Origin of the sequence: Staphylococcus pragensis, assembly GCF_004785665.1 — a bacterium.
Lineage (GTDB): Bacteria > Bacillota > Bacilli > Staphylococcales > Staphylococcaceae > Staphylococcus > Staphylococcus pragensis.
In genome coordinates this window covers 173015-403700 of sequence record NZ_SRPJ01000001.1, presented here as the reverse complement: position 1 = coordinate 403700, position 230686 = coordinate 173015, and the positions used below count along the sequence as shown (strand labels likewise).

Below are 230686 nucleotides of genomic sequence, written 5' to 3'. Positions count from 1 at the left end.
AATAATGCATCATCTTTAGTCAATTTTTTAATTAATGCATTTACATAAGCCGCTTCATCTGTAGCTTGTTCGGCATGTTTAGTAATCATTGCGCGAGATTGTGTTTCAAGTGTTTGCCACATTTCTATCCAAGATTTACGATTAATTGTCGATTCTTCAACTAAATTTCTGAAAAAGTCATTCGCTGAAATCTCATATGAAATACTTGGTGGAGTTGGAAAAACATCAATTTTATCATTATTTTGTACAAGAATTTGAAAAGCATTCGTACGTTTCAACCACTGATTTAATTTTTTAGAAATAACAGGTTTACCGACACGGATAATAAAATCAACATCTAAATCTAATCCTGCACGATACAATAAATCATATGTTGTAATTACATTAGGGTGATTATATTTACGTAATTGACTCAACGGATCAGCCAATATTGGTAAATCATGTATAGTCGCATATGTGAGGATTTGATCTACCGCTTGATGTTGCATGTCTCCTACTATAATAAGACCCTTTGACTGTTTTAAAACGTCTCGAATATCTTGCACATTAATATTTTTTTGATAATGTGGCAATGTTTTATGATACGAAGTAAGCCACTCTACCTTTTCAAGGTCAGGCGTCAATGGCTCTCTAAACGGCAAGTTGAAATGAATAGGTCCACGATGAGGACCATATAAATATTGACTTGCGATTTGCATTTGATAATAAATGGCATCTAACATTTGCTCGCTACCATCTGCTACTGGCATATCAAATTGAAAATTTACATAGTTCTCAAACATATTCACTTGATTAATCGCTTGTGGTGCTCCTACACTTCTTAATTCATGTGGACGATCACTCGTTAATACAATTAATGGAATGCGACTAATTTGGCTTTCTGCAATAGCTGGTGTGTAATTAGCTGCTGCAGTACCTGAAGTACATAATATCGCTACCGGTCTTTCGCTTCCTTTTATTAAACCTAAAGCGAAAAAGGCAGCACTACGTTCATCAGGATGAATCCAAGTCTTAATGTTTGGATGTGCTTCAAAAGCAATCGCTAATGGCGTTGAGCGAGAGCCAGGACTAATCACTACTTCTCGCACGCCATAAGCATAGAGCTCTGAGGCAAATGTATATACTTGTTTCGTTAGTGCTTCATTATGATTCATTCTTATCCACTACTCCTAAAGCATTCATCATTGGTGAGAATTTAACCGCTGTTTCAGCTAATTCACTCTCAGGATCAGAATCCTTAACTATGCCACAACCGGCAAATAATGTCGTTTGTTTCTCTTTAATCAACATTGATCGTATAGCTACGATAAATTCACAATCATCATCCATATCAATAAAGCCTACCGGTGCACCATAAAGACCGCGCGTACCAAATTCATTCTCTTCAATAAATTTAACCGCTTCATCTTTCGGATAACCGCCTAAAGCAGGCGTTGGATGTAATTCGTCAATTAAACCAATATATGAATTACTTTTTAATTTACCTTTAATTTCAGTATATAGATGATACATATGATCATTTTTTAAGATATTTGGTGTTTGATTATACTCTACATCATCTACAAATGATTCAATATCATGTAAGATACTTCTTACTACAAATTGATGTTCACCTAAGTTCTTTTTATCTTCTAAGAAAGCTTTCACATTTTGTTGATCGACATTTTCATTGTGCGTGCGTTTAATTGTACCTGCAACGGCCTTCGTTGATAATACACCTTCGTCTACTTTTAATAATTGTTCAGGCGTTTGTGAAAAGAAGACCGATTGATTCGATTCTAAAATGAAAATGTAACTATTCTTCTCATTTTCAAGTGCGCGTTTTAAAACATAAGGAACACTGATAGTTTTATCAAATTTAATTAAACGACGACGTGCTAAGACAATCTTTTTATCTTCATCTAATTGAGCAATCGCATCGCTTACTAATTCTTTCCATTCATCTTTATAAATGTCTTCCATACGTGTGATATTGCCCATTGCGTCATTCACATCTGGTTCATGAATTTCAGCGTTCTCAAAGTAATCTATAATTTCTTTAAATTGATCTATATCAAAATTTTCTCTCTCAACGGTATAAGTTAATAGCGTTTGATTATCAACATTAGTAATAAGGACTTTTGGAACAACAAAATGATTAATACCAAATTCACGCCATTCATCATCAGATTTATGACTTGAGAATTGGAATCCTCCCACTACTTTTAAGTGGTGTTTAGAAGTTTCAAGATGTATCAGTTCCACATCTTTTTTAAATTTTTCCCATTCACGGAAAATAGATTGTTTATTTTCAAAGTTATTTTTAAACCTTTGAACTGCATGATAGCCGAAAAACGAAGACTGATTATCATTTAAACGTAGATAAAAGCGATCACCTGCTTGGTCTTCAGTTAATTGAAATAAAGCAGTTGGTGGTAAAGTTCTATTTAAAATTACTTCTACAGAAATCCAATTTTTATTGCTTTCGTATATTGATTCAATAATTTCGTCTTCTTTTAAATTCGCAGCCATTCATTTCACTTCTTTCATTTTTTCTATTTTTACTCATTATAATATTGTATCATTTTTCATTATTTATAGTGGCATAATTGCTTAATCGAATTGGGAAATATTTCACGTAGATTGACCTTTATAACCTATTCCTTTAAAATACATATGTTAAAACTTTATATAATAAGAGGTAGATTATATTATGGCAGATCAATATCAACAATATTCTACTGTTAGAAAATATTGGCAACTAATGCGACCTCATACATTAACCGCTGCGATTGTACCTGTATTAGTAGGTACAGCAACAGCTAAACTTTTTTTATTAGGTAGTCAAGACCATATTAAATTCAGCTTGTTTTTAGCTATGTTAATTGCATGTCTTCTTATCCAAGCTGCAACGAATATGTTTAATGAATACTATGACTTTAAAAAAGGTTTAGATGACCACACTTCTGTGGGCATAGGTGGCGCAATTGTAAGAAATGGTATGAGTCCTAAACTTGTCATGAATCTAGCAATTGCATTTTATATTATAGCCGCTTTACTTGGTATCTTCCTTGCTGTTAAAAGCTCATTTTGGATCATTCCAGTAGGTATCGTTTGTATGGCGATTGGTTATCTTTATACTGGAGGCCCATTCCCAATTTCATGGACACCATTTGGCGAATTGTTCTCTGGTTTATTTATGGGTATGATTATTATTTTACTTGCGTTTTTCATTCAAACAGGTAACATCAATGGATTTGTTGTATGGATTAGTATTCCAATTGTGATTACTATCGGTTTAATTAATATGGCAAACAATATCCGTGACCGCGTTAAAGATAAAGCAAGCGGACGTAAAACTTTACCAATTTTATTAGGTAAAAGCGCTTCAATTACATTTATGGCAGCAATGTATATTTTAGCTTATGCTGTTGTCGTATTTATTGCTTTCTTTAATAAAGGCGGTTCTCTATTTTACTTACTCGTATTACTTTCATTCCCAATGCCAGTTAAAGCGATTCGTCGCTTCAAAAAGAACGATACGCCTGCTAGCATGATGCCTGCAATGGCCGCAACAGGTAAAACGAATACTATCTTTGGTATTCTTTATGCCTTAGGAATTTATATTAGTGCATTACTAGGTGGCATTTAATAAATAATTACTTTCCAACATTGCTGTTTTTATAACAGTTAAATGTTGGATTTTTTTATGCTTGATGAATCATGTGCAAATAGTTATGACCATATAAATCAATATCCTCTACCCATTTAAATCCTAGACGTTCGTATAATTTGCGCGCTTTCGGATTATCGTAATCACAATTTAAACTCCACTTTCTATTAGGATAAGTATCAATTAAATGTTCAAACAGTTGCGTAGCAATCCTTTGCCCTCTATATTCTGGAAAAGTAGCTACCGTTTCAATGTACCATTCATCATCTTTCGCTTCTTTAATGGGTAAAGGGGTACCATACGCTTTCATATCTTCTTCAAGTGGTAAATCATTCCACGTAGCTTCTAACGCCATTTCTTGTGCCCCATCATAAGCAATAATACATCCTGCTACTTGATTATCTTTTTCGTATACCCATACATTGTCATAAAAAGCACGATAACGAATGTTAACAATACTCTCTTCTAATGCATTTAACACACGTTCTTTAGTTATCTCTTTAACCATTTCAAGTTCCATATCTTGCCAAATCATATAACACAATTCTGCAATTTGTTTATTATCACTCGGATGTGCTTTGCGTATCACTGCATACTCTCCTCCCTTATACTTTTATCTATCTATTATTATATAAAAGTTTCAAATTTTAATAAATTAATTGCAAAAAACTTGATGTTTGGTTCTGATTCTAATGGTAATCATATAAATAAATATATAATCATTATTTAAATAGTGTTGATGTGTCAAGTTATGGGAGGATTAAATTCAATGAAAGTAAACAAAACAATTTATGTATTATTAGCAATCTTTTTAGGTGGCGTCGGTTTGCACAAATTTTACGCTGATAAAGTATGGCAAGGTGTCTTTCACTTAGTATTCTTTTGGACATTTATTCCAACAATTATTTCTATTATTCACGGTATCATTGTTATATTCACAACAAAAGCTGATAGAAATGGATATATTACTTTATCTAAAAAGGATCTTACTATTTAAACATGTATTTAAAAACTTAGCTTTAAATCTAGATAGAACGGGTAAAAATAAAGATAAGATAATTAGAAAAAGGGGTTAGTAAATATGAATATCATTAAACGCGTATTTCGCATAATTATTACAGGATATTTAGTAAAGTGGATTCGTAATATGATTGAAGGTAATTCAAAAGGTAGAAAATAATAATATAAAAAAGGTCTATTTACTATTTTAAATCAAAGTAGAAATAGACCTTTTATAATGAGTGACAGGATCCTATTTTACTCATTGAAAACTGCCTCCAAAGTTTTATATTCGTTAGCGTAGTTCATAAAATCAGTTTCATTTTTATTAATTAATGCTTCATCAATTAATTTAACAAGTTGCTTTTTGCGCGCTTGTCGAAGGGCCTCATCAATTATAAGCTCAACTCCAAGATCATTAACTGTAGTTACAAAATCTTCTAGTGTCGTATGTTTGACGTTCGTGTTGTAATACATTACAATCACTGCCTTTCTTTTTTATTTAAGGATAGTATACAAGCTTTTATTTTTTAAATCAATCGAATATTCAGACATTTCTGTAAAAATAAGTGTAATATTATTTTAAAAGAAAATCTTGACAACTGATAAAATTTTTATATAATAATTTTATATTATTAATTGCGCCTTCATTGTAGCTTTTAATAGTAAATTTAATTGAAAAGGAGTTTTTCTATGAATAAGACTGAAGAACTCAACAATACTGTTTATGTAATCCGGAAAGGAGATATGGTAGTCAAACCCATTTTCAATGAATATGAACAACCTCAAGGCACTGAAATAATGAAGTTTGACACTACTAAAGAAATCAGCCCTTTCAAAACGCAAAAGATTATTGAACGCTCTTGTAAATTCTATGGTAACAATTATCTAAGTAAGAAAGCAGAAACGCAACGAATCGCAGGTATCACGAGCAAGCCCCCTATTTTATTAACCCCTTTATTTCCTACCTATTTTTTCCCAACACATTCAGATCGTTTAGAAGCAAATATATGGATTAATATGCATTACATCTCAGATATTAAACCTCTTAAAAATCGTCGTAGCAAAATCATCTTCGCTAATCAAGAAACCCTCACTTTAAATGTCTCTTTCCACAGTTTATGGCACCAATATACCAACGCAATTTTTTACTACTACATGGTTGATAAACATTCCCGTATGAAATCTAACAATCCAGAAATGCCAATTGACTACGAAAAAACTACTCTCAACATCTTTGAAGCCCTTTCCCATTATTCATTATTACAAGATAAATAGTTTTACGTTTAATATTAAATTATACGGAACGTTTATATTAATATAGTGTAAATGTTCCGTATATTTTTTTAAGATTATCCCTTGCATATTTTAAGTTTATTGATATAATGATATTTGTGCTCATTAGAGAGATGAGTTAAAAATTTCATTATTCCGCAGTAGCTCAGTGGTAGAGCTATCGGCTGTTAACCGATCGGTCGTAGGTTCGAATCCTACCTGCGGAGCCATATGGAAACGTACTCAAGTTGGCTGAAGAGGCGCCCCTGCTAAGGGTGTAGGTCGCGAGAGCGGCGCGAGGGTTCGAATCCCTCCGTTTCCGTTTGTTACCTTTAAATAGTATCAAATAGTCATTAAAAACCCCGTTATTACGGGGTTTTCTTTATATAGTTTAAAATAGTTTTAAATCTAAGCCGACAACGAAGTCGACAACTTACTGAATATTGCTCAATGTTGTCGGTTTTGTTGTCGGTTTGTCTCTTCAATCGCTTGTCGCTCTAAGGTTAGAGACATTTCGTTTTTTTTACTTTTTAGTATCTCTGAAGTAGATTGGAAATTATTGAACTTTTTTATTTCTTTTCTGGATATTATCTGTTATCGTTATATTTAGTTCATCGATAATACTATAGATGAAAATATACAACTCCTTTCTGCAACATTAATTTCCGGCGTTATCTGATCTCTCTAAAGTTTTCAGATAGCGCTATTTTTATAATCGATAAATACATTTGCACTGTCATAATTGAAAACCAACATAATTTGTTATATACTTCAGAATAAGGAGCTCCCCCCTAAGGCTCCGAAAAAATCATCCTTTGTTATTTGGTTTTCGATCTAGGTAACCGAGATGCCATTTCCTAAGTTGTTTTAACACTTCCGGAACTATCAGTACTGCCAATACTGGATGTTCTAGAAGTGTTTTTATTGAATTTCTGATTTTTTTCGATTCCCTTTATATAAATATTTTGATATACTCACTTTTGGAGTTCATCTTTATATTTATGTTGAACAAGAAAATCACCTTTTCTATAATTATTTAATTTTCTATGCGTTATCTGAATCCACACCTATGTTTTCAGATAACGCTTTTTTATTTAAATCAATATCTTCCGTGTTATTTTTAGGCATAAAAAAATAACCGCACCTATTAAGATACGGTTACTAAACGTCTAATAATACTAATCAGTATGATTACCGGAATTAATGTTATAAAAAACAAAAAAGAGTGCACACTACTATGTATTCGAGGACGGTTAAAACGCCTTTATGCTTCTAAAAGTTGAGCACGAAATACACAGGTTTACGTGTGCACTAGAAATTATTATAAGGATAATGATATTTACAGTCAAGTTTTGATTTAATTAAATTATAGCATAAATTATTATTATGTGTATAGTAATGATGCACACAACCAGCAATGAAATCAGCAGCCTGAATTAATCGAGAATTTTCACTATCTTCCATATACACCATTAATTCTACATCTGGTCTTTCTAAATCAAAATAAATTTTACCTTTTAGATAATCAACTAAACTATCTCGTCTTGTTATTTTGGTTGTTCTTTCGTCTAATAGTAAGGATAACTTTTGTAAACTAGGGTTCTGCATGATTACCCGCTTAACGATTCTAAACACCATATAATTATACAAAATATTTTCATCATCTAACATTTTCTGATCACAATTACGCTTATTTGAGACGCAATAATGAATTTTATCAGATTTCTCCACTATTTTGTTGATATAATGATGCTTCATTGCAGGATAGGAATTATTATGTTTAATCTCTTTTTCTGCAAAATCTCCCGGATACATTTTCTGAAACTTTAATTCTTGCTTCTTCATAAAATTTTGAATCGATTTCCCGTTAGATACTTGCAAACCTCCAACAACAATATAATCCCCGTCCTTGCCAAAGTTTCCAGATTCGTCTAATACAATTTTTATATCCATATAATTTTTCTCCAAATACGAATGAAATTTATAATATTATAACACAAAAAAACAGGGACAAGCACCGTTATGCTTATCCCTTTACGAACTAATAGTGAAATGTCGTCTGAATATAATATACTAACATGTATAAACTTTATCAAGGTTATTGCTTTCGATAAATTTAATTAATTGTTCCCCATAACTCACCAACACTTTGGTTAGGTGGTACTACGCCATTCCATTTTCTAATTGGTAAATAATAGCGTTGACCTTTCCAATCATAACCAACCCAAACGTGTTCGTCTTGCAACATTACTTCGTCATAATCACAATAGCCACCCGGTTGAAAATCATAAGCGTGTGGGCAACTTCTGAATGGTCCAACTGTTCTAACTGCAATAGGTTCGCTACCGTTTGTAAATCTTGCTTTTTCGCTCATGTACCATGTACCGTAGCTATTACGTTTCCACGCACCTGCAACAGTTGATACTGTATTGCTTGATGCTTTAGATCCTTTCATTAAAGTCGCAACAGGAATATCACCATTCATATACGCTCTAATCTGTTTAATAAAGTAATCTTTCAATTTAATTTGTTTATCTTTTGGTAATAACCCCTGCGTAACAGGGTTAAAGCCTGTATGCAATTCACTACTTCTATGTGGGCAACTTGTAGATGTAAATTCATTGTGCAGTCTAATAGTATTTCTATTAGCTTTTAAACCCCATTTTTTCAACAATCTAGCACATTCTTGGAACGTAGCTTGTTCATTTTGCAAGAATGTTTTATTATCTGCGCCAATTGATTGGCAAACTTCCACACCATAATAATTTTTATTACCGTATTGATTAGCTGTGTGCCAACCTACCTGACTTTCATCTAACGCCTGCCAAACTGTATTGCCACTAATATAACTGTGTGCGATACCTGCCTCTAATCTTGATAGTGGCGCATTCACTAAACCGTTTCTGTAAGCCTCTGCCGTAGCACCTTTACTACCCGCGTCATTATGGATAACAATACCTTTAGGTTTGTAACCACGTTTAGGTAAATTATATCCTTTCACATAATCTTTAATGTAGTTTAGTTTTTTTGCTTTACGTGTCGTTTTTTTAGTTTTTGTACTATTTTTTGTTACAGATTGCATTGAACGTGTTTGTCCCTCTTTTTTAAATTTAGGGCGTATAAACCACATAGGAAAGTCGTAATTATGCACAATTCTTTGCGCTACTTCTGTTTTATTTAAACCACCACCATACCAATTTTGATCAAGTGATAGAAATTGATTGTAATTACCGTCATAATTGCCGTTTAAAACAATAGCAACATGACCATAACCACCACCGTATTTTCTACTAAATACAACTACGTCACCTGGTTTGGCTTTAAATTCTGGTGTGTTTTGATATACGGTCGCCTCTCCAGTAAAGTCATTTGCACTTGGTATGTCTGCTGCACCTACACCTTTTAAACCATGTCCAAATAATTTACCCCAGTATACATTAGCTTCATCAAAGCATTGCCAGCCGTAGCTGAGGTCAAAGTCCCACCCTTTACCTTCTAACGTTAAGATAAAAGCTATCGCCTCTTTTTCAGTTAAATATGCAACCATTTATTTAACCTCCTCATGTTCTGCTACATCCCACATAACTTCATCTGTATCGTCGCTAAAAGGTTGGGAAGTATCATAAATTTCTGGTTCCTTTTCGTTTAATTCTGGCGTTAGTCCATTATTTTGTGCTTGCCACTCTACAAACTCATCAGGGTTTTTACTATCTCTAGGTTTACTATACGTTTGTGCAATGCCACTATCTTTGACACCTTTGCTGGTAGGGTCAACGATTACGCCTAAACCTGCTAATAATGTTAGAATTGCACCTACTAAGCCACTGATTTGTTCTAATTGAGCGGATAAATCTAAACCGAAAAGTTCAGTTACCTGTTTAATAAATAATAACACTGCACCTACTAAACCAGTTAATACTGCTTTATTTTTAAATCGCAATTTCCAATTCATATCTAAACCTCCAAATTAAAAAGCCGACACATAAGTGCCGACCTTCCTAATAACTATTTACATTTACCAAACCAAAAACATGGCCAGAAACTTGCGCCAAATACGAATTTGAACATGGTACTCACCTCCCTCAAATACCAAAGAACATGCGCAGAACAGCTACAACGAGTGATGTGCCTATCGCACCAATTAAACCAAGCACCCACATTTTTAATTCTTTAATATTTTTTTGATTTTCCTTTTTATTTTGTGTTTCAATTTCACGCTCACGATTGATAGCGTCAAGTGTAAAGTTCATTTTTTGATTAACTAAATCTTGATTATGTTGCCCATCTCTAATTTTTTCCAAAGACGCGAATATTTTTTCGTCATTATCCTCTAAGCGTTTAATTCTGCTTTCGTAGTCGTGTCTTTGGCTTTTATCTTCCATAGTGCCAGCTCCTTTTTCACATAAATTAAGCCATAACCTTCACTGGCTATGGCTGTTTACAACTATTTAATTTTTCTTGTAATTCTCTTAACTGATGTGTAAGTTCAATGTTCTTAGCTTCAAGTTCAATATTGCGAGCAATCTCATAATTCATTTTATTAAGTAATGCTTGTTCAGTGTAATTGATAAGCTATTCCTCCTCTTTAGGTGATAACGTATCATTAATCGTATTACCTTCTGCATCTACAATAAAAATACCTTCATCACCTTTAAACTGAATGCCTTTATTACCGTATAAGATAGTAGGAAAATTATTAATTGTTTTGAACTCTAATTGATTGATTTTCTCTACAGGTTGCGTATCGCTACCTATATTTTTAACTAAAAGCGATGTAAAAGGATTAGCTTCACGTCCTAGACTTGCCTCATTATTACCAAATAAGGTATTATCTTCAAATTGCCACATAGGTGTTTCTTCGGAATTACCAATACTTACATTATTGCTTATAAGTGATACTTCTTTTGTATCACTATTAACGCAAATTCCTGTAAAATCATTTAAGCGATCTACTTTGTTACCTGATGAAGTACCAAAATAAGCAAGCATTGTTTCAGCATTTTCTACTGCATCAATACTCAAACCACCTGAATAACTATTAAAGGTATTACTTCTCACAATTTGATTGTCTTTTGAGTTAAAACGAATTGAGGCATCGCCAAACAAGTTTTGTTGTGATGTATTTAAATCGAGTTGATACTCATTGTTATTAGATACTAGCTTTCCACCTTTTACTCTCCCTGCATCTAATTCGCCATGAGTGATTGCACTTGCATTAATACCATCACCAGTAATTGCTTGTATTTTACTTTTTCCGCCGTCAGATGATAGCATTACGCCTACACTACTCAATGTTACAATCTTTTTAGAATCAGACTTATTTATGGCGTGGATACCACTCTTATTAAGTGTTAATTCAGATGTCACACCCTGTATTCTTTTAGCCATTGCTTTACTGCTAGCACTCATAGCCGTATCAGGAAGTTGTTTTTTACCTTTAATAACATCATTGATTGTGGAAATTGCAGAGTTAAATGATGAACCGTAAATATCTGCCATGTTTTTATTTCCAAAAGTAATTTGAATGTCAGTTAATTGATAATTTTGATTATAATTTGTTTCAATTTTTATAACTCTTAGTTCAATATCTAAACCTATTCTTTCGTCTACTAAGAAAACACGATCACCTAATTTGGCATGTCTGTATTTATAACCTTGATAAGCTAAGTCGTTTAAATTAGCAGTAAATGAGATATTCAGACTGTTATCAATAACAGCTTTCATTTTCTTTAGTAATGTATCAGTTTTTTTAACCCTACCATCTCTTATAGCTGGCGCTGTTCTGCGATGACCTATGATTTTTTCAATAGGGTGTATATACGGATTGTTTTCCATTTTACCAGGTCTTAACTTAGCTGTTTTAGTGATGTCAACACTATCATCATCTGCTCCTTCTTCACCACTTTCATCTTCATAATCACCATAACCTTCGATATAGGTATACAATTCAGATGCATCTGTTTCAACACTGATTTCAGTAGCGTTAACTTTATGTTGGTATTGAAAGTTTGTATCTACACCGATTTGTTTTTGAAAGTACATAGTTTTGCCTTGAATAGATATCTCATATTCAAAACGTTCTATAAACTTTTTAAGCATTTCTAAACGTGTTTGCCCCTCGCCTAAACCTTCAAATTGTTCAGTACCAGGCACATCCATTACATAGAAAGAAAAAGGCGAGCCATCAAACACTAATTTTAAAGCTGAAGTTATATTATATCTTCCACCCAACTTTTCTTCTCTGCGGTTAGAATTTAACCAATCAAGCATATATAAAATAGCAGTAACATTAATGACGTATTTATCACCTTTACCACTCATAGTTGACGTAATAATTCTGTACTCTTTTTCTTCAAATATGAGCATCCACATCTTTAAATCATCATTCTTCTTCATAAAGTGGGCATTTACATCAGTGTATTCAAGTTCAACATCTATACGTTCATCACCATTGATTTCACGTTCGTGTTTGACATTACCCTCTACTAAATACTCATCACCTTTTAAATCTCTAATGAATAGCAAGCTTTCACCTCCAAAATAAAAAGGCTAGCCGAAGCTAACCTTCTGGATTAAATTCAGCCATAACATGTACAACTAAATCGTTTGCTCTTAATTTATCTTCTAATGTAATAATCATCAGGTCATAAGTTTCTCGATCTTTTTTTTCAATGTTTATTTCTTGAATACCATAATCACAGCTATTTAAGAAATATTTAAATTTAGTTATTTCTTCAGTTCTAATATTTTTCTAACATTAAAAGTTTTTTGTATCATGTTTGTTTCCTCCGTTTTAAAATAATCTTAACAATCTATCGTAAACTACGTTAGAGATAGCAAAACCACCATTTTCATTTGGATGTACACCATCTTTATACATTAAGCCATTCGATTTTGTTGTGTTAAAATCGCCTAAATTTCTATATAAACTCACGTGTGCTATGTTTAATTCTTTTGCCAGTTGTAATTGTGCATTACTATAATCTTCCATAGTGTGAAGTTTATTACCATCGTATTGGTTACCACTTGGCGCAACTAAAAAGATACTAGCTAAAGGCTTGGCAGTTTTAATACGCGAGATGATTTCTTTCAAATCTTTTTTGTAATCTTCAATAGGTACATTAGCTGACATATCATTTGTACCTAACAAAATACCAAATGTATTTGCACGACAACGTTTAATTTGCTTAATATAGTTATCTCTATCTGTCGCTGTCATGTGGCTACCTTTTAAACCACCATTACCAATTTTATGAATAACAATGCCTCTTTTACCTTTATATGCATATGATCCTATAAAAGTAACTTTACCATTTACAATCTCAATATTAATTGTATGTTTGCCTAAAGTCATATTGATTGGCGTAACTTCTTGTTTTGATGCGTCTACAGTTTTCCATTCGCCACCATCAATATTATAGCGCCATGTACCATTGTTTAATGTGTGTACTTCGTAGAAGTCTAATTCTTCATAAAATTGAACTTTAATACTATCGCCTGCAGTTGAACTTTCCACCATAGCCGTGTCTAAACCTTTTGCTTGTGGTCCAATATCCATATGCGCATCATATTCCGTCCAGTTACCGTTTAAAGTAACACTCAAAGGTCCATTACCTAAGTGATTATTCGCTAACCCTACAAAACCTATGCCACCATCTTCATAAGTTTTAGTTAATCTTTCTCTTAAAGGTAATGTTAATCGGTCACCCGCTTTAAACTCTCCGCCCTGTATCCAACTATCGCCTAAAAATGCGATTTCAGCTTTACCATTATAAGATGCATTTAATTGCTTACTTATATCTGATGTGTAAGTTTTCATGAATTGTTTACCGTAATTATCTACCACACTCTCATTGTCATTACCACCTAAAAATTTATTAGGTATAAAAGCTGCATATGGCACATAGCTGGAAGGAAGTTCTTCATCTAAAACAAGCATATCTTTATCTAAATCGGCTACTTTACCTGAAATCTTAATATAAACGGCATCTTTAGGAACACTCACAGTTTGGCTAGATTCAGCTTTATTTGAAATATAATTTTTATTTTTATCATAAAATGCATATAAGTTTTGATTATTGGTTTTACTGATTTTTGATGCACCTTTGATATTGATAAAATCACTTGCATAGTAGGTTACATTTGTAAACAATACACCTGTCGTAGGTTGAATGTAATAACCTTTTTGTGCAGTCGACTTATCGAATTTATTTGGAGAAGTATTGATAAAACTTAATTTATCTAAGGTAATTGAGCCTTCTTTTAACTGTTCTGAGTTAATAGACCCATTTTTTATATCTGTTTTTAAATAATCAATGTATCTGTAATAATCTTCATATGATGTAGATTGATTTCCAGGTTCAATTTGATATGTTTGGATAGATGTTGGTGTTGTTGCAGATGTACGTATATAAAACGCATTTTCAGGTGTTGTAAAGGTTCTAGGTGCTGAAGCACTATCCTTTTTTAATCCACTAATGAATTTTTTATTTATATCATAGAACGCAATAACTTCAGGTGCGCTCTGTGTATAAACTGTGTTAGGAAAAATCGGCTCAAATTGACTTGTAGCGAAAGATTGAGCGTCACTTACTTCACCTGTCGTATAACTGACAATTTTATTTTGAATTACTTCTTGTAATCTAAAAATATTTTTACCTGTTTTAATGAAAGCTGTTTTTTCAGTTGAAACAGCTTCACTATTTAACTTAGGTGTAGTGATTGAGTTATCTGCTACGACGGCATTAACTTTTGCATCACCTGACATAGCTTTAATAACTTCATCACTTAATTCGTTTAAACCTATTTTCCCTAAGTTATAGTTAATATCATTAACTGATAACTCACCTTTTTTTAACAATCCATTTAACGTAATTTGTAAATCTTTGAATTGTTCAGGTGATAGTTTATTATCTGCAGCAATCGTTGCAGATATTTTACTTACTTCTTTCATTTGAGAATATAATTCTTCAAAGTTATTATTTAAATCTAATAAATTATCTCTATTCCATAAAGGATTTATAACTTTTCTTCCCATTTTATCGTTCTCCTTTATTTGAAATGATATCTAAAATCAAAATCGATACTATCAAATGTTCCATTAATGATTTTGAAGTCATTTTTTGTGGGTCCTAGTCTAATAAATTGTCGATTAGTTTTTCTTAACATATTGTTATCACCTACATAAATTAAAGGACCATTTAACACTAAATCCTTACCATCTATTTTTTCGTTATAAATAAATGTATCTTGTGTAGTAAGGTTTTGAATTTGAAAATTACCGTTTGTCTTTAAATTTTTAACTGTGATTTTTAAATCCATATTCCTATAATCTATCCATACGTTGCCTCCATTCCATACTGAAAAAGAAGTGGTAGTAAAGGAATAATTTGGTAAATCCATATTAATCCTATCAGCTAAACCAAATTTATCTACTATTGCTGTATATCCGTATTGTTCAATTTCTTGTGTCGTGTAGGTACTCATAAAGAAAGGATGACCTGTAATTTCAGCTTTAACTTCTAAATTAGAAAAAGGACTTAGGTTTATACGATCTGGCATGAATGAATCATTAATTACTATTTTTAGCATACGAGTTGGTAATTTATCATCACTGACATAAAAGTAAGGATAACTATCTAGTAAACCATATAACTCACTTCTAAGTAGTTTCTCGTCATGATCTCCATATAAATGTTTTAAAAAGAAAGATAATGTTAACTCTCTATCTTTATAATCGAAGCCGTAGTCTATATTTCCAGGCTTGCCTTCTCTATTTGAAGAATATCTTTCTTTACCTATACTTGAATACAAAAAATCCAGTGGCACAACGCCAACTGGATAATAAATTTTATTCATATTTGGATTAAAAAGTGTAAATGGCAAAACTACCTACCTCCCATCAATTTAGTTTTCATATTCAATGCTTCTTGTTCATTATTACTTTTATTAAGTTCACGTGGATTTAAATATACATTTGTATCTTTTTGTTCTATTCCGCGATTGCTACGTGCTATCTCCATGAGCAAGTTAATCTGTTGTTGTTGTTGTTCAATCATTTGTAGTAATAATTCATCATTATTACTTGAATAAAGATTATTTGGTGATTTTAAGTTATTAGGTCGTTTATTTCCTCTAGTGCTACTTTTCTTATCTATATCTTGTGCTGCAAGTGCTAACATCTTCATAGCGTCACTACGTCTAGCAGGATCGGTAGGAATTACCCATTCCGGATATCCACCTTCTGCAATGTTGTACCAACCAGCTGATTTGATTAATCCACCTGTGGCGTAACCATGACCATGACCGATAACACTCAACATATTTTTACCGTATTTGTACTTAGCCCAATGGATACCAGCTAGTAAGTTATCTAACGGGTTAAATACATTACCATGTCCAGGGAACTTCATTGACTGGAATGTACGTTTTGCAACTTGTACTAAACCTTTGGCTTCGTTTCCTCCTGTGTTTGCATCTACATAGCCACCTTGTACTGCTCTAGGGTTACCAGAACTTTCACTGTCAATTTGTCTAGCCCATGCATTTACATATTCTGAAGTTGTAGGTAACCCATTCATTCGTAAGGCTTGTTTGATTTGTGGTGCCCATTTTCTTCCAGCTTTTGGAGAACCGCCTCCACCTTTTAATTTTTTAAGCCAATTCATTGGGTCAATAGCTGTATCATTACCAGGATGACTACCACGCATTAATTGGAAGTGCAAGTGCGCTCCACGAACAAAATTACCAGTAGCTCCGGATTTACCAATCAGTTGACCTGACCGTATTTTTTGACCCTGTTTAGCAATTTGTTTGGATAAATGCATGTACCAATTCCACTCGTTTGCACCAGTTTTAACTTGAACTGAATTACCACCACCAAAATCAGTCCAAACCCTATCAGCTACACCGCCTTTTACGGCATAGATAGGTGTACCGGTTGGCATACCAAAGTCAATACCATAGTGGTTACCACCATTGAATGATAGTCCGCCTGTATAGCGACCAAAACGTTGCCAAATAGGATAATCGAATAGGTAGCCACCGTCGCCACCACCCATTTCTTCAAGCCATCCTTTAACTAAATCTTTAACACCGTTTTTCAGTTTTTTAAACATGGCTTGCATAAGTTTGTATGGCAATTCCGCGCCTTTAAGAAAATCAAAATTGACACCGAATTTATCAATAACTTTATTGATTAATTCCATTGGATTATCAATATATTCAAATATATCTTTACCAAAAGCAATTGCATCACTAACGGCATCTTTTGCTACCTCTGCTACATCGCCAATTTTTTCTTTACCTACTTTTGCAGCACTATGAGCAGTGTTTTTCACACCTTGACCAAAGTTACCAGCAACATCTTTAACTGTATCTATTGCATTACTAAAGAAACCTTTTTTCTTAGTCCCTTTAGCAAATTTAGGTATTGTACCCATACTAAATTGTGGTCGTGTTAACATCGCATGCGTTTGAGCGCCATTATAAACTGTTGAACCTTTTGGTAAGAATGCCGTTGTATCTCTATTAGGTGTGATCGCCGTTTTACCATTAGGGTAGCGTATCATCTCATGGCGGAAACCACCTGGTCCATTACCTTTACCTTTATCGCCTACAGTAGCAAATGTGTCGCGGTTTAATTTACCGTTAGTCACATAGTTTTGAGTGTGTGTACTCTCTGTACCAGTGTGAAGTTTAATCTTTGGTATTTTATCCATACCGATTTTTCCAGCTACCCAGTTCACTCCACCTATTAGTTTATTCAAACCTTTTTTAACTGCTGTAACCATTCCAGTAATATGACCTTTGATTTTTCCAATAATGTTTTTAAGTCCACCATTCATATTATTGAATGTATTTCTGACACTATTCCATAAACCTTTAGCCATGTTAACTGTTGTATTCTTGATGCTACGCCAAGTATTGGACATGAAACTTTTCACTCGATTAAAAATGTTACGAGTGCCACGAGACAAACTATTCCAAGTACCTTTAACACCACTCCATAGAGATTTCGCTAATCTTACTGTAGTATTCTTGATGTTACGCCAAATATTACTCATAAAGTTTTTAAGTTTATTAAAAATTCTTCTAGTTCCGTTATATAAGCTATTGAATATATTTTTAACACCAGACCATAGCGCCTTAGCTAACCTTACTGTTGTGTTTTTAATATTACGCCAAACACTACTCATGAAGTTCTTGAGTTTATTGAATATACGGTGTGTAAATCGTGATAGAGCATTCCATACACCTTTAACTCCTGACCAAAGACCTTTAGCAAGTTTGACAGTAGTATTTTTTATGTTACGCCATACGTTAGACATGAAGTTTTTTAGCTTATTAAAGATACTACGTGTTACTTTAGACAAACTATTAAATACATTTTTAACGCCATTGCTTAAACCTTTAGCGAGTTTTACAGTTGTGTTTTTAATAGCAGTCCAAGTTCTTGTAATAAAGGCTTTCAAACCAGCTATTATTTTTCGAATACCGTTATACATACCTTTAATAATATTAATAACGCCATTTTTAATAGCATTCCATACTCTGATAGTTACAGTTTTTATTCCATTCCATAAAGAAGTGAAGAAAGCTTTTAAAACAGTAAATGATCTCTTAATTGTTGAAACAAAAATTCGTATAATTGCTATTACTGAATTTTTTATTACGTTCCAAACACGTATAGAAATTGCTTTTATCGCATTCCATAATGCAGAGAAAAATCCTTTTAAAAGCGAAAAATTATTTCGTGTTAAAGCAATCCAACCACGAACAATTGCAATCACAGCGTTTTTCATTCCGTTCCAAATAGCAACAGAGATAGCTTTAATACCATTAAAAATTCCAATAACTGCATTTTTCAATAAAGTAAATAAACTTTTGACTATTGTTACTAAAATTCGGACAATACCAACCACTACATTTTTAATAACTGTCCAAGTTATTTTGAAAGCATTAATCATCAGTTTGCCTAGTGTTTGAATAATTATAAGCATGTTGCCTAATGTTGCACGTAAGATACCTTTGATTGTTAAAAGTGCACCACTAAAAACTTGTTTAATTCCCTTCCACATTAAAGAAAAGTCGCCAGTAAATAAGCCTTTAAAAATATTGATTATTCCACGTATAGACAGTAAATTACCTTGGACTACTTGTCTAATGGCTGTGAAAATATTAATAACAATTTGTTTTATACCGCCAAATACTATTGAAAATGCAGTTTTAATACCTGACAAAATAGGTTTGATTATATTATTGAATAATGTGCTCAGTATTGTTCCTACTACTACTTTGACAGCTGTAAATGCTGCAATAATAGTATCGCCATTTTGTTTCCAAAAAGTTTTGAAGAAAGCACCAATTATCATTGAAGTGGTTTTTATAAAATTAATAAAATCATTATAAGCACCACGTATCATTAATAACGTAGACGTGAATTGCTTAGCCGCTTCATCAGGTAATATTTTTTTGAAGATGTTTAATCCTTTACCAGTATCATTACTAAATACAGCTTTAATACCAGCACCAAATTGTTTAATAACATTCCATAACCCTATAAAAGCGTTTTTTACAGGATTAATTACAGAATTAACAATATTTCTAAATGTTTCTGATTTTTTATATGCAACTACAAACGCTACACCTATTGCAGCAATAGCTGCAACTGCTATCCCTATTGGTCCTGTTAATGCAGTCATCAGTCCACCTATTAAAGGTATCTTAGTAATCAACCCACCTATTTTAGGTAGAATTCCTTTAATATTCGCACCGAATTTAGTAAAGAATGCTTGTCCACCTTCTGTAGCTGTTAATACTTTAACTGCTTCTGAGATACCAACAATACTGTGCGCTAGTATTCCGGTTAGTACCAGTAAAGGTCCTATTGCAGCACCTAAACCAACAAATATCGTAGTTAAAACAATCAATGGTGTTGGCATGTTGTTGAACTTCTCTACTAAGAAGGTTACTGCCTTAGCAAGCCCTCTTAGCATTGGTGCAAAAGCGGTTCCAATTGTAATACCTAGTGATTCAAAAGCACCACCTAATTGTTCAAGTGACCCTTTTAAATTATCTTTCATCTTATCTGCCGCTTCTTTTGATGCACCATTTGAGTTTTTCAATGAGTCACTATACTTTTTAAGTTTTGCAGGACCTGCATCAATTAAAGCTAAGAAACCACTTGCAGCTTCTGTACCAACAATTTGTGCTACATATGCAAGTTTTTGTTCTTTGGTCATGCCTTTTAAACCATTCTGGAACATTTCAATTAATTTAGGCATGCCAACAAATTTACCTTTTGAATCCGTCAAGGATAAACCTAACTCATCCATAGCTTTTTTAGATTTTTTAGTAGGACTTGCTAAACGAATAAATGATGCACGCAATGCTGTACCTGCTTGACTACCTTCAAGACCACTATTACTCATTACTTCTATAGCTGCAGATGTATCTTCTAACGTAACACCTAATGAATGTGCAGGTGTACCAGCATATTTTAATGCATCCCCCATGTATTGAACATCAGCTGCACTGTCATTTGCAGCAGTAGCTAACAAGTCGGCTACGTGACTTGAATCACTAGCTTTTAAATTAAATGAGTTTAAAGATGAAGCCATAATTGTTGCTGTTGTTGCTAAATCTGAACCACTTGCTTCAGCCGCACTAATAACACCAGGCATAGCTTTCATAATCTGGTTAGTATTCATACCCAACGCTGCTAATTCTTCCATGCCTTTCGCTACTTCCGAAGCTGATAGTGATGTTTTAGCACCTAATTCAACTGCTTGGTCACTCATTGCTTTTAAATCATTTTTAGATGATCCTGCAATAGCGCCAACTCTGGCCATTTGTTGTTCAAAGTCTGCTCCTGTTTTAACAGCTGCACCAAAACCAGCCACAACGGGCATAGTAAAGTATAACCCCATGTTAGAGCCAACATTGCGCATTGTCGAACCAACGTTATTAACAGAATCTTTATATTTATTTACTGCTTGAACACCTTTTCCAAAACCACTAGTACTTAGATATTGAGCTTGTTTTTGCTCTTGTGCTAATTTTTTGTAGCTTTGCGCTGTTTGATTCAGTTCTCCTTCAAGCTCATTTAACTTAATTTTTTGTTGAGTAATTGCATTAGATAATTCTCTTGCTTCCTGACTATTTTCACCTTGCGCATTAGCTACATGCTTGTATTGAGCGCTTAACTCACGTAAAACAGTTCTTTGTTTAGAAATGTTATTGCCTAACGTATCTAAATGCGCTTTATAAGCTTTAACACTCTCTCCAGCTCTTGCAAGATTGCTTCTAGACAATGCTAATGTGTCGTTGAATTGTGACATCTTAGCTCTAATTTGAGACATAGATGAAACACCTTGATTTTGTTCCATCTCTAAACGATTATGTGCTTGAGTTGTTTGATTAAGTTGAATGTTTAGATCTTTAAGTTTAATACGCTCTTCACTTAATTTTAGATTCAACTCTTGTGCTTCTTTACTTGTTGAACCATACTGTCTTTTTGCAAAATCGTACTGTCTAGATAGACTTTGAACGATGGATTGTTGTTGCTTCATGCTACTATTTAATTCTGAGATACGAGTTTTATAAGCATTAGCACTTTGGCCACTTAATCTAAAATTATTAGAGCTAAGTTTTAAAGAGTTTGAAACAGAAGTCATTTTCTCTTTGATTTGCGACATAGACATTGTTAATGTCTTTTGTTCCATTTCAAATCGTTTATATTCATGTGTTGTATTTTTGACTTGTGATTCGACTTCTTTTAACTTTTGTTTTTCTTGAAGTAACTCCGTTTGATGCTTTTGAGCTTCTGTACTTGTTGCGCCATATTGACGCTTAGCAAAGTCATATTGTCTAGATAAATTTTGAACAATGAGTTTCTGCTGTTTCATACTATTGTTAAGCTCTGAAATATGAGCTTTGTATGCTTCTGCAGTTTGGCCACTTAGTCGGAATTGCGTCATACTATTTTTTAGAGATTGCGCAACTTGAGTAATTTTTTGTCTTATCTCAGTCATTGATGATGTTAAAGTTTTTTGTTCCATCTCAAAGCGCTTAGCTTCAACTGTTGTCTGTTTATATTGGTTATCTAACGTTTTAAGTGAGTTTTTTTCTTGTAGAATTTTCTCTTTTAACTCAAGCGCTTCTTTACTCATAGCTCCTTGTTCACGAACTACTTTTTGATACCGACCTTCAAGCACTCTAATAGTGGTTTGATGCTTTTGTATAACACCATTTAATTGGTTAAGATAATTTTTATAAGAATTTGTTGATTTACCACTTTGTTGAAAAGCCATATTCGCTACATTTAGTTGACGTTTCATAGTTCCTAGAACGTTGTTAATTTTCTCGATTGAAAAGATAGCTTGCTTAGACGTAGAACCGAACTGTTTCATTTCTTGTTGTGTAGAATTCAACTGACGCTCATACATTTGCAATGCTCTATGTTGCTTACTGTATTCTTGTCGTAATTTCTCGGCTTCAACACTTGTTCGTTGTTCCTCTAAACTCATTTTTTTCAATTGATTTGAAATATCTTTCATAGAGTTTTCAGTTACATCAATAGCTTTAGTTAGCTCTTTAGTTCTTGTTTGAAAAGATTGCATACTTTTCTCAGAATGCTTGAAGTTATTAGTAGAACGACGCATTTCAGCATCTAAAGTTTTAAACTGACTACGCATTTGTTTCATTGTACGATCTACACCAATATCACGCATGTTCATTAGTATAGACATACCTTTAAATCTTGATTCAGCCACTCATTGCCCCTCCTTTCTGAATTTGAATATAAAAAATAAGCCTTAGCACACTGACTAAGGCTATAACGCTGCAAATAAAGCGTCTGCTCTTTCATCAGTCTCAACTGTATTAAGATGACGCTCATCTAATATTTGTAGGATATAATAGAACGGCATTTTTAGAACTTGGTCGGCAGGTGTACCATTTTCTATCATTTGCTTAACAACTTTATCCAAATTCTTTTGCATTCCGTTATACGTCATATCCTCTTCTTTGATTTGGTTTAACTGATGCTCTGAATAAACTTTTTTGTTTCTTCGTCTTGTTGGCCATTAGCAATAAATTCTACTTGTTTTCTTAAAGTATCGATTGCATCAGGTGCATGTAAACGTTCTTTTACGTCTTTAGCAGTAAATTGTTTACCATAAATTTTAACTACAACATCAATTAATTTATCAATTTGTTCTTTAAATGACATTTCAACTTCGCCTGTTTCTGCTTTTTCTAAATCAGCCATAATATCGACCGCTTCATATAAAACATCTAAAGGGATGAAGTGTGGCGTTAAATAAGTTTCTAATTTAATTTCTTCTGCATTCGGATTTTCTACTAATCGAATATAATTTCTTTTTAATTTGTTTGACATGTCTAAAAACTCCTTTTTATTTCGAAATAAAAGGACGGCTTTAAACCGTCCTAATGTTTTATTCTTCTTCCTCTAAACGTTCAAAGAAAGGTAACTCATATCCTTTTGCTTTTAATCGTTTTTCAAAGTCGTTGATTGTTTTAACTTTCTCTTCGATAATTTCATCTTGTCTATACTCTTTATCAGTTTTTAAATCAATTGCATCTTTTAAAACTTTGTATTGAGCCATGCGTTAACACTCCTTATGCAGAAGCTGTGTTAACTTCTGTTTTACTATCATAAGCACCATTTAATAGTTTTTCGAAGAATGAATCTTCTTTAGCTCCCTCACGAGCACTATCGAATAAAATCTTACGTTTACCGTCTGCGATACGGTGCATTGCAGTACCTTCTGATTCTTCAGATGAGAATTCCCAATCTTCTTCAGCAGTTTTACCTTCCAAGTTAGGATCTGAGAACATTACTTTTGTTAAACCTACATGTTGGTAAGTACCGTCTCGACGTTCACGTTTAAACCAAACTGCTACATAACGGTTTTGTTTACCTTTAACTTCTTCAAAAACGCCATTTTCATCATAAATTTCATTGAAAATTAACTCACGAATTTCTTGTGGAAATGCATGCATAGTCATTGAAATTTTACCTTCACCATCAGTGTTACCTGATTCGATAATACTACCATCTGCATAAGCATTTACGATTTCGCCACCAGTTTCAACTGAAATTTCTTGTAAACCACGTGTTTGGATTACGTTACTGTATTTAATTGTGCCATCCAATTCATCTGTATCTAATAAGGCAAAGCCTAAGTCTTTAATGTTAATAAATGATTTTGGTGTTTTAGCGTATTTTACCATTTAATTTTCCTCCTCATAAAAAATCGCCTCATATCGTCTAGTTGAGCGATACAAAGCGAACTGTTTATCATATTCATTGCCTAAGTTACTAACTTGACCTGCTTTAAGATTTTTCCAAAGCAAATCGCTAATTCTTTGTGATATTTCATTCCTTCTTAAACGAGCATTATAGTCATCACTAGCTTTAACAAAGACATCAATTTGTACGATATAGCTGTAAGCAGCACGTTCTCCGTCATAGTGTAATTCTGGGATAGGATCATCAAAATCATCTATAACAATATAAGGTTTGGTTATATCTTTGACATCTGGATAATCATTAAATTTAACATTATTGATATTTAATATCTTCATTAACTTTTCGTCTTGTTTAATGACGCTATATATCTCATTTAAAATATCAATCATAATAATTTCTCCATTTCTTCTTGCACTGTCTGATAAAATATTTTTTCAGCTGAACGGATTGCTTTATCTATCGCACCATAACCTTTAGGTTTAATAAATTTACCGTTTCTAGCATGAAAACCTTTTTCGTTTAGATGAACAACTGAATATCTATGATGAGGTCCCTCCCAATAAACACGGATAGAACGTATACCTTTATCCCAATATGGCTCCGAAAGTTTAGCCTCTGCATATTCAGCACCAGTATCTCTAAAGGTACGTATATTACCTTTGATTGCTTCAAGAATAATCTTCCCTGCTTTTATTAAGGCTTTATCTATAATCTCGTTTAATCGTTTGCGACTGAATCGGCGTTCAAGCTCTTTTTGTAGTTCTTTCAAACCATCTGCTCGAATACCTGTAAAATTTTTACTCGCCATTTGATACCACCCCTGCAGTTAGCATTAAAAATTGTTCGTTCTCTACATCAGGTTGTACCAATTTAATATTTAAATCTTGATGAACATAAGGTGATTCGATTTCTACATAATGTTTTTCATTAGGAATATATTGGCCATGTGTTTCTCGCATAAAAATTTTAACGTCATGCTCTGTACCATTGGAAATAGCTTGTTGAAGCTCTGTCATTTTCCATTGTGGGACGTATGCCCAACAACTATAGAGTTTATCTTTTCTTTTTATACCAGCTTCAGGACCAGTATTTTCTTGATAAGTGTAAAAATGAACACGTGTATTTAACTTTTTTGTAGTGATATATGGTTTTTTAAATTTACTCTTCATTTTCATCACGCTTTCTCAAATTATTAAAACCAAAATGCAATAAATCATCTTGGTAATTGTCGTTGAAAAACTCTAAAAGGTCTTCATAATCATAGCGAGCGCGTGCAAAAACTAAGTTTTTACCGTTTAAATTACTATTAATATCAAATACGCCAAAACGTGTTTCTAAGTTCTCGTAAGACATATTTAAAACACGTAATAAGTGTTCATCTTCCGTATTATGAGAAATCTTAGTGTATTCTTTAAATTCATCTAAAATTTCATCTGATATCTTAACGCTTGGCATTAGTATCAACTACTTTCTTAGGCTTGTGCTGCACCGTCTGTAGTACCACCTGCAGGAGTTGAAGTACGAACTGCAGTAGATAATTCTAAGTCATACACGCGTGATGCATTGTTATCAGCCGGTTGACCATAAGCAAATGTTTTAGCAGTGTATAAAATACAATCTTCTAAAGCTAAAGTCTGGTCGAATTTTTTAACTGTTAATCCGCCACCACGTACTGCATCATAGCGATCAGTTACAAAAGCAACTAATTTATTTGTTGGAACAAATTCAGATGATACGATTTGTATGTTATAAGGTAATACAGTTACAAAACCACCATTAGCAGTTAAGTAAGTATAACGCGCTTGTACATCCCATGAATCTTGTGGGTTAACTACTAATACAACTTTACCGTCAATGTTTACTTCTTTACCGTTTTCTTTAACAGATAAGCCTTTTAATAAGTCTTTTAATTCATTTACAGTTGTATCTGCATCTGCAAAAGTTAAAGTTCCAGATGTTGTTTTATCAACGACACCGCCATTTTCTTGGATATCTTTCATTAATCCAACTGGTTGGTCTTTAGATGCACCTTCACCTGTTAAGAATGCAGCTTCTAATGCTACTGAAATAGCTTCTTCGATTTGAGTACGAACAAAACGTTCTACCCAGTTAGGCCCGAACATTTTTAAGTCATCTGGAATAACTACGAAACAAGTTAATTTAGATTGTTTGAATTCTTCTTCATCAAATGCAGCATCTAATTGGCCTTTGATTTCACCAAAGATTTTACCCCAAACAGCTTGACCTGTTGGTTCTGCTTTAATGATACGTGTTACTAAACCTGCATTTTGAATGTTGATTTTTGAAAGTAATGGATGCTCTGATTGTAAATCATCAAACACACGTTCAATAACTGTTTCCGGTAATAATTTTTCTTCTTTATATCCTACTTCTGTATTGATTTCATTAAAGAATTTACGTTCTTCTGAAGTTAAAGGATCTTGTGAACGTTTAGCTAAAATACCGTTGTCTACTACACGATTATTCACTTCTGCTGAAATTTCTTCTTGTAAATCGTTTGATAATGCATCAAACATTTCTCCAAATGCTTTTGATTGTTCTTCATCACTTGCACCATTGCGAACTAACTCTGCAAAGTGTGCTTTATGATCTTGATAGTTTTTTAATTTCTCTCCTACTTTGATAGGCATTAATATTCCTCCTTAAATTTATGCATAAAAAATAGCCATTAACATCAATTGTTAATAGCTACTTAAAATGCAAATCTTGAAAATTTATTTTCTTTTGGTGGTGGATTAGTACCTCCGCCTTGGCCTTCGCCTTTACTACCTTCGTCATCGCCCTTTTCTAATTTATCTAGGCGTGACTTAATGTTTTTAACTTCATTTTCCAAATCTGCAATACGTTGTTCATTTGAATCATCACTTGAAGGTTCATCTGGTGTTCCTTCTTCTGCTTCATTAATCATTGCATTAAGAATGCTTCTTTGTTCTTTAAGTCTTGCTACATATTTAGAGTCTTTCAAGTTTTCTACACCTTCTTTCTGCTTCTCAACAGATTTACGAGATGATTTCTCATCTGCAAAACCTTTATTGATTGCTTCATCTGCAGTTAACCATGTTTCATTAGTGATTAGATTAACAATCTCATCACGATCTAAACCTGTTCTATCGTGATAAATGTCAACAATAGATGTATCAATTGCAATTAAAGCGTTCAATGTTTTCTGAATGTCTGATTTGTTACCAAAAGCCATTGTAGAAGCCTCATGTACCATCATATTTGCACCTGTTCGGATGATAATCTTATCTCCTGCCATTGCAACTAATGATGCAGCACTTGCAGCTAATGCAGTGACTTCAATCGTAATGTGATTTGATAAGGACTTTAAGTAATTATAAATTTCTATCCCTTCAAACACATCACCACCGCCAGAATTTAAGCGAATAACAATATCTTCTTTAACATTATCAAGCGAATCTTTCACAGCTTTAGCGCTGATAGTGTCGTCAAGAAAAGATAAGTTAGCAATAGTGCCTGACAACGTTAAGATGTGCTTGTTATTCTTAGTTTCGTTTCTAAAGACTGGCGTGACATTTCTCACAATTGGATTACTCATTATTAGTCTCACCTCCTCCAACTGGTGAAACTGATTCATAATTCTTAGTCAGTACATATTCATCTAAATGTTCATCATCTCCTGGCTCATCACCAAGCATGACGCGTATCTGATTACCAGTATATGTACCAGAAGAACGTAACTTATCAATAGCTTCTGCTAATTCAATTGGATTTTTCTTATCTATACCGACAATTTCAATACGTTTGTTTTCTCTTAGGTACTCATCTTTAAAGAATAGCTTAGAATTTAACTCACGCTCTAATTTCTTGGTTAATGGTTTAAAACAGAACTTATTAGTTGCTTCAATCGCTTTTTCTAAGTCTGCGTTTTCTCCTAATATAAGAGAAGGTGCTACACCTATAATACGCGCAATATAAATAAGAATATCTTCAATTGCTTGCCTTAATTCTTTGAAATCAGAACCGTTTGCACTAGAGTTGTTTGTTGAATGTTCTTCGTACTCTAAACCTTTAGTTAAAGGTACAACTGCAACTTGATTTTTCTCAAAAGTATTAAAAATCATATCAATATAGTCTTGAATACCTTTCGTACTTAATTGTGTTGAACCTATATTTAAAACGCCTCGTATTTGATTTTTCTTAAGTTGCATATTTAACATACGACCAAATACTTCACCGTAATCTTCAAATAGTCCTAATGAGAATTTGTCCAGTTTTTCATTGGCGTATTCTAAATAAATCACATCATCCATCGAAAAATAGCGATTATATTTATAATCATTCACCATAACCGAATTAAAACGATGTGGTAGTAGCCCTAATTCTGTTTCATGTTCAAAATCATCTGCTACATACAAATAATCATCATCTGATTTAATGATTAATGCTTCATTATCAACAAGAAGTTTATAAATGAACTTTTGCCAAAACTGTGTAGCATTTTGGTTAGGATTAGGCCGAACATTCAATAAATAATACATATCATCTTTAGTGACATGATTGTTTTCTTTTACTCTAAATTCGGATTGAGCGATTGTTCTTGCTACATACTCAACTACTACATTTAAAGCCATTCTTTTGATATAGGCTTTAGAACTCGTTTCTTGTAAAAGATCTAAGTCATACATCCACGAAATCTCATTGTTTTTTCTAAATACCTTATCGAATAGTCCCATAGCTTACTCCCTCCTTCCTTTAAAATCTCAAGCCTTTCAACAGATTGATTTCTTCTTCTAAATTAGAATCTTTTAAATCATCTGCTCTATACAATGCATGTATAAGTGCTTGGAAACCGTCAGTTTTACGTCTTATAGGCTCTTTCTTTTCATACTCTTTGTTGCCGTCTTTGCGTATCTTAACGGCAACGTTTTGCGTGTACCAACGCATTAAAGGATTATCACCAAAGATAAGATGATGTTGTGCAAACATATCTTCAACTCTTGGTGCAAGTAAGGACTGAATAGCGCGTGTATTTTTAATCACTTCATATTCGATACCTACATCTTCAAATAGAGGTCTAAGTAAGTCCATTCGGAAGTTATCAGCTACGACTTTTTGTAATCCATAATTCTTTTGTGCTTCAATGAACCAATCAATAATATGTTTAGGATTTATTGTTGGTTCATCTACAATAGTTAATAAACCTCTTTTCTCCCATTCGTGAATAGGTGGCTTTAATTTGTATTTATCAAGAAATTCTTTTCTAGCAAATGAATGAGTTTTCCAAATATAATCATCACCCGATCTAAACAGTAAACCGACTGCTGCAAAGTCTTTTAAACTTGCATAGTCAAGTCCACCAATACATTCATTATTTTCAAGTGGTGGAATAGGTCGATTAGTTGCCATAATGTCATCCCAAGGTGCTACAACACTTTGTGTATCTGTCTCAGGCATATTCATTCGCTTAGTCATAAATTCTGGTCGATTAGATGGATTAAATTGAAGTCCTAAATATTGTTGATGAACTTCTTTGAATAATTGAGCGCCATATTCACTTTTTGGATTTTCGAACATAGGATTTGCTTTCTCCCATAAATCTGGTTTATCTATTTCTTCTTTATCATCAATTTTACAGATAAAAGGGAATAATCTATCTTCAGGGTTTATGCCTTTTAATACGTTATCTGCTCTTTCTTTTAACCTATCTAAGAATCCTTCTCTTACATATCCGTCAGTACCGATATAAAAAGTACGTGGATGTGCAACTTTACCTAGTCCGCTTCGTTTGATGTTAATAATTGTATCTTTTTCATAAGCATGTACTTCATCAAAGAAAATACAACCTTCACGAGCGCCATCTTTTGTTTTTTCATTAGAAGTATCGAATAAGAATTGTGACTTGGTGCTTGTTCCTTCCACATACACTTTACTTAAATAAAAAGGGTTATTAGGTCGCTCGCCTGTAATATATAAATTGTTACTTTCTATCATTTCATAAATTTCTCTAAAGCTTACTAGCGCTTGTTTCTCACTATTAGCTACTACTGACATATTGTATTTAGGAATACCATGTAATGGTGTCATAAAGAACGCTGCTAAAGTACTAATATAGCCATTCTTACCTCCACCACGAGCCATAGATATAAAGAATTCCGAGAAATAAGGTGTTTTGGTATCTTTTTCATATAAGAATACAAAACATGAAATGAATTTTTGGAAGTCTTGTAGTTTAAAAAACCATTTCTCACTAAATTTGATATAATCTTCTATTTTTTGATCGTCAAAATAAAGGTCGTCACGTTGCAAGATATTATCTTCTAAAAAAGAAACAAGTCTAACGCGCTCTTTATTAAAGATAACGTTGCTTGATTTATATTTTTCTATATAGTCTGTAACATATTTAGGTATCTTCATGTTAAATCAGGTCCTTTCGCTTGTTCTTGCTTGCGTCTTTCTTCGGCTTTTCTTTCTAAGTGGAATGATTTTTCTAATGCAAGTAATGATCCATTTACTTTATTCTTTTCTGCGATAGCTGGATTAGGTTTAACATATTCTTGTGATGCATTTTTGACTACTGTTATAGGTCCAGATTGTTCAATATAAATGTCCAAAGCATAAAATAACTTTAATAAATTAATATACCGCTCTACTTTTTCTAATTCTATGTCATTATCCGCATCTATTTGCTGCAATAAGTAATCTTCAGAAGCATTGATTCGTTTAATTTGGTTAGAAGTTAATTTATCTTTAAGATATTTATCTTTTTTCAACCCCCTCCCCCCTTTACATATTTTTTATTTATTTATTTTTTAATTTGTCAAGCCCCCTTACGTATCTTTTTGAAAGATAAATCCACGGAGTTGACCCAAGCGCCGGTTTCCGCGATTCCTTTTGTGGCGCGGTTCTTGAAACCGGGGGGGTATTTGACACTTTTTACACTTTTAAATTTTGAATTATATTTATTTTTTATATAATTTCTATTCACCAGTTTTCATCATTAAATTTGTTTTTTCGATTGTTTGGATTATGTTCAAATCTGCCGTGTCTTTTATTATGATGATATTTACATAAGGTTCTTAAGTTATTTAAATCGTATGCAAGTTCTGGTTGCTTCTCTAACTCAATAATATGGTCGATTTCTAATGATTGTTTTTGATTAATTGTCAATCGACCTTCAGCGTTACACATCACACATTCATAATGATCACGTGCTAGCACCTTTAGTCTTGTTTTACGCCATCTAGCGTTTGAATAGAAACCTTTGTTCTTGGTTCGTTGTTCTATATAATCCGCATATGCTTTGCTCATCTCTGTTACTCCAAACAAAAAGACACAACACTAATGTGCTGTGCCTGTGTATTCATTATCGTATATCTATATTATAAAACTAATTGTATATTGATTGCACATATGGTTCGATGTGTTCGAATGGTTCGATGTGTTCGTTTAATCATAGTATCCTTGTTGCGCATCCATGTATACATTGACTATCTCATTGACACATCCATAAAACGTAGACTTACTCTTTATCTCCATAAGCTCCATGATAGTCTTGTGCTTGATACCTATCTTAATCAATTGTAGTATATGATAGTTCATTTCATCTGTTACATACTCTTCATACTTATCTATAAATTGTAGCTTATTAAGTAGTTTAACATTACGTCGATACTCTCTATTCCTATCCAATACTTTAACTAATACCTTATCACCTGTACCACCTTTGGCTTTAGGCATCACTGCTTCTATACCATACTGTGCTGTTGATGTACTGTCTGCATCATACACTTGCGCTTCTATAATATTATGCATCCACTTATAATTGTCTATCATGTTTCTCACTTCATCACGTGTGTACAAATGATTACCTCCATTATTTATTGTTGGTCGAAAGGTGTACGTTCTACTTTGATGATTTCTAATGCTTGTTCTTCTGTAAAACCTTGTTGTCTTAAACTTGTTAATCTCTCACGTTGATATTCAGATTTCAATCTGGCCACTTCAAGTATTAAAGGGAAAGTTGATTTCAATTCATATATTTGGTTCTGAATATTAATATCTTCTTTTTTACTGCCGTCCATATTAAATATATTATCCATTACATTACCTCCATTACTTAAACTGTTTCTTCGTTCTCTCAATCTCAAACTCCACATCTTCTATATCGCAATTTCTCACGTACTTAGTGAATAGGTACACATTCGTATATCTCTGTGCATCTAATTCATTACGCAAGATTGAATTACTACCTAATGTAATCAGTAATGCTATTGCGAGTATAATGGTTAGTGCTATCCACACTACTCACTCACCTCAGCATTCAAATGGATATGATCGTCTTCTGTAAAGTCTTGTGGCACTTCCACATCATCTTCACTCTGCAACTTAACAATAAGTTCGTTAGTTAGATATTTGCTTAGTTCATACATTCCGATGATGAACCATATTTTTAGTAGTCGTTTAATCATTTTTATCCTCCTCAATATCAATTAAATTAGTCGCCGTTCTAATCATAGTTCTTAATTCCTGTTCATTCATACTTGCCATCATAGGGCTATAAAATTTACTTTCCCTATCATTGACAGCTTTTATAAAGTCATCTTCAACTTCAACCTTTTCTTCTGGCGTGCTATTTTTAAGTCTTTTGATTGTCTCAGTGTATCTTTTTGGTAACTTCATTTTAGGAATATTAATCATTGTTCCCCTCCTCAAACATTTCTAGCGCCTCTTCCTTACTCTCTGCCTCCACAATAGAGAGAGTTTCATTTGTACGTGCTTTCTCAATGTCGGTGTGAATGTGACCTGTGCTATCTGTGAATTGGCGTATTAGGTATTGCATTATTTATTAAGCACTTCCTTTACACGTTCTAGAATGTCCTTATTTTTAACCGTATCGATTTCGACACGTTTGGAATTAGTACCCTGTACTTCCCCAGCCGTCTGTCCCTCTCTCTGACACATAACTAAACTCCTCTACTTCTTTTAACTCTGGTGTCCAAATAGGTACGATAACGAGTTGTGCGAGTTTGTCGCCTTTTTTTGATACCGTAAGAATTAGGTAATTGATACAAATCATCTGTCGCTTGTCCTTCGATATTTAAAACACCAAAACCTACCACTAACGATAGGATATTTAAACCAAATGTCGTCACCTTTATTTAATTCATGTAATTTCATTCCGCTACCCCCTCTGTACATTGCCGTATTGATCTGTTTTGACTTTAACCATAAGATTGTTTTGTACTAGATTTTTAAAATACCTAGTATTCACTCTGTGTTTAGCCACTTCACGCTCTGCGCGTTTAGCTTTAGCAATACGTTCTTCTCTGCGTTTACGTTTCAACGCTCTTTCATGTCTAAGTTCAGCTTGCTGTATCTCATACAACTGCTTAGCTGTTAATTCCTTTTCATTTCTTTCGTACGTCTGCACCATATTGATATACTCCCTTACCATGTATTAATTCTGGACCACGCAATCCTTCGTCATATCTCTTACGAACCGTACTATCTGATACATCAAAATATTTGTACACATCACACAATCTGTAACGTTTACCGTTTAAATTCACTTTTATCATGGTGTCACTTCCAATCTGCGTAACTGACACTAACGTCAGTAATGTTTTTGATATTATCGAGTAAATTGTAAGGGTCATTTTTATATCTATCAGAGTAATGTTCGATATAGTTTTCTCTATCTGCATGATTATTTATCCAAATAGGTTGTTCCACTTCCACAGTTAAATCGAATGTGAGTTTTAGTGTTTCTTCCTGCATTACACTTCCTCCACTTCTAAAATAATTTTCGGTTCCTCTGCATATTGCTTAAAACTGTGTATTTCAACGATTTGGTTATCGTCTTTCCATAGATGATCGTTCGCTGCATCTAGCACAGTTTTGATTAAGTTATCTATATCTGGTTTAGTACGTTTGTACTGACCTATCGCTATCAGTTTTTGATTTTTCGACCAACTCTTAGGTGGTTTAAAGTAAAAGTAAAGCGACACCTTAAGTTGTGTATTCAACATCTTTTTAGGTAACTGGCTCTGTATAAACTTCTTATGCGCTGTATAAGACGCTGGCATGTAAGTTTGAATAAAACTACCGCGTCTTGTGAAACGTGGACGAGGCGAGCCAATAGGTGCCTCATACGTTTCGTTAAAGTTAATTTCTATCTGCACGTTGTCACTCCTAGAACAAGAATTCATCTATTGTTGTCTGCTGTTGTAATTCTTCTTTTCTAAATAATTTATGCTTACGTTTCATCTTTGCTAACTCATCTTTAGTCACAAATTCTTTAAAATGCTTATCACTCATTCCACCTTTATTAGCAAGATAGAAACTACCGTCATCTCTAGGCAGAACCCTAAGCATTTCCCAACCGTCACTTTCATATAGGCTATATGCGTTAGGTTGATTTTCTCTAAGTCCCATATTCGACCACACCCTCCCTTACACGACGTTCTGCAAGTTTCTGGAAGTATATATCCTCCAACTTGTCTTGGTCGCCCTGTGCGTATTCTATGAGTTTCTGAGCATACACATCTGAACACTCAAGATTGAGTTTGATGTCGTCTATCGTCACCATGCGTCACGTCCTCTGAAATCATCTCCTAGCACTCGAACCGTTCTTGCATTTTGTTTCATACGTGAATTGATCCGTTGCCAGTTCATATTTTGATTTAATTCTTTGTCACTAAAGTTAGTAGTAAAGATATTATTCTTACCTACTCTGTTATCTACGATTGAAAATAGTTTGTTTAATGTGTGTTCAGTGTTTTCTACACCTACATCATCAAGTACAAGTAAATCTATGCTGCTTAATAGCTGTACGAGTTCATCTGTCGTTTCAGTAGCGTTGTTATTGTATGTTGCTTTAATGCGTTCCATTAGCATTGGAATGTGCATGAATGCTACCGAATACCCTTGTTTCTTAATTGCCTTTGCTATGGCATACGCTAGGTGGCTTTTTCCAGTACCATATGAGCCTTGTAGTATTAATGACTTAGGTTTATCCAACGAGAATGTTTTAACGTACTCAATAGCTGTATTCTTCGCTTGTATTTGATGTTCGTTTTGTGGTTGGTAACTTTTAACTGTTGCATCACGTAAAGACGCATTCACATTAGATTGGTTAAAGATACGATTGAGATACTTTTGCTTTCTCTGTTGTTCAGCTTCTTTACCAGCAGCAATCATTGAGCAATCACAACCATGTCTGAACTCTTTTCCGTTATTGAATTTGTAATAATCGTAGGTGTTGCCACATCTTTCACATTTAAGATTATGTTCTTCTTCTACAATATTTTGATTAGGCTTGATATTTCTTGCTAAACTTCCTAACGATTGCATTGCTTATCACTCCTAGTCCCAATAACTTTCGTCATACTTCATTCTGTTTAGTTGATCCATGCCACTAGGTTGTAGTTCTTGCTGGAAATCATTTAAATAACTTTCTTGTGATAGGAAGGTTTTAGGATACTTTTGATACTGTTTATCTGTAATTGTTTTTAGATATTCTCTAGTCCCATTCATAATGGTGTCGAATTCATGTTTTTTAAGTGCTGATTTGAATAAGCTGAACGCTTTCTTCTTATCTAGCTTTTTATCGTAAAGTTTCCACCATTCTTCAAAACGTTCACGCGTAACGTCAGTTGCGCTATTATTAATTGTCTTACTGTTACTTGTTATATTGTTATTTGTAATACTGTTATTTGTAGTGGGTTGACTGTCGACCGATTGAATTTCAACCGGTTGACTGTCGACCGGTCGGATATCAAGCTGTCGAGGATTATGAAATAATGTGTATAAATTACTTCCGTAGATATTTCCATTCTGTTTTCTATCAACCTGTAAATAACCTGCGTTTTCTAATTCGCGTCTAGCACGTTGATAACGTTGCTTTCCTATATTAAGTTCATGCTTGATTAACTCAACGCTAGGAAATGAGCTTTCATCTGCACCAGCATAAGCCGATAAGTAACTGTATAATGCTTTAGCTTCTATACTGATGTTTCTATCTTTCATTACTCGTTTGAATACAAGTCCGTAACCAGTAATGCTAGTTTTCACCTTGTCACTCATACTTCATCACTTCCGTACAATATCCACTCAGGTGTAGTGTTGAATTCTTCTGCCATTCTTCTAATTGTTTTCATTGGTGGTAACTGCGCTCTGTTTTCCCAACGACACACAGCTAATCGTCCTACACCTAAACGCTCACCAAATTCAGATTGGAGCATATTAGCATCTAATCTTATTTCATTTATGCGTTGAGCAATTTTCATTCTATTCTCTGGTCTAATCATTATTGATCGCATTTATTTTCTCTCCTTTCAGCATTCTGTTTAGTCTGTCATCTACTTTGATCCAGCTATCCTGTAAGATATATTTCTCATCAAAAGACTTAACGCCTACGTTGTGCTGTTCGGAATGATGTTCTCTGCATAAAGCTAATACTTCATAATCGTAATGCTGCATCTTCTTACGATTAGCACCACGACCTATTGCGTAATGATGTGCAAGGTCTGCTCCGCTTTTGCCACATAACACACAGTTACGATTGACTGTTGCCCAATAAAGTAACGACTTATCACCTTTTAATAAATCACTTGTTTTGTAAGCAAGTATTATTCCGTTAGCGAATACCCAATCGATTGTCACTTCGATAATCTGACTGGCTTGTGTACGTGTGCAGTTACTAAGTGAAATGCGTTCATCATATCCGTAATACGTTCTTACATATTCGATAAACATATGACGCATGTAATCCATCGGCATACCTGTATGGACTTCTATATCCTTGACAAGTGCGAATATCTTCTTACGTTGCTTGTTTGTAATTCTGAATGGATCAACTGGAATGACATCGACTTCTACATCAAACCCGTTATCGAGTAAGAGCGAAGTCTTGTTATCTAGTTCTACACCCTCAATGACAACGGTTGTTGTACCGTCATCTTGAGTAATGTAATTTTTGATTTTAGCCAATTAAATCAGTCCAATCAGAAAGGTAAATCATCTATATTGTCGTCAACATTGTTGTTAGCGAACGGGTTATTACCTGCTGGTGCTTGCCCTCGTTGTTGTTGAGATTGATTGTTTTGTTGATTGTTATTCTTTGGTTCTAAGAATTGAACGCTGTCAGCCACAACTTCTGTTACATATACACGTTGGCCATCTTTTTCATAGCTGCGTGTCTGAATACGACCGTCTACTCCGGCAAGTTGTCCTTTTGATAGATAATTATTTACGTTTTCTGCTTGTCGTCTGAAAGCTACTACATTTATAAAATCAGCCTCTTGTTCGCCATTTTTATTTTTAAACGGTCTATTTACTGCTAATGTAAATCTTGCATTCGCTACATTGCCTTCATTAAAGTTTGGATCTTTCGTTAATCTACCTACTAAAACTACTCTGTTTATCATTACTCAATCTCTCCTAACCATGTTTTTATAAGATTTCTTGTTTTATCAATTTGTTGTCTTTCTAATTCATTTACGTCCATATTTTTCAACTTGATAATTTCTTTTTTAAATTGTTCGGTTTTCCCTGCATTTTCGACTACTTCAATAAAGTTTTCTGCCTCTTTCTTAGTTAGTTCTTTTAGTTCATCACTCACGTCTGGTACTTCTTCACCTAAATATAAGTAGTTGCCCAGTCCAAACTTAGCTGCACATTTAACCATGCACCGCTTAGTTGCTTTGTTAATATCAAATATTGCAGTAGCACTACCAACCGTTACTGGTTTATTTCTGTAATCTAAAACTGGCAACCATTCACGTTTAGTTACACCGAACACTGTTAATTCGACGCATACCATGTAACCTTCGTTGGTTTTGAGATAGGGAACAAAAAAATTTTCATTTGAACAATCTGGATAAGGAAATTCAATTACTCTCTCTGTATAATTTGGATCTTCTTTAGTTAATTCTTGTTGTACATACGCCCACGATAAATAATTTAAGTTTTGTTTTTTTTCAACATGCGCACTTACATCTCTACTGTTTAATTCTCTAAACTTGTCTGAGAAGATAGGTTGTTCAGTCATTGTTTACCTCCTCCAAATCTTCAAAATTGTATACTTTTCGTGTTTCTTTCGTTTCAATTCTCGATACTTCAATCAAGTGTTTATCCCAATCTATATCGATTTCGTCTAAACCGTTGAATTTACGAGCATTACTTCTTAAAGCGTTGTAATTAGCATATTCTTGAGCAGTAGGTTTATTAGTAATCCAACGTCCAAAGTGATTATCTTTAATGCGATACTCTACTTCACAATTTGATATTGGCTCTTGCATTCACATACTCCTCCAATCGTTTACCTGCTCTGTCCGCTCTAGCATCTGCACTTTGATATAGGCTTATATATAAATTGATACTGTCGTTTAAATCTTTGATATGCTCGTTTGCAGTATCTAGTTGTCTTTTTAATTTCTTGTTTTCTAAACTAACTAGAACTAAATCTCTACTGTCTTTAAGTAGGTTGTTATGTTCTTTTAAAGATATAGTTACCTCTTGCATGATTAGTCCTCCTGTAATATGATTAAGTCGAAATTCATTTTATTAGTGCTTGACTGTTTGCTATTGGCGTAGCAATCAGTCTTTTTTTGTGTAGTAACAAGTGTCAAAAAACAAATAAGTTAGTGTAGATACTAACAACGCATATGCAGCTGCATTAGTGATGAATACATTTAAAGCAATTAACAATAGGAAAAACACTGCAATAAACATAAAGCCTGTTATTAAAAATAATTTGTCATCCTTTGTCATTTCTTCATCCCCTTATAAATCTCTTTCTTATAATCTTTTAAAAATTTCCACATTAATTCTGCGTCGAAGTAATGAGATGAACTTCCACCTTGACCTTCAAACCAAATGTCATTTTCTTTGAGGTATTTATTAAATCTAGGAACTTCTAATATTCTTTTTTCTATTTTGTACCTACTCAACTTCGACTCTTTGATTAGATCTTCCATAGTCCAAAACGCAGGTAATGAATTACTTACCAATTTTTCAAATTCAACTTTAGGTATAAGAACATGAGTGTCAGGTAATGTGAATGTTATAGTTTGTTCCATTTATTAACACTCCTTTCGTGTATAATTGATTTATCCCTTAATGAAGGGAGGTGTGAAATATGGACATCAAATTCTTGCAATCTTTAGATTTTTTAATTCAAAAAGCGAACAAAGAGCATGTAACAAAAAACTGGAATATTGTTTTTGAATTAAATAATGAATTACTTACTGCTAATTTCATCAAAGATACTGCAAACCAAAATGCTGTTTTCAGTAGTATCAAATCAGATGGCGATAATGAAAAAATACCTCTAATGTCTGAAAAGTTATATCGTAAATTACGTGCTGGTAACGACTTCGAAGGTTTTGAAACCCCTTTAAAGAAAATAATTCGTTATTTAGAAAGCGAAAATTCTTTCGACGTTTATAGACTTTTAAAGTTTTATATTGATCAATTCGAGGTCGACTCATCTCGGTTAGATAACTTCGCTTTTGACGTTAAAAATCTAAAAACCGGTGAATGTTTCTCATTTATAGAGATTGATAAATCTTCAGAATTACAATTTGTCACATTGGTTACTGATAAAGATTTACAAACTCTGACTCATGTTTCAAAGTAAGATGAACTAATTGAAGGACTGCGTATGCTTCTCTATACGTAAGTTCTTCTTTTTTCATTTCTTTTAAAACTTTGTCATGTACTTCAAATGTTCTATGAGTGTTCTCTTCCCCCGCTGCTCTCATTGCTTTCTCGTAATCAGATTTCATACCATAAAGTCTCCACTCTGCATCATTCATGTATTCTTGATTTTCTAGCATTTGAATTCCTCCTTTAAGTTGTTTGTTCGATTGTGAGAGGTGGTCAGACACCACCTCTTGTGGTATAATTAAATTGTTAATATTTACTCGTTGGCTGCTTATTTAGCAGTCTTTTTTTGCCCAGTCTTTTTTGGGGTTATCAATAATCAATTCACCGTTGTTTTTAACGTAGTATTCAATGAAAGAAGGACTATCTTGTGTTAATTTGTCATTATATTTATCAATAAACTCTTTCAATGCTTCAGAAAGGTTGTAACCTTTAACTCTTAAATCATCATCAAATTTCTTTTGTAACACTTTTCGTATTAATCTATCTCCATCAAAACCATCAATTCTAAATAACGAATACAATGCTAATGCCACTTTCGTTCTTTTAGGTGTATTAGTTTCATTTCTAAACTTTTCATAATACTTTAAGAAATTAAGTGTTTCTTCAAAATTAATAAATTCAAATTCTCCTGATTTTATAAGTTCAGTAACACCTGTGGCAGTAGTGTTGTTTCTTGCGACTGAAATAACTACTGTGGTACCCGCATACTTTTTATTAAGTAAATTCAAAAGTGACACATATTCCTCAGAACCTTGATTTGCATAACTCTCGATAAAGTTAAGTAAACTCCATGGTCTTTGAGTTGTATTCATACGCACAATATCGTGTTCAGTTAGTCCTGGTTTAACAATGTATTCAATTGGTACTCCAGCTTTTTTTGCATGCTCTAATCTATGTTGACCGTCAATAACAACCATGTATTCGTTCACAATTATCGGACTAATAAAGCCTTCTTTCGCTTGTTTCAGCATTTCATCTGTAAAAAGAATATTCCTGTTAAATTTAGTGAATTTGAACATATCTAAATCGTCCGTTTTATACACTTCGTTTACTGGTAAATTCATTGTGTTTTGTTCAAATGCTTCTCCGTTAATATCTACTCGTTTCATAATTTATTGCTCCTTTAACTTTTTAATAATTTCTTCTAATTTGTTTATTACTTCTTTTTCATTAATATGATTTTTATAATTTTGTATAAATAGTTCTGATGGTTCTAAGATTTTCAATAATATCGGCGTATAATCTTGGTTATCATTTTCTTTAGTGAAAGTTGCTGCATTACTAGGTTGATCCATCATATCTTTAACTTCATTTCTAAAGTCATCTGCCAGATTTTTATAGTATTCACGTTCACTTTCAAGATGTTCATTCATATTTTTTATACTTTGGTAATCTTCTGGCTCCATATACTTCTCAATCACTTCCGGCTCTCTACTCTCTGCGTCCTCTAGTTGTTTCTTAGCAATCTCTTCTGAGCGTTGTGCTTGTTCTACTTGAGATTGAAGTTGGGCGTTTTGTTCGTCACGTTGTTTGAGTTGTTTTTTTAACTCTCGTAATTCTCGAACTGTCATTTCATCTGGAGTTTTAACTTCCCCCGTTGATGTTGTGTGTTTTTTAGTGCGTTCTGGTTCGGGTAACGTAGCAATCATATCCAATGCATTTAATCCCAAATTCGTATACGTATACGAATTTAACTTTTCAGAAACTCTCATCATTTTGTTTGCGGTACTGTGATTAAAGTTCATATTTTCTAACCACTTACCAAACTCACCGTGTGCTAAGTCATTCTCTTTCACGTGTTTCAATCTTCGACCAATCTCGAAAATCGACTGACCAGCAATATTTTGGTAACTCTTGATTTCTGTTTCTATTGTGGTTAAGTCATTACTAAGTTGTAATTCGTTCAATTATTATCACCTCTATTATCACTTAAAGTGATATTTATATTAAATTTTTTTAGCCTTTATATAATCAACTTCAGTGTTGAATAATTTGGCTAAAGCATAAAGTTGTAACCCTTTTAATTCAGCATCATCTTTTTCCCATCTTATTACAGATTGCTTAGTGACACCTAATTTATCAGCTACATCTTGTTGTGTCATTTTTGAATTAGTACGCCACACTTTTACCGGAAACTCTTTAAAATCCTCTGGCATTTCGTATCACCTCCTGTTGACACTTACAACTATACTATCACTTAAAGTAATATGTCAACACTTAAAGTGATATTTTTTTAGAAATAGTGATAATAAGTGTTGTAAAGTAATATCACTTATGGTAAATTAGTATTACATTAAGTAATACTAAAGGAGAAAAAAACATGGAATATAAAAGCGCTAGAAAAATTTTATCGGAGAACTTAGAACAACTTATGAAAGAAAATAACATCACTCAAGTAGAATTATCTGAAGCAATCGGCGTAAGCCAGTCCACAATCTCTAACTGGCTAAAAGAAATTAAATATCCTAGAATTTCAAAAATACAAGAATTAGCCAATTACTTTAATGTACCTAAATCTAGAATCACAGAAGATAAAAGTTTACAACAAGATACAATGGCTGCTCATTTTGACAAAGACGGTTTAACTGAAGAGGAAATTGAAGAAGTAAATAAATTTATTCAATGGGTTAAGAACAGAGATAAATAAAAAAACAAGTCTACATAAGCAGACTTGGAAGGAGTAAAAACAGTGAGCAAATATAATAATGGTTCAACTAGATCATTAGGTAAGCCTAGTAAAACAAAAGGGACTAGAAAACCACCAGGAAACAAATAATTTACATCTCTATAAAATATATTTGGATTTTTTCGGTTATATTTATTAGAACTTTGGGTTCATTATCACATTGTTGTGACCATTTGACTATGTCTTCAAAAGTTTTAAGTATAGGCTCTTTGTCGAAGGGTTCAATAATCAATTCGTTAGGTTCATTATAGTTTGTGTTCAAATTTGTGATATATCCACAATTTATTAAATTTTTATCAAAATCGAAAATATACGCAACTGTATCATTGGGATTATTAAATACAATTTCTCTAACAGGTTCCGCATACTGATAAGCTAATCCGCTCCCATTTCTAGAATTATTTATAGATTTTCTAATCTTTTCTAAAATTGTTAGCGGAATTAAAAACGGATAAATTGTAGATGAAATTAAAGCTATTATAAGACTTAATAAAATTGAAATTTGAAGATTAAAGAAATTACTGAATATTAGTATTAAAGAAAACAGAATAATAAAATTTAAAATTGATAATAATACGTTATAAAATACTTTATCTTGATTGTCATATACTTTAATTTTTCCCATTTTATTAAGTAAAAGAAATGAAAGAAAACCAAGCCCTCCAGATGAAATAATTACACTTAAAATCGGCATGTCTAAAGTATTCAAAGATTCACCTACTTTTTTTATTTATTATATCACAATTGATACCAGGTACTAAAGAGAGGATGATTTTTTGGGGTTATTTGAAGAATTATGTATAAAAAACGACTGGATAGAAATCGAAGAAACTAATCGTTTACCTAAATTTCAACCCGGCTTTTATATAAACGGTAAAATTTATATCAATAACAACCTATCCGAAACACGCAAAGCCGAAGTGCTATACGAAGAACTAGCACACCACAAACTTACATATGGGAATATCTTAGATCAATCTAAAGACATAAATCGCAAATTTGAAAACTACGCTAGGCGTCACGGGTACGAAGCAGCACTTCCCCTACGCATTATTGTGGAGGCACATAACTATGGTGTAAGTAGCTTATACGAACTAGCGCAGTATGTTCAGTTAAGTGAAGGACACGTATTACAAATATTGGAACATTATAAAAATAAATTTGGTATTGGAACTCACTACGGTAATTACTCTATCATGTTTGATCCGTTGAGGGTGTATAAATTGCATAGAGTGGATTAGTGTTATGGTAATTGTTTAATTAAAATATTTAATCAGAAAGGATTTGATTCTATGTTTGAAAACATTCTTGCTTCTATTGGAATAAACTCTGTGAAGGTCGAAACTTTAGTAAAAAACAAAAGTATTCATAGTAATGATACTTTGGAAGGAATTGTAAGAATAGAGGGTGGTAGTTCTGTTCAAACTATTAACAAAATTTCATTAACTTTAGTAGAAAGATATGAAAATCCTGATAAAAATAGTCAATTTCCTGTTTTAGAAAATGAATTACAAACATTTACATTACACACAGATGTTGAATTAAAAGAACACCAAACAATAACAGAAGAATTCAAATTTAATATTTATGAATATGAATTTAAAAGCGAACCAAAACATTTAATATTAAAAACACATGCATATGTAGGTTATTCAGTTGATGCTTATGATGAAGATAAAATTGTTTTCAAATAAGAAATTAATGTTTTTATAAAATCTTATTATTAAAAACAAACCAAAGGGGATATATATTATGAAAAAATTCTTAGCATTAATTTTCGCAAGCACATTAATTTTAGGAGCATGTGGACAAGTTGGGGATAACTCGAATAAAGATAATAAGAAGTCGAACGCTTCGAAGAGAAATAAGGATTCAGAAAATCAATCTAGTAAAAAACAAAGTCGTACGTATACCGCTCAACAATATAACTCTTTAGTAGATGACTATAATACAATGATAAACAAACCAGAAAGTAAATCAAAAGTATCAAATAGTGTTTCTCAGTCCAAATATAACGCTTTACTTAAAGAATATAACGCACTTGTTGACGAAGCTGAAGATTAATATTCCAGGGTAGCAGGCTTACCCTTATTCATTATGGCAATCATGGTATTACATTGAAGTCGTTGGGAGTATTTAAATTGTATGAGGTGTATTGAATTTATCTATTTTAAGGAGACTAGAATTGATAATTTTAAACTGCAAAATAAAATCAAGTGAAATTGTTTACGAAGTGAAAACGATTAAAAATAATTACTTCACCTATTCTTTACCTAAAGATACCACATCTTATAAAGTAAGAAAAGTGCTTAAAATTATTGAAAGTAAAGTAGATGAAGACGAAGATTATTTAAACAAAGGAGGTTGAGGGATGGAGAATAATAATGAAAAAGTTTATAAATCCTTTTTAAATATCACAACAAAATTGATTGATATTTACAATGATGCAAATATAGAAAATAGGAAAATTAAGTATTTACCTGAGTGGTTAGATTTTTATACAACTCAATTACTAGAAGAAAACAAAAGCAACTATAAATTATATTCAACGTACAAAAGAGGCACTATCATTTATGTAAACTTAGGTAGCAATATTGGTAATGAATTTTCTGGCAATCATTTCTGTATCGTCATGGATAAAAAAGATAATCCCAAGAAAAGCACTCTCACAGTAGTACCTTTATCTTCAAAAAATTCAACTCATTATAAACAACTAACCTCTTCTATTTTTGACATTACTATAGATGAATTGAATAAGAAAGTTAAGGAATTAACTGATGAAGCTGATAAAATTGGTGATTTTGCTAATCTAATAATGGATAAACATGAATCTTATATAAAATCCAAAGCGGAGAGAAGCGCCTTACTATTTAAATATGGTTATTTAACGGAAGAACATATAGATAAGCAATATGAAGAAATTGAAAATTTGATAAAAGAAGAAGCTGATAATTTCAAAGAAAAAATATCTAAAATGAAAAAGAAAGCAGAAAATATTAAACTTGTGCGGAAAGTTTTCAATAGACATAAAAACAAACAATCTTTTGCAAATGTTTCTGCAATAACTACAATAAGTAAAAAAAGAATTCAAAAAATAAACAGTGAAGATCCTACAGGAAAAATCAGAATTAGCACTGATGATTTAAAGAAAATTGAGAAACAAATAATAATCAGATTCATAAAAAGTTGAAATTAAGGGTAACATCTGGTACATTTATATTAACAATTCGCGGTGAAATCCCGCTTTCTACTTTAATAAGTAGCTCATTCCCGGTGAAATTCCGGTGACCAGATGTTAATTCATCTGGTCTTTTTTTTATGCAATATTACAGGTAGCCCGCCTACCCTTATTATTTTTTTAACCATTCAGTCGAACATACGTTCTTTAAAGGAGGTGAAAACCATAACCAAAACGGAAATATTTTAGAAAGGATGGATTTTATGTCTGTTAAAAAGATTAAAGGCACTTGGACTTACGATTTCCAATATGAAGGAAAACGATACAGAAAAAGAGGGTTTAGAACTAAAAAAGACGCTATACAAGCTGAAAGAGAGTTATACATTGATCTAAGTAAAGGTGGTCAATTAGCAAACGATATAACCTTTATAGAATACTTTGAAAGATGGATTAAAGTAAATAAAGTAGATAGAGTATCTCAATCCACACTAAACAGATATTATAGTGCTTTAAATGTGTTTGAGGAAAAGTTTGGTTCTATTCTCATTAAAGATGTCAGTCAATTAGGTTACAGAGAAATGCTTAAAGAATATGCTGAAGGTCAATTTATTGGTGGTAGAAAAGAAGGTAGAACAAAAGAAAGCGTAAAAAAATTAAACAATTGTTTCTCTCAAGCTTTTAAAGACGCATTAAATGAACGTCTAATTTATAAAGACCCTACGTGGAATGCGCCAATCTATGAGAAAAAAGCAGCAATGAGTGAAAAGCAAAAGTATTTATCTTTAAAAGACTACCAATTATTAAAACAAACCTCATCTACTAAATCACATTTATCGTATCTAGCAATTTATATATTGATAGCAACGGGTGCTAGATTTAGTGAAGTTCAGAAACTCAAAAGAGTGGATATCAATAAAAGCCAAAACACTATCCACTTGAGAGGAACTAAGACTAAATCAGCCGACCGTCATGTAGCGATTACTTCTAAAGATATGAAACATATCATAGATGTGATAAATTCTAAGCCACTTCATAAAGACGGTTATATATTTAATACTGGTATTTCACTCATTACTAACAAAGCAGTAACAACTGCAATGAGGAACATATTGGCCAAAAACGAATTGAAAAGCGATTATGGACTTCACTCTCTAAGACACACGCATGCTTCAATGTTATTAGGTCATGGTTTTAGTATACAATATGTTAGTAAGAGATTGGGTCATGCAAACATAGAAATTACATGGCGAGTATATAGCCACTTACTTGATGAGATGAAATCGCAAGAAGATGAAATGTTAGATTCAAAACTCTCTTTTTTCTAAAACCGACAACAAGTCGACAACGAAGTGCTTGAAACCCCTTATTTAAAGGTAACAGACAATCCCTCCGTTTCCGTCATTTAAAACCACCGTTTTTTCGGTGGTTTTTTCTTTTCTATTATCGTTTATAAAAGCCCGATTTAACGGGGTTTTAAGCTAATTTGATTTGTTGAAATAAAATTAACTTGCTCAATTTATTCTAGAATCCTTAAATTTTTGTCAACGAGTGGACAACATCACCACTAAATTATTGTTCGTTGTCCACTTTGTTGTCCACATTAAAAATGAAGCGGCTAACAGGTGTTATCCTCTGTTAACCGCTTTTCTCTATCTAATAAGACATTAATTTTAAGATTTCATCTTTTTCAATATCTCCGAAGTAATGATAGAAATCAAAGTCAGCCATGGCTTCTTTAATGTGTGTGTAATCATGTAATACACCAATAAGCGCTTCTTCTAGTTCACTGACATTTCCCTCACCGAAGAAATCACCAAAGATTCTTGCGTGTTCTATTTTGCCTTGCTTAACATCAAATTTGATTTGTACAAATCCTTTTTCAAATTTTTCATCACGTTCGAAATTATATTTTGGATTTCTACCAAAGTTCCAATCCCATGTACGATATTTTTCATTACTTAGTTGTTCAATATTTTTCCAATCTTCATCTGTAAGTTTGTATTCTTCAACTTCATGCTCCCCAAAGATTGTTTTTAAAATAATTTGTTTAAACTCATCAATAGAGATGGATTCTTCTAAAAACTCATCAATATTAGCAACACGTTTACGTACAGATTTCACACCTTTTGATTGAATTTTTTTAGGATTAACTTTTAGCGCATTTTGAACTTCTCCCAAGTCACTATTCAACATAAGCGTGCCATGACTAAACATTCTTTCTTTCACTTTAACCATTGCATTTCCTGAAATTTTAGCTTGCCCTACTTGAATATCATTTCGCCCTGTCATTTCTGCATTTACACCCATAGATTGTAAAGCTTGCACAATCGGTTCTGTAAATTTTTTAAAATTATGGAAGCTATTACCATCATCATCCGTAATAAAACTAAAATTTAAATTACCTTGATCATGGTATACTGCGCCGCCTCCAGAAATACGTCTCACTACGTGAATGTTATGTTCGTCTACGTATTGTTTATTAACTTCTTCGATGGTATTTTGATTTTTACCAACAATAATAGACGGCTCATTTACATAAAATAAAAAGTAGCTATCATCAACAGGTAAATGTTTTAATACATATTCTTCCATGGCAAGATTTATTGTAGGATCGGTAATATTATTATTACTTACGAATTTCATATTTATCTCTCCTTAATATTTCTCATATATGCCCTTATATTAGTTATGCCTTAAATAAAAAATTATTGCCAATTATATACTCAAATATGACATTAATTTTTCAATTGAATTATTATTTTCTATTTTTAGTATATATTTGTTTATTTGTAAGCTAAATTTTAGTACAATATAGTCTAGCTATGATTTGAGGAGGACTCGAAATGACTGTTGCAGAAGTAGGAAATATCGTAGAATTTTATGACGGTTTAAGAGGCCGTGTTGAAAAAATTAATGATAATTCAGTAATTGTTGACTTAACTATAATGGATAACTTCAATGAACTAGACTTACCAGAAAAAACAGTTATTAATCACAAACGATATAAAATCGTTGAATAAGAAGGTTAATAGTAAATGAAAAATATATCAAAAGCATTAATTTGGTTTATTGCAAGTTTTGTTGTTTTTCACCTTATCTTGTTTATCATGTGGGGTGAGCACCAAGAATACTGGTATTTATATACTGGAATCATGTTAATAGCAGGAATAAGTTACGTTTTTTATCAAAGAGATATTAATTCGAAACGCTTATTAACATCGATTGGCGTAGGTATTTTGACAGGTATTGTTTTAATTATAATACAATTAATTTTCTCATTATTGTCTTCACAAATATCCTATCCTGAACTTATTAAAGAATTAAGTAGAACAGGTGTTTATTTTAAATGGCAAATGCTAGTAACATTAATTTTTGTTATTCCATGCCATGAGCTATATATGAGAACTGTGTTACAAAAAGAATTAAGCAATTTCAAACTACCTACTTGGGTAGTCATCCTTATTCCAGCTATATGTTCAAGTTCATTGTTCATATATCTTGATAAATGGTGGATTGTAGCTTTTACTTTTGTTACGCAAATCGTATTATCAATAAGTTATCAATATACTCGTCGAATTGTAACGACATCACTTGGCCAAATTGTTGCGATTATATTGTTGTTAATATTCCATGGATAAAAAAACTTTTCTTAGTTTAATTTAGCTAAGATTTTTTAAAGTAATTTATTTGTATGCTCCGTTTATATAAGTGTAAGCCTTAAATTTAAGCTTTAACTTTTAACTTGAAAATTATCAATTACATTTAACTTGTAATCAGGATCTTTCAATTTTTCAGTAATAAGTGTACTCATAGGATGGTCAAAAGAACTATGATGTACTTTAACATTATCTAACAAATGCTTGTAATTTCTGTAGGTATAATCCGTCATCGTTACACGATATGCTTTATCTAACTTAATGTCTTTTAAGGTCACACGATAAAATGGTAATTCAGTCATATCCACTTCATAACGGAACCCTTGCCATAAGGTGCATAACGTTTCATCTACAATTGTCATACTGAGTTGATTCTGATCAAACTGAATATAAGAATACGTATACTCAATAATATCTTTGATTTGGCTCCCTTTTAACGTTAACTCCATAGCCTTATCAGGATGAGGATATGCATTATAAATATCTTTGTTTGTAATCATGCCTTTAAAGCCTTGCTCGCCATTTTTAGGTACATTAACACAGGTAATATCATTATCATAAGCCAGCTTGATACTATCATGGATTATTTGTGTAAATGGATGACTTCTACTTAATAAATCTTCTAATCCATTCACTTGCATACCCCAGTCATTTTCTGACACAATCTCTTTAGACCAATGTTCAATGGCTTTTCGATCATAACGAGTTATATCTAATAGTTCCTCATTTTCTGGATAGTCGCTCAAATCAATGATTTCAGATTGTATCGCTTCCTTTTCAAATGTATTCGTACGTTTTTTAAATTTTATTTTCACATGAACTAAATCTTGTGCATTTTGTCCTGCTTGAATATATGTCGTTTCATAATCATTACCAATAAAAGTTTGATGTTGATGTGCTGTAATTAGTAAGTCGATGATACCTATTTCTTTCATTAATTTTTCCGCTTCGTGAGAACTTTCTCCATGACGTGGATTTGTTGTATTAATTTTATCTAACCCACCATGATATATCACCACTAAAAAGTCTGGATGTTCTTTTTCATGTATATATCTAATCCAGCGCTTTGCAGAAAGTAATGATTTTTCAATACTAACGTCTCGTTCCATTTCTGCGTATTCATTTTTCATTAAACCTTCAGCTGTTAAGCCTACAATAGCAATTTTTACATTATTGAGTTCTTTAATAACATATGGCGTCGAAAAATATGGTTCTTTTGTCAACGCGTATTCTATATTAGCTGATAACCACTGAAAACGTGCTAATGAAACCGCCTTAGTCAAGAAGGATAACCCGAATTTAAAATCATCTGGACTAATACCACTAGCATCATATTGCATTGCGTTCATCAATTTAATCATGGGATGTCGTTTATAAGGGGCAACTATTGCATAGTAATGAGCAGCTAACGAACCAGCTAAACTCCCCCCACTATCTAATAAAATAACATTTTTATTTTGTTCTCTAACATTTTTCACATATGTTCCTGCTCGATAAATATTAGATCCAAAATCTCCATTCATAAACTGACTATGCATATCAGACGTTGCTAAAATATCGATATTAAAACTTTCATTTCTATCCACGTTTACACACCCCTCATTTAAGGCTAGTTTAACATTTATTATTATCTTAGTGTTATTGATATATTTTTTGAAAATGAAAAAGACATTTTAAGCAAATTCATAAATAAATTTACTTAAAAATGTCTAAATCGAATTAACCAATTTGAATACGTTCTTTAGGATAACTAAATTTATCTGGTTCTTTACGTCCTGATATCATAATAATAAATGATATTAGTCCAACACGACCGATAAACATTAGAATCATCAGAACAACTTTAGTAATGCTACTTATATTATCTGTTACACCTAATGACAAGCCACATGTACCAAAGGCAGACATTACTTCAAAGAAGACTTGCAAGAAACTAAGGTTATTTTTTTCAGTGGCTAGAATAATAATCATACTCACAAAAGTAAGAATTGAAGCCATTGTAAATACCGCAAATGATCTTTGAATATCTACCACATGAATTTCTCGATTATATACTTTGATTGAAGTTTTCTCAGAATTATTATTAAAATTAATGACAAATAGAATTAATATCGCAAATGTTGTTGTACGAATACCCCCACCTACAGAACTAGGAGAAGATCCAATGAACATTAAGATACTCATGATTACATTCGTAGCATCGCTTAATTGCGTTACATCAATAGTCTGTAATCCAGCACTTCGAGTAGTAGCTGATTGAAACAGCGCGTAAAACAATGATTGATGCCAACTTAACCCTTTAAACGCGTTATTATGCTCTAGTGCTAAAATAGCTAGTACCCCAAATGTGAATAAAAAGAAATATGTAGTAGTAGTAATTTTAGTAAATAATGAAAATCTAAAATGACTTACCCTATTTCTAATATAAGCACGTACTTCCAATAACACAGGAAATCCTATAGAGCCTAAGATAATAAGAAACATTACTATCGTCTGAACAAAATAATCATTTGCATAAGGAATTAATGATTGACCTGTTATGTCTAAACCGCCATTTGTAGTAGCAGATATAGAAACAAATAAACCTTGCATTAATGCATTTTTTAAATCTGGATTATCTCTATAGAAGTAAAATGCTAGTAACAATGCACCTATAAATTCAATAGTGACAATTGTTTTAATAATCTCTAATATTAGTTTAACTGTGCCACTCATCGTATCTTTGTTATTATCTAACATGATTAATTGACGCTCTCGAATCCCAATGTGTTTACCAAGCACTACCCATAAAACCGTACCAATGGCCATGACACCAATACCACCGATATTTAGAATGATGAGTATAATGATTTGCCCAAATGCAGAGTATGTATCAACTATATTCACTGGGGTTAATCCTGTTACACTGATACCAGAAACGGCTACAAACAGAGTATCAATTGGCGAAACATTCACACCTGGCTTATGCACAAAAGGAAGGTTTAATAATAAAAAAGCGACAATTATGGCTATTAAATAATATAAAACAATCCCTTGTTGAGGACTTGATTTTTTAAGTAACTTACTAAAAATAGACACTAACTTGTCACCTCAACGTTATTTTAATTTTATTTTTATCTTTTGAGATTTTCCTTCTCTAAAAATTTTCGCGGACAATGTTTTTAAATCTTGTCTGTGTTCAAAAAGAATTTGTCTATACTGTAAATTATTTTTTAAAGTTTTACTATCTAATTCTACAATGACATCGCCAGTTTTTAAACCAGATTTTTCTCCTAACCCACCATCTTTTAAATTTTTAACTACAATACCTTGGTTAATTTCATTAGGTAACTTAATCATTTTTCTTTCGTAACTGTTCATGTCTTTTACGTTTTCAATTGCTATTCCAGTATTTGGATACTCAATTTTCCCGTTTTTTTCCAATTCATTAGCTATAGATTGTGCTTCATTAATAGGTATTGCAAAGCCCATTCCTTCAATACTTGGCATATTTATTTTGAGAGATACTATCCCTATTAAGTCTCCGGTTTTATTGATGACCGGACCACCAGAATTACCAAGATTCACAGGCGCGTCAATTTGAAAGGCTTTAATGAGTTCATCATTATTATTATCTTTATCAAAATCGACTGGTACTAAACGATTAATTCCTGAAATAATACCTTTAGAAACAGTATTTTTAAAGTCATTTCCTAGCGGATTTCCTATAACTATAATAGATTCCCCAACTACTAAATGATTTGAGTTTCCAATATGAAGCGGTTTAATATTACCATCTTTTAATTTCACTTTAAGCACTGCTACATCAGACCATTTGTCTTTACCTACAACTTTTGCTTGTACAGTTTTATTATCATCGTAAGTTATTTTAATATCGTCGCTTTGATCAATAATATGTGTATTGGTCAAAATAAAAATAGTGTCGCCTACAGTTTTGTAGACGACACCTGAGCCAAGTTCATTATCTGAATTTGTATTTGTTTTTTGAACTGAAGTATTCTTAGGTGTGTTACTTTCGACTGTTACGACTGATTTAACAGCATTATTAGCAATTTTCATAGTTGTGGTATACTTCTTATCGTTATTTTCGCTTTGATTAATATTTTGATTATGTTTTGAGTGAGAAAAAATCGAATTTAGTACTAAAATTAATAATAGAATAATGATAGCAATAACAATCTTAATCCAGTGACGTTGTAGAAAGACTTTCACTTTATCCATCATTTCATTACTATTATTTGATTTTGTCGGTTGGGTTTCATTTTGAGAATCAAAGTTCTTCTTAGCGTTATTTTCATCTCTTGATGCTTCTTGAGCCTTTAATTCTTTATCTTCTTTTACTTTTTGAGTAGATGTTTTTTTGTGATTATCTTTTGTATCATATTTATTTTCTTCATTGTTTTTCTCTATTGATGTTGTGTTATTGACTACACTATGTGGTTCACGCTTACTATCTATGTCATTTGTTTGATTATCATAGACTGTTTCAACTTTTTGCTCTTTTGTTTTATCTTTATTTTTAGTAGCTTGCGTATCTTTTTCTTTATTTTTGTTTACCCTACTATATACAGGTTGAGATTCTTTTTCTTCAGTTGAATTTTCTTTGTTTCGCTGATGTTTTAATTGATCGCTATCTGTCGCATTATTTTTTTCTTCGTTTAAACGTTGTTCTTCAGGCAATGTTAAATTATGTTCTTTATTTTCATTGGTTGAAGAACTATTGTTATTTGCTCTTAATTTGGCTTCATGTTGTTGCTGTTGTATTTCTTCTTGTGTTAATTTTTCAATTCTAGCTTTTCTTAAATTATCTCGAACACGTTCTTCATTTACTTTTACTAATTGTTGCTCTTTTTCAGCTAAACGTTCACGTTGCTCTTTCTCACGCGCAATTCTTTCTTCACGTTCTTCATTATGAAAATATTCATGACGCTTACGACGATATCTATCGCGTGGTATGACGTGCTTTTTATCATTATTCAAAGCTGTCCACTCCTAACATTATAATCACTAGCTATAAATATGTATCATTTTAGACTATAGACAAACTCTTTCACTCTTCATCAACTTATACATAACTAGCTCATTTACACAAAGTAAACACCCGTTGTTACGTATTTCGTTTCCTCGATTGACAAGGGCTTTCTAACAGTCTTGCAAATTCTAACTTATAGGCAAGTAGAAGATGCCTAATAAAATTTGTTAATTTTAAGTAATTTATTCATTAATTAAATTTTAATATCAAAAGTACTAATAAGCAATGAATAGACCGTTTATTTTCTTAATTTTATAAGAAAAGTGTCTTTCAAAGTTTGTTTAAAATTAAACTTAGAAAGACACTAAATGTATATTATATATTATTTTGCTTTCTTTTTATTGTTGCGTACTGATGTTAACCAGCCAATTACAACTAATAAAATCATAACAACCCAGAAGATAGTTTGCCATAGAGCACCATGTGGGAAGTCTTCAGGTAAAATACCGATATCTTTATGAGCAAGCACGATAACGACTAATTTAATACCTACCCAACCAACGATAGCGAAGGCAGCTCCTTCTAAGCCTGGGTATTTATTTAATAAGTCAACAAACCATGTGGCAGCGAAACGCATTAAAATAACACCAATCATTCCGCCTATAAACATAACACCAAATTGACCTAAATCCATTCCACCAAAGTGAATGCCCATTTTAGGAAGTGTTACGGCGATTGCCATAGCAGCTAACATAGAGTCGATGGCAAATGCGATATCTGCGAATTCTACTTTAAATACAGTGCCCCAGAATTGTAAAGGACTTACTTTCTTTTCAACGCCAGATTCATCATAGTGATGATCGTCTCCAGCTTCATGTTCATCCTCTTTCTTATGGAAGAAATTCCATAGATTTCTAATGGACATAAAGATTAAATATGCCGCACCAAGAGCTTGGATGAACCAGAAATTAACAATAATACTAATTAAGAATAATGCAATAAAACGGAATACAAATGCGCCTAAAAGGCCATAGAATAGTGCTTTTTTACGCTGCTCAGGTGGTAAATGTTTTACCATTACAGCCATTACAACAGCATTGTCTGCTGCTAATAATCCTTCTAAGAATACAAGGACTAAGATTACCCACAAATACGGTAATATTAAACTCGGATCCATAGGGGACAACTCCTTTTTCATTTTATACAAATAAAGAGACCTATGCTAAATAATAGCAAAGGTCTCACTTAGCAATTCATTTGCCCACTTTACCGGAAGTATTTACTTCGTAATGACGATAAAGTGCTAAACCAATTTGTTCAAATAGTGGTTTCAAGTTACTCCCCTCTGACAACATGTCATAGGTATTCATTTGTTATGTGTATTATAACCAATATTCTTAGTAATAAACAATCATAATTGATTATATTGATTGATTTTAATTATAATTTCACTTTAATATCCCATACTTATAATAAACTATAGAGTTTGATGTCTGGGAATTTTTCTTCAAACCAACGTGTTGCGAATTCATTTTCAAATAAGAAGACGAAGTTATCATATCTATCTTTCACTAAGATTGAACGAGATGTATTCATTTTATCTTGAATATCTTCTTCATTTTCAATCCAACGTGCAATTTTTCTACCTACAGGTTCCATAACTACATCTACGTTGTACTCATTTTTCATACGGTGCTCAAACACTTCAAATTGTAATTGTCCCACTGCCCCAAGAATAATTTGATTCGTATGCAATGTTTTATAGTATTGAATTGCACCTTCTTGTACTAACTGTTCAATACCTTTATGGAAATGTTTTTGTTTCATAACGTTCTTCGCAGACACTTTCATAAATATCTCTGGCGTGAACTGTGGTAAATCTTGGAAACTAAATTTTTGTTTACCGCCTACTAATGTATCACCAATTTGATAGTTACCAGTATCATATAAACCAATAATGTCCCCTGCTACGGCATGGTTAACCGTCTCTTTATCATCCGCCATAAATGATGTTGAACGTGTAATTTTTTGTTTCTTCTCAGTACGTTGTAATGTAACGTCCATACCACGTTCAAATGCGCCACTTACTACACGCATAAACGCAATTCTATCGCGGTGTTTAGGGTCCATATTCGCTTGAATTTTGAAAATAAATCCTGAGAATTCATCGTCAAATGGACTTACTTCTACGTCTTCATTAGTTTGACGTGCATTCGGCATAGGTGCATGGTCTACATAAGCATTTAAAAAGTTTTGAACACCAAAGTTAGCTAAAGCTGAACCGAAGAATACAGGTGTTAATTCACCGTTTAATAAAGCTTCGTTATCAAATTCTTCTCCCGCTTCTTCAACTAGCATAAATTCTTCAATCGCTTGTTCGAAAGCACTGTCATTAGTTATAGCATGATCTTCTTTTAATTCGTAATCGTCATTTAAATGTAAGACATTTTCTTCGTCTCTAAACGGTTCAATTGATTTAGAATGACGATCGATAATACCAAAGAAATTTTGTCCCATACCAATTGGCCAGTTCATTGGGTACGTATCAATATTTAATGTTTCTTCAATTTCATCTAATAATTCAAATGGCTCTTTACCTACACGGTCTAACTTATTAATAAATGTAAAAATCGGGATACCTCTCATTTTACATACTTTGAATAATTTTAATGTTTGAGGCTCGATACCTTTAGCACAGTCAATAACCATGACGGCACTGTCTACAGCCATTAAAGTTCGATACGTATCTTCAGAGAAGTCTTCGTGTCCTGGTGTATCTAAGATATTAATTTTATAATCGTCATAATCAAATTGCATTACAGAACTTGTTACAGAGATACCACGTTCTTGTTCTACTTTCATCCAGTCACTTGTAGCAAACTTTCCAGTCTTTTTACCTTTAACTGTACCAGCTTCACGAATCGCTCCACTAAAATACAATAATTTTTCAGTTAACGTTGTTTTACCAGCATCCGGGTGAGAGATGATGGCAAACGTCTTTCTTGACTCTACTTCTTCTTTTAAACTCATTTAATATTCTCCTTCAAATCATTCGCAATCCATTCAGATAATTTAGAAGCAATACGTGTCGCTTCATTTTCATCTTTAAAAGTAAATAATTGCATTACTAATTCTTCTTGAATTTCATTTATATTCATGTCGTTATAATCAATTTCAACAGACCAAAACATGTCTGGAATAGCTATCATTAGCTGTTCTATCTCATCATTCTTATAAAGATATACATTGACAACTTCATTTTGTTCAGAAAGTTGCTTAATCTTCAACTGGGCCACCGCCAAATTTTTTATAAGCTGCTTCTAATCCGATTAAGTCATCTCTATGAGGCACTTTAACATGTCCAGGCATGATTTGATATGGTTCTCTTCCTTTAGAAGCTAGAACCACTGTATCCCCTGGTTCTGCAACGTCAATCGCATGTCTAATACCTTCAGCTCTATCGTCAAATTCAACATAGTTATCATGTGTGGCACCTTTGGCTAATTCTCCAGTTAACATTTTTGGATCGTCGTTCGCTGGGTTATCCGGTGTGAAAATTACATAGTCTGCACGACATGCAACCGAGCCCATTTCAGGTGTTTTAGTTAAATCACGTTCTCCAGCCATACCTACTAAGAAGATAAGCTTTTGCTTAACAAATGGTTTAACCGCATCGATAAGCTTATTCATGCCATCAGCAGTGTGAGCATAGTCTATAATTAAATCAATAGGTAATGATGGATCTAACACTTCTAAACGACCTTCTACTGGTTCTAATGATTTAACGACGCGTACAATATCTTCCATTGCAGTGCCTTTACTCCAAACAGCAATCATTGCTGCCATAATATTTGAAATATTAAACTTACCAACATATGGTGATTGAACATGATATGTGCCAACTGGGGTTACAAAGTCAAACTGAACACCTTGTAATGACTCTTGAATATTCTTTGCCATAAATTGTGCTTCATTATCTATACCGTAACTAAAAATTTCAAACGGTGTTACTGAAGCTAGATATTCTGAAAAACCATCATCATTGTTTAATACGACATATTTTTCTTTAGATAAGTCTTCGCCTAATTGACTGAATAGCAATGATTTAGCGTGCCCATAAGCTTCCATTGTACCGTGGAAGTCTAAGTGGTCTTGTGTAAGATTAGAGAAGATAGCAACATCAAATTCTACGCCTCGTAATCTTCCTAACGCTAAACCGTGGCTTGAAACTTCCATTGTCATCGCTTCTGCATTTTTATCAACCGCTTCTTTAATTTTTTTAGTTAATGAAACAGTTTCTGGTGTAGTATTGGCACCTTTAGTCTTTTGTTCATTAATTTGAAAGCCGTTTGTGCCCAAGTATGCACTACCTTTTCCTAAACCTCTGAAAATGAGATGAATCATCGTAGCTATTGATGTTTTACCATTTGTACCTGTTACACCGAATGTAGCTAGCTTTTGGCTAGGATAATCAAATAAAGTATGAGCAAGTAAACTTGCTACTCTTAGTGTATCTGGAACGATGATTTGTGTTACATCGCCATTAATTTCTTGTTTGTGGTTCACTACTATAACTTTAGCGCCTTGATCCACTACGTTCTGGCAAAACTTATGGCTGTCAACAGTATATCCTTTTGATGCGACAAATATACTTCCTTCTTTTGCTGTACGTGAATCTGTAGTAATATCATTTACATTTATATCTAAAGTTCCAATAACTTCTTTGACTCTTATTTTTTCGAACAACTCATTCGCATTCAAAATGTCTCGCTCCTTTTTTTACAATAATTCTATTATACACGTTTTAAAGACGTTGATAAATTCATTATTATCAGATTAAATCAATTTAATCACTTGATTTGATACTTCCTCACAATCCAACAATCATTTCAATCTCACTTATAAATTCTATTTATTAATTTGAAGTTAATTATTTTAAAATTTTATATATATGTAGCTTTATAGCAATACATTTGAACACTTTAATGCTAGGATATAAGTATAAACAACGAGTATTCACTATTTCATTGTGCTATAATGCACTATAAATGAAATTAATAGGTTTTATATAGGTTATAAATTTCTCTTCATAAATATTAATTTTAACCTTAATATATTCCTAATTTTTATCAGTGATAAATTTAAATTATTGGAGGGTGACTATTAATGGTTACTCAAAATAAAAAGTTATTGATTATTACCGGGTCATTTGGAAATGGTCATTTACAAGTAACACAAAGTGTCGTTAATCAACTTAATGAAATGAATTTACCTCACTTAACGGTGATTGAGCATGACTTATTTATGGAAGCTCATCCTATATTAACTTCTATATGTAAGAAATGGTATATTAATAGCTTTAAATATTTTAGAAATATGTATAAAAACTTTTATTATAGTCGCCCAGATGAATTAGATAAATGTTTTTATAAGTATTATGGCTTGAATAAATTAATTAATTTACTTCTCAAAGAGAAGCCAGATTTAATATTATTGACATTCCCTACTCCGGTTATGTCAGTTTTGACTGAACAATTTAACATGCGCATTCCAATTGCGACTGTAATGACTGACTATCGTTTGCAGAAGAACTGGGTTACGCCAAATTCTCACAGATACTATGTAGCGACGGAAGATACGAAGAAAGACTTTATGAATGTAGGTATCCCTGCATCTGATATTAAAGTTACTGGTATCCCTATTTCAGATAAATTTGAAGAGGACATTGATAAAGAGTCATGGTTAACTCAGCATCATCTTAGTCCAGACAAGCCTACTATTTTAATGTCAGCTGGTGCCTTTGGTGTTTCTAAAGGCTTTGAATATATGATTGAAAATATTTTAGAAAAAAGCCCACATTCTCAAATTGTAATGGTGTGTGGTCGAAGTAAGGCATTAAAACGTAATTTAGAGTTACAATTTAAATCATATGATAATGTCCTTATTTTAGGTTATACAAAACACATGAATGAATGGATGGCTTCTAGCCAACTTATGATTACAAAACCAGGCGGTATCACTATTTCTGAAGGCTTAACTAGAAGTTTACCTATGATTTTCTTAAATCCTGCTCCTGGGCAAGAACTAGAAAATGCATATTACTTCCAAGAAAAAGGATATGGCAAAATTGCTAATACACCTGAAGAAGCAATTGATGTCGTGTCTGATTTAACTAATCATGAAGATAAACTTAAAACAATGAGCGAAAAAATGGCGAATGAAAAAGTTGATTATTCAACATATAGACTATGTAACGATCTATTAGATATCCTAGATAGTTCATCACAACAACAGGAAATTTATGGAAAGGTGCCACTTTATGCCAAGTTCTTCGTTAAATAATAAAAATATAAGTAAAAACTTTAAGATAATGCTTATCATTCTATTTTTAATGGAATTTGCTAGAGGAATGTATATTTTAAGTTACATTAATTACTTACCTACTGTCACTTCTATTGCAGTAGGAGTAACCTCAGCAGCATTATCGATTCATTTTATTTCCGATGCAGCAACCAATTTTGTCATCGGCTTCCTATTGAAAAAGTTTGGAACTAAAATCGTCTTAACTTTAGGATTTTTGCTTGCTTTCATTAGTTTATTTTTAGTTATCTTTTTCCCCGCAAATCCAATAATCATTATCTTTAGTGCGATTATGCTAGGTATTGCTGTCAGTCCTATTTGGGTCATTATGTTATCCAGTGTTGAAGAGGATCAGCGTGGTAAACAAATGGGATATGTATACTTTGCATGGTTATTAGGTTTGCTAGTAGGTTGGGCATTTATGAATGTCTTAGTAAAATTACATCCAACACGCTTTGCATTTATGATGTCTCTAGTGGTCGTTATTGCGTGGGTATTATATTACTTTGTTGATATTAAACTAACGAACTATAATACTAAACCCGTTAGTGAACAACTTGGTCAAATCGTTGATGTAATGAAACGTCATATTGTATTATTCCCAGGTATCTTATTACAAGGCGCTTCAATCTCAGCCTTACTTCCTATTTTACCTACTTATGCCACTATAGTCGTTGGTGTGAGTACCATTGAATATACTGTTGCAATTGCGATTGGCGGTATTGGTTGTGCTATTTCAATGCTATTTTTATCTAAGATTATCGATAGAAATAGTCGAGGATTTATGTATGGAATTATCTTTACAGGTTTCATATTATTTACTGCTTTTATCTTCGGATTGTCATTAGTTACTAACATTATCGTTGTATGGATTGTAGCTATCTTCATAGGATTAATGTATGGTATTTTATTACCAGCTTGGAATACATTTATGGCAGGTCAAATAGATTCTTCTGAACAAGAAGAAACATGGGGCGTATTTAACAGTGTACAAGGCTTTGGTTCAATGATTGGACCTTTATTCGGTGGTCTTATTGCACAGTTTTCAAATGGTTTAAGTTATACATTTTATTTTTCAGCATTCATCTTTTTAATGCTAGCTGTATTTTATGGCATTTATTTTATGAAAAGTGGGCATAAACAAAAACGTTTTTAATTCGTATTTAAAAAAGGGTCTAGAAACGAGTGTTATCACACTGATTTCTAGACCCTTCTTCAATATATTAAATAATTACGCTAATTTGAAAGTATCAATTACTTTCCATTTATCTTCTTCTTCGTCAAAACGTAATAATGAAAGTTCATCGATAATTTCTTTATGGTCTACCCCTGCTAATTCTACTTGGCCATAAATATCTTCGAATTCTTGACTAGATAAACCTTGAGCAATTGTAAAATGAGGTACGAAAGGATGTTCCGCTTCACCATGGAAATCCCCAGTATTAAATTTATCGAAAAGTTGTTCTAACTCATCAGTTTTAGCAACTTTAAAATAAATAACATTATTTGTAGGTTTGAAACTTGAAGCTTTTGTTGCATGTACTTCAATTGGTTTTGAACCTTCTAATCTTTTTGAAACTTCTTCTTTTACTGAATCTAACTCTTCATCATTAATTTCAAAATGTGATTTGATCGTAATATGTGGCATGATACGTGCATATTCAGTATCATAACGTTTACGATAACCGTTCACTTCTTCTTGGAATGATTCTGACGGAATTAATGCTAATCCTATATTCATTGAAATTCCTCCTTTGTTTAACATAGTTTCATTATAGCAAAATTCTATATATTAGGTTATGAGTTAATAGAATTTTTTGAAAAGGTTTACAATATTGAAATATAAAGCCTAATCTGTCTTTTCTCTTTATTGAAAGAGTGTATTTAAACCATGTTATTAATAATCAATACCCTTTTCCCGAAAAATATAACTATTTACACTTCATTAGATGGTAATGGGATGTCTTCATTTAAGAAATAATTTAAAATATCATCTAACATAGGTTTCCAAGATTTCCAATTATGCCCACCATCAAATTCAGTATATTGATAAGTAATGCTACATTGTTCAATGGCTTTAGCAAGCGCTCTGTTAGGCGTTAAAAAGTCCGCGCGCTCTCCAGTAGTTGGGAGTTCGAAATCATCTTCTTCTTTACCAATAGCGTGCCAAATTGTTAATTCTTTATATTGTATACAGCTATTCAATTTATCAAGTACTGTTTCGTCAGAATGTGGGCTGAGCATAGCAACTTGACTAAATATAGTTGGATAAGTAAGTGCTGTAAGCAATGCAATACTACCCGCTAAACTATCACCCATTAATATTCTGGCATTTCCTACTTTGAAAGTTGGGAAGGTGTTATCGATAAACGGTAATATCTCTTTCCCCACTGCTTGAACCGTCTTGCTACTACGACTACCTTGAGGATGAAATTCTTCTCGACGCTTATCAACATCCTCATAATGGAAACCAACGATAATAGCGCGTTGAATTTGCTCTTCTCTTCTTAAGCGTTCATATTCACGTTGAATTCTCCCGAAACGTAAAAAGTCGAGTCCATCAAAACAAATGATGACTTGATATTTAAATAGTTCTGAATAATCCTCTGGCAGATAAACAGATAGCGTAACATCTCTTTCTAAAATATTACTATGTAAAACGTGTTTATTGATTTTACCTGGTTTAAAATTCACCATTGTTATTGTTGCCCCCTCTAAATAATATCTTTATTGTATCAAATTTAAATATGACTTTTAAATCACTGATTAACATCAAATAGTAATATTTAATTAAATACTCAATAATATATATTATTTTGATTCTCAACACTTTTAAAGGTTATTATAAAAAATAAAATTTAGACTTGTTATATTTATTTAATTTGAAATAGTATATTTTAATATCTTTTTCACTATTAAAATTTCCCTTTTTAACAATACTCTTTTGATATATACTTATACTAATGAAATGATTACTTTAGGAGGAAGTAAGCTTATGCTTAACAAAGTATGGTTTCGAACAGGGATTGCGCTAATCATTCTGTTCGTGCTAATTAAATTATTTATGGAAGTACAAAGCGTCTTTGCCCCTATCGCAACAATTATTGGCTCTGTATTCCTTCCATTCTTAATTAGCGGATTTTTATTCTATGTCTGCTTACCTTTCCAGAACATCCTTGAAAAATGGGGCTTCCCTCGTTGGGCGAGTATTTTAACAATATTTATTGGTTTAATTGCAATTATCGCTATTATTGTAGCTTTCGTTGCACCGATTATTCTTTCAAATGTTAATAATTTAATTAAAGCAACGCCGACATTACAACGTGAGGCTGAAAAAATTATTAATTTCTCACTTAACCAAATGGATAAATTACCTAGTGATGTGACTAATCGCATCAATTCTGCAGTAAAATCAATTGGTGATAGTATGACTGGTATTTTAGCAAATTCATTTACTTACATAACATCATTGATTTCTACTATATTCTTATTGGTTATGGTGCCTTTCTTCTTAATTTATATGTTAAAGGATCACGAAAAATTTATTCCTGCAACTGCTAAATTCTTTAAAGGAGAACGCAAAGTCTTCGTAGTTGATTTATTAAAAGACTTAAACTTTACTTTGAAATCTTATATTCAAGGTCAAGTAACAGTAAGTGTTATCTTAGGTATTATCTTATATATTGGATATACAATCATCGGTTTACCTTATACGCCGTTACTTGTATTATTTGCAGCTTTCGCAAACTTAATTCCTTTCTTAGGACCATGGTTATCATTTGCACCTGCCGCGATTCTAGGTATAATTGATGGCCCAACGACGTTCATTTGGGTATGTATCGTTACTTTAATTGCACAACAACTTGAAGGTAACGTCATCACACCAAATGTTATGGGTAAATCTTTAAGTATTCACCCGCTTACAATCATTGTAGTCATTTTAGCTGCTGGGGATTTAGGTGGATTCACACTTATTTTAATTGCTGTGCCTTTATATGCAGTACTTAAAACGGTTGCTAGTAATATATTTAAATACCGTCAACGTATTATTGATAAAGCAAACAGCGATGTGAAAGATTAATAGTATTACTGAAAAGCGCTACTCTATGTTGATAGAGTAGCGCTTTTGTTGCAATATATAGGAAACTTCATTTACTACAAAACAAAATAAGGGAGTGGGACAGACATTAAATAAATTTCGTCGTTCAACCCCAGTTTGCTTTATTAGTGGAATTTCTTAATGAAATTCTCCGTGCTAGGGCCCCGCTCCCCGGCAAGGATGACTAGATTTGAAAAAAGCTTGATTTAAGCGCATTTTCAAACCAGTCAGCTACTGCCAATATATTAGCAAAGGCTAAGACATTTTAATTTGTCTCAGCCTCTATATCTCATACTATTATTTAATTGCGTGGAAACCACTGTCTACGTGAATATTCTCACCAGTTACACCGCTTGAGAAATCACTTAATAAGTAAGCTGCTGTTTTACCAACTTCTTCTTGATCAACATTACGTCTTAATGGTGCACGTTCTTCGATTTCTTTAAGAATTGTGTTAAATCCGCCAACACCTTTTGCACTTAATGTACGGATAGGACCTGCAGAAATCGCATTAACACGGATATTATCTGGACCTAAGTCATAAGCTAAATATTTAACGTTTGCTTCTAAACTAGCTTTCGCTACACCCATAACGTTATAGTTTTGAACAGCAAACTCGCCACCTAAATAAGTTGTAGCTACGATACTACCGCCATTTGGCATGATCTTTTTAGCTTCGTGCGCAACGATAGTTAATGAATATGAACTAATATCTTGAGCTAATAAGAAACCTTCGCGAGATGTTTCAGAGAAACGACCACGTAAATCTTCAATATTTGCAAAAGCAATTGAATGATAAACACCATCAATATTTCCAACTTCTTCGCCAATTTTAGCGAAACCATTTATTACGTCTTCATCTTTTTGGACATCAATTTGGTATAATTTTGGATCTTGTTGATTTAATTGGTCTAATAATTTTTCTAATTCTTTACGGCTACGATCTTTACGATATGTAAATACTAACTTAGCACCTAATTGGTCTAATACTTTAGCAACGCCGAATCCGATACTACGTTTATTAGCAATACCCATAATAACGAATGTTTTATTTTCAAGATTAATCATGCGAATAACTCCTTATAATCATTTATTATTTAATCTGTAAACATATTGTTTAAAACAATAAAGAATACTTTAATGAATATATTTTACCATTCTTAATAAAGGTTTATAAAGCAATATCAGTGTTTTATTTAAAAAGAAGGTACACCAACATATGATGTACCTCCTTTTCTAAACTTTAATAATAAAATTCGAGTTCTGATTTCAATTCATCTACATATTCTTTAGAACCTGTAACGATTAAACGATCTTTATATCTAAGTTGTGTATCACCATGTGGGACTATAGACTCGTTATTGCGAATAATTCGCACGAAGATTATATCGCCACCAAATGGGAAATTACGTAATTGTATATTTTCATATTTATGATTCAACATTTCAATTTCATATAATGATGTTTCAACGTTACTTAAGATATTTAACATATTCGGTGTTTCAATTAAACCTTGAAGGAAGACCCTATTACTAATAAAGTTACTGAATACTTCAATACCTTCCGCTTTCATTTCATCATCTTCACTACTACTTTCAAGTCTGCAGATCACTCGCTTCACATCATGTGCTTTAGCTAATTTAGCAACATCTCGGTTTAAGCTATCATCATTAGCCGAACATACTACGATATCTTGATCGAATAATCCTAGTCTTTCTAACAAATGTTCTTCATATTCCGAAATTTCAACCACTGTCACGTTATCTGGTAAATTACGTTTATCACCTAAATCTTTACGATAATACAATGTCACATTATATAAATGTGGTGACAAGTTTCGAACAATTGGGATAGTTAATTGGTTTTTACCAATTAAGGCAATATCAATTTTACGATTCGCTTCATCTGGAACTGGAAAGACTTTTTTGAAAATGATAGGTACAAACACACAGGTAATAATCGCACTTAATATTAAAATACCTGACATTTCAGATGAAATAGTATGTAATTGTTCTGCAATTTTTGCTGATGCGATAACTAATGACAATGTTGATGTTAACAAGAACGCTGACGCTATCGTTGTCTTACTATCAAACCAACGTCTGATAAAGAATACTGGAATTAATTTTGAAATAATAAAAGCTAAAATTAACACAGGTATAATAAGTAATAATGATGGTTCTTTAATTAAAGAAGGAATATTTAAATCTACACCTACCATAATAAAGAATATCGGAATAAAGAAACCATATCCAAACGAATCTAATGTATGTACTAGTTCTTCGTCTGGTTTCAGTAAAGATACAACCACACCTGCTAAGAAAGCACCTAATATATATTCAGCCCCAACGCCTTCAGCTAAAGCGACCAATAATATTATTAACGCAAAAATAGCTCTAATACCTATTTGTGTTGTTCCGCCAATTAAACGATGTAAAAACTTCATACGTTTAAAGACAACACCTAGTATATAAAAAATAGCTGTAAAGACAAGCAGTATAGCAGATAACCATACGGAGCTACCACTGTTGCCATTGATACCGCCATAAACGGTTAATAAGACCATTGTTACTAAATCGGCTAAAACCGCAACAAGTAGAATAAATTGACCAATGGTAGTACGCATAATGTTCATTTCTTTTAATGTAGGTACGACTACACCTAATGAAATAGTTGAAATGATAATAATCATTAATAAGACATCATCCACAAGCCCTAACCATTTAAAGGCGTATGCTAGGATGATTGAAATAATCATGATAAAAGCAAATACTGTTAAAGCTAAATTAAGATGACTTGGTACATGTTTTTCATTTTTATTAGTACCTTGTCGGTTACGTGTATCCTTTTTAAACGTACTAAAATCAATTTCAAGACCACTTAAAAACATTAAAAAGATAAAACCAAGTGTTGAAAGAATACTAAGTACACTATCCTTTTCAACAATATTTAAAAATGAGTGGCCAATTATTATTCCCATAATAATTTCAGCCACTACTACAGGTAAAAACGTAATATTTAATCTATTTACAATGATGGGTGTAAAAAATGCTGCTACAACTACAATTACTAGAGAAAAGAACTCCATTTTGTCCCCCTATGTTAAATATGACATGAATGTTGTTGCCAATCCGAAATAAATTAACATACTAACAATATCATTAATTGTAGTAATAAATGGACCACTCGCTACTGCTGGGTCAATATTTAATTTATTCATTATTAATGGAATCATTGAACCTACTAAAGTACCTACAGTCATTGCGATAGTTAGACTGCCACCAACGATAAGTGCTAAAAACGGTTGACGATACAATATTACAATTATTATAAAAAGTATAGTGGCACAAACAATGCCCGATAAAAATCCACTACCAGCTTCTCTTAAAGCAACTTTAAACTTACTTTGCTCGTCAATTTCCCCGGTAGAAATATTTCTTACAGAAACCGCAAGTGATTGGGTGCCTGAATTTCCTGACATCCCACTGATAATCGGTATGAACGCTGCTAGTAAAGCAACTTGAGCTAATGTATCTTCGAAACTTCCTAAAATGGTTGCGGTAATCATTCCTAAGAACGTTAAGATAATAAGCCACGGTAGACGTTTGGTTGCTGTTTTCACTACTGAATCGTTTGTTGAATCAATATCTGAAACCCCGGCTAAGCGTGAGTAGTCTTCACTAGCCTCTTCATCCATTACGTCTAAGATATCATCAATCGTAATAATCCCTAAAAGATGACTTTGATAATCTACTACAGGCATAGCGATAAAATCATAGTCTCTCATTTTTTGCGCAACGTCCTCTTGGTCTTCTGCTACGTCGACACTTATTACACGTGTATTCATAATATCTTCGATGTAAGCATCATTTTCCGCAACAATTAAATCTCTCAAAGATAAGACGCCGACAAGTTGTCCAGTCGTATTGACTGCAAAAATAACATAAATAGTTTCAGCATCAGGCGCTTGCTCTTTTACTAACAATAAAGCTTCTTTTACCGGTGTATCTGCATCTAACGAAATATATTCGGTAGTCATAATACCGCCGGCAGTGTCTTCTTCATAATGTAACAAGTCTTTAATTTCATTCGCTTCATCACGATGCATTAACGTAAGTAAACTTGCTACTTTCGGTTTTGATAATTCATTTAAAATATCTACCGCATTATCGGAAGACATATTTTCCAACACTTTACTTGCATAATGCGCATCCATAGTATCAAATAAATCTTCATATTCATCTTCATCCATTTCTAATTGATCGAAGAATTCAGCTACTTCTTTTGGAGATAAAAATTCAAAAATCTTTTGCCTGTTCTCTGAGGTTGTATTCTCGAAATACTCGCTTTGTTCATATTCATGAATCGCTAGAAATTCTTCTCTGAAACGATCAATATCATCTTGCGCTAAAATATCGTCTAGTAGACGTTTATTATATTCTTCTAATTCATTTTTGTCGTGTTTTTCTATTTCTGACGACACGGGACGTCCCTCCTATTTACAAATTACATTATATTATATATGTATTCTAAGCGTTTATAATCAATGCTTATCTCAATTTCTTTATTATATATCGGATGTATAAACCTGACTTTATAACATTGTAAAGATTGCGTGTTAATTTTAGGGTGGCTTCCATTATATAAATCATCACCCACTAAAGGATGACCAATAAAATCAAAATGTACTCTAATTTGATGCGTACGACCTGTATGCAATGCCACTTCACATAAACTCGCTTTTTGGTTGTGCTTCAATGTCTTGTAAGACGTTTTGGCATATTTACCTGTTGGTGAAACAGTTCGCGTAATTATACTATTATCATCTCGCGCAATAGGCGCTTCTATAATGCCGTTTTCTTGGGTCTTACCATAACATACACAAATATAACGTTTATCTACATTTATAGTAGACATCAAATGATGGATGTGTCCATGTTTAGCAAAGATAACGATACCACTAGTATTGCGGTCCAAGCGTGTCACTATATGAGGCACAATATTTTGTTGTGAATGTCTGTTATCAACTTCATCTTGCTTAGGATAAGAATGATTTAGATAATACAATACACGCTCGATTAAACTATCATGGGGATGTTCTCTTGAAGGCGTACTATTTAATTGTATAGGCTTAGCTACAACTATTAAATAATCATCTTCATAGATTACTTCAATCGGCGTACTAGAGGGAATAAGATATTCACTAGGATATTCTTGAGGTAACTCAACAACTAATTGATCATCTTGTTGCATCCATTTACGCACAGTGACGGGTAATTTATTTATAATTAAAGCGCCATTAAGTTTAATGGCGCTAATTGTTTTTTTAGAATAATGGTGACGTTGTAAAAATGATTTGAGTGTTTCTTCATGTTCAATATCATAAACAAATCTCATCGTTCATCTTCACTTTCAATAAACGAATCATGCACCCTTTTCCAAAACGGGAAAGGACGAAAACGTGCAAATCGTACTTTTTCATTAGCTACTCTAAATTGTATAGCATTCACATTTTTATGTTTAAGGCTTACGTGATCAATTGTAGTGCGAATCGTATCATGATTAACAGGCGTAATTAAACAAGTATGATGCTTTGGTAACACTAAAGGCGAACCTACTGTTCTAAATACTCTATTGTTAATAGATGCTATCTCCGCAATTTGCATTGCTTCAAGCGAAGGATGAATGAGCGCCCCACCTAAAGCTTTATTATAAGCGGTAGAACCAGATGGCGTAGAAATACATAATCCATCTCCTCTAAAGCGTTCAAAATGTTTGCCTCTGATACCTACATCTACAACTAATGTAGAGCCATTTTCAGTTTTCATCGTCGCTTCATTAAGTGCTAAATAACGCGTTTCATATCCATTATCATTATATCTCACAATAATTTCTAGTAATGGATATTCAATAACTTGAAACTCTGAATTCGTGATTTCAATGATTAACTTTTCAACTTCATGAGGTAACCAATCAGCATAGAATCCAAGATGTCCTGTATGTACACCAACAAAAGCTACTTGTGACAACATATGACTATATTGATGAAAGGCTTGTAATAAGGTGCCATCTCCTCCAACTGATATCACAATTTCAGGATTATCAGCGTCTTCAACCATATGGAAGTCTTTCATATGGTTAATCATCTTATGTTTTAATGCATTGGACTTAGAATCACCTTTAGACAAAATCGTATAACGCATCGTCTACACCCCATTAGTCATGTTTTTTAGCACGTTTTTGAGAATAATATTTCTGTGCTTCTTGAATTTCATCTTTAATCTCAGACATCTCTTCATCTAATAGATAAGCCGCTTCTGCAGCACGTTCAAGACGATGCTGAATTTCATTAGGATAATCTCCATCATATTTATAGCGTAATGTATGTTCAATTGTTGCCCAGAAATTCATCGCTAATGTACGAATTTGAATTTCCGCTAAAATAGCCTTTTGACCATTTAACGTTTCAATTGGATATTCAATAATCACGTGATAAGAACGATAACCACTTTGTTTAGTATTGTTAATATAATCTCTTTCTTCTACGACTTTGAAATCTTGACGTTGACGCAACATATTTACTACCACATCTATGTCATCAACGAATTGACACATCATTCGCAGCCCCGCAATATCGTACATTTCTTCACGCAATCGATCAAATGGGATTCCCCTTTTATTTGCCTTATCAATAATGCTTGTAATTGGCTTAACACGGCCCGTTACAAATTCAATGGGTGAGGCATGTTCTCCAACTTCATATTGTTTACGCAAACCTTTTAGCTTCACCTTTAACTCATCAACAGCTTGTTTGTATGGTGTTAAAAATTGATCCCATTGATTCATAATGTTTCACTCCGCTTCACTTTAGTTCGAAAGTTTCTTCAACAGCTGAAACAAACTCCTTACCATAGTTATTATTTCCTTCAACATTCTCCAAGATATAATCTAATTCCTCTTGGAAATGCTCTAATACTAACTCATCATTTACGACAACTTTCTTATCTCGATGCTCATGTAACATCGACCAAGTTTCTTGGACAAATATCAGATACGAATAGGATTGACCATCATCTAATAAGTATGCAAATCCATAATTATCGCTATCAACAAGCATTTGTCCTACTTCAACTAATCCATCAGTTGGATCCTCTGAGTAGCAATAAATGCCATCGTCTTTAATTTTAATTTCATTTACATAAATACGCATGCTTGTTCCTCCTTATTATTCCTTCCTAGTTTAACATAATTTATCCTTATAACACACGCCTGAACTGAAGATAAACCCACAGTAAATTGAGTTATTAAAGTTCTACTTTCTCATAGCTACCTTGAATATTCGATTCAATTACTCTGAAATAGGGTTATTGCTTTAAATTTTTAAATTTCTCCCTCATAATGAAAGACAATAATGATTAAACCATGCTTATAGAGGAGTAACACATGGCTACAAATAATGAAATAGAATTTAAACAATTATTAGATTCTCAAACTTATGATAAATTTAAAGCTGCTTTTTTTGAAAATGCAGAACCATTTACGCAAACAAATTATTATATCGACACACCAGATTTCAAACTGCGCGACCATAAATCAGCATTAAGAATCCGTGTAAAAAATGGCACTTATGAAATGACATTAAAAGTGCCAGCCAAAGTTGGCTTAACAGAATACAATCATATGGTAGATATCATTCCTTCAATCGATTTAGCAATCTCAAAATCTGACTTACCGAGTGATATAAGAAATATCTTAGACGACTATGGAGTGGCTGAACACGAACTCACTGTCTTAGGCGCATTAACTACATACCGTATGGAAACACAATATCAAGATGATTTATTAGTATTAGATAAAAGTGAATATTTCGATAAAACCGATTATGAATTAGAATTCGAAGTACAAGACTATGAAAAAGGCTTAGAAAAATTCAATCACTTATTAGGTCAATTCGATTTAAAACATCAAATTCCTAAAAATAAAGTTCAACGCTTTTTTGATTACAAAGCGCAAAACGCTAATTCATAAGCGAACATAGTCAAAAGTCAAATTACTTTTAAATGTAAAAATTCATGTTATATTAGATATATATTAATGGAAATTGGTGATATTATGTCTAAAACACCGTACGACGTTATAGGCGAAACAGCACTATATGACATGATTGACCATTTTTATTCACTCGTTGAAAAAGATGACAGAATCAATCATTTATTTCCTGGAGATTTTAAAGAAACGAGCAGAAAACAAAAGCAGTTTCTTACTCAATTTCTAGGGGGACCTAATTTATACACACAAGAACATGGACATCCCATGTTGAAGATGAGACATATGGAATTTAAAATAACGACTTTCGAACGTGACGCTTGGCTAGAAAATATGCACACTGCAATTACAGAAGCCCACTTTCCTGCTGGAGTTGGAGACTATTTATATGAACGATTGCGTCTAACTGCTAATCACATGGTAAATTCCTAAATTTAATTGAAGGTGAGTAAAACATGGCTGAAGAACTGAAAATTGTAGACAATAATAGTCGTGAAGATGCGAATCTGTCACCTGTAAATAAAATCGAAATTTATTCATTCTTTGATCCGTTTAATACAGATTGTTTCAAGTTATCAGCGATTATTTCAAAGTTAAGAATTGAATATAATCAATATATCCGTATTAGACATATATTAAACCCGTCTTTAAAAGTGCTTACCAAATGCCAAGCTCAAAGTACATCAGACTTTGACAATATTGCTTTAGCATATAAAGCGGCAGAATTGCAAGGAAGACTAAGAGCGGAACGCTTTATTCATTTAATGCAGAATGAAATTATTCCTAAACGAGATATAATCACTGAGAAGATGATTTGCGATTGCATAAAAAATGCTGGTTTAGACTATGATGTTTTCAAAGAAGACTTACAGAAGAATAAACTTACTGAAAGCTTAAAAGTAGACTTGCATATTGCACGTGAAATGGAAATTGAACAAGCACCCTCATTAGTATTCTTTAATGAAGATGTACATGAAGAAGGCTTAAAGGTCGAAGGATTATACCCTTATCATATTTATACTTATATTATTAATGAATTAATGGGTACGCCTATAGAAAAAAATCTTCCACCTAAATTAGAACATTATATTCAAAAGAAACAACTCGTTACTATGGAAGAACTTCTAACAATATACGAGTGGCCAGAAAAATTACTTACTAAAGAATTAAAAAAACTTGCATTACAACAAAAAGTTGAGAAACTTGATTATCCTGAAGGCGAATTTTGGCAATCTAAAATGCCTAAAATATAACGCTTATAGCAATAAAATATTAGCCATTCAATGATTTACAAGATTAATATCATTGAATGGCTGTTTCTATATCTACGACTCGTTAGGGTTGAACAATACCATTTTTTACTTTTACCTTACTACCCGTTTTTATCTTGTCATATTGTTCTTTAGGCAAGACGACTACCCTATCTCCGTGTTTCGTTTTAATGGTAACTGTATACAGTGATTCATTCTTTTTCATTTGTTTTTTCAACATATTCATTTGATAGCTTTTATCTTGTTTCTTTTGATCATGAAAATGAGTTACAAATAGGTAATAGTAAAGCCAGTTGTTATAAAATCCAGTGGATAAATATTGAGCTGCCATAGGCGACGTAGAACTATATCTTCTTTTAGGATTCATTAATGAACGTGTCTGTCTGCTAGATTGATTATACTTTGGGTTTTGTTTAGCAGAACTTCTCATAGCATTTGAAGTGATACTACTAGTTCTAGCTGCTTGTTCAGCTGCACGTTGACTTGATTGTCTTGCTGAACGTGACGCATTAGCTGCACTTGAACGACTCATTGATGAACTAGAAGAAGTAGAGCCTCTAGCAGCTGATGAACTGCTTGATGACGAACTACTTGCGCTCGAGGCAGAACTACTTGAGGAACCTCCACTTGAAGTGGCTGCATCTAACTGATTAGTAGGCCCCATAGTATATAACAAACCGACTATACTTAAACAACTAACTACTTTATAGACTTTTTTCATTCAACGTCCCCCCTTCTATTTAGTTACTTTGTCTTTTGACACAGCTTCTCCTTCTACTTCATCATCACCATAAGTCATATAAGGTGGTCGATAAACGTGAATGTTACTATCGTCTTTAATTATGTATGGTTTTTCATTTCCGTCACTTAAGATATGCTCATACACATTGTCTAAGCTTGTTCTTTGGATATGTGGTTTATGCTGCTTATCTAAATACTTAATTTCAACATTAGGTGAATCTTCATCTCCATTATTTAATACTTCATAATAAACATATTCATACTTCTTAGAGTCTTTACTCTCTTTAGAAGGCTCTTTTTGTTCACCAGAGTCACCACATGACGCTAATAATACAGTTAAACAAATGATACTTATTAGTGAAATTAATTTTTTCATTCATACGCCTCATTTCATTGTTTTTTATAAAATTATCTACACTTAATTTTAACAATAACTTATTAAAAATCAGTAATTTTATATTAATTATTCTATTAATATTGAAATTTAATATAATGCTGAAATGTAACAACATAAATACAATTGTGTTTTTAGAAATTTTAAATTCAAAAAGGAATTAATCAAAGCGTATCATAGTAAATAAAAATTTAAAGAAGGAATCTAAAAATAGATATAAAAAAAACGCCGTGTCTGATTACACGACGCTAAACAAAGGGGATGGGAGAAATTTTTCACTTCAAACAAAGGGGTATGTTTGTTATGTGATTAATTTCATGTTCATAATATAACACGCTCAAATAGGTGTTTCAACAACTACATCCCCTAAAATTAAAATTGTCACAAACTTGACAAATTGAAAACGGATACAGTTATTTTACGCTTTCATTAGTTTTTCAAATGCATCTAATTTTTGTTCAAATACTTCACATGCTTGTTCAATAGGTTCTGGAGTAGTCATGTCGACACCAGCATTTTTAAGAATTTCTATTGGATAATTTGAACTACCTTTTTTCAAGAATTCATTAATATATCTTTCAACAGCTGGTTTACCTTCTGTTAAAATTTGATGACTTAAACTTTGAGCTGCACTGTAACCAGTTGCATATTGATAAACATAGTAATTCATATAGAAATGAGGAATACGAGACCATTCTTTACTGATATTGTCGTCAGTTTCTACTACATCACCAAAGTATTGTTTATTTAATTTAGCATATTCTTCATTCATACGCGTAGAAGTAAGTGGTTCGCCCGCTTCTTCAATTTGGTGAATTTTGTGTTCAAATTCAGCAAACATTGTTTGACGGAATAATGTTGCTCTGAATCTTTCTAATTCTTGATTCAATAATAATAAACGATGTTCGTCATCTAAGTGTTTATCCATATAATCACTTAGTAACGCTTCATTACATGTAGACGCAACTTCTGCCACAAATATTGAATAATCACTAGAGTTAGATGGTTGGTTTTTACGACTAAAGTAACTATGTGCTGAGTGACCAAATTCATGTACGAGTGTATATAAATCAGACACGGTATCTGACCAATTTAATAAAATAAATGGGTTTGTTAAGTGCGCGCCTGAAGAGTAAGCACCTGATCGTTTACCCTTATTCTCGTAAACATCAACCCAATGATTATCTAGACCTTCTTTAATCACATTTAAATATTCTTCGCCCATTGGTTCTAACGCTTTTAACATCCAGTCTTTTGCTTCGTTATATGGCATTTCAAATTTAACGTCTTTAACTAGTGGTGTATATAAGTCATACATTTTTAAATCATCAATACCTAATAATTCTTTACGTAATTGCGTATATCGATGCAATAATGGTAAATATTTGTGTACAGTTTTAACTAAGTTGTCATATACTTCTTCTGGAATGTGATTATTACTTAAAGCGCGTTCACGAGCAGATTTGTAGTTATGTGTACGTGCATTGAACACGTTCTTTTTCACTTCACCAGCTAAAGTTGCACCTAAAGTATTATTATATGAACCATAACCTTTATATACATTATTGTATGCAGATTGACGTAATTCACGATCGTCTGATTCTAAATATTTAATGAAAGTACCTTGAGTTAAAGGATGTTTGTTACCATCTTTATCTACTGCATCTTCAAACTCTAAATCAGCGTTACTAAACATACCATAAACATTACTTGGCGTTGATAAAGCATCTTGTACTTCTGTTAATAATTTTTCTTTTTCAGCATCTAAAATATGTGGACGCTTTTCATTAATAAGTTTTAAATCAAATTCATAACGTTTTAAATCTTCATTTTCATTTACGAATGATTTTAATTTATCTTCATCAATGTGCAGAATTTCTGGAACTAAGAAACTCCAAGCTGAACTAATTTTAATAATTAATTGATGTGCACGTGATTCAAAGCCAGTATATTTATCGTTTGATGTATCTTGGTCTTGTTTTAAGTGTGCATAAACATAAACTTGTTCAAGTTTCGTTTCAATTTCATCTTCTAATGCTAAAGCATTATATAGCGTTTCTGCGCTGTCACCTAAATGACCTTTAAATTGTTCTTCTTTTCCAAGGTATCCTTCAACTTCTTTTAATGCACTTTCAAATGCATCATCGCTTTCAAAAATAGTTGTTAGATCCCAAGTGTAGTCAGGATATTTACGTTCCTGTTCTTCTCTTGTTAATTGTTGACTCATAAGTAAACCTCCTATACTTGCTATTGTCTTAATTTTCTCATTAAATGATTTATATTGCACGTCTTAACTACTATTAGTCTTGTTATTATACGCATGTATAAGTTCAGAAGTAATAGAATGTTGATCATAATTTTTTAAATAGAAATATCTAAATCTTAAACATTTTATAAATGAATCTTCGGATAAATTATTTTGATATTTGAGGAGATTTAATTGAAGCTGCCATTGAACTGGATGATTTTCAATGTAGAGTTGTTGAGGAAAAATAAATCCTGAAGCATTACAAACATCCATGTCAGTCATTCTAAGCTGATACATGGCACTTAAAGTAGGTTCTAATACTGAATTTTTACGACGACATTGGTAAATATACTTGTTAATTTTCTCATTAGACAGTTTAAACGTATAATGATATATTGCTTTTTCTTCGGTTTTAATATGATTCATTTGCAATATTTCTTTATTAGCTAAAAATTTTCTTCCTTCTAAATGTTGAATCTGACTATATTTATATAATAACTGCTTACGCTTATCCCATGTGATAAGGGTTCGGGTAAGAGAATTAATAAAGTAGGCTTGAAATGTATTAAGATACAACACACCCTTATGATACTTACTATCTTCTATTATCCAAACCACCTCTAAACCTAATCTTTTAAAGCCTAATGATCTTTCTCTAATTTCTTGAAAACTAATTCTTGAAAATTGAATCTCCATAGCAATTTTAGAATCAATTAAAATATCTGGATACTGCATAATTAACGGACAATAAGGTTCTATTTCTACATTGTACCCATATTGTTTCAATAAGTTTGCGATAAAAAATTTCGCATAATAGTGTTTTTCAGTTTCTGATTTAGCACATTTTCTATGTATATTACTTTTATGAGCATAATGTGTAGTTACTTTTATCCCCTTTTTCAAAATGAGTTCTGACTTACAATAAGGACAAAAGTAATCGTTCTCCTTTATAGCCTCAGTTGCACTCACACGGTCGCCATGTTGATTAATTGCTACTAACATTTGGTCACCTCATAAATATAAACGTACGAGGTGGCCGTTTTACTTTTTCAAAATACAAAAAAAATCGAAGCACTTATTGTACTTCGATACGCAAATACGATTTATTCAGTTGCATCTGTAAAATAACGACGAACTTGTGATGTCACATTATGACTCATAATTATCTTAGCGTAATCATTTAAATAAACTTCCGTTCTATCAGTTGGCGTAGCAAATTCTAATAATTGACTATAACTATCATTTATCGTTTCTTGATTAACAGAATCATCAAAGTGAATAGCATAATAATAATTTGAATCATGCATGTATAATAAATCTTCAAATTCATCTGTAGCTTGATTATTATGATAAGCATAATTAATCACTTGCTCTAAATCCTCAAACTTAACGATGATTGTTCTTATACGAGCTTGTGGTTTAGAACGTTTACGCTCAGATTTTTGAGCTTGTTTCTGTTGAGCACGTTGCTCAAACAAATCTTCAATACTTTCTTCTTGTTCTAATGTATTCGCTAGCAATTCATTTACTTGCTCTTCAAATTGCTCATTCGCATCTTCGTCAGACATATGCATTGCATCTTCATTTTTAGATTTAGAAATCGTTACTTCCACACCCTTTTCAAAGGCATGTACTTGAATCCATAATGGGCCTTCAACAACGAAGTCTTCTTCTTCATTGATTTCATCCATCATAGACCAAAAGAATTCTTCACCGCGTTTGCGATTAGTCCATAAATCTTCACGGCTAAATCCTCGTGCTTCAATATCACTGTATGTTATAAACAATTTGACTGTTGTATCATCAACGCGTTCTATTCTCATATCATCTCACTCCTTACAGTCGATGAATAGTAACCATATTGTATTAGAACGTAAGGTAAATTACAATCTATTTGTTTGATTAAATTTTACTATTAAATATTCAAGGTTTATACTAACATATTCCCTTTTTTAGTTACAAAAAACAGCACTATAACAAGTGCTGTTAAATATAAATAAATTTAGTTTTTTATTTTAGTCTACTAAACGTTGTGCTTCTTGTAATTGGAATGTACGAACTTTTCTAGGTAAGAAACGTCTAATTTCATCTTCGTTATAACCAACTTGTAAACGTTTTTCATCTAAGATAATTGGACGACGTAAAAGACCAGGATTATCTTGAATAATAGAATATAAATCTTGTAATGGTAAAGAATCAATATCAACGTTTAATTTTTGGTAAGTTTTAGAACGAGTTGAAATAATTTCGTCTGTACCGTCTTCAGTCATTTTTAAAATTTGTTTAATTTCATCAATTGTTAAATGTTCAGAAAAAATGTTACGCTCCGTATACGGAATGTCATGTTCTTGTAACCATGCTTTCGCTTTACGGCAAGATGTGCAACTTGGTGAAGTAAATAATGTTACCATACATCTCACTCTCCTATTGAATGAATAATATTCATTATTTTAAAATTTATTGATTAAGAATTATTAATTTTATTATTCTCTTAACCTTACACAGTTATTATATCCATCTAACATTAAAATTAAATGAGAAAATCCTAATTTTTCAGAGAAATCTCAAATTTTCTAAAAATTCTTTATAGACTCTCTTAAAAATCAATGTGCACTTATATATTAACATATCTTACATTTTAAAGAAATACTGTTATAATTTAGATAATATGAATTATTAAAAGAAAGTAGGCATCAAATATGGAGACATTATTTTCAGGAATTCAACCAAGTGGTATCCCTACAATCGGTAACTATATTGGCGCATTGAAGCAATTTGCAGATGTCCAAGATGATTATGATTGTTTCTTCTGTATCGTGGATCAACATGCGATTACAGTACCACAAGATAAAATCAAATTGCGTAAACAAATACGTCAACTTGCAGCAATTTATTTAGCGTCAGGAATTGACCCAGAGAAATCAACATTATTTATTCAATCTGAAGTTCCTGCGCATGTTCAAGCTGGTTGGATGCTCACTACGATTTCAAGCGTTGGTGAACTTGAACGTATGACTCAATATAAAGATAAAGCTCAAAAACGTACAGATGGCATCCCAGCAGGTCTATTAACATATCCCCCATTAATGGCAGCAGATATAGTCATTTATAATACGAATATTGTGCCAGTTGGAGAAGACCAAAAACAACACATGGAATTAACACGTAATTTAGTAGAACGTTTTAACAGCCGTTATAACGACGTATTAGTAAAACCAGAAATTCGCATGCCTAAAGTTGGCGGACGCGTTATGAGTTTACAAGACCCTACTAAAAAGATGAGTAAAAGTGATGACAACCAGAAAAACTTTATCTCACTATTAGATGAACCAAATGTAGCAGCTAAAAAAATTAAAAGTGCTGTAACCGATTCAGATGGCATCATCAAATTTGATCGTGAAAATAAACCGGGTATTTCAAATTTATTAACTATCTATTCAAGCTTAACAAATGAATCTATTAAAGATTTAGAAGCTAAATATGAAAATGAAGGCTACGGTAAATTTAAAACTGATTTATCAGAAATCGTTAAGGAATTCTTAGTTGATTTCCAAGAAAAATATAATGAGTTTTATAACTCTGATAAATTAGATGACATCTTAGATCATGGTCGCGATAAAGCTCAAAAAGCTTCATTTAAAACATTGAAAAAAATGGAACGTGCTATGGGATTAGGACGTAAAAGATAATAGTACTTAAAAAATGAGACAAGATTATAATATCCTGTCTCATTTTTTTACTAATTCATTTAATCATTTTCTACCTTTAGGATTGAACGCATCTTTAAGACCTTCACCCACAAAATTAATGCTTAATATCGTAAACATAATCATTAATGCAGGTGGCATCCATATCCATGGCTTAGAACTAATAATATCCCCTTCTTGAGCATCACTTAACATATTCCCCCATGAGGGAATTGATTTACTAATCCCAAAACCTAAGAAACTTAAACCAGATTCTACTACTATCATTCCAGCAAAAGTCAAAGTAGCTTGTACAATAACCACGCTTAAAATATTCGGCAATAAATGTTTTAAAATAATTTTATAAGTAGGTGTACCTATAGATTTCGCAGCTAAGAAGTATTCATTCTCTTTTTCTTGCATGACTTTCCCGCGTACTAATCTAGCAATACCTCCCCAACTTAAAATGATAATAACCCCCACTAATATAATAGCTGAACCATATGGGTTTTTAATTTTATCACCTAACGCTGCATTTAAAACGATAGCAAAGATTAAAAATGGGAATAGCATTACAAATTCAGTAATTCTCATTAATAAAGTATCAAGTAACCCTCCAAAATATCCTGATATTACACCAATTGCTATACCTATAACTAACATTCCAATAGTTGAGACCAAGCCAATCGTAAGTGAAACCCTGCCAGCATATAGTAATCTACTGAAATTATCTCTACCACCTGAGTCTGTTCCTAAAAGATTTTGCGAAGTCATATCACCTTTAATATTTAATAAATCTTGTTGATTAATTGGTAATGGTGCTAACAACGGCGCAATAATAGAAATAATGGCTACTAAGATTAAAAAGATTAATGAAGCCATGGCAATTTTATTTTTAACAAACTTTTGTAAAGCAATCTGAGTAGGAGAAGATGATTTTTTTACTGTTTTTAAATTGTTATGTCGTTTTTTTATCATATGCTTTTACCTCTTCTCATTTTAATTACTACGAATTCTAGGATCGACGAAACTATATGTTATATCAGATATAAGATTTCCGAATAACCCCAAAAATGAAAAGAACAAAGTTAATGCCATCATTAATGGATAATCTTGACCAGTTACAGATTCTAAAAATAATTTACCAATACCATTAAATGAAAAAATAGTTTCAGTAATGACTGCACCACCTAAAATGCTTACAATATCTGCTCCTAAAAAAGTAATAATTGGAATTAATGAGTTACGTAAAATATGTTTATTGTAAATTTTATTCATTGTTAGACCTTTTGCCTTAGCAGTTAAAACATAGTCTTTGTTCGCATTATCTATAATGTCATTTCTCAAATATTGAATATATCCTGCTGTTGATAATAGCCCTAATGTTAATGCAGGCAACAGCGTATGATAAAGCTTACTCATATAATAAGTAAAGGTACCTTCTTGAAGATTAATATTGACTGACCCTTGAAAAGGAAATATTGGGAATTGGAACGCAAATATGTAAATAGCAAAAACCCCTGCAATAAATGAAGGTATCGCTAACATGACATAGTTGAAAACTTGGATAGTATAATCTCCGATTGAGTACGCATATCTTCCTGAGATAATCCCTAATGCGAAAGATAGGATATAAGTAAAAATTAGAGAAACTGCACCAAGCAAGATTGTATTAGGCAAGCGTTCGCTAATTAAATCAATTACGGGACGTTTATATTTAATAGATTCGCCTAAGTTACCATGTGCTACATTCCCTATCCATCTCACATATTGGGTTGGTATAGAATCATTAAGACCTAACTTTTCTTTTTGAGCTTCAATTGCTTCTTGCTTAACATGAGGATTATATTGTCCACTGAAAGGATCACCTGGTTGAATAATCGCCAAACTAAATACCACAATTGATATCAAAAACAGTAATGGAATCATTAGCAAAAATCTTTTTAATATAAGTTTTATCATTTGATATTCACCCTTTCAGTAAAGAAGCACGCAACATGATGATTAGGCTTAATCTCTTCTAATTTCGGTCTTTCCTCTCGACATTTTGCTTGTGCAATTGGACATCTAGTGTGGAACGGACATCCTTTTGGAGGGTTACTTGGAGAAGGTAATTCACCTTGCAATGTAATTCTTTCTATCTTTTCCTTATTAAACTGAGGAATAGAAGATATTAAAGCTTTAGTATATGGATGTTGAGGATTCTTATACAATTCAGTACTATCGGCTATTTCCACCATATGGCCTAAGTACATTACACCAATAACATCACTAATATGTTTAACTACACTTAAATCATGAGCGATAAATAAATAGCTCAAGTTAAATTCTTTCTGGAGATCTTTCATTAGATTCAGCACTTGAGATTGGACTGATACATCTAAGGCACTTACAGGTTCATCCGCTACAATCAGTTTAGGTCTTATCGCTAAGGCTCTAGCTATACCTATTCTTTGTCTTTGCCCCCCTGAAAATTGGTGTGCATACTTATAATAAGTATCTTCACTCATACCTACACAGTTTAATAAGTACATTACTTCATCTTTTAATTTCTTTTTATCAACCATATGGAAATTTTGTAATGGTTCTCCTATGATATCCCCAACCATTTGCATTGGATTTAAGGAAGCATACGGATCTTGAAAAATCATTTGAAAATTTTTACGTGCTTCTCTTAATTGTTTACCTTTTAATTGAGTAATATCTATATCATTAATTTTAATTTTGCCAGATGTTATATTTTCTAAGCGTACAATCGACTTACCAAGTGTTGATTTACCACATCCTGATTCTCCTACTAAACCAAATGTTTGTCCTTCTTTAATTGTAAAAGAAATATCATCTACTGCTTTTACATATTGAGTAGGTTTAAAAAGTCCAGATTTAATAGGATAATAGGTTTTTAAATTCTGTATTTCTAAGATGTTATCCATATTTTTCCCTCTATTCATCAAATAAATGACAGCGCACTTGGCTACCATCTTTACTCAAAAGTTTTGGTTCTTTTTGGTTACATATTTCCATTCTCACTGCACATCTGTTAGCAAAACGACATTGATTTTTATCAAATTGAGTTATACTGGGCACCATACCATCAATCACTTCAAGATACTCTACATCTTCATTTAGTCTCGGTATTGTGCGTAATAATTTTTGTGTATAAGGATGTTGAGGATGATTTAAAATTTGATGTAATTCTCCATATTCGACTATTTGCCCCGCATACATAACAATGACTTTATCGCAAAATTCCGATACAACACTCAAGTCATGAGTCACTAAAATAATCGACATATTATTGTCTTGTTGTAATTTTTTTAATAAATCCAAAATTTGTGCTTGTATCGTCACATCTAAAGCTGTCGTTGGTTCATCAGCAATTAACAATTTTGGATTACAAGAAATTGCTATTGCAATCATGACTCTTTGACGCATTCCTCCAGATAGTTGATGAGGGTAACTATTCAATACCTCTTCCACTCGAGCTATACCTACTTGTTGCAACAATTCTTTAGCTAAATCATAGGCCTCTTTTTTACTTTTATTTAAGTGTAAAATAATAGGCTCAATTAATTGGTTTTTAATTTTAAATACTGGGTTTAAAGCTGTCATAGGCTCTTGAAAAACCATCCCAATATCTTTACCTCGAATTTTTCGGTACTCACTTTCACTAGCATCTTGCAATGCTTTGCCATTAAATATAATTTGCCCTTGTGTTATTTTAGATATTTTTTCAGGTAAGAGTTTAACTATCGATTTATTTAAAATTGATTTACCACACCCTGATTCTCCTACAATTCCCAATATTTCATTACTTTTTAATTTAAAAGAAATTTGATCAATTGTAGGATACCACTCGTTTTCAATCTTAATTGATGTTTCTAGATCTTTTATTTCTAATAAATAGCTATCCATAATTTGCTCCAATCAATAAACCTCGACTAAAGTCGAGGTTCATCTTTTATTCTTTAGTTATTTGATATAAATCCTTATCTGAGCCAATTGAGATATCAACATTTCTCACTTTATCATTGACTACTGTAATAGTATCTAATTGAACAATTGGTAATGCTGGAAGAACTTCATTAGTATGTTTTTGCCATTCTAAATAAATTTCTTTACGTTTTTTATCGTTATTTCCAACTTTATTGAAATCTAATGCATCATCTAACAATTTATCTGATGTTTTATCAGTAGTACGCATTTCGTTTTGTGGTCTGTCAGTGTGATATAAATCAGAAGGGTCTGGGTCAGAGCCGCCAGTCCATGTTCTGAAATAAACTTCCATATCTTTAGAAGCACTAGCTAAGTCATCGTTATATTTACCAAACTCAACCATTTTCACATTTGTTTTTAGTCCTACTTTTTCCCAGAAGTCTTTAATCGCTGCAGTTCTAGGTTCGAATGTAGGGTTTGAACCAGAATAATGTTTTAAATTAATTTCAAATGGTTTACCATTAGGATCTTCTCTGAAGCCATCTCCATTTCTATCTTTATATCCTAATTTATCTAACATTTTTTTAGCTTTTTCAGGATCATAACTATAATTATTTAAGTCTTTTTGATCAGCTGCAATCCAATGGATAGATGGAATAAAGCTATTTAACTCTTTACCATAACCTTGGTAAAATGCTTTAATCCATTTTTTTCTATCAATTGCATATAACATTGCTTGTCTAAGTTCTTTTTCTTTATATTTAGGACGCTCAGCGCCAGTTTTATTCTTTTCTTTATCATAATCATGAGAAACGAAACCAATTATTGAGTAATCAGTACCAGGTGATGATAAGACTTTAAGTTTACCTTCTCCAGATTTTTTAGCTTCTTTAGCGATACTACCTGTAGTAGAATCAGTCATATCAATTTCGCCATTTTTCATAGCTTTTACAATTTGTGTTTGATCAATAACTTTTAAATTAATTTTGTCTAAACTTGGTTTACCTTGCCAATAATCATTAAATTTCTCTAATTGAACTGCTTCACCTTGAACTACTTTTGTCACTTTATAAGGTCCAATACCAATTGGATGTTTTCTGATTTTATCTGATTTCGCTAAATCTTTAACTGCTACATCGCTTAAATATTTCTTACTTAATAATGGACCAGCAAACAAGCCTTCAAGATAGTTTACTTTCTTCTCTTTAAAAGTAACTTCCATAGAATAGTCATCTAATTTTTTCAATCCACTAATCGTATCCGCTTTACCTTCATGTTTTTCTTTAGCACCTTCGATGTTTTCAACGATAGGGAAATAACTACCTTGATAATCTTTATCTGCTAAAACATTTAAAGTATAAATCCAGTCATCAATTTTGAACTCATTACCATCTTGCCATTTAATGCCTTTTTTAATTGAAAATTTAATCTTCTTACCTGGATCAATATCTTTCCATGAAGCAATAAATGGTTTAGGTTTCATATTTTTATCCAGTTTAATTAATGATTCATTGAAGTAAGCTTCAACTGCTGAATCCGAAGCATCAGAACTCAGCACTGATGATAGTGTTCCTGAAGGTGCGGCATTTAAACCGACATTTAATTCCCCACCCTTATGATTAGATGTTTCAGTTTTAGATACATCCTTTGAACTATCATCTTGTTTTCCTTTTCCACATGCACTCAATACTAATACTGCTACTAATAAAAGAACTAGGTATTTACCAATGACTTTCACTAATATCAATCCTCCTGTAGATTCTATGCTGTTTGTTTCATTTTACTACTAAAATTTAAAAAGACAACTTATTTTATAGAATTTTCAGAAAATTATATATTTATAAATTTCCAAATATTAATGTTATAAATAAGAAAAACCTTGAATACAATAAGTATTCAAGGCTAATTTTAAAATTATTTAATTTTTTTCTTTTTTCTCACCAGTTTTACGATCAATAGATTTATCAATATACGCATGTTTTAATGAATAATCGCCACCAATTTGGTGATATTCAATACCTTTAACTTGAGGATTTTTCAGAGAAGCTCCACCTTTTTGATAAATTGGCGCTACTGGCGCATCATTTAAGAATAATTCTTCCGCTTCGCGCATTGTTGCAAAGCGTTCTTTAGGGTTTTGTAATAATTCGCCATTGGCTTTTTTCAATAAGTTATCATACTCTTTACTGCCCCATCCAGTATTGTTTTGAGCATTACCCGTAGTCATAGTATCTAAGAATGTGATAGGGTCTGGATAGTCTGGCCCCCATCCTGATAATGACATAGAATAATTCATTGTTAATTCTGCTTGAACTCTTTGTTTGAATGGTAATTGTTTAACTTTAACCGTTACTCCTGGTAAGTTTTTTTCAATTTGAGATTTAATAAATTCTGCAGAAATTTTAGAATCTGGTGTGTCTTCAGTATTTAATGTGAACGTAAATTTATCTTTACCTAAAGCCTTTTTAGCTTTTTCTAAATGTTCTTTCGCTTCTTTTGGATTATATTTTAATGGTGATTTTACAGTATCTGCATAATCTTTGCCATCAGGCGTTTTAGCTGTCTTTTTAGCTGTAAATCCATCAAACGGTTTGGCTCCTGTACCAAGAACTTCATTGACGTAATCTTTTTTATTAACTGCTTGTGCTATCGCATATCGCATATCTTTATTTTTAAATTCTGGTTGTTGTTTTTCATTCATTTTTAAAAAGAATGTAGAAGCTAATAGACGTTTGAATAATGCCGGACTATCTTTATATTTATCTACTTGTTCTGATGTAATACCAGCAACGTCTACTGAACCTGTTTCATACAGAGAAGCTCCTGCTTGCGTGTCTTTTAATATTTTGTAATTAACTCTATCTAATTTAACTGATTTTTTATCCCAATAATCATTATTTTTAGTTAGCATAATTTTATCTTCAACTGCCCATTTCTTAATTTTAAATGGACCGTTATAAACTGTTTTATCGGCAGTTGTACCATATGATTTACCATATTTCTTAACTACTTTTTCATTCTGTGGCATAAATGTACCAAAGGCTAACATTTGTTTAAAATAAGGAATTGGCTTTGTTAAGTCAATTTGTAATGTGTAATCATCTAAAGCTTTAACCCCTAAATCCTTAGGCTTTTTATCATGTTTATTTAAGTTAATATCTTCTGCATTTTTAATATCATACATTATGTAAGCATATTCAGAAGCTGTTGCTGGATCAACTGCTTTACGCCATGCAAATACAAAGTCATGAGCCGTTACAGGATCTCCATTAGACCATTTTGCATCCTTACGCAATTTAATTGTCCAAGTTTTTCCACCGTTCGTTTTTTTAGGTTCACTTTTGGCTACTCCTGGCACCGCTTCATCTTTACCATTAAGTGTATATAAACCTTCAAAAACTTGATTATAAATCGTAAACGATACAGTATCCGTAGCTAATGTTGAATCAAGAGTATTAATATCTGAAGATGTCGCTATACGATAGGTTTGTCCTTTATCGTCATATAGTCCCCCACTTTTACTACATGCACTTAAAATGAGCAACATAACAATTAATCCTAAAATCAGTTTAAAGTTAATCTTTTTCATAGTAAATTCATCCTCCTTCCCCTATTATTAAACGCTTTGCGCTTGATGTTCTTGTTTTAATTGAGCCGCTTCTTCATCCGTCACAAATACATAATGGTCTGGTCTAATTTCTTGAAGTCTTCGCTCTGAATTCTTAGATTCATCTTCTTGATACGCTACACGTTTACGCGTTCTTTCGCTATCTGGGTCAGGTTGAGGAATCGCTGATAACAATGATTTCGTATAATCATGTAATGGATGATAATAGATTTCGTCAGCTGAACCTAATTCGACAATTTTCCCAAAATGCATGACTGCAATGCGGTCAGAAATATATTTAACCATTGATAAATCATGGGCAATAAATAAGAATGTAATGCCTCTTTCTCTCTGAAGTTTCAACATTAAATTAACTACTTGAGCTTGAATAGATACGTCTAGAGCTGAAATAGGCTCATCGGCAATAATGAATTCAGGTTCTACTGCTAATGCACGCGCAATTCCAATACGTTGACGTTGTCCACCAGAAAATTCGTGTGGGTATCTATTCGCATGTTCTTTGCTTAAACCTACCGTTTCAAGCAAGTCGTAAACACGGCGTTTACGGTCTTTTTTACTACTTGCCAGTTTATGAATATCAATACCTTCTGCGACAATGTCCATCACTTTAAGTCTAGGATTTAATGAAGCATAAGGGTCTTGGAAGATCATCTGAATTTTTTTATTAAATTTTAATAAATCTTTACGTTTAGAAATCTTTTGAATGTCTTGACCATCGTATAAGATTTCTCCACTAGTAATGTCATTCAGTTTAATAATTGCTTTTCCTGTCGTTGATTTACCACATCCAGATTCTCCCACTAATCCTAATGTTTCCCCTTTATAGATGTCGAAAGAGATGTCTTCAATGGCTCTAACTTCGTTGCGCTTACCTTCGTTGAAGTATTGTTTTAAATTTTTTATTTGTAATAAAGTCTCTTTATTATTCCTCATTGAACGACACCCTTTCTACTTGACGTGGTTTGTCATAATTATTAGGCATAGGACGTTGTTTCTGTTTAACCATTGTTGGCGGCTCTACTTTAGGTGCACGCTCATCTAATAACCATGATTTTACAAAGTGAGTCGGTGATACTTTGAACCAAGGTGCTTCTTCTTTGAAGTCAATATCTAATGCATACTGACTTCTTCTTGCAAAAGCATCTCCTTTAGGTGGGTGTAATAAATCAGGTGGTGTACCTGGAATTGCGATTAATTCAGTTTCATTACTTGTTGTTAAATCTGGCATAGATGATAAAAGTCCCCAAGTATATGGATGTTTAGGGTCATAGAAAATTTCGTCTACATCCCCTGTTTCAATCATTTGTCCTCCATACATTACTGCTACTCTATCAGCAATATTCGCTACTACACCTAAGTCATGCGTAATAAAGATGATTGAAGTATCAATCTTTTTCTGCAAATCTTTCATTAAATCTAAAATTTGCGCCTGCATTGTTACATCCAATGCTGTTGTTGGTTCATCTGCAATTAATACTTTAGGTTCACATGCTAAAGCCGTTGCGATAACAATTCTTTGTCTTTGACCACCTGAAAATTGATGTGGATATGCTTTAAAACGTTTTTCAGCATTTGGTAATCCAACTAAGTTTAAAATTTCCAATGCTCGTTTTTTTGCTTCTGCTTTACTATAATTACGATGCTTAATTAAAGGTTCCATGACTTGCTTCCCAATTTGCATCGTTGGATTAAGTGATGTCATTGGATCTTGGAATATCATTGAGACATCTTTTCCGCGTAATTTAATTAATTCTTTCTCAGATTTACTTGCTAAATCTTCTCCAAGAAAATCAATTGAACCTTTTTTAATACGACCCGCATCTCCTTGGAATAGCTTTGTAATTGCTTTTGTAGTCACAGACTTACCTGAACCTGATTCACCTACAATAGCTAATGTTTCCCCTTTATTTAAATAAAAATCTACGCCTCTAACCGCTTGCACTTCCCCAGCAGTAATGTCAAAGGAAACATGCAAGTCGTTGACTTCTAATACTCTTTCTGACATAACGTGTGCCTCCTTTATTATTTACGCATTTTAGGGTCAAATGCATCGCGTAAACCATCACTAAATAGATAGAAAAATAAGATTAATAAACTTAAAATTGTTGCTGGAATAAATAATTCATGTGGATGAATTAATAACATTGCACGTCCATCATTTACTAATGAACCAAGTGATGTTTTTGGTGCAGGAACACCAATTCCAATAAAGCTTAAAAATGCTTCGAAGAAAATCGCACTTGGTACAGTAAACATAGATGTTACTACAATAGCCCCTAATGTATTAGGTAAAATGTGTTTAAAAATTAAGTTAAATTTTGACGCACCTAATGTTTTTGATGCCATAACAAATTCTTGGTTTTTTAATTTTAAGAACTCACCACGAACGACCCTACTCATTCCTAACCATCCTGTGATAGACATAGCTAGAATAATTGTCCAAATTGAAGGTTCGAAGATAAGTACGAATAGAATAACTACAATAAGGTTTGGAATTGAAGCAATAATTTCTAAAATACGTTGCATGATATTATCTACTCGGCCTCCAAAGAAACCAGATATAGCCCCGTAAACAACCCCAATAAAGATATCTAGTAGTGCAGCAACTACACCGATAATTAATGATATTTGTGCGCCTTTCCATGTTCTAGACCATAAATCACGCCCGAGTTGGTCTGTACCAAACCAGTAATTATCTTTTGCGCCTACTTCCTTATAAGCGTTTTTCCCATCGCTTCCTGTACCATCAAAAGGTAAAAAGTGTATTTTATCTAATACAGGAATCTTGGCTGGTAAATTACGATATTGAACATTTTGTTCTGCATAATCATGTTTACTCATCAGTGGACCAACAAGCGCCATTAGTATAATAAGAATAAGACCAATCATCCCTACTAATGCTAATTTATTTCTCTTAAGTTGCGTCCAAGCATCTTGCCAGAAGTTTCTACTTTCACGTTGCATTTCTGGTTCTTTATTTAAATCTAGCTCTCTTAATACAAAACCAGTAGATACCGCACCTTCAGAGGTATGTGTCATAGCTGCATTTGAATGATCATCAAACGTTTTTTCAAAATTTTTATCTGCCATTATTTTTTACCTCCTTGAACACGGATACGTGGATCAATCACGCCATATAAGATATCAACAAGAAAGATAGATACTATAAATAGCGTACTGAATAATAGTGTTGTAGCCATAATTACTGAGAAATCATTTGTGGTAATCGATCTAACAAATTGGTCCCCTAAACCTGGCACACCAAAAATATTCTCAATCGTTAATGTACCTGTTAGTATCCCCGCTAACATTGGTACAAGAATGGTAATAATTGGTATTAATGCATTTCTCAATGCGTGCCCAAACAATACTCTCATAGAAGAGTTCCCTTTTGCTCTTGCTAATAATATGTAATCTGAACTTAATACTTCAATCATTTCTGCTCGAATATACCTTGCTACTGTAGCCATTACCCCTGCAGATAATGCTAATGAAGGTAAGACTGCTGTTGAAAATCCTTCCCACCCTGCTACTGGGAACCAGCGTAATCGTACTGCAAACACATATTGTAAAAGTACTGCTAATACGAATGAAGGTACGGATACAGCAATAACTGAAATGACAGTTGTTGTATAGTCCACCCAAGTATTTTGTTTCGTTGCTGCCGCTACGCCTAGGATTAAACCTAAAATAACCCCAATCACCATAGCGGTAATACCCATTTCCATTGATGGAATCAATCTCGGTCTAATAAGCTCCCATACCGGTTGATTATGATATTGGAATGAATATCCAAAATCCCCTGTGACAACATTTTTTAAATAATGAAGATATTGCACTGCCACTGGATCATTTAAGCCATACTTTTCATTAAGTATTTCCTTTTGTTCAGCACTTAATTTCGCATCATTAAATGGTGAACCAGGCATTAATTTCATTAAGAAAAATGTGATTGTAATAATAATGAATAGCGATAAAAACATGTAACCTAAACGTTTCAATATATACCTAGTCATCAAGCATCCCCCTTTTTAAATTTTCAAAATTAACATTCCCTTCAAAATTTTCAGAAATATTTAGTAATATTATATATACAACTTTCATACATTTGCAATATTATTTTACATTTTATTAATAAAAGTGTAATTTTTTGCAATCTTTAATAAACACATATGTTTGATTAAAATTATTTTTAAAATTCTGTATTTATATTATTTTATGAGTAAGTTAAAATAAATTAAATCGTCACTGGAGGTATCATTATGAGGGATTTAAAGAATTGGATAATATGGTTACTACTTACTCCCATTTTATCTGGAATACTGTGGCTTGTTTTTACTAATCATTCATTTATTTCATATATCAATACCCTGTTTTACATATCTCTTATTATATTTATCATCATATTTCTCATTTTGCTTGTTCAAGAAGGCATTTTTGATACGACGAGTTATGGGTTTAGAAGAATTCGTTATCAACTTTCTTCACGCGCTAAAAAAAAGACTATGGAACATGATGAATTTTTTAATCCTCAACATGCTAAGAAAGAGACTTATTTTGTTTCTACATGGGTAGGGCCTGCCTTAATGAGTAATGTTGTTTATTTTATTTTTACAATTATGATTTCTTTAGCTTTATAAATGTTTTTCCTTTCCACACAACACAAAAGAAAGGCTGAGACAAAATAAAATGTCTCAGCCTTCATTAACATTATGGCAGTAGTTGACTGATTTGAAAATGCGCTTAAATCAAGCTTTTTTCAAATCTAGTCATCCTTGCCGGGGAGCGGGGCCCCAGCACAAAGACTTTCGAAAAAGAAAGTCTACAAACAAAGCAAGCTGGGGATACAACGAAATTATTTTAATTTCTGTCCTGCTCCCTTCATTTTCAAAAATAATTTATTTAAGCTTCGAATTTCTTAAATACTAATACGGCGTTGTGTCCACCAAAGCCAAGGCTGTTACTCATAGCATAAGTAATATCTAAGTCTTGTGCTTCATTTGGAACGATATCTAAGTCACATTCTGGATCTGGCGTATTAGCATGAATAGTTGGCGCAACTTTAGAATCGCGAATAGATAATGCTGAGAAGATAGCTTCAAGTCCGCCTGTAGCCCCTAATAAGTGGCCAGTCATAGACTTAGTTGAGCTTACTTTCAAGTTTTTCGCAGCATCGCCAAATGTGTTCTTAATCGCTTGAATTTCGTACATATCGCCTACTGGTGTACTTGTACCGTGGGCATTTAAGTATTGAACATCTTTCGCTTCAATGCCTGCATCATCTAACGCGGCTTGCATAGCGCGAGAACCACCTTCACCTTCTGGCGCTGGTGCAGTGATGTGATATGCATCTCCTGTTGAACCATAGCCAACAATTTCAGCATAAATTTCTGCACCACGGGCTTGTGCTGATTCTAATGATTCAATAACTAAGATACCAGCACCTTCACCCATTACGAAACCATCACGGCCTTCTTGGAAAGGACGGCAAGCTGTTTCTTTATCATCATTTGTTGATAAAGCACGACTCGCACTAAATCCTGCTAATGCCATGTGTGTAATAGGCGCTTCTGTACCGCCTGTTACCATTGCATCTGCGTCACCACGTTGGATGATTTTAAATGCTTCGCCAATTGAGTTTGTACCTGTTGCACATGCAGTCACAGTAGAACCATTTGGTCCTTTTGCACCTAAATCAATTGACACTTGGCCAGTCGCCATATCAGGAATAAGCATTGGCACGAAGAAAGGACTTACTCTTCTTGGGCCTTTCTTTTGTAAAGTCGTATGTGCAACTTCAAATGTTTCCATACCACCAATACCTGAACCAATCCACACACCAATACGATTCGCGTTGTCATCGTTAATTGTTAACTTTGCATCTTCAACTGCTTGGCGCGCAGCTACTACTGCATATTGCGTAAAACGGTCCATACGGCGTGCTTCTTTCTTCTCCATATGGTCTTCAATATTGAAGTCTTTAAGTTCTCCTGCTAAATGAACATTATAATCTTCAGTGTCAACGCGTGTAATTGTATCAATACCGTTGACACCTTTTAAAGCATTCTCCCAACTTGAATGGGCATCGTTTCCGATAGGTGATAATGCACCCATGCCTGTAATCACAACTCTTTTATTCTCAGTCATACATTATTTCCTCCTATTTACCCCATTTGATAACCATAGCGCCCCAAGTTAGGCCACCACCGAAACCTACTAATACTAAAGTATCATCGTCTTTAATTCTTCCATTTTCTAATTCTTGTTGAATACTTAAAGGTATTGAAGCTGCAGAAGTGTTACCAAATCGATTAACAGAAACACTCATCTTTTCTCTTTCTATACCCAATCTTTCGCGTGCTGATTCCATAATTCTGATGTTCGCTTGATGCGGAACAAACATATCAATATCTTCAGATTGTAAACCAGCTTTTTCTACGACACGTGTAGACGCATTGCCCATAATTCTAACTGCGAATTTGAACACTTCACGTCCGTTCATTACTAGTTTACCAGTATCTTTGTTTAAGTATAAGTATTTTCCACCTGAGCCATCAGATCCCATTTCGTAACTGATGATGCCTCGTCCTTCAGATACTTCACCGATAACTACCGCACCAGCGCCATCACCGAATAATACTGCTGTAGAGCGATCAGTTAAATCAGTAATCTTAGATAATTTATCTGCACCAACAACTAAAATATTTTTATAGTCACCAGATTGTACATATTGTTTCGCAGTAATCATTGAATACATAAAGCCTGAACATGCTGCCAATTGGTCCATTGTTGGCACTTTGCCTGTACCTAATTTCTCTTGTAACATATTTGCTACTGATGGGAATGGCATATCTCCAGTCGCAGTCGCAACAATAATCATATCTATATCATTAGGTTCAATGCCTGCATCTGCAATAGCTTTTTTACTCGCTTCGTAAGCTAAATCTGACGTATCTTGGTCTTCACTTGCCCAACGTCTTTCTTTAATGCCTGTCATTTTTGAAATCCATTCATCTGATGTATCTAGAAATCCTTCGAAATAGGCGTTATCTACCACTTTATCAGGTGCATAAGCACCGAAACCTTTTATACCTACGTTCATGAACGTACACCTTCTTACTTCGTTTTTTAATACCAGGTATTAATTTAACACATTTTTTCTTCTCAACTCAAGTAGTTATACTTTTTTAGTCTTTCTTTTCTTTTTAGGAAAATGAAACAATAATATAGCACGTCATAAATTTTAGAATAAATTTTAACACTTACTCTACTACCACTATACAAACAATTCGCTTTACATTAAAATAAAAGTATATAAATTTTGGAGGTCATTTGTATGAAACACCTCATCACATTTATCTGGGCGTTAATCTTAATGCAAATGGTTAACTTCGTGTTAAACAGTTTAAACGGCGGTGGCCCTTTAAACTTTATTACACCAGTCATTTTAGCAGTATTCATTACAATTATGATTGCTATCTTAGGCGCAATGATTAAACCAAATGATTATGCCCGTAAAGGTAATAGACATATTTAATAACACTTATTAAATAGTTCAAAAATACGGTTGATGTAACTTCTAATGTTCCATTAACCGTATTTTTCATTTACTTTATAAATAAATTACTTATCCTTACCAACATCATTGGCTTAAGCTATGCTTTAGGCAAGCGAACCCCACAATATGCAGAAATACATTGGAGTCATCCACAAAATAAAAAACCTAGAAAGTGCGATCACACTTCCTAGGTTACTCTTCATAACTCATTATTCATTTTCAGGTTTTTGTACATCGAAAGTTAATTCGTGATTGTCATCTAAACCGACATTCACTACAGTACCTTCTGGTAAACTTTCTTTAATCATCATACGTGCTAATGGCGTTTCAATTTGACGTTGTACAAATCGTTTCAATGGTCTTGCACCAAATTGTGGTTCATATGCTTCTTCGCCTAACCATTTTTTAGCATCATCAGATACTTCAATTGAAATACGTTGATCCATTAAGCGAATGTTTAATTGAGTTAAAATTTTATCAACAATCATACTCATATCGTTAATAGATAATGGTTTGAACAATACGATATCATCCATACGGTTTAAGATTTCAGGTTTAAAGAAGGCATGTAAGCTATCCATTACAGCTTTTTCAGTGTCTTCAGTAATTTCACCACTATCTTTAACGTTTTCAAGTAATACTTGTGAACCAATGTTACTAGTCATAATAATGATAGTGTTTTTAAAGTCCACGCTACGTCCTTTAGAATCAGTTAAACGACCTTCGTCTAAGATTTGAAGTAACACGTTGAATACATCACTATGTGCTTTTTCAACTTCATCTAGCAAGATAACTGAATAAGGATTACGTCTTACCGCTTCAGTTAATTGACCGCCTTCATCATGACCTACATAGCCTGGAGGAGCACCAATTAATCTAGAAACTGAGTGTTTCTCCATATACTCACTCATATCAATTCGAATCATATGTTTTTCAGAATCGAATAATGAAGCCGCAAGTGATTTAGCCAATTCAGTTTTACCCACACCAGTTGGTCCTAAGAATAGGAAACTACCAATTGGTCTGTTAGGGTCTTTAATACCTGCACGTGCTCTAACTACTGCATCAGATACTAAGTCTACGGCTTTATCTTGACCCACAACACGCTCGTGTAAGATATCGCCTAAGCTTAATAATTTCTCTCTTTCAGTTTCAACTAATTTAGATACTGGAATACCAGTCCATTGACTAACAATGTCGCCGATCTCTTCGTCAGAAACAACTTCACGAATCATACGTTCACTGTCGCCTTGTTCATCTTGATATGCTTCTTCAAACTCTTTCAATTCTTTTTCTAATTGAGGAATTGTGCCATATTGTAATTCAGCTGCTTTTTCGTAGTTACTTTCAGTTTGTGCGTCTTCTAACGCTTGACGGCTACGGTCTAATTCAGCACGTTTTTCTTGTACTTTCGCAATTTTTTCTTTTTCTTGTTCAACACGAGATTGTAAAGCAGCTTGTTTTTCTTTTTCATTAGAAAGTTCTTCTTGTAACTCTTCTAAACGATGTTTACTTGCATTGTCAGATTCATTTTTCAATGCACTTTCTTCAATTTCTAGTTGCATTACACGACGGTTAACTTGGTCTAGTTCAGTTGGGTTTGAACCCATTTCAGTACGAATTGTTGCACAAGCTTGGTCGACTAAGTCAATCGCTTTGTCTGGTAAGAATCTATCAGTAATATAACGATCTGATAATTCAGCTGCCGCTACTAAGGCACGGTCTTGAATTCGTACCCCATGATACACTTCGTAACGTTCTTTCAAACCACGTAAGATTGAAATAGTGTCTTCAACATCTGGTTCACTTACGCCTACTTTTTGGAAACGACGTTCTAATGCAGAGTCTTTTTCAATATATTCTCTATATTCATTTAAAGTAGTAGCACCAATACAATGTAATTCACCACGTGCTAACATCGGTTTCAACATGTTGCCGGCATCCATTGCGCCGTCAGTTTTACCTGCACCAACTAACATGTGGATTTCGTCGATGAATAAGATGATACGTCCGTCAGATTCTTTCACTTCTTTAAGCACTGCTTTAAGACGTTCTTCGAATTCACCTCTAAATTTCGCACCAGCAACTAAGGCACTTAAGTCTAATTCAAAGATGGTTTTGTCTAATAAAGATTCAGGCACATCTTTTCTTACAATACGTTGCGCTAAACCTTCAACAATCGCAGTTTTACCTACCCCTGGTTCACCGATTAACACAGGATTATTTTTTGTTTTACGGCTTAAGATTCGAATTGTATTACGAATTTCTTCATCTCTACCAATGACAGGGTCCATTTTACCTTGGCGTACTTCTTCTACTAAGTCACGACCATATTTCTCTAAAGCTTCATAATTTACTTCTGGATTTTGTGAAGTCACATGATTTCCCCCTCTAACTTTAGTAATAATTTCTTTCACTACTTCTTCTTTATTACCTACAAATTGTTTAGTGATGTCATCAATATCCATTGCAGCACGTAAGATATGTTCCATTGAGATATATTCATCTTCATATTCTTTCATATACGATTCAGCTTTATTTAATAACTCATTTGCCTTTGAACCGATATATTGTCCATATTGAATGTTATCTCCTTGTACTGAAGGATAATTTTTTAATTTATTTGTATACGCTTGATTTAATTTATCTGTATCTATATTTGCGCGTTCTAATATACTTTTAAATAAGCTATCAGTTTCTTCTAAAGTTCCTTTTAATATAGCTTCAATTTCAATATTTTGTAATTCATTTTCTTTACTCAATTCAACCGCTTTTTGTAGTGCGCCTTGAATTGCATATGTCATTTGATTAATATCCAAATTTATTCACCCCTACTTATTTAATAAGAGCAAGGTCAAATACTTCTGTTTGACTTTGACTTTCTTTGACCTTAATTACATTATAGACCTTCTTTGACTATTAAGCAACATTTATACTCAACTTTTTTTATTTTTTGAAAATGCGCGCCAATACTGATCTCACGTGTTTTCATTATTATCTTTCACTTCATGTTTTATCACATTGTGCTCACAAATAAACATCAAATTTTTTACCTTCACAGTCTAATAGTCAAACTTTGTCTAAATAAATGAAAACAAAAAACAGACCAGTTCAATGAGTCGTTTCACTCTACTGGTCTGTCACTATTATTAATTTTTTGTATTTTTCTTAATTGCTTTAAGAATTTCATCAGATAATGCTTCAACACCACTATTTTCTAAGTGAACACCGTCTGAAGCAAAGTATTCTGAATGTCCTTCTGAACGTTTATACCAATCGACTAAGGTAACATTCTTATGTGTTTTAGCTGCATCAGCTAATTGTTTATTAACATTGTCTTGCCAATCTCTTGGTACGCGTGTATTAACTAAGTAAATTTGCGCTTTACCAAATTTACTAATCAATTGATCAAGCTCTTCCTTAGTAAAGTCACCATTTGTACCGAGTTCTAAAACAACCTGATCGGAAGGTTTATTATAATTGGTATAGCTATTAGCCACGGTTAATGCCTCTTGTAAATGGCGTCCAACTTTACCGTCAATCGTAGCTTTTGGAACTTGAGATTTGAATGTTTCTCCAATATCAACCATTACAGAGTCCCCAATTAATACTGGGCTAATATTTGTATAAACTTGGGCTTTTTTCTTACTCTTAGTCGATGAACCATCAAGTTTAATATTTTCTCCTGGCATCATTCTTACTAAATATTTGTCCGTTTCATTCGTATTAAATGAATTTGCTTTATCCGCTATTTCATCTTTTCCAAAACGATCAAAAGCACCGGCAAATATCAACAGTAATGGAATAGTTAACACTATTGTAACGATAGTTCTAATAAACTTAGGTCGTCGTAAACGATTGAATGAGAAAGCTTTAACCCCTTCTCTTCTAACTGGCGTTTCTACATAACGATAAGACAATTCAGCGAATAGAGCAGTTAAGATAACATCAATAATATAGACATAAGCTGGAATTTGCCCATCCGTATAGTGAATATGTACGAAACTGATAACCGCAAAGTGCCATAAATATAAACTATAAGACCGTTTACCAATATAAACGAGGACTGGATGACTAAGTATCCTTGCTAATATTGAAGTGGGATGAACCACGCTTGCAATAATAAATAATGTCATGCCTGAGATGAGGTAGAATCCTCCATTATATATCCATGAACTATTATCGCTTACTGTAAAGAATAATATAATTAACATGACCAAACCGGCGATACCCACGCCATCAATTGTTCGTTGTAAAACAGCTGGTGGATTCGCTTTTAATTTAAAAGGTGGCCACATAAACGCTAATATCACACCAAGTAACAATGTTTGTAAACGCGTGTCTGTACCGAAGTAAACACGAGAATATCCTACATTTGGTTGTGAAATGATCACCATTGCTAATAGTGAGATTAGCGATACAATCCAAAATATCAATGTAACATTTCTATACTTTTTAATCGTTAATAATAAAATGACTAACACGAATGGGAAAAATAAATAAAATTGTTCTTCAATAGCTAAAGACCATAAGTGTTTAAGCGGCATAAATGAAAATTGTTCAAAGTAGTTTACATCTTTTGCAATGTACCACCAGTTTGAAACATAAAATAATGCGGCTAACATATCATGTTTCACTCGAACAATTTGTTGCGGTTCAAATATTAATGTAGCTAATCCTACCACAAGTAAAAGTGCTAAAACAGCAGGAAGTAAACGTTTAATACGTCGCGTCCAGAACTGTCTAAGATTAATAATGCCAGTTTCTTCGTATTCTTTTAATAGTAAACTTGTAATCAAGTAACCAGAAATTACAAAGAATGTATCTACACCTAAAAAGCCGCCTTTAAGCCATTGTCGATTTAGATGGTAAATAATAATACCAATAACAGCGATTGCTCTTAAACCATCTAACCCAGGCATGTAGCGCATTTTAGTCTTACGATGCTTACTTTTGTTTAACTCTAGTTTCATTGTTCACATTCTTTCCCTGTAAAATAATAAATTTCATATAAATTCATTACATTTAAAAGCACTGCAAGTTAGGATAAAACGTAAGCCGATGATCATCAACATAAGTGAATATGAGTTACTCTAAGTTTTCAAATATCAATGTGTATGATTGTCGTGTTTTATACTGAGGTGCCTGAACTTCAATGCACGATATAATACTGTATGTTCTTTAAATTAAGTTCTCGACTAGCTTATTACATTATAAATATATTTCTTAAAAATTTACTAAATATAACTTTCTTTATGTATCACTTATGATATAAGTCCTATGTATTGTAGTATAACCTATAAACAAATTCAATTTATATTACAATAATGTCATTCTGTTAACATTGTTTCTTTTTGAAACTGATATTTATTTTATTCATTTGTCTGTTATTTGGTACTGCCTTTTAAAGAAAATAAAAAACAATAGTACAACGTTTATGTGTACTATTGCTTCAGCACCAAATCTAGCTCACGCCTAAGGCAATCTTAGCGTATCTAGACATCATATCTTTATTCCATGGTGGGTTCCAAACGATATTCACTTCTGTATCTTGAATTTCAGGAATTTCAGCTAATACAGTTTTAATTTGTTCAATAATTTGTGGTCCAAGTGGACAACCCATTGATGTTAATGTCATTTCGACTGTACATAGACCGTCGTCATCAACATTCACTTTATATACTAAACCTAAATTAACGATATCAATACCTAATTCAGGGTCAATTACCATTTCAAGTGCACCAAGGATACTATCTTTTAATGCTTCTTCCATTAGTATCACCTCTCAATATTATCTTTCCCTTAATATATCAAATATCCGACAAAACGCCAATAAAATGCTATGATACTACTAAACAAGAAATTTGATGATATGTTACTCAAGGAGAAATTTATGGAACCTTATTTAATTTGTTTAGACTTAGATGGAACATTATTAAATGATAATAAAGAAATCAGTTCATATACAAAACAAGTTTTGACAACATTGAAGAAGCAGGGACACCGTATCATGATTGCGACTGGCCGTCCTTATCGTGCGAGTCAAATTTACTATCATGAACTTAATATGGATACACCTATCGTTAATTTTAACGGTGCCTATGTCCATCATCCTAAAGCTGATGATTTTGAAACGACACATGAAGTGTTAGATGTTGATTTATCTCGTAACATGATTGAAGCACTTCAGAAAGCGAATGTGACGAATATTATCGCTGAAGTTCGAGATCATGTATTTATTAATAATCATGACCCACGTTTATTTGAAGGCTTTTCAATGGGAAATCCTAAAATCCAAACGGGTAATTTATTAGAAGAATTAGATGAACCCCCTACTTCTATTCTAGTTGAGGCGGAGGAAGTCAATATTCCACGTATCAAACAAATGCTAACGCGCTTCTATGCTGAGAATATTGAACATCGTCGTTGGGGAGCACCATTTCCTGTTATTGAAATCGTGAAACGTGGTATAAGTAAAGCACGTGGCATCGATCATGTGAAAGACTATTTAAACATTGACCCATCTCGTATTATCGCTTTCGGTGATGAAGATAATGATATCGAAATGATTAAGTATGCTAAATATGGTATCGCTATGGATAACGGTTTAGATGAATTAAAACATATCGCTAACCATATTACGCATTCTAATAATGAAGATGGGATTGGACGTTATCTCAATGATTTCTTTGACCTAAATATGCCTTATAAAGGATAAATGTTGATGATAAGTGAGACAGAATTTAATCATTAAATTTTGCCTCACTCTTTTTATGATATAGATAATGGAGGTTTATATATGACTAAGATTATTGTTATCGGCGCTGTAGCTGGAGGCGCAACGTGTGCTAGCCAGATTCGTCGACTAGACAAAGAAAGTGACATTATTATTTTTGAAAAGGACCGCGATATGAGTTTCGCGAATTGTGGTTTACCTTACTACATCGGTAATGTTATAACTGAACGCAAAAAAGTCTTACCTATTACACCTGAAACATTTAAAGATAAGAAAAACATAACTGTAAAAACGTATCATGAAGTAATTAGTGTAGATGATAAATCGCAAACTGTGCGTGTATTAAATCATCAAACAGGCGAAACATTTGAGGAATCATATGACAAGTTAGTTTTAAGTCCTGGTGCAAGCGCAAATCACCTAGGATTCGATAGTGACATGATATTCACATTGCGTAACATGGAAGATACTGATGCAATCGACGACTATATTGAACAACACCAAGCTAAGAAGGCATTAGTTGTTGGTGCAGGTTATATTTCTTTAGAAGTAGTTGAGAATTTGCATCATCGTGGATTAGATGTGACACTGATTCATCGCTCTGAACAGGTAAACAAATTAATGGATCAAGATATGAATCAACCTATTTTTGATGAACTTGAGTCCAACAATATTGCCTATCGCTTAAATGAAGAAATTGAAACAATTGAAGGAAAAACGGTAACATTCAAATCTGGACGAAAAGAGGATTACGATTTAATCATTGAAGGCGTAGGAACACACCCTAATACTAAGTTCTTGAACTCATCAAATATTAAGTTGGACGACAAAGGATTTATTCCGGTGAATGATAAATTTGAAACGAATATTCCTAATATTTATGCATTAGGCGATGCTATTACGTCTCATTATCGTCACGTAGACTTATCAGCGCAAGTGCCATTAGCATGGGGTGCACATCGTGGCGCAAGTATTATTGCGGAACAACTCGCTGGTAATAACAAGGTGACGTTCAAAGGTTATCTCGGCTCTAATATTGTGAAATTTTTCAACTATACCTTCGCTAGCGTTGGAGTGAAACCTTCAGAATTAGATCATTTTAATTATGAAATGGTTGAATTAAAAGGTGGGGCTCACGCTGGTTATTACCCAGGTAATAGCGATTTGCACTTACGTGTCTATTTTAATAAAGAGAATAGACAATTATTACGTGTAGCTGCTGTAGGCAAGAAAGGCGCTGATAAACGTATAGATGTATTATCTATGGCCATGATGACAGGCGTTACTGTCGATGAACTTACAGAATTTGAAGTAGCATATGCGCCACCATATAGTCATCCCAAAGATTTAATCAATATGATTGGTTATCAAGCTCGCGATATTAAATAAAACAAAACTCGAAGACACGAGATAGTATTCCTAGTAATTCCTATCAAGTGACTTCGAGTTTTTATATTATTAATTTTAAAATCTATCCTAAACCAAACATTTTAGTTATAGGTCCCCATGGTAAAATAACGCCTAATGCCATTGTAATAATGATTAGCACTATTGTTGACCAGAATAAACCATGACTTGCTTGGCCTTTTTTTCTTTTAGCAATCGAAACTTCCATTAAAGCTACGACGCCAAGACCACAAAGCATTTTTAACGTTAGTAACATATGATTGCCACCACCGCCATGACTCGCTGCCATGAACTCTTGAATTAAAAGCCAGAAGCCTGAGAATAATGTAAACAACATAAATACTCTTAATGCCATTTGTAATGGTTTAAACATTGGTGTAGGGCCTTGCTTTTTAGAAATATGTAAAAATGCAATAACATACAATACAATTGTTAGTACCCAACTTACAATATGCATATGTAACAAGACAAATTCCTCCCCCATACTTATTATTACTTTCACCTTAATATCATAACATATATTATTAAAATTCTTATAACTAAAAAAGGCCACCATAACGGCGACCTTTCATAGAATATAGTACAATAAATTATTCGCTATCTTTAGCAATATAAGTTGTTAAAGTACCAATGTTATCGATTGTAACTTTAACTTCATCTCCAGGTTGTAAGAATTGAGGTGGCTGTAAACCTGCCCCTACACCAGCTGGCGTACCAGTAGCAATAATATCTCCTGGATGTAAAGCAACATATTTAGAAATTTCTTCAATTAAATCATCAATTTTATTAATCATTTGGCTTGTATTACCATCTTGACGAATTTCATTGTTAACTTTAGTAACGATATTAACATTCTCTGGTGTTGGAAGTTCATCTTTAGTTACGATGTAAGGTCCCATTGGGCAACCACCAGTTAAACTTTTAGATAAGAATGCTTGGTCTTGCGCTTGTTGTGCAGTACGGTCAGTAATGTCATTAATGATTGTATAACCGTAAATATAATCTAATGCTAAAGCTTTTGGAATTTTCTCTCCGGCTTTACCAATAACAATACCAAGTTCTCCTTCGTAGTCTAATTGGTCTGTGATATCTTTATGATTTGGAATTGTTGCTTCGTCACCAGTTAATGATGAAGCGGCTTTCGTAAATACATATAAGCGCTCTACTTCATGATTTAATTCACTTGCATGATCTTTATAGTTACGTCCAAAAGCAATCACATTATTTGGAGGCGTAACTGGAGGTAAGAATTCAATATCGTTAAACGCAATTTTATAATCGTCTGCTTTACCACTTTCCTCAGCAGCAACAACAGCTTTACGTACTTGCTCTTGGAAATCTAACGTTTGGTTTTGTTGTAAACCTTCTAACAATGTTTTCGGATGGAAATCACCTTCACCGAACTCTGCGAAAACTTGTTTTAAATCCCAAACTGCGTCTTCACGCTTAACTTTAACGCCATATGATTCAGCGTCGTTATACTTGAATGATAAGAATTTCATTCATTATCAACTCCTCATCTATATCTTAGTTCATATTATAACTTTAAACATAATTAAATCACAAATATATCTGTCTGAAATTTTAGAAATTTAGCATATTTAATTCAGTTTTAAAAGTAACTTAAACAAATTGAACCATTTAGATATAAATTTAAAATCTCATAAAACCACATAGTATTTAAGTTTTTATTCATGTTCATCTACGCTAATTTCTTCATATTGGAAGAAATAAAGTGAACCTGAAACCTTCGCGCCAAGTATCGTTTCTAGAGTATTTTGATAATATTTCATTTGGATTTTATATTTTTCGCGTAGTTGATGACCTATTTCTTCTTCTGTCATTCCTCTACGTTTGTTGAACGCATCTGTTTTATAATCCACGAAATAATATTGACCATCTTTTAAATAAATTAAGTCAATCATACCTTGAATAATAGATACGTCTTCATCTTCCTCTGGCATTTCGTCTACTTTAGCTTGGTTCACTACAAAAGGTAACTCTCTAAATACTTTATCGGCTTGAGCAATCTTCATGTACAACTTACTTCTTACAAACCTCATAATCTCTTCATATTGAATGTCTTGTTTCGCATCTGCTTCAATAATATGTTTCTCTATTAAACGATCAATATAATCATTTAATTCAGTTTCTGTTAAACGTTCTTCTCTAAACGGTAGATGTTGCATGACTGTATGCATTAACGTACCTATTTCATTCGCTTTACGCTTTTTATTCTGTCTTAAGAAATGAGGGCGTTCATAAGTTGCTACACCAATACGATATTGTCTTACTCTTTCGTAACTTGTACCACTTTCTTCTGTTTCAAGTTGGCGTTTCAATTCAGAAACGGATTGTTTCGACGGCTTCTTAGTGTCCTTAATATAAGGATATTTAAATGATAGTTGTTCATTAATTTGCTGTTTTAAACCATCATCATTAGAACCACTTGTCTCAATATCCTCTACCGTTCTATGTTCATTTTTTTGAGCTTCATTCTCAAAAGTAAGATCATCAAAATAAACCGTTTTAATATCTACTGAAGGATATAAACTTTCTTCTAAATTATCAATAGAAGTTTCAAATTGTAATTCTGGTACTAATGAAGTTGATTGGTGCTTCGCCAAAATACCATAAATCAAATCGAACGGTCTATTTGCCGACAAACGTTCATGTAGTGCAATATGATTTTTAGAAATTGGTAGACGTTCAAATTTAGCTAATGTTTCTTCTTTATCAACAGTTCCAATCAATATTAATTGCTCTTTAGCTCTTGTTAATGCGACATAAATTAAACGCATTTCTTCAGAAATTAATTCTTTCTCAATCATAGATTTAATCACTACTGAAGATAAAGAAGGGAACGCTATATTTTCTTCTAAATCATAATATTCCATACCTAAACCAAACTTTTGGTTAAGTACTAACGGCTGTCTTATATCACCTTTGTTAAATTGTTTAGATAAACCTGAATAGATAACAAATGGGAATTCTAAGCCTTTACTACTATGCACTGTCATCATTCTGACAACGTTATCATTAGGTCCTATTACATTTTCTTCACCAAAGTCTTTATTACGCTCAATGAGTTCGTCAATAAATCGAATAAATTGATATAATCCTCTGAAACTTGAGTTTTCAAATTCAATCGCTTTATTAAATAAGCCATATAGGTTGGCGCGTCGGCCTTTTCCACCTACTAATCCACTAAAGTATTGGATAACATAATGATCGTTATAAAATTTATCGATGAGTTGATATACAGGATGTTCTTGGCTATAGTCTTGATATTGTGATAAATCATCTAAGAAATATTGTAATTTCTCTTTCAATGCTGGTTGCGCATTGTCGTCTTGAAGATAATGTATGATGGATTGATAGAAATAATCATCATGAGCGCTTACCACTCGAATTTGCGCTAGCTCATCTTCAGTAAATTGATAGATGACTGAACGCATTAATCCTACTAGATAGATATCTTGTAGTGGATTATCAACTGTTCTTAAAAATGATAGAACGAGACGCACTTCTGTCTGTTCAAAATAGCCTTCTTTGCTTTTTACATGAAATGGAATATTGTGATCTTTAAACGCTTGTTGTAGATTACGTGCATTACTTAATCCACGTTCTAGAATGACAATATCTTTGAATGTAGCTTGGCGATATGACTCCGTTTTTATGTCATAGACAAGCTTATTCTTAATAATATCCTCCACTTGTTTGACAATGTATTGCGCTTCTTGTTCTGACTTCTCTAAATCATTATCTTCACTACTAGATTGAATAAGCGCATGTAATTCAAGTGGCATTGATTTATCCGAATACTTTGTAGCGCCAAAATATAATCTTGCATCAGCATCATAATTAATTTCGCCTACTTCTTCATCCATCATATGATCGAATAAGTAGTTCGTTGTTGATAAGACTTCTTTACGAGAGCGGAAATTCTTTGATAAATCGATACGTAAACCTGTTTGATTTCCAGTTTTGTCAAAACGATTATATTTATTCATAAACAACGTAGGATCGGCCTGTCTAAATTTATAAATAGATTGTTTAACATCTCCAACCATAAATAAATTACCGTTCGATTCGTCACCACGTTTAATAGTTGAAATAATCGCTTCTTGAACTTGGTTCGTATCCTGATATTCATCAATTAAGATTTCCTCAAATTGTTGACGATAATCTCTAGCAACATTTGATGGGTTCCCTTGTTCATCAGTTAATATTTGCAATGCGAAGTGTTCATAATCGGCAAAGTCTAAAACATTTCGACTTCGTTTCTTCTCAGCGAAATCATTAATAATATCTTTGACTATTTGAATTAAATAATGGATACGAGGTCCTAGCTTATTCATATCTGTTTTTAATTCTTCAACAGAACGCATTAAATATTCGTTTTTAACTTTATTGATTATTTTTTTATATTCATCATAAAATCCTTTAGCATCCACTAAAGTTTGAGGATCAATACCTTCATCTTCGTTATCAGTTTTAAGTTTTTTAGAAATTTGAGGTAACTTCTCTGGAGTATAGTTGATGATCATTTCACGATTAACTACACTACCTTCCATCATTTTGGCGCATTTTGCTTTTTCTAACTTCATCACATCAAGATGTTTTTCTGTTCCAATACCATTAGAAAAATTATTATCCGCTTCTAATAATGAGTCATAGGCAGCTTTAATATAAATTAATGCTAATCTATTAAGTTCTGCAATATACTCCTGTTGCAAGGCTTCATTGTCATACAAATCTGTTAAAGAATCTAACCATGCAAAGGGCGAAGGATTTGCGATACTGAAATTATAAAATCGTTTTAATATATCTCTAAATTGGTCATCATTACGGTCATTAGATAATTGTTCTACTAACGTAAGAAATGCTATATCTGGATCTTCATAATGTTTTTCTAACACTTCATCAATAGATTGTTCCAATAATAAAATATTCTCAACATCACTAATTGTTCTAAAGTTAGGGTCCAAATCGATAACATCATAATGTTGTTGAATAATCTTCAGACAAAAACTATGCAGTGTTGAAATTTGGGCTTGATGAATTTTAATGCGTTGGTTTTTAAGATGTTCATTATCAGGTTCTTGTAAAGAGGCTTGTTGAATACGTTGTTCAACTCTATGTTTCATCTCTCTTGCACTTAAATTAGTAAAAGTAACGACAAGTAATTTATCAACGTCTATTCCATCTCTAAGAATCTTTTGAATAATACGTTCAACTAAAACTGCTGTTTTACCTGAACCGGCAGCGGCTGCTACTAAAATATCTCGCTCGCTAGCATAAATACTTTCCCATTGTGCATCTGTCCACTGGGCATCTTGTGGCTTATCAGGTATATTATTCATCGTTATCCCCACTTTCTAACTCCACTTCTTGAATCGCTTGTATAGGATCAATAGATTCATCAACATGACGATAATGCTTACTATCTATAATGCTATCGACATGACAAACTGATTGAAAACTACAAAATTGACATGGCAATTGATTATCAAATTTTAATGGCGCCACCTCTGTGTGACCATCCATTATATTTGAAGCAGTCTCAATAAAGTTATCTTTATTATGTTTGATGAATTTATGAATCGTGTTTTCATCTGCTACACTGCTTGCTTTGCTAAGGCCACCGTCTTTTTTTAATGTAATCGGTACTATATCAGATTTAGGTGTCGTGTCTAAGCGAATATCCATAGCATCTACCACATCTACATCACTGTTAACTAAACCTCGTAATTTATATTCTTGAAGGAACGCTTTATCCAACGCTTCTTCTTTCAGAGCATCTTCAGCCATTTCTCCCCAATCTTTGAACTTAAGACGTTCATCATGGACATGGAAGTATAGCAATCCGCCTGGCTTAACTTCTTCACTTAAACCTAAACGTTTCGCATTTTGTAAGGCAATATCCATATAAGTCATCATTTGCATTTGTTTACCATAGTAAACTTTTTTCAAATCAAGGTTAGCGCTATAATTGGAAGATTTGTAGTCTATAATATTGATGAAACTTTTGTTATTTGTCGTATAAGTATCAATACGGTCGATTTGTCCACGAATATTCACTGGAATACCTTGTTTTGTAATTAAAGGTTGAGCTATTAATTCTTCTTCATCACGGGGTGTTTTTCTGAATCCCGTTTCAAAACGTTGTGGTCTAAATTTCGTATGCTCGTTCTGATAACGTAAAGCTTTTAATGTACTTTCTACAATCACGCCGATACGTTTAGAGACATAACGATAGTATGCATTAGAATCCATTAGATTGAACTGAATGTTTGGTAACACATTTTCTAAAGCTTCAAGCGTTAATGCATGAATTCTTTGATTATCAAGATGCTTAAAATCACCATTAATTTTATCCGAAATATATTTTAAAGCGGTATGGAAAATGTTACCTAAATCAAATGTTTCTAATTTATATTTCGTACGTTCATTTAGACGTAAGCCATAATTGGCATAGTGTTGGAAAGGACAATCATTATACCCTTCAAACCGAGACACACTAGCATTAATAGCCTTACCGTATAATGAAGTCGCTAATACTTCATCTAACTGTACTGTTTTATTATCATAAGTTAATGCAGTTAATAAATAATTTAGTCCTTCATTTAAATCGTCATTATCACGCATAACTTGATACGCATCTAACCATACATCAGCAACCATTTCATTTTCTAGCCATGCTTTGAGCGATTCAAATAACGTGATTTTAGTTTGATGTGGATGTTCCATAAGCTCTAATGGATGCGCATTATGTTTATAGTGAATGTTAGTGACTTCAAGACCATTAAATAATGCTTGAATTTGATTTAAGAATGGACTTTTTTCTTTTTCGTCTCCTTGCACGCCCATTAAACTATATGAAAAGGTCACTTGTTCACAGGCACGTGTCATAGCAATATAACAAACAAAGGCTTCATCCATTTGTAAAATATCAGAAGTAGGACTCAATTCCACACGTGTTTGTTGCTCAAAAACTTTCTTCTCCTCGTCTGTAATTAAACTAGATGAAGAAATCGGTTGAGGCATGGCACCATCATTCATTCCTACCATATAAATGTGTTTTTTATTATCAACTTTAGCTAAATCCATCGTACCAATACTCACTTGGTCTAAGGTTTGAGGAATCATTAAAAACTCCAACTGCTCTAAGCCAATGTCGAATACTTCTAAAAATCGATTTAATGTCATTTCTTCCTCATCAAAGACCATGACTAAGTCATCTAAAATATGAATTAAACCATTCCAAATTTGATCGATTTCTTCAGCTGCTTCGTGGTAACCATCTACATCTAATTGATCTCGATGCGCCATTAAATACTTTGGTATATCAAATGATTCCATTGTTTCATAGAAAGCGGTCGCAAACCCTTTAACATGATTAACACTGTTCATCGCTTTTTCGAAGCTCAATATTTTATCAATCATATCATTTTTCAATTGCACCACTTGTTCAAATGTTGCTCGTTCTTCTTCAGTTAGCTTGTGTTCTTTTCGGCCCATTTTGGTGAAATTATCAATACTAAATAACTTTTCATCTAACCAACGTTTGCCATAGATGCCGCGTTCAACAACAAAATTTTCCAGTAAATCAATTAAATAATCACTATTTTTAAAATGATTAGAAAGAATATTCGTCTTAAATAAACGCATCATCGGACTTATATTCCAATTGGTTTGAATGACTTCAAGCAATGAGCGCACCATTTCCATAATTGGATGGTATGTCATTGATTTCTTCACATCAATATTAAATGGAATGTCGTACTGAGGTAATACGGAATCAAATAAATACGCATAGGCTTCATCACGATATAAAATAGCAATATCTTGATATCTAAACTGTTTATCACGTGTATCTTTAATAATTTGTCGCGCTATCTCATTGACCTCTTCACGCATACTAGAAGATTCTAAAATGTTGATATGACCTTGGTGTGCAGTTGGATTTATTTGTAAAGCATCAAATTGTTGTTCAATTTGAAGTAAGTCGTGATTGTTAAAGCGATATGGTTTCTTGAAGTAAACTTCATTTAATTCAATATGTAAATCATTGGCAATTTCTTTTAAATGCGTTAAAACTTCGGATGGCTTTCTAAATAAGCTAAATGGATCTTCTTTGCCATCAGTTGTAAGAAGGACTGTCACCTTTTTAGCATTCTGTACCAAGGCCTTAATAATTTGGTATTCAAGTGTCGAGAAGTTATAGAAACCATCTATATATATTTCTGCGCGTTTAAGCCACTCAGATTGAGGCATAATTTGAATAAACTGATTCAAACTATCTTCAGCGGTAATAAATTCTCCTTGTAAACGTTCCTCAAAATAATGATATATAAGCGCAATATCTTCTAATTTGTGACGCGTTCTTGTTTGAAGTTCATTCTCTTGAAGGAATAAATCCAAATGTTCAGGGGTAACTGAATATTTTTTAAAGTCTTGGATTTGTTCACTCAATTTTTCACTAAATCCATAATAATTCACTTGTGATTTGTATAGTTTAAGCTCTGATTTATGTTGTTGAACAAGGTTATAAATCATCATCTCTGTTCCAGCTTGAGTTAAGCGTTCTTCCGTTAGGCCCCCAACTTCTTGAAAAATTCTATAACTCAATCGTTCAAAGTGTAAAACTTCGGTTCTTAAACTTCCATTTAATTCTTTATCATTCACAAATGATTGCTCTAATTGAAACGTACTTTGTGTAGGTGCGATTAAAATAATTGGATCACCTAGTGGATCTTGCTTCATTTGACTTTTTATATTACTAATCATTTGATGTGATTTACCAGTGCCTGCTCTACCAAGATAAGCATTTAATTCCATTACTCCCCACTCCTTTAATGTTATTTTAACATAGAACATACGTTCCCTAAAGTGATTTATAATTTCTTCATAGAAATTATAAAGTGGGACAGAATTCAATGTACTGAATTCTGCCCCACTCACAATTTACTTATTATTATCTGGATTAAAATTAAATTTAAAGTCGTCTAATGGCCAAAATCTGAATGAAACCTTACCGACAATTTGTTCTTTGTCTATTAAACCAAATGCACGACTATCTTTACTTACTTCTCGATTATCTCCAAGTACTAAATATTTATCTTTAGGAATAACATTAGAATTTGGATTGGCATTGGTTAAATCTTTTGTTTCAAATGATCCTGTAATGTATTCTCCTTGTTTACGTTTCTCATTATAATCTAAATAAGGTTCATCTACCTTTTTCCCATTGATATAAAGTTTGTCATTTTTATATGTAACGTTATCTCCAGGAACACCAATCACACGTTTTACGTAATCATCTTTTTTATTAGCATGAAAAACAATGACATTCCCTTTTTTTACGTCTCCAACTTTATATCCAAGAATATTTACCATTACGTGTTGACCATCCTTTAATGTTGGATCCATTGAGTCGCCTTTAATGGTATATGATTTAGCGACAAAGTTAACCATTACCCATACAAGTAATAGACCTACCGCTATAGCGACAATCCATTCAATTATTTCTTTTTTCAAATATAACACCTCATCTACTTGTTAAACTGATAGGTAAATTCTTTAAATGGATAATATTTTAAACTTACATCGCCAACAATATCTTTGTCCTTGATTAAGCCATAAGTTCTTGAATCGCTTTTATTATCACCATTATCGTTTAATACAAAATACGAATTTGGTGGAATGATATCTCCATTAGAATTATTTAAATCGCGTAATGCTAAATTATTAATATCTCTATTTTTAGCATAATTTTTATTCACTTGTCTATCGTCACGATATAATTTACCATCTCTTACTTCGATTGATTCACCGGCTTTTCCGATAATACGACTAAAATGAAGTTGATGATTATGACGATACATAATGATATCACCATCATCTAATAAATTAAATAACACTTTGATTTTATTAACGATGAGACGATCGTTTTTATTAAGTGTCGGTGCCATTTCATCACTAGTTACTACCGCGCCTCTAACAATAAAGGTTTGAATAAACACTACAAATATAATGGCGCATATTAAAGGCACAATCCATGTCATTATCTTTCGCACATCGTCACTCCTCGTCAGCACCCATAAAATGTTTTTCTACTCTTTTCCCAATAAACCACAGTGCCACTGTGACTAATATTAGAGCAATCGCACGTATTGGATGAGTTAAAAATGTTGTAACTTCTTTTCCCATCACAGCTAAAAAAGTAATAGATATTAACTTAGAAACTAGTAATATCAAAAAATAATATTTTGCTTTAATATGAGATAAGCTTGCTACAAAATTGACAAGCGTATTCGGCGTGAACGGAAAACACATTAAAATAAAAATAGGAACAATACCTTGTCTATCAATAAAATGAATTAATTTCTCTACTGATTTTCTTTTTCTAATCTTTTGCATAAAACGAGCATTAACAAATTTTCTACAAATATAAAATACAGTATAGGTACCTGAAACAATACCTAACCAGCTAATTACCGTTCCTATAAAAAAACCGTACGCATGAACATTCATAATAACGTATAATGTTAGCGGAAGTACAGGTACAATAGCTCTCAAATAGAGTATGATAAACCCTGCGAAATAACCTAATTCCTGTAATACGTTAAACCATTGCTCAATTTGATGGAACACTATCGCATCGAATCCTTCCTTAAAGTTAATAGCACTCTTTAACGCTATTATACATGAAATATTTTACACATATTATATTAGAAATCTACATTTATCATAACAAATCAGTCACAGGTAGTAGCCTCAACTCATCCCTTAGTTTTAAATTTAATAGTATAGAAAAGAAAAAGGAGCGAGACAGAAATTAAAATCATTTCGCCGATTCCCAGCTTGCTTTGTTTGTGGAATTTCTTATTGAAATTCTTTGTGCTAGGGCTCGCTTTCTAACTAGCGTTAGCTATAGATTTACTTTTCGAAAGTCTCTATGTTGGGGCTTGCTTTTCTAGCAAGGATGACTAGGTTTGAAAAAGCTTGATTTAAGCACATTTTCTAATCAGTCAGCTACTGCCAAAATATTAAAGTAGGCTGAGACATTTAATTTTGTCCCAGCCTCTTTCATCTTATGATAAATATAAAATTGAATTTCTCTTAACTACTATAAACGTTCTTCTAATTCTTTTTTCTTATCTTCATATCCAGGTTTACCAAGTAAAGCAAACATGTTTTGTTTATATGCTTCTACACCTGGTTGGTTAAATGGATTAACGCCTAATTGGTAACCACTCATTGCGCAAGCTAATTCGAAGAAGTATACCACGTAACCAAATGTTTCTTCATCTAATTGAGGAATATTAACTACTACATTTGGAACGCCTCCGTCAGTATGTGCTAATAGAGTACCTTCAAACGCTTTAGTATTCACTTCATCAATTGTTTTACCAGCTAAGTAATTTAAACCATCTAAATCATCACTATCTTCTTCAATAGTAATGTCGTGTTTAGGATGGTTCACTTTTACAACTGTTTCAAATAAGAAACGACGACCTTCTTGTACGTATTGACCTAAAGAGTGTAAGTCAGTTGTGTAATTGGCACTTGATGGATAGATACCTTTGAAATCTTTACCTTCAGATTCACCGTATAATTGTTTCCACCATTCATTGAAATATTGCATAGAAGGCTCATAGTTAATTAACATTTCAGTAGTATAGCCTTTGCTATAAAGAATGTTACGGATAGTCGCATATTGATAAGCAATATTTTCATCTAAATTATCAGATGATAATTCTTTACGTGCTTTATTAGCACCAATCATAATTGATTCGATATTGATACCAGCTGCTGCGATTGGTAATAAACCTACTGCTGTTAATACAGAATAACGACCACCTACGTCATCAGGTACCACAAATGTTTCGTATCCTTCATTATCTGCTAATTGTTTTAAAGCACCTTTCACTTTGTCAGTTGTAGCGAAGATACGTTGTTTCGCTTCTTCTTTACCATATTTATCTTCGACTAACTTTTTAAATAATCTAAAAGCTACAGCCGGTTCAGTTGTAGTACCAGATTTAGAAATAACATTAACCGAGAAGTCTTTATTAGCTAAATAGTCTACCAATTCTTGTGTATAACTTGAAGATAAGTGATTACCTACAAAGACAATTTCTGGGAATTCCGTATCATTGCGGAAAGCTGGAGTTAACATTTCAATTGCCGCACGTGCACCTAAATATGAACCACCAATACCAATCACTACTAATACATCTGAATTTGATTTAATACGTTTAGCAGCTTCTACGATTCTTGAAAATTCTTCCTTATCATAATCTTCAGGTAAATTTACCCATCCTAAGAAATCGCTCCCAGCGCCAGTTCCTTCATGGATCGTTTTATGAATCGTTTTAACGATATCTTTTTGTTGATCTAATTCGTGTTGTCCGAAAAATTCTAAAGTTTTACCATAGTCTAATTGAATATGAGTCATTTAAAAAAGCCTCCTGATTTCCTTATTAATTTAATTCTACTAACTTTAAGTTCTCTATTCAATTAACAAATCTGTCAATTCAAAAATATCTGTTATATTGGTCAATTTTTAGTCACTTTTCGCTAAAAATAAAATGAATATTTTTCATTAATTATCATTTTAAAAATAACTCAAAAACACTTTATTTAAAAGCTTTAAACATACTTAAAATTCTATACTCATTCCACTTTTATGTATAATTATGTAAAAAAATGGTTTTATTTTCATTATGATTCTGTTAGTATAAAGTTATATTAATTTTCAGAAAAATTATGAGGTGAGTATATGAAAGATAAAATTGTATTAGCATATTCAGGTGGTTTAGATACAAGTGTGGCAGTGAAATGGCTAATAGATAAAGGGTATGACGTAGTAGCTGTTTGTTTAGATGTTGGTGAAGGTAAAGATTTAGATTTAGTACATTCAAAAGCTTTAGATATGGGTGCTGTTGAATGTCATATTATTGATGCAACTAAAGAATTTAGTGATGACTTTGTAAGTTATGCGATTAAAGGAAACTTAATGTATGAAAACAGTTATCCACTTGTTTCTGCATTATCTCGTCCACTTATTGCTAAGAAATTAGTTGAAATTGCTGAACAAACGCAATCAATTGGTATTGCGCACGGTTGTACAGGTAAAGGAAATGACCAAGTGCGTTTTGAAGTAGCAATTAAGGCGTTAAATCCAAATCTTAAATCATTTGCGCCAGTAAGAGAATGGGGCTGGAGCCGTGAAGAAGAAATCGATTATGCAATTAAACATGGTATTCCAGTGAGCATTAATCATGATTCTCCTTATTCAATCGACCAAAACTTATGGGGCCGTGCCAATGAATGTGGCATTTTAGAGGACCCATATGCAGCGCCTCCTAAAGACGCTTATGACTTAACAGCTGAATTAGAAGATACACCTGATACACCTGAAGAAATCATTCTTTCATTTAAAAATGGTATTCCAGTGCAACTTAACCATCAAGACTATGACTTAGATCAGTTAATTCTTAAATTAAATGAACTTGCTGGCAAACACGGTATTGGACGTATTGACCATGTTGAAAATCGTTTAGTAGGTATTAAATCTCGTGAAGTATACGAAACTCCAGGTGCTGAAGTGATTTTAAAAGCGCATAAAGCACTTGAAACACTTACCTTAACTAAAGATGTCGCTCACTTCAAACCTGTTATTGAAAAACAATTTGCAGAACAAACGTACAATGGACTATGGTTCTCACCTTTAACTGATAGTTTAAAATTATTTATTGATAGCACTCAAAAATACGTTGAAGGTGACGTAAGAGTGAAATTATTCAAAGGTAATGCGATTGTTAATGGAAGAAAATCTCCATATACGTTATATGATGAAAAACTAGCAACATATACAAAAGAAGATGCCTTTAATCAATCTGCAGCGGTAGGATTTATTGATATTTATGGATTACCTACTCAAGTGAATGCTTACTTACATGGAGGTTATAGTAATGAGTAATAAAGCGTGGGGCGGACGTTTTCAACAGCAACCTGAAGAATGGGTTGATGAATTCAACGCTTCAATAGACTTTGACCAAGCACTATTAGATGAAGATATACAAGGTAGTATTGCTCATGCAACAATGTTAGCCAATCAACATATTATTTCTAATGAAGATAAAGAAGCGATTATTACGGGTCTAAAAGACATTCAACATGACTTCCATCACAATAAACTAGACTTTAAAAAGTCTCTTGAAGATATACATTTAAATATTGAGCATGAATTGATTCAAAGAATTGGTGACGCTGGTGGCAGATTGCATACGGGCCGCAGTAGAAATGACCAAGTAGCTACTGACTTGCACTTATACGTTAAAAAAGAAGTTCAAGAAATCCAAGCACTTATTCGTTCATTCCAGTCATCAATATTAACACTTGCGCAATCTCATGTAGATACAATTATGCCAGGTTATACACACTTACAACGTGCTCAACCTATTTCGTTTGCGCATCATATCATGACTTATTTCTGGATGCTTGAACGCGATGATTCACGTTTCACTGATAGTATGAAGCGTATTGATATTTCACCATTAGGGGCAGCCGCTTTAAGTGGAACTACCCACCCTATTGATAGGCATGAAACTCAAAAATTGCTGGGCTTTGAATATATTTATGAAAATAGTTTAGATGCTGTAAGTGATCGTGATTATATCGTAGAAACATTGCATAATATTTCATTAACAATGGTACATTTATCACGTTTTGCAGAGGAAATTATCTTCTGGTCTACTGATGAAGCGAAATTTATTACATTAGCCGATGCCTTTTCTACTGGGTCATCTATAATGCCTCAGAAAAAGAATCCGGATATGGCCGAACTGATTCGAGGTAAAGTTGGACGTACTACGGGGCATTTAATGAGTATGCTTGTTACATTAAAAGGGTTACCACTTGCCTATAATAAAGACCTTCAAGAAGATAAAGAAGGTTTATTCGATTCAGTACGTACAGTCAAAGGATCACTACGTATCTTTGAAGGTATGCTGAATACATTAACGGTTAATACCGATCGTTTAAATGAAACAGTGCATCAAGATTTCTCTAATGCCACAGAACTTGCGGACTATTTAGTAGAGAAACAAGTGCCGTTTAGAAAAGCACATGAAATTGTAGGTAAAATTGTCTTCGAATGTATTCAACAAGGTATTTATTTACTCGATGTACCTCTTAAGCGTTATCAAGAATTAAATGAAGCTATCGATACAGATGTTTATGATTATTTAAAACCAGAACGTTGTCTTAATCGCAGAAAAAGCTACGGGTCTACCGGCCAAGATGCTGTACGTCAGCAATTAAAAGTAGCTGAAACTATTTTAAAAGAGAAATAGTTTAATCCTATCCCCCTACCATACGCTAACACGTATGTATAGGGGGTTATTTCTATATTTTACGTTAATTATATTGAGTAATTTTTAAAATTTTAAGAGTTACGATAAGCTTTCGCTAAGAGACTTCCTTTCAAAATATGGCTTTGCTAAATTTAAGTTGTACATTAAATTTGAAAGGGTGGATTTTTTTGAAAGCAACAAAAAAAGCAATAATCTCAAGTTTAACTGTCGCTAGTTTAGGACTTACTGTTTTACATACTCCAGTTGAAGCAAGTGGTGCAGGTACAGGCCCTATCTCTTCAACACCATCTTCAAATAATTCCCAAGTAAGCCAAGATAATCAAACTCAACAAGCTCCTGTTAATGCGCACTATCGCAAAGATAATCCTAAGTGGACTACAAATTTAACGGGTGAACGATTCAGCACTATTGCTCATCGTGGGGCGAGTGGCTATGCACCAGAACATACCTTTTATTCTTACGATAAAAGTCATAATCAATTAGGTGCCTCTTATATTGAAATTGATTTACAACGTACTAAAGATGGCCATTTAGTAGCTATGCATGATGAAACGGTAGACCGTACTACAAATGGAACTGGCCGAGTTGAAGATTATACTTTAGCTCAGTTGAAGCAACTTGATGCTGGTTCTTGGTTTAATCAAGCAAACCCTCAATATGCGAATGCTGAATATAGTAATGCTAAGGTGCCAACATTAGATGAAATATTATCACGCTATGGTACTGACGCGAACTATTATATCGAAACTAAGACACCAGATGTTTATCCTGGTATGGAAGAACAACTTCTTGATACTTTAAAACGTCATCATATGTTAACGCCAGATTCGTTAAATAATGGTCATGTGTTAGTACAATCATTTTCAGAAGAAAGCTTACAAAAGATGCATCATTTAGCACCTAGCGTTCCATTAATTCGACTATTAGATAAAAGTGAACTACCTCAACAAAGCGAAGCGGATTTACAGCGTATCCGTTCATACGCAATTGGTATTGGTCCTGAATATAGTGATTTAACTGCGCAAAATACCGCTCATTTAAAAGATTTAGGCTTCATTATTCATCCTTTCACAGTTAATGAAGTTGCTGATATGCAACGACTTAACCAATACGGTGTAGACGGGGTATTCACTAACTATGCAGATCAATATAAAGCAGTATCAACTGAACAATAACATTTATTATTATCTTTAATGTAATAAAAAGCGGTTAATGAAACCTTACTCAGTTTCATTAACCGCTATATTTTTATTGAGTGATTAACTTATGCCCAACCACGGTAACGTGCTGCTTCTGCAGTACGTTTAATACCTACGATGTAAGCTGCTAATCTCATGTCAATTTTTCTATTTTGAGCTAATTCATAAATTGTATCGAACGCAGTTACTAATTTTTCACGTAATTTTTCATTAACTTCTTCTTCTGTCCAATAGTAACCTTGGTTATTTTGTACCCATTCGAAGTAAGATACTGTTACACCACCAGCACTTGCTAATACGTCAGGTACTAATAAAATGTCACGTTCAGTTAAAATACGTGTTGCTTCAGGTGTAGTTGGACCATTTGCTGCTTCAACTACGATATCCGCTTTAATGTCATGTGCATTCTCTTCAGTAATTTGGTTAGAAATTGCTGCTGGTACTAAGATATCACAATCTAATTCAAATAATTCTTTGTTAGAAATTGTGTTATCAAATAAATTTGTAACTGTACCAAAGCTATCGCGACGATCTAATAAGTAATCGATATCTAAACCTTCTGGGTCATGTAATGCACCATATGCATCCGAAATACCTACAACTTTTGCTCCCATATCATATAAGAATTTAGCTAAGAAACTACCTGCATTACCGAAACCTTGGATAACTACGCGAGCACCTTTAACATCAATACCTCTACGTTTAGCAGCTTGTTCAATTGCGATTACAACACCTAATGCAGTTGAACGGTCACGTCCTTGTGAACCACCTAATACGATTGGTTTACCTGTGATGAAACCAGGAGAGTTAAATTTATCTAATGCACTGTATTCATCCATCATCCAAGCCATAATTTGAGAGTTAGTAAATACGTCTGGTGCTGGAATATCTTTTGTTGGACCTACGAATTGAGAAATGGCACGTACATAACCACGTGATAAACGTTCAACTTCATGAATACTCATTTGACGTGGGTCACAGACGATACCACCTTTACCACCACCGTAAGGTAAATTAACAATACCGCATTTTAATGTCATCCACATAGATAATGCTTTTACATCATCTTCATCTACGTCTGGGTGGAAACGTACCCCACCTTTTGTAGGACCTACTGCATCGTTATGTTGAGCACGGTAACCTGTAAATGTTTTAACTGTACCATCATCCATACGTACTGGGATGCGAACTTGTAAGAAGCGCAATGGCTCTTTAATTAGTTCGTACATACCATCGTCAAATCCCAATTTGTGTAATGCTTCCTTAATAATACTTTGTGTAGAAGTCACTAAATTATTATTCTCAGTCATGTTCACTTTCGCCTCTTTTTTAACAAATGATTTCGCTTTCATACATATTGTAACACATGTCTTTGCTTTTTAAAGGGTTTTCAAAATGAATGTTACAACTTTTTGAACTTACTCAAAAACACTTCTAATTCTCTCTAATGCGTCATCTAATTCTTCTTTAGAAATAACTAATGGTGGCGCAAATCGAATCACTGTATCGTGTGTTTCTTTACATAGTAAACCTTTTTCTTTTAACGCTTCACAGAAAGGTCTAGCACTTTCATGTAATTCAACACCAATAAAGAGGCCACGTCCACGAACTTCTTTAATCGCTGGGTGTTCAATTTTTTGTAATTCTGATTTGAAGTATTCGCCTAATTCATTTGAACGGCCAGGTAAATCTTCATCGATAATAACATCTAATGCAGCAATAGATACGGCACATGCTAATGGGTTACCACCAAATGTTGAACCATGTGAACCTGGTGTGAACACATCTAACACTTCTTTGTCAGCTAATACCACTGAAATTGGTAACACGCCGCCGCCTAGTGCTTTTCCTAAGATATAAACATCAGGTTTTACATTATCCCAATCTGTTGCGAATAATTTACCTGAACGACCTAAACCAGCTTGAATTTCATCAGCAATAAATAAGATGTTATGTTCGTCACATAAATCTCTAATTTCTTTAAGATAACCTTCTGGCGGAATATTAATTCCCGCTTCCCCTTGAATAGGCTCTACTAAGATTGCTGCAGTATTATCATTGATTGCTTCTTTTAATTGATCAACATCCCCGAAATCAACTTTGCGGAAACCATCTAATAATGGACCATATCCACGTTGGTATTCAGCTTCAGAAGATAAAGATACTGGCGCCATAGTACGACCATGGAAGTTACCATTAAAGGCAATAATTTCAGCTTTATTTGGTTCAATACCTTTTACATCATAAGCCCAACGACGTGCTGCTTTTAATGCTGTTTCAACCGCTTCTGCGCCTGTATTCATTGGTAGTGCTTTATCTTTGCCAGCTAATTTACAAATCTTTTCATACCATTCACCTAAATTATCACTGTGGAACGCACGTGATACTAAAGTTACTCTATCTGCTTGATCTTTTAATGCTTGGATAATTTTAGGATGACGATGTCCTTGGTTAACAGCTGAATATGCTGATAACATATCCATATATTTATTACCTTCTGGATCAGTTACCCAAATGCCATCTGCTTCTGCTACGACGATTGGTAGTGGCACGTAGTTATGTGCTCCATAGTGATTTGTTAATTCAATAATTTGTTCTGACTTAGTCATAATATCTCCCCTTTGCTTAAATTATATTAAAACTAATGGTCATACGAGAGCGGCTTTCATGTTTAATACATAGGTATACTTTTCCTTTTTCGAACATGAAAATAGAGTTAGTCCACTTTATTAAGAAAGCATACATTATATGAAAGCCCTTACAGATATAATGACATATTATATTGTATTTTTACAAGTAAAATAATGAAAATTTTCGGATAACTTTAATAATAAAATTTTTATACTATAAAATGATAAAAAAGAAGCGAAACAGAAATAAATTCATTTCATCGTCTCGCTTCAAAAACGCCATTTGAATTAAAAAATTATTATAAGCACCTTTTCCATTTTGTTAGCTACTAGCAAATGGCAATTTATACTAAGACATATTATTTAGTCCTAGCAATCTATTATTTATCTTTACGAGGTAATGGATAGAACCCTTCGTTAAATTGTTTCCATAAATTTGGTGTTAGTTCATGATTATCTTCACGTTCTGGATCGAAGTAAGAAATAATTTCGTCTTCTTTTCCTTTTTTAATTTTCTCAATAAAATTATAATCTAATAAAATTTCACGACCGAGTGCGACTAATTCTACGCCTGTTGATTCTATGGCATCTAAGGCATCATCTGCAGTAAATACTGAACCAATACCGATGACTGGCATACGTCCATCTACCCATTGATGGATTAATTTCAAGCGTTCTTGACCAGCATACTTACCTTCACGTGTTTCAGAATGGATATCTCCAATTGAAACATGCACATAATCCATCGCTTTCTCAGTAATAGTCTTAATTAATTGTTCAGTTAATTCCATTGAAATACCTGGAGATTCTGCTTCTTCAGGAGATAAACGATAACCAACGATAAAGTCTTTATTAGCATGCTGTTCTTTCGCTTTGAGTACTTCATCAATAACAGCTGTAGGGAACTTCATGTGGTCGCCCCATTCGTCATTTCTTCTATTGTAATATGGAGAAACGAATTGATGAATTAAGTAATGATTGGCACCATGAATTTCAACGCCATCGAATCCTGCTTCAATAACACGGCGTGTAGCTTCACCGAAATCTTTAATTGTTTGTTCAATTTCTTTAGGTGTAATCTCTCTCGCATCATGTTCTTGTTCTTGACCGAAACTTTTAAGTGAGATTGGACTTGGTGCTACGACATCGCCATTAGGTGTTAAGTTTGGTAGAGCTTGCGCACCGCCATGATGAATTTGTACTAAGGCTTTTGCACCATTTTTCTTCATCGCTTGTGCTAAGCGTTTTAAACCTTCAATATCTGAATCATGCGCAACAGATGGTTGTCCTGGGAAAGCTTTACCAATATCATTCACATTACTTGCGGCATTAAGCGCTAAGCCTACATCTTTAGCACGTTTTTCAATATATGGAATTTCAACGTCTGAAATTGTTCCATCGTCATTTGATGAAATATGTGTTAGAGGTGCTAACACAAAACGATTTCTTAATTCAACGCCATTAGGTAATGTTACAGTTTCAAATAACTTTTCATATTTAGTATTCATAACGATTCCTTTCCTCCTTATTTATGCCCAAACTATAGCACGGATAAAAAATGAATCTCTAGTTTTTTGCTTGCATGTGCATGCATATATACTTCAATTTAATTCCCTTAGACGTTGTTTTTAATCATTAAAGGAAGTAACTACAATCACCTCATCCTCGTGTTGATTAAGCAGACATATAGTTTTTCTCTATAAAATAAAAAAGCTAACGTTATTACGAGTAAATAACGTTAGCTTAGCGTGTTTACAGTCAATTAATTATTACGAATCGCACGTTTAGACTGCTTAATCCAGACCGGTAGGCGTTCTTCAAGTGTTTGAAACCCATACTTTTCTGTTTCTTTAATTTCATCTAATACTGACTGCTTTTCTTTTTTTCGTTCATAATTCTTAAAGTAATCATTATCTTTGAGTGACAAATTAAGTTTGCCTTCATCATCAATTGATAAAATCTTCGCTTTAACAATTTGTCCTTCTGATAGAAATTTTTTTAAGTTATGGACATAATCATCCATGATTTCTGAAATGTGGATTAGTCCTTCAGTATGGTCAGGGGCCTCAACAAAAGCGCCATACGGTTGAATGCCAGTCACACGCACTTTAATATGCTGACTTACTTTATAGTGAGTATTCAACTTGATAACCCCTTATTCGATATTCTTAACATATTTATAATAGCATAAAATATAAACTTGGACTAACTATTAAGGGATAAAAATTTTATTTTTCAAGCATTTATTAAATTTAAACTTCACTATTTGATTTAGCTCAACCTACATATTTATAAGAGATGGATATATAATATTTTTAAGAAAAAGCATTCAAAAAGCGAGCCGACAAACTATTGATCGACTCGCTCTACTTCTAAAAATATTTTCTTCAGTCATCTATTAGAGAAAGCAATGTGTCAACCGCTCTCATCAGAAATTAAAATTCATGCGTACTTTTTACTTACGCTTTTTTATCTTCAACGTCGATTGATTCGATAACCACATCATGAACTGGTTTATCTTGAGCGCCTACTTTAGTATTAGCGATATCTTCTAATGTTGTTTCACCTTCGATTAATTGACCAAATACAGTGTGTTTTTGATCTAACCAAGGTGTACCGCCTTTTTCACCATAAGCTTTAGCAATTGGCTCTGGCCAACCACCATCAACTAATTGATTTAACATTGTTTCTGGTACTTCCTTCATTTGAACAATGAAGAATTGTGAACCATTTGTATTTGGGCCTGCATTAGCCATTGAAAGTGCACCGTATAAATTGAAAGCTTCCATTGAGAATTCATCTTCAAATGAACCACCATAGATACTTTCTCCGCCCATACCTGTTGCAGTTGGATCGCCACCTTGAATCATGAAATCGTTAATTACACGATGGAAAGTAATTCCATCATAATAACCATTTTTCGCATGAGTTACAAAGTTCTCTACTGTTTTAGGTGCGATCTCTGGGAATAATTTAAATGTCATATCCCCCTTATTTGTATGCATAACTAATTTAATTTCATTATCTTGTATTTCTTTATTTAACTGTGGATAGTTAGTCATTTAGATTCTCCATTCATGTTATGATGATATAGGTATATATTAACATATTTGAAAGGGAGTAATATAGCATGTTATATCGATTCTCACATAAGACAGGCGCTTATGGCGTGACGATTAAAGAAGAGAATGAAGACCAAGTACTTGTACAAGTTGAACAGGTCATCAAGCACCCTAAACAAGGTGACTTACACAATCCCGGCAAAGTCGAAGGTGTCTTCTTTCATGAACGCCGTGCATTAAGTCATTATGAAAAACGTTATGCAACACGTTCACAACTTCGTGATTTTAATGTTGAAGAAATGAAATACGAAGATTCTCTTCAGCAAGCTATCACAAAAATGGAAAATGATTTAAAACAGCAAGATACAGAATTTGCAAAATTAGCTTTAAATAACCTTGAAAACTTAAAAAAAGACTACTCAATTCAATATAAACAAAAATTTTTCTAGGCATTTTTGACGTGTTTCTTCTTATTTAACAAGTTCTAAGAAATCACTGTTTACATGGGCTTTCACCGTTTTTCAGAACGGAATGATTCATGTATAATGAATGCCATAATCATTTTTAAAGGAGGAAAACATAGTGAGTTTGTTACATATTGCGGTCATTTTACCGTTAATATTTGCACTCATTATTCCAATCCTTTATCGATTCTCTAAGAAGATTCATTTAGGTTGGTTTGTATTACCTATTCCTGTTGTCTTATTTATTTATTTCTTATCCCTTATATCGACTACTCAGTCAGGTAATACAGTAATAAATACGTTAAATTGGATGCCACATATCGGTATGAACTTTGATTTATATCTAGATGGCTTAAGTCTATTGTTTAGTTTACTCATTACCGGTATCGGTAGTTTAGTTGTACTTTATTCTATCGGCTACCTCAGTAAATCCGAACAACTTGGAAATTTCTACTGTTATTTATTACTATTCATGGGTGCAATGTTGGGAGTTGTACTCTCAGATAACTTAATTATTTTATATCTATTTTGGGAGTTAACATCATTTTCAAGTTTCTTACTTATCTCATTTTGGAGAGAGAAACAAGCCTCTATCTACGGTGCTCAGAAATCGCTTATCATCACCGTATTGGGTGGATTAAGTTTACTAGGTGGCTTCATCCTTATTTCTCTAGCGGGAAATTCTTTAAGCCTCCATCATTTACTTGAAAATGTGTCCGAAATACAGCATAGTCCAATATTTATTTTAGCAATGATTTTAATCATGCTAGGTGCATTTACTAAATCTGCACAAGTACCATTTTATATTTGGTTACCCGATGCTATGGAAGCACCTACACCAGTTAGTGCCTACTTGCACTCAGCAACGATGGTTAAAGCTGGATTATATTTAGTCGCACGTGTTACCCCACTATTTGCCATTTCACAAGGTTGGATATGGACCATAACTTTAGTCGGGCTTATCACGTTATTCTGGGCGTCATTAAATGCAACGAAACAACAAGACCTTAAAGGTATCTTGGCTTTCTCTACCGTTTCTCAACTCGGTATGATTATGTCTATGTTAGGTATTGGAGCGGTGAGCTATCATTTTGAAGGTAGTCAAAGTCAACTTTACGTAGCTGCATTCACTGCTGCAGTATTCCATTTAATTAACCATGCTACATTTAAAGGCGCACTATTTATGGTCACTGGTGCCATTGATCACGCAACAGGGACACGTGATGTGAAGAAATTGGGCGGTTTACTTACAATCATGCCTATTTCATTCACGATTTCAGTCATCACAGCCTTGAGTATGGCTGGCGTTCCGCCGTTTAACGGTTTCTTATCTAAAGAGAAATTTTTAGAAGCCATGATTGAAGTTTCTCATGCGCACATTTTTAGTCTTAATACATTAGGTATTATCTTTCCGATTTTAGCTATCGTTGGTAGTATTTTCACTTTTGTATATTCGATTAAATTCGTCTTACATGTATTTTTTGGTCAGCATAAACCGAATGCATTACCTAAGAAGGCACATGAAGTTTCAATCCTAATGTTAATTTCTCCGAGTATTTTAGCTATTTTAGTGATTGTCTTTGGTTTTGCGCCTGGTCTATTAACTCAATCTATTATTGAACCAGCTACCTTAGCGATCAGTAACTTGTCAAACACGCACGCTGAGTTCCATATGTTCCATGGTATTACCCCTGCCTTCATTTCAACGTTAACTATTTGGATAGTAGGGATATTACTATTACTTACATTTGGTTACTGGATTCGTTTATTACAGGCTCAACCAACGAAACTTACATTTAATCATTGGTACGATTCTACTGGAAAATGGTTACCATCAACATCAGCGAAAATGACAAATAGTTATGTAAATGGCTACGTTAGAGATAGTTTAGTAATTATTTTTGGTATGTTAATTTTAATGACGATTGTAACGCTATTCAGCGTGCCATTTAGCTTTAATTTTAAAGACATTAATACCATTCATATCTATGAAATTGTCATTCTTCTTATTTTAATAGCGGCATCATTCATGGTAGTATTCGCATCTTCACGTTTATTCAGTATTATCATGCTTGGTGTAGTTGGCTATTCCGTATCGGTTTTATTTGTCTTTTTCAAAGCACCAGATTTAGCGTTAACTCAATTTGTCGTAGAATCTATTTCTACAGGTTTATTCTTATTATGTTTCTATCACTTACCTAATTTAAATCGTTATAATGAGAAACCTTCTTTTAAAATGACCAATGCTATTATTTCTATTGGTGTAGGTTTAGTCGTTATTGTATTAGGTTTAATTGCATATGGTAATCGCCACTTTACTTCAATCGGTGAGTACTACAAAGCACATGTTTATGATTTAGCACATGGTAAGAACATGGTTAACGTCATCCTTGTTGACTTCCGTGGTATGGATACATTGTTCGAATCTTCTGTATTAGGTATCGCTGGTTTAGGTGTTTATACTATGATTAAATTACGCAGCAAACATAAAGCAAGTGAGGTGAAACGCGATGAACAGACAGAAAAATAATTTAATGTTCCAATACGCAGCTGTCATTATCGCTTTTCTCATCGCTTTATTCGGCATGAGTTTATTCTTCGCTGGTCACTATACACCAGGTGGAGGCTTTGTCGGCGGTTTATTACTTTCAAGTGCTTTAACAATTATTGCAATTGCGTTTGATATTAAATCGATGCGCAAAGTATTTCCTTGGGATTTTAAAATATTAATAGGTATCGGATTATTGTTTTGTGTAGGCACACCTATTGCAAGTTGGTTCTATGGAGAGAACTTTTTCACGCATACAGAATTTAACATTCCGTTGCCCCTACTCCAACCTGTGCATATGAACACGCCAATGTTCTTTGACTTTGGGGTAATGTGCGCAGTAATTGGTACAGTCATGACAATTATTATAACGATTGGAGAGAACGAATAGTGGAAATTATCATGATTATTGTATGTGGTATTCTCACAGCAATTAGTGTCTATCTCGTTTTATCTAAAAGTTTGATACGAATTGTTATGGGGACCACATTAATCACACATGCATCAAATTTATTTTTAATTACAATGGGTGGATTAAAACATGGAGAAATGCCTATTTATGAAAAAAGTATTTCTCAATATGTGGATCCTATCCCTCACGCCTTAATACTTACAGCTATTGTTATCGCTTTTGCGACAACCGCGTTCTTCTTAGTATTAGCCTTTAGAACGTACAAAGTATTAGGTACAGATAACGTAGAACTAATGAAAGGAGTACCTGAAGATGATGGTAAATAATTTAGTAGTCCTAACATTAGTTGTACCTATTATCACTGCAGTCATACTTATATTTTTAGGCGAACGTATTCAAGCTAAACGATATGTCACATTAATTGGATTAGCTTTGACTTTAACTGTAGCAATAATGAACTTAGTCAATGTCGTTAAGCACGGCCCCCTTAAAGTAGAATTAGGTTCGTGGCCAGCACCTTATGGCATTATCTTTTTATTAGATTCATTTAGCGCCATGCTTATTGTAACTAGCATTATCATTACAATCCTTATTACTGCCTATTCAGTAACTACAGCTGGGATTGATAGAGAACGTTATTATTTTCATTTTTCAATTATGTTTATGCTAGTAGGTATCATTGGTGCCTTTACGACTGGAGATATATTTAACCTCTTCGTATTCTTTGAAGTATTCTTAATGTCTTCTTACGCCCTACTTGTATTAGGTGGCACAAGAATACAGTTACGTGAAACTGTAAAATATTTACTTGTTAATATCGTGACGTCAACGTTTTTTGTTATTGCAGTAGGTATTTTGTATTCTATTGTAGGCACGTTAAATATGGCAGACATCAGTGATAAACTTGCCCAACTTAATCATACGCATAGCGGTCTTTTAAGTATTGTCTTTATTTTATTTATATTTGTGTTTGCAACAAAAGCTGGTGCATTTCCAATGTATATCTGGCTACCAGGTTCATACTATGCACCACCGTTTGCGATTATCGCTTTCTTTGGTGCTCTATTAACTAAAGTAGGTGTCTATGCGATTGCAAGAACACTAAGCTTATTTTTCCAAAACAGTATCAGCTTTTCACACTACACTATTTTATTCATAGCGCTTCTAACGATTATCTTTGGTTCAGTCGGTGCTATCGCATATTATGATACTAAAAAAATTATTATCTATAATATTATGATTGCAGTTGGTGTGATCTTAGTCGGTGTAGCAATGATGAACCAAGCTGGTATGATTGGTGCAATTTACTACACATTACACGATATGTTAGTTAAAACTGCTTTATTTTTACTAATTGGTGTGATGTATCAAATCACTAAGACGACTAATTTAAAAGAGTTTGGTGGTTTAATTAAAGCTTATCCTGTTCTTGGATGGTCATTCTTTATCGCTGCGCTAAGTTTAGCAGGTATCCCACCTTTAAGTGGTTTCTATGGCAAATATTATATTGTGCAGGCAACATTTGACAAAGGATTCTACGTTAGTGGCATTATCGTATTATTATCAAGCTTAGTAGTACTTTATTCTGTCATACGTATATTTTTACAAGGCTTCTTCGGAGAACCTAAAGGTTATAATGTAAATCAAAAAATTAATGTTAACTACGCGGCCACTATTTCAATTACAGCTGTCGCTATCACTGTATTATTTGGTTTATCTGCTGACTTTTTATATCCATTAATATCAGAAGCAGCCAAATCATTCTATGATCCTAGCGTTTATATTCATAGTGTATTAGGAGGTAGATAATGATGGCCATTCAAATTACCTTAAATTTTCTTTTAGCATTTATTTGGTTATTTCTAAGTGGAAGTTACACATTAAATAATTTATTGTTAGGCTTTCTACTTGGTTTAGGAATTGTTTATTTATTTAATAAAGCGTTACCTGGTAAATTTTATTTAATTAAAGTTTATAAAATCATCAAGCTAATTATTGTATTTCTTATAGAATTAATTAAAGCAAACATTGATGTATTAAAGATTGTTTTACAACCTAAACTACAAAATCAACCTGGATTTTTTACGTATCACACTGATTTAAAAACAGATTGGCAAATTGTGTTATTATCCAATCTAATCACACTTACGCCAGGAACAGTCGTATTAGGTATTAGCGATGATAGAACTAAGATTTATATTCATGCGATTGATTTTAGTACGAAGGAAGAAGAAGTTGAAGGGATTAAATCATCCCTTGAAAAAGTGGTTAGAGAGGTGGGCGAAGACTAATGGTAAAATTCATTATGCTAATTGCACTTATTGTGGTCGTACTTTCTATGTTAGCTATATTTATTCGCATTATTAAAGGCTCTACTTTAGCCGATAGAATTTTAGCGCTTGATGCCGTAGGTTTACAATTAATGGCATGCGTTGCTCTATACAGTATTTTCATAGGCGCTCAATATTTACTAGTAACGATCTTATTAATCGGTATTTTAGCATTTTTAGGTACAGCAGTATTTTCAAAATATATAGATAAAGGTAAGGTGATTGAACATGATATCAACAATCATGATTAGCTTATCTATTCTATTCGTTATTGCTGGCGCATTCATCAGTGTCGTTACTGCTATTGGTATAATACGTTTGAAAGACATTTACTCACGTGGACATGCTGCAGGTAAGTCGGCAACATTAGGCGCTATGTTCTTACTATTTGGTACCTTCTTATACTTTATTGGTACTGAAAAGTATATTAATATGCAATTGATTTTTGGTATTATCTTTATTTTTATTACCGGTCCTCTTTCAAGTCATTTAATTATGAGAGCCGCTTATAATAATAAAACACCTTATACTAAAGATACTAAAATTGATGAAATCAAAGACGAATTTAAAGACAAGAAAATATAATTTAAATTTAAAGCTCTAGTTGAATAATCTTCGACTAGAGCTTTTTAAATGATTGTCATCTAAAGGGACTTATGCTATCATAAATCGTAATAATTATGTTTTATAAGGAAAGAAGTGTTCTTATGCATTGGACTATTATCGGCGGTGGCATTCAAGGTACAACCATCGCAATTAAATTACGTGAAGCAGGTCTTTCAATTGATCACTTAACCATTATTGATCCTTATTCATCTTTATGTGAACAATTCAATGACTTCACTCATAGAATTAGTATGCCCTTTTTACGCTCACCTATCGTTCATCATATTCATCCCAATCCATTTCATCTAAAGCAATTTGCGAAGTATCAACACTATACAAATGCTACATATGGACGCTATCAACGTCCTCAAACAGATATGTTTATGCATCATGTTCATGAATTAGTGCATCGCTATCGTTTAAATGATTGCCATCTTCAAGGCTACGTAAATCAAATTGCTCGTACTGACTCAAAATGGACGATTACATTGGCTAACTCTCAAATTTTACATACAGATTGTGTGGTTTTAGCTCAAGGGTGTAATCATCGACCTTATATTCCTTCTCTTTTTGAAAATGAAAGCGACGTTTGTCACATTTTCGAGAAAGAATTTAATCCAGCGATGTACAATCAAAGTTCGCATGTCGTTGGAAGTGGTATTTCAGCAGCTCATTTAACGCTTAAATTATTGAACCAATCTACTGATAAAATCGTTCATCTATGGATGAATAAAGATATTGATATTCATCACTTTGATGCAGATCCAGGATGGTTAGGCCCTAAAAATATGGGGCCTTTCTTGGAAATCACATCTTCTAAAAAACGAATGGAAGTCATTTCTCAAGCACGCCACAAAGGTTCGATGCCACAAGAGTTGTATTTACGTTTGAAAAAGCATGTTCAAAACGGTCGTTTAATCATACATCACGATCAGATTATAAGACTTGAAAATCATCAAATTATCACAGAAACATCGTCCACACCTTATGATTTCGTTCTATTAGCCACAGGTTTCCAAGCTACCCTATTAAATCAAAAGATGGTTCAATCTTTAATTCAACACGAACAAGCACCTCTCACACAATGTGGTTTGCCTGATATAACTTCTGATTTAGAATGGTTACCTCAACTGTTTGTAGCTGGAGGATTAGCTGACTTAGAGTTAGGACCATTTGCTAGAAATATAATGGGAGGCAGAGAAGCAGCTCAACGAATTTATAACGCTTTCGAAAAATTAAATTATTCTAAGGATAAATTTGCATAAAAAAAGGGAGCAGAACAGAAATTAAAATAATTTCGTCGTTCTGCCCCGGCAAGGATGACTAGGTTTGAAAAAAGCTTGCTTTAAGCGCATTTTCAAATCAGTCAGCTACTGCCAAAATGATAAAGTAGGCTGATTGTCCCAGTCACTTTTTTAACATATATCATTTATTTTTTAAAGGTTTAATGCCAATGGTACCTCTCATGATACTAATCAATTGGTCATTGTCACTTTTGATTTCAATATTCCAAACGTGCGTTGTACTACCTTGATGGATAATTGTAGCCGTTGCCGTCACTCGCCCTTCTTTTACAGAGCGAATATGATTCGCATTCATTTCCAACCCTAATGGGATATAGTGGTTAGTATCAATTAAATTTGCTGCACCGATAGAGCACGCTGTTTCACCTAATGCAATCGTCGCGCCACCATGTAAATAACCAAATGGTTGCTTCACTTTATCGGTAACAGGCATAGATACGACAACTTTACCGTTCGATGTTTCTTCAATTTTCATTTCAAAGGTTTCTAATAAATTGGTCATCTATTTCACCTCATTTACAACTATAATACCATAGCTGCAATTGTACCAAAAATCATTAAAGGTATATTGTAGAAAAGGAAATTCGGGATACATGTATCTCTTATGTGATCATGCTGGCCGTCTACTGCTAATCCTGCAGTTGGTCCTAATGTTGAATCACTTGCTGGTGAACCAGAATCTCCTAATGCACTGGCTGTACCTACTAATGCAATTAATGCCATGCTATCTAAACCAAGTGAGGCACCTAGTGGAATAAATAATGTAGCAATGATTGGGATAGTCGCAAATGATGAACCAATACCTAAAGTTACAATTAACCCAATAATATACATAGCAATGATGCTAATTAATTTATGTCCACTCGTAATTTCCGTTAAGCTACTGACTAACTTCTGAATATCACCAGTGGCATTCATTACACCTGCAAAACCATTGGCAGAAAGAATCACGACACCAATAAATGACATAATCTTGATACCCTCAACAAACTGGCTATCTAATTCATTCCATTTATATACGCCAGAGATAAAGAAGATAAGTACCCCTGCTAATGCACCAAATATCATTGAATCCGTGAATGTTTGTACTAAGAAAGTAGCTAAGATAGCTACTACTGTGACCACTAATACATATGGTTTCACTTCAGTCACTGTATCTTCGTTGTCAACATAAGCTTTCGTCTTATAATCACGAGGTTTACGATAAACAATCATACCTAATATTAAACCTACGATATAACCCATAGATGGAATAATCATTGCTTTCCAAATCATATTAAATTCGATAGGGTGATGTGCTTTTTGGAAACCACTTTGAATAATTTGGTGGAAAATTTGACCAAACCCATAAGGTAATAAAACATATGGCCAACATAATCCGAAGCCTATTACTAAACCAATTAAACGTCTGTCAATTTTTAAATCATTAAACAGACTAATAAGTGGTGGAATCACAATAGGAATAAAAGCGATATGTACTGGAATTAAGTTTTGACTCATAATACTCATTGCAAGAAGTGCAACGATAATAATAATTTTTACTTTAACTCTTGAAAGTCGACTATTTTCAGTGTGAATCGCACGTATAATTTTATTTACAAGGTAATCTGTTATCCCACTATATGAAATAAGTGCGGCGAAACCACCTAATAAAGCATAGCTTAAAGCCACTTCTGAACCGTCTACAATATTCTTACCAAAAATACTAATCACTTTATTTAGACTCATACCTGAAATTAATCCGCCTACTAGTGAACTTATAAATAAGCTTATCACTACATTAAGCCTACATAGGCACAAGACAATCATTAAAATGACAGCAATCACTACTGCATTTAACATAGTTTCCACATCCTTTAACACTCTACCGAACTAAAGCGATTGATTATGTGAACTATCATACCAAGTCGTCTCATTATTGTCAATATGTGCGTTTGAAAACTTTTCATGTGAAAAATAAAGAACCAAAGCTATTTAACATTAGCTTTGGTTCTATCATGTAAAGTGAGCCTACCATTAATCAAACTGACTTTATTGGCGTAACCAATTGACTACTGTAGTTATCATACTACCAGTAGGTCCTTTTGGCCCTCTATAACTCTTTACGTTTGTGGTAGCTGGTCCTGCAATATCAAAATGTATGTGTGGTGTTTCTCCACTAAAGTGCGTTACAAAGGTTGCAGCAAACAATGCTTTTCCTTGGCCATTAGTATGGTTAACTAAATCTGCCACGTCTGAATTACGAATTAAGCGCTGTTCAGTGCTCGTGATTGGTAACTCAAAAGCAAACTCATCTACTGCTTTAGCACTCGTCAATATTTCCTGAATAGCATTATCCGCGTTTGAACTAAATAAGGCTGCTTTATCTTCGCCTAATGCAGCCACTGCTGCACCTGTTAATGTCGCAAAATCTAAAATGAGGCTTGGTTTGAATTGGTTGGCATAAAAGACCGCATCTCCTAAGACTAATCGGCCTTCCGCATCGCTATTTAACATTTCCACTGTTTCTCCATTAAGCGCTGTGAACACATCATCTGGTTTCATTGCGTTATGATTAATCATATTCTCAGCAGATGCAATCACACCAACGATATTAATTGGAAGCTCAAGTCGTGATGCTGCCTCAATCATCCCTACCACATTCGCTGCGCCACACATATCAAATTTCATCGTTTGCATGCCTATTTTAGATTTAATACTGTAACCACCTGAATCATAAGTAATACCTTTGCCGACGAGTGCTATAGGAGGCATGTCATTTTGAGCTCCGTTATAAGTTAAGGTAATCACTCTTGGCTGGTTCTCAGAGCCTTTTCCCACTGCATGAATTAATCCAAAGCCTTCTGCTAATAGTGTGTCACCATCTTTGATATCTACTTCAACTTTAGTTTTTGCGAAATGACGTTCAATTTGTTCAGCAAAATAGGCCGGTGTTAAAATATTAGGAGGCATATTACTGAAGTCACGAGCTAGATTAATAGATTGACCTACTATTACACCTTTTTCAATTTCTGAGACTAAATGTTCATTTTCTGAAATGATATTTAAATCTAATTGATAAGGTGCAGTCTTATTCGATTTATAATGATCAAACACATAAATCGCTTGTTCACTTTGTAATCCAAAGACTTCCGCTACTTTTTCTTGATTCACTTGTTTAGAGATGAACGTCTCAAAGAGTACATCTGCACTTGTAATGCCTTCTTCTTTTAAAAATTGAAACAAATGACCGAACGCTTTCAATAATTCTGCATAATTTAGTGATTTTAAATTACCTAAACCTACCGTTATTAAGCGTTTAGAGTCATTTTCAAGTGATAAGAGCGTTGAAGATATTTTACCTAAAGTACTGCCAATAATATGATGATGACGATATGTATCAATACGTTGTGTTAAATCTTCATTATTATAGTTGATAGTACCTAATTGGTTAATATGGTCCGGTAAACCTAAGATGAGAACTTCTTCCTGAGTTGAACTGCTGTTGTTATTAGTGAAATTGACCATTTACTACTCACTCCTCTTTAATTTCAAAAAAAGCCTCTTGCTGAGTAGCAAGAGGCTTAATATTATACTTTTAAAATGACAACTTAGAATTTACCTTTTTTGAATGCTAAGCCTACGCCACCGATTTTGAATATTGCACGAGTATCAATAACTTTTTTCATGAATGCAGCTTTTTTACCAGCAATGTCTCTGCCGTAAACAATACCTACACCGTCATGAGCACCTAATGAACATACAGTACCGCGGTCTACATATTCAAAGTCAGTTGTAGCTTGACCGTTTAAGATATTTTTAATATTTTTAGCAACGTGTTCACCTTGTTGCATAGCGATTTGAGCTGTAGTTGGTAATGGACGTTCTTCACCAGCTGGGATGAATGCAGAACAATCACCAATTACGAAGATATCGTCATGACCTTCGATTGTTAAATCTTGTTTATTAATGATACGGCCACGTTTAACGCCTTCGAATGATTCTTCCATTAATTTGCTACCACGAACACCAGCAGCCCATACAGCAGTACCAGCTTCTAATTGTTGTTCTTGGTCGTTAACTTTAACTACGAAACCTTTTTCGTTACAAGCAACGATTGGAGTAGCGATTTTGAATTCAACGCCACGATCTTCTAAGTAGTTTACAGCGTAGTTTACTAATTCATCAGAGAACATTGGTAACATTTTTGGAGCAGCTTCAACGCAAGTAATTCTTACTTTGTTTTGATCTACGCCATATTTGTTACATAATTCTGGAATTCTATCAGTTAACTCACCTAAGAATTCGATACCTGTGAAACCAGCACCACCAACTAAGATAGCTAAATCTTTATCGTCTTTTTCTTTTGAAGCAGCATAGTTTGCAAATTTATCTTCAATGTGACGAGATAATCTACGAGCTGTTTCGATGTTTTCAATTTGGAATGCGTGGTCTTTCATACCGTCGATACCAAATGTTTCACTTTCGAAACCTAAAGCTACTACTAAAATATCGTAATCGTAGATACCGTGGTTAGTTTCTACTTTTTTAGCATTACGGTCGATTTTAGTTACTTCAGCGTTGATAAATTTAACTTTATCTTCTTTAATAACACTTTCGATTGGGTAGATTAAATCTTCATAATTTAATGTACCAGCTGAAGCTTCATGTAACCAAGTAGCTTCATAGTGATATTTGTTTTTGTTGATTAAAGTGATATCCGCTTCATCAGCAGAAAGTTCTTTTTGTAATTTAGTTACTGTTTGTAAACCTGCGTAACCAGCACCTAAAACAAGTACTTTTTTACGATCTTGAGCCATTTCATTCACCTAAGCTTTCATTAGTATTTTCTTAAATGTAGATAAAGGCTACAAATTTCAGAACATAACAAAGTTCAGACCTCTCATGAATCATTTAACATCATTTATCAGTCTGCTAATTCATTAAAAACTTTGCACTTAACCTAATTGTTCATCCCCATTTATAGTCCTAATCAACACTTTTATCTTCCAATATATTTTTTATGAACTTTCATTCACAAAAAAGACAAAGTTCAATCCATATTTAATTTTATAGTTTTTACATTACATTTTCAAGCGACAACAGGACTATACTTTAAATAATTACATATAAATTTTTTTATTATAATTTTAGAACTCTTTGAGAAAATTTATCTTCATTTTTCAAATAATCAATTAGCAACTATATTATTGTTTAAAGTATGCAGACTGAAAGAAAACCCTTATCAATCAAGGTAATCAAATGGGTAACGAAAGGATTTTACTACGCGTAAATAAGTAAGTTACACATAAGTTGACGAAGAGTGAAAGGGTTTGTCTATAGTCTTAATTAGCAATTTTCAGGATTTCCAGCAACTTTCGCTGTTCTAAATGAACTACCACAACCACATGAAGCAATGGCGTTTGGATTATCAATTTGGAAACCACCACCCATTAGTGATTGTTTGAAATCAATTGTCGTACCATTTAATACAGGCGCATCATACTTATCTACTAAAACTTTTAAACCGTAGAATTCTAATACTTCGTCATTTTCTCCAGGTTGTTCTTCAGCAGACATACCATATGTTAAACCAGTGCATCCTCCACCGTTGACTTTAATTTTTAAATAGCCATCTTCCATATTATTACTTTTCAACATATCTTTAACTTCATAAGCAGCAGATTCTGTTAGTGTTACCGTTGGCATAATCAATTCCTCCTATAATAAGTTTGTAAAATCATTGTCTTCAATGTGTTTATAAATATTATTTAATAAATCCTCCGGTGTATCACCTTCAACAGTATCACCATCGACTAATGCATACAACCCGCATGAACAAACGCCACAGTTGTTTAAACATCCATATTCTAATACATCTACATCTGGGTCGTTTTCTAATTTATCGTAAACGTAGTCTCCGCCTTTGGCCATATTCGAAATACAGAACTCGACTAATGGAAACATACTTCACCTTCTTCTTCATTTTTAATTACACTATTATAACAAATCAATTAAGGCCTTGCATTGCCCTAGCTCAATAAACTTACAATTTAATTATTTCATCATAATAATCGAAATTGCTAGCTAATTGTTTGTATCATACATTTGATTGTAGTCATTTTGAAAAACATATATAATAAAATTATACATAAATCGTGTATTTTATTGTAAGGGGCAATAAAATAACGATGGCGTAATTTACCATATTTTCTATTTATTCAACACATTCAGAGGTAAATTAATCTATTAATTATCTAATATTTTACGGAAATAAAAATATAAAAAGGGGTATAGCATATGAAAAATTTAGTATTGCTTGGTGGCGGCTATGGTAATATGCGTATTATGTCACGTATTCTTCCTGATGCGCTTCCTCAAGATTACACATTAACACTTATCGATCGCATGCCATTTCATGGATTAAAACCAGAGTTTTACGCTTTAGCGGCAGGAACAAAATCTGATAATGATGTACGTATGAACTTTCCAGACTCTGATCGAATCAATACAATTTACGGGGAAATTAATGATATCGATTTAGAATCTCAAATTGTTTCAGTTGGAAACACTAAAGTAGATTACGATGAGTTAGTCATTGGCTTAGGTTGTGAAGACAAATATCATAACGTGCCAGGCGCTGAAGAATACACACATAGTATTCAAACATTATCTAAAGCGCGTGAAACTTTCCATAGTATTAGTGAATTACCTAAAGGTGCTAGCGTAGGTATCGTAGGTGCTGGTTTAAGTGGAATTGAATTGGCTAGTGAATTACGTGAAAGTCGCGAAGATTTAGAAGTCATTTTGTATGACCGTGGCGAACGTATTTTAAGAAATTTCCCTGAAAAGTTAAGTAATTATATTGCGAAATGGTTCCGTGAAAATAATGTTAAAGTAGTTCCAAATTCACTTATTGATAAAGTTGAACCTGGTAAAATTTATAATGGTGGTACACCAGAAGAAGTCGACTTAGTTGTTTGGACAGCGGGTATTCAACCAGTTGAAATTGTAAGAAATTTACCCATTGATATTAATCGAAGTGGTCGCGTGATTATCAACCAATATCATCAAGTTCCTACATATAGAAATGTATATGTCGTGGGAGATTGCGCAGATTTACCACATGCACCGAGTGCGCAATTAGCCGAAGTTCAAGGCGACCAAATTGCAGAAGTACTTAAAAAGCAATGGAATAGTGAACCCCTTCCCGAAAAAATGCCAGAACTTAAAGTTCAAGGTTTCTTAGGTTCATTAGGAGAGAAAAAAGGATTCGCCTATATTATGGATCGCACCGTTACAGGGCGTTTAGCACATATCCTTAAATCAGGCGTACTATGGTTATATAAATATCATAACGGATAATTATTAAAGCGCAATTTCCATTCATTATTGAATGAGAATTGCGCTTTTTATCTAACTATTCATTATCTTTGTTTGCAAAATGCTTATCCACAAAATTTGTGATTTGCTTCGTTTGAATATAGCCGTCTGCGACATATTCGTCGTTCATTGTAATTAATGGATAGAAGAGTTCATCTTCTTCAATTTGCTCGATATATTGTTGATCATGATCGCTAAGATTTTCCGTTTCATTTTGAAAATCAATATACGTATATTCAAAATTAATATCTGGATATTTACGTTCTAGTAATGGTTTCAACCACTCGTAAGTATTTTTAGAAGTTGGTGCATTTACACAACTTGCACAGACAACATCTGCGCCGTATACGACAACACTCACTTTAGTCATACTTAAATCCCCCGTTTTGTTTTATAGATTTTTCTTTCTTTATCTATTATAATAAATTAATAATGAATTTATGAAGTAATTTACTTGAAAGGAGACATATCTCATGCCTACTGAGAATGCAACAATGTTTGATCAAGTAGCTGAAGTTATTGAACGTTTACGTCCTTTTTTATTACGTGATGGCGGAGACTGCACATTAGTAGATGTTGAAGACGGCATCGTGAAATTACAATTACACGGAGCTTGCGGTACTTGTCCAAGCTCAACAATCACATTAAAAGCTGGTATTGAACGTGCATTACACGAAGAAGTTCCAGGCGTTATCGAAGTAGAACAAGTCTTCTAAAACGCCTCATATATAAACAAAAGTCATAGGAAAGAGCATACGCTCCCTCCTATGACTTTTTTATTTTATAAATACTAATGATGAAAAGACATTATAAAGACAAACTGCAAAGGTGGTTGTGCTAGGAATAGTTTTAATTAACATAAGTACTAAAACACTTAAGTAAGAAATTCTAAAATGGATTATGGAACGTAGTTGAGTGACGCCTGAGGGGTTTAAAGTGATTGATGAACGTAAGTGTTCAAACACTTACGTAAGTAGTTCTAAGGTAGATTACGAAGTGTAGTTGTGAAGACTCCTGGTGGAAAAGAAAGAGCCTCAAGACTACAGGCTTGAGCCTTTCCCACCGGAAAGCGTAACAACTTAAACAAGTGAATATCTACCTAAGAACTACTTTGCAGGACTACAGGCACGTGCCTTTCCCATCAGAAAGCGAAATAACTTAAGCAAGTAAATATCTATCTTAGAACGCCTTTACACATATGGTATTTCAATAAAAAGAAAGACTGCCAACAAAGTTAAAAACTTTGTCGACAGTCTTTACTAATACGTTTATAGTTACTCATTCTAATGATGTTGATGATGCTTTTCATCTTTAGAGTTATTATCTTGCATGTGTTGCGCAATATGTTGGTTCATATAGCCCCAACCTTTCCAACCTACATGCACTACGTCACTTAATACATACTTTTCATAGTCTTTATCAGACATATCGTAAACTTTACCACCATGATCAACTACAGTTTTATGAATCTTGTTATAAACAGGTTCACGAGTTGAACGGTGAATGCCTAAATGGTCATACCATTTACCGTTAACTGGTAGAATGACATATTGAACATCCGCACCAGCTTGATGCATTGTGTCTACAAGTAATGATAAATCTTTAAACTCAGGAGAGTTCATTTTGAACTCATATTTACGATGATTCATTGGTTTCTTAGTTGTTAATTGTTTCCAATATTCATTACGAATACCATACTTATTAGAAGTTGAACGTTTTTCTCCTAATTGTACCCCTTTTTCACGCATAGTATCCCAAGATACATTAGGTTCTGTAATAGGATGAACATGCTCTAATGGTGATTTATCTAAAGAGAAATAAGATTTAATCGCTTCAATTTTAAGAAGCTGATTCTGTTTAAACTTAGAAACATATTGTCCTTTCACATCTCCAGGGTGTTTAGCCTGTTCTTTTAAATATGCTTTATTTGAAGCACTTTTAAAATGTAATAAACGCTTAGCATAACGTTGCTTTAATTCTGCAGGCATATCTTTTTGTTGGAAAATCTGATCAATTTGATTTGCTGTTGTACGTGCTGCAAAGTCCCTATCATTCACACCATGAGTACTAAACCATTGCGGTGAAATGATAAACGTCATTTTTTTACCTTTTAACTGGTCATATTGACCTGCCAATTCAATCGCATTGATTAAATCAGTATTGCCTCCTGTACCTACTAAGAAGACAGGTTTCGTCCCTTTTCTATGATGTAATGCAAGGGCTGGGTTAAATGGATCTTGTTTGTTCAATTCACTTGAACCATAAATTGGATAATACTTGTCACTGCTAAACAGTTTATTTTGAATGAGCGTACCTTTAAGTACTTGATCTGTTAAAGAAATTCTATTATCAGCGACTGTCTTATTTGATACTAAGCCAGTAAACCAGCTTGCCGGCATTAGCACAAACGCTAAAAATAACAAGCCACTGATAATAATAGGTAAAAACGGTTTTAATTTCATCGTAATTCTTCTAATGCTTCAACAATTTTATTAGGAGTTGCCCACTCATCACGATCAAAGTCCATAATAGATACTTCAATACCTAATCTATTTTGAATTTCAAGTAATAAACCAACTGTTTGGAAAGAATCAATAATACCTTCTTCAAAGATTTCTACGTCTGGGTTTTCTTTTACAATATCGTTTTCCGCAACATCAGCTAATAAATCTAATACTTGTTCTCTAAATTCCATAATTAATTACTCCTTTTATATTAATTTTCCTGAAAAGATTAAAAATCCAAATGCTACAAAATGGAATGTAATGATAATACTTAAAGCAGTAGTGAAACCATTTTGCCAACGAGGTGGGTGTTTCTTTCTCCAACGTTCATAATATCCATAACCGATAAACATCAATCCATGATAGATACCATAAACAATATAGAATACTTCTAAACCATGCCACACACCCATAATAAAGAAGTTTAAGAAGAATGCAAAATTAGACATTGCAAATTGGTTCTTCATTAATTTCTTACGTGACATATAGAATAATGTACGCATGTATACACAGTCTCTAAACCAGAATGATAATGACATATGCCATCTATTCCAGAAGTCTTTAATATTACGTGCTTTGAATGGTTGTTTAAAGTTAGGTGGTGTGTTAATACCGTACAAGTAACTCACAGCTACAGCGAATAAACTGTAACCTGCAAAGTCAAAGAATAGATAGAAACTATACGCATACATGTATAACCATTTATGTGTAAAACCGTGTAAGTCCATAGTTAATGGTTGAATTGCATATACGTTAATTAAATACGCAATAATATATTTATATAGGAAACCAAGCATAATCATATGAATGGCCTTTAATACCATTTCTCTATATTGATCTCCAGTTGGCACTTTTTTATCGTCTTTAACGAAACGTTTATAACGGTCAATTGGTCCAGAAGATACTGTTGGGAAGAATGAAATAAATTGAATTAATTTCCCTACTTTAATCTCTTTAATTGAACCGTCTCTAATTTCCATGATAAGTTGAATACTTTTGAAAGTAACGTAGGAAATACCTAAGAATCCTACAAATTCAATTAATTTATGCTCATGAAAATGAATTTGATGTCCGCCTAACCATGAACTTTGTAATACTTTAACAATCGCAAGCGGTAAAATAGATAAAATCATTACTATGACAAATTTACTAAATGTGTTGTTCTTTTGGCGTGACTTATAATAAGCCATAATTAATGCCACTTGCCAAATTAGATAAATAACAAAACTGAGTAATTGAATACTTAAATATTTATTACCAAATAAGTTATGTTTATCTGAAGCAAAAATGATAACAATCATAATTGCAGTACTAATACCATTATAGATGTAGCTTCGCTTACCTAAAAACCCGAGTATAATCACAGGTAAAAGTACAATAAACGCAATTAAGAAGAAGGTAAACGTACCATAAGGAATCATGCGTCAATATCCTTTGCAACTTGTTTACGATCTAGTTTCCCATTAGAAGTCAATGGAAGTTGTTCCATCCAAACAAATTTTCTCGGAATCATATATTCAGGTAAGCGAGATTTTAGCTCGGATTTAATTGTTCTTGTCATTTCTAAATCATTTTCCACTTTTTCAGTTGGTACTACTGCACCCACTAAATATACCACTTTGTCATTTTTATAAATTGGTACAACGACTGTTTCCCTCACATATTGTGATTGACGTAATTGTGTTTCAATTTCTTCAAGTTCCATACGGTAACCATTTAATTTAATTTGGAAATCGATACGTCCTTGGATAAACCAATGACCATCTTTTTCAACTGCTTTATCGCCTGTATGATATGTGCGAATGCCATCTTCAAAATTGAATACCGCTTCTGTTTTTTCTTTATTTTTCAAATAACCTAAACTTACGCTGTTTCCTTTAATAACAAGTTCGCCTTCATCTGTAGTTGATAAAGATGTGTTAGGTCTAGCTACTCCAACTGGTAGTGGGTTATATTGTTCAAGAATTTCAGGTGTAATCTTCACACCAGTTACAGCAACAGTTGCTTCTGTAGGACCATAAGTATTATAGATAATCGCATCTGGATATCTATCCACTAATGCTTTAGCAGTTCTATGCGGTAAGATTTCCCCACAGAAGAAGAAATGATTTAAACTTGGATAATCATTTCCATTTAAGTTTGGAAGTAATAAACACATTTCCATAAATGAAGGTGTTGATACCCACGCATTAATTGGCGTATTAACCAACATTTCGTTTAATAATTTAGGTTTATTAATCATTTCTTTATCTACTAAGTTTAAAGTTCCACCAGAAGTTAAACATGGATAAATTGCCATTACAGATAAATCAAATGAGAAAGGCGCTTGGTTAAGCCATTCTTGAGGCTCATTTGATTCATTTAATGATACCATCCATTTTGCAAACTCTACTAAACTAGCATATTCAATTTGTACACCTTTAGGTTCACCAGTTGAACCAGAAGTAAAGATAGTATAAACCACATCGTTTGGAGACATTTGACTATCAAAAATAGTTGGATTCTCTGATTGTTGAATATCATTAACAGTTATCTCTTGCGCTGAATGATTTTCTAATGTTTCTTCAGATGTATTTAAAATAAATTGTGGTTGGACTTTTTCAATAATCATTTGTACACGTTCTTGAGGCACAGATGTGTCAATTGGTACATAACCACAACCAGCTTTAATTGCACCTATCATCCCTACTAACATATAAGATGACATATGACCATAAATGACCAATGGTTTTTGTGTATCTTGAAGCAAATGTGCTAACTTGCTTGATTCATCAATTAATTGTTGATAAGTTAATTCATCATCTTTATGTCTAATCGCTATACGGTCAGGATTTTTTTGACCAAAGTCATTAATTAAATTGATAATATCTGACATAATTTAACTCCTTATTAGAATTCATTGTAAATGAAATTATTCTGTGTATCGCCTGAACCATATATTAGGTACAGTGCTATAAAAATCGCTAAATATAATATCGTTAATAAATAAGGCTTAGCTTTTTCGAAATAAAGCATACCTTTACTAGTATTTGTTTTCTTTTCTTTCAATGGCGTATCGCACCTCACTATGAATGACTTATAAATATTATTAAAAGCTTTTCCCAGAAAGAAGTTGAAATCACAAAATATAATTTTAATATTTTATTTTTACACTTCATTATAAGCAATATAATTTTTTAAAGCAAACTATTTTTTCAGTATATTTTTTATACATATTTGTTCAAATTGTGTTATAGAGGATTATTTTTCAAAATGAATTACAAAACAACTATCGTATTTATTCGTTTAATTCGAACGTAAATGATAATAATTATAATAGTACTAAATATGCTTTATCACAATTACATAAAGTCTAACAAAACTGTTAGATTCTGAAAATGAAAAACTTCTTATTCTCCTATACAAAACAATATAGAGAATAAGAAGTTTTTATTTTTATTTATGAACTTGAGTTAACGGTTGTTCTCCATGTATGACCGCTCTAATATTGTCGACACATAGTTGAATCATACGATCTCTTGTCACCACTGAAGCACTACCAATATGCGGTAAAATCACTGCATTTTTCATTTTCAGCAATGGATGATCTAGCCTAATAGATTCTTCGCGTAAAACGTCAAGACCACACCCAGCGATTTGACGATATTCAAGCGCTTCAATTAACGCTTCTTCATCAACGATAGCCCCTCTACCAATATTGATAAAGATAGCATCGTTCTTCATTTTTGAAAATGCAGTCCCATTAAATTTATTCGCTGTTTCACTAGTCAATGGCGCTGTACAAATGACAAAGTCACTGCGTTCTAACAGCTCATCAAATGATACATATTGGGCATTGAGTTCTTGCTCAGCATCTTTATGTCTTGAACGATTATGATACAAAATGTCTGTATTAAAACCTTGAAGTCGTCGTGCAAAACTTTTACCAATTTCTCCCATGCCATAAATACCTACCGTCGAACCATGGACATCTTTTCCAGATAATAAATAAGGGCCCCAACTTTTCCAGTTGCCTTCTTGAACATAATGTTCTGCTTCAATAATACGACGTGCAACGGTAAGCATTAATGTAAATCCTAATTCCGCCGTTGTTTCAGTTAATACATCTGGTGTATTCGTAACGACAATATTATGTTTCGTCGCACTATCTATATCAATGTTGTCATAACCGACTGCCATATTCGCAATGATTTTGAGATGCTTAGCTTGCTTCAAGGATGCTTCATCTATCTTCTCACTTAGTGTAATAAAACAAGCAGTTGCCTCTTCTATTTCTTTTAAAAATGTTTCTCTCGGAATGGGCTCAAATTCTTCGTCCCACATTTGAACTTCACCAAGTTGTTTTAACTGTTGAACAAATTTTTCAGGAATTTTGCGTGTGACTAATATTTTATCCATAACTCCGGCACTCCTTTTTATTCTTCTGCTGCTTTTTCTAATTCTTCAATTGCAACATTCAAATCTTTAAATGAGTACGTTGGTTGTTGATCTTTTTCTTGTAATTCTTCATATGATGTCACGCCTGTTTGAACATGTATTGTATCTACCCCTACATTGATACCTGACATAATGTCTGTATCGTAAAGGTCACCAACCATCGCAACATCTGATTTATCAAGTTTTAAAATATCTAAGGCAATATCCATAATGACCGGCTCAGGTTTACCTATAAATTGTGGTTGTTGACCAGTTGAAACACTTACCACACTTGTAATAGCACCGTTACCAGGTAAGAACCCACGCTCTTTAGGAATTGAAACATCAGGGTTCGTAGAAATAAACTTCGCACCTTGGCGTACCGCTAAAGTTGCGACAGCTAATTTTTCATAAGTTACTTTTTCATCTAGACCAATCGCTACATAGTCTACATGTTCATCATCTTTAACAGTTAATCCTGCCTCAGTTAAAGCAGTTCTTAATCCACTACCGCCAAGCATATAAACAGTAGCATCACTTTTTTCTTCAGCAATGTAATTAGCAGTGGCTAACGCAGATGTTACAACTTCCTCAGGTTTAGCATCTATGTTCATTTCTTTTAATTTTTGAGTTACTTCTTCGGGTGTTTTAGTAGAGTTATTCGTTACGTATAAATGTGGGATGTCATTTTGATTTAAGTAATCGATGAATTGAGCTGCACCATCAATTTCATCTGTTCCTAAGTACATCGTGCCATCCAAATCAATTAAATAACCTTTATAGTTTTTCATTACTGGTTGCCTCCCTTTCCGAAAGCAGTGACTGGAACATTTTCTTTTTCAAGAAATTGCATGACTTCTTGAATAAATTGTTCATAATAAGGTAATGCTTTATCAAAAAGTGGTTGAATCGCATCACTATCAAGCTCAGTATAATTATGAGCGAACTGCTTTCTAACCTCTACGGTTTCATTAATATGCTGTTGTGTTTCTTTAGTAATGACACCCTCTAATTCCAAGATATCAATCACATCTTTATAATTGCCTGGATCTCTTAAGATAAAACCATCAATAATCATATTACCTATATCTACTGAAGACTCAATTAACATTTGAGCAATACGCTCAAAAGCATAATGATTTGATTGATTTGCTTCATAGTCTTGAGTTAATTGATTTAAATAGTTAAGCTTTAAATTTAATTTATCTTTATCAACAAAATACATATCAGTCACCTCTTAATATCTCTATCATATCACAGTTTTGCATAGGTCTTCATTTGTCGTTATACTTAATTTAAAAATGAGAAAAAGGAGTTCTACTCTTATGATAGATATGTTTTTATACGATGATGAAGAACAAAGCCAAGTGCAATTTGTAGGTTTTGTTGGTGAACATAGTCGTTATGATTTAATGTTAGTACAAACAGACCGTCATTATGGTAAAACGCTTGTTTTGAATATGCAAACCAATAAATTTGGCATTATTGGAACTGATGATATTGAAGAAGAAGGTTATATTGCGCATATTTTAGGCGTGACTCAAGAAGAAAGTGATGAAATTATTGAATACCTTAACCAAGTTATCCAATAAAAATAAAAAGGAAGTCGGACACAAATCGTTTTTCTCAAAAGATTTCTGCTCCACTTCCTTTTTTCCATGCTTATTCATCATTGCGTTGCTTTTCGACGTTTTGAATAGTTGGTTTAATTTTTACATCATGTAATTTATCTTCTTTGTCAGCGATTACTTCTTCTTGTTCCATATTTAACTGTGCCATTTCTTTATTAGATAAATGTCTGACTACAAAATATGGACATCCAAAATTACAATATTCCAAGATATAGTCTTGAATACTTGAGAAACGTTTAGATATCTCTGATTTTTTATTTGAATCTTTATAAAAGCCTTTTAAACGTAACTGATCATAACCGAAGTCTCCCACTACATAATCATACTTATCTAATATATCAGAATACCTTGAGGCAAAGAGTTCTTCATCAAAGCAATCTCTGTAATCTTCAATTAATTCAAAATACTGCTGATCTACTTTAATCATCACTTGTCACCTTTATTCCATATAATAAAAACTTAGATTACACGATTTCATTTGAAATGTGCAACCTAAGTTCTTAAATTGTTTTATTTAAACGTTTTTAATTACTTTTGTTGTAATTGTTCTTCACCTAAACGGTGTTTTTCTTTAGCTGCTTCATTTACTTGCTCATCAGCATGATATGAACTACGTACCATTGGGCCAGCTTCACAATGTTTGAAACCTTTTTCCATAGCTACTTTTCTTAATTTACCAAATTCTAATGGTGTATAATATTTTTCTACTTTTAAATGCTTACGTGATGGTTGTAAATATTGACCAATTGTTAAGATATCAACATCATTAGCACGAAGATCATCCATTGTTTCGTAGATTTCTTCTAATGTTTCACCTAAACCAACCATTAAACTTGATTTAGTTGGGATATCTGGTTGTAATTCTTTAGAACGACGTAAGAATTCTAAAGTTCTATCATAAGTCGCACGCGCACGAACTCTTGGCGTTAAACGACGAACTGTTTCGATATTGTGGTTTAAAATATCTGGTTTTGAAGCCATTAATGTTTCAAGTGCTTCATAATCTCCACCCATATCTGATGGTAAGATTTCAATTGTAGTGTACGGATTACGCGCACGTACTTTACGCACTGTTTCAGCATAAACGTTAGAACCTGCATCTCTTAAGTCATCACGAGCAACTGCTGTAATAACAACATGTTTTAAATTCATTAATTCTACTGATTCTGCTACACGTTCTGGTTCATTTAAGTCTAATTCGTTTGGTAACCCTGTTTTTACCGCACAGAAACGACATGCTCTTGTACATACAGCTCCTAAGATCATAAACGTAGCAGTACGTCTAGCTCCCCAACATTCATGTATGTTTGGACATTTAGCTTCTTCACATACTGTATGTAGATTTTTTTCTCGCATCATCTTCTTGAGGCCAATATAGTTCTCATTCGTGTTAAGCTTTATTTTCAACCAATCTGGTTTACGTAAGATTTCTTCATTTTTAGTAGCCATAACAACGCATACCCTCCTGTATAATCTATCTTTTCCTATTATAACGAAATTTACATTAAATTAAAATGTAATAACTTATAAAATTAAAATAAAAGACTGTAGACAAACACTTTCACTCTTCGTCACCTTATGCGTAATTTGGTCATTTACGCATAGTAAACTCCCTTCATTACGCATTATGGTTTCTTGATTGAGAAGCGTTTTCTTACAGTCTCTTCACATAAATCCATCTAGAACAATAGAAAACTTATTTAACAATCTTATTGGTTTTCACTTTTATTTATGAAAAGGTATTAAATTTTTTATGATTTATTTACTTGTCTAGCAATTTCTCTTTAAAAATGTCTCGTAAAAATTCTGGCATTAAATAATCAATTGATTTCCCTTTTAATAGAGGGAAATAGCGACCAAATGTATACATATCTACAGTACCTAAAATATAATTGCCGTCATCTTCGATTTCCTCTCCATTAATAAAGAAACGATCTTCCGATTCAATAAAGCCACAGTTATATAAGATGTAACCGCCAAAGATATCGCCTCTAAATCCAAGACCTTGGACATGTTCATGCATATATTCTTGTTTTTGACTTTTAATGATGACTTTTTTCAAATCTGCACCTTTAAGTCTCACTCTGACCACGTTAATCGGATGTGGTAACATTTTGTGAATATCGTATTCTGTTACTTTGTCCGCTTCAATTCCATTAACGATTAATCCTGCATTAATAATGGTACAATCTGCATTTGTGAATTCAAATACGCTCTCAGCTAATAAATATGTTGTTTCTGTAATAACATCAGTTTTGCCAAGTAGTTTCACTGGATGATTAATCACTGGGTCACTTAAAAGTTTTTTGCCTTCATTTTCAAAATCTGTCTCCACTAATGGTAACGTTTCGACAGGATGTAAAACCGCCTCTTTCGACACGACTTTCTTATCTTCAATAGTTAAGTTGACCTCACCTAAATAGTATCCATATTTACCAGCAGCAGCCATTAACACACCATTATTAATTTCACCTTCATTAAAATGGTGATGGGTGTGACTACCTAAAATCACGTCAATCTCTGGAATTTCTTGGCATAATTTCTCATCAAAGAAGACACCAACGTGACTCATGACGATAAGTACGTCATATTGACCATGTCGTTGTGCAATTTCGTCTTTCATCGCTTCTAAAGGATCTGTCACAATCCAATCTAACGCCCGATAAAATGGTGTAAATGGTGCTGTCGCTGCTACAAATAAAAAGCGCACACCTTCAATTTCTCTAATAGTCGATGTTGCAATATTATGAGGTAAGTGTCCTTCTTCATCAATTACATTGGTACAAATGACTTCAAATTTAGCTTCATTATATAAATTGTTTAACGCTTCATGAGAAATCGTCATGCCTTCATTGTTACCGATTGTGGCAATATCGCAATGTGCTGCATTAAGTAGTTCTACATTCTTCTTACCTAAAGTGGCTTCTGTGACTGGCGCCGATAAATCTACGTGGTCGCCAATATCTAGATATAACGAGGGATGTTGAAGTTTAGGTCTATGTTCCGCCATATATGATGTGATGCGTGCATATTCGTTTAAATGACTATGAATGTCATTTGAATGATAAATAGTTAACTTCACTTAAATTCCCCCTATATTTATTTAAAGAAAAGATTTAATAATTAAATATATACCCATAATCAACATTACAGTACGTAATAACGTCACTACTGTTTCTGACTTAATAGAGCGGTTCACACGTACACCGATTTGGGCACCTATGTAACTTGAAATAATTAAGACAATTGAATACGACCATGCGACGTGTCCTTGAATAATATGTCCAATCGAACTCATTACACTTGAGAAGAAAATCATCATCATACTTGTACCCACTGCGACATGAGGTGGAAATCTAAAGACAATCAGCATTAGTGGTGTCATTAACGCACCGCCACCTATACCAAATAATCCAGTTAACACACCAATAAATAACGTTGCGAAAAACGCAAAGAATGGTGGCACACTGTAATGATATGTTTTCCCATCAGCATCAATATACGTTTTGCGGTACTTTTCTTTATCGAAAATTTTAAATGGTTTAATTTTATGACGTACCATAAGTAAAATAGAAACTAAAATCATAAAAATACCAAAGTATAAATTAAAAGAGTCTAGCGTCAAATATCGACTAATAAATGACCCAACTAATGATCCCGGTAGTAAACCAAATAAAAAGATAGAACCATTTTTAATATCTACTTGCTTCGTTTTCAAATATCCAATAGAAGAAGACAGCCCTGTAACAATTAAAATGACTGAAGATGTTCCTATTGCGATTTGAGTGGTAATCCCATGTAACAAATCATGATTAACACCTAAATACACTAGTGTTGGCACGATAATAATGCCGCCACCTATCCCTACCAGTGACCCAAGTACAGCTGATAATAAACCGATTAAAATTAATAAAATAATTGTCAATAACACTATATTTCGCCTCTTAGAATAATTTCAATTGTTGTGGGGCTAAGCCCGTGTATTCTATATTTAGTATATCTTGATACACTTTCGCATTTTGTGCAGCATGGCCACCCGAGTTATTGTTAAATACCACATAAACTTTTTTAGCTTTCTGTTCTAATATTTTAACCTTTTTCGCTAAATCTGTAAGTTCTTCCTTATTATAATCATATAAATAACGGACATCTCGCCATTCTTGATCTGTCATATCTTTTTTCGTCCATCCTTGCTTATTTCTACCGTGATAACGTACAAAGGCTTTATCAGCGGTAATACGATTAACTAATGGGACCGAACCTTCTTTCACTTGAGGTTCATCTACAACTGCATGAATAATCTGATGTTCAGTTAAAAACGCTAACGTCTGTTCTTTAAATTGTTCATTAAACCAAGACTGATGTCGAAATTCAACGCACATAGGAATATCTTTTAGTTGTTCTCGTACATACAAGATATAATTAATATTCTGCGTTGTACAATCAAACCATGGTGGAAATTGCACTAACACCATTGCCAATTTACGATGTTCAATCAACGGTTGAAGCATCAGTTTAAATTGCTCAAATAATTCTTGTCGTGAATCGGCAAACGCTTTATAATCGGCATGCAGTGTCAATGCTTGATGAATTTTCACGACAAATTCAAAGCGATCTGGCGTTTCCTTAATCCACTTCTGTATATTTCGTTCTGGTTGGATGGCATAATAAGAGGCATCAAGTTCAACAAGCGGAAAGTGCCCTGAATATGTCTTTAACTTATCCGATTGTCGCTCCATATCCTCATACAATGAGTAGTGATCTCCCCATCCAGTAAGACCTATATTAATCATTTTTTATCACCAGCTTTATGATACCATATTCATTTTTAAGTTATCACTTGTTCAATACTAACTTTACATTTTCTTATTATTTTGGAAAATGCACTCCCCCATACTCGATACTTAATGTTATTAATAAAATGTATAAAAAATTGAAAAACCCTTTTCAATCGAGGAAGCGGAATACGTAACAGCAGAAGTTTACTGCAGGTAAATGACCAAAAAACGTATAAGTTGACCACGAATGAAAGGGGTTGTTTACAGTTATATTTTTTAAAAAATTACTCTACAATCCTAACTAAATTTTCAACTTGCTTAACAAGATTATTCATTAATTGATCTACATGTTGTGTCGTAGCTAGACGTGGCGACTGACCACTCCATATATGCGTCCATTCCTTATTACCATTTGAAGCTGCATGCTTACGAATAGCATTTGTTAACTGATTCTGCACTGGATAAGGTAGAATGTCTCCATCATATTGACTCATTTCTTTTACAAAGTCATTATTTACCCCACGTGCGAATTTCCCACTAAACACATTCGTAACTACTGTGTCAGTTTCTATACTATTCAAAATCGTCTGCTTCACCACTTGATTAGCGCCACTTTCTTTAGCTGTTAAGAAAGCCGTCCCCATCTGCACACCTTGTGCACCAAGCACTAAACTTGCTACAATACCGCGACCATCCATAATTCCACCTGCAGCTACAACAGGTATTGAAACATGACCTACCATTTGAGGAACAAGTGACATCGTCCCTATAAGCGCTTGTTGTTGCTTAGGATGAGGTAGAAATGAACCTCTGTGTCCACCTGCTTCACTCCCTTGAGCAACGACCACATCTATGCCCGCACGCTCATTCTCAATGGCTTCTTCTACAGTCGTCGCAGTTCCAATTAATGTTACATTCGCTTGTTTAAGCTTTTTGATAATATTTTGTTCAGGAATACCAAAGGTAAAACAACATATTGGCACTTGATGTTTAATGACATTATCAATTGCATTCATAAACTGTTGTTCTTCCGTGATATTGACTGTAGGTTCTTCAAGATTTAATGCTCGACGATATGGTTTTAACCATGCATTCATTTGTTCAACTTGTTGATGTGAATAATCATTGTAACCAGGTACAAATAAATTCACTCCAAATGGTTTAGACGTTAACGCTTGAACTTTCTGAATTTCTGCATCCAGTTTTTCTGCTGACATATAACCTGCCCCAATTGTCCCTAGAGCACCATTATTACTTACTGAAGCAACTAACTCCGGTGTCGTACTACCAGCCATACCTGCTTGAATAATGGGATATTGGACCTTTAATAATTGGGAGAGTTGATTTGAATTCCACATATACCAAGCATCCCCTTTCTAATTATTATTTTTGATAATTGAAAAGTACTTAGTTTATATCTACCATTCCCTACGCTAAATTTAGATAAACGCTAATTCCTTTCTTATAAATCAATAAAAAACGCCAACGTATTTATAAAACATAAATACGTTGACGTTCATATTATTTACTAAGAAATAGGTAGTCTTATAGGTTGAAATTAACCGATACTACCTTCCATTTCGAATTTAATTAAACGGTTCATTTCTACTGCATATTCCATTGGTAATTCTTTTGTGAATGGTTCAATGAAGCCCATTACGATCATTTCAGTTGCTTCTTCTTCAGAAATACCACGGCTCATTAAGTAGAATAATTGTTCTTCTGATACTTTAGAAACTTTCGCTTCATGTTCTAATGAAATATTGTCATTGAATACTTCATTGTAAGGAATTGTATCTGAAGTAGATTCGTTATCTAAGATTAAAGTATCACATTCAATGTTAGAACGCGCACCTTTCGCTTTACGTCCGAAGTGAACGATACCACGATAGATAACTTTACCACCATTTTTAGAAATAGATTTAGAAACGATAGTTGAAGATGTGTTTGGTGCTTTATGAATCATTTTGGCACCAGCATCTTGAACTTGTCCTTTACCAGCGAATGCGATTGATAACGTACTACCTTTCGCACCTTCACCTAAAAGTACACAGTTAGGGTATTTCATTGTTAACTTAGATCCTAAGTTACCGTCAACCCATTCCATGTTACCATTTTCATGAACAAACGTACGTTTCGTAACTAAGTTATAAACGTTGTTTGCCCAGTTTTGGATTGTAGTATAACGTACGTGTGCATCTTTATGAACGATGATTTCAACTACTGCTGAGTGTAGTGAGCTTGTTGTATAAACTGGTGCAGTACAACCTTCAACGTAGTTTACTGAAGCACCTTCATCCGCAATGATTAATGTACGTTCGAATTGACCCATGTTTTCTGAGTTAATACGGAAGTATGCTTGTAATGGTGTATCTAATTTAACGTTTTTAGGTACATAGATGAATGAACCACCTGACCATACTGCTGAGTTTAATGCTGCGAATTTGTTGTCAGCTGCTGGAATAACAGAAGCAAAGTATTCTTTGAATAGTTCTTCGTTTTCACGTAACGCACTATCCGTATCTTTAAAGATGATACCTTTTTCTTCTAATTCTTTTTCCATGTTGTGATAAACAACTTCTGATTCATATTGCGCAGAAACACCTGCTAGATATTTTTGCTCAGCTTCAGGAATACCTAATTTATCAAATGTACGTTTAATTTCTTCAGGTACTTCGTCCCAAGAACGTTCTGTATGCTCTGAAGGTTTAACGTAGTATGTGATGTCATCAAAGTCTAATTCTGATAAGTCGCCACCCCATTGAGGCATTGGCATTTTATAGAATAATTTTAAAGCTTTTAATCTGAAGTCAAGCATCCATTCTGGCTCGTCCTTCATTTTAGAAATTTCTCTAACAATATTTTCTGTTAAACCACGTTCTGATCGGAAAATGGAAACATCCTCATCATGGAAACCATATTTATAATCCCCAACATCAGGTGCTTTTTTAGCCATTTCAATCACTCCTTAAATATATTTAAACGTCGTGCGTGAGATTTTTAATATTCATTATTTATATTGTCATTGTAACAACATGCAACTTACATAAAAAGTCAAAAGTGTAAAAAGTTAAATGAAGTTATGTTTTTAATACTACTATCTTTTGAGTTGAATAATAACTTTACTCAACTCAAAAGTTTAGTCAGAACTGCTTAGTCTTCAGTAGTACCTTCAGCTTTACCTTCTTTTTCAACTGTACCTTTTTCGAGTGCTTTCCAAGCTAAAGTAGCACATTTAATTCGAGCAGGGAATTGTGAAACACCTGATAATGCTTCAATATCTCCCATATCTTCAGTAATTTCATAGTCTTCGCCAAGCATCATTTTAGTGAATTCTTGACTCATTTGCATCGCTTCGCCTAACGTATGGCCTTTTACGGCTTCAGTCATCATTGATGCACTAGACATTGAAATTGAACAACCTTCACCTTCAAATTTAGCATCATTAATCATGCCGTCTTCGATATCAAATGTTAATCTGATGCGATCACCACAAGTAGGATTGTTCATATCTACTGTCATTGATCCATTGTCTAAAACGCCTTTGTTTCTAGGGTTTTTATAATGATCCATAATTACAGATCTATAAAGTTGATCTAAATTATTAAAATTCATAAGAGAAAAACTCCTTCGTTTGTTTCAATGCTTCAACTAATTGATCAACATCTTCTTTCGTATTGTAAATATAGAAACTAGCACGAGCAGTTGATGAAACATTTAGCCATTTCATTAATGGTTGCGCACAGTGATGTCCTGCTCTTACTGCAACACCTTCTGTATCAACAGCAGTTGCAACATCATGAGGATGAATGTCAGCTAAGTTAAATGTAATCACACCAGCGCGTCTTTCTTTTGGTGGACCATAAATTTCTAATCCTTCGATAGCTGACATTTGATCATATGCATATTCTGTAAGTTCTTTTTCATGTTTGTGAATCGCTTCAAATCCTAATTGTTCAATATAACGGATAGCTTCAGCTAAACCGATAGCTTGAGCGATTAATGGCGTACCTGCTTCAAACTTCGTAGGTAAGTCTGCCCAAGTCGCATCATATTTACTTACGAAGTCAATCATGTCACCGCCAAATTCAACAGGTTCCATATCTTTAAGTAAATCACGTTTACCGTATAATACGCCGACACCTGTTGGACCTAACATTTTATGACCACTGAAACTGAAGAAATCAGCATCTAAGTCTTGGACATCAATATCCATATGAGGGGCAGATTGCGCACCATCTACACTAATAATTGCGCCATGTTCATGAGCAATCTTAGCGATTTCTTTAACGTCGTTAATTGTACCAAGTACATTCGATACATGAGCAATTGCTACGATTTTTGTTTTATCATTAATTGTCGCTTTGACATCTTCAATGCGTAATTCTCCCTCATCTGTCATAGGGATGAATTTTAAAGATGCGTTTTTACGTTTAGCTAATTGTTGCCAAGGTACGATATTCGCATGATGTTCCATTTCAGTCACAACAATTTCATCGCCCTCTTCAATATTCGCATCACCATAACTACGTGCCACAATATTAATAGAAGCTGTTGTTCCTCTAGTAAAGATGACTTCTTCAAAATATTTTGCGTTAATGAAACGTCGAACCGTTTCACGTGCACCTTCATAACCGTCTGTTGCAAGTGAACCAAGTGTGTGTACGCCACGGTGAACGTTAGAATTATAACGTTTATAGTAATCATCTAACACATTTAACACTTGGACTGGTTTTTGACTTGTCGCTGTTGAATCAAGATAGGCTAATCTTTTTCCATTAACTTTTTGATTTAAAATAGGAAAATCTTTGATAATTTCCTCAATATTTAATGAAGTTTCGGCCACTTTATTCACGACCTTTCTGTTATTAAAAATCTCGTCTTCGATTATTTGTTTACTTTTAATTCGATAACTTCTCTTAATTGACGTTTAACGTCTTCGATTGGTAATTCACGTACAACTGGATCTAAGAAACCATGAATGACTAAGCGTTCAGCTTCTCTTTGAGAAATACCACGGCTCATTAAGTAGTAAAGTTGTTCTGGATCTACACGTCCAACTGATGCTGCGTGTCCTGCTTCTACGTCATCTTCATCAATTAATAAGATTGGGTTAGCATCACCACGTGCATGTTCAGAAAGCATTAAAACACGTGATTCTTGGTTAGCGATAGATTTCGTACCACCATGTTTAATATAGCCAATACCATTAAAGATAGATGATGCGTTCTCAAGCATAACCCCATGTTTCAAGATATAACCATTTGTTTCTTTACCGTATTGAACGATTTTAGATGTAAGGTTAATCTTTTGATCGCCAGTTCCAACGACTACTGATTTAAGTTCACTCGTAGAACGGTCGCCAATTAAATTTGTAGTATTATCAATAATTTGGCTACCTTCATTCATTAAGCCTAATGCCCAATTAATTGAAGCATCTGCTGCAGTTGTACCGCGACGAATGATATGACCAGTGAAGCCTTTATCAAGGTAATCTACTGAACCGTAAGTGATATTTGAGTTAGCACCTGCGATAACTTCAGAAATAATGTTTAATTGGTTACCTTCACCACTTGCAGTTGAAAGATAGTTCTCAACGTAAGTGACTTCAGCACTTTCTTCAGTTGCGATAATCACATGGTTGTAGAAGCTAGCATTCTCGTCATCATGTAATACAACGTATTGAATAGGATCTTCAACTACTACATTTTTAGGAACGTAAACGAATACGCCACCATTCATTAAAGCAGTGTGTAATGCTGTTAAGCGATGTTCATCAACACTTACTGCTTCAGTCATTAAATATTTTTGAACTAAATCACTGTGATTTACTAATGCGTCAGATAAACCTTCAATAATAACACCGTTGTTTTGCGCTTGTTCAGATACTTGTGTATAAGCTAACGCATTATTGTGTTGGATAATTAAGTTTTTAGAGTTTTCAACGTCGATAATGTTTTTTACTGCTTCAGGAAGTTCTGATAAATCATTGAATGCTTTTCCTTCAACATTATGTTCTTTAAATGTATCGAAATCCCATTTTCTTAATTTAGTTTTATCTGGTTTAGGCATTTCTAAAGTTTCTGTTAATTTCAACGCTTTTTGACGTAATTCAGTCATCCAAGAAGGTTCATTGTGCGCTTTAGAATAATCAACAAGTTGTTCTTCAGAAATGTTCAAAGTTTCAGTTGTCATAACTCTTTTTCCTCCTACTTGATGAAAAGTTTTAGCGACTGTAGAACGACTTTACCTCTTTTTTACTTTCGCAAGGTAAGCTTTCCCAGCCTTACATATTTAATAGCTTTAGTTAAGCTAGTGACATTGACTAAGCTCTGTCATGTTTCATCATTTAAATGAACATTTATAGACTATTCTTGAGCACCAAATTCTTCTTTAACCCATTCGTAACCTTCTTCTTCAAGACGTTTAGCTAATTCTGGGCCACCTGATTTAACTACTTTACCACCGTACATAACGTGTACTTTGTCTGGAGTAATGTAGTTTAATAAACGTTGATAGTGCGTAATCATTAATGCACCAAAGTTTTCACCGCGCATTTCATTGATACCTTTAGATACAACTTTTAATGCATCGATATCTAAACCTGAGTCAATTTCGTCAAGAATGGCAAATTTAGGTTCTAACATCATTAATTGTAAAATTTCGTTACGTTTTTTCTCACCGCCTGAGAAACCTTCATTTAAGTAACGTTGCGCCATATCTTTATCGATATCTAAGAAGTCCATTTGTTTATCTAATTTCTTAATGAATTGCATTAAGTTAATTTCTTGACCTTCTTCACGTTTAGCATTGATAGCAGAACGCATGAAGTCCGCATTTGTTACACCAGTAATTTCTGATGGATATTGCATAGCTAAGAAAAGACCTGCTTTAGCTCTTTCATCAACTTCTAATTCTAAAATATTAACGCCATCTAATAACACTTCACCTTGTGTTACTTCGTATGATGGATGTCCCATAATTGCAGATGATAAAGTAGATTTACCTGTACCATTTGGTCCCATGATTGCATGTACTTCATTTGTACTAACTGTTAAATTAACACCTTTTAAAATTTCTTTATCTTCAATAGACACATGTAGGTCTTTGATTTCTAATGTTGATGACATTTATATTCCCTCCGTAAATATAAAGTTTTCTTAACTAGTTTATAATAATTTTAATTTGTAGTCAAAAAGACTTTGTGTACTTTAATACACTTCATTATAACGCAAATATCCCCTAATATAAACTTATTAAAACGCTAAATTAGAGTCATTATTTAACTAAAATGATTTTTATCTAGCTTAATTTAGTACAATGAAACTGATAATCATAGGCTTGTTGTTCTCAATAACTTATTAGAATATATTTATAACTATTTTGTAATTTTATTTTCAAAAGATTTCCTTAATCTATGAAAATCTGTTATGATGCAATTTAACTTTTATTTAGAAAGGAGACATTCATGCAAGGTTTTAGGTGGATTAATATTGCAAAAGGATTTGGAATGGGAACGACTGATTTAATTCCCGGAATTAGTGGAGGTACTATCGCTTTATTATTAGGTATATACGATGATTTCATTTCATCGATTAGCGGTTTATTCTCTAAGCGATTTTGGCCTAGTTTGAAATTTTTACTTCCTATAATAATAGGAATGGGATTAGCCATTGGTATTTTAAGTAACCTTATTAATTATTTATTAGAACATCATCAAGTGGTTACCATGTTTTTCTTTACTGGATTAATCATTGGCATTATTCCATACTTATTAAGAACGGCGAATTTTAAAGAAACATTCCAAGCCAAGCACTATGTGGTTTTAATACTAGGTATCATCATTCTAGTGGCAATCACTTTAATGAATTCAGGTGAACAAAGTGCAGACACAACACTTCATTTATCTTTTAGTCTTATTATTAAATATTTTTTAGCTGGTGTATGTGCTTCTAGTGCTATGTTATTACCTGGAATTTCAGGATCGTTTATGTTGTTAGTATTTGGTGCTTATGGAACAGTAATGTTAGCAGTTGCAGACCTAGTTAAATTTAACTTTGATGGCTTGCCTGTATTGATAATTGTAGGACTTGGTATTATCGTAGGCTTTTTACTTTCAAGCCGTATGATCAAATACTTTTTACATCATCATTTTGTCATGACATTTGCTTTAATTACTGGATTTGTTATTGGCTCAATTTATGCCGTATTCCCTGGTTTACCTAGTGGTTCATTTGAGTGGTTAATAGCAATCGTATTATTGATAATTGGATTTGCCGGTAGTTATACATTAGGTAAAATTACCAGTGAAAATGAGAACTAGTAAATTTAAAAAATAAAATTAACGTTAGCGAAGAGAATAACTTCGTTGACGTTTTTGATTAACAAATAATTATTTTTCAAACAAAAAATCCCAACAATAAATTGTTGGGATAAACACGACATATAGTCTTGTTTTAGTAGATTCTGTAATTTTAGGTATAAGTACAAGTTAGCTAAACTTGTTCTACAACTATATTATATTTCTAACAGTGGCATAAAGTCAACTATTAATTGACTTATGTATTTTATAGATATATTACTCAAAATAGCCTTTTTTCATTTAACCAAGATTACTGATTTTCCGAGTATATTATCCCCTCTCAACTTCATTTAAATTTAAATATTAGAAATCAAAACTAATTAAACATTTAAATATTTATCATCATTACTAATTTTGTAGAGTACTAAAACGCCCGCGAGTAAAGTAAGGCAATCCATTGGGTTTTACTTATTCCTAAAATTACAGAGTACTAAAACTTAATTGTTTCAGTCATATTTAATCAATCCGTCTCACTTATACCTAAAATTACAGAGTACTAAAACCATCAATATTATCTATTTCTTGATAACCTTGTCTCACTTATACCTAAAATTACAGAGTACTAAAACTATATACTATGGAACAATTGGAACATATGGGTCTCACTTATACCTAAAATTACAGAGTACTAAAACTAAACGTTGGTTTAAAGGCGTTTGGTTATTCGTCTCACTTATACCTAAAATTACAGAGTACTAAAACACTCTTCCCACGCTTCGTGAGTGTTGAATTGTCTCACTTATACCTAAAATTACAGAGTACTAAAACTGTAAGTATTAAAATTATTTTTTACATTACGTCTCACTTATACCTAAAATTACAGAGTACTAAAACTTGTTTCATAACGGATGTTAGCTTCATCAGTCTCACTTATACCTAAAATTACAGAGTACTAAAACATTGCGAAGTGTCAAAAACTACAATAAAAGTCTCACTTATACCTAAAATTACAGAGTACTAAAACATGTAGTATCTCTATCAACTTCTACTGTAGTCTCACTTATACCTAAAATTACAGAGTACTAAAACAACAGAATGTTAGTGTTCCTCTAAACCATTGTCTCACTTATACCTAAAATTACAGAGTACTAAAACATATAATGTCATTAATTTTTTTGAACGGTCGTCTCACTTATACCTAAAATTACAGAGTACTAAAACGAGATATACCTCCGTTTATAGTCTGTCGACGTCTCACTTATACCTAAAATTACAGAGTACTAAAACAACCAAATCAAATTGATGTACAAGCTTTGGGTCTCACTTATACCTAAAATTACAGAGTACTAAAACTAATAGGTGCATATATTCGACGACGTTTGAGTCTCACTTATACCTAAAATTACAGAGTACTAAAACAGTAGAACATACATCTAAAGTAAGCTCAGAGTCTCACTTATACCTAAAATTACAGAGTACTAAAACTAAAGTTTTCATCACTTAAATCAGGTGTATGTCTCACTTATACCTAAAATTACAGAGTACTAAAACTCTTATATCCTAAGAGAACTAATTTAGTTCGTCTCACTTATACCTAAAATTACAGAGTACTAAAACCGTAACGATATGTTTCTACTGCGTCACGTCGTCTCACTTATACCTAAAATTACAGAGTACTAAAACACACAAACGCTTCTACTATGGAAGATAGTCGTCTCACTTATACCTAAAATTACAGAGTACTAAAACATCCCACAACCAGATAAATACGATAAAAAAGTCTCACTTATACCTAAAATTACAGAGTACTAAAACATTGGTGCTGAAGGTATGTCAAGTGAGTCAGTCTCACTTATACCTAAAATTACAGAGTACTAAAACATTTCTAATAATAAATCTTTATATTTTTTGTCTCACTTATACCTAAAATTACAGAGTACTAAAACACTCTCCTGTGCTTCCGTATGCTCCACGTTGTCTCACTTATACCTAAAATTACAGAGTACTAAAACGTAGAAAAAGCGTGGAATAGCCCAGAAATGGTCTCACTTATACCTAAAATTACAGAGTACTAAAACCTCTAGCACTATTTAGTAAGAGAAAATTTAGTACGTACTGGGAAGCTATCTAAACTCCCCCATTACTTTAATAATAAATCTAATATATGTAGTTAATCAATTAATATTTTGATAATTGATCAATATATTTTTTAATACTTTCTGATAATTGGTCATCTTTAAGATTTAACTTAAATTTATGATTACAATGTTGTAAATATGATATTCCTACATACAAATCAATAGAATTAAATAACATAATTTGTGATATTTGATAATTAGATATTGTAGGATTTACTTCGATTTTATCATGATAAGTTAAAATAAAACGGTTTAAACTTTCTTCTAATTCTTTTCTTCGATAATTAAGAGGTGCATGCCAAAGTAGTTTATCAATAAAATCATTATTTATCTTTTGTTCTTCATTTCTTATATAATTATTAAATTTCCATTCTTTAGACATAAAATGCAGCGATCCTGTTAAAACAATAATTTTAACTCCTAGTGACTCCAATAAAGCTTTTAACTTTATTTGTTCATTGGGACTTAAATTTGCTTCTGGATATAAATAAATTAACAATAATTTATTACTGAATTGAGTGTTCAATTCGTCTACTATTAAAGGTAGAATGTTTTCAATTCGAGTAATCAGCTTTGAGTAATCTTTTTTTAATTCAAATTCAAAACTTAATAATTTAATAAATTGCTTTATATCGAAAGTCTTTGTTTTTAAGGGCAAATCATTATGATTTATATTCTCTAATAAATCAGATAAAAGAATGTTCATTGAATTTATGTATCCCGAACTTTCAAAATTATTGGAGTAATCTCTTTGAATTTTCTTATTTAAAATTGAGGAGGAACTTAAAGCATGTTCTTCCTCAATTTTGTTATTATCAATTATTATACTTTCATATTCTAAATTTGATACTGACTCTTGATTTAAAACATCAATGATGGAAACCTCATTTTTGTTTGAATTTCTTTTTTTAAAATATTGACTAATAGTTTCTAGTAAATCTTCTTCAATTGTTTCATGCTCATTATAAATAGCAGTATAATTCCCAATATTCAAATTAACTTTAGGCACTAACTCAGATTTTATTTGCCAAATTATATGTTCCATAAGCCATCCTTTTAAAAAATAATCGTACGATTATCCCCTAATATTTCAATATTTTGATTTTCTTCACCCAATAATATTTGCATATGTTGATATTGTTTTTCCGTAATAATTAATGCTCTAACATGTCCTTCCACAGGTAAAAAAGAATTCACTCTTTTTATAGTTTGATTTGCAGCATCTTTATTAATAACACTTTTAATATAAATTGAGTATTGCATCATTAAAAAAACATCTTCAATTAACCTTTTTCTAAATTTACTATAAATTCTTCTTTGTTTTTTTGTTTCTACAGGTAAATCAAACATTAGTAATACTCTCATAAATCTATAGCTCATAAAAATGATATTTCTTAAGATTAGGAAATTTTAATGATTGAATGTCACCATCTTTAAAGTACTCAATTATTGATTGTACCATGATATCTATTGCCCTTATCACCGTTTGCATCTTACCATCAATTTCAACACGCGCATGTAGTAAATTAATTATTTTTAACCTATATTCTTTTGTTAAATAATCTTCAGGTGGATGTTTTAACAAGAATAGATCAACTAATGCTCTAAAAGGTTCTATTAAATCCGAGGCTAGGTTAAAATGATTTCTTCCTCCAATATGGTGGATACCAATAGCCGGTATTAATCCTTTAGCTACAATTGTCCTAGCAATGGCAGAATTAAGAATGGTATAGCCGTAATTTAATACAGCATTTTCTATTAGCTCTTCATTATCTCTAGTAAAATTTTGAAAAAAGCTATTGAAATAATACTTAGCAGCTTGGCCTTCTATATTATTTCTATCAAAGAGAGCTACTGAATTTTTTAATTCGTTCATTTTTTGTATTCTATTATGTTCAACATTCATATATCTCATGCATTCAATTTGATTTTGAATTTTATTTTTAACGATTATGCGCCATAGTTCACTTTTCCGTGCTTCATCCCACTTCAACTGTTCTTTCATTTGTATATACTGATTAAAATGTCCAGAAATAGGTTGTAGGGTACACTCTGGTAAATGTTTCTGATTACAAAAAATAACTAAAATATTATAATTCGAAAGTTCGACTAAAAGTCTAGATGTAATAGTAACAGTTAAATCTTCAACTACTAAAGCAAAAATATCAGGCAGGGGAATTTTAGTTTCTAAATCTCCTTTTCTTATTTTTAAGCTATTTAAGTTTAATGACATATGATTTACATCTGTAACATAAACTATTCTCCAACTCATTTTAATTACCTCGTTTAAAAAGTAATTGTGGTTTTTGAATATTTTTCTGATAATATATATTTCCTAATACATCAGTATGCAATATTTTTATTGATTTCACTTTCTTACCTATTGTTTTTTTAATTCTTGCTTCACCTTTAACATTATTTAATTCGCAATATTCTTTATATCTAATGTTGGGTAAATCTAATTCTATTAAATTTCGCTTGTCACTGTTAACTCCTATAATTTTATATACTTCACCGTCTAGTTCAATTAAATCATTATAATAAAAACTTCCTATAAATTGTGAACTTTTATCAATACTTTTATTTGCTTTTAAATTATTATATGTTTCAGTTGGAATGTAATAGTAACTATCTTTCTTAAGAATATCTAAGTACGAAATCGTTATAAATTTATATCCTTTATCAGTTAAGTAAACATCGAAACGAAGCGATTTAATTGATAATCTCACTAATTGTTTTTTTGAGTCTTCATACTTATGAGTGACATCCAAATGATTACCAACTTTATTGCTTAACATCTTAATTGTTTTAACTATAGGCCCATTATCTTTTTTACTATATTTAGTTAAATACTCTCCCGTTTCCTCATGATATTTAGCCAATGGATTTTTTTCATTAGAATATTGTTTCATAATCGTTTCTAACTTTTCGAATGTTTTAGGATCATGTTGGTACATTAAAAATTTTTCAGGATTTTTATTAAAATGTTTCTTTAAATCCGTATTATCTTTACTATATATATTTTTAATTGTTTGAACTATATAAGCGTCGTCTCCTACTTGTCTCGTTGAATACAGAGTATCATTTATTAGTTGTCTATTAGGCTTTTTATCAACTCTATGAGAGAATTTAAAATCTTTAAATTCTTTGATATCAGTTACTTGTTGAGGAATATTAAATAATTCTTTATATTCATCTTCATTTTTTATTCTTGTAGAATTTTCTACTTTATTTAATTCATTACTTTCTGTAGGTTTTTCAAGTACTTTATTCGCTTCTTTTAACTTTTTATTTTCTTTAAATAAAAAGTCTGCGTTAGCAATAATTAAAGCGTCTTCTGCATGATGTTTATAACCATGATTTCTTTCTTTTTTAAATTTCCATACTTTTCTTAAATAATCAGTAAAGCTACCATTGATAGTTTTAATTTTGACATTCATATCATTAGCACTAAAATAAGCTTTTAAATAATTTGATAATTCTCTTGTAGCATAGCGCGTATCTACTAAGTTTCGATTAATAAATTCTTTTTTGACCTCAAATTTATTGATATCACGTTCTTCTAATAAATATTCTTTCTTTTTCTTAGAAATTCTATCTTTTGATTTACTTAAATTTAAGATATGTTGCTTAAATTGATTATAAGAAATTTTGGCTTCTCCTGAATTAAGATATTGATAAGGAGTTCGGTTACCTTTTTTACTATTTTCTGTCTGTTTAACTAAAACTTTATTTTGATATGAATTATCAAATGATACTGATCGCGGAATAATATGATCGACTTCATAATAATTAGGATTATTAAGTAAGTCCTCTAAAGGTATGCTCTCTAATGAATATAAACATTTTCCTTCTTGCTCATCATGTAGTTTAATTTTTTCAACTAATCTTTTAGCATTTTGATTCCCATATTCCCCGATAATTTCATTGATGCGTTGTCTTGTTTTTTCATTTTTCCTTTGAAGTCCATTGATAAACTTTTGTTTATCTTTAGAGTTATTCTCTCTGGCTAATTCAATAATAATATCGTTAGGTATACCATATTTTTCAATAATTTTATTAATCACATTAATAGCTTGGCCAAATGTTCTTTTAACCACTGGAGATAGTATAAATTCATCTATCATATCTTTTGGAATTTTATTAGATTTTTTCAAATCAATTTTTTTAGGTTTAATATTTAAATAAGAGAATATTTCCATTTGATTTCTCGATGAATGCCATAATTCTTCTAATACTAAATTGATACATTTTAATGATAATCTATGGGTGCCGTTATACCCCGTTAAATTAGAAATATTTTCTTTATCTGTCTCATTTATTGTTTCATCTAACTTACTTAATTCATTTTTAATACTTCCTTTGTCTTGATAAACTGTTAAAATTTCTGCGATTTGATCTAAAAGAGATACATTTTCTAAAATGCTTTGGTCTTTTAGAACCTTTTTCAAATCATGATATAATTTAAATTCTGTAAAATTTTCTTTACCAGATTTAGTAATTCTATATCCTTTAATATCTTCAGGAGTGACACCAATTTCGTTAGCTATTTGTTTTAATGTAGGTTTTTTCTTTTGTTTAAATACATTCTCAATAATGTGATATTTTTCATAATACTCAAGTTTAGTTGATCCATCTCTTTGAATCACTAAATTATTCAAATCATTTAACGCATTAAATAAATCAGCAGAATATGCATATTTTACACTTCTCAATTCTTCAGGAAAATAAGTACAATGGCCCATTAACATTTCATACCATTTTTTTAGATCTCCATTCCAGCCAAATGGACTTCCTTCGCCAGGACCTTCAAAATATTCTCTTCTTGTTTTAACTAATTCTATATATTTATTAATGAAATGCTCATCTAAATTATGGATGTTTTTCTGTACTTTTAAAATTTGTTCAGCTTCTTTAATAATATCCGAAGTCTTAAATCTATTTTCTTCTCCGCGAACTTTCCCTTCATTAAATCTTTCTAATAATAACTCACACACAAATTTATCTTTTAATAAATTTTTATTTTTAGACAACTGTTCTTTGGTAGAAAGTTGGTTTCCTTCTTCACCGTCTTGTTCTACTACATCAATATTATGTATACCTCTTCTTTTTGCTAAATGTAATAATGCAATAACTAATTCTTCACGTGCTAATTCTTCTTTTAATCCTTTTACACGAATGTCATATGGATTGGTAGATTTAGGTACATCATTTAATTCCACTAACTTATATTCATTTAAAAGTTGTTTAATACGATCTAACCTATGAATTCTTCTTCTTTTTAATCTACGCGCACCTCTTTTACTTCTTCTTCCTTCATTATTTTCAACATTAGCTTCTGGAAACAATCTAACACCAGCATCAATAATAGTTTTATCTTCATAATTTATAATCCCATAACCTACTGAGGTAATACCAATATCTAAACCTAAAATATAATTTGTCGTCATTATAAATCACCCACCCTTTATTTATAATTAAATTATAATTTAAAAATAATAGGCGTGGTAGTATTTTTTTGATTAATTTTTAAATATGTTAGTATCATACATTAATTAATATTTATTAAGTTAAAACATAAAAAAGCCTAGACGCATATAGCACCTAGGCTTTACTAGTTATTTAACGAATTATTTATTGTCGTCGCCTTTAACTTTGTCGATTAAGTCGTTAGCTTTTTCTTTTACGTTATCAACAACTTCTTTTGCTTTGCCAGAAGCTTTGTCACCTTGGCCATCTTTTTCTAAATCTTTATTATCAGTTGCGTTACCAACTGTTTCTTTAATATTACCTTTTGCTTGTTCAAATTTATCTTCAGCCATTTGAAATTCCTCCTTGATAGACTGTATGTCTTATTTAATTATTATGTACCCGTACTTTTCTATGTTAAACATATTTTCTTCATTTACTGAGAATTTTTTAATCTTAATAAATTGTATATAATAGGTGGTAACAGTACATATTATATTAGAAAGGACTGAGTTAAAAATGAGATTTATACATTTTACTGCAATGACAGAAAATGGTTTAAATAAAAAAGTAAATCGATTTTTAGAAGAAAACCCAAATATCGAAATAATTAAATTCGATTATAGTGCAGGCTCAGGTAGTTTTGGAGTTGCGCTACTTTATAGATACCTTTCGACATTTTAAAAACATTCAAGTAATAACTATTATCATCAGTCTCTACATAACAAAAGCCCTGAACCATAACGGTTACAGGGATTTAACTTATTTCAAATATTATTTAGCAGGTACAACGGCACCTTTATATTTATCATTGATGAAATCACGAATATCTTTAGACTGTAATACTTCAACTAAAGCTTTGATTTTTTCATCATCTTTGTGTCCTTTTTGAACAGCAATTAAGTTAGCATAAGGATTGTCGTTTGCTTTTTCAACTACGATTGAATCTTTTTGAGGGTTTAAACCTTGATCAATTGCATAGTTAGAGTTGATGATAGCAGCATCTACATCTTGATTTTGATAAATTTTTGGTAAGTATTCAGCTGATTGTTTGTTATTGAATTTAATGTCTTTTTTGTTTTCAGTGATATCTTCGAATTTAGCGTCTTCGATTTTAACACCTTTTTTGATTTTAATTAAACCTTCATCAACGAAGAATTTTAAGAAACGACCTTGTTCAGCTGGGTTGTTAGAAACGTATACTGTAGCACCTTTTGGAAGGTCTTTTAAGCTTTTATATTTTTTAGAATATACAGCCATTGGTTCTAAGTGAACTTTACCAGCATCTTCAATTTTGTATCCTTTTTCTTTACTTTCAGTTTTTAAGTAAGGTACGTGTTGGAAATAGTTAGCGTCTAATTCACCTTTATCTAATAATTTGTTTGGTGTAGTGTAGTCGTTAATTGTTTTAATTTCTAAGTCATAGCCTTTCTTTTTAAGTAAAGGTTTTGCTTTTTCTAAGATTTCAGCGTGAGGAGCTGGTGAAGCACCAACTACGATTTTTTTATCTTTGTCCCCTCCGCCATTTCCACATGCGGCTAATACAACAGTAAGTGTAAGTACTAAAAATAAACTTAAAAGTTTTTTCATTAAATCAAACCTCTTTTCCCTTATCGTTTATCAATTTTATTTGCAATCCAATCCCCAATGAATTGAATTATAAATACAATAATTAAAATGAAGACTGTTGAAACTAAAATGACATCATTTTGGCTACGTGTGAAACCAGTTAAGTAAGCTAAGTTACCTAAACCGCCTGCACCAATAACACCGGCAATTGCAGTTGAACCAACTAAAGCAATCGCTGTAACAGTAATACCTGATACAAGTGCTGGCATTGATTCTGGAAGTAATACTTTCCAAATAATTGTCCATGTGTTTGCTCCCATTGATTGAGCCGCTTCGATGACACCTTTGTCAATTTCCTTAAATGCAATTTCTACTAATCTTGCGTAGAATGGTGCTGCACCAATAATTAAGGCTGGTAATGCACCAGTAGGACCACTTATTGTTCCTAAAAGAACACTTGTAAATGGAATTAATAACAAGATTAAGATAATAAATGGAATTGCTCGGAATAAGTTAACAATAAATGAAACTATGCTATAAAATATTTTTGCCCCAGTAGAATTGCTTCTAGCTGAAAGGAAGAGTAATACACCTAAGATTAAGCCTAGAATAAACGCGAAGATTGTTGAAACGATAGTCATATATAACGTTTCATAAATCGCTTGCCATACATCTGGCCATTGTACATTAGGCATTGTAACCATTTCATGAAGAATATCACCATATGATTTATTCATGCTTAATCACCTCCACATTGACATGTCGCTTATGTAAATCATTTTTAAATTCTTCAAAAGCCTCATGCGTAATATGTGGAATATGGATAACTAAAAATCCAATTGAACCATCACGTGTATTTTTAATATTTGCTTCAAGAATATTAATATCAATATTCAAATTTTTAGTTATGTAAGACACGATAGGTTCAGTAGTGTTGTTGCCATTGAAATTAAGTCTCACAATGTAAGCATCTGAATCTAATGGTTCTAAATGTTTAATTGACTCTTCAAAGTCATCATCTAAATCATCTTTGACAAAGCGTTTTGTCACTTCGTGTTGAGGATTTTCAAAGACTTCACTTACTCTACCTTTTTCAATGACACGTCCATTTTCCATAACAGCTACTTCATCACAAATACGTCTGATTACTTGCATTTCATGAGTAATGATAACAATCGTAAGATTTTGTCTTTCTTTTATTTTTAAAAGTAAATCTAAAATTTCATCGGTAGTTTGTGGGTCAAGTGCACTTGTTGCTTCATCGCACAATAACACGTCTGGATCATTTGCCAATGCACGTGCGATACCTACTCTTTGCTTTTGTCCACCAGATAATTCTGAAGGATAAGCATTTTCTCTACCTTTTAAGCCTACAAGCTCAACAAGTTCCAAAGCTTTTTGCTTAGCTTTCTCTTTAGAGACGCCAGCAATTTCAAGCGGAAACATAATATTTTTTAAAACAGTTCGTGACCACAATAGATTAAAATGTTGGAATACCATACTTACTTTTTGACGTTTTTTTCTTAACTCTGCTTTTGAAAGTTTGTTAATATTGTCGCCATCTATAATAATGTCCCCTGATGTAGGTTCCTCTAGATTATTGAACATTCTAATTAACGTACTTTTACCAGCACCAGAGAATCCAATCACTCCAAAAATTGAGCCTGATTCTATTTTTAAGTCAACGTGATCAACTGCTAGAACATCTTTATTCTTTGTGTGATAGCGTTTAACTACTTGATTTAATTCAATCACGTTAAGTGCCTCCTTAAAACTTTATGTAATTAAAAAATGCTTTCCCACTTTAGTTAAGTTGAGAAAGCATTGAAATATCTTTCTCTCATCTTCTAAAGTGTTAAACTTTATGTGAATTGGCACCATTTCTATTGTCTAGACGGTTGCCGGGCTTCATAGGGCACATCCCTCCACCTCTCTTGATAAGAGTTTTCGCACTATTTAATTAATTTATATCCTATCATTGCACTATAAATTCGTCAATCATTATTTTAATTTTTCTAACAAATAAGGTACAGATTGAAATGCGTAGATTCTATCTAGTTCCTTATCCTTACTCATAATCATTAACACAGGCACGGACATAATTTTATTTTCTTCGCTAAATTCTGGATGAAAATTTAAATCTATCTTTTTAATAGGCAATTTTAAAATCTCATTTGCGATGTCTAGCATGCGCTCAGAAATTTTACATGTGCCACACATGGGCGTATACCCAAATATAAGATGTTTATTTTCTTTGAAGTTTTCTCTAATATCTTCTACTTTTGTTGTACTACTCATTCATTAATACTAACCTTTCAGTCGTTAAATTAGGTATGAGACGCTTCTCCTTTCGAACAGTAAAACCGTATCTGCTCAAAACATTAGCAAGATAGTTTTTAGGACATCGCGCGACTTCACAGTACGTTTTATCAACATAAATGTGCTCACTTTCGCTCAGATATCGTTTGAACCACTTTCTAATTTTCTCACCCTCGTCATCTGAATCTGCAAGTACATACACTTGCTTATCATATAATGATTCGATCATATCATCTATCTTGTCGATACTCATTGTACCATGCGTACAGATAATATTGACAGGTTCAGCGATGACTTGTTGTACTCTCTTCTTATCAGACTTACCTTCAACAATAATAACTTTATTTAAAATTGCCATGCTCATCCACCTTCTAAGTCGATAATAAACAATCATTAACTTCTTCACAGAATAATCAAATTCTAAACTTATTTTACTAAGACTTAACATTTAGAATGATTTAATTTTTGAAAGGCTCACTAACTATCATTATTTAATTTTAACGTGTATATACTTACCCTTACATACATATATGTATTTTAAGTGCGGGTTATTGTATTAATATTTGAGTAAATTAATTTTTATAAAATAAAAAACTCCATGATACGAAATCAAGGAGTTCCCTGTTAATTATTCACCAATCATTTCAGAATATTGATCAGCACTTAATAACTCGTCTAATTGACTTTCATCGCTAAGTTCAACTTTAACCATCCATGCTTTTTCGTATGGTGATTCGTTTACGAACTCAGGGCTATCTTCTAATTCTTCGTTAGTTTCAACAATTTTACCAGATACTGGTGCATATAATTCAGAAACAGTTTTAACTGATTCTACGCTACCAAAAGTATCCCCTTCGTTGATTTCATCGTCAACGTCTGGTAATTCAACGAATACGATATCACCTAATTCGCCTTGTGCGTATTCAGTAATACCAATTGTTACTGTATTGCCTTCAACTTTAACCCATTCATGTTCTTTAGAATATTTTAATTCGCTCGGTACTGCCACGAAAATCCCCTCCTAAAATTAATTACAATTTAATGATGCCATACCGTTAGTTTTCATTCAACTATTAATATTAAAAGTTGATACAATTTATTGAATTAATATTTGTAAAATTAAACTATTTTAACTAATATGAAAAATTATCATTTCATAAAAGGGTTATAGCCAAGTTTCTTTATATTGATCTTCCTTAAATCCTAAAGTTATTTTGTCACCTGAAATCGCTAATGGACGTTTAACTAACATTCCATCTGAAGCTAATAGCTCTAATTTTTCGTCATCAGCTAAATCTTTCAATTTATCTTTTAAGCCTAATTCTCTGTATTTAGCTCCATGCGTATTAAATAATTTATTAATTTCTACACCTGTTTTTTCGATGATATCTTCAAATTCTTTTTTTGTTGGTGTATGTTGCACAATATCAATCGGCTCGTAACTTACGCCATGTGTCTCTAAAAATTTAGCTGCTTTTTTACAAGTCGTACAATTTGAATATTGATAAAATTTAATCATTCAGATGTAACCTCCTATTTTGATTTAACCTAAATATATCAGAAAACTTATGTAAACGCTCTATATTTTTTAAGCTTAATTTTTCGATTAAAATAAATATTTCGTTATAATATAATTAGCATTTAAATAAAAGGAGCGTATATAAATGAAAAGCATTCAAACAACAGACGAATTTAAATCTACAATCCAAAGCGACCAACCCGTTATCGTGAAATTCGAAGCAGGTTGGTGTCCTGATTGTAAAGCAATGGACATGTGGATTGATCCAATCGTCGAGAAATATAACCAATATGAATGGTTTACAGTCAATCGTGATGAACTTGAAGATGTAGCTGCTGATAATGAAGTAATGGGCATCCCAAGTTTATTAGTATTTGAAAATGGCAATAAACTTGCACACTTACATTCAGCTAATGCGAAATCACCAGAACAAGTTGAATCATTCTTAGAAGAAACATTTAACAAGTAAGGATTTAGAACAGAAAATACATTTTTAATTTAGTCTTCTATTGCCAAATTAATTAAGACGGCTAAGACATTGATTTGTCTTAGCCGTCATTTTTTATTCTAATACTCAGAAATTAAGTTTTTACTTTTACGTTGTGCTTTTGGTGGTACTACTTCTAAATCTGTTAAATAAAGTAAACCAGCAATCGCTTCATCATCTTTAATACCTAATACTTTACGCACTTTAGGTTCAAAGATGTAAGTTGGTGTTTTCCAACATGTGCCAATACCTTTTTCATATAATAGTAACATTAAGTTTTGAGCATACGCGCCCATCGCAAAGAAATTCTCGCGATTTTGACGTTGACGTGGGTCCGTTTTCAATACTAGTACTAACATCCCACCTAAATTTGTAACTGCATTGTAGTGATCTTCTTGTTTCTCTGGACTATTAGGAAAGGCGAATGGTGTCACATCTCTACTCATATCGCCTAATCTATCTTTTGCTACATGGATAACTCTCCACGGCTCTCTCATCCCATGATTAGGAGCATCTGTAGCTTTCTCAATCGCATCAAATAATGCGTCATCATCAATAGTCATATCATGTTTAAATTTTTTAATACTTCTTCTTGAAGAAATTGCTTCTTGTAGTTCCACAATTATCGCTCCTTCATAATGATAACTATTATCAATTATAAACTTTTATATAAGTAAATTCAAATGTATGCTACATGTCTTCATAGAATGACAATTGGTCTTTCAAAGTTTTCACATGTAGTTGTCCTGGTGCTTGAGGTGTTCCTAAACATCCGTATGAAACAGATCCTCCAAAGGCACCTTGTGCTACTCGGCTAACTACGCCTAACTGTGACATCGAAATACCAATGACCTTAGGATAAACGGCATCTACACTTGCAGCCATCGCTTGTAATAACGTAGCAACATCTTCTCGACATTGTGGCATAACCGCGATTTTGACATAATCAGGATTCAATTGATGCATTTTATAGTAAGTAAATTTTAGTATATCTATATCTGGTGTTTCTTGAAAATTATGATACGACACTACAACTTGTTTATCATTCTTTTGTGCTAAACGAACAAAATCACGATGAGCAATGACATCATAATCACTATCCCATTCAATATCAATCATGTGACAGTAATCCAAATGTGCAATATCTTGTAAAAGCTTCATATAAGCTTCATAAGGTAAACTGCCTTTACCTCCTTGTGAAATTGTGCGGTATGTGACCAATACTTTAAAATCAGCACCTTGATTGTGTAGTATTTCGAGATTTTTAGTAAGCAATTGAATATGATTTTCTGGCCATTGATCAATACGTAATTCCACTATATCTATCTCATTCTGATATTGGTTTAAATCGTCTAATGTGACGGTATCTACTAATTCTGTTGGTGCTATGGTTGCGGCTACTTCTACAGTTGTCATGGAACTCCCTACTTTCTCGATATTATTCTGTTTTATTTTAAACTATTGTGTCTCTAACTCCAACCTTATGAGGTTTTTGGTCCTTCATTTTCCAAAAAAATTAAATATATATGATTTAAAAATTTAAAGGTGGGTATACAGTGATTGAACACGAAATTTAGGAGGTAATAATAATGGCAGTTCAATATGAAACTAAAGCAACAAACGTTGGTGGACGTAAAGGACATGTTCACACTGACGATAATGCAATTAATGTAGATGTATTACCACCACAACAAGCGGACGGAAACGCAACTAACCCTGAACAATTATTCGCAGCTGGTTATGCTTCATGCTTCAATGGTGCATTCGACCTTATCTTAAAACAAAACAAAGTTCGCGATGCTGAACCTGAAGTAACATTAACAGTACGTTTAGAAGATGACCCTAATGCTGAAAGTCCAAAATTAGGCGTATCTATCGATGCAAAAGTTAAAAACGTATTATCACAAGAAGACGCTGAAAAATATCTACAAGAAGCACATGAATTCTGCCCTTACTCAAAAGCAGTAAAAGGTAACGTAGATGTTGACTTAAACGTTCAAGTTGTAGACTAATTTCAATAGTCATTAAAAAATAAACCATAAATTTTAATAGAGTAGAATGATGTATATTGAGTACATCATTCTACTCTTTTTTGAATAAAAGTTTATTTGGTCTCGTTAAAACGCATTATATCCTCAAAATATTTATTTATTATTTTTTTACTATTTTCAAATATAAAAACTTGTTACTAAAAATTAGATTGCGTGTTTTCAAATATTACTTTATTATCAAATTATATTATTAAAAGTTTTTATATGATTTATGAGGAGGATATAATGGCTAATATTCGGATACTTAATACTGAAGATTTAGAAATTTATAAAGCACTATTAGCAAATAATGCCTATACATTTTCTTGGGATCAGCTTTATCACCAACATGTTTCAGACGATTATCTACTTAATATCCTCTCTTCAAATGATGAATATTGGAATATTTTTGGCATATTTAAAAATAACGAACTAGCAGCTTGTGTAACGTTGCGACAACTTAGGCAAATTGGAAGACAACATAAAGCTATTGTTGAAAACCTCTTCTTGAAAGTTAAGAAAGACGAAATCATCGCTCAAGATTTAGTATGTGAAGTCATTAATTATGCGAAAAAACAAGGAATTGAAAAATTAATGACCTGTGTCACATCTAATAATATTAGTGGCAAAATATTCTTTACCTCTTTCGGTTTTGAAATGCTTGGTTTAGAAGAAAATTCAGCTAAAGTCGGCGATGAATATTTCGATGTTCATTGGCTACTTTATGACATAACTTAAACTTTTAAAAATGCCTATAAGTAAGCATTAGTAGCCTCAAAAAACCACTCTAGCTAAATGCTATTAATATATTATAATAAGTGGTACGTTTTAAATTTTTGGAAAATTTTAATTATTCGGCATTAATATGGATGGGGTGTTTTTTTGATTCAGGCAATTATTCACGGTTTATTATTAGCATTAGGCTTAATTTTACCATTAGGTGCACAAAATATTTTCATTTTCAATCAAGGTGCAAATCACACTAGGTTTAAACGAGTCATTCCTGTAATTATTACTGCAGGTTTATGTGATACAATTTTAATTCTTTTAGCGGTTATAGGAATTTCTATTATTTTGCTTACAATTCCGGTATTGCAATTAATTATTTATATCATCGGCCTCATATTCTTATTTTATATGGCCTGGACCTTGTGGAATGCTTCCCCTCAAACAGTAGAGGTATCGAATCAAACCTTTTCACCGCGTAAACAAATTAGCTTTGCATTATCTGTGTCCTTATTAAATCCCCATGCGATTATGGATACGATTGGAGTCATTGGCACCAGTGCTTCTACTTATTTTGGTTCTGAAAAGATAGCATTTACATTAGCAACGATTTCCGTTTCGTGGATATGGTTTATCTTTTTAGCAGTACTTGGACGTACAGTGGGTCAAATTGACAAATCTGGCAAGCTTGTTCTCCTGTTAAATAAATTATCGAGTATAATTATTTTAATCGTTGCATTCATTATTATTACGAAAATTTGGCATATACTTTTTTAGATTGCAAAATTAAAAAAATGAGCGTGAAAGTGAGTATGTATAGTTTTAAATACATCTTCACTTTCACGCTCATGCTATTTAACTCTAATGTTTTACTTCTTCAATTGGATCTATTTTTTCAATGTATTTAAATTGTTGATTGTCATATTCAAATTTTAAAATATGGCAATTCCCAATAGCTACTTCTGATGCTGCAGCATCTCCAATCCATGTTCTTAAAAAGGCTTGAATGCCAGTGCCATGGCTCACTGCTAAAACAGTTGAACCCTCTGACTGTTCCATCATCTCTGTTAACGTACGATTCAAACGTTTTTCTACTTCTTCTCTAGAATCTCCTTCGAATGCGACTAAACGATTACCAAATAAATCGCTGTTATCCCAAGCCGCCGTTAACAAATCTACACTTTCCCCTTCAAATAAACCAAAACTCCATTCTTTTAAACCTTTAGAGCGTTGATAAGGCGTGTTAGGCGCTACATTTTCTAAGGTATCACATGCGCGCTCAGAACTTGATGAATACAAACTGTCAAACTTAATATTTTTATTTTTAAAATATTGTCCAGCTATTTGAGCTTGTGAAATCCCTAATTCTGTTAATGGAGAGTCACTTGCTCCTTGAACTTTTCCTCTTAAATTAAAAACTGTTTGACCATGTCTCATTAAATAAAGTGTTTTAGACATTTACTACACCTCAATTTTTTATTTTTGAAAATAAAAACATTACTACTAAATTAGCGTAATGTGTTTAATCCACTAATGTTAAATTTGGCTATATCTTAAAACTTTATAATTAAATAATATTATACATTAATTTCTTAATTTTCAAAAATGATATAAGGTAAAAAAATAATTATGTAGTTTAAGCCCTATTATGACGGGTATAGATTAATACAGGATTTACAAATACTAAAGGAGTGTTAATTATGAGCAATCATAATGAATATAGTTATGTTAATCCTAATAAGCTCTCATTAGAGTGGGAATGTTTTATTATAAGTAAATCAGATATGTTACTAGATGGAGTTCCATGTGAACTTATCAATTCATGGATGGATAAGGACATTATTCAACCATTTTCAATAAAAGATAATGAGATTAATTTTAAAACAAAAGATGTGTGGAAGGCATTAAATACGCAAAATTGGTATAGCGCACACTTAAATTAATTTGTACAGACTAATGGCACGATTAGCACTTTCAATAAGCTGATGGTCGACATAATTTGACATAACGTAAGTTCTAATTGCTTTATTATTATGTTCGTGTTTGGGAAAATCGTGATCATTCACGATATAATTTGCTAAACTTCCAAGAGGCGTATCATCATTAATAAAACCGATAATAAAATCATAAAATGTCATAATTACCCTCCTCAGTTTAATCAATTTTATAATGTTTAAAGGTTTTTTACTATATATTATGTATTCATGTTAGAAAATTCGAATTAATAATTCAACTCATATTCTAACTATAAATAGATTGCAATTATTGATAATGCGTAATTGATTATCATGTTTAATATATTGTATAAAAATTAATTGTCCATTTAAAAATATTAAACCACGTAACTTTTAAATAATCACTATATTATTTTATGGGGCTACTTTATTTTTTTATAAATGTGTCTAAATTGTGAACATTAAAAGTGATTTATCTATTTATTTTTACATTAAATTCCCTTTCTGATTGACATTGGATTTTAACATAATTCATTTATATAAATTTATCGTTTAGATTAAAATATATCACTGTTGACCAAGCTTAAATGTCTTAGTTGACGGTTTTTTTATGACTTAATTTATGAGAAATTTTGTCAAAATTAAGTCATTATAAAAATACAATTTATTTTAGTTAGATAGTAAGTTTGCCCTACCTTCATTTAATGATATGATTAAAATAATGATTTTATAAAATGTAAGAGGTGACACCCATGAATTCAAACAAACTATTTTGGTTAAATATTGTCATGACAATTGTGTTTTTAGGGTTTAATATTATAGTCACCTACTATCCTAAATTAGATGATTTTTTTTGGCTTATTCCTGGTTTAATTGTTAGCAGTATCATTATTATTATCAGTTTGAGTAGTGCAACTATTTACAAAAACCTTGTAAGCGAAATTATTTTTCTAATTAATATCGTTTTACTGTTATATTACTTATATCCATTAATATATAATTTCTTTTAAACTGCAATTTAGGAGGCTTAAAATATGAGTACACATTTAACCATTTTACTATGGCTAGGTATTTTCTTCGTGATAGCAGCCTCAATTATATTAGGCTTACTGCTTAAATCTAAAAAAGAAGAACGCAAAGAATCATATCTAGGATTCACAGTAGTATTTTATATTTTCGGTTTTGCTTTACTTATATATGTATTGATTTTTGGTATTTTATAATTAAAGTTAATTAAGAAATCTAAATCTATATTTTATTTTTCCTTAATTTAGATGACTGGTAACTTAGCGTATATCATTGAGGAGAATTGAAGTGACATTCAATCAACAACTTATTGTTAAAATTTTTTCTATCCTACTATTAGGATGGGTATGTCTATCATTTAACACTTATGCTAAAGACGATGATTTCGAATTACAACCTGGAGATATTATTTTAACTAAAGGTCCAGTATTATTTGGGTTTTTTGGTCATTCTAGCATTGCGTTGGATCATGACACTGTGTTACAAATTGAGGGCCCTGGGCAGAAACCTATTACAGAATCGTTTGATTCATTTAAAGAACGTTTTGGAGAAGGTCAAGATGACTGGATTAAAGTTTATCGATGTTCTAAAACCGGAGCCGGTCAAAAAGCTGCAAACTGGGCAACACAGCATTATAAAGATAGTGATAAGACATACTTAGTAACGATTAATCCTAAAAGCGAGCGATTTACCTATTGTACAAAAATTATCTATCAAGCCTATAAATATGGTGTAAATAAAAATGCAGTCAATGATCAAGGCCTATTTATCATTTCACCTTATGCTCTTGTGGATAATTTTACGGATGATTACCGACTCAAATTAGTTAAAACATATTAATCTTATAACAAAGAAAGGCGAGAAGAACTCATAAATGATTTCTTCCCGCCTTTTTAATTTATCGTTCTCTTCGTAAAATGCTAGTAAATCTGTTTGTGATAGTTAGACTGTTTCTCTAAAGTAATTAATGAAATGCTCATTTTCTTCTAATAAATCAATGTAAGAAATAGAACTAAACGGAATAATACGTGTACAATTTTTAAGCGGATAAATAATTACTTCATTTTCATAGTCTAAATGAATATCATTTTCTAATACCATTTTCTTTGAACCAACAACAACTGCAATAGCTTTGAAATCCTTATTTTCAAAGTATCTTTTTAGTAAGTTTTTATTCATTTTATATCACATCCTATTCACTTAATATTTATCACACTCATGTAAATAAACAGTGAATTGAATGTATAAATTAAGTAAACTACTAAAATCTTTGTATATACAATATTTTTTTAATACTAATTCATTAATTTTATAGTAAAATAAAAATATATTTTATATAAGAGGTGTGTATTTTGAAAAAAGTTTTAGGTATATTTTTATTAAGTTTTTTAATTTTAGCTGGATGCAGCAATTCATCTAATGATAACAGTAAAAATGAAGATAAAGCTGATAATAAATCTACTGAATCTTCTAAAAAAGATAAGACAACTAAAGAAGATAAAACTACTTCTAAAGACGAGCAATCTAATGACGAAGATAATTCAAATGAAAATAATACTGAAGAAGTGTCTTCTGATAACGAAAAAGATAATGCTAATAACCAAGAAATAGAGACTAGTGAAAGTGCTGATACAAAGGATAAAGCTACTGGTAATAACGAGCAAGTAAATGTTAATAACATTACGGATCGCGCAACTTTAGCTAATATTATTAATAGCAATGAATATACAGAACAGCAAAAAATCATAGCTTATAATAGCGCAGTAGCTAATGGTGTTATTCCTCAAGGTAATGTAATGGAAGGACCTGCAAGTGCTGCTTACGCTAGTTCTTTGAGAGTTGAAAGTGGTCAAGAGAAATCAATATATGACAGAACTTCAAATAACCAAGATTCTGATAATACTCAGGATGTTAACGCAGAAATTAACGCAGCCACTACTGAAGATGAATATGTTGATGCCCTTCGTAAAAAATATCATGGTGGATTATCGTCAGGAGAACTTCAAACCAAATATGCTATTGAACAAGGATATTATGATGGCGACGATGCCGATGAAGTTTATCAAACTATTCAACAACGTGAAGAAGACATTGCAAATGGTAAATATGATAAATATAAATAATATTTAGTAAAAAGTATCTGAAATACAATTATTATTTCAGATACTTTTTTCATTTCTAATAATTAAGTTATTCTACTTCAATTCTTTTCTCATTTGATATAAATGGAATGGAGGATGATCGATATTCCCTACTATCTTAAATCCTTGCTTTTTATACAATCTTACCGCTTTATCATTATCTTTCACTACAGTCAGTGATATGTTATTAAATCCATTTTCAAGCGCTTGTTGTTCTGCATAATCTAATAATTTTCCCCCTACGCCTTTACCTCTGGCATCTGGCATAGTAGCTAACATACTAATATGGTATTCATCTTCTTGACCCTCTTCCATTGAGACAAGTGCATAGAAACGTTTAGGGTGTTTAGCAATTGAAAGAAATGGCTTTAATTTATTCATTGAAATAATTTGAAGCACGGTTGGCGTCATCGCTTTTTCTATTTGCTCAAGCGGTGCACATGTAATGGCGCCTAGAACTTTCTCATCTTGAACCGCCACATATGAAATATCATGACTAAATCGATTGGCACGATTTTTCCATAATTTTTGTAAATCTGCTTCAATTTCTTTTTCATTATTCTTTCCAAGGATGACCTCAGCCATGTTATCTATAGCTGCATAAGTCAGTTGTCCCCCTTCTTGATGTTGAGGACGTCCTTTTTCAATATGTATATCACTCATCATATTACCTCCTAACATACTATTTACTTTCTTTTTTAAAATAAACAATATTTGTGATATAAAAATATTTAATATATAATAAACAATTATTTAAATTAACGAAATGATTTTCTCTACTCTAAAAATTTTAATAAGGAGCCCTATCATGAATAAAAGAGGTAACCGGTACTCCAAACTATATTATTTATTCCTCGTTGTTATAATTTTTGCAACAATCATTATTTCTTTCATCTTTTACAAAACACATAAAGAACAATCCTCCTCTTCATCAGATTATTATTCAAGTTTTGAAGATTTGGATAAAAATACGACTGAAGGCAAGGATTGGCGTATTCTAACTAAAAATCGTAAAGATAATCATATATTAGTTACTGCTATTCATGGCGGTGGTATTGAACCTGGAACTACTGAATTAGCTAGACGTATTGCTAATATAGGTAAATACGATTTCTATTCTTTTGAAGGACGCCTTCCAGAACACAATGAAAAATTGCATATTACTTCAACCGTTTTTAATGAACCTACGCTTGAAAAGATGTTGAAACATACTGATGAAACGATCTCAATTCATGGCTATTCTGGAGAAGATCCGGTCGTTTATGTAGGTGGACAAGATAAAAAATTAGCCAAATCTATAAAACGTTCTCTTGAAGATAAAGGTTTTACAGTTCAAAAGAGTCCTAAAGGAATCGAAGCGATGTCTTCAGACAATATCATTAACAGAGATGATGAAGAGTCTGGTGTTCAACTCGAATTAACCACTGGGCAGAGAGCTCTATTTTTCAAAAATAAAAATTTGAACCAAAAAACTAGAAGTAATTCAGATAATTATACAAAGACATTTTATAAGTTTGCAAAAGCTGTTAACGAAGGTATTAAAAATGCACAATAATAAAGATAATGCCTTTAAAAATTAATTATTTATAGGTTTCCTACTATACGGAAATTGGGTATAAATAATTATTATTGAGGGAGGAATTGCAATGTTAGACGATTTTACTAAAGAACAAAAATATACTGTCGCTAAATTTTATAAATTGTATATGGAGCGTTCTAACAGCGGGCAAAGTGAAGCAGAAGCAAATGATTTTAAAGATAGTATCACTGCCCAAGATGATTATTTTTGCGATAGAGAATACAGTGATTTCTTAGAAAACTGTAAAGTACTCATCGATCACGGTTATTTAGAAGGCGACATATCAGCAGATAGAATTGATAATATTAAAGTAACTAATAAGGCTTTTACTGAAATTGAAAGAAGCTTTAGTTAAACTTAATGCTACGTTAGAGCACTTACTAACGTAGTTTTATTTTGATTGAAAAGGTGATGACATGTCTAATTCTAATTGGAAAATTAATAATCATTCACAAAGACCGTTAATGATTCAAGAAAATAATGAAGAAATATCAATCGTTGAGCCATTATCAAATGGCACTTTTCGAATTTTAGCTGAAATTAATATCACATCAAATAAAGATAATACTAAGTTATATGATGAGACGCTATTTGTATCTGCTAGCGTTGATGACAAAGAACTGAATATTTTTGATAAAGCTTAATCGTCCTTAAAGAGACTAAATAATGTTAAATTTATTAACGATTGATTTACATAATCTTTTAAAAAATAATTAGATGTTAATTTTTAGGTAATATTTATTACTTGATAAGTATAGTACAATATAATTAATGACTTAAAAATTCAAATGGAGGTACAGTATGGATAAAGCATTATTTTACATAGGTATGGCTTTATTAGTTATAGCTTTTATCATAATATTATTTGCCATTATCGCAGTATTTAAAAATAAGAGTTATTTAAAATACTTTGCAATGGCAATTACTATTATTTTACTAAGTATGCTTGCATTAGGTCTTCATAAAGTAATTGAAGGCAATAATCCATCAGCTACAGAATCAACTCAAACTAAAGAACATAAAGATGATGATGACAAAGCTTCTAAAGACAAAAATAAAGATAAGAAAAAAGACAAAGAAGATAAAGAGGATAAATCTTCTAAAGATAAAGACAACAAAAAAGATGAAGACAACAATGATGATAATGCTGACGACCAAAGCACTGAAGAAGAACAAAATGATACTGACAACCAGAGCCCTGAAGAAGAGCAAAACAATGCTGAAGAAGCAAACAATGAACAACAACAAGATAATGCTCAACAAGAGCAAGGTACTGAGCAGCCACGACAACCTGTCGAACAACCCGCTAATAATCAAACTCAATCTAACAACCAGGAACAAGGCAATTATAATGTAAACAATCAATATAACAATCAAAGTAACCGTTCAACAACTAGACAGAACAATGTAAACAATAATAACAACAATGATCAAACTGATAATCAAACTAATGGTGTTGCTAACGATAACAATGCAACGGATTATGATTACAACAATGGCACTCAAGATAATTACAACAACACTGATGGTCAAACTGATAATGTAGAAACGTATTCAGCTAATGATGAACAATCAGAAGATGCTGAACAAAGCCAAGATAATAATGTAGCAGAAACAGACAATCCAAATGGAAATGTGAGTAATCAATAAAAAAAGCAGATAGGCCTCGCCTATCTGTTTTTTATTGATTTATGGCAATTTCTCTAATTTTGATAATTTCTATTGAATAATAATAAATATATGCCATACTAAAATTATAATTATTTAAATTTTACAAAATTTTAAACTTTTAAATTATTAAATACAAAGGGTGATAATATGAAAAAAGTAGCGTTTTTACTACTTTCAAGTTGTTTAATATTAGGCGCTTGCAGCAGTCATGATAAAACAGCTAAAGACGTGAAAGAAAGCACACATAAAAAAGATAATCCAAAAGCACATAAAGGTACTGGTGACTCAGTTCGTACAGATGGCAAAAAAATTAATAAACATTAAATTATAAAAACTAGGATACCCATTACTTTTTAATAAACTTATTAAAAAGTAGTAGGTATTTTTAAATTATTCCATATAAGAATCATTGCCAGTTTTTAAGTATCTCCTTTTTATCGAAAGAGTCAATAAATGCATACTCTATAGCTTCTCTATTAATTCTTTTAATTTCTTCGGTAGTAATCATGCCGTTTTCAAGTAAAGTAAGATATTCTTTAATCAAGTTAGTTTGTGTGACAATTCGATTATCTGTATTGATTAAATATGGTATGTTTAGACGTTTGAGACTCCCTAAATCTATCTCTTTAATATGGTTAATGGCTTTAGTTTGAACATTACTTCTAGGACATATCTCTAATAATACATTTGAATTTTGAAAATGATTTAATTGTTCTTTATCATTAAATAGCGCTACCCCATGTCCTATTCTTTTTGCACCCATTTTCACAGCATCATAAATATTCTTAATACAACCACATTCACCTGCATGCAACGTGATATTAAGCTCCTTATCCTTAGCATATTGAATAGCTTCAGCATGTTGTGACATTGAATTGTCATCTTCGCCACCTGCTAAATCAACACCAACTATATATTTTTTTAGTAAATCAGTATCATGAATCTGTTTAAAAATATTTATGTTCTCTTCATTTGAATGATGTTTCATACCGCAAACTAGTATTCTTACCATAATGCTATATTCTGATTCTGCAAATTCTGCACCTTTACATACAGCTTCTAACGCATCTCTAATACTCATATCTTTTTGAGTGTGAAATTTTGGAGCAAATCTCAATTCTATATATTTAATTCCATCTCTTTGAGCTTGATTAACCACATCTATAACACTTTCAGTTAGGCTCTCTTCCGTTTGCATCGCTTTTAAAATCTCATCAAAACACGTTAAATATTCTGCCAAATCTTCACATTCTTCGCTAGCTGAAACTTTATTAAAATCTAAATCCAAATGTTGTAATTCTGCTTGTTTTTTCAAATATTCATAACTAACAGAACCATCTAGATGACAATGTAATTCTATTTTGGGTATTGCAATGAGTTCTTCTATATTTACCATTACCAATTCACCTACTAATAAAAAATATATTGTTAGCATTATACAATACCTGGTTTAATTTTCAATTTTTTATTTAGCCAATTTCATATGCAAAATCGGATAATCTCTTCCTTGTCCATCTTTTTGGGATTCATCATATTTAATAAAGCCATTTTTCATATAGAATTTAATAGCATTTTTGTTATCTTTATTCACATCAACAAACTGGACTTTATTTTCTTTAATTAAATATTGTACTATTTTTGTCCCGTATCCTTTATTAAAATATTTAGGATCTATAAATAACATCTCTAAGTTTTGATTATTAGTTCCAGAAAAACCGATGACTTTACTACCGTCGTACCATAAATATGCCTCTACATATTTAAAATAAGTAGGTATTTCTTTTTTTTATTCTAATCTGTCAGTTTCTTTTAAAAAATCATGCGTTTCTAACACAGATCTTTCCCATACATCTAATGCTATGTCATAATCATTTTCTTCTAATTGAATTTTACTTAACTGCATACTTACCTCCTAAAATATCTAAATTTAATATAAGGAACAAAAAAGGATTTAACAACCACTAAATTGATTGCTAAATCCTAGAATGTATCCTCTATCAAATTATAAATATCTTAGTATTTATAATGAATGAATATTTACCATAACTTCACTTAAAATATATTAAAAATTTTATAAAATCTAATTGCAACGCTATGCACAATATAATATATTTAAGTAGGTGTTGTTGGTTTTTATTATACGCCAATATAGTAAAAGCCAAATACACTGTTATGGGGATAAGTCTAGTCACTACTATCCTAGTGGTTAGATGATGTAAACAGGATAAACGCCAATTTATCCTCTTTATTCCCCTTTTTTATTTGTCTATTAAATCTTTAACAGACAAATAAATGATATTTAATTAATGTAATTTTATACCTCAACTCTTTTTTGTTGTCAAGATATTAATTATCGCTAATTTTTTCTAATTCATAATTTATATTATTATCTTCTTTTAAATTTTTAATTTCTTCTTCACTTTCTATTTTATGCAAGTTATCTTCTTTACTACTTAACTGTTGCAATATTATTTTATCATTTTCAAACTTGATTAAATGTACAAAATATGTATCTTCATTTCTCTCAAATGCAGTTGAATAAAAACCACCTTTTTTATTAAAGAAATGTTTAGGTAGTTGATGAGTTATTAAATATAATTTTTTATCTTCTTTTAAAACTTTATATTCAGCACGAGCTTCCTTACCAGCATTAACTTGACCTTGAGCTAACACCATTTTTAAAGTGCCATCTTTCTCAAAAGTGAAATTAGCTTCTACTTTTCCATCTTGAATAGCTTTATAAGTATTTCCAACTAATTCATTACTCGCTTTATCTTCTTTGCCACACGCTGTAACAAATATAATGAGTATCAAACAGGATAGTAACATTAACGTCTTACGATGTTTTAGTATTTTCATAGTTGCACCTCTAATCTTCAAGACTATTATATATTTTTTTTATATTATATCAAATCAAAGAGTGTTAGTTGATAAAAATTTTTATCAATTTTTGCACTTTTTTATCACTTATTTGATATATTTTAGATTTCCATTGATTTTTTAGCTTTAACATTTCTAATTGATTTAATTTAGCCATTATTCCTTTCTTTTTTTATAATTTACTTTCTTTCAGATTTATATTTGATTTATCAATCAGTCATATCAACTAAAAAAAGATGCAAAAATTGCGATGAATTTAAAAATGATAGAATTAGTTGATGGATATAGTTTAGATAAACATATCTCACTTGTTAATTATTATCGTAAGTGGTTAAAAGTAACTAAAGAAAATGTTGTAAGTGAAGCTACATATAAAAGATATTTATTGTCTATTAAAATTTTTGAAGAATGTTTTGGAAATATAGATATTAAAGATATAGATTTGATTAGTTATAGACAATTTCTTAAAAATTATGGAAAGGGTTTATTCGGTAAAAACAAAATAAATCCCCCTAGAACAAATAGTACAGTCAGTAAATTACATAGTTGTCTTAGACAAGGTTTTCAAACTGCTATTGAACAAGGACTTATTAAACACGATCCTACCATAAACGCTAAACCTCTCGGATACAAAGAAGCTCAAAGAAATGATGAAAAGTATATGAATGAAACTGAATTAAAAAATTTAATTAAATATGTAAAAGATAAGCCCTCTTTATCGTATTTATGTGTTTATATACTTATTATTACAGGTTCTAGATTTACTCCCATTAGAAAGATGTATTAACTTATTTAAACAAATTAATGAATTAAATACATTGTCATAACACTATATTTGTGACTAAATTTTTGTGACTAAATTCAATCAATTTTAGAATTTTTTAGTCACAATGTGACTAAAATTTTTTTAATAGATATTAATGGATATTAAGCTATAAATTCATAAACTCTTACAAAGCCTATTATATCAATGGTTTTCAAATGAATTAAAAAAACACTCAAAACAGATATTAACTGTTTTAAGTGCCAATATGGAGGCGGCGGGAGTAAATACACCGCTTCATCAATACGTTATAAAAACCTAACAAACGTTAATATATCAACTTTTAAATGGTTATACAACATTCAGTTGAAATTTAAAAATTTAATAAACATCATCTTTTTGGGGCAAATTATTTAAGAATATTTACATTACGATTCAAAAAGTTGTACATACTGAATTTCATCACCTTTAATTACCACAGTTGATTTACCAATAAATACATAGTTTGCTTCAAAAGAAATTTTCAATTCTTGAATGTTATCTACTTTAATGTTAGTTACTCTTTGAGAATGTGGATATGAAAATTTAATTTCTTTTAACTCTTTGATTTCTACATAATCATTATTTTTTAATCTAATGAAACAATTCATCATAAAACCTCCTTATATACATATGTAATTATACACTGTTTTAACTATAAATAAAAGTTATCGTTTATACTATTACCTATAAGAATATGTTATAATATAGATGTATCAAAAATATTTTAATTGATACACAGCAACCGTTTTGTAGTTATTGCCCTGTGTTGATTGTTTATAAATATTTTTGGTCTTGATAGTTTTATCCTACTTAAATTATCAAAATTTATTTTTTTCTTTTTTTTGCTATGTACAAAAAAATCTTGCAATCGGAATGTCTGAAACGTCACATTTATTTGTGGCGTTTTTTTAATACACTTATACATAAAATAATTTCTCACTGCAACACAGAGCCTCTCTCAGCGTCAAAAAAAGCCCTATTTTATACATTAAGGCTTTAATCACTAACTTCTGCAAAGATCGTTAATGTTTGATTCATTCCATTATCATTAGTAACTGATACTATATTATAATCTTTTCCATTATATCTAACATATTGGCGTGGATTGATTCCTTTTCTATATCGAATAATGAAACGGACATTTTCTTTGTTTGCTGTAAGCCTCCATTGTTGAAACTCATTCCCTTTCATAGTTTTTACATCTGCCCAAGGTGTAGCAATTACAACTTTAGTTGATCCAAACGCTTCAGGACCATCATTACTTTTCACTTCTAAGATTTCAATTCTATTATTAAAATGATATGCCATTGTTTACCTCCTTACATCGCTCTTAAAAATTGCTCATAGTTATCAAATAGACCTACATACGCATCTAACAACGACGCCACGCCATCAATACGACGTTTAGGTGACTGGTTCTTAATAGGGACGATATTACCGTTTCTATCAGTTTCTACACCTGTATTAGTTAAGCACCATTTTAAAATCGGGTTATTATTGTAATTGATTTTATGTTTCTCTAAATCAGCGCCCATATTTTGCATTGGTAAGCTTAACGTTTTAGCCCCTTGTGGCGTTCGTACCATGTGAAAGCCATACGCTTCCATTTCATCTACCCAGTATCTTGCTGAATAGTTATCGTAGTATATCCATAGTGGCGTTATATCATAGTCATTCATCATCTCATTAAACCAGTCCGTAATATCGCTATAATCAATCGTGTTGCCACTACATAATCTTAATAGTCCCTGTTCGTGCCATTTGTCATATGGTATTTTGTCCTCATGCACACGTTTATATAAATTATCTTCAGGCAACCAATACATCTGATGAGCGAATCTCATTTCAGTTTCAGGATCAATAAATAATAATGTGGCACAACTTAAGTCCGTTGTGATGCTTAAATCTGCCCCACCTATCGCATACCAACCTGTAAAATCTTTAATGTCGAATGTATCTTCATTATTTATTGCGTCGAACGTGAGCCATGCGCTATGTGTCACTTCACGGATATTAAAGTCTTTGGTTAAGATACCCGTTAAGTCATTCATATTATTTTGTGCACGTGCCACTTTACGCTCAATATCTTCAACCTTTTTAGATACACCTAGAGCAGGATTAGCTTTCTGCCAACAATCAGGGAGTTTATACTCAGCTTTATGATCTAACTCATACATAATCGGCAGAAAGTTATCATCAGTGAAATTACCATCAACCACGTTACATGCATACTCATATAAATCATCAAAGATTGTACCCCTATGAGTTCCAGCTGTTGTAATCATAATGAGTAATGGTTGTGTACGTGCAGACTGAGATTGTTTCATTACTTCATAAAGGTTTCTATCTTGAATGGAATGTAACTCATCAATCACGACTAGATGCGCATTAAGTCCATCTAATGAATTGGAGTTCTTGCCTAGTGATTGCATCTTACTGAAGTTATGACTGAAATATAAATCTGACTTGCGCTTACGAATATTTTTATTTAAATCAGGACTCTGTACAATCATCTCATGCGCTTGGTCGAAGAGTATATTAGCTTGGTCACGTTTCGATGCAACTGAGTACACCTCTGAGCCACTTTCCCCGTCTGCAATCATCATGTATAAAGCAATCGCTGCTAACATGGTTGTCTTACCATTCTTACGACCGACAAAGAAAAATGATTCAGTATATCGTCTGTAACCTGTTTCTTTATCGACAAAGCCAAATAGTGCCGAAATATAAGCTTTTTGGAATAAGTCTAATACTAATGGTTTACCAGCAAGTTCACCTTTAGAATGACGACAGAAATTTTCTATAAATCGAATCGGTCGCATAGCTTTATCTTCATCAAAGATATATTTGTCGTGATGTTCCATATCTTGAATTAGTTTCTGATATTGTTTTTTAACACGCTTAGAAGTCACAATTTTGCCATTCTCTATTGCTTTATAATACTGTTCAATATAGTTAGCCATTAGTCACAAAGTCCATAAATGCGTCTGATTCTTCTACTTCTTGAGGCAATAGAGACAGTAATTGCTTAAGTGTGGCGTTATACTTCGAAACTGTCGTATTGTATGACTTCATAGCAGGGCTTTCTTTCAGATATTCTTGTTCGCCCTGTTTAAAGATGTACGTTGCGCCATGTGTTCGTACAGTGTTTTTCAGTTCGTTCATTGTTTCTTTCATGAAATTTAATTCTTCTATTAAATCATATGCAACTGGTTTATTAATATTATTATCTTTATCAATTTGTATTTTAAGTTGTTCTAAATTAATTGATTTATATATCTTATTCATTTTTTATTCTCCTTAAAATAATTATTAGGCACCCCTAAACTTTTAAAATCTCGAATGGAGGAAAAGTTGAGCCCAGCACGGGTTCCCTTCAAATCCTTTCATATCAACAACATGGGGGGGGTATATTTTTTATTAAATTATATTTTTATTAAATTTCCTTTTTCATCAAATTTTAATCCTTCGCCTGTTGATGGACTTCCGAAATGTTCTTGATTGTGGCACGTCTGACATAAACATTCTAGTAAATCATGGTTCAATGATACATAAGGATTAGTGTAATTCTCTGCGTTTAAATACACTTTATGATGACAAATAGACGCTACATCTCCACATCGTTCACACATATAATTCTGTGATGCCATGTAACTATTCTTGCACTTCTGCCATTTAGCAGATTTATAAAATGCTTGTGGTATGCTTTTAGCCATCGTACTCACTTCCTAATGCATGTAATGCGCCTAATAAGCTATCAATTGTACGCTTTAATCGTTCACTATCTTGTGTTTGAGGGTCAAACCACAATTGAAGTATAAACTTTGCTGTTGTTTGTGCTAATGGCTGCACTGGTTCATCTAACCAATCACGACCAGTAGTAATATATAAGTAGTTAGGTATTGCCTCAACTAATGGAATGATAATATCATCGTTAAAGTCTCCATCAACTCTCAAAGCATTACGTGCATCTTCTATTGATAAAATCATAGCGTTCACTCCTTTATGAATAAAGGACACCAGCTAATTCACTGATGCCCTTACTGGTTTATACTGTTTATGCTTCAGCTGTTGTAGTAGTTAACTTGACAAACGCTTCACTCATTAATACACGAGTATCTGCTACTGCCATAGCTCTATAATCAATTAAGCCACTACGGAATGATGATTCACGTGATGACTCAAGCATAATGCCTTGTGGTAAGTTATAACCTACATAGTTGAAGTTACCTAAGATGATTGTGCCGTCTTCGATATTGTCATCAATGATAACTTGCTTACCAAAGATATATCCTACATTCTCATGTTGCGCATCTTGGATAAAGATAGGGCGTTGGTTGTTATCCATCACACCGTACACTTGGTTATATAGCGTTGCGTTACTCATTGCGAACTTAGCGTTTTGTGCATAACCACGTGCAAGCATTCCTAACGCTTGTGTGAAGTCTGTATACTTACCTGTTACATCTAAGCTGTTAGTAGCGTCCCACTTGATACCTGTTAAGATACCTTCACCTTGTCCTTTACCTGTGCCATTGATAAGTGCGTATTCAATCGCTTCAACAACACAATTAGTTAATTCTTCAACTAGGTAAGACTCGAACGCTTGAATGCTCATTGTTTTAGCTTTCACTGAGATAGAGAATACTTTTAATATTTCGTTAGCTTCAAATTGTACTGATGCTGTGATTGGTTTATCTGCTTCTACATAAGCGCCCTCTGTATGCCATTCTGCTCTATCTTGAGGCGTACCGATTGGAATACGAATTTTAGTAGGCATATTAAACGTACGAACGTTTGCAAGTAAACCACCTTGTGTACGTGCTTTCTTAATTACTTCATTCAAAGTTTGCTCTGGAATAACTGCGCTTGAATTACTTGATGAAGCAAATTCATCTGCACGATGTTCAATGTCTTGTTGTTCCATTGCTCTATTAAATGTACGTTGTTCAATATCTGTTAAGTTTTTACCTAACATTGTTTTAAAGAATGCTGAACGGTACTCTTCTGAACCAAAGATGTTATTTGTTGGTACTTCATGTTGCCCTCGTAATTGTGTCCCTGTAATTGGATTGTATGAACGTTGTTCTGTGTTATTTTGTTCCACTTGTTGATTCTCCTTATCTTTAATATTTGCTTTAGCTTGGTTTAAGCCTTCGATTTCTATATTTAATTTAGTTACATTTGTTTCTGGGTCTGTATCAATTTGACCTTTAATTTCTCTTGCTCGTGTTTCAATTTCTTCTAGTGAAGAATTACGATAATAATTAAATGCCTCACTTACTGTATTAAACATATTAGTTAATCTCCTTTATAAATAATTTGTTAAGGTTAATTTTCGCTTTATTAATTTCATATTGTCTTTTCTCTGCTTCCTGCATCTGACTTCTAGCCTCAACAGATGTCTCTGAATAAGCCGGAAAGTTCACCACAGAAAACTCTAATACTTTATCTATTTTAGTAATTGTGCGTGTTCTTGTTTCTACATCGTACCGACTGCCGTCTGATACAGTAAATCCAAAACTAACGCCCGACATATCACCACGTTTTACTGATTCATATACAGAACGTGATTCACTAGTGTTTGCCAACCTAGCTCTAAAATGCATACCTGCATCATCTTGCCACACGTCCATTGTTTTAGGTGATTTTGCTAATGGTAGACGATTCTGATCGTGTGACACTAAAAGTCTTGTGTCATTGAACTTCACTCCGTCCAGCGCATTACGTTTGATAATTTCGGTATATGAACCTGTTGGTGTATTAATCAGTGCGGGTTTATCAAAAACGATTGCTGTTCCTTCAAGCACCATCTCGTCATCTCTAGTTTCTGCTTGTATATCTGCACTTCTAATTTCTTTCATCTTGTCCGACCTCCTTATCTCCCATCTGATAATTCTTTGCTAGCGTCTTCTCTATATAATTAAGTGACTGTATACGTTCGTCTCCATTTTCAACGCTTGATAGGTTCATTAAATCACGTGCTTCATTAATTGTAAGTAAGCCTAATGGCAATAACTCCTTAATCATATTTGATTTAGATTGATTGCTCGCATACTGTAATTTAGATGATTCAAAAATAATACGATTACTGAAAGCTTGTTCACGTTCGGTAAATATCTTATCTGTGAGTTCTGATGAAAGTTGTATCGCAAAAGGTTCTATTACAGACTCATAAAACGCCTGCCATGTGTTCTCATCATATTTACCTGTCACAATATCCTCATTGATACCTAAATAGTCATAAATCTTCTTCTTAACGACTTCCATTTGTGATGTATCAATCTGCACATCTGACGTTTTTAATGGAATATATTCAAGCATGGCATCTAAAGGAATGACACCGCCGTTGTTACTCATAGAAAGATAATCATTCATAAACGCATCTTTCTTTTCCTTAAGTTTAGAATCTGCTAATTTTTGATTATATTTTAATATCCCTCTAATTTGTGCTGAGTTTTTAATTGCTGATTCCATACCTAAATTTTGCGTATGCGCTAGTTCTAGCGTATTCATAATAGCCGAATTATCATCGCCCAGTAATTCATTAGAATTAAAGTGACGGCGTAATATAGCCACCTCAGACAGTCTGAAATGAACGATTTCCCCATCTTTGAATAAACACTTTAGAAACATCTCGCCTGCACCGTCGACCACATACTCAACGCTTGTTGGTGTCAGTGGGTACAAGCCTGAAAGATTTCCCTTATTGTCTTTTTGAATAAGGATAAACGCATTATTGAATAAGTAATATTGCGTTGCGATCTTATAAAGAAAATCATAGCCACTCATATATGGATTAGGTCTATTTTGTAATAATCGGTTAATTTTATAGTTATTAAAGTCTTTTGTATCGTTCACATGCTTACCTGATAACTTCGCAATATGTCGAGCAATTGCATCTACTGCACTTCTAAATATGTCATTTGAATACGCATCACCATTAAACTGTGAAAACGATTGAAAGCTACCTGAAAGCATTTCAAACTGTCTTGATGTGGTCTGTTCTATCTTATCCAGTCCAAGCATCTTATTAATCCACTTCGGCACATTGTCACCTACTTTTTATATTGTTCACGTTCTTTTTTAGTACCTGGTACTAATTATTTACTTAAAGTATACCACAAAAGGCTCTACAAAGCCAATTGTGGTAGTTTTAACGCTTTGAACCAGCTGAACCAAAGCGCATATTTATAATCCTATTGTGATTCAACTGAACCATAATAGGATTATTTATAAAGTATCTAATTCCTTAATACTTTTTTCACTGACGTTAAAATGCCAATTTAATTGACTTTTATCTTTAACATTAAATCCAGCCTTTAACATTGCACCTTTAAATTGTCCGTTAGTTACATAACTACTTTCTAAAGTACCAGATAACGCTTCTCTATATCTTCTTTCAAATACGTGTTTCAATCCATATGATGAATGTCTAGTATTAAAAGTTTTAATTTTATTCATTGAGTAGCAAAATTCTAATAGTGCATTTTTCTTAACTTCGTTTAATTCTTCAAAATGTTCAGGTTTATTAATATCGTTCATAATATATACTCCATTCTTATATTTATTTCTGTGTGTCATGAGAGTGAAATAAAAGTTACTACATATTACCAAAGTTACTACACAACCATTTGAAGTATTGATACAAAGGTATTTGATACCTTTACGTTGATAAAGTTACTTACTACAAAAGTTACTACCTTAATAGAAAAGCAGCTACATAAGTTACTACTTTTTCGCGAATATCTACTACATTTAATTGAAAGTAGCTACATAAGTTACTACTTATAAAGTTGACAACCACAGGCTTTTATAGGTTATGTTGTAACTTATCTGCTATGTAGTAACTTTTTTGTCTACTCTCTATACAAAGATTTTATTTTTTTATATAGGTTACTCCCTTTTCTTGGTTCTATAATGTTAGTTTTATCATTATACTTATCATCAATATCGTGAGGAGCTACATCATAAAGGACTTCGCTATTTTTGTGATAAAAATCAATACCATAACCTTTATAAGGTGATCTAACACGTTCGACCGTATAACCTAATCGAACTAACTCTTTGGTAAAGTTATGCACCTTCATCACTTCATAACCGTACCTTTTAGCCCATTGTCGATAAATTTCATATGCCACTTCTCTGGCTCTACCATCAACGGGGTGAATTGGTCTATTACCTTCCATATCTAAGAAATGTCTTACTGGCTCATTTTCATATTGGTAACTTTCAATAAGTTGATCACTTTCATCTACTTGGATAAATTCACCTGTTTTTAATAATTCAGGAAGATGTTCCAAACATTTATTTAATAATGCCGACATTACTTGTGGCTGATTCAATTTCTCATCTAATCCCAATTCTTTTTTATATCCACCTTTACCAAATGTACGTTTCATAGGTACGATAATCATGCGACGATAAAAACCATATGTTTTATCGCTTGCTGGTGGTATGTTATTACCAGCGAAAAGAAGTTTGTTATGAGGAATAAAATCAAAATCTTGTTTCCCTTTCGGATTTACATTAATTGTTCGACCTGTGGCAATAGATTTAAAATTACCTGTATCTTTAATAAATGTATTATCCATATCATCGTCAATATTAATCATTTTGCCCATTAATCGTGCTGGCTTGAATTCATGCCCTAAGTCTTTAAATTTCAATGCTGTTGTATTTCTACGACCTATAAAATTATGGATTAATTGGAGTAGTGTTGATTTACCGTTACTACCATTTTTGTTTTTAGTTCCCATACTATAAAAGAAAAAAGTCTTTTCTAAAAAATTTTCTTTGTATAGACAATAAGCGATGATTTGATAAATTAGTTTTTCTATATGTTCATCTTCATCAGATACACTTTTTATAAAATTTTCTAGAGTTTCACTTTTAGCGTCAGGATCAAAATACACATCAACTTTGCTTGTTGAAATATGTTGTGGTGAATCATCTAACAATTCATTAGTTTTTAAATTCAAGACGCCATTATTTACTACTAATTTATGAGGTTCCAGCTTCTTCTCCTCAAAATTGATTGACATTGCTTTGATTTTATAAAATACTTCTCTATTTTGATGTTCTTTAATTTGTGGCATTTCTAAAAATGTGATTTGTCTAATCGTATCCTCATCTAAATGTTGGTAATATTTACCGTTAAAAAAATGTATATTTCCGTCAATCATTACCATATTGTATTTGTTGGATAAAAGACGGCTGAATTTAGTGTGGTTAAATTTATCATCTTCATCTATTGATTTTTGGTATTCTTCAATCAATTTTTCACTGATGTTGTGAATATCTGCCATTATATCCCTCCATTATTTATTTAAATGTATTCTCAGAATTGAATTAAATGTTTGATTGACTTCTTTTTCACTTAAAGGCGGATCGCATGTTTTGGCCCAAGCACTTACCAAACCGTATACTAAATGCGTATCTACATATCTTTTTAATAGGTGTCCTATAATAGAAGCCAACGCTTGATTACGTTCTCCTTCACCTACACCAAATGCTCTTTCACGCCAATAATTTTCGCTACGCTTCTTATACTTTTTTGAATGGTCTACAATAATTGTCTCATCTTCATCAGGGTACTTTTTAACACAACTATCAAGTTGTTCACGTGTGATAAATGGCGCGTCATTGATATACCAGTGATAAGGTTTTTCTTTGTCTTTTATGGTAGGTAGTGCTGACAATTGAATAGGCGTAAAACATGATTCATCTATCGTTTCACCAATATATTTAGATAATGCTCTAGCGTATTTGGTATATTCATCAGGTTTCACTATGTCATCAATAGGAATTAGCAGCCTAAATCTTGGACGTAAGTCTTTATCATTTTCATCGTGCTTATCTCTATGTCTAAAAGTGCTATATATGAAATAAGAAAAGTGTTTCATCTTTTCTTGAATGTTTTCAACAAAACGACCCATGTCGTCTATATCGTCATAATCTAGTGAAAATACTTGTCTATACATCACATTTTCATCTCTTCTATGATGTTGAAGTATTTCCCCTGTTTCATCATCTACACCATCTGACACATCACCATAAATGGCTAAACCGTTGGCGTATTTATTATGGCTAACAACTGGGCGAGTTAACCACTCGCACCAGTCAGACCACATTATATTTTTTACTTTTTCAGTTCCTTTTGCATAAATATTTTGATATACTAATATACGAAGTTCATCATTATATTTTAAGTTGAACATTAAACAAATTCCTTTCTGTAATTTTTTTAAATACTATGCGTTATCAGTTCTGTCGCCAAACTTCGCTGATGACGCTTTTTCTATTTCACGGATTTTCTTCATAATGTCATCAAAATCTTTCATATACATAAGCATCAAATCAATGACTTGTGTGTTTTTGATACGATGCTCGTGATATTTCCAGCCATGCGTATATATTTCTTTTTTAGTTAACATATGATTAGGTTCATGTGTGAAATACTCATCATCAAACCATACAAAAGATGTTACGACATCATTAATTTTTTCTTGTACTACTTCTAAATCATCAAATAAATTTCTTAATTCCCACTCCATTATTGCTTAACTCCTTAACTAATTTTTTGCTTATTATAGATTTCTTTAGCTTCAATTAAACTTTCTAAAGTACGTTTGCAGTAGTCTATTTTCTCCAAATCTTCACGACTAAAGAAACTTAATTGACTTTGACTTTCAAATATAATTTCTTCTTCATTTTTAATAATCCAGTTGATAGCGTGCATGATATTTTGTTTATTCACATCTAATTTAGCAGCCATTGTATCACTCCTATTTGTAGAGTTTTATTACTTTTTCACTTTTTAATGAAGGTACAGATATACCGTAAAAAGCACATACATTTTTTAATTTCTTCACTTTCTCTTTCCAGTTTTTTCTCTCTTCTTCAAACTCATCGTGAACAATATTAAAATCACTTCCTAGATCATCTAATATAATTTGTTCAATAGCTTCAGCACCTTTAATATCTCCTTCTTCTCTATATGCTTTAGCTTTTTCGATTAAATAGCCTGTTAACTCTGAGATTCTATCAAATTCACCCATTACTCTATGAAGTTCACAACTTGATTCCATTGCGTCTGCATATGCTTCGAAAATATCAATGTTCATCTTATTTCACTCCATCAAAATTATTTTCAATTTGTTGTAATGCCCACTCGATTATTGCTTGTAAATGTTCCTCACGATTTACTGTTTCAACCCATTCGTTATGACCTTCTTCAAAACGATGTTCATATTCTGTTGTTTTATCCCCAACAGTTGTTCCTAACGTCGTATAAATATCTTGTATAACATCTTTTTGTTCTTGTTCCATTTTCTATACACTCACTTTCTTATCTTTAAGTTCGACAATTCTATTAATATCTAACTCCATACATGCAATTGCAATGTTAGGACTAACTTCAGGAAAGTGTTTCTTAAATACATCAGGTGCAATATTTAAAAGAAGATTTCCTTCAACATCTTTCACATTGAACCAACCTACTACACTTTTTGTAATTACTACTTGTTGCTGCATTCTTATTCCTCCTATGATCCTACTTTAATGTTTTTACTAAACAAATCATCAATTGACATGCCATACATTTCACTTAAAATTTTTGCTTCAGGCAAAGTGAAATTAGCTTTACCAGTTTCTTTAAGTTGATAACGTTGTGGAGTTATTCCTAATTTCTGTGCTACTTTCTTTTGAGTATCTCCCTTTTCTTTTCTTGTGATGTATAACATCGGATAATTTAAACTTGCCATTAAAACTCCTCCTTTTTATGAATCAAATTTGATTCATTTGATTCATATATAACGTTATCAAATTTTAAATGATATTGCAATAAAAAGATTCGAAATTAATTCATTTGAATCATACAAAAACGTTTTATAGAATTGTTATTAGTGATAATATTATTTTGAGGTGATTACATGACTGATTTAACAGTAGATGAAATTAAAAAGATCGGTGAAGTGTTGAAGAATTTAAGAAAAGCAAAAAATAAAACAACTAGAGAGACAGCTGAACAGTTACTTTTTTCACAAGGTCATATTAGCGGAATAGAAAATGGTAAAAGAGGTGTACCTTCTGTCGAATTTTTAACTAAATATATACATTCCTTGACCTTTGGGCTTGAAGAATTTAATTATTACGCTCAAAAAATAGAAGAAGCATCAAAAGGAAAATATAAATTAACATTAGATAAGAAAGATACACATACACTTTTCGATAACAATAAAATTAGCTTAAATCAATCTGTAAATGTATTTTTTCAACGTAATAAATTGAATGAACTAGAAACTCGCTTTTTTGAAGTACCTATTAATGATTTAAATTATCAACTACACGATATTGATAATACAAAAGCATATAAAGGGTTAGGTTTAACTGATTTGGATAGAAAGAATATTGATATACTTATAAACAACTATTTAATACAAAAATTAGAAATTCAAAAAGAAAATATAAATATGAATCAAGAAAAAAATTTAATGGATCACGATACTTCAGAAAAGCTTCGATACAAATTAAATAAGTTAATCGAGCGCTTAAATAGTACAAAGAAATACGAATATTAGAACATTTATTGTAGGTGAATATATGAAACATGACATAAACCTATCCCACAATATTTATAAAGATAAAAAACGTGGCACATACTATTTTAGAATTAAATACTATGATAGAACGAATAAAAGAAAAGAAATAAAAAAGAGTGGATTTAAGCAGCGTAAGGAAGCAGTAAAAAAATGTAATGAAGTTATGAATGAGTTAGAAGGTATAGGACATATAAATAAATTGCCTTTTGATGAATTAGCAAATGAATACTTAGATTGGTATTCTGCTAGACGTAAATCATCTAGTGTTAAATCTTTAAAAACACATCTGAATAATCATCTAATACCACATTTTAAGTCTATTGATGTATTTGAAATGACTACTCAAGATATAATGAAATTTCAAAATAAAAAACTGAAAGAAAATCATTCGGGTGAATATTTGAAAAAGATGCACATATTTATCGTTTCATTACTTAACCATGCCATGAAGTATCATGGTTTACAAAATAATGTTGCTTCGTTAGTTGGAAATTTTGAAGTTGAATCAAATAAACGTTTTAACTATTGGACTTTAGATCAATTTAATCAGTTCTATGAAGTATTACCTACTTTAGAGCAAAAAGTATTTTTTAAATTATTATTTTATAGTGGTGCAAGAAAAGGCGAAGTACGTGCATTGACTTGGGAAGATATTAATTTTAAAGAAGAATATATACATATCAATAAAACTGATTATCACGGTGAAGTAACAAGTCCTAAAACTAAAGCTGGTACACGTGATATATATTTGCCAACTCATATGATGAATGATTTAAAAAATTATCATTCTTTGTATAAAGAACATAATATGTATAAAGATAGTTACGTGCTATTTGGCACGTTTTTCAAAGCATTTAGTGAAAGTAAAATTGATCGTTGGTTTACTAATGCGTACAAATTACTTCCTGATGATTTTCCTAGAATTGTAATTCATGAAATCCGTCATAGTCATGCGTCACTTTTGATTAATCATGGTGCTAGTTTAATGGTTATTGCACAAAGATTAGGTCATTCATCTATTGAAGAAGTAAGCACACGTTACGGGCATTTATATCCTAGTACACAAAAGGAAATTGTAAAATACTTATAAGAGTATTATAAAAAAATATTACGTCCTAATCATAGGGCGTATTTTTTAATGGGGCATATTCGGGGCTATATTGGGGCAATAAAAATAAAAAGCCTGCAACCAATAGGGTTACAAGCTATAAGATGGAGGCGGCGGGATTCGAACCCGCGTCCAGAGGTCCTGATACACATCTTTCTACGTGTGTAGTCTATTGATAAATTTCGCATAATAGTAAGCAACAGACAACCAGTATTATGCTAGTTTGATTGGTTTTCATCTAAACAGACTTCAAACGGCAGTGTTTAGCATATCCTACTAGGGTTGAATCGCGTTAACAGCACGTAGGAAATGCTGTTAGGCGATGCAGAGTGCTATTACGCAGCTACTGCGAAATTATTGTTTGATTTGTCAGTTATATTTAACCGAATGTGTTGATGACGGAGACAACCCTCCGACACGCTTAATGAGCTCGGGGGACCCCTGTCGAATCCAAGAACGCCCCCTCAATTCTATTAAGAAAAACTAATAAATCGTTACTATTTAACTAACTTTAACTATAAATAACAACTCTTACTATCATATCAAAGGAAGCCCGATTAAGCAACAATTGTGCTTAATAACGGGCTTTAATTGCACGGTCAACATCACGTTTCATCGCTTTATCTTTTAAAGCTTGACGTTTATCATGAAGTTTTTTACCGCGTGCTACACCTAATAACACTTTGCATTGACCATGTTTTAAATATAGCTTCAATGGAATAATTGAATAACCTATTTCTCTAGTACGCTCACCTAATTTAATAATCTCACGTTTATGGAGTAATAATTTTCTAGAGCGCAAAGGGTCATGATTGAAACGGTTACCCTCTTCATATGGCGCAATATGCATGTTATTCACGAACATTTCTCCGCGCTTAACTTGGGCGTAACTATCTTTTAAGTTTGCGCTACCACGACGGATAGATTTGATTTCGGTTCCTTTTAACTCGATACCCGCTTCTATCGTATCTTCAATGTTGTAATCATGTCTTGCTTTACGGTTCTCAGCCAATGTGCCTGGTGATTTCTTTTTCTTCTTAGCCATAATGATTTGTCACCTCTTTGCTGATTATTTTTTCTTACGGCGTGATTTTTTCTTCACACTTTTATCTTTGTAAAATGGTTTGTGATTGGTTTTACCTTGTTTATCACGATTACGTTGGTTTTTACCTTTACGTTGTTTACGTTTTTTCTTTTTACCTTTATTACTATCGTCTTTAGATTTATCTAAAGATTTGCCACGTGTTTTAGCTTGGATTGTTTTACCTCTTGCTGGACGTTGGCTTCTATCATTTTTAGGTAAAGGCATACCTACAATTTGGAAGTCGATCATACGCTCATCAACATCCACATGAGTCACTTTCACTTTTACTTCATCACCAATGCGGAATACTTTAGCTTGGCGTTCACCAATTAAAGCCATTTGGCGCTCATCAAAGTTATAGTAATCATCTGTCATATTAGAGATATGAACCATACCTTCAATAGTGTTAGGTAATTCAATAAACATACCGAAGTTTGCTACAGAACTTACGATACCTTCAAATTCATCACCGATATGTTGAATCATATATTCAGCCTTTTTCAATTCATCTGTATCACGTTCTGCTTCGATAGCACGGCGTTCACGTTGTGAGGTATGCTCTGCTAATTCAGGCAATTTGTCTTCCCATTTGTGTAATTCTTTATTATTCATTGATTTATCAATGAGATATTTTCGGATTAAGCGATGCACTGTTAAGTCAGGATAACGTCTGATTGGAGACGTAAAGTGCGTATAATATTCAGCTGATAAACCAAAGTGGCCTAAGTTAGTGTCATCATAATGTGCTTGTTGCATTGAACGTAGCATCATTGTAGAGATAACCATTTGTTCTGAACGACCTTCAACTTCCTCTTGAATAGATTGTAATGTTGAAGGATGGATATCTTCTCCAGTGCCTTTAACCATAATGCCAAAGTTTGTAATAAAGTCGAAGAATTGACGTAAGCGATCTGATTTCGGTTGTTCATGCACACGATAAATGAACGGTACCTCTAATCTATTAAAATGCTCTGCTACTGTTTCGTTGGCAGCTAACATGAATGACTCGATTAGACGTTCACCTTCACCGCGCTCACGTAATACAACATCAGTTGGTAAGCCTTCATTATTGACTAATACTTTAGCTTCGCTGATATCAAAGTCAATTTCACCACGACGTTTACGCATTTGAATTAAACGATTTGATAACTCTTGAGCTAAATCAAGCATAGACGTAATTTCTTGATATTGCTTACGTACCTCTGGATTTTTATCAGTGATAATTTGATTAACCGCATCATATGTCATTCTATAATTAGAATGAATCACACTGTCGAAGATTTCATGATTTACTACTTCACCACGTTCATTAATTTCCATGCGACAACTTAATGTTAAGCGGTCAACTTCTGGATTTAATGAACAAATTCCATTACTCAAACGGTGTGGAATCATTGGAATAACACGGTCTACTAAATAAACACTTGTCGCTCTATCATAAGCTTCTTTGTCTAAAGCTGAATCTTCTTTAACATAATAACTTACATCAGCGATACTTACTGTTAACTCAGTATGACCGTTCGATAATTTTTTTACACTGATGGCATCATCTAAGTCTTTCGCATCTGCACCGTCAATTGTAATTGTTAATTCATCTCGTAAATCAGTACGTCCTTCAATTTCATCTGACTTGATTTCCTCTGGTACATCTTCCGCTTCTTTCAAGACACTGTCAGGAAATTCAATTTCAATGCCATGTTGGTAGATAATAGATAATATATCTACACCTGGGTCATTTTTATGACCTAAGATGGCTGACACATGACCTTCTGGGTTATCCGTACCATCTGCATACTTAGTGATTTGGACAAGTACTTTATGTCCGTCTACAGCACCTAAGCTTTGACCTTTCGGGATGAAAATGTCTTGCATAATACGTTTATCATCAGGGATAACAAATCCAAAGTGTTTAGCTTCACTATACGTACCTACTACTTGTGTGACTGAGTGTTTCTCAATGGATTTAACTTCCCCTTCAATTTTACCTTTATGTTCACCTTTAGATTTTTGAATTTCAACAATAACCGTATCACCATCTAATGCACGATTAATTTTTGTTGGCGGAATAAAAATATCTTCCATTTCCTCATCTTCTGGACGTAGGAAGGCAAATCCTTTTTTATTTTGACTTAATGTTCCTTTAATTAATTTAGAACTTGTCGCTTTTTTAGATTGCTTACGTTGATATCTGTCTGTTCTAGTTCTTTCTACTAAACCTGCCTGTTCGAGTTCTACTAGCACCTTTATTAAATCTCTAAATGAGTCGGCACTATTAAGACCTAAAGCATCTTGAAAATCTGACACCGACATAGGTTCATAATCTGGTTGTTGTACGATTTCTTCAATGGATTGCTTTAAATTCATCATGCCCCTCCTTTCTTCTTTCATTTCTTATTATTTATTTTATTATTCAGACCAATCTAACGTTTCTAAGAAGTCATATACGTCTTCGAATACTTGTTCTTTCTCTTTGTCGATTGTAATGACATGACCTGAATTTGCATACCATTTGATGTGTTTATCATCTGAATCTACATTGTCATATATATAATTAGCTGATTGAGGATTAATCATTTGATCCTTTTCAGCTTGAACGACTAGGATAGGATCTAAAACTTCGTCGATTTCGTTTCTAACATTACCTAGTGTTTCACTTAGTTCTTTTAATGTTTCAGTAGGATGGAAATCTTCCATTTCTTTATCAATTGTTTCTTGATCCTTACCTTCATACTTTTTAAAATTACGTGCATATTCTAAGAAGCCTTCATAAATAGTACCTTCTGTTTTCACTTCTGCAGGTGCACACATTGTTATAATGCCCTTAACAGGTCGATTTAAGCTTAATTTTAATGCAAATACACCACCCAATGATAAACCTGCCACTGCAATTTCTTCATACCCTTGATCTACTAAATAGTCGTAACCATCAAGTACATCTTTGAACCAAACATGAGGACTAGATTTTAAAATTTCTTCTGGTGGTGCTGCATGTCCTTCATATTGTGGGGCGTAGGATGTATACCCTTTTTTCTGTAAGAAACGTCCTAATTGTCTTACATCTGATGAATTGCCTGTGAAACCATGTAATAATAAGACAGCACGTTTGCCTTCTTCAAAAAAGAACGGTTGTGGTAATTTAATTTGCATTGAATAATCCCTCTCCATCTTGTTATCTATGTTACTTTATTAAGTACTCCCTGTACTTATGTCTTCTAACTTTATTTAAAGACAATTATAGTTATAAGCAGTATATAATATTCCCGTATTCCACTGAAATTATACATGTTGTATGGTCTTTAAACCATTACTTTGTTTATAAGACACTATCACTACTTAATTATAAATAAAAAAGCCCGACATTTATATCGTCGGACCTTATAAACCAAAATAACTTATGCCAATCATTAATAAGAAGAAAATGACTGCTAAAATAATTGTTAATCTATGCAAGAATAAATCGACGCCACGTTGTTTTTGTTTACCAAATAACTGTTCTGCGCCACCACTAATAGCACCTGAAAGTCCATTACTTTTACCTTCTTGGAGTAATACAACAGTGATTAATGCAATACAATCGATTATTAATAGTACTATAAAAAGTGTATGCATGAAAATTGTCCTCCGTTCATTATATACGTTCAAAATTATATCATACTCAATACTTGCTTATCAATGTCTAACGATTGAACGTGCTTTTACGCACAAATGATATCACTAGCATATATATAGCTAAAACGATTGATCCAATAATAACGATTACAATAGGTGCAATGAATAGTAATGATTTAACAGCGATAATTGCGTTAATCACCATTGCTAAGTTTACGAGTGTAAACAATACGTTAGATACATATACTGCGAACATGAACCACCATAAATACTTATGACGATTCCATAACGCAATAACACCTGCTAAATACGCTAAGCTATACATGATTCCTGTGTATCTAAAGCTATTTAAGATATTTGCGACAGTACTATCATTCACTTTTTGACCCGCTTGCGTTAATAGCTCCTTAGCCGTTTGTGTATCTAGTGCTACAAAGTTATGAATAATCAATAATATACTAAATATTAAAGAACTGTAGCCGATTAATTTGCCCGCATTACGTTCTCGTTTGCTAACCTGTGGGGATTGATGCTCCATGTTTGATTCTCCTTCTTTTCAATACACGCTTATTATATCAGTTTGCTAATGTAAGTTAAATACAGGGGGATGATGGAGGTAGTTTGTTCACATGGATGTCGCATTTCAAGCAGGGTATGGGTAGCTTCATCGTATGGTGTTTGCTCTCTCTGAAATGAATTTATGTGGGGGTATATGGCCTCCATTTCCCAAAAATAAAACTTAAAAAGCCTGCCACAGTCTCAACTCTGTGACAGGCGATAATCATTTGCGTGAACTCTATTCTTTTTAAAACTGAAGTTTAATCAGCGTTATCTTATTTATCTAAATTGTAGAAAGATTTAATGCCGTCAAATTTAGCAGTTTCGTATAATTCGTCTTCAATACGTAATAATTGGTTGTATTTAGCGATACGGTCAGTTCTTGATAATGAACCTGTTTTGATTTGGCCAGCGTTTGTAGCTACTGCGATGTCAGCAATTGTTGTATCTTCAGTTTCACCTGAACGGTGAGATACTACTGCAGTGTAGCCTGCTTTTTGAGCCATTTCGATTGCTTCGAATGTTTCAGTTAATGTACCGATTTGGTTAACTTTGATTAAGATTGAGTTACCGATACCTTGTTCAATACCTCTAGATAAGATTTCAGTGTTTGTTACGAATAAATCGTCACCTACTAATTGAACTTTGTCGCCGATACGATCAGTTAATTGTTTCCAACCGTCCCAGTCGTTTTCATCCATACCGTCTTCGATAGTGATGATTGGGTATTTACCAATTAATTCTTCTAAGTAGTCAACTTGTTCAGCTGCGCTACGTTTCGCACCATGTTCACCTTCGAATTTAGTGTAGTCATATACACCGTTTTCGTAGAATTCTGATGATGCACAGTCAAATCCTAAGAATACATCTTCGCCTGGTTTGTAACCTGCTTTTTCGATAGCTTTGATGATTGTTTCTACAGCATCTTCAGTACCTTCGAATTTAGGAGCGAAACCACCTTCGTCACCTACTGCAGTTTCTAAACCGCGTTCGCTTAAGATTGATTTTAAGTTATGGAAGATTTCAGCACCCCAACGTAATGCTTCTTTGAATGATTCTGCACCTGTTGGTAAAATCATGAATTCTTGGAATGCGATTGGTGCGTCTGAGTGAGAACCACCATTAACGATGTTCATCATAGGAACTGGTAATTGTTTACCGTTGAATCCACCTAAGTATTTGTATAAAGGTTGACCTAATAAGTCTGCTGCTGCACGTGCAACTGCGATAGATACGCCTAAAATAGCGTTTGCGCCTAATTTACCTTTGTTAGGTGTACCGTCTAATTGAATCATCATTTTATCGATAGATACTTGATCTAATACTGAGAATTCACCTTCAACGATTTCTGGTGCAATAATTTCGTTAACATTTTCAACGGCTTTAGTTACACCTTTACCACCGTAACGAGATTTGTCTCCATCACGTAATTCTACTGCTTCGTGTTCACCTGTAGAAGCTCCTGATGGTACTAATGCACGGCCAAAAGCACCGCTTTCAGTTAAAACTTCAACTTCAACTGTTGGGTTACCACGTGAGTCTAAGACTTCGCGAGCATAAACATCTGTAATAATTGGCATGTTAAAAATCTCCTTTTAATTTAGATTCTATAATTATTATAGCTTGATTTTAAAATTTAATAAAATATTTGTACTATTTTAAGAACAGCTCAATATAGGTAGGTTGAGCATTACTACCTATATTGAAAAAGTTCTCATTCACGGTTATTTGTGAAATTAGTGTTTGATTAATGACTCACCCGTCATGTCTGATGGTTGCTCAACACTCAATAAGTCAAGTAATGTTGGCGCTAAGTCACCTAGACGACCAGTTTCACGTAATGTAACGCCTTCTTTAGTTACAATTACTGGAACTGGGTTTGTAGTATGAGTAGTCATTGGTTGATCATCATCAGTTAACACTTGGTCAGAGTTACCATGGTCAGCTGTGATAATTGCATAGCCATTCATGTCTAAGATTTTGTCAACGACTTCACCTAAACATTCATCTACTGCTTCAATCGCTTTAATTGTAGGCTCTAACATACCACTATGACCAACCATATCAGGGTTAGCAAAGTTTAAGATAATTAAATCTAAATCACCTTTGTCTAACTCTTCAAGTAGTGCATCTTTAACTTCATATGCACTCATTTCAGGTTTTAAGTCATACGTTGCTACTTTAGGTGAATCGATTAAACGACGACGTTCACCTTCAAACTCTTCATTACGTCCGCCACTCATGAAGTAAGTAACATGAGGATATTTTTCAGTTTCTGCGATACGTAATTGAGTTAAGTTATTATTTTGAGCAACTTCGCCAATTGTATTAGTTAAATCTACTTTTTCAAAGACAACTTCTGCTTCCACATCATCATTGTATTTAGTAAAAGTAGCGTAGAATAAATCTTTTACTTGTTCTACTTTAAAGCCATCAAATGCTTTATTAGTAAATACTTCTGATAATTGCGCTGCTCTGTCAGGACGGAAGTTAAAGAAGATAACTGCATCTCCATCATTCACGCCATTATTTTGACCTTCAACGATAAATGGTTCAACAAATTCGTCTGTTAAATCATTAGCGTAGTTTGCTTCCACACCTTCTTTAGCAGAAGCATAAGATGGTCCTTCAAAATTGCGAATAGCGTTGTATGCTTTTTCTTCGCGGTCCCAACGTTTGTCACGGTCCATTGCATAATAACGACCTGAGATTGAAGCGAATTGACCTAAGTCTATTTCTTTGAATTTAGCTTCGGTTTCTTCAATATATTTAAGCGCTGATTTTTGATCAACGTCACGACCATCTAAGAATGCATGTACATAAACTTTATCTAAACCTTTTTGTTTAGCAAGTTCTAATAATGCAAATAGATGTTTATAGTGACTGTGCACACCACCATCTGATAATAAACCAAATATGTGTAATGCAGAATTATGGTCTTTGACATGTTGTGCAGCATTGCTTAATACTTCATTCTCATAGAACTCGCCATCTTCAATTGACTTGTTGATACGAGTTAAGCTTTGATAAACAATACGTCCTGCACCGATGTTCATGTGACCAACTTCAGAGTTACCCATTTGGCCTTCAGGTAAACCTACGTCTAAACCACTTGCTTCAATTTGAGTTGTTGGATATTTGCTGTAATAGCGGTCAAAGTTAGGTTTATGCGCTTGTTTTACAGCGTTACCATGTTCACTTTCTCGGTTAGCAAAACCATCTAAAATGATTAATGCTGTTGGTTGTTTAGCCATATTATTTAGCACCTTCTAACAATTGTACAAAATCTTCAACCTTTAATGATGCGCCACCAACTAATGCACCATCAATATCAGATTGACCCATGTATTCTTTAACATTGTTAGGTTTCACACTACCACCATATTGAATACGTGTTGCATCAGCAACGTCTTGGCTTGCAACGTCTGCAATTGTTTTACGTACTTGTGCACACATTTCATTAGCATCTTCAGATGTAGCAGATTTACCAGTACCAATAGCCCAGATTGGTTCATAAGCGATAACAACTTCTTTAAGTTGATCATCAGATAAACCTTCTACAGCTTTTTTAACTTGATTGCTAACAACGTCATTAGCTTTACCGTTTTCACGTTCTTCATCAGTTTCACCAACACAAATAATTGGTGTCATACCGTGATTGAATACAGCGTGAGCTTTTTTGTTAACATCTTCATCAGTTTCGTGGAATAATTCACGACGTTCTGAGTGTCCAATGACAACGTATTTAACACCTAAGTCAGCTAATGCTACTGGAGAAGTTTCTCCTGTATATGCACCATTATCTTCGAAATAAGTGTTTTGAGCACCAATTTTTAATCCTTTTGCTTTACCATCGTTCACTAGAGAAATTAATGCATCTAATTGAATTGTTGGTGCGCAAATTACTGATTCAACTTCTTTTTCATCAGGTAATGCAGGTAGATTATTTACAAAGTCTTTAGCCTCTTGAACTGTTTTATTCATTTTCCAGTTACCAGCTATGATTGGTTTTCTCATTGATTACACTCCTATATTTAATAATTATTTTTTGAATGTTTAATAAGCTAAACATCTTAGCTTTAATATGTTTTCCCTTGAAAATGAACTCAAAAACGTTATTCATTTTCAAAAGTTTAATTATTTATCATTAATTGCTTTAATACCAGGTAATTCTTTACCTTCAAGGTATTCTAATGACGCACCGCCACCAGTAGAAATGTGAGTGAAGTCATCTTCAAAGCCTAATGAAATTGCAGCAGCAGCTGAGTCACCACCACCAATAATAGTAGTAGCGTCTTTTAAGTTAGCGATAGCTTTACATACACCGATTGTACCTTGAGCAAAGTTACTGAATTCGAATACGCCCATAGGTCCATTCCATACTACTGTGTGAGCACCTTCTAATTCTTTAGCGAATAATTCAACGGTTTTAGGACCAATATCCATTGCTTCTTGGTCTGCAGGAATTTCATCGCTTGATACTTCAGTAATCTTAGCATCATTAGAGAATTCTTTAGCTACTTTAGCATCTACAGGTAAGACGATTTGATCGCCGTTATTTTCTAATAACTCTTTAGCGAAATCAATTTTATCTTCTTCTAATAAAGATAAACCGATTTCTTTACCTTGAGCTTTTAAGAAAGTATACGCCATACCGCCACCGATAAGAATTTTATCAGCGATATTCACTAAGTTTTTAATTACGCCAATTTTATCAGAAACTTTAGCGCCACCTAAAATAGCAACTACTGGTTTATGTGGGTCATTAACTACACCACCGATAAATTTAATTTCTTTCTCCATTAAGTAACCAGCAGCAGTTTCTAAATGCGTAGAAATACCTACGTTTGATGCGTGTTCACGGTGAGCCGTACCAAATGCATCATTTACAAATACGTCACCTAATGAAGCCCAATATTTACCTAATTCAGGATCATTTTTAGATTCTTTTTTACCGTCTAAATCTTCAAAACGAGTATTTTCAACTAATAATACGTCGCCTTCATTTAAGTCTTTAATTGCAGATTCTAATTTTTCACCACGTGTTTCAGGTACGAAAGTGACTTCTTTACCTAATTTTTCAGATAATGCTTCTGCAACAGGTTTTAAAGTTAAACCTTCTTTGTCACTTTCTTCTTTTACTTTTCCTAAATGAGAGAATAATACTAATTTACCACCTTGTTCAATGATGTACTTAATTGTAGGTAATGCTTGAACAATACGGTTATCGTTTGTGATTTTACCGTCTTTTAAAGGTACATTGAAATCAGCACGTTCAAGAACAACTTTTCCTTTTAAATCTAAATCAGAAACAATTTTTTTTGCCATTATAATTTCCTCCTCTAATAGGAATTATTGATATAAAAATAAGCGGAGAAGCGTTAGTGCTCCCCGCTTACTCATAAGCTAACTTATTTCTATAATTTGTACAAGTGAATTGTTGAAAAGACAGTTGTACTGAGCACAAGTTTGTTTTAACTAGGCTTCTAAATTATTTAGATAATTCTGCTAAATATTCTAAAGTACGTACTAATTGAGCAGTGTAAGACATTTCGTTATCATACCAAGCTGCAACTTTAACTAATTGACGGTCACCAACTGACATTACACGAGTTTGTGTAGCATCGAATAATGAACCGTAAGTCATACCAACTACGTCTGAAGAAACGATTTCGTCTTCAGTGTAACCGAATGATTCGTTTGAAGCGTTTTTCATTGCATTGTTAACGTCTTCAACTGTAACGTCTTTTTCTAATACAACTGTTACTTCAGTTAATGAACCAGTTGCTACAGGTACACGTTGTGCACCACCATCTAATTTACCATCGATTTCAGGAATTACTTTACCGATAGCTTTAGCTGCACCTGTTGAGTTAGGTACGATATTTTGAGCTGCTGCACGAGCACGACGTTTGTCACCTTTTTTGTGAGGACCGTCTTGAGTCATTTGGTCACCAGTGTAAGCGTGGATAGTTGTCATTAAACCTTCAACGATACCGAATTCATCGCTTAATACTTTAGCAACTGGTGCTAATGAGTTAGTAGTACATGAAGCACCTGATACTACTGTTTCAGAACCATCTAAGTCTTTGTGGTTAGTGTTGAATACGATTGTTTTAACGTCACCTTTAGCTGGTGCAGAAATTAAAACTTTTTTAGCTCCTGCATTGATGTGAGCTTCTGCTTTTTCTTTATCAGTATAGAAACCAGTACATTCTAATACTACGTCGATATCTAAATCGCCCCAAGGTAATTTGCTTGCATCTGGTTCTTCATAAGATTTAACTTCTTTACCATTTACACGGAAACCACCATCGATAACTTCAACTTCACCAGTGAAGCGACCTTGCATAGTGTCATATTTTAATAAATGAGCTAACATTTCGTCGTCAGTTAAGTCGTTTACCGCTACTACTTCAATTCCTTCTACATCTTGAATTCTTCTGAATGCTAAACGACCAATTCTACCAAAACCATTAATTGCTACTTTTACTGCCATTATAATGGCCTCCTTTAAAATGATATTTAAAAAGTGATTAACTTTTTATTACTTATTTAATATTACTTTTGCTGCTGCTTCATCAGTAATTAATACTGTATTTTTAGGAGCAATGCTTAGGTAAGCTTTAATTGCTTCACCTTTAGATTTACCCCCGGCAACAGCGAATATAAATTCTTTCGTTTCTAAATCCTCAAGTTGTAAACCGATTGTTTTAACTTTATAAACAACCTTTCCTTGAGCGTCAAAATAGTAACCGAAAGCTTCAGCAACGGCTTGGTGATGTTGAAGGCTTTCAATCACCTCATCAGACGATTGTCTACGATGCGCCATCTTCAGCGCATCACCAATACCGTGAATTGTTATATTTGCTTGTTTAATTTTATCTAATGTATGTACGACAGAAGGTTCCATCAATAATGTATTATAAGTTGATTCACTTACATTATCAGGTACATATAATGTCGTGTAATAACCACCAGTTTGTTGAGCCATACTTGCTGAAATTGTGTTGGCTTGATAAATAACATTCTCACCAAGTCCGCCTCGAGCTGGAACAAAGAAAACGTTGAATGGTAATAAGTGCATCGCTCGACTTACATTAGCCATAGTAGATCCACCTGTTACCGATACAATTGCATCTTCATACAATATATTTTCCAATAACTGACCAGCTTGTCGACCCATTTCAGCTTTTACATTCTCGTGATTATCAGCATCACCAGGTACGACGTGAACTTCTTTAATGTTATATGCCGTTTTGATTTGTGAAGCGAGTTGATTATCATCACTATAAACATTGAAGTAATCATTGAGTTGGTTTAAAACTTCGGTGCCTTCGTCTGTAATCTCCATACCTGTTGATTTAACTTGAATAAGATCTTGCTTTTTCAGCATAACTGTTTCAGATCTTAAAACACGCTCTGTAATATCCATATGCTCACTTAAACTTCGTCTACCTACTGGTTGATTATTTGAGATAGTAGTTAAGATAGAAAAGCGTCGATACATTTTATCTATTAAATCAGGTATCAGCTTTTGTTGAATTTTAATCAAGTCTTTCACTACTACCTTCCTCCTTTATTTATCAAAGGTAACCAATGGCATAAAAAACTGGTTTGACTTTTTATGTCCCACCTGGGACAAAATCTAACCTCTTTACACTTGCAATAGTACTATTGTGTTTGTGAAAATGCAAGAGAAAAACTCTAATATTTTAAATTATCTGTAAAATTATCCCCAAAGAGTATAATTGATATATTTTTCGTTCACATATAGGTGTCAAAGTCTTCTTATTATAAAATATTACCCTTATATTTGATTTATTATGCGAATTGTTATTATTTTATTTTTGCAATATTTTTAGTTTAAAATAAAGTAAATATATGAGGAGGAATTGAACATGAGTCAAGAGGAACGAGATAAAGTTGAGGTTATTGACCCATCCGATCGCAGATATAAAGATGATAATTATTTTAAAAATGAAAAAGATGATTTTGAAAATTCTTCACCTATTCATTATCAATATGGTTGTGGTTGTCCTTTTGGTTGTCTTTCTTCTATTTTTATTTCTGTCATTCTTTCAATCTTATTAACTTTTTTACTTAATTGGATGTTCTAATTAGAAGTTCATATACATGAGGCATGTTATCTTGCATCAATATTACCTTTCCACACGAAAAACGCCCTCCAACTATTTATGTTGAAGGGCATTTCTTTAAGTAATTTAATTTTCGTTTTCATTTGATGCCTGTGATTGTTGACTTTGATTTTGAGTTTGCGTTTGCGTAGTACTACGTTGAGCAGACTGTTGAGTTGATTTTTGTTGAGTTGCAGTTTCTTGTGTATTCGACTGTTGAGTACTATCGGCACTTGACGATTGATTAGTTCTAGGCGATGACTGATTAGTTGCTGTCTCATTATTGTTGTTATTATTATTTGAAGCTGAACCAGAATGTGTAGCATTTGATTGAGAAGAGTCATTTACATTATCATCATCGTCTCGTTCCTGTGTTGGTTGTTCTTGAGTATCTGTTGATTTATTTTGTGTAGAGTCTTGAGTTGATTTTTGTTGTTTAGTATTAGAATCATTCGTTGTTTCTCTCGTGCGCGGCGCTTGTTGCGTATTTTGTTGAGAAGATGGTGTAGCCTGTTGTGTTTGTCGTGTTTGTTGTGATTCTTGTGTCTTAGGCGCTTGTCGTGTTCCTACATTGCCTTGATCAACGATATCTGCATTATATTGTTCATTGTTTTGTGCTGTATTTCTCTCTTTTGGTTGAGTTCCTTTTTCGTTATCCGCCTTATCTTTAGACTTTTCTTTTTTGTCTTTCTTATCTTCTTTTTTATCCTTATCATCTTTGTGCTTTTCTGTAGTTTGATTACTTAAACGTTCATTGCCACGTTTTGAATTATCTACAAATGAGAAAATAGCAAAAGCTAGTCCTATAAGTAAAAGTAAAATGACAATTGTACTGATAATTTTTGAAATACCACTCATTTTTAATTGTCTGCCTCCGTCATCTTAATTTTTTTCTAAGTCATATCATTTTCCACATTTAAACATAGTGGTGTATTTCTATGAATGTAGCATATAATTTTACAGCAATTACCTAAAAAATCATATTGAAAGAATTTAGGTTAAAAAATAAATATCATATATAATCTCTTATATATGATAACATCATAAGTACCAACAAACACTAAATTTAAATAAGTTATCTAATTCTATATTTGAAAGCGTGATAAAAAATGCATGAAGACTTTTCAAAAGAAGGCTTTGATAATAGCACTACAAGTAAAACTACACTTAAGTCGATGATGGTCAATAATGACCATTATGATGAGGATAAAAAATCGTCCTTTGATTTTTTACTGTTATCAATTATTTTTATCCCTTTAATCATATTACTCTTAAAAATTTTTTATTAGTACTATAAATAGATATACAATAAACCCATACGATTAACGTATGGGTTATTACTAAAGGGAGTCAAAATTGACCTTCGCTAATTATGGGTATACTAATATTAATTGAAAGATGTTAATAGTATGCGAAGGTTCTTCTTTATTATATCTTAAATTTTCCAAGAAATAATCAGGTTTACAGCTTAGGAAATGACATATTATTGACTAATCATTGGACATTATTTGAACAAAATAATGTGTTATTAGAATTAAAAACTATTCAAAAGAGGTGTAAACATGAAACAATATCTTATTACCGGTGGCACAGGAATGGTAGGTAGCCACTTAGTTGAAGAAATTAAAAAACAGGATGCGCATATCACTATCTTAACGCATAGTGATAAAGAAAGTGATGAGCCTAAAATTTCATATATAAATTGGTCTAAAGATGGATGGGAAGACCAAGTTCCAGATATTGATGTGGTCATCAATCTTGCAGGTGCATCATTAAACAAACGATGGACTGAATCATATAAACAAATGATTATGACTAGTCGTATCCAATCTACACAAGCTTTAGTGGATTTATTTAAAAATCGTTCTAAAAAACCTGAAGTATTATTTAATGCAAGTGCCATGGGATATTATCCTCCAAGCTTACATCAAACATATACTGAGCAATATCACACACTTCCATTCGATTTCCTATCAGATGTAGTGTATCAATGGGAACGTATTGCTAAACAATTTGAGGATTTTGGTACCCGTGTTGTGTTAGGTAGATTTAGTATGATTTTATCTGAAGAGGGAGGTTCTCTCCCAATGATGAAGTTGCCATATAAATTCTTTGTAGGTGGTAAATTAGGTTCTGGTCGTCAATGGTATTCTTGGATTCACATTGATGATTTAGTTCGCGCTATTTTATTTACGATTAATGAACCAGCTGCTAAAGGGCCATTCAATATGGCAGCCCCAATTCCTGAACGTCAAAATTTATTTGGTTATACGCTTGGTCGCGTTATGCATAGACCACATGAAACATGGGTTCCAGCCTTTGCCATGAGAGCAGCTTTAGGACAAATGTCTACAGTAGTGTTAGACACGCAAAAAGTGATACCTAACAAACTTGATGCGTTAAATTTTGATTTTAAATACCCTAATCTGAAGGTAGCTCTTAAAGATTTAATTAGCAAGTAAACATAGGAGTTTGATACCATGAATGACAACAAGTTAACCTATATTTTGCTTATTATTGCAAGCATATTTCTTATTTTGAATGGTATATTTGCATTTGAAAATAATATAGCTATTATCATAATGTCTATATTTTTCTTAGTCATAGGTATACTATTATTAGGTGTATCAGTTAGATTATTATTAAAAGCATCAAAACATTCTAGATAAGCATAAGAAAAAAGGGAGCGCCATTTTCGGCGCTCCCTTTTAAATATTAATTTGACTTATTTATTTTGATCTTCAGGTTGCATTACACTATCAATTAAACCATATTCTTTAGCTTCGTCAGCTGTTAAGAAGTTATCGCGGTCAGTATCTTTTTGGATTTTTTCAATACTTTGACCAGTACGTTCAGCTAAAATTCTGTTTAATTTTTCACGTGTTTTTAGGATATGGTTAGCAGCGATTTCAATTTCAGTTGCTTGACCTTGAGCGCCACCTAATGGTTGGTGAATCATTACTTCAGCGTTAGGTAATGCGAATCGTTTACCTTTTGCACCAGCTGCTAATAAGAATGAACCCATTGAAGCAGCCATACCGATACAAATTGTTTGAACATCTGGTTTAATATGTTGAATTGTATCATAAATCGCAAATCCAGCAGTCACGCTACCGCCTGGAGAGTTAATATATAGATAAATGTCTTTTTCAGAGTCTTGAGCTTGTAAGAATAATAATTGAGATACAATTGAGTTTGCTACGTTATCATCAATTGCTGAACCTAACATGATGATACGGTCTTTTAATAAACGTGAATAAATATCGTAAGCACGTTCGCCACGATTTGTTGTTTCAATAACTGTAGGAATTAAATTCATTTATATTTCCTCCTTGTAATTAACTGTTGTCCTCATTTTACAACAAAAGTCAAATATGGTCAAAAATTAACTATTGACGCATTTTTTTAGTTTTTTGTACACTATAAACATATATACAGATTGTACTTTTAAAATTACAAATAGTACAGAAATTTGGCTTTTAATATTCTCTCCCCGTAGTGTAATGGATCGCACGTAAGATTCCGGTTCTTAAAATAGAGGTTCGATTCCTCTCGGGGGGATCAAATCCGTGATAAAACGCTGGTATTAAAGCGTTTTATTTTTTATTTAAGAAAGTATTTTCCTCAAAACTATTATCTAAATTTTTTTACTAATCCGTATATTTAAGTCATAAAAATATTTAATACAATCTTTTTTCCAATAATAAAAAAGATATTTTTGATTACCACTCAAAAATACCCTTCTTCATATTTATAATTCTATTTTCTCACCGCTTCGTATTTTATCAGCTAGTTCGTTTAATTTTCTCAAGCGATGGTTAACGCCTGATTTAGAAATAGGACCTGTTGAAATCATTTCCCCTAGTTCTTTTAATGAGATTTCTTGATGTTCTACACGCAATTTAGCAATTTCTCTTAATCGGTCTGGAAGATTCTCAATACCGATTTCTTCATCGATAAGTTGAATGCTTTGTACCTGTTTCATTGCAGCACTGACCGTTTTATTTAAATTAGCGGTTTCACAGTTTACTAAGCGGTTGACTGAGTTTCTCATATCTCTGACTATACGCACATCTTCAAATTTCAAGAGTGCTTGATAGCCGCCTATTAAACTTAGGAATTCAGAGATTTTTTCTGCTTCTTTTAAATACGCGATACTTCCCTTTTTACGTTTTAAATGTTTAGCATTTAAACCATAACTATTCATGAGCTTGGTTAATCCTTCAGAATGATTCTCATATTGAGAGAATATTTCTAGATGATATGAAGACGTTTCTGGATTATTGACCGAACCGCCTGCTAAAAACGCTCCACGTAAATAACTTCTACGCATTTCATCATCTTTAATCATACTTGCATCAATATCGTGTACAAAGATACCATTTTTTAAAATTCCAAGTTCATCAAGAATCTCTCTAGCTCTCACCTTAGTACGACAAATATATATATTATTTTTCTTTAATTTCATTTTCTTACGTACTAATATTTCAATTTCAACATTAAATATTCGTTTAATTAATGAGTAAATACGGCGTGCAGTTGTCGCATTTTCAGTTTGAACATTAATTACAAATTGTTGATTAGATAGACTGAGGGCACCGTTCATACGGATTAATGCGCTAAGTTCCGCTTTAGCGTTGCTTTCATCTACTTCTATACGTGTTAGTTCATTTTTCATGTCTGATGCAAAACTCATCGCCTTATTTACCTTCCTTTCTAATCATTATCATAAATATATGTAATTAACATTCCAAAATGAATTAAGTTAGCATAACGCGTCATTTATAAACACATGCTTTCTATTGTATCATAATTTTTATAGTGTAAAAATGACATCTTATTTCTTAGGTTTGAATTGAATGGTACTAGTTAATTCAAGTGCTAAATCATAAATTAATTTAGCAAGTTCTTTATTATTATGACGTACTAAATATTGATCATACACTTCTACTAAATGAGAAGATGTAATAATCTTAATATTATTCTTAGTTAAATCATCTTCATTCATAACTACAGGTTGAGCGTTACGATTTTTATAATGTTTTAAAATGTCTTCATCATATTTCTCATCGCTACAAATCACATAATCAATAAATTGCTTGCCAGCATGATCATGAATTGCATTAATATGATCTAAAACATCATAATTATTTGTTTCTCCCGGTTGTGTCATAATATTAGAAATATAAAGTTTAGGCGCTTTTGAACTCAGAATAGCATCTGACATGCCTTTAACGCATAAATTGGAAATGACACTAGTGTATAAAGAGCCAGGTCCTAGCACAATTAAATCCGCTTCAGTAAGAGCATCTATGGCTTCTTCCATAGGTTCTACGTTAGATGGTTCTAGATATACGCGCTCAATTCTTTTATTTTTTTGAGGGATTTTAGATTCCCCTTTAACAATTTCTCCATCTTCTAGAATGGCATTTAACATCACATTAGTGTTTGTAGACGGAATTACTTTCCCTTTAATATTTAAGATTTTACTTAATTCTTTAACCGCATGACCAAAGTCATTTTTAATATTAGTAAGTGCAGCTAATAAAAGATTCCCAAGTGAATGCCCTTCAATTTGATGTTCTTCAAAGCGATATTGAAATAATTCTTCTAATATAGGTTCTACATCACTAAGGGCTGCAATTACATTGCGAATATCACCTGGCGCAGGTATGTCCATTTCATTACGAATCTTCCCCGTGCTTCCTCCATCATCAGCTACTGTCACGATAGCTGTGATATCAATTGGATATTCCCTTAATCCCCTAGCTAATACTGATAGGCCTGTCCCCCCACCTATGAGTACAACTTTTAACTGTTTCATTTTTTCACGCCACTTTCAATATGTGCATCTCTGTGATGAACATAAACATTATAATCAAAAATCTCTCCAAGTTCTTGACCAATACGCTTAGCTAGTGCTACTGAACGATGTTGTCCGCCTGTACAACCTATCGCAATGACTAACTGAGCTTTTCCTTCTTTTTTATACCCTGGAACCATGAACTTTAGTAAATCCATTAGCTTCTCATAGAAAATTTCTGTCTCTTTCCATTTCATAACATAATTGTAGACCGCTTCATCTTCTCCCGTCATCGGTCTCAAGTCTTCTACATAATATGGGTTAGGTAAAAATCGAACATCAAATACTAAGTCAGCATCCATTTGAATCCCATGTTTGAAACCAAAACTTGTCACATTGATACTAAATGACTTGAAATTTTCATCTTTAAATTTCTTTTTAACTCTCTCTTTTAATTCTTTAGTTGTTAGGTCGGTAGTGTTTACAATATAGTTTGCAAAAGTACGAATTCTAGAAAGCAGTTGTCTTTCTTCAAGAATAGAGTCGATAAGTGACATTTGTCCATTTTCATTTAATGGATGGGCACGACGAGATTCTTTGTATCTAGATATTAATTTTTCAGTATCCGCTTCTAAGAACATCACATCAACGATGACGTCGTTGCGAATCTTTATTGCATCAATTTCTTCAACTAATGACGTAAATAATTCTTTACCTCTTAAATCAATAGCAATCGCTACTTTTTGCAACGATGGGTTCCCTTGTTCCATTAATTCTACAAATTTCGGTAATAAAATAGGTGGTAAATTATCTACACAGAAGAAACCTATATCTTCAAGACATTGAATGACTACAGATTTACCTGCTCCTGATAATCCTGTCACTACTAATAATTCGCTTTTACTTATTTTTTCACTTGTTTCATTGCCTGTTTGATTTATCACTATGAACACCGCCCATTTAATCTATATTTATATCTAATATGTATGCATAAATATTTAATTACTTTCATAATATCACATGTTTAAGAGAACGTAACTAATGAGATCGTTTTGTTTATTGTTTCATTTTTAAATAAAAAAAGCTAGAACAATACCATTCATGAAAAGTACATCGAGGCATTATTCTAGCTTGATTCTATACTTACGCTTCCGCTTTATCTTTTAATTCTTCAATGTAGTCGATTGCGCTTTGAGCGGCAATACTACCATCACCAGTAGCCGTTACAATTTGACGTAGGCCTTTATCTCTTACATCTCCAGCTGCAAAAATACCAGGGACAGATGTTGTCATGTCATCTTTAGTAACGATATAACCCATATCATTAGTGATACCTAGGTTATTAAATGGTGTAGTTAATGGTTTCATTCCGATGTAGATGAATACACCGTCAGCATCTAATGTTTGTTCTGAGGCATCTTTAGTAGATACTAGTGTAACGGAACCTACTTTACCATCTTTTTCATTGATTGATTTTAATGTATGGCTCCAAATAAAGTCGATTTTGTCATTTTTGAATGCGCGATCTTGTAATATTTTTTGAGCTCTTAATTCGTCTCTACGGTGCACAATTGTAACCTTATCTGCAAACTTAGTTAAGAATGCGCCTTCTTCAACTGCAGAGTCACCGCCACCGATAACGAATAAATTTTTATTTTTAAAGAATGCACCATCACATACTGCACAGTAACTTACGCCACGTCCACCTAGTTCTTGTTCACCAGGTACGCCAATTTTTTTATATTCTGCACCAGTTGAAATAATAACAGCATGTGCTGTGATTTCTTTATTACCTAAATTAATGACTTTATAGTCACCTTTATCTTCAATAGATTTAATATCGCCATATTGATATTCAGCGCCAAATTTTTTCGCATGTTCGAACATTTTAGTTGATAAATCTGGGCCAGTAATCATTTCAAAACCTGGGAAGTTTTCTACTTCTTCTGTGTTAGCCATTTGGCCACCTGGCATTCCTCTTTCAATCATAACAGTGCTTAAGTTTGCACGTGATGCATAAACTGCTGCAGTCATACCAGCGGGTCCAGCACCGATAATCGCAACATCATAGTTTACTTCAGTCATTTTTATGCCTCCTACGTTTTTATTATCATGCGCATTATATATTATAAAAGTCATTTCTTAAATTTATATGCTCAACAACTGATTAATAGCGCTATCTAATTTGTATTTTGAAGTATTAAACAATTCAATCACTTCTTTTTTTGTCATATGGGTATCATAATAACGATGATAAAGGTAAACATGCGCTGCTATATATCTATCTACATCACTTAAATCTACTTCATTCGCGATTAATCCTTCACCTTTATCAATCCAGCTTATAAACAGCTCTGTATCTTGGCGTAACTCTTTATTTTTATAAAGTTTGAGTAAGCCACGATGAATAAAATCTAATTTATTCAAATGAAGGCCTTGTACTAAATAAGTTAGATACAGTTTTTCATAGTCATTCATCGTTTCTAAAACTGACCAAATTTCTTCAGTCATTAAAATTTCCTTACCATTTAACTGGTTTAATAAGAAGACACCATATAATCTATAATGACTATCATCGTCCATTAATAGTGGCTCAATTTTCTGATCAAATATTTGTTTACTTTCTTCTATCACCCATGGAGCGTAACCTACATCTACTTTAGAAATCTGTAATAATTTGTCCCAAAATAGTTCACTTTGTTCTTTATTTCCAAGGTAATAATAATTAAAACTTAAAGCGTTAAACATTTGAATTGAAGCGAACTTACCCTTTTTGTACAGTGGTAATAAAAGTTGTTGTGAGGCTTCATATTGTTTTAAATAACTTAAGACAATGCCCAGTTTAAAACTTTCGTCATCGTTCATTGGTACGACTTTACTTAAAATCTTAAGATACTTTTGATATTTCTCAGTTTCATTGGTGTTATAGAGCAATAACGTATAGTGACACAAGGCGTGCACATCTGAATTATCTTCACTTAGCAGTGTTTCAAATAATTCTTTTGCCGTTTCATATTCACTTAAATACAAGTAACACATAGCTAATAAATTACGCACGACACGATGTTCTTGAATATATTCATCTTGTTGCAAAATGAAACTACGTGCTTCTTCTAAGCGTCCTTGTGAAAATAAATATTGGAATAAAAGTTGTGTCGCAAATAACTGTGCTTCTAATTCAATTTTTTCTTCACTAATGTAAGACACTTCGAATGTTTTTTCTAATTCAGCCCTATAATCTTTATCTTCAGTCAAAATCACATAATTAATACCAAACAAGAAGGCCTTGTTTGGCTCATTAAGTTCGATGTTCAATTCACTTAATTGATAATAACTTTCTTCTACATGGTCTTTTTTAATAATATTCTCGTAAAAAAGCTTTTCAGCTTGGCCACCTAAATTCATTTTAGTAAGACAATGCGTATAGTTGAGTTGAATATCAAAATCATCTGGTGACAAATCAAGCACTTTTTTATAGTACTCTGCTGCTTTTTTAAAGTCTTGTTGTTTAAATTTTTGATCTGCCATTTTACGATAGAAGTCTTCATCAAATACCATTGATATCACATTATTGTTCTTTTGTGCCATACTTTGTCACCTCTCTTTCTATTTATATTGGATATGCATTGGATTTCCATATGCAATCGCATTATCTGGGATATCCTTAGACACGATAGTGCCGGTTTTCACTATTACATTATGACCGATATTAATACCTGGCAAAATAGTAGTATTAGCGCCTATTAAAGTGTTATGTCCAATCTTCACTGGACCATAACGATATTCTTCCACTAATACTTCATGCGTTAATATTGTAGTATTATAACCAATTACACAATTATTGCCAATCGATATTAATTGAGGATGAAAAATATCTAGCATGACTTTATAGGCAATTGCGGTCTGTTTGCCGATATTCATTTTCAAAAGATGAATATAAATCCATCGTTTCAACTTTAAGTTTGGTATATAGCGACATAACTCAATGATTAACGTGTTTCGGAATGTTTTTGGAAAACTGACAAAGCGGTAAATACGCCATAATGGATTTACCGCCTGTCTTGTTATTTTGGTTAAACGTCGCATTATTTTGCATTCACCTTATTGTTAGGCCAACTTAATGGACCTGCTTCTTTATAAATCGGAGGATTATATTTTAAACGTCTATAAACGAATAAAATAAGTCCTACAATAATCAAGACAACAGATACGAATTGAGCAACACGTATATGACTCGTTAACATTAAGCTGTCTGTTCTTAAGCCTTCTACAAAGAAACGGCCAATGGAATACCATATTAAATAAAGAATAAAGGTTTCGCCTACGCGAAGATGCTTTCTAATCGTCATTAAGATAATAAATCCTAGGACGTCCCAAATCGATTCATATAAAAATGTCGGATGATAATAGACGCCTTCAATATACATATTTCGAATAATAAATTCAGGTATATGTAACTGTTCTAAAAATGTTCTAGAAACAGGTCCACCATGAGCTTCGTGGTTCATGAAATTACCCCAACGGCCAATGCCCTGCGCTAAGATAATACTTGGTGCTACGATATCCCCAATTTGAAATGGATTTAAATTTTTTATCTTACACACAATTATTCCGGTAATAAATCCGCCTATTAGACCACCATGTATCGCGATGCCCCCGTGCCAAATCTTAGGAATTTCTGCAGGATTCTCCATATAATAAGGCCATTGGAAAATCACAAAATAAATACGTGCAACTAAAAAGCCAAAGATAGCACTATAGAAAATGACATCGATTAATGTATCTTGGTGTAAGCCAACATATTTCAGACTTTCTTGGGCGATAAAGTAACCGATAAGGATACCCACAGCGATAATGATTCCATACCATTTAATAGATAAAGGTCCTAAGTTAAAGGCAGTTGGATCAATATAATTCAAATTCAACATCATGTCTTACTTCTCCTTGCTTTGATTACCTTTTCTTAAAATCTCTTCATTCAAGCGTTGGTTAAATTCTTCCGCCGTGTTAATGCCCATAATATTTAAACGGTAGTTCATAGCCGCTACTTCTATTATCACGGCTACGTTTCTACCCGGACGCACTGGGACGGTTTTTTTAGTAATTTCCGTATCGAGAATTTTTAAAGTTTCTTCGTTTAGACCAACGCGATCGTATAATTTATCTTTATTCCAATTTTCTAAATTAATATTTAAACGGATTTGCTTCTCCGTCAAAATAGATCCTGCACCAAACAATGTCATCACATTGATAATACCGAGGCCTCGAATTTCAAGCAAATGTTCAATTAATTTTGGTGGTGTACCAATCAATTCACCCTTAGTAATTTGGCGAATTTCAACATTATCATCGGCTACTAAGCGGTGACCACGTTTCACTAATTCTAACGCTGTTTCACTTTTCCCGATACCAGAATCTCCAGTAATTAATACACCTACACCATATACATCGACTAATACCCCATGCAATGAGGTGCTCTGTGCTAGCTCATGTTCAAGGAACGTAGTTAAACGACTCATCAAACTTGTTGTAGCATCTTTAGAAACAATTAAAGGAGTGTCCATTTCTTGAGATGCTTCGATTAATTCTTGAGGTGGTTCTAATCCTCTTGTCACAATGATAGCTGGTGTTTCTGGACGACATAATTTGCGCATGCGTCCTTGTCGTTCTTCATCTGGCAATAAATTATAGAAAGATAATTCAGTTGTACCTAATAATTGGATTCTGTCTGCCGCATAATGGGAAAAATATCCAGCCATTTCCAATCCAGGGCGTGATATATCTGTATTTTTTATATGTTTATGTAATCCCTTTTCACCAGTAAACAGTTCTAAATTTAATATTTTGACTAATTTCTCTGTCGTTAACATGAGTTCACCTCAAAATTTTCACTTGAATTCATTCATCTACTATCATATCAAAAATGATGTCACTATTAATATAAAAATGTCGTTTAGGCGTTGAATTTGTTTTTTCAATCTCTAAATAAATAAAAAAGCCTCTCCTATTATAAAGATTAGAAGCGTTATTATGATATAGAAGAAACCGATACATACATTCCTTTTCTTCTCTTC

Annotated in this window: 252 protein-coding genes, 3 tRNA genes, 1 other RNA gene, 1 pseudogene, 1 CRISPR repeat array and 2 riboswitches (1 of these 260 only partly in view); of the genes and pseudogenes, 64 read left to right on the top strand and 193 right to left on the bottom strand. The window is 32.7% G+C overall.

Annotation, left to right across the window (positions count from 1 at the left end; translation table 11 throughout):
- Positions 1 to 1154: the 5' portion of a 2-succinyl-5-enolpyruvyl-6-hydroxy-3-cyclohexene-1-carboxylic-acid synthase gene (gene menD, locus E2558_RS02090; protein ID WP_126565323.1), read on the bottom strand. It extends 517 nt beyond the left edge of the window; 1154 of the gene's 1671 nt are visible here — the first part of the coding sequence; its start codon is at positions 1152 to 1154; its stop codon lies beyond the left edge, outside the window.
- Positions 1144 to 2511, bottom strand: coding sequence for an isochorismate synthase (locus tag E2558_RS02085; RefSeq protein ID WP_126565322.1), 1368 nt, complete (start codon positions 2509 to 2511; stop codon positions 1144 to 1146). The genes menD and E2558_RS02085 overlap by 11 nt, the downstream gene beginning before the upstream one ends.
- Before the next feature lie 181 nt (positions 2512 to 2692).
- On the opposite strand from E2558_RS02085, the gene E2558_RS02080 reads away from it, so the two are divergent.
- Entirely contained in the window at positions 2693 to 3631 is a 939-nt protein-coding gene (locus E2558_RS02080) for a 1,4-dihydroxy-2-naphthoate polyprenyltransferase (protein ID WP_126565321.1), read from the top strand.
- 55 nt (positions 3632 to 3686) lie between these two features.
- Here E2558_RS02080 and E2558_RS02075 read toward each other — a convergent pair whose 3' ends face one another.
- Positions 3687 to 4241, bottom strand: a complete 555-nt coding sequence (locus E2558_RS02075) for a GNAT family N-acetyltransferase (RefSeq protein WP_126565320.1) — start codon at positions 4239 to 4241, stop codon at positions 3687 to 3689.
- 180 nt (positions 4242 to 4421) lie between these two features.
- Here E2558_RS02075 and E2558_RS02070 point away from each other — a divergent pair, with 180 nt between their 5' ends.
- A complete protein-coding gene (locus E2558_RS02070; protein WP_126565319.1) occupies positions 4422 to 4649 on the top strand; it encodes a TM2 domain-containing protein in 228 nt (75 codons plus the stop codon).
- An 84-nt stretch (positions 4650 to 4733) separates the two neighbouring features.
- Positions 4734 to 4832, top strand: a complete 99-nt coding sequence (locus E2558_RS12580) for an SAR1012 family small protein (RefSeq protein ID WP_371869265.1) — start codon at positions 4734 to 4736, stop codon at positions 4830 to 4832.
- Between the two features lie 77 nt (positions 4833 to 4909).
- Here E2558_RS12580 and E2558_RS02065 read toward each other — a convergent pair whose 3' ends face one another.
- A complete protein-coding gene (locus E2558_RS02065; protein ID WP_126565318.1) occupies positions 4910 to 5128 on the bottom strand; it encodes an IDEAL domain-containing protein in 219 nt (72 codons plus the stop codon).
- A 216-nt stretch (positions 5129 to 5344) separates the two neighbouring features.
- Here E2558_RS02065 and E2558_RS02060 point away from each other — a divergent pair, with 216 nt between their 5' ends.
- From E2558_RS02060 to E2558_RS02050, 3 genes are all read left to right on the top strand, one after another.
- Positions 5345 to 5929, top strand: a complete 585-nt coding sequence (locus E2558_RS02060; RefSeq protein WP_126565317.1) for a competence protein ComK — start codon at positions 5345 to 5347, stop codon at positions 5927 to 5929.
- Between the two features lie 152 nt (positions 5930 to 6081).
- A tRNA-Asn gene (locus E2558_RS02055) sits at positions 6082 to 6156 on the top strand.
- A 3-nt stretch (positions 6157 to 6159) separates the two neighbouring features.
- A tRNA-Ser gene (locus tag E2558_RS02050) sits at positions 6160 to 6248 on the top strand.
- 486 nt (positions 6249 to 6734) lie between these two features.
- Here the strand turns inward: E2558_RS02050 and E2558_RS02045 are convergent.
- From E2558_RS02045 to E2558_RS01840, 46 genes and pseudogenes are all read right to left on the bottom strand, one after another.
- Positions 6735 to 6863, bottom strand: a complete 129-nt coding sequence (locus E2558_RS02045; protein WP_126565426.1) for a hypothetical protein — start codon at positions 6861 to 6863, stop codon at positions 6735 to 6737.
- A 374-nt stretch (positions 6864 to 7237) separates the two neighbouring features.
- A complete protein-coding gene (locus tag E2558_RS02040; RefSeq protein ID WP_107609818.1) occupies positions 7238 to 7879 on the bottom strand; it encodes a DUF3800 domain-containing protein in 642 nt (213 codons plus the stop codon).
- Positions 7880 to 8042: 163 nt separating this feature from the next.
- The gene (locus E2558_RS02035; RefSeq protein ID WP_126565316.1) at positions 8043 to 9473 is read right to left on the bottom strand and encodes an SH3 domain-containing protein; all 1431 of its coding nucleotides are present in this window, start codon (positions 9471 to 9473) and stop codon (positions 8043 to 8045) included.
- Complete coding sequence (locus tag E2558_RS02030) at positions 9474 to 9878, bottom strand: phage holin (RefSeq protein WP_126565315.1); 405 nt, start codon at positions 9876 to 9878, stop codon at positions 9474 to 9476.
- Between the two features lie 130 nt (positions 9879 to 10008).
- Entirely contained in the window at positions 10009 to 10308 is a 300-nt protein-coding gene (locus E2558_RS02025; protein WP_126565314.1) for a DUF2951 family protein, read from the bottom strand.
- A gap of 190 nt (positions 10309 to 10498) precedes the next feature.
- Positions 10499 to 12451 carry a phage tail protein gene (locus E2558_RS02020; protein WP_126565313.1) on the bottom strand — a complete coding sequence of 651 codons (1953 nt, stop codon included), beginning with the start codon at positions 12449 to 12451 and terminating at the stop codon, positions 10499 to 10501.
- Between the two features lie 268 nt (positions 12452 to 12719).
- Positions 12720 to 14963, bottom strand: coding sequence for an SGNH/GDSL hydrolase family protein (locus E2558_RS02015; RefSeq protein ID WP_126565312.1), 2244 nt, complete (start codon positions 14961 to 14963; stop codon positions 12720 to 12722).
- 14 nt (positions 14964 to 14977) lie between these two features.
- Positions 14978 to 15811 carry a phage tail domain-containing protein gene (locus tag E2558_RS02010; protein ID WP_126565311.1) on the bottom strand — a complete coding sequence of 278 codons (834 nt, stop codon included), beginning with the start codon at positions 15809 to 15811 and terminating at the stop codon, positions 14978 to 14980.
- A 2-nt stretch (positions 15812 to 15813) separates the two neighbouring features.
- A complete protein-coding gene (locus tag E2558_RS12315) occupies positions 15814 to 22701 on the bottom strand; it encodes a phage tail tape measure protein (protein WP_168210211.1) in 6888 nt (2295 codons plus the stop codon).
- Between the two features lie 60 nt (positions 22702 to 22761).
- Positions 22762 to 22944: a phage tail assembly chaperone GT gene (gene gpGT, locus E2558_RS02000; RefSeq protein ID WP_103297486.1), complete on the bottom strand. Its 183-nt coding sequence runs from the start codon at positions 22942 to 22944 to the stop codon at positions 22762 to 22764.
- Positions 22945 to 22964: 20 nt separating this feature from the next.
- A complete protein-coding gene (gene gpG / locus E2558_RS01995; protein WP_103297487.1) occupies positions 22965 to 23327 on the bottom strand; it encodes a phage tail assembly chaperone G in 363 nt (120 codons plus the stop codon).
- Between the two features lie 58 nt (positions 23328 to 23385).
- On the bottom strand, positions 23386 to 23556 hold the full coding sequence (locus tag E2558_RS12310; protein ID WP_168210210.1) for a hypothetical protein: 171 nt from the start codon (positions 23554 to 23556) through the stop codon (positions 23386 to 23388).
- Positions 23557 to 23569: 13 nt separating this feature from the next.
- Positions 23570 to 24184, bottom strand: a complete 615-nt coding sequence (locus tag E2558_RS01990; protein WP_053029094.1) for a major tail protein — start codon at positions 24182 to 24184, stop codon at positions 23570 to 23572.
- A complete protein-coding gene (locus E2558_RS01985; protein WP_053029093.1) occupies positions 24185 to 24592 on the bottom strand; it encodes a hypothetical protein in 408 nt (135 codons plus the stop codon).
- Positions 24589 to 25011 (bottom strand): hypothetical protein, encoded by a 423-nt coding sequence (locus tag E2558_RS01980; protein ID WP_126565310.1) that lies wholly within the window; start codon positions 25009 to 25011, stop codon positions 24589 to 24591. Before E2558_RS01980 ends, E2558_RS01985 begins: the two co-directional genes overlap by 4 nt.
- Positions 25001 to 25372 carry a head-tail adaptor protein gene (locus E2558_RS01975; RefSeq protein WP_053029406.1) on the bottom strand — a complete coding sequence of 124 codons (372 nt, stop codon included), beginning with the start codon at positions 25370 to 25372 and terminating at the stop codon, positions 25001 to 25003. The genes E2558_RS01980 and E2558_RS01975 overlap by 11 nt, the downstream gene beginning before the upstream one ends.
- The gene (locus tag E2558_RS01970; protein ID WP_126565309.1) at positions 25362 to 25658 is read right to left on the bottom strand and encodes a phage head-tail adapter protein; all 297 of its coding nucleotides are present in this window, start codon (positions 25656 to 25658) and stop codon (positions 25362 to 25364) included. The genes E2558_RS01975 and E2558_RS01970 overlap by 11 nt, the downstream gene beginning before the upstream one ends.
- 17 nt (positions 25659 to 25675) lie before the next feature.
- On the bottom strand, positions 25676 to 26854 hold the full coding sequence (locus E2558_RS01965) for a phage major capsid protein (RefSeq protein ID WP_126565308.1): 1179 nt from the start codon (positions 26852 to 26854) through the stop codon (positions 25676 to 25678).
- A 62-nt stretch (positions 26855 to 26916) separates the two neighbouring features.
- Positions 26917 to 27783 carry a head maturation protease, ClpP-related gene (locus tag E2558_RS01960; protein WP_126565307.1) on the bottom strand — a complete coding sequence of 289 codons (867 nt, stop codon included), beginning with the start codon at positions 27781 to 27783 and terminating at the stop codon, positions 26917 to 26919.
- Complete coding sequence (locus E2558_RS01955; RefSeq protein WP_126565306.1) at positions 27776 to 28921, bottom strand: phage portal protein; 1146 nt, start codon at positions 28919 to 28921, stop codon at positions 27776 to 27778. The genes E2558_RS01960 and E2558_RS01955 overlap by 8 nt, the downstream gene beginning before the upstream one ends.
- Before the next feature lie 19 nt (positions 28922 to 28940).
- Positions 28941 to 30602: a terminase TerL endonuclease subunit gene (locus E2558_RS01950; protein ID WP_126565305.1), complete on the bottom strand. Its 1662-nt coding sequence runs from the start codon at positions 30600 to 30602 to the stop codon at positions 28941 to 28943.
- Complete coding sequence (locus E2558_RS01945; protein ID WP_126565304.1) at positions 30599 to 30958, bottom strand: hypothetical protein; 360 nt, start codon at positions 30956 to 30958, stop codon at positions 30599 to 30601. Before E2558_RS01945 ends, E2558_RS01950 begins: the two co-directional genes overlap by 4 nt.
- A gap of 211 nt (positions 30959 to 31169) precedes the next feature.
- A complete protein-coding gene (locus E2558_RS01940; RefSeq protein ID WP_011276055.1) occupies positions 31170 to 31496 on the bottom strand; it encodes an HNH endonuclease in 327 nt (108 codons plus the stop codon).
- Between the two features lie 138 nt (positions 31497 to 31634).
- The gene (locus tag E2558_RS01935) at positions 31635 to 32048 is read right to left on the bottom strand and encodes a hypothetical protein (protein ID WP_107609689.1); all 414 of its coding nucleotides are present in this window, start codon (positions 32046 to 32048) and stop codon (positions 31635 to 31637) included.
- A 17-nt stretch (positions 32049 to 32065) separates the two neighbouring features.
- Positions 32066 to 32287, bottom strand: coding sequence for a hypothetical protein (locus E2558_RS01930; RefSeq protein ID WP_126565303.1), 222 nt, complete (start codon positions 32285 to 32287; stop codon positions 32066 to 32068).
- 13 nt (positions 32288 to 32300) lie between these two features.
- Positions 32301 to 32489: a DUF1514 family protein gene (locus E2558_RS01925; protein ID WP_126565302.1), complete on the bottom strand. Its 189-nt coding sequence runs from the start codon at positions 32487 to 32489 to the stop codon at positions 32301 to 32303.
- Positions 32489 to 32656 (bottom strand): transcriptional activator RinB, encoded by a 168-nt coding sequence (gene rinB / locus E2558_RS01920; protein WP_126565301.1) that lies wholly within the window; start codon positions 32654 to 32656, stop codon positions 32489 to 32491. The genes E2558_RS01925 and rinB overlap by 1 nt, the downstream gene beginning before the upstream one ends.
- Positions 32649 to 32885 carry a DUF7366 family protein gene (locus E2558_RS01915; protein ID WP_126565300.1) on the bottom strand — a complete coding sequence of 79 codons (237 nt, stop codon included), beginning with the start codon at positions 32883 to 32885 and terminating at the stop codon, positions 32649 to 32651. Before E2558_RS01915 ends, rinB begins: the two co-directional genes overlap by 8 nt.
- Positions 32878 to 33027, bottom strand: coding sequence for a DUF1381 domain-containing protein (locus tag E2558_RS01910; RefSeq protein ID WP_308669905.1), 150 nt, complete (start codon positions 33025 to 33027; stop codon positions 32878 to 32880). Before E2558_RS01910 ends, E2558_RS01915 begins: the two co-directional genes overlap by 8 nt.
- Entirely contained in the window at positions 33027 to 33149 is a 123-nt protein-coding gene (locus E2558_RS12530) for a hypothetical protein (RefSeq protein WP_268233631.1), read from the bottom strand. The genes E2558_RS01910 and E2558_RS12530 overlap by 1 nt, the downstream gene beginning before the upstream one ends.
- Positions 33103 to 33225, bottom strand: a pseudogene (locus E2558_RS01905) (dUTP pyrophosphatase); the annotation flags it as partial. The pseudogene E2558_RS01905 and the gene E2558_RS12530, both read right to left, overlap by 47 nt.
- Positions 33226 to 33369: 144 nt before the next feature.
- A complete protein-coding gene (locus E2558_RS01900; protein ID WP_126565299.1) occupies positions 33370 to 33621 on the bottom strand; it encodes a hypothetical protein in 252 nt (83 codons plus the stop codon).
- Complete coding sequence (locus tag E2558_RS12305) at positions 33596 to 33766, bottom strand: hypothetical protein (RefSeq protein ID WP_168210209.1); 171 nt, start codon at positions 33764 to 33766, stop codon at positions 33596 to 33598. Before E2558_RS12305 ends, E2558_RS01900 begins: the two co-directional genes overlap by 26 nt.
- A gap of 4 nt (positions 33767 to 33770) precedes the next feature.
- Entirely contained in the window at positions 33771 to 33965 is a 195-nt protein-coding gene (locus E2558_RS01895; protein ID WP_126565298.1) for a hypothetical protein, read from the bottom strand.
- A complete protein-coding gene (locus E2558_RS01890; RefSeq protein WP_126565297.1) occupies positions 33965 to 34369 on the bottom strand; it encodes a RusA family crossover junction endodeoxyribonuclease in 405 nt (134 codons plus the stop codon). The genes E2558_RS01895 and E2558_RS01890 overlap by 1 nt, the downstream gene beginning before the upstream one ends.
- A gap of 10 nt (positions 34370 to 34379) precedes the next feature.
- On the bottom strand, positions 34380 to 34622 hold the full coding sequence (locus tag E2558_RS01885; protein ID WP_126565296.1) for a hypothetical protein: 243 nt from the start codon (positions 34620 to 34622) through the stop codon (positions 34380 to 34382).
- Positions 34612 to 34776 (bottom strand): hypothetical protein, encoded by a 165-nt coding sequence (locus tag E2558_RS12445; RefSeq protein ID WP_229716366.1) that lies wholly within the window; start codon positions 34774 to 34776, stop codon positions 34612 to 34614. The genes E2558_RS01885 and E2558_RS12445 overlap by 11 nt, the downstream gene beginning before the upstream one ends.
- Complete coding sequence (locus tag E2558_RS01880; RefSeq protein ID WP_126565295.1) at positions 34770 to 35540, bottom strand: ATP-binding protein; 771 nt, start codon at positions 35538 to 35540, stop codon at positions 34770 to 34772. Before E2558_RS01880 ends, E2558_RS12445 begins: the two co-directional genes overlap by 7 nt.
- 12 nt (positions 35541 to 35552) lie before the next feature.
- Complete coding sequence (locus E2558_RS01875; protein WP_126565294.1) at positions 35553 to 36272, bottom strand: helix-turn-helix domain-containing protein; 720 nt, start codon at positions 36270 to 36272, stop codon at positions 35553 to 35555.
- Complete coding sequence (locus E2558_RS01870) at positions 36269 to 36508, bottom strand: helix-turn-helix domain-containing protein (RefSeq protein ID WP_126565293.1); 240 nt, start codon at positions 36506 to 36508, stop codon at positions 36269 to 36271. Before E2558_RS01870 ends, E2558_RS01875 begins: the two co-directional genes overlap by 4 nt.
- Positions 36489 to 37178: a putative HNHc nuclease gene (locus E2558_RS01865; RefSeq protein WP_126565292.1), complete on the bottom strand. Its 690-nt coding sequence runs from the start codon at positions 37176 to 37178 to the stop codon at positions 36489 to 36491. Before E2558_RS01865 ends, E2558_RS01870 begins: the two co-directional genes overlap by 20 nt.
- A 14-nt stretch (positions 37179 to 37192) precedes the next feature.
- The gene (gene ssb, locus E2558_RS01860) at positions 37193 to 37615 is read right to left on the bottom strand and encodes a single-stranded DNA-binding protein (RefSeq protein ID WP_126565291.1); all 423 of its coding nucleotides are present in this window, start codon (positions 37613 to 37615) and stop codon (positions 37193 to 37195) included.
- Positions 37615 to 38238 carry a Sak single strand annealing protein gene (locus E2558_RS01855; protein WP_126565290.1) on the bottom strand — a complete coding sequence of 208 codons (624 nt, stop codon included), beginning with the start codon at positions 38236 to 38238 and terminating at the stop codon, positions 37615 to 37617. Before E2558_RS01855 ends, ssb begins: the two co-directional genes overlap by 1 nt.
- Positions 38231 to 38488: a DUF2483 family protein gene (locus E2558_RS01850; protein WP_126565289.1), complete on the bottom strand. Its 258-nt coding sequence runs from the start codon at positions 38486 to 38488 to the stop codon at positions 38231 to 38233. The genes E2558_RS01855 and E2558_RS01850 overlap by 8 nt, the downstream gene beginning before the upstream one ends.
- Positions 38463 to 38711, bottom strand: coding sequence for a hypothetical protein (locus E2558_RS01845; protein WP_126565288.1), 249 nt, complete (start codon positions 38709 to 38711; stop codon positions 38463 to 38465). Before E2558_RS01845 ends, E2558_RS01850 begins: the two co-directional genes overlap by 26 nt.
- A 245-nt stretch (positions 38712 to 38956) precedes the next feature.
- Positions 38957 to 39268 carry a DUF771 domain-containing protein gene (locus tag E2558_RS01840; RefSeq protein ID WP_126565287.1) on the bottom strand — a complete coding sequence of 104 codons (312 nt, stop codon included), beginning with the start codon at positions 39266 to 39268 and terminating at the stop codon, positions 38957 to 38959.
- Between the two features lie 59 nt (positions 39269 to 39327).
- Between E2558_RS01840 and E2558_RS01835 the strand changes: the two genes are divergently transcribed.
- Positions 39328 to 39828, top strand: coding sequence for a hypothetical protein (locus tag E2558_RS01835; protein WP_126565286.1), 501 nt, complete (start codon positions 39328 to 39330; stop codon positions 39826 to 39828).
- On the opposite strand, the gene E2558_RS01830 is transcribed toward E2558_RS01835, so the two are convergent.
- The 4 genes from E2558_RS01830 to E2558_RS01815 form a co-directional block, all read right to left on the bottom strand.
- Positions 39785 to 40027 carry a hypothetical protein gene (locus E2558_RS01830; protein WP_126565285.1) on the bottom strand — a complete coding sequence of 81 codons (243 nt, stop codon included), beginning with the start codon at positions 40025 to 40027 and terminating at the stop codon, positions 39785 to 39787. The two genes, E2558_RS01835 and E2558_RS01830, sit on opposite strands and share 44 nt — an antisense overlap.
- Positions 40028 to 40129: 102 nt before the next feature.
- On the bottom strand, positions 40130 to 40966 hold the full coding sequence (locus E2558_RS01825) for a ParB N-terminal domain-containing protein (protein WP_126565284.1): 837 nt from the start codon (positions 40964 to 40966) through the stop codon (positions 40130 to 40132).
- A gap of 3 nt (positions 40967 to 40969) precedes the next feature.
- The gene (locus E2558_RS12440) at positions 40970 to 41764 is read right to left on the bottom strand and encodes a DUF3102 domain-containing protein (RefSeq protein WP_229716368.1); all 795 of its coding nucleotides are present in this window, start codon (positions 41762 to 41764) and stop codon (positions 40970 to 40972) included.
- Positions 41765 to 41803: 39 nt separating this feature from the next.
- Entirely contained in the window at positions 41804 to 42013 is a 210-nt protein-coding gene (locus E2558_RS01815; RefSeq protein ID WP_119527341.1) for a helix-turn-helix transcriptional regulator, read from the bottom strand.
- Between the two features lie 164 nt (positions 42014 to 42177).
- On the opposite strand from E2558_RS01815, the gene E2558_RS01810 reads away from it, so the two are divergent.
- Positions 42178 to 42504, top strand: a complete 327-nt coding sequence (locus E2558_RS01810) for a helix-turn-helix domain-containing protein (protein WP_126565283.1) — start codon at positions 42178 to 42180, stop codon at positions 42502 to 42504.
- Between the two features lie 130 nt (positions 42505 to 42634).
- Here E2558_RS01810 and E2558_RS01805 read toward each other — a convergent pair whose 3' ends face one another.
- Positions 42635 to 43252: a hypothetical protein gene (locus tag E2558_RS01805; protein WP_077699538.1), complete on the bottom strand. Its 618-nt coding sequence runs from the start codon at positions 43250 to 43252 to the stop codon at positions 42635 to 42637.
- 67 nt (positions 43253 to 43319) lie between these two features.
- On the opposite strand from E2558_RS01805, the gene E2558_RS01800 reads away from it, so the two are divergent.
- The 6 genes from E2558_RS01800 to E2558_RS01775 all read left to right on the top strand — a co-directional run bounded on the left by E2558_RS01800 (position 43320) and on the right by E2558_RS01775 (position 47046).
- The gene (locus tag E2558_RS01800) at positions 43320 to 43784 is read left to right on the top strand and encodes an ImmA/IrrE family metallo-endopeptidase (protein ID WP_126565282.1); all 465 of its coding nucleotides are present in this window, start codon (positions 43320 to 43322) and stop codon (positions 43782 to 43784) included.
- A 51-nt stretch (positions 43785 to 43835) separates the two neighbouring features.
- On the top strand, positions 43836 to 44237 hold the full coding sequence (locus E2558_RS01795; protein WP_126565281.1) for a sporulation protein: 402 nt from the start codon (positions 43836 to 43838) through the stop codon (positions 44235 to 44237).
- 58 nt (positions 44238 to 44295) lie between these two features.
- A complete protein-coding gene (locus E2558_RS01790) occupies positions 44296 to 44607 on the top strand; it encodes a hypothetical protein (protein ID WP_126565280.1) in 312 nt (103 codons plus the stop codon).
- A gap of 121 nt (positions 44608 to 44728) precedes the next feature.
- Positions 44729 to 44911: a hypothetical protein gene (locus E2558_RS01785; RefSeq protein ID WP_126565279.1), complete on the top strand. Its 183-nt coding sequence runs from the start codon at positions 44729 to 44731 to the stop codon at positions 44909 to 44911.
- A gap of 3 nt (positions 44912 to 44914) precedes the next feature.
- A complete protein-coding gene (locus E2558_RS01780) occupies positions 44915 to 45733 on the top strand; it encodes a type II toxin-antitoxin system PemK/MazF family toxin (protein WP_126565278.1) in 819 nt (272 codons plus the stop codon).
- 251 nt (positions 45734 to 45984) lie between these two features.
- Positions 45985 to 47046 carry a site-specific integrase gene (locus E2558_RS01775; RefSeq protein ID WP_126565277.1) on the top strand — a complete coding sequence of 354 codons (1062 nt, stop codon included), beginning with the start codon at positions 45985 to 45987 and terminating at the stop codon, positions 47044 to 47046.
- Positions 47047 to 47374: 328 nt separating this feature from the next.
- On the opposite strand, the gene E2558_RS01770 is transcribed toward E2558_RS01775, so the two are convergent.
- A complete protein-coding gene (locus E2558_RS01770) occupies positions 47375 to 48364 on the bottom strand; it encodes a lipoate--protein ligase (RefSeq protein ID WP_126565276.1) in 990 nt (329 codons plus the stop codon).
- Positions 48365 to 48564: 200 nt separating this feature from the next.
- On the opposite strand from E2558_RS01770, the gene E2558_RS01765 reads away from it, so the two are divergent.
- Both E2558_RS01765 and E2558_RS01760 read left to right on the top strand, forming a co-directional pair.
- Complete coding sequence (locus E2558_RS01765) at positions 48565 to 48741, top strand: YkvS family protein (protein WP_103297526.1); 177 nt, start codon at positions 48565 to 48567, stop codon at positions 48739 to 48741.
- Positions 48742 to 48756: 15 nt separating this feature from the next.
- Entirely contained in the window at positions 48757 to 49359 is a 603-nt protein-coding gene (locus E2558_RS01760) for a CPBP family glutamic-type intramembrane protease (RefSeq protein ID WP_126565275.1), read from the top strand.
- Between the two features lie 92 nt (positions 49360 to 49451).
- On the opposite strand, the gene E2558_RS01755 is transcribed toward E2558_RS01760, so the two are convergent.
- The 7 genes from E2558_RS01755 to E2558_RS01725 all read right to left on the bottom strand — a co-directional run bounded on the left by E2558_RS01755 (position 49452) and on the right by E2558_RS01725 (position 59110).
- Entirely contained in the window at positions 49452 to 50963 is a 1512-nt protein-coding gene (locus tag E2558_RS01755) for a bifunctional metallophosphatase/5'-nucleotidase (protein ID WP_126565274.1), read from the bottom strand.
- A gap of 133 nt (positions 50964 to 51096) precedes the next feature.
- Positions 51097 to 52455: a TrkH family potassium uptake protein gene (locus E2558_RS01750; protein WP_126565273.1), complete on the bottom strand. Its 1359-nt coding sequence runs from the start codon at positions 52453 to 52455 to the stop codon at positions 51097 to 51099.
- Between the two features lie 18 nt (positions 52456 to 52473).
- Positions 52474 to 54357, bottom strand: coding sequence for a S1C family serine protease (locus E2558_RS01745; RefSeq protein WP_126565272.1), 1884 nt, complete (start codon positions 54355 to 54357; stop codon positions 52474 to 52476).
- A gap of 374 nt (positions 54358 to 54731) precedes the next feature.
- Positions 54732 to 55526: a TerC family protein gene (locus E2558_RS01740; RefSeq protein WP_126565271.1), complete on the bottom strand. Its 795-nt coding sequence runs from the start codon at positions 55524 to 55526 to the stop codon at positions 54732 to 54734.
- Between the two features lie 70 nt (positions 55527 to 55596).
- A riboswitch (yybP-ykoY riboswitch) is annotated at positions 55597 to 55705 on the bottom strand.
- A 111-nt stretch (positions 55706 to 55816) separates the two neighbouring features.
- Positions 55817 to 57379, bottom strand: a complete 1563-nt coding sequence (locus E2558_RS01735; protein ID WP_126565270.1) for a peptide chain release factor 3 — start codon at positions 57377 to 57379, stop codon at positions 55817 to 55819.
- Positions 57376 to 57636, bottom strand: a complete 261-nt coding sequence (locus E2558_RS01730) for a YueH family protein (RefSeq protein WP_126565269.1) — start codon at positions 57634 to 57636, stop codon at positions 57376 to 57378. The genes E2558_RS01735 and E2558_RS01730 overlap by 4 nt, the downstream gene beginning before the upstream one ends.
- The gene (locus E2558_RS01725; RefSeq protein WP_126565268.1) at positions 57626 to 59110 is read right to left on the bottom strand and encodes a UDP-N-acetylmuramoyl-L-alanyl-D-glutamate--L-lysine ligase; all 1485 of its coding nucleotides are present in this window, start codon (positions 59108 to 59110) and stop codon (positions 57626 to 57628) included. Before E2558_RS01725 ends, E2558_RS01730 begins: the two co-directional genes overlap by 11 nt.
- A gap of 405 nt (positions 59111 to 59515) precedes the next feature.
- Here E2558_RS01725 and E2558_RS01720 point away from each other — a divergent pair, with 405 nt between their 5' ends.
- Both E2558_RS01720 and ltaA read left to right on the top strand, forming a co-directional pair.
- Positions 59516 to 60691: a diglucosyl diacylglycerol synthase gene (locus tag E2558_RS01720; protein ID WP_126565267.1), complete on the top strand. Its 1176-nt coding sequence runs from the start codon at positions 59516 to 59518 to the stop codon at positions 60689 to 60691.
- Entirely contained in the window at positions 60669 to 61865 is a 1197-nt protein-coding gene (gene ltaA / locus E2558_RS01715; protein WP_188349580.1) for a lipoteichoic acid biosynthesis MFS flippase LtaA, read from the top strand. Before E2558_RS01720 ends, ltaA begins: the two co-directional genes overlap by 23 nt.
- 75 nt (positions 61866 to 61940) lie before the next feature.
- Here ltaA and E2558_RS01710 read toward each other — a convergent pair whose 3' ends face one another.
- Both E2558_RS01710 and E2558_RS01705 read right to left on the bottom strand, forming a co-directional pair.
- Complete coding sequence (locus E2558_RS01710; RefSeq protein ID WP_126565265.1) at positions 61941 to 62450, bottom strand: YjcG family protein; 510 nt, start codon at positions 62448 to 62450, stop codon at positions 61941 to 61943.
- A 194-nt stretch (positions 62451 to 62644) separates the two neighbouring features.
- Positions 62645 to 63406, bottom strand: a complete 762-nt coding sequence (locus tag E2558_RS01705; RefSeq protein WP_126565264.1) for an esterase family protein — start codon at positions 63404 to 63406, stop codon at positions 62645 to 62647.
- Positions 63407 to 63704: 298 nt separating this feature from the next.
- On the opposite strand from E2558_RS01705, the gene cozEa reads away from it, so the two are divergent.
- Positions 63705 to 64790 carry a lipoteichoic acid biosynthesis protein CozEa gene (gene cozEa, locus E2558_RS01700; RefSeq protein WP_126565263.1) on the top strand — a complete coding sequence of 362 codons (1086 nt, stop codon included), beginning with the start codon at positions 63705 to 63707 and terminating at the stop codon, positions 64788 to 64790.
- Between the two features lie 315 nt (positions 64791 to 65105).
- Here the strand turns inward: cozEa and fabI are convergent, their stop codons facing one another.
- The 7 genes from fabI to E2558_RS01665 form a co-directional block, all read right to left on the bottom strand.
- Positions 65106 to 65876, bottom strand: coding sequence for an enoyl-ACP reductase FabI (gene fabI / locus E2558_RS01695; RefSeq protein ID WP_126565262.1), 771 nt, complete (start codon positions 65874 to 65876; stop codon positions 65106 to 65108).
- 175 nt (positions 65877 to 66051) lie between these two features.
- Positions 66052 to 67896: a monovalent cation:proton antiporter family protein gene (locus E2558_RS01690; RefSeq protein WP_126565261.1), complete on the bottom strand. Its 1845-nt coding sequence runs from the start codon at positions 67894 to 67896 to the stop codon at positions 66052 to 66054.
- Between the two features lie 9 nt (positions 67897 to 67905).
- Positions 67906 to 69291, bottom strand: a complete 1386-nt coding sequence (mgtE, locus tag E2558_RS01685; RefSeq protein ID WP_126565260.1) for a magnesium transporter — start codon at positions 69289 to 69291, stop codon at positions 67906 to 67908.
- A gap of 23 nt (positions 69292 to 69314) precedes the next feature.
- Positions 69315 to 70205 carry an RluA family pseudouridine synthase gene (locus E2558_RS01680; protein WP_126565259.1) on the bottom strand — a complete coding sequence of 297 codons (891 nt, stop codon included), beginning with the start codon at positions 70203 to 70205 and terminating at the stop codon, positions 69315 to 69317.
- Complete coding sequence (locus E2558_RS01675) at positions 70202 to 71011, bottom strand: NAD kinase (RefSeq protein WP_126565258.1); 810 nt, start codon at positions 71009 to 71011, stop codon at positions 70202 to 70204. Before E2558_RS01675 ends, E2558_RS01680 begins: the two co-directional genes overlap by 4 nt.
- A gap of 13 nt (positions 71012 to 71024) precedes the next feature.
- Positions 71025 to 71654 (bottom strand): GTP diphosphokinase, encoded by a 630-nt coding sequence (gene yjbM / locus E2558_RS01670; protein WP_126565257.1) that lies wholly within the window; start codon positions 71652 to 71654, stop codon positions 71025 to 71027.
- A gap of 16 nt (positions 71655 to 71670) precedes the next feature.
- Complete coding sequence (locus E2558_RS01665; RefSeq protein ID WP_126565256.1) at positions 71671 to 72018, bottom strand: UPF0738 family protein; 348 nt, start codon at positions 72016 to 72018, stop codon at positions 71671 to 71673.
- 233 nt (positions 72019 to 72251) lie between these two features.
- Here E2558_RS01665 and E2558_RS01660 point away from each other — a divergent pair, with 233 nt between their 5' ends.
- The 3 genes from E2558_RS01660 (at position 72252) to yjbH (ending at position 74107) form a co-directional block, all read left to right on the top strand.
- A complete protein-coding gene (locus E2558_RS01660) occupies positions 72252 to 72836 on the top strand; it encodes a CYTH domain-containing protein (protein WP_126565255.1) in 585 nt (194 codons plus the stop codon).
- A gap of 84 nt (positions 72837 to 72920) precedes the next feature.
- Positions 72921 to 73286: a globin domain-containing protein gene (locus E2558_RS01655; protein WP_207104572.1), complete on the top strand. Its 366-nt coding sequence runs from the start codon at positions 72921 to 72923 to the stop codon at positions 73284 to 73286.
- A gap of 23 nt (positions 73287 to 73309) precedes the next feature.
- Complete coding sequence (gene yjbH, locus E2558_RS01650) at positions 73310 to 74107, top strand: protease adaptor protein YjbH (protein ID WP_126565253.1); 798 nt, start codon at positions 73310 to 73312, stop codon at positions 74105 to 74107.
- Positions 74108 to 74189: 82 nt separating this feature from the next.
- Here yjbH and E2558_RS01645 read toward each other — a convergent pair whose 3' ends face one another.
- The 6 genes from E2558_RS01645 to spxA form a co-directional block, all read right to left on the bottom strand.
- Entirely contained in the window at positions 74190 to 74846 is a 657-nt protein-coding gene (locus tag E2558_RS01645) for a hypothetical protein (protein WP_126565252.1), read from the bottom strand.
- A gap of 15 nt (positions 74847 to 74861) precedes the next feature.
- On the bottom strand, positions 74862 to 75242 hold the full coding sequence (locus tag E2558_RS01640) for a hypothetical protein (protein WP_126565251.1): 381 nt from the start codon (positions 75240 to 75242) through the stop codon (positions 74862 to 74864).
- A gap of 436 nt (positions 75243 to 75678) precedes the next feature.
- On the bottom strand, positions 75679 to 77487 hold the full coding sequence (gene pepF, locus E2558_RS01635; RefSeq protein ID WP_126565250.1) for an oligoendopeptidase F: 1809 nt from the start codon (positions 77485 to 77487) through the stop codon (positions 75679 to 75681).
- Positions 77488 to 77550: 63 nt separating this feature from the next.
- Positions 77551 to 78510 carry a competence protein CoiA gene (locus E2558_RS01630; protein ID WP_126565249.1) on the bottom strand — a complete coding sequence of 320 codons (960 nt, stop codon included), beginning with the start codon at positions 78508 to 78510 and terminating at the stop codon, positions 77551 to 77553.
- 101 nt (positions 78511 to 78611) lie between these two features.
- Positions 78612 to 79331 (bottom strand): adaptor protein MecA, encoded by a 720-nt coding sequence (gene mecA, locus E2558_RS01625; protein WP_126565248.1) that lies wholly within the window; start codon positions 79329 to 79331, stop codon positions 78612 to 78614.
- Between the two features lie 192 nt (positions 79332 to 79523).
- Positions 79524 to 79919: a transcriptional regulator SpxA gene (gene spxA, locus E2558_RS01620; RefSeq protein ID WP_103166349.1), complete on the bottom strand. Its 396-nt coding sequence runs from the start codon at positions 79917 to 79919 to the stop codon at positions 79524 to 79526.
- Between the two features lie 288 nt (positions 79920 to 80207).
- Between spxA and trpS the strand changes: the two genes are divergently transcribed.
- Positions 80208 to 81197 (top strand): tryptophan--tRNA ligase, encoded by a 990-nt coding sequence (trpS, locus tag E2558_RS01615; RefSeq protein ID WP_126565247.1) that lies wholly within the window; start codon positions 80208 to 80210, stop codon positions 81195 to 81197.
- Between the two features lie 63 nt (positions 81198 to 81260).
- On the opposite strand, the gene opp4C is transcribed toward trpS, so the two are convergent.
- The 10 genes from opp4C to opp3b form a co-directional block, all read right to left on the bottom strand.
- A complete protein-coding gene (gene opp4C, locus E2558_RS01610; protein WP_126565246.1) occupies positions 81261 to 82172 on the bottom strand; it encodes an oligopeptide ABC transporter permease in 912 nt (303 codons plus the stop codon).
- 21 nt (positions 82173 to 82193) lie between these two features.
- The gene (opp4B, locus tag E2558_RS01605; protein WP_126565245.1) at positions 82194 to 83156 is read right to left on the bottom strand and encodes an oligopeptide ABC transporter permease; all 963 of its coding nucleotides are present in this window, start codon (positions 83154 to 83156) and stop codon (positions 82194 to 82196) included.
- Positions 83153 to 84127, bottom strand: a complete 975-nt coding sequence (locus E2558_RS01600; protein ID WP_126565244.1) for an ABC transporter ATP-binding protein — start codon at positions 84125 to 84127, stop codon at positions 83153 to 83155. Before E2558_RS01600 ends, opp4B begins: the two co-directional genes overlap by 4 nt.
- Positions 84128 to 84137: 10 nt before the next feature.
- Positions 84138 to 85109, bottom strand: coding sequence for an ABC transporter ATP-binding protein (locus E2558_RS01595; protein ID WP_126565243.1), 972 nt, complete (start codon positions 85107 to 85109; stop codon positions 84138 to 84140).
- A 46-nt stretch (positions 85110 to 85155) separates the two neighbouring features.
- On the bottom strand, positions 85156 to 86868 hold the full coding sequence (gene opp4A / locus E2558_RS01590) for an oligopeptide ABC transporter substrate-binding protein (protein WP_126565242.1): 1713 nt from the start codon (positions 86866 to 86868) through the stop codon (positions 85156 to 85158).
- 180 nt (positions 86869 to 87048) lie between these two features.
- A complete protein-coding gene (locus E2558_RS01585) occupies positions 87049 to 88719 on the bottom strand; it encodes a peptide ABC transporter substrate-binding protein (RefSeq protein WP_126565241.1) in 1671 nt (556 codons plus the stop codon).
- A 27-nt stretch (positions 88720 to 88746) separates the two neighbouring features.
- Positions 88747 to 89691, bottom strand: a complete 945-nt coding sequence (locus tag E2558_RS01580) for an ABC transporter ATP-binding protein (protein ID WP_126565240.1) — start codon at positions 89689 to 89691, stop codon at positions 88747 to 88749.
- Positions 89681 to 90763 (bottom strand): ABC transporter ATP-binding protein, encoded by a 1083-nt coding sequence (locus E2558_RS01575; protein ID WP_126565239.1) that lies wholly within the window; start codon positions 90761 to 90763, stop codon positions 89681 to 89683. Before E2558_RS01575 ends, E2558_RS01580 begins: the two co-directional genes overlap by 11 nt.
- Positions 90764 to 90780: 17 nt before the next feature.
- Positions 90781 to 91848: an oligopeptide ABC transporter permease gene (gene opp3C / locus E2558_RS01570; protein WP_126565238.1), complete on the bottom strand. Its 1068-nt coding sequence runs from the start codon at positions 91846 to 91848 to the stop codon at positions 90781 to 90783.
- Positions 91848 to 92774, bottom strand: coding sequence for an oligopeptide ABC transporter permease (opp3b, locus tag E2558_RS01565; RefSeq protein WP_126565237.1), 927 nt, complete (start codon positions 92772 to 92774; stop codon positions 91848 to 91850). The genes opp3C and opp3b overlap by 1 nt, the downstream gene beginning before the upstream one ends.
- A gap of 246 nt (positions 92775 to 93020) precedes the next feature.
- Here opp3b and E2558_RS01560 point away from each other — a divergent pair, with 246 nt between their 5' ends.
- A complete protein-coding gene (locus tag E2558_RS01560; RefSeq protein ID WP_126565236.1) occupies positions 93021 to 93398 on the top strand; it encodes a DUF3899 domain-containing protein in 378 nt (125 codons plus the stop codon).
- A 262-nt stretch (positions 93399 to 93660) separates the two neighbouring features.
- Here the strand turns inward: E2558_RS01560 and fabF are convergent, their stop codons facing one another.
- Together fabF and E2558_RS01550 are read right to left on the bottom strand one after the other, a co-directional pair.
- Positions 93661 to 94905, bottom strand: a complete 1245-nt coding sequence (gene fabF / locus E2558_RS01555) for a beta-ketoacyl-ACP synthase II (RefSeq protein WP_126565235.1) — start codon at positions 94903 to 94905, stop codon at positions 93661 to 93663.
- Positions 94906 to 94918: 13 nt separating this feature from the next.
- Positions 94919 to 95860, bottom strand: a complete 942-nt coding sequence (locus tag E2558_RS01550) for a beta-ketoacyl-ACP synthase III (protein WP_126565234.1) — start codon at positions 95858 to 95860, stop codon at positions 94919 to 94921.
- A 234-nt stretch (positions 95861 to 96094) separates the two neighbouring features.
- Here E2558_RS01550 and E2558_RS01545 point away from each other — a divergent pair, with 234 nt between their 5' ends.
- Complete coding sequence (locus tag E2558_RS01545; RefSeq protein WP_126565233.1) at positions 96095 to 96295, top strand: YjzD family protein; 201 nt, start codon at positions 96095 to 96097, stop codon at positions 96293 to 96295.
- A 230-nt stretch (positions 96296 to 96525) separates the two neighbouring features.
- Here E2558_RS01545 and clpB read toward each other — a convergent pair whose 3' ends face one another.
- The 3 genes from clpB to E2558_RS01530 all read right to left on the bottom strand — a co-directional run bounded on the left by clpB (position 96526) and on the right by E2558_RS01530 (position 102089).
- The gene (gene clpB, locus E2558_RS01540) at positions 96526 to 99135 is read right to left on the bottom strand and encodes an ATP-dependent chaperone ClpB (protein WP_126565232.1); all 2610 of its coding nucleotides are present in this window, start codon (positions 99133 to 99135) and stop codon (positions 96526 to 96528) included.
- Positions 99136 to 99465: 330 nt separating this feature from the next.
- The gene (locus tag E2558_RS01535; RefSeq protein WP_126565231.1) at positions 99466 to 101289 is read right to left on the bottom strand and encodes an acyltransferase family protein; all 1824 of its coding nucleotides are present in this window, start codon (positions 101287 to 101289) and stop codon (positions 99466 to 99468) included.
- A 491-nt stretch (positions 101290 to 101780) separates the two neighbouring features.
- A complete protein-coding gene (locus E2558_RS01530) occupies positions 101781 to 102089 on the bottom strand; it encodes a metal-sulfur cluster assembly factor (RefSeq protein WP_033079770.1) in 309 nt (102 codons plus the stop codon).
- Positions 102090 to 102209: 120 nt separating this feature from the next.
- Here E2558_RS01530 and E2558_RS01525 point away from each other — a divergent pair, with 120 nt between their 5' ends.
- Together E2558_RS01525 and E2558_RS01520 are read left to right on the top strand one after the other, a co-directional pair.
- Positions 102210 to 103034, top strand: coding sequence for a Cof-type HAD-IIB family hydrolase (locus E2558_RS01525; RefSeq protein WP_126565230.1), 825 nt, complete (start codon positions 102210 to 102212; stop codon positions 103032 to 103034).
- An 81-nt stretch (positions 103035 to 103115) separates the two neighbouring features.
- The gene (locus tag E2558_RS01520; protein ID WP_126565229.1) at positions 103116 to 104441 is read left to right on the top strand and encodes a CoA-disulfide reductase; all 1326 of its coding nucleotides are present in this window, start codon (positions 103116 to 103118) and stop codon (positions 104439 to 104441) included.
- 82 nt (positions 104442 to 104523) lie between these two features.
- On the opposite strand, the gene E2558_RS01515 is transcribed toward E2558_RS01520, so the two are convergent.
- The 8 genes from E2558_RS01515 to E2558_RS01480 all read right to left on the bottom strand — a co-directional run bounded on the left by E2558_RS01515 (position 104524) and on the right by E2558_RS01480 (position 116925).
- Entirely contained in the window at positions 104524 to 104925 is a 402-nt protein-coding gene (locus E2558_RS01515; RefSeq protein WP_126565228.1) for a YisL family protein, read from the bottom strand.
- Between the two features lie 124 nt (positions 104926 to 105049).
- The gene (locus tag E2558_RS01510; RefSeq protein WP_126565227.1) at positions 105050 to 105961 is read right to left on the bottom strand and encodes a fumarylacetoacetate hydrolase family protein; all 912 of its coding nucleotides are present in this window, start codon (positions 105959 to 105961) and stop codon (positions 105050 to 105052) included.
- Between the two features lie 186 nt (positions 105962 to 106147).
- The gene (gene addA, locus E2558_RS01505; protein WP_126565226.1) at positions 106148 to 109825 is read right to left on the bottom strand and encodes a helicase-exonuclease AddAB subunit AddA; all 3678 of its coding nucleotides are present in this window, start codon (positions 109823 to 109825) and stop codon (positions 106148 to 106150) included.
- Positions 109818 to 113303 (bottom strand): helicase-exonuclease AddAB subunit AddB, encoded by a 3486-nt coding sequence (addB, locus tag E2558_RS01500; protein WP_126565225.1) that lies wholly within the window; start codon positions 113301 to 113303, stop codon positions 109818 to 109820. The genes addA and addB overlap by 8 nt, the downstream gene beginning before the upstream one ends.
- Before the next feature lie 126 nt (positions 113304 to 113429).
- Positions 113430 to 114002 carry a signal peptidase I gene (gene lepB / locus E2558_RS01495; protein ID WP_126565224.1) on the bottom strand — a complete coding sequence of 191 codons (573 nt, stop codon included), beginning with the start codon at positions 114000 to 114002 and terminating at the stop codon, positions 113430 to 113432.
- Positions 114003 to 114016: 14 nt separating this feature from the next.
- On the bottom strand, positions 114017 to 114541 hold the full coding sequence (lepB, locus tag E2558_RS01490; protein WP_126565223.1) for a signal peptidase I: 525 nt from the start codon (positions 114539 to 114541) through the stop codon (positions 114017 to 114019).
- Between the two features lie 4 nt (positions 114542 to 114545).
- A complete protein-coding gene (locus E2558_RS01485) occupies positions 114546 to 115121 on the bottom strand; it encodes a TVP38/TMEM64 family protein (protein ID WP_229716382.1) in 576 nt (191 codons plus the stop codon).
- A gap of 472 nt (positions 115122 to 115593) precedes the next feature.
- Positions 115594 to 116925, bottom strand: coding sequence for a glucose-6-phosphate isomerase (locus E2558_RS01480; RefSeq protein WP_126565221.1), 1332 nt, complete (start codon positions 116923 to 116925; stop codon positions 115594 to 115596).
- 324 nt (positions 116926 to 117249) lie between these two features.
- On the opposite strand from E2558_RS01480, the gene E2558_RS01475 reads away from it, so the two are divergent.
- The 3 genes from E2558_RS01475 (at position 117250) to E2558_RS01465 (ending at position 121023) form a co-directional block, all read left to right on the top strand.
- Entirely contained in the window at positions 117250 to 118452 is a 1203-nt protein-coding gene (locus E2558_RS01475; RefSeq protein ID WP_126565220.1) for an argininosuccinate synthase, read from the top strand.
- A complete protein-coding gene (gene argH / locus E2558_RS01470; protein ID WP_126565219.1) occupies positions 118445 to 119827 on the top strand; it encodes an argininosuccinate lyase in 1383 nt (460 codons plus the stop codon). Before E2558_RS01475 ends, argH begins: the two co-directional genes overlap by 8 nt.
- Before the next feature lie 188 nt (positions 119828 to 120015).
- Complete coding sequence (locus tag E2558_RS01465) at positions 120016 to 121023, top strand: glycerophosphodiester phosphodiesterase (protein WP_126565218.1); 1008 nt, start codon at positions 120016 to 120018, stop codon at positions 121021 to 121023.
- Positions 121024 to 121112: 89 nt separating this feature from the next.
- On the opposite strand, the gene E2558_RS01460 is transcribed toward E2558_RS01465, so the two are convergent.
- The 5 genes from E2558_RS01460 to E2558_RS01440 form a co-directional block, all read right to left on the bottom strand.
- Complete coding sequence (locus E2558_RS01460; protein WP_126565424.1) at positions 121113 to 122357, bottom strand: Glu/Leu/Phe/Val family dehydrogenase; 1245 nt, start codon at positions 122355 to 122357, stop codon at positions 121113 to 121115.
- A 108-nt stretch (positions 122358 to 122465) separates the two neighbouring features.
- Complete coding sequence (locus tag E2558_RS01455; protein ID WP_126565217.1) at positions 122466 to 123656, bottom strand: ornithine--oxo-acid transaminase; 1191 nt, start codon at positions 123654 to 123656, stop codon at positions 122466 to 122468.
- Between the two features lie 401 nt (positions 123657 to 124057).
- Positions 124058 to 125185: an NADH-dependent flavin oxidoreductase gene (locus tag E2558_RS01450; protein ID WP_126565216.1), complete on the bottom strand. Its 1128-nt coding sequence runs from the start codon at positions 125183 to 125185 to the stop codon at positions 124058 to 124060.
- Positions 125186 to 125439: 254 nt separating this feature from the next.
- Complete coding sequence (ygs, locus tag E2558_RS01445; RefSeq protein ID WP_126565215.1) at positions 125440 to 125820, bottom strand: S1 domain-containing post-transcriptional regulator Ygs; 381 nt, start codon at positions 125818 to 125820, stop codon at positions 125440 to 125442.
- A gap of 316 nt (positions 125821 to 126136) precedes the next feature.
- Positions 126137 to 126739, bottom strand: coding sequence for a peptidylprolyl isomerase (locus tag E2558_RS01440; RefSeq protein WP_126565214.1), 603 nt, complete (start codon positions 126737 to 126739; stop codon positions 126137 to 126139).
- 68 nt (positions 126740 to 126807) lie between these two features.
- Here E2558_RS01440 and E2558_RS01435 point away from each other — a divergent pair, with 68 nt between their 5' ends.
- From E2558_RS01435 to E2558_RS01395, 9 genes are all read left to right on the top strand, one after another.
- Positions 126808 to 127188, top strand: coding sequence for a kinase-associated lipoprotein B (locus tag E2558_RS01435; protein ID WP_126565213.1), 381 nt, complete (start codon positions 126808 to 126810; stop codon positions 127186 to 127188).
- A 133-nt stretch (positions 127189 to 127321) separates the two neighbouring features.
- Complete coding sequence (locus E2558_RS01430) at positions 127322 to 129733, top strand: Na+/H+ antiporter subunit A (RefSeq protein ID WP_126565212.1); 2412 nt, start codon at positions 127322 to 127324, stop codon at positions 129731 to 129733.
- Positions 129714 to 130142 carry a Na(+)/H(+) antiporter subunit B gene (locus E2558_RS01425; RefSeq protein ID WP_126565211.1) on the top strand — a complete coding sequence of 143 codons (429 nt, stop codon included), beginning with the start codon at positions 129714 to 129716 and terminating at the stop codon, positions 130140 to 130142. Before E2558_RS01430 ends, E2558_RS01425 begins: the two co-directional genes overlap by 20 nt.
- On the top strand, positions 130142 to 130489 hold the full coding sequence (gene mnhC1 / locus E2558_RS01420) for a Na+/H+ antiporter Mnh1 subunit C (protein WP_126565210.1): 348 nt from the start codon (positions 130142 to 130144) through the stop codon (positions 130487 to 130489). The genes E2558_RS01425 and mnhC1 overlap by 1 nt, the downstream gene beginning before the upstream one ends.
- Positions 130476 to 131972: a Na+/H+ antiporter subunit D gene (locus E2558_RS01415; RefSeq protein WP_126565209.1), complete on the top strand. Its 1497-nt coding sequence runs from the start codon at positions 130476 to 130478 to the stop codon at positions 131970 to 131972. Before mnhC1 ends, E2558_RS01415 begins: the two co-directional genes overlap by 14 nt.
- A gap of 2 nt (positions 131973 to 131974) precedes the next feature.
- Positions 131975 to 132454 carry a Na+/H+ antiporter subunit E gene (locus E2558_RS01410; protein WP_126565423.1) on the top strand — a complete coding sequence of 160 codons (480 nt, stop codon included), beginning with the start codon at positions 131975 to 131977 and terminating at the stop codon, positions 132452 to 132454.
- Positions 132454 to 132744: a Na(+)/H(+) antiporter subunit F1 gene (locus E2558_RS01405; RefSeq protein ID WP_126565208.1), complete on the top strand. Its 291-nt coding sequence runs from the start codon at positions 132454 to 132456 to the stop codon at positions 132742 to 132744. The genes E2558_RS01410 and E2558_RS01405 overlap by 1 nt, the downstream gene beginning before the upstream one ends.
- Positions 132722 to 133078, top strand: a complete 357-nt coding sequence (locus tag E2558_RS01400; RefSeq protein ID WP_126565207.1) for a Na+/H+ antiporter subunit G1 — start codon at positions 132722 to 132724, stop codon at positions 133076 to 133078. Before E2558_RS01405 ends, E2558_RS01400 begins: the two co-directional genes overlap by 23 nt.
- 122 nt (positions 133079 to 133200) lie before the next feature.
- The gene (locus E2558_RS01395) at positions 133201 to 134364 is read left to right on the top strand and encodes an NAD(P)-binding domain-containing protein (protein ID WP_126565206.1); all 1164 of its coding nucleotides are present in this window, start codon (positions 133201 to 133203) and stop codon (positions 134362 to 134364) included.
- A gap of 160 nt (positions 134365 to 134524) precedes the next feature.
- Here E2558_RS01395 and E2558_RS01390 read toward each other — a convergent pair whose 3' ends face one another.
- The 6 genes from E2558_RS01390 to E2558_RS01365 form a co-directional block, all read right to left on the bottom strand.
- Positions 134525 to 134905, bottom strand: coding sequence for a PaaI family thioesterase (locus tag E2558_RS01390; protein WP_126565205.1), 381 nt, complete (start codon positions 134903 to 134905; stop codon positions 134525 to 134527).
- A 20-nt stretch (positions 134906 to 134925) separates the two neighbouring features.
- Positions 134926 to 136245, bottom strand: a complete 1320-nt coding sequence (locus E2558_RS01385; RefSeq protein ID WP_126565204.1) for a Na+/H+ antiporter family protein — start codon at positions 136243 to 136245, stop codon at positions 134926 to 134928.
- Between the two features lie 189 nt (positions 136246 to 136434).
- Positions 136435 to 137910: a M17 family metallopeptidase gene (locus E2558_RS01380; protein WP_126565203.1), complete on the bottom strand. Its 1476-nt coding sequence runs from the start codon at positions 137908 to 137910 to the stop codon at positions 136435 to 136437.
- An 83-nt stretch (positions 137911 to 137993) separates the two neighbouring features.
- Positions 137994 to 139202: an NAD(P)/FAD-dependent oxidoreductase gene (locus tag E2558_RS01375; RefSeq protein WP_126565202.1), complete on the bottom strand. Its 1209-nt coding sequence runs from the start codon at positions 139200 to 139202 to the stop codon at positions 137994 to 137996.
- Positions 139203 to 139731: 529 nt separating this feature from the next.
- Positions 139732 to 140091 carry a HesB/IscA family protein gene (locus tag E2558_RS01370; RefSeq protein WP_126565201.1) on the bottom strand — a complete coding sequence of 120 codons (360 nt, stop codon included), beginning with the start codon at positions 140089 to 140091 and terminating at the stop codon, positions 139732 to 139734.
- A gap of 12 nt (positions 140092 to 140103) precedes the next feature.
- Entirely contained in the window at positions 140104 to 140349 is a 246-nt protein-coding gene (locus E2558_RS01365; RefSeq protein ID WP_126565200.1) for a YuzB family protein, read from the bottom strand.
- Positions 140350 to 140682: 333 nt separating this feature from the next.
- On the opposite strand from E2558_RS01365, the gene E2558_RS01360 reads away from it, so the two are divergent.
- Positions 140683 to 141747 carry an NAD(P)/FAD-dependent oxidoreductase gene (locus tag E2558_RS01360; protein WP_126565199.1) on the top strand — a complete coding sequence of 355 codons (1065 nt, stop codon included), beginning with the start codon at positions 140683 to 140685 and terminating at the stop codon, positions 141745 to 141747.
- Between the two features lie 55 nt (positions 141748 to 141802).
- On the opposite strand, the gene E2558_RS01355 is transcribed toward E2558_RS01360, so the two are convergent.
- Entirely contained in the window at positions 141803 to 142135 is a 333-nt protein-coding gene (locus E2558_RS01355; protein WP_103297644.1) for a YuzD family protein, read from the bottom strand.
- Between the two features lie 103 nt (positions 142136 to 142238).
- Here E2558_RS01355 and E2558_RS01350 point away from each other — a divergent pair, with 103 nt between their 5' ends.
- Positions 142239 to 142481: a NifU family protein gene (locus E2558_RS01350; protein WP_002433501.1), complete on the top strand. Its 243-nt coding sequence runs from the start codon at positions 142239 to 142241 to the stop codon at positions 142479 to 142481.
- A 567-nt stretch (positions 142482 to 143048) separates the two neighbouring features.
- Here the strand turns inward: E2558_RS01350 and dltD are convergent.
- The 8 genes from dltD to E2558_RS01310 all read right to left on the bottom strand — a co-directional run bounded on the left by dltD (position 143049) and on the right by E2558_RS01310 (position 149910).
- Entirely contained in the window at positions 143049 to 144227 is a 1179-nt protein-coding gene (dltD, locus tag E2558_RS01345) for a D-alanyl-lipoteichoic acid biosynthesis protein DltD (RefSeq protein ID WP_126565198.1), read from the bottom strand.
- Complete coding sequence (dltC, locus tag E2558_RS01340; protein WP_103297646.1) at positions 144224 to 144460, bottom strand: D-alanine--poly(phosphoribitol) ligase subunit 2; 237 nt, start codon at positions 144458 to 144460, stop codon at positions 144224 to 144226. Before dltC ends, dltD begins: the two co-directional genes overlap by 4 nt.
- A gap of 15 nt (positions 144461 to 144475) precedes the next feature.
- Positions 144476 to 145690, bottom strand: a complete 1215-nt coding sequence (dltB, locus tag E2558_RS01335; RefSeq protein ID WP_126565197.1) for a D-alanyl-lipoteichoic acid biosynthesis protein DltB — start codon at positions 145688 to 145690, stop codon at positions 144476 to 144478.
- Positions 145687 to 147144 (bottom strand): D-alanine--poly(phosphoribitol) ligase subunit DltA, encoded by a 1458-nt coding sequence (gene dltA, locus E2558_RS01330; RefSeq protein WP_126565196.1) that lies wholly within the window; start codon positions 147142 to 147144, stop codon positions 145687 to 145689. The genes dltB and dltA overlap by 4 nt, the downstream gene beginning before the upstream one ends.
- A gap of 14 nt (positions 147145 to 147158) precedes the next feature.
- Positions 147159 to 147284, bottom strand: coding sequence for a teichoic acid D-Ala incorporation-associated protein DltX (locus E2558_RS01325; protein ID WP_103297667.1), 126 nt, complete (start codon positions 147282 to 147284; stop codon positions 147159 to 147161).
- Between the two features lie 420 nt (positions 147285 to 147704).
- A complete protein-coding gene (locus tag E2558_RS01320) occupies positions 147705 to 148667 on the bottom strand; it encodes a 2-hydroxyacid dehydrogenase (protein ID WP_126565195.1) in 963 nt (320 codons plus the stop codon).
- Positions 148668 to 148684: 17 nt separating this feature from the next.
- Positions 148685 to 149476, bottom strand: coding sequence for a TIGR01457 family HAD-type hydrolase (locus E2558_RS01315; protein WP_126565194.1), 792 nt, complete (start codon positions 149474 to 149476; stop codon positions 148685 to 148687).
- The gene (locus E2558_RS01310; RefSeq protein WP_126565193.1) at positions 149476 to 149910 is read right to left on the bottom strand and encodes a DUF86 domain-containing protein; all 435 of its coding nucleotides are present in this window, start codon (positions 149908 to 149910) and stop codon (positions 149476 to 149478) included. The genes E2558_RS01315 and E2558_RS01310 overlap by 1 nt, the downstream gene beginning before the upstream one ends.
- Before the next feature lie 100 nt (positions 149911 to 150010).
- On the opposite strand from E2558_RS01310, the gene E2558_RS01305 reads away from it, so the two are divergent.
- Positions 150011 to 150277: a DUF3055 domain-containing protein gene (locus E2558_RS01305; protein WP_126565192.1), complete on the top strand. Its 267-nt coding sequence runs from the start codon at positions 150011 to 150013 to the stop codon at positions 150275 to 150277.
- Positions 150278 to 150347: 70 nt separating this feature from the next.
- Here the strand turns inward: E2558_RS01305 and E2558_RS01300 are convergent, their stop codons facing one another.
- The 11 genes from E2558_RS01300 to sufC form a co-directional block, all read right to left on the bottom strand.
- On the bottom strand, positions 150348 to 150743 hold the full coding sequence (locus E2558_RS01300; RefSeq protein WP_126565191.1) for a YutD family protein: 396 nt from the start codon (positions 150741 to 150743) through the stop codon (positions 150348 to 150350).
- A 101-nt stretch (positions 150744 to 150844) separates the two neighbouring features.
- Positions 150845 to 151765: a lipoyl synthase gene (gene lipA, locus E2558_RS01295; protein ID WP_126565190.1), complete on the bottom strand. Its 921-nt coding sequence runs from the start codon at positions 151763 to 151765 to the stop codon at positions 150845 to 150847.
- 313 nt (positions 151766 to 152078) lie between these two features.
- A complete protein-coding gene (locus E2558_RS01290) occupies positions 152079 to 153398 on the bottom strand; it encodes a bifunctional metallophosphatase/5'-nucleotidase (RefSeq protein WP_126565189.1) in 1320 nt (439 codons plus the stop codon).
- 21 nt (positions 153399 to 153419) lie between these two features.
- The gene (locus tag E2558_RS01285) at positions 153420 to 154247 is read right to left on the bottom strand and encodes a sulfite exporter TauE/SafE family protein (RefSeq protein ID WP_126565188.1); all 828 of its coding nucleotides are present in this window, start codon (positions 154245 to 154247) and stop codon (positions 153420 to 153422) included.
- Positions 154248 to 154260: 13 nt separating this feature from the next.
- Positions 154261 to 155109 (bottom strand): DUF72 domain-containing protein, encoded by an 849-nt coding sequence (locus E2558_RS01280; protein ID WP_126565187.1) that lies wholly within the window; start codon positions 155107 to 155109, stop codon positions 154261 to 154263.
- A 269-nt stretch (positions 155110 to 155378) separates the two neighbouring features.
- Positions 155379 to 156452, bottom strand: a complete 1074-nt coding sequence (locus E2558_RS01275) for an NAD(P)H-dependent flavin oxidoreductase (RefSeq protein WP_126565186.1) — start codon at positions 156450 to 156452, stop codon at positions 155379 to 155381.
- Positions 156453 to 156652: 200 nt separating this feature from the next.
- Positions 156653 to 158050, bottom strand: coding sequence for a Fe-S cluster assembly protein SufB (gene sufB / locus E2558_RS01270; RefSeq protein WP_126565185.1), 1398 nt, complete (start codon positions 158048 to 158050; stop codon positions 156653 to 156655).
- Positions 158051 to 158247: 197 nt separating this feature from the next.
- The gene (sufU, locus tag E2558_RS01265) at positions 158248 to 158709 is read right to left on the bottom strand and encodes a Fe-S cluster assembly sulfur transfer protein SufU (protein ID WP_126565184.1); all 462 of its coding nucleotides are present in this window, start codon (positions 158707 to 158709) and stop codon (positions 158248 to 158250) included.
- Positions 158699 to 159949, bottom strand: coding sequence for a cysteine desulfurase (locus tag E2558_RS01260; RefSeq protein WP_188349581.1), 1251 nt, complete (start codon positions 159947 to 159949; stop codon positions 158699 to 158701). The genes sufU and E2558_RS01260 overlap by 11 nt, the downstream gene beginning before the upstream one ends.
- Before the next feature lie 32 nt (positions 159950 to 159981).
- On the bottom strand, positions 159982 to 161289 hold the full coding sequence (gene sufD / locus E2558_RS01255; protein WP_126565182.1) for a Fe-S cluster assembly protein SufD: 1308 nt from the start codon (positions 161287 to 161289) through the stop codon (positions 159982 to 159984).
- Between the two features lie 173 nt (positions 161290 to 161462).
- Entirely contained in the window at positions 161463 to 162224 is a 762-nt protein-coding gene (sufC, locus tag E2558_RS01250) for a Fe-S cluster assembly ATPase SufC (protein ID WP_126565181.1), read from the bottom strand.
- Between the two features lie 338 nt (positions 162225 to 162562).
- Here sufC and popT point away from each other — a divergent pair, with 338 nt between their 5' ends.
- Complete coding sequence (popT, locus tag E2558_RS01245; RefSeq protein WP_126565180.1) at positions 162563 to 163417, top strand: polyprenyl-phosphate transporter PopT; 855 nt, start codon at positions 162563 to 162565, stop codon at positions 163415 to 163417.
- A 440-nt stretch (positions 163418 to 163857) separates the two neighbouring features.
- Positions 163858 to 165474: direct repeats of the CRISPR family, unit length 36 nt; unit sequence GTCTCACTTATACCTAAAATTACAGAGTACTAAAAC.
- Between the two features lie 100 nt (positions 165475 to 165574).
- Here the strand turns inward: popT and E2558_RS01240 are convergent.
- The 12 genes from E2558_RS01240 to E2558_RS01185 form a co-directional block, all read right to left on the bottom strand.
- The gene (locus tag E2558_RS01240; protein ID WP_126565179.1) at positions 165575 to 166579 is read right to left on the bottom strand and encodes a hypothetical protein; all 1005 of its coding nucleotides are present in this window, start codon (positions 166577 to 166579) and stop codon (positions 165575 to 165577) included.
- 11 nt (positions 166580 to 166590) lie between these two features.
- Complete coding sequence (gene cas2 / locus E2558_RS01235) at positions 166591 to 166899, bottom strand: CRISPR-associated endonuclease Cas2 (protein WP_168210208.1); 309 nt, start codon at positions 166897 to 166899, stop codon at positions 166591 to 166593.
- Between the two features lie 4 nt (positions 166900 to 166903).
- Positions 166904 to 167806: a type II CRISPR-associated endonuclease Cas1 gene (cas1, locus tag E2558_RS01230; RefSeq protein ID WP_126565177.1), complete on the bottom strand. Its 903-nt coding sequence runs from the start codon at positions 167804 to 167806 to the stop codon at positions 166904 to 166906.
- 1 nt (position 167807) lies between these two features.
- A complete protein-coding gene (cas9, locus tag E2558_RS01225; RefSeq protein ID WP_126565176.1) occupies positions 167808 to 170984 on the bottom strand; it encodes a type II CRISPR RNA-guided endonuclease Cas9 in 3177 nt (1058 codons plus the stop codon).
- Positions 170985 to 171164: 180 nt separating this feature from the next.
- Positions 171165 to 171356: a CsbD family protein gene (locus tag E2558_RS01220; protein WP_126565175.1), complete on the bottom strand. Its 192-nt coding sequence runs from the start codon at positions 171354 to 171356 to the stop codon at positions 171165 to 171167.
- Positions 171357 to 171777: 421 nt separating this feature from the next.
- Positions 171778 to 172593 (bottom strand): MetQ/NlpA family ABC transporter substrate-binding protein, encoded by an 816-nt coding sequence (locus E2558_RS01215; RefSeq protein ID WP_126565174.1) that lies wholly within the window; start codon positions 172591 to 172593, stop codon positions 171778 to 171780.
- Positions 172594 to 172613: 20 nt separating this feature from the next.
- The gene (locus tag E2558_RS01210; RefSeq protein WP_126565173.1) at positions 172614 to 173309 is read right to left on the bottom strand and encodes a methionine ABC transporter permease; all 696 of its coding nucleotides are present in this window, start codon (positions 173307 to 173309) and stop codon (positions 172614 to 172616) included.
- Positions 173302 to 174327: a methionine ABC transporter ATP-binding protein gene (locus E2558_RS01205; protein ID WP_126565172.1), complete on the bottom strand. Its 1026-nt coding sequence runs from the start codon at positions 174325 to 174327 to the stop codon at positions 173302 to 173304. The genes E2558_RS01210 and E2558_RS01205 overlap by 8 nt, the downstream gene beginning before the upstream one ends.
- Before the next feature lie 82 nt (positions 174328 to 174409).
- Positions 174410 to 174516: riboswitch (SAM riboswitch) on the bottom strand.
- A 57-nt stretch (positions 174517 to 174573) separates the two neighbouring features.
- Entirely contained in the window at positions 174574 to 174870 is a 297-nt protein-coding gene (locus tag E2558_RS01200; RefSeq protein ID WP_126565171.1) for a thioredoxin family protein, read from the bottom strand.
- Positions 174863 to 175249: a toprim domain-containing protein gene (locus E2558_RS01195; protein WP_126565170.1), complete on the bottom strand. Its 387-nt coding sequence runs from the start codon at positions 175247 to 175249 to the stop codon at positions 174863 to 174865. The genes E2558_RS01200 and E2558_RS01195 overlap by 8 nt, the downstream gene beginning before the upstream one ends.
- Before the next feature lie 270 nt (positions 175250 to 175519).
- The gene (gene gcvH, locus E2558_RS01190) at positions 175520 to 175900 is read right to left on the bottom strand and encodes a glycine cleavage system protein GcvH (protein WP_103298694.1); all 381 of its coding nucleotides are present in this window, start codon (positions 175898 to 175900) and stop codon (positions 175520 to 175522) included.
- Positions 175901 to 176056: 156 nt separating this feature from the next.
- Positions 176057 to 176410: an arsenate reductase family protein gene (locus E2558_RS01185; protein ID WP_126565169.1), complete on the bottom strand. Its 354-nt coding sequence runs from the start codon at positions 176408 to 176410 to the stop codon at positions 176057 to 176059.
- A gap of 145 nt (positions 176411 to 176555) precedes the next feature.
- Here E2558_RS01185 and E2558_RS01180 point away from each other — a divergent pair, with 145 nt between their 5' ends.
- The gene (locus E2558_RS01180) at positions 176556 to 176879 is read left to right on the top strand and encodes a thioredoxin family protein (protein WP_126565168.1); all 324 of its coding nucleotides are present in this window, start codon (positions 176556 to 176558) and stop codon (positions 176877 to 176879) included.
- A gap of 98 nt (positions 176880 to 176977) precedes the next feature.
- Here the strand turns inward: E2558_RS01180 and E2558_RS01175 are convergent, their stop codons facing one another.
- Complete coding sequence (locus E2558_RS01175) at positions 176978 to 177517, bottom strand: nitroreductase family protein (RefSeq protein ID WP_126565167.1); 540 nt, start codon at positions 177515 to 177517, stop codon at positions 176978 to 176980.
- 70 nt (positions 177518 to 177587) lie between these two features.
- The gene (gene aroD / locus E2558_RS01170) at positions 177588 to 178313 is read right to left on the bottom strand and encodes a type I 3-dehydroquinate dehydratase (protein WP_126565166.1); all 726 of its coding nucleotides are present in this window, start codon (positions 178311 to 178313) and stop codon (positions 177588 to 177590) included.
- Positions 178314 to 178486: 173 nt separating this feature from the next.
- Between aroD and E2558_RS01165 the strand changes: the two genes are divergently transcribed.
- The 3 genes from E2558_RS01165 to E2558_RS01155 all read left to right on the top strand — a co-directional run bounded on the left by E2558_RS01165 (position 178487) and on the right by E2558_RS01155 (position 180430).
- Positions 178487 to 178909, top strand: a complete 423-nt coding sequence (locus tag E2558_RS01165; protein WP_103298699.1) for an organic hydroperoxide resistance protein — start codon at positions 178487 to 178489, stop codon at positions 178907 to 178909.
- A gap of 264 nt (positions 178910 to 179173) precedes the next feature.
- Positions 179174 to 179665, top strand: a complete 492-nt coding sequence (locus E2558_RS01160; protein ID WP_126565165.1) for a GNAT family N-acetyltransferase — start codon at positions 179174 to 179176, stop codon at positions 179663 to 179665.
- 144 nt (positions 179666 to 179809) lie between these two features.
- Positions 179810 to 180430: a LysE/ArgO family amino acid transporter gene (locus E2558_RS01155; protein WP_126565164.1), complete on the top strand. Its 621-nt coding sequence runs from the start codon at positions 179810 to 179812 to the stop codon at positions 180428 to 180430.
- An 84-nt stretch (positions 180431 to 180514) separates the two neighbouring features.
- Here the strand turns inward: E2558_RS01155 and E2558_RS01150 are convergent, their stop codons facing one another.
- Positions 180515 to 181111: a histidine phosphatase family protein gene (locus tag E2558_RS01150; protein ID WP_126565163.1), complete on the bottom strand. Its 597-nt coding sequence runs from the start codon at positions 181109 to 181111 to the stop codon at positions 180515 to 180517.
- A 242-nt stretch (positions 181112 to 181353) separates the two neighbouring features.
- Here E2558_RS01150 and E2558_RS01145 point away from each other — a divergent pair, with 242 nt between their 5' ends.
- Positions 181354 to 181596 carry an SH3 domain-containing protein gene (locus E2558_RS01145; protein WP_126565162.1) on the top strand — a complete coding sequence of 81 codons (243 nt, stop codon included), beginning with the start codon at positions 181354 to 181356 and terminating at the stop codon, positions 181594 to 181596.
- Here E2558_RS01145 and E2558_RS01140 read toward each other — a convergent pair.
- A complete protein-coding gene (locus E2558_RS01140) occupies positions 181588 to 181791 on the bottom strand; it encodes a sterile alpha motif-like domain-containing protein (RefSeq protein WP_126565161.1) in 204 nt (67 codons plus the stop codon). The two genes, E2558_RS01145 and E2558_RS01140, sit on opposite strands and share 9 nt — an antisense overlap.
- 569 nt (positions 181792 to 182360) lie before the next feature.
- Here E2558_RS01140 and tsaA point away from each other — a divergent pair.
- From tsaA to lnsA, 3 genes are all read left to right on the top strand, one after another.
- Positions 182361 to 182618: a type II toxin-antitoxin system antitoxin TsaA gene (gene tsaA / locus E2558_RS12435; protein ID WP_126565160.1), complete on the top strand. Its 258-nt coding sequence runs from the start codon at positions 182361 to 182363 to the stop codon at positions 182616 to 182618.
- Positions 182619 to 182642: 24 nt separating this feature from the next.
- A complete protein-coding gene (gene tsaT, locus E2558_RS01130) occupies positions 182643 to 182831 on the top strand; it encodes a type II toxin-antitoxin system toxin TsaT (protein WP_103299108.1) in 189 nt (62 codons plus the stop codon).
- A gap of 76 nt (positions 182832 to 182907) precedes the next feature.
- Positions 182908 to 183474: a lipoprotein N-acylation protein LnsA gene (gene lnsA, locus E2558_RS01125; RefSeq protein WP_371869267.1), complete on the top strand. Its 567-nt coding sequence runs from the start codon at positions 182908 to 182910 to the stop codon at positions 183472 to 183474.
- 102 nt (positions 183475 to 183576) lie between these two features.
- Here lnsA and E2558_RS01120 read toward each other — a convergent pair whose 3' ends face one another.
- Complete coding sequence (locus E2558_RS01120; RefSeq protein ID WP_126565158.1) at positions 183577 to 183813, bottom strand: hypothetical protein; 237 nt, start codon at positions 183811 to 183813, stop codon at positions 183577 to 183579.
- A gap of 164 nt (positions 183814 to 183977) precedes the next feature.
- Between E2558_RS01120 and E2558_RS01115 the strand changes: the two genes are divergently transcribed.
- Entirely contained in the window at positions 183978 to 184757 is a 780-nt protein-coding gene (locus E2558_RS01115) for a hypothetical protein (RefSeq protein WP_242490299.1), read from the top strand.
- A 72-nt stretch (positions 184758 to 184829) separates the two neighbouring features.
- On the opposite strand, the gene E2558_RS01110 is transcribed toward E2558_RS01115, so the two are convergent.
- Positions 184830 to 185438, bottom strand: a complete 609-nt coding sequence (locus E2558_RS01110) for a GNAT family N-acetyltransferase (RefSeq protein WP_126565156.1) — start codon at positions 185436 to 185438, stop codon at positions 184830 to 184832.
- Between the two features lie 145 nt (positions 185439 to 185583).
- Here E2558_RS01110 and E2558_RS01105 point away from each other — a divergent pair, with 145 nt between their 5' ends.
- The 5 genes from E2558_RS01105 to E2558_RS12300 all read left to right on the top strand — a co-directional run bounded on the left by E2558_RS01105 (position 185584) and on the right by E2558_RS12300 (position 188349).
- Entirely contained in the window at positions 185584 to 186330 is a 747-nt protein-coding gene (locus E2558_RS01105; protein ID WP_126565155.1) for a poly-gamma-glutamate hydrolase family protein, read from the top strand.
- Between the two features lie 91 nt (positions 186331 to 186421).
- Positions 186422 to 186709, top strand: a complete 288-nt coding sequence (locus E2558_RS01100) for a hypothetical protein (protein ID WP_126565154.1) — start codon at positions 186422 to 186424, stop codon at positions 186707 to 186709.
- 61 nt (positions 186710 to 186770) lie between these two features.
- The gene (locus E2558_RS01095; RefSeq protein ID WP_126565153.1) at positions 186771 to 186998 is read left to right on the top strand and encodes a hypothetical protein; all 228 of its coding nucleotides are present in this window, start codon (positions 186771 to 186773) and stop codon (positions 186996 to 186998) included.
- Positions 186999 to 187155: 157 nt separating this feature from the next.
- Positions 187156 to 188004, top strand: a complete 849-nt coding sequence (locus E2558_RS01090; protein WP_126565152.1) for a hypothetical protein — start codon at positions 187156 to 187158, stop codon at positions 188002 to 188004.
- 168 nt (positions 188005 to 188172) lie between these two features.
- The gene (locus tag E2558_RS12300) at positions 188173 to 188349 is read left to right on the top strand and encodes a hypothetical protein (protein ID WP_168210207.1); all 177 of its coding nucleotides are present in this window, start codon (positions 188173 to 188175) and stop codon (positions 188347 to 188349) included.
- Between the two features lie 82 nt (positions 188350 to 188431).
- On the opposite strand, the gene add is transcribed toward E2558_RS12300, so the two are convergent.
- The 3 genes from add to E2558_RS01075 all read right to left on the bottom strand — a co-directional run bounded on the left by add (position 188432) and on the right by E2558_RS01075 (position 190884).
- Complete coding sequence (gene add, locus E2558_RS01085; protein ID WP_126565151.1) at positions 188432 to 189421, bottom strand: adenosine deaminase; 990 nt, start codon at positions 189419 to 189421, stop codon at positions 188432 to 188434.
- Positions 189422 to 189490: 69 nt separating this feature from the next.
- Complete coding sequence (locus E2558_RS01080) at positions 189491 to 189802, bottom strand: GNAT family N-acetyltransferase (protein WP_308669908.1); 312 nt, start codon at positions 189800 to 189802, stop codon at positions 189491 to 189493.
- A gap of 569 nt (positions 189803 to 190371) precedes the next feature.
- Positions 190372 to 190884: a hypothetical protein gene (locus E2558_RS01075; protein WP_126565150.1), complete on the bottom strand. Its 513-nt coding sequence runs from the start codon at positions 190882 to 190884 to the stop codon at positions 190372 to 190374.
- A 283-nt stretch (positions 190885 to 191167) separates the two neighbouring features.
- Here E2558_RS01075 and E2558_RS01070 point away from each other — a divergent pair, with 283 nt between their 5' ends.
- Positions 191168 to 191692 (top strand): phage integrase SAM-like domain-containing protein, encoded by a 525-nt coding sequence (locus E2558_RS01070; RefSeq protein WP_126565149.1) that lies wholly within the window; start codon positions 191168 to 191170, stop codon positions 191690 to 191692.
- Between the two features lie 404 nt (positions 191693 to 192096).
- On the opposite strand, the gene E2558_RS01065 is transcribed toward E2558_RS01070, so the two are convergent.
- The 18 genes from E2558_RS01065 to E2558_RS00980 all read right to left on the bottom strand — a co-directional run bounded on the left by E2558_RS01065 (position 192097) and on the right by E2558_RS00980 (position 203475).
- Complete coding sequence (locus E2558_RS01065) at positions 192097 to 192318, bottom strand: hypothetical protein (protein ID WP_126565148.1); 222 nt, start codon at positions 192316 to 192318, stop codon at positions 192097 to 192099.
- A gap of 388 nt (positions 192319 to 192706) precedes the next feature.
- Positions 192707 to 193018 carry a phage head closure protein gene (locus E2558_RS01060; protein ID WP_126565147.1) on the bottom strand — a complete coding sequence of 104 codons (312 nt, stop codon included), beginning with the start codon at positions 193016 to 193018 and terminating at the stop codon, positions 192707 to 192709.
- 11 nt (positions 193019 to 193029) lie between these two features.
- Positions 193030 to 194673, bottom strand: coding sequence for a terminase large subunit (locus tag E2558_RS01055; protein ID WP_126565146.1), 1644 nt, complete (start codon positions 194671 to 194673; stop codon positions 193030 to 193032).
- The gene (locus E2558_RS01050; RefSeq protein ID WP_053017512.1) at positions 194666 to 194998 is read right to left on the bottom strand and encodes a hypothetical protein; all 333 of its coding nucleotides are present in this window, start codon (positions 194996 to 194998) and stop codon (positions 194666 to 194668) included. The genes E2558_RS01055 and E2558_RS01050 overlap by 8 nt, the downstream gene beginning before the upstream one ends.
- 137 nt (positions 194999 to 195135) lie before the next feature.
- Complete coding sequence (locus E2558_RS01045) at positions 195136 to 195426, bottom strand: HNH endonuclease (RefSeq protein WP_126565145.1); 291 nt, start codon at positions 195424 to 195426, stop codon at positions 195136 to 195138.
- Positions 195419 to 195700 (bottom strand): head-tail connector protein, encoded by a 282-nt coding sequence (locus tag E2558_RS01040; RefSeq protein WP_037558410.1) that lies wholly within the window; start codon positions 195698 to 195700, stop codon positions 195419 to 195421. The genes E2558_RS01045 and E2558_RS01040 overlap by 8 nt, the downstream gene beginning before the upstream one ends.
- A 67-nt stretch (positions 195701 to 195767) precedes the next feature.
- Positions 195768 to 197006, bottom strand: coding sequence for a phage major capsid protein (locus E2558_RS01035; protein ID WP_126565144.1), 1239 nt, complete (start codon positions 197004 to 197006; stop codon positions 195768 to 195770).
- A 1-nt stretch (position 197007) separates the two neighbouring features.
- Positions 197008 to 197574: an HK97 family phage prohead protease gene (locus E2558_RS01030; RefSeq protein ID WP_053017517.1), complete on the bottom strand. Its 567-nt coding sequence runs from the start codon at positions 197572 to 197574 to the stop codon at positions 197008 to 197010.
- A complete protein-coding gene (locus E2558_RS01025) occupies positions 197561 to 198760 on the bottom strand; it encodes a phage portal protein (protein WP_229716375.1) in 1200 nt (399 codons plus the stop codon). The genes E2558_RS01030 and E2558_RS01025 overlap by 14 nt, the downstream gene beginning before the upstream one ends.
- Before the next feature lie 183 nt (positions 198761 to 198943).
- Positions 198944 to 199255: a hypothetical protein gene (locus tag E2558_RS01020; protein WP_168210206.1), complete on the bottom strand. Its 312-nt coding sequence runs from the start codon at positions 199253 to 199255 to the stop codon at positions 198944 to 198946.
- Positions 199256 to 199569: 314 nt separating this feature from the next.
- Positions 199570 to 201018: a DNA primase family protein gene (locus E2558_RS01015; RefSeq protein WP_126565143.1), complete on the bottom strand. Its 1449-nt coding sequence runs from the start codon at positions 201016 to 201018 to the stop codon at positions 199570 to 199572.
- Positions 201019 to 201030: 12 nt separating this feature from the next.
- The gene (locus E2558_RS01010; protein ID WP_126565142.1) at positions 201031 to 201930 is read right to left on the bottom strand and encodes a primase alpha helix C-terminal domain-containing protein; all 900 of its coding nucleotides are present in this window, start codon (positions 201928 to 201930) and stop codon (positions 201031 to 201033) included.
- Positions 201931 to 201963: 33 nt separating this feature from the next.
- A complete protein-coding gene (gene tscT, locus E2558_RS01005; RefSeq protein ID WP_053035641.1) occupies positions 201964 to 202266 on the bottom strand; it encodes a type II toxin-antitoxin system toxin TscT in 303 nt (100 codons plus the stop codon).
- 14 nt (positions 202267 to 202280) lie between these two features.
- Entirely contained in the window at positions 202281 to 202487 is a 207-nt protein-coding gene (locus E2558_RS01000; protein ID WP_002467971.1) for a hypothetical protein, read from the bottom strand.
- Between the two features lie 10 nt (positions 202488 to 202497).
- Positions 202498 to 202836, bottom strand: a complete 339-nt coding sequence (locus tag E2558_RS00995) for a hypothetical protein (protein ID WP_085055668.1) — start codon at positions 202834 to 202836, stop codon at positions 202498 to 202500.
- A 1-nt stretch (position 202837) separates the two neighbouring features.
- Positions 202838 to 203041, bottom strand: a complete 204-nt coding sequence (gene tscA, locus E2558_RS00990) for a type II toxin-antitoxin system antitoxin TscA (protein WP_126565141.1) — start codon at positions 203039 to 203041, stop codon at positions 202838 to 202840.
- Positions 203042 to 203044: 3 nt separating this feature from the next.
- Positions 203045 to 203245, bottom strand: a complete 201-nt coding sequence (locus tag E2558_RS00985; RefSeq protein ID WP_126565140.1) for a pathogenicity island protein — start codon at positions 203243 to 203245, stop codon at positions 203045 to 203047.
- 11 nt (positions 203246 to 203256) lie between these two features.
- Positions 203257 to 203475, bottom strand: a complete 219-nt coding sequence (locus E2558_RS00980; protein WP_126565139.1) for a helix-turn-helix transcriptional regulator — start codon at positions 203473 to 203475, stop codon at positions 203257 to 203259.
- Positions 203476 to 203643: 168 nt separating this feature from the next.
- Here E2558_RS00980 and E2558_RS00975 point away from each other — a divergent pair, with 168 nt between their 5' ends.
- A complete protein-coding gene (locus tag E2558_RS00975; RefSeq protein ID WP_126565138.1) occupies positions 203644 to 204291 on the top strand; it encodes a helix-turn-helix domain-containing protein in 648 nt (215 codons plus the stop codon).
- A gap of 22 nt (positions 204292 to 204313) precedes the next feature.
- Positions 204314 to 205402, top strand: a complete 1089-nt coding sequence (locus E2558_RS00970) for a site-specific integrase (RefSeq protein WP_126565137.1) — start codon at positions 204314 to 204316, stop codon at positions 205400 to 205402.
- Positions 205403 to 205522: 120 nt separating this feature from the next.
- Here E2558_RS00970 and ssrA read toward each other — a convergent pair.
- The 12 genes from ssrA to E2558_RS00910 all read right to left on the bottom strand — a co-directional run bounded on the left by ssrA (position 205523) and on the right by E2558_RS00910 (position 218235).
- Positions 205523 to 205884, bottom strand: a transfer-messenger RNA (tmRNA) gene (ssrA, locus tag E2558_RS00965).
- A 110-nt stretch (positions 205885 to 205994) separates the two neighbouring features.
- Complete coding sequence (smpB, locus tag E2558_RS00960) at positions 205995 to 206465, bottom strand: SsrA-binding protein SmpB (protein WP_103328124.1); 471 nt, start codon at positions 206463 to 206465, stop codon at positions 205995 to 205997.
- Between the two features lie 24 nt (positions 206466 to 206489).
- Positions 206490 to 208868: a ribonuclease R gene (gene rnr, locus E2558_RS00955; RefSeq protein WP_126565136.1), complete on the bottom strand. Its 2379-nt coding sequence runs from the start codon at positions 208866 to 208868 to the stop codon at positions 206490 to 206492.
- A gap of 42 nt (positions 208869 to 208910) precedes the next feature.
- Positions 208911 to 209651, bottom strand: a complete 741-nt coding sequence (locus E2558_RS00950; RefSeq protein WP_126565135.1) for an alpha/beta hydrolase — start codon at positions 209649 to 209651, stop codon at positions 208911 to 208913.
- A 228-nt stretch (positions 209652 to 209879) separates the two neighbouring features.
- The gene (gene secG, locus E2558_RS00945; protein ID WP_103297444.1) at positions 209880 to 210113 is read right to left on the bottom strand and encodes a preprotein translocase subunit SecG; all 234 of its coding nucleotides are present in this window, start codon (positions 210111 to 210113) and stop codon (positions 209880 to 209882) included.
- Positions 210114 to 210180: 67 nt separating this feature from the next.
- Complete coding sequence (locus E2558_RS00940; protein ID WP_126565134.1) at positions 210181 to 210651, bottom strand: hypothetical protein; 471 nt, start codon at positions 210649 to 210651, stop codon at positions 210181 to 210183.
- A gap of 295 nt (positions 210652 to 210946) precedes the next feature.
- A complete protein-coding gene (gene eno / locus E2558_RS00935) occupies positions 210947 to 212251 on the bottom strand; it encodes a surface-displayed alpha-enolase (protein ID WP_126565133.1) in 1305 nt (434 codons plus the stop codon).
- A 156-nt stretch (positions 212252 to 212407) separates the two neighbouring features.
- Positions 212408 to 213925, bottom strand: a complete 1518-nt coding sequence (gene gpmI / locus E2558_RS00930; RefSeq protein WP_126565132.1) for a 2,3-bisphosphoglycerate-independent phosphoglycerate mutase — start codon at positions 213923 to 213925, stop codon at positions 212408 to 212410.
- Between the two features lies 1 nt (position 213926).
- On the bottom strand, positions 213927 to 214688 hold the full coding sequence (gene tpiA / locus E2558_RS00925; RefSeq protein ID WP_126565131.1) for a triose-phosphate isomerase: 762 nt from the start codon (positions 214686 to 214688) through the stop codon (positions 213927 to 213929).
- A gap of 120 nt (positions 214689 to 214808) precedes the next feature.
- On the bottom strand, positions 214809 to 215999 hold the full coding sequence (locus E2558_RS00920; protein ID WP_126565130.1) for a phosphoglycerate kinase: 1191 nt from the start codon (positions 215997 to 215999) through the stop codon (positions 214809 to 214811).
- A gap of 163 nt (positions 216000 to 216162) precedes the next feature.
- Entirely contained in the window at positions 216163 to 217170 is a 1008-nt protein-coding gene (gene gap, locus E2558_RS00915; RefSeq protein ID WP_103297438.1) for a type I glyceraldehyde-3-phosphate dehydrogenase, read from the bottom strand.
- A 48-nt stretch (positions 217171 to 217218) separates the two neighbouring features.
- On the bottom strand, positions 217219 to 218235 hold the full coding sequence (locus tag E2558_RS00910; protein ID WP_126565129.1) for a sugar-binding transcriptional regulator: 1017 nt from the start codon (positions 218233 to 218235) through the stop codon (positions 217219 to 217221).
- 337 nt (positions 218236 to 218572) lie between these two features.
- Between E2558_RS00910 and E2558_RS00905 the strand changes: the two genes are divergently transcribed.
- Positions 218573 to 218791 (top strand): hypothetical protein, encoded by a 219-nt coding sequence (locus tag E2558_RS00905; protein WP_126565128.1) that lies wholly within the window; start codon positions 218573 to 218575, stop codon positions 218789 to 218791.
- Between the two features lie 105 nt (positions 218792 to 218896).
- On the opposite strand, the gene E2558_RS00900 is transcribed toward E2558_RS00905, so the two are convergent.
- Entirely contained in the window at positions 218897 to 219667 is a 771-nt protein-coding gene (locus E2558_RS00900; RefSeq protein WP_126565127.1) for a DUF4887 domain-containing protein, read from the bottom strand.
- Between the two features lie 704 nt (positions 219668 to 220371).
- Between E2558_RS00900 and E2558_RS00895 the strand changes: the two genes are divergently transcribed.
- Together E2558_RS00895 and E2558_RS00890 are read left to right on the top strand one after the other, a co-directional pair.
- A complete protein-coding gene (locus E2558_RS00895) occupies positions 220372 to 221271 on the top strand; it encodes a TIGR01777 family oxidoreductase (RefSeq protein ID WP_126565126.1) in 900 nt (299 codons plus the stop codon).
- Positions 221272 to 221289: 18 nt separating this feature from the next.
- The gene (locus E2558_RS00890) at positions 221290 to 221478 is read left to right on the top strand and encodes a hypothetical protein (RefSeq protein WP_126565125.1); all 189 of its coding nucleotides are present in this window, start codon (positions 221290 to 221292) and stop codon (positions 221476 to 221478) included.
- A gap of 56 nt (positions 221479 to 221534) precedes the next feature.
- Here E2558_RS00890 and clpP read toward each other — a convergent pair whose 3' ends face one another.
- Positions 221535 to 222128, bottom strand: a complete 594-nt coding sequence (gene clpP, locus E2558_RS00885) for an ATP-dependent Clp endopeptidase proteolytic subunit ClpP (protein WP_126565124.1) — start codon at positions 222126 to 222128, stop codon at positions 221535 to 221537.
- A gap of 170 nt (positions 222129 to 222298) precedes the next feature.
- Here clpP and E2558_RS00880 point away from each other — a divergent pair.
- Positions 222299 to 222370, top strand: a tRNA-Arg gene (locus tag E2558_RS00880).
- 190 nt (positions 222371 to 222560) lie between these two features.
- Here the strand turns inward: E2558_RS00880 and whiA are convergent.
- The 8 genes from whiA to hprK form a co-directional block, all read right to left on the bottom strand.
- Positions 222561 to 223505, bottom strand: a complete 945-nt coding sequence (whiA, locus tag E2558_RS00875) for a DNA-binding protein WhiA (RefSeq protein ID WP_126565123.1) — start codon at positions 223503 to 223505, stop codon at positions 222561 to 222563.
- 141 nt (positions 223506 to 223646) lie between these two features.
- Positions 223647 to 224633, bottom strand: a complete 987-nt coding sequence (locus E2558_RS00870; RefSeq protein ID WP_126565122.1) for a gluconeogenesis factor YvcK family protein — start codon at positions 224631 to 224633, stop codon at positions 223647 to 223649.
- Positions 224630 to 225553: an RNase adapter RapZ gene (gene rapZ / locus E2558_RS00865; protein WP_126565420.1), complete on the bottom strand. Its 924-nt coding sequence runs from the start codon at positions 225551 to 225553 to the stop codon at positions 224630 to 224632. Before rapZ ends, E2558_RS00870 begins: the two co-directional genes overlap by 4 nt.
- 202 nt (positions 225554 to 225755) lie before the next feature.
- Entirely contained in the window at positions 225756 to 226697 is a 942-nt protein-coding gene (trxB, locus tag E2558_RS00860; protein ID WP_126565121.1) for a thioredoxin-disulfide reductase, read from the bottom strand.
- Between the two features lie 63 nt (positions 226698 to 226760).
- Entirely contained in the window at positions 226761 to 228200 is a 1440-nt protein-coding gene (locus E2558_RS00855) for a tetratricopeptide repeat protein (RefSeq protein WP_126565120.1), read from the bottom strand.
- Between the two features lie 18 nt (positions 228201 to 228218).
- Positions 228219 to 228698: an acyltransferase gene (locus tag E2558_RS00850; protein ID WP_126565119.1), complete on the bottom strand. Its 480-nt coding sequence runs from the start codon at positions 228696 to 228698 to the stop codon at positions 228219 to 228221.
- On the bottom strand, positions 228698 to 229543 hold the full coding sequence (gene lgt, locus E2558_RS00845) for a prolipoprotein diacylglyceryl transferase (protein ID WP_126565118.1): 846 nt from the start codon (positions 229541 to 229543) through the stop codon (positions 228698 to 228700). The genes E2558_RS00850 and lgt overlap by 1 nt, the downstream gene beginning before the upstream one ends.
- A gap of 3 nt (positions 229544 to 229546) precedes the next feature.
- Positions 229547 to 230482, bottom strand: coding sequence for an HPr(Ser) kinase/phosphatase (gene hprK / locus E2558_RS00840; protein WP_103298322.1), 936 nt, complete (start codon positions 230480 to 230482; stop codon positions 229547 to 229549).
- Positions 230483 to 230686 lie beyond the last annotated feature (204 nt).

Excerpts from the sequence above, each read along its gene's own strand:
- E2558_RS01645 (WP_126565252.1), bottom strand. The coding sequence starts at position 74,846 with ATGAAAAAAGTCTATAAAGTAGTTAGTTGTTTAAGTATAGTCGGTTTG.
- E2558_RS12580 (WP_371869265.1), top strand. The coding sequence starts at position 4,734 with ATGAATATCATTAAACGCGTATTTCGCATAATTATTACAGGATATTTA.
- E2558_RS01720 (WP_126565267.1), top strand. The coding sequence starts at position 59,516 with ATGGTTACTCAAAATAAAAAGTTATTGATTATTACCGGGTCATTTGGA.
- E2558_RS01940 (WP_011276055.1), bottom strand. The coding sequence starts at position 31,496 with ATGAGCAAAGCATATGCGGATTATATAGAACAACGAACCAAGAACAAA.
- E2558_RS01030 (WP_053017517.1), bottom strand. The coding sequence starts at position 197,574 with ATGAAAGAAATTAGAAGTGCAGATATACAAGCAGAAACTAGAGATGAC.
- E2558_RS01300 (WP_126565191.1), bottom strand. The coding sequence starts at position 150,743 with ATGATTAAAGTAGATCAGCAGTATTTTGAATTAATTGAAGATTACAGA.
- trpS (WP_126565247.1), top strand. The coding sequence starts at position 80,208 with ATGGAGACATTATTTTCAGGAATTCAACCAAGTGGTATCCCTACAATC.
- E2558_RS01790 (WP_126565280.1), top strand. The coding sequence starts at position 44,296 with ATGAAAAAATTCTTAGCATTAATTTTCGCAAGCACATTAATTTTAGGA.
- E2558_RS01275 (WP_126565186.1), bottom strand. The coding sequence starts at position 156,452 with ATGTGGAATTCAAATCAACTCTCCCAATTATTAAAGGTCCAATATCCC.
- E2558_RS01460 (WP_126565424.1), bottom strand. The coding sequence starts at position 122,357 with ATGACTGAGAATAATAATTTAGTGACTTCTACACAAAGTATTATTAAG.
- E2558_RS01895 (WP_126565298.1), bottom strand. The coding sequence starts at position 33,965 with ATGCAGGAAGAAACACTAAAACTCACATTCGATTTAACTGTGGAAGTG.
- E2558_RS01395 (WP_126565206.1), top strand. The coding sequence starts at position 133,201 with ATGCATTGGACTATTATCGGCGGTGGCATTCAAGGTACAACCATCGCA.
- E2558_RS01370 (WP_126565201.1), bottom strand. The coding sequence starts at position 140,091 with ATGCCAACGGTAACACTAACAGAATCTGCTGCTTATGAAGTTAAAGAT.
- E2558_RS01195 (WP_126565170.1), bottom strand. The coding sequence starts at position 175,249 with ATGGCAATTTTAAATAAAGTTATTATTGTTGAAGGTAAGTCTGATAAG.
- E2558_RS01210 (WP_126565173.1), bottom strand. The coding sequence starts at position 173,309 with ATGAATAAATCATATGGTGATATTCTTCATGAAATGGTTACAATGCCT.
- E2558_RS02025 (WP_126565314.1), bottom strand. The coding sequence starts at position 10,308 with ATGGAAGATAAAAGCCAAAGACACGACTACGAAAGCAGAATTAAACGC.
- E2558_RS01185 (WP_126565169.1), bottom strand. The coding sequence starts at position 176,410 with ATGATTAAATTTTATCAATATTCAAATTGTACGACTTGTAAAAAAGCA.
- tscT (WP_053035641.1), bottom strand. The coding sequence starts at position 202,266 with ATGGAGTGGGAATTAAGAAATTTATTTGATGATTTAGAAGTAGTACAA.
- add (WP_126565151.1), bottom strand. The coding sequence starts at position 189,421 with ATGGTAAATATAGAAGAACTCATTGCAATACCCAAAATAGAATTACAT.
- E2558_RS01385 (WP_126565204.1), bottom strand. The coding sequence starts at position 136,245 with ATGTTAAATGCAGTAGTGATTGCTGTCATTTTAATGATTGTCTTGTGC.
- E2558_RS02015 (WP_126565312.1), bottom strand. The coding sequence starts at position 14,963 with ATGGGAAGAAAAGTTATAAATCCTTTATGGAATAGAGATAATTTATTA.
- yjbM (WP_126565257.1), bottom strand. The coding sequence starts at position 71,654 with ATGAATCAATGGGATCAATTTTTAACACCATACAAACAAGCTGTTGAT.
- E2558_RS00890 (WP_126565125.1), top strand. The coding sequence starts at position 221,290 with ATGAATGACAACAAGTTAACCTATATTTTGCTTATTATTGCAAGCATA.
- E2558_RS01455 (WP_126565217.1), bottom strand. The coding sequence starts at position 123,656 with ATGACTAAGTCAGAACAAATTATTGAATTAACAAATCACTATGGAGCA.
- cozEa (WP_126565263.1), top strand. The coding sequence starts at position 63,705 with ATGCTTAACAAAGTATGGTTTCGAACAGGGATTGCGCTAATCATTCTG.
- E2558_RS01960 (WP_126565307.1), bottom strand. The coding sequence starts at position 27,783 with ATGAGTAATCCAATTGTGAGAAATGTCACGCCAGTCTTTAGAAACGAA.
- argH (WP_126565219.1), top strand. The coding sequence starts at position 118,445 with ATGAGTAATAAAGCGTGGGGCGGACGTTTTCAACAGCAACCTGAAGAA.
- tpiA (WP_126565131.1), bottom strand. The coding sequence starts at position 214,688 with ATGAGAAAACCAATCATAGCTGGTAACTGGAAAATGAATAAAACAGTT.
- E2558_RS01630 (WP_126565249.1), bottom strand. The coding sequence starts at position 78,510 with ATGTTAGTAGCAATTAATCAACATGGCGACCGTGTGAGTGCAACTGAG.
- sufC (WP_126565181.1), bottom strand. The coding sequence starts at position 162,224 with ATGTCATCAACATTAGAAATCAAAGACCTACATGTGTCTATTGAAGAT.
- E2558_RS01830 (WP_126565285.1), bottom strand. The coding sequence starts at position 40,027 with ATGCTAGAAAATCAAGAATACATGAATGATGCAGAGTGGAGACTTTAT.
- yjbH (WP_126565253.1), top strand. The coding sequence starts at position 73,310 with ATGGCTGAAGAACTGAAAATTGTAGACAATAATAGTCGTGAAGATGCG.
- E2558_RS12530 (WP_268233631.1), bottom strand. The coding sequence starts at position 33,149 with ATGTGTCAGAGAGAGGGACAGACGGCTGGGGAAGTACAGGGTACTAAT.
- E2558_RS01390 (WP_126565205.1), bottom strand. The coding sequence starts at position 134,905 with ATGACCAATTTATTAGAAACCTTTGAAATGAAAATTGAAGAAACATCG.
- E2558_RS01880 (WP_126565295.1), bottom strand. The coding sequence starts at position 35,540 with ATGCAATCGTTAGGAAGTTTAGCAAGAAATATCAAGCCTAATCAAAAT.
- E2558_RS01035 (WP_126565144.1), bottom strand. The coding sequence starts at position 197,006 with ATGTTTAATACAGTAAGTGAGGCATTTAATTATTATCGTAATTCTTCA.
- E2558_RS01440 (WP_126565214.1), bottom strand. The coding sequence starts at position 126,739 with ATGACTAACTATCCACAGTTAAATAAAGAAATACAAGATAATGAAATT.
- E2558_RS01735 (WP_126565270.1), bottom strand. The coding sequence starts at position 57,379 with ATGAGTTTAAAAGAAGAAGTAGAGTCAAGAAAGACGTTTGCCATCATC.
- E2558_RS01040 (WP_037558410.1), bottom strand. The coding sequence starts at position 195,700 with ATGATTTTATCAATAGAAGATGCACGTAATGCTTTGAGAGTTGATGGA.
- sufD (WP_126565182.1), bottom strand. The coding sequence starts at position 161,289 with ATGACAACTGAAACTTTGAACATTTCTGAAGAACAACTTGTTGATTAT.
- E2558_RS01120 (WP_126565158.1), bottom strand. The coding sequence starts at position 183,813 with ATGAATAAAAACTTACTAAAAAGATACTTTGAAAATAAGGATTTCAAA.
- E2558_RS01510 (WP_126565227.1), bottom strand. The coding sequence starts at position 105,961 with ATGAAATTCTTATCATTCAAGTATAACGACGCTGAATCATATGGCGTT.
- E2558_RS01765 (WP_103297526.1), top strand. The coding sequence starts at position 48,565 with ATGACTGTTGCAGAAGTAGGAAATATCGTAGAATTTTATGACGGTTTA.
- E2558_RS01875 (WP_126565294.1), bottom strand. The coding sequence starts at position 36,272 with ATGAGTGACAAGGTGAAAACTAGCATTACTGGTTACGGACTTGTATTC.
- E2558_RS01815 (WP_119527341.1), bottom strand. The coding sequence starts at position 42,013 with ATGCCAGAGGATTTTAAAGAGTTTCCGGTAAAAGTGTGGCGTACTAAT.
- opp4B (WP_126565245.1), bottom strand. The coding sequence starts at position 83,156 with ATGATAAAACTTATATTAAAAAGATTTTTGCTAATGATTCCATTACTG.
- E2558_RS01970 (WP_126565309.1), bottom strand. The coding sequence starts at position 25,658 with ATGCCAAGCGTTAAGATATCAGATGAAATTTTAGATGAATTTAAAGAA.
- E2558_RS02040 (WP_107609818.1), bottom strand. The coding sequence starts at position 7,879 with ATGGATATAAAAATTGTATTAGACGAATCTGGAAACTTTGGCAAGGAC.
- E2558_RS01050 (WP_053017512.1), bottom strand. The coding sequence starts at position 194,998 with ATGAATAAGATATATAAATCAATTAATTTAGAACAACTTAAAATACAA.
- fabF (WP_126565235.1), bottom strand. The coding sequence starts at position 94,905 with ATGACTGAGAATAAAAGAGTTGTGATTACAGGCATGGGTGCATTATCA.
- E2558_RS00920 (WP_126565130.1), bottom strand. The coding sequence starts at position 215,999 with ATGGCAAAAAAAATTGTTTCTGATTTAGATTTAAAAGGAAAAGTTGTT.
- E2558_RS00975 (WP_126565138.1), top strand. The coding sequence starts at position 203,644 with ATGACTGATTTAACAGTAGATGAAATTAAAAAGATCGGTGAAGTGTTG.
- E2558_RS01450 (WP_126565216.1), bottom strand. The coding sequence starts at position 125,185 with ATGAATACTAAATATGAAAAGTTATTTGAAACTGTAACATTACCTAAT.
- E2558_RS01215 (WP_126565174.1), bottom strand. The coding sequence starts at position 172,593 with ATGAAAAAACTTTTAAGTTTATTTTTAGTACTTACACTTACTGTTGTA.
- E2558_RS01415 (WP_126565209.1), top strand. The coding sequence starts at position 130,476 with ATGATGGTAAATAATTTAGTAGTCCTAACATTAGTTGTACCTATTATC.
- dltA (WP_126565196.1), bottom strand. The coding sequence starts at position 147,144 with ATGTCAGATATTATCAATTTAATTAATGACTTTGGTCAAAAAAATCCT.
- E2558_RS01955 (WP_126565306.1), bottom strand. The coding sequence starts at position 28,921 with ATGGGACTATTCGATAAGGTATTTAGAAAAAACAATGAGATTTCGTGG.
- gpG (WP_103297487.1), bottom strand. The coding sequence starts at position 23,327 with ATGTCAAACAAATTAAAAAGAAATTATATTCGATTAGTAGAAAATCCG.
- dltC (WP_103297646.1), bottom strand. The coding sequence starts at position 144,460 with ATGGAATTTAGAGAACAAGTATTAGATTTATTAGCTGATGTTGCGGAA.
- gpGT (WP_103297486.1), bottom strand. The coding sequence starts at position 22,944 with ATGACGTATAACGGAATGCAAAAGAATTTGGATAAAGTTGTTAAGCAA.
- E2558_RS01150 (WP_126565163.1), bottom strand. The coding sequence starts at position 181,111 with ATGTCTAAAACACTTTATTTAATGAGACATGGTCAAACAGTTTTTAAT.
- E2558_RS01845 (WP_126565288.1), bottom strand. The coding sequence starts at position 38,711 with ATGCAAGAGGTAACTATATCTTTAAAAGAACATAACAACCTACTTAAA.
- E2558_RS01375 (WP_126565202.1), bottom strand. The coding sequence starts at position 139,202 with ATGGCTCAAGATCGTAAAAAAGTACTTGTTTTAGGTGCTGGTTACGCA.
- E2558_RS01055 (WP_126565146.1), bottom strand. The coding sequence starts at position 194,673 with ATGGCTAACTATATTGAACAGTATTATAAAGCAATAGAGAATGGCAAA.
- trxB (WP_126565121.1), bottom strand. The coding sequence starts at position 226,697 with ATGACTGAAGTAAACTATGATGTTGCGATTATCGGTGCTGGACCCGCT.
- E2558_RS01530 (WP_033079770.1), bottom strand. The coding sequence starts at position 102,089 with ATGGAAGAAGCATTAAAAGATAGTATCCTTGGTGCACTTGAAATGGTA.
- sufB (WP_126565185.1), bottom strand. The coding sequence starts at position 158,050 with ATGGCTAAAAAAGCACCTGATGTTGGGGATTATAAATATGGTTTCCAT.
- E2558_RS01655 (WP_207104572.1), top strand. The coding sequence starts at position 72,921 with ATGTCTAAAACACCGTACGACGTTATAGGCGAAACAGCACTATATGAC.
- E2558_RS01665 (WP_126565256.1), bottom strand. The coding sequence starts at position 72,018 with ATGCGTATTTATGTAAATGAAATTAAAATTAAAGACGATGGCATTTAT.
- E2558_RS01675 (WP_126565258.1), bottom strand. The coding sequence starts at position 71,011 with ATGCGTTATACGATTTTGTCTAAAGGTGATTCTAAGTCCAATGCATTA.
- E2558_RS00895 (WP_126565126.1), top strand. The coding sequence starts at position 220,372 with ATGAAACAATATCTTATTACCGGTGGCACAGGAATGGTAGGTAGCCAC.
- E2558_RS01365 (WP_126565200.1), bottom strand. The coding sequence starts at position 140,349 with ATGTTTCCATTAGTCGAGTTCTGTATTTCGAATATGGCCAAAGGCGGA.
- E2558_RS01985 (WP_053029093.1), bottom strand. The coding sequence starts at position 24,592 with ATGATTGATATTTTAAATGAGATATATAGCGTCATTAAACAAGACGAA.
- E2558_RS01355 (WP_103297644.1), bottom strand. The coding sequence starts at position 142,135 with ATGACTAAAGTGAGTGTTGTCGTATACGGCGCAGATGTTGTCTGTGCA.
- E2558_RS02070 (WP_126565319.1), top strand. The coding sequence starts at position 4,422 with ATGAAAGTAAACAAAACAATTTATGTATTATTAGCAATCTTTTTAGGT.
- gpmI (WP_126565132.1), bottom strand. The coding sequence starts at position 213,925 with ATGGCTAAACAACCAACAGCATTAATCATTTTAGATGGTTTTGCTAAC.
- whiA (WP_126565123.1), bottom strand. The coding sequence starts at position 223,505 with ATGAGTTTTGCATCAGACATGAAAAATGAACTAACACGTATAGAAGTA.
- E2558_RS00900 (WP_126565127.1), bottom strand. The coding sequence starts at position 219,667 with ATGAGTGGTATTTCAAAAATTATCAGTACAATTGTCATTTTACTTTTA.
- E2558_RS00850 (WP_126565119.1), bottom strand. The coding sequence starts at position 228,698 with ATGCGACGTTTAACCAAAATAACAAGACAGGCGGTAAATCCATTATGG.
- eno (WP_126565133.1), bottom strand. The coding sequence starts at position 212,251 with ATGCCAATTATTACAGATGTTTATGCTCGCGAAGTCTTAGACTCACGT.
- E2558_RS01380 (WP_126565203.1), bottom strand. The coding sequence starts at position 137,910 with ATGGTCAATTTCACTAATAACAACAGCAGTTCAACTCAGGAAGAAGTT.
- E2558_RS12305 (WP_168210209.1), bottom strand. The coding sequence starts at position 33,766 with ATGATAAAAGTGAATTTAAACGGTAAACGTTACAGATTGTGTGATGTG.
- clpP (WP_126565124.1), bottom strand. The coding sequence starts at position 222,128 with ATGAATTTAATTCCTACAGTTATTGAAACAACAAATCGTGGCGAACGT.
- pepF (WP_126565250.1), bottom strand. The coding sequence starts at position 77,487 with ATGAGTCAACAATTAACAAGAGAAGAACAGGAACGTAAATATCCTGAC.
- E2558_RS01480 (WP_126565221.1), bottom strand. The coding sequence starts at position 116,925 with ATGACTCATATTCAATTAGACTATGGTAAAACTTTAGAATTTTTCGGA.
- hprK (WP_103298322.1), bottom strand. The coding sequence starts at position 230,482 with ATGTTAACGACAGAGAAATTAGTCAAAATATTAAATTTAGAACTGTTT.
- E2558_RS01475 (WP_126565220.1), top strand. The coding sequence starts at position 117,250 with ATGAAAGATAAAATTGTATTAGCATATTCAGGTGGTTTAGATACAAGT.
- E2558_RS02065 (WP_126565318.1), bottom strand. The coding sequence starts at position 5,128 with ATGTATTACAACACGAACGTCAAACATACGACACTAGAAGATTTTGTA.
- E2558_RS01110 (WP_126565156.1), bottom strand. The coding sequence starts at position 185,438 with ATGAGTGATATACATATTGAAAAAGGACGTCCTCAACATCAAGAAGGG.
- E2558_RS01070 (WP_126565149.1), top strand. The coding sequence starts at position 191,168 with ATGATAGAATTAGTTGATGGATATAGTTTAGATAAACATATCTCACTT.
- E2558_RS01585 (WP_126565241.1), bottom strand. The coding sequence starts at position 88,719 with ATGAAAAAGATTAACTTTAAACTGATTTTAGGATTAATTGTTATGTTG.
- E2558_RS01900 (WP_126565299.1), bottom strand. The coding sequence starts at position 33,621 with ATGGTGCAGACGTACGAAAGAAATGAAAAGGAATTAACAGCTAAGCAG.
- E2558_RS01855 (WP_126565290.1), bottom strand. The coding sequence starts at position 38,238 with ATGACTGAACAACCTATCTTCTCAGACAAGTTTAGAGAATTAAACAGT.
- sufU (WP_126565184.1), bottom strand. The coding sequence starts at position 158,709 with ATGAATTTTAATAATTTAGATCAACTTTATAGATCTGTAATTATGGAT.
- E2558_RS01910 (WP_308669905.1), bottom strand. The coding sequence starts at position 33,027 with ATGCAATACCTAATACGCCAATTCACAGATAGCACAGGTCACATTCAC.
- E2558_RS02080 (WP_126565321.1), top strand. The coding sequence starts at position 2,693 with ATGGCAGATCAATATCAACAATATTCTACTGTTAGAAAATATTGGCAA.
- E2558_RS01160 (WP_126565165.1), top strand. The coding sequence starts at position 179,174 with ATGGCTAATATTCGGATACTTAATACTGAAGATTTAGAAATTTATAAA.
- E2558_RS00870 (WP_126565122.1), bottom strand. The coding sequence starts at position 224,633 with ATGAAACAGTTAAAAGTTGTACTCATAGGTGGGGGGACAGGCCTATCA.
- E2558_RS01305 (WP_126565192.1), top strand. The coding sequence starts at position 150,011 with ATGATAGATATGTTTTTATACGATGATGAAGAACAAAGCCAAGTGCAA.
- E2558_RS01105 (WP_126565155.1), top strand. The coding sequence starts at position 185,584 with ATGAATAAAAGAGGTAACCGGTACTCCAAACTATATTATTTATTCCTC.
- E2558_RS01690 (WP_126565261.1), bottom strand. The coding sequence starts at position 67,896 with ATGGAGTTCTTTTCTCTAGTAATTGTAGTTGTAGCAGCATTTTTTACA.
- E2558_RS00970 (WP_126565137.1), top strand. The coding sequence starts at position 204,314 with ATGAAACATGACATAAACCTATCCCACAATATTTATAAAGATAAAAAA.
- E2558_RS01680 (WP_126565259.1), bottom strand. The coding sequence starts at position 70,205 with ATGAGATTTGTTTATGATATTGAACATGAAGAAACACTCAAATCATTT.
- E2558_RS01580 (WP_126565240.1), bottom strand. The coding sequence starts at position 89,691 with ATGAGGAATAATAAAGAGACTTTATTACAAATAAAAAATTTAAAACAA.
- E2558_RS01915 (WP_126565300.1), bottom strand. The coding sequence starts at position 32,885 with ATGATTAATATTCCTAAAATGAAGTTACCAAAAAGATACACTGAGACA.
- E2558_RS01320 (WP_126565195.1), bottom strand. The coding sequence starts at position 148,667 with ATGGATAAAATATTAGTCACACGCAAAATTCCTGAAAAATTTGTTCAA.
- E2558_RS00855 (WP_126565120.1), bottom strand. The coding sequence starts at position 228,200 with ATGGCACAAAAGAACAATAATGTGATATCAATGGTATTTGATGAAGAC.
- E2558_RS01360 (WP_126565199.1), top strand. The coding sequence starts at position 140,683 with ATGAAAAATTTAGTATTGCTTGGTGGCGGCTATGGTAATATGCGTATT.
- E2558_RS01140 (WP_126565161.1), bottom strand. The coding sequence starts at position 181,791 with ATGACATTTTATGATTTTATTATCGGTTTTATTAATGATGATACGCCT.
- E2558_RS01045 (WP_126565145.1), bottom strand. The coding sequence starts at position 195,426 with ATGGCTAAAAGCATACCACAAGCATTTTATAAATCTGCTAAATGGCAG.
- E2558_RS01165 (WP_103298699.1), top strand. The coding sequence starts at position 178,487 with ATGGCAGTTCAATATGAAACTAAAGCAACAAACGTTGGTGGACGTAAA.
- E2558_RS01240 (WP_126565179.1), bottom strand. The coding sequence starts at position 166,579 with ATGGAACATATAATTTGGCAAATAAAATCTGAGTTAGTGCCTAAAGTT.
- cas2 (WP_168210208.1), bottom strand. The coding sequence starts at position 166,899 with ATGAGAGTATTACTAATGTTTGATTTACCTGTAGAAACAAAAAAACAA.
- E2558_RS00985 (WP_126565140.1), bottom strand. The coding sequence starts at position 203,245 with ATGCAGCAACAAGTAGTAATTACAAAAAGTGTAGTAGGTTGGTTCAAT.
- E2558_RS01600 (WP_126565244.1), bottom strand. The coding sequence starts at position 84,127 with ATGGATAACATCTTAGAAATACAGAATTTAAAAACCTATTATCCTATT.
- E2558_RS01525 (WP_126565230.1), top strand. The coding sequence starts at position 102,210 with ATGGAACCTTATTTAATTTGTTTAGACTTAGATGGAACATTATTAAAT.
- E2558_RS01220 (WP_126565175.1), bottom strand. The coding sequence starts at position 171,356 with ATGGCTGAAGATAAATTTGAACAAGCAAAAGGTAATATTAAAGAAACA.
- E2558_RS02035 (WP_126565316.1), bottom strand. The coding sequence starts at position 9,473 with ATGGTTGCATATTTAACTGAAAAAGAGGCGATAGCTTTTATCTTAACG.
- E2558_RS01200 (WP_126565171.1), bottom strand. The coding sequence starts at position 174,870 with ATGAGTAGTACAACAAAAGTAGAAGATATTAGAGAAAACTTCAAAGAA.
- E2558_RS01145 (WP_126565162.1), top strand. The coding sequence starts at position 181,354 with ATGAGCAATCATAATGAATATAGTTATGTTAATCCTAATAAGCTCTCA.
- tscA (WP_126565141.1), bottom strand. The coding sequence starts at position 203,041 with ATGGAACAAGAACAAAAAGATGTTATACAAGATATTTATACGACGTTA.
- E2558_RS01965 (WP_126565308.1), bottom strand. The coding sequence starts at position 26,854 with ATGCCTATCAAAGTAGGAGAGAAATTAAAAAACTATCAAGATCATAAA.
- E2558_RS01840 (WP_126565287.1), bottom strand. The coding sequence starts at position 39,268 with ATGGAACAAACTATAACATTCACATTACCTGACACTCATGTTCTTATA.
- E2558_RS01740 (WP_126565271.1), bottom strand. The coding sequence starts at position 55,526 with ATGGATCCGAGTTTAATATTACCGTATTTGTGGGTAATCTTAGTCCTT.
- dltD (WP_126565198.1), bottom strand. The coding sequence starts at position 144,227 with ATGAAATTAAAACCGTTTTTACCTATTATTATCAGTGGCTTGTTATTT.
- E2558_RS01020 (WP_168210206.1), bottom strand. The coding sequence starts at position 199,255 with ATGAACGATATTAATAAACCTGAACATTTTGAAGAATTAAACGAAGTT.
- E2558_RS01545 (WP_126565233.1), top strand. The coding sequence starts at position 96,095 with ATGAAACACCTCATCACATTTATCTGGGCGTTAATCTTAATGCAAATG.
- popT (WP_126565180.1), top strand. The coding sequence starts at position 162,563 with ATGCAAGGTTTTAGGTGGATTAATATTGCAAAAGGATTTGGAATGGGA.
- E2558_RS00940 (WP_126565134.1), bottom strand. The coding sequence starts at position 210,651 with ATGGAGCATCAATCCCCACAGGTTAGCAAACGAGAACGTAATGCGGGC.
- secG (WP_103297444.1), bottom strand. The coding sequence starts at position 210,113 with ATGCATACACTTTTTATAGTACTATTAATAATCGATTGTATTGCATTA.
- E2558_RS12300 (WP_168210207.1), top strand. The coding sequence starts at position 188,173 with ATGAAAAAAGTAGCGTTTTTACTACTTTCAAGTTGTTTAATATTAGGC.
- E2558_RS01535 (WP_126565231.1), bottom strand. The coding sequence starts at position 101,289 with ATGAAACTAGAGTTAAACAAAAGTAAGCATCGTAAGACTAAAATGCGC.
- rinB (WP_126565301.1), bottom strand. The coding sequence starts at position 32,656 with ATGATTAAACGACTACTAAAAATATGGTTCATCATCGGAATGTATGAA.
- E2558_RS02085 (WP_126565322.1), bottom strand. The coding sequence starts at position 2,511 with ATGGCTGCGAATTTAAAAGAAGACGAAATTATTGAATCAATATACGAA.
- spxA (WP_103166349.1), bottom strand. The coding sequence starts at position 79,919 with ATGGTAACATTATTTACTTCACCAAGTTGCACATCTTGCCGTAAAGCG.
- E2558_RS01310 (WP_126565193.1), bottom strand. The coding sequence starts at position 149,910 with ATGTATTTTGTTGATAAAGATAAATTAAATTTAAAGCTTAACTATTTA.
- cas1 (WP_126565177.1), bottom strand. The coding sequence starts at position 167,806 with ATGAGTTGGAGAATAGTTTATGTTACAGATGTAAATCATATGTCATTA.
- E2558_RS01315 (WP_126565194.1), bottom strand. The coding sequence starts at position 149,476 with ATGAAAAACTATAAAGGTTATTTAATTGATTTGGATGGCACGATGTAC.
- mecA (WP_126565248.1), bottom strand. The coding sequence starts at position 79,331 with ATGAGAATAGAACGCGTTGATGATACAACAGTCAAATTGTTTATAACA.
- E2558_RS01015 (WP_126565143.1), bottom strand. The coding sequence starts at position 201,018 with ATGGCAGATATTCACAACATCAGTGAAAAATTGATTGAAGAATACCAA.
- E2558_RS12310 (WP_168210210.1), bottom strand. The coding sequence starts at position 23,556 with ATGGCTCAATACAAAGTTTTAAAAGATGCAATTGATTTAAAAACTGAT.
- E2558_RS01640 (WP_126565251.1), bottom strand. The coding sequence starts at position 75,242 with ATGAAAAAATTAATTTCACTAATAAGTATCATTTGTTTAACTGTATTA.
- E2558_RS02060 (WP_126565317.1), top strand. The coding sequence starts at position 5,345 with ATGAATAAGACTGAAGAACTCAACAATACTGTTTATGTAATCCGGAAA.
- E2558_RS01810 (WP_126565283.1), top strand. The coding sequence starts at position 42,178 with ATGGAATATAAAAGCGCTAGAAAAATTTTATCGGAGAACTTAGAACAA.
- E2558_RS00950 (WP_126565135.1), bottom strand. The coding sequence starts at position 209,651 with ATGCAAATTAAATTACCACAACCGTTCTTTTTTGAAGAAGGCAAACGT.
- E2558_RS01575 (WP_126565239.1), bottom strand. The coding sequence starts at position 90,763 with ATGTCAGAAAGAGTATTAGAAGTCAACGACTTGCATGTTTCCTTTGAC.
- E2558_RS01435 (WP_126565213.1), top strand. The coding sequence starts at position 126,808 with ATGTTATATCGATTCTCACATAAGACAGGCGCTTATGGCGTGACGATT.
- E2558_RS00995 (WP_085055668.1), bottom strand. The coding sequence starts at position 202,836 with ATGAACATTGATATTTTCGAAGCATATGCAGACGCAATGGAATCAAGT.
- ssb (WP_126565291.1), bottom strand. The coding sequence starts at position 37,615 with ATGATAAACAGAGTAGTTTTAGTAGGTAGATTAACGAAAGATCCAAAC.
- E2558_RS01980 (WP_126565310.1), bottom strand. The coding sequence starts at position 25,011 with ATGGCGAGTAAAAATTTTACAGGTATTCGAGCAGATGGTTTGAAAGAA.
- fabI (WP_126565262.1), bottom strand. The coding sequence starts at position 65,876 with ATGATTAATCTTGAAAATAAAACATTCGTTATTATGGGTATTGCTAAT.
- tsaA (WP_126565160.1), top strand. The coding sequence starts at position 182,361 with ATGAATTCAAACAAACTATTTTGGTTAAATATTGTCATGACAATTGTG.
- E2558_RS01000 (WP_002467971.1), bottom strand. The coding sequence starts at position 202,487 with ATGGCTGCTAAATTAGATGTGAATAAACAAAATATCATGCACGCTATC.
- cas9 (WP_126565176.1), bottom strand. The coding sequence starts at position 170,984 with ATGACGACAAATTATATTTTAGGTTTAGATATTGGTATTACCTCAGTA.
- E2558_RS00980 (WP_126565139.1), bottom strand. The coding sequence starts at position 203,475 with ATGGCAAGTTTAAATTATCCGATGTTATACATCACAAGAAAAGAAAAG.
- E2558_RS00905 (WP_126565128.1), top strand. The coding sequence starts at position 218,573 with ATGAGTCAAGAGGAACGAGATAAAGTTGAGGTTATTGACCCATCCGAT.
- E2558_RS12445 (WP_229716366.1), bottom strand. The coding sequence starts at position 34,776 with ATGGTGACGATAGACGACATCAAACTCAATCTTGAGTGTTCAGATGTG.
- E2558_RS01850 (WP_126565289.1), bottom strand. The coding sequence starts at position 38,488 with ATGCAAGAGCCAATATCAAATTGTGAAGTAGAGTATCGCATTAAAGAT.
- E2558_RS01950 (WP_126565305.1), bottom strand. The coding sequence starts at position 30,602 with ATGAAGATACCTAAATATGTTACAGACTATATAGAAAAATATAAATCA.
- E2558_RS01550 (WP_126565234.1), bottom strand. The coding sequence starts at position 95,860 with ATGAACGTAGGTATAAAAGGTTTCGGTGCTTATGCACCTGATAAAGTG.
- E2558_RS01090 (WP_126565152.1), top strand. The coding sequence starts at position 187,156 with ATGGATAAAGCATTATTTTACATAGGTATGGCTTTATTAGTTATAGCT.
- E2558_RS01770 (WP_126565276.1), bottom strand. The coding sequence starts at position 48,364 with ATGAAATTCGTAAGTAATAATAATATTACCGATCCTACAATAAATCTT.
- opp3b (WP_126565237.1), bottom strand. The coding sequence starts at position 92,774 with ATGACTAGGTATATATTGAAACGTTTAGGTTACATGTTTTTATCGCTA.
- E2558_RS01595 (WP_126565243.1), bottom strand. The coding sequence starts at position 85,109 with ATGGATAGCTATTTATTAGAAATAAAAGATCTAGAAACATCAATTAAG.
- E2558_RS01975 (WP_053029406.1), bottom strand. The coding sequence starts at position 25,372 with ATGAAGAGTAAATTTAAAAAACCATATATCACTACAAAAAAGTTAAAT.
- tsaT (WP_103299108.1), top strand. The coding sequence starts at position 182,643 with ATGAGTACACATTTAACCATTTTACTATGGCTAGGTATTTTCTTCGTG.
- E2558_RS01405 (WP_126565208.1), top strand. The coding sequence starts at position 132,454 with ATGGTAAAATTCATTATGCTAATTGCACTTATTGTGGTCGTACTTTCT.
- E2558_RS01400 (WP_126565207.1), top strand. The coding sequence starts at position 132,722 with ATGATATCAACAATCATGATTAGCTTATCTATTCTATTCGTTATTGCT.
- E2558_RS01325 (WP_103297667.1), bottom strand. The coding sequence starts at position 147,284 with ATGCTTTATTTCGAAAAAGCTAAGCCTTATTTATTAACGATATTATAT.
- E2558_RS01775 (WP_126565277.1), top strand. The coding sequence starts at position 45,985 with ATGTCTGTTAAAAAGATTAAAGGCACTTGGACTTACGATTTCCAATAT.
- E2558_RS01180 (WP_126565168.1), top strand. The coding sequence starts at position 176,556 with ATGAAAAGCATTCAAACAACAGACGAATTTAAATCTACAATCCAAAGC.
- addA (WP_126565226.1), bottom strand. The coding sequence starts at position 109,825 with ATGAATAATATACCTGATAAGCCACAAGATGCCCAGTGGACAGATGCA.
- aroD (WP_126565166.1), bottom strand. The coding sequence starts at position 178,313 with ATGACAACTGTAGAAGTAGCCGCAACCATAGCACCAACAGAATTAGTA.
- lipA (WP_126565190.1), bottom strand. The coding sequence starts at position 151,765 with ATGGCTACTAAAAATGAAGAAATCTTACGTAAACCAGATTGGTTGAAA.
- ltaA (WP_188349580.1), top strand. The coding sequence starts at position 60,669 with ATGCCAAGTTCTTCGTTAAATAATAAAAATATAAGTAAAAACTTTAAG.
- E2558_RS01760 (WP_126565275.1), top strand. The coding sequence starts at position 48,757 with ATGAAAAATATATCAAAAGCATTAATTTGGTTTATTGCAAGTTTTGTT.
- E2558_RS01835 (WP_126565286.1), top strand. The coding sequence starts at position 39,328 with ATGGACATCAAATTCTTGCAATCTTTAGATTTTTTAATTCAAAAAGCG.
- lgt (WP_126565118.1), bottom strand. The coding sequence starts at position 229,543 with ATGATGTTGAATTTGAATTATATTGATCCAACTGCCTTTAACTTAGGA.
- E2558_RS01100 (WP_126565154.1), top strand. The coding sequence starts at position 186,422 with ATGTTAGACGATTTTACTAAAGAACAAAAATATACTGTCGCTAAATTT.
- opp4C (WP_126565246.1), bottom strand. The coding sequence starts at position 82,172 with ATGATAAAAAAACGACATAACAATTTAAAAACAGTAAAAAAATCATCT.
- rnr (WP_126565136.1), bottom strand. The coding sequence starts at position 208,868 with ATGAATTTAAAGCAATCCATTGAAGAAATCGTACAACAACCAGATTAT.
- E2558_RS01075 (WP_126565150.1), bottom strand. The coding sequence starts at position 190,884 with ATGAAAATACTAAAACATCGTAAGACGTTAATGTTACTATCCTGTTTG.
- E2558_RS01780 (WP_126565278.1), top strand. The coding sequence starts at position 44,915 with ATGGAGAATAATAATGAAAAAGTTTATAAATCCTTTTTAAATATCACA.
- gap (WP_103297438.1), bottom strand. The coding sequence starts at position 217,170 with ATGGCAGTAAAAGTAGCAATTAATGGTTTTGGTAGAATTGGTCGTTTA.
- E2558_RS01930 (WP_126565303.1), bottom strand. The coding sequence starts at position 32,287 with ATGGATAATATATTTAATATGGACGGCAGTAAAAAAGAAGATATTAAT.
- E2558_RS01095 (WP_126565153.1), top strand. The coding sequence starts at position 186,771 with ATGTCTAATTCTAATTGGAAAATTAATAATCATTCACAAAGACCGTTA.
- dltB (WP_126565197.1), bottom strand. The coding sequence starts at position 145,690 with ATGATTCCTTATGGTACGTTTACCTTCTTCTTAATTGCGTTTATTGTA.
- E2558_RS02030 (WP_126565315.1), bottom strand. The coding sequence starts at position 9,878 with ATGAATTGGAAATTGCGATTTAAAAATAAAGCAGTATTAACTGGTTTA.
- E2558_RS01660 (WP_126565255.1), top strand. The coding sequence starts at position 72,252 with ATGGCTACAAATAATGAAATAGAATTTAAACAATTATTAGATTCTCAA.
- E2558_RS01065 (WP_126565148.1), bottom strand. The coding sequence starts at position 192,318 with ATGAATTGTTTCATTAGATTAAAAAATAATGATTATGTAGAAATCAAA.
- E2558_RS01885 (WP_126565296.1), bottom strand. The coding sequence starts at position 34,622 with ATGGGACTTAGAGAAAATCAACCTAACGCATATAGCCTATATGAAAGT.
- E2558_RS01710 (WP_126565265.1), bottom strand. The coding sequence starts at position 62,450 with ATGAATATAGGATTAGCATTAATTCCGTCAGAATCATTCCAAGAAGAA.
- opp3C (WP_126565238.1), bottom strand. The coding sequence starts at position 91,848 with ATGGCAGATAAAAATTTTGAAAAAACGTTTGATGATCATTCAAATGCA.
- E2558_RS01425 (WP_126565211.1), top strand. The coding sequence starts at position 129,714 with ATGAACAGACAGAAAAATAATTTAATGTTCCAATACGCAGCTGTCATT.
- E2558_RS01870 (WP_126565293.1), bottom strand. The coding sequence starts at position 36,508 with ATGCGATCAATAATGATTAGACCAGAGAATAGAATGAAAATTGCTCAA.
- E2558_RS01350 (WP_002433501.1), top strand. The coding sequence starts at position 142,239 with ATGCCTACTGAGAATGCAACAATGTTTGATCAAGTAGCTGAAGTTATT.
- E2558_RS01010 (WP_126565142.1), bottom strand. The coding sequence starts at position 201,930 with ATGTTCAACTTAAAATATAATGATGAACTTCGTATATTAGTATATCAA.
- E2558_RS01280 (WP_126565187.1), bottom strand. The coding sequence starts at position 155,109 with ATGATTAATATAGGTCTTACTGGATGGGGAGATCACTACTCATTGTAT.
- E2558_RS01990 (WP_053029094.1), bottom strand. The coding sequence starts at position 24,184 with ATGGTAAAATACGCTAAAACACCAAAATCATTTATTAACATTAAAGAC.
- addB (WP_126565225.1), bottom strand. The coding sequence starts at position 113,303 with ATGGAATTAAATGCTTATCTTGGTAGAGCAGGCACTGGTAAATCACAT.
- E2558_RS01060 (WP_126565147.1), bottom strand. The coding sequence starts at position 193,018 with ATGGCATATCATTTTAATAATAGAATTGAAATCTTAGAAGTGAAAAGT.
- E2558_RS01410 (WP_126565423.1), top strand. The coding sequence starts at position 131,975 with ATGGCCATTCAAATTACCTTAAATTTTCTTTTAGCATTTATTTGGTTA.
- E2558_RS01560 (WP_126565236.1), top strand. The coding sequence starts at position 93,021 with ATGAGGGATTTAAAGAATTGGATAATATGGTTACTACTTACTCCCATT.
- smpB (WP_103328124.1), bottom strand. The coding sequence starts at position 206,465 with ATGGCTAAGAAGAAAAAGAAATCACCAGGCACATTGGCTGAGAACCGT.
- E2558_RS01825 (WP_126565284.1), bottom strand. The coding sequence starts at position 40,966 with ATGAAACGAGTAGATATTAACGGAGAAGCATTTGAACAAAACACAATG.
- E2558_RS01705 (WP_126565264.1), bottom strand. The coding sequence starts at position 63,406 with ATGGTGAATTTTAAACCAGGTAAAATCAATAAACACGTTTTACATAGT.
- E2558_RS01795 (WP_126565281.1), top strand. The coding sequence starts at position 43,836 with ATGTTTGAAAACATTCTTGCTTCTATTGGAATAAACTCTGTGAAGGTC.
- E2558_RS01520 (WP_126565229.1), top strand. The coding sequence starts at position 103,116 with ATGACTAAGATTATTGTTATCGGCGCTGTAGCTGGAGGCGCAACGTGT.